Source organism: Amycolatopsis sp. WQ 127309, assembly GCF_023023025.1.
In the GTDB taxonomy this organism is placed as follows: domain Bacteria; phylum Actinomycetota; class Actinomycetes; order Mycobacteriales; family Pseudonocardiaceae; genus Amycolatopsis.
Genome location: NZ_CP095481.1, coordinates 2,316,573 through 2,540,164, shown reverse-complemented (window position 1 = coordinate 2,540,164; position 223,592 = coordinate 2,316,573). Strand labels below are relative to the sequence as shown.

Genomic DNA, 223,592 nt, shown 5'->3' with positions numbered 1-223,592 from the left:
GTGAAGGGCGAGTACGCCCCGGCGGTGAGGTTCTCAAGCTACTTCGACATCCCGAAGCCAGGCGGTGCATAGGGGCTCGTCAACGCGCCGGCGAACCCCTATGCACCGCCGTTCGTGATTTAGCTGTCGTTGGACGTCGCGATGTCGATCATCCACTCAACGACGGCCTTGCCCAGCGCGTAGATCGCGCCGCGCGCGAAGGTGGACGGCCAGCTGGGCTCTCCGCCGGCGCGAGCCGGCTCACTGGGGCGCGAGCCGGCGGTCGCACGGGGACGCGAACTGCTGGCCGAGCGCTTAGACTTGCTCATGGAGCTCCTGACTTGTTTGCCCAGGTGAGGGGTTCTGAAGGGGAAGGCCCGCCGGTGATCGCTTCCAGGCAGACCGGCTGGCTTTCCCCGACTACATTGATTGACCCAGATGTCTCGTCGAGACATCTGGCGCGGGGGCGTGCACGCGACCGAGCGGTGACGTTATGTGTTCGATGAGAAGTTCTCACATGCTGTCCCCTTGCTGTCGCTTCACGCGTTGTCACCGCATGTGACCGTCACTGCATGCAACTGTCGCTGCGTGCAAAACGTGTCGCCCGTCACAAAGTTGTTCTGGGATCGTGGCTCGGGCTTGTGGCTTGGGCTTCTAGTGCTCGGACGCCTGCGTGTCCCGGCTTGATGTGGCGACGATGCCGTTACGGGCGCGACGCCGGTAGCGGTGATTGTAAGTAGTATGACCTGCAGTTCGATAGCGTTGGTAGAGGTTTCGCTTCTTTCTCTTCGTTGTCGGCAGGTGATGGCAATCCCCGTTGCGCCGGTCGACTTGGGGGCAATCCCTGTTGCGCCGGTCTCTTTTTGTTGATCTTCGCGGCTTGATCCAGCATGCATCAAGCCGTCGGGCACGGTCGCCGGAACTTGGCCATGCTCAGCTGATACTTGACGAGTTCGCGCAGCTTGAGAAGCTCGGGCAAGGCGCAGGGGGCCTGAGTGCGGCCGCCCTCCTGTGCGAGTGAGTGCAGCTTCCTCAAGGTTTCAACGTCGGGAACCCTGTGTGCATTCGCGAAGCGCGACAGCAACGCGGGGGAAACCCACAGCTGTCCCGCTCGAGCGGCCTGCGTCGGCTGCTTCATGCAACCGCACAGTTTCACGATGAGATCCGCGAGCTCGCGCTGCTCGGGGGTTGAATTTAATGGGTAGTTTCCCCCAGTTTTGCCTAACCTCATCTGCTTCCTCTCGAATTTGGGCGCGCTTAACAGAGGTGGTGGTCCCGGCTCCTGTTGCGGGCAGGGTGCCATGGGAGATGTGTCCGCTTGGCGAGTCGGCGTTGGTGGATCGGTCTGTTGTAGATCAGCGTGTTTCGGCGTGCGGACAGTCCAGCTTCGACCTCTCCTACCTGCAGGATGTTGTGGGCCCTGCTCGGATGGGTGACAACCCGTACGGGTTGAAGCCTAGCCTACTTCGCGCGCTTCAGGGCGCGAAGCGCCTCTGATGTCACGAAGTTCTCAAGAGGGCCGGAGTCGGCATCACTGACGAGGGCTGAACTGCTTCCCCGGCGAGGGCGTGACTGTCCGGACCTGTTTGCTGAGGTCAAGGGCGGTCACTGTTGAAGTGCTCGCTGCCGCGCCTCGCTGTCGAAATGATCTTGAGTCGAAAGGTGAGTCTTCGAGTGTTTACAAAATTTGTAAACACTCGAAGAGGTGGCTCTCCCGTGCTACAAAGGAAGAGCGCCGGAGTCTTCCGGTCCGCGAGTCTCCGATATGTGACTGGAACGTGAACAGAAAGTGATGGTGGATGATGCTGCCTTCGTGGAAAGACCCTAACCTGGGGACGATGAAGCGTGTTGCCTTATGGCTGCTGGCCGAGGTTGGCGAAGGGAACGAGTTCACCAAAGAGCAGATGCGTTCAGTCTTTCCCGGTGTTTCGCAAATCGATCGCCGCATGCGTGACCTGCGCAGCTTTGGCTGGCGGATCGACACGAACCGGGAAGACCCGACCCTCACGGCTGCACAGCAGCGTTTCGTGAGCAGCGGTCAGCCGGTGTGGGAGAAGGGAATGGCTTCGAGGGTCGCTTCCGCGTCGGCTATCGGAGCAGTGCAAAGGCGGGAGATCATCTCCAATGACGGCAACATGTGCCGTTCGTGCGGGATCACCCCCGGCCAGTTCTATGCCGGCACCTTCGAAGGTGCCCAGCTCGACATCGCCCGGCGGAATGTCATCGTGTCTGGTGAGCAGACTGAGATGCAGCTGGTGACAGAGTGCAACAGGTGCCGGGTTGGAGCGAAGAACCTCGTTGCTGACGTTCCTGCAGTAGTGGATCGCGTTAACGCGCTGTCACCGGACGAACGAGAGCTCCTCGCCGGCTGGATCGCCGCCGACGAGCGAGTCTTCAGTCCTGCTGAGCGAGCGTGGGCCGAGTACCGCGCCCTGCCGGAGGACGCTCGCGCTGTGGTGCGCACTTCTCTGGGCTGACCAGGGGGTGTGACACGGGTCCGGTTATGGTTTGTAGCTGCCGCGGCACGTAGGTCGTACAGGAGAAGCATGATCAAGGATTATGGTCGGCCGCCCCGGTCTGACGAGAACCAGTCCCTTATCGAGCGTCGCCTCAAGGAAGTCACCGAGACCGGCGGCCCGCGTGAGACGCAGACTGTCGACTGGCGGGGCGGCCAAGCCCACCTGGATGTCATCCAGCTGCCCGCCGGCGACCTCTACTACAACCCGGCGACCCATCGCATTCGCGCACAGCGAAGTCATGATCCGCAGCTCGACCAGCTGGTCGACGAGGATCCCTGGAGCAGTGAGAGCCAGGACTACCTCGGGTATCTCCTGCAGGCGCTGCCGGCAGATCCCAGCAGGACCGATCCGACCTTCACTGAGCTGCTGGAAAGCCTTCGCGAGTACGATCAGACCGAACCAGGCCTGATCACGCGAGACGGCGTGCTGGTGAACGGCAACACGCGCCGGGCCGCAATGCTGAAGATGGGCGGGCCACAGCAACCCATCAGGGTTGCTGTGCTGCCGGAGTCCTGTGACTGGGAGGACATCCGGGACGTCGAGCTGTCCCTTCAGCTCAGGAAAGAGCACCGCCGCGACTACTCCTACATCAACCGGCTGCTGGCCATCGACGAGCTGGTTAACCAGGGCCTGCCGATCGGGAAGATCGCCGCGATCTTCCGGAGCACCGTGCCGGCCTGCAAGCAGGACCAGTGGGTCTTCGCCTGCATCAAGTCGATGATCGAACGCAGCGAGGTGAACGGGCACCGCATTCCGCTCGTGGCGTTCGAAGATCACCAGGAGAAACTGAAGGAACTGCACAGGCGCTACCAGAAGGACCTGTCAGCGAACGGTGAGCGTGCGGAGCTGACCAAGGAGTCGCGGCTCGCGGCGATCATGCTCGGCTTCTCGAAGACCGATGTCCGTTTCATCGAGTCGGACTTCCAGTCGCGTTACCTGGACAAAGCTCTGCCCGTGGAACTCAGGCCCGAGCCGGCGCCGGCGACGGTGGCCATTCCAGGTTTGGGTGTCTCGGTGAAGGGCGCATCGGACGAGGTGGCAGCCGCCCGTGAACTGACGAACACCGTGCTCAAGGCGCGCACAGTCGAGATCACGCACACCAGCGGATACGCGGGTGAGCCGGTCGAGGAAGCTGCGGAGCTCAAGGAAGCGATGGACCAGGCCATCGAGCGGGCCGGACGCCAGATACAGCTCCGAAAGCGCAAGCAGGCTGCGCCGGACCGGCTGAATTCCGCAACGGCGGAGATTGATCAATGCATCACGGAGCTGGTTATGTCGCGCGCGTCCCGGGCACTCGACGAGGAAGCGTTCAATGATGCGCTTCTGAGCTTCCGCCGAAGCCTGCGCGGCCTCGCTGTCGAGACGTCCCGGACGGTCGAGGAGCAGAACGAAGGGGTTGCGTGGCTGCGCCAGATCCTCGAACTGGAGTCCTGAGTGGAAGAAACCGGTTCTAGCCTGGTCATCGGGTTCGACCTGACCCGGACACAGGCGAAGCTGCAGACCGTAGGCCAGTTCCGGGAGAACCTCGCTGGCCTTCTTGCTGCTTTCCCAAACGGCCAGATGACAGAGCGTCTTGTTGCGCTGATCCCGATCGACGAGTTCATCGGAAGTGTCGAGGCGCTGGCCGAGTGGCCAGCGCCGGAGTCGGTCGTCTGGGAGGATTCGTTCCGGAATCTGGTCATGGAGATGATCAGTGACGCGGAACGGTCGGAACGTCTCCTCGACGGTGAGGAAGACGACCTCGTCGTCCGCGAAGACGAGGTCGTCGACCAGCTCGAGCCAGGCTGGTCTGGCGACCTCACGCCGTTCCAGCGGCGAGACGTGGCAAAGCTCGTTTCGCTCGGCCATGGTGCGAACTTCAGCGTTCCCGGCGCGGGTAAGACCCGCGTGGCTCTGGCGGCGTTTTCTGCTTTTCGCCGGCGCCGCCGCGTACGGCGTCTGCTCGTCGTCTGCCCGAAATCGGCGTACGAGGCGTGGCAGGAAGAGGGCGAGAAGTGCTTCGCCGACACGCTCGATGTCCAGGTCTACGACGGCAGGTCGTCGTTGTCCGCGGACGTGCTGCTGGTGAACTACGAGCGCCTGGATCGATCGCAAGGGATCATCACCGGCTGGCTGCAGGAGGCGCCGACGATGATGATCCTGGACGAAGCGCACCGCATGAAGCTCGGGAGCGCCGGCGTATACGGAGCCGCGTGCATGGCCTTGGGCCCACTCAGCATGATCAGGATGATCCTTACCGGTACGCCCGCCCCGAACGGTCCCCGAGATCTCGAAAGCTTGATGGCTTTCGTGTGGCCTGGCCGCGGGAGGCGCGTGGTCACCAACGCGATCGACGGCGGCAATCTGATCCATGCCAGCCGTGTGCTCAAACCTCTGTACACCAGGACCACCAAGAAAGAACTCGGTCTGCCGCCGGTGTCGTTGAGCATGCGCATGGTCGACCTCCCTCCGCTGCACCGGGAGATCTACGACGCCATCGTCGGGCGGTTCTCTGCCAGGGCTGAGCGGAGCAGGTCCGGTTTTGATGCGCTCGGCCGGACTGTGCTGAGGTTGATCATGGCTGCGACGAGCCCGGCGCTCCTGGCCGAGGGGGCTTCCAAGTACGAACCGCTGTCACTTCAGGTTCCGCCGCTGGAGGTCCCGCCCAACGATCCGCTGCACCTGCTGCTCGGATCACTTTCCGAGTACGAGATGCCGCCGAAGTATCAAGAGGTGCTGGCAATCGTGAAGGAAAACGCCGAGCGGAAGCGGAAAACACTGGTGTGGGCCAGCTTTATCCGCTCCATCAGCACCCTCGAAGTTCTTCTAGCCGACTTCCAACCGGCTGTCGTGCACGGAGGCACCGTCGATCGTGAGGAACAGATCGAAGCTTTCCGCAACGACCCAGACTGTGCGGTGCTCATTTCCAACCCAGCAACTCTGGGTGAAGGCATCAGCCTGCACCAGGTCTGCCACGACGCTGTCTACGTCGACCGCGACTTCCAGGCCGGCCGGTTCCTGCAGAGCTTGGATCGTATCCACCGGCTAGGTTTGGCGCCTGACACGGAAACCCGGATAACCGTTCTGGCGACGCGCGGAACCGTCGACGAGATCGTGGCGATGAGGCTCGGGGAGAAGCTCGAGTTCATGGGCAAGCTTCTCGACGACGCTGCTGTCCAGCAGCTCGGCGACCCGTTCGAGGAGCCGTCCGTTGTCGCGGGCATGGACTCTGCGGACGTCAATGCGCTGCTCACCCACGTCCGGAAGCCGGACGCTAGCTGATCTTGGCCCGGTTCTGGCTGAACTTCTCGTGACGGTCGTGGTCTTCCTGCCCGATGAACGCCTTGAATTCACCTAGCCGGTAGGTCAAGGTCGAGTCGGATGCCCGCTCGTAGGGAACGTGGAAGTCACGGCGCAGCTGAGCAATACGTTCCTCCAGCTCGGCGACCCCGTTGCGAAGCTTGGCCCGCTTGATGATCACCTCGGCGGGGACGTATCCCCCCAGCTCCTGCAGAACCTTGTACACGGGGTCGTGGCTCGAAGTCTCGCGCGAAACGGTCTTGCCCTCGTGTTTGAGAGCCTTCATGATCGCCGTTCCCACGGCTTCGGCGACCGGAGGAGGGAAGGCATTGCCGATCTGCCGGTAGCGAGTCGTCTTCCGCCCGGTGAACGTCCACTCGTATCCGGGAAGCCAGCCCTGGATGCGGGCTACCATTTCGTTCGTCAGCTTCGGGCCAGGAGCTTGGTTTTTTTCGGTCCTGAACCGGGCGTCTGATGCCGGCGGGGCGTCGGCGAGGCCCATCGCATCGACGCTGAGCTCGGCCCAGGCACGCTTGGCTCTGGTCGGACCCAGATCGGCGCCGCCATGTTTTTTGGAACCACCGACGATGGTGGGGCCGATCTTGTCAGCGTCCTTTATCCACTGTTCGAGCCCTTCCCAGCCGTCCGCGCCCATGAGGTCAGCGATGGCGGCGCTGACAGTGAGCTGCTCGGCGACCGGCTCTGGCCACTTGAAGTACTTGGCGTCCTCTTCCTGCATGGCGACGAGGACGAACCGGGGGCGCAGCTGGGGGACTCCGTAGTCGCACGCGTTGAGCAGCCGCCACTCGGCGACGTACTTGAACTCGGCGAGGCGATCCAGGACGTACTGCCGGTAACCCGAGAAGCGGGGCAAGCTGAGCCCGCGTACGTTTTCGAGCATCAGGGCGCGCGGCCGGACCTTGTCGACCTGCTCGACGGCCCAGGCAAAGAGGTCACGTTCGTCGCTCGCGCCCAGCTGCTTTCCGGCGATCGTGAACGGGGGACAGGGAACTCCGCCGGCCAGCAATGCGACCTCGTGGTGCTCTTCGGGGTCGAAGACAGCGGGGTCGGCGACGTCGCCCTGCTGGACGATGTCGCGCTTTTCCTCGTTGATCTCGATTTGCCCCCGGATGTTCGTCCGCAGGGTCTGGAAGGCGTTGGCGTCGAGCTCGACGGCCAGGCGGTGCTTGAACCCCGCTCGGTCGAGGCCCAGGGCCTGGCCACCTGCGCCTGCACACAGCTCGACGACTTCGAAGGAGCTGTCGTCGGATGCGCGGGTCATCGGAGTCCTTCCGGGGGTGGCGTAGCGATGTGGCGCCTGAGACTATCTGGCGCATGCCGCGCCGTGTAACGCCCCCGGCAGCTGAGAACGAGGCGAAGCCGAAGCCCTACCCTGCTGCCGCGAACGAGGGCCGATCTCGCAACATGAAAGCCAACCGGCGAACCGACACGAAGCCCGAGGTGACTCTTCGTAAAGCGCTGCATCGGCTCGGTTACCGGTATCGCAAGGACTTGCCGATCGTGCTCGATGCCGTACGAGTCCGCCCTGACATCGTCTTCACCAGCCGCAAAGTCGCCATCTTCGTTGATGGCTGTTTCTGGCACGTCTGCCCCCAGCACGGCAGGCAACCGACGAGCAACGAGTGGTATTGGACGCCGAAGCTCCGGCGTAACGTCGACCGCGACAAGCTGGTCACCGGCGCGCTCGAGGAGGCTGGCTGGCAAGTGGTGCGGATTTGGGAGCACGTGCCGCTGCCAGACGCCGTCACGGCTGTCGAGAACGCGATCACGTAGGGCGAACACGCGTTCGATCCTAACGCTGACCTCTGGCAACGCCCAGCAATGCTTGCATGGCGTGTCGGTCGTACGGGTTGTCAGCCTTCGATGACGCGGCCTTCGATCACCGGATGCGGCTTCTCCTCCGAGGACGACGACGAAGGCGGCACCACCTCGCTGTCCACCACCATCACCGGCCCGCGGCGTTGGTTGGCGAACTTCAGCGCTCGCTTCTCCATCCGCTTCAGCCACAGTCGACGGGCCACCGCGCGTGACGGTGGCAGCATCAACAGCAACCCCAGGACGTCGCTGATGAACCCCGGGACCAGGATCAACACCCCGCCCAGGCCGACGAGCATGCCGTCGGTCAGTTCCTTCTCCGCCGACCGCCCCGCGCGGGATGTCTCGATGAACGCGCGCATCGCCTTTGCGCCCTCGCGGCGGGCCAGCCAGGAGCCGATGAAGGCGCCGGCCAGGAGGAGGCCCAGCGTGCCGAGCACGCCGACGGCTGAGCCGACCGCCCAGATCGCGGCGATCTCGGCGAAGACGTAGAGCAGGAACGCGACAGCCATACCGGGACAACGAACGAGCTGTCCGATTTGCTCCCGGCTCCGGGGGCCACCGGCTAGTCTCACCCATCGTGTCCGACTGGCTCCGCTGGTTCCTGATCGCGCTCGCCGTGCTTGCCGCGGTCGCGATCAGCTTGGGACGGCGGCGGCCTCGGCTCACGTTTCCGCAGGTCAGGGTGCGTCGCGGCATTGCAATGTCCGTTCTCGCGTGGCTGTTCATCGCGATCGTCGTCGCGGGTGGCACCGCCGGTGGGTTGCTGTGGTTCCTTGGCTGGCCGCACCTGCCGAATGCCGCTGTCTTCGACGTCACCCAGGTGCTCGACCTGTTGAAGATCGCCCTCTCGGTGGTCGCCGGGTTCGGTGGGGTTGTGCTGCTCGCCGTCAACTACCGCAAGCAGCGGGTCACCGAGAACGAGCACGCTCTCGCCGTCGAGAAGGCCAAGCGTGAGACCGTCCAGGGCTTCAACGAACGCCTCGGCACCGCCGCCGAACAGCTTGCTCACGATAGCCCCGCGGTGCGCCTGACCGGTGTCTACGCGCTTGCCGGCCTCGCCGACGACTGGGACGACAAGCGCCAGGTCTGCGTCGACGTCCTCTGCGGCTACCTGCGCATCGCGCCGGAGGTGGTGTCGCCCGGTGAGGCCGAGGTGCGGCAGGCGATCCTGCGGATGTTCCGCGACCGGCTCGGCCCCAGTGGCGGGTGGCGTCGGTCGCCCGTCGATTTCGACTTCACCGGAGTGACCTTCGACAACGCGGACTTCTCCGAGCTCCGGTTCGCCGGCTCGGTCGTGTTCGACCGAGCGGAGTTCCTCCGTGACCTGACATCCTTCGCCGGTTCGGTGTTCGTGGGTGGCCTCAGCTGTCACGGAACGCGGTTCGCCGCCCATCACACGACCTTCGCGCGCGCGTGGTTCACGGGGAAGGCCGAGTTCGTCGGCGCCGAGTTCGCCGGTCGGGAACTGAGCTTCCGTGGCTGGGAGGTCGCCGGGGGGCCGGTCGACTTCTACCGATGCCGGTTTCTCGCCGAGCGGCTGGACTTCTCGTCGCTCGGCCTCCAGGCCGGCGTGGTGCGGTTCGGGAAGCTCGACTTCGTCGACATCGAGCTGGATCTGCGGAACGTGGTGAGCAACTGGGTCGGCGACGGTGGCCTCGCCCGGCTGACCTTCGAAGACGTGCGGTTCCTTCGATGCAGGCTCGACCTGGAAACACATTCGTCTCACGAGCGGATGGTCTGGTTCGTCAACAGCGTGCTGGACACGGTGACGGTGGCGGTCGACGAGCTCGAAGAGCTCAAGCCCTGGCTGACCGCCGCGGAGCCGTGGTTGAACTTCCGTGACGTCGAACTCCGAGGTGGCACCGTCGTGCCCGAGCGATACCTGCGGCGGTCAGCGCAGCAGCGTCTCGATCATTGATCGCAACCCCAGCGCCAAGCGGTGGGATTCCCCGGTGCGCAGCAGGTGGAGCATCAGGTCGCTGTGCAACGAACCCAGCAGCAGGTGTGCGATCAGGTCCGCGTCCAGTGCCGGGGCCGCCGCGGTGAGCAAGCCTGCCACGTGTGCGTGCCACGACAAGTAGATCGGGCTGTTCAGGCGGTCCGTCGAGGCCTGCTCGAACGCCGCCATCACCGTGACGTTCTTCGTCGCCAAGTCGACCACCGCGTCGAAGAACGCCGCCAGCCGGGACGCCGGTGGGGCGCCCGGGCCGAGCGGGGGTGGGCCGTCGGAAAGGGCCGTGGACAGCGCTCGGACTCGCTCCTCCACCAGTGCGCGCATCAGGCCTTCGCGGTTGCCGAAGCGGTGGAACACCGTGCCCTTGCCGACGCCGGCCGCCTGTGCGACGCGGTCCATCGAGACGTGCTCCATGCCTTGGGTGGCCAGCAGTTCCTCGGTTGCGCGCAGGATCGCGCGGCGGTTGCGGGCCGCGTCGGCGCGTTCCATGCAGGCTCCTCGACAAGTTGACTGGCGGTCCATATAGTAGGCGACCGTAAGTTGACCGATGGTCCAGTTGCTGGGGAGAAACAACATGCGAGCAGTGGTGCAGCACGGCACTGGTGGTCCCGGCGTGCTGAAGGTCGAGGAACGACCTGAGCCCGCGCGCCGTGAAGGCGAGGTGCTGATCCGTGTCGGGGCGATCTCGGTGCCGTTCTACGAAACCCAGCTGCGGGCCGGGATGCTGCCCGGTGGGGAGCCCGCGGTGTTCGGGCACGAGGCCGCGGGCGTTGTCATCGAGGCTGACGATCCCGCGTTGAAAGGCAAACGCGTTGTCAGCATGTCCTACGTCGGCGGCGCCTACGCCGAAGTCGTCGCCTCTAGCAGGTACACCGTGGTTCCCGAGCACGTCTCCGCGGAAAGCGCGGTCGCCGCCGCCGTGCCCGCGTCGGTGGCCGTGGTGCTGCTGAGGACCGCGAACGTCGGCGATGGCGAGACCGTGCTGGTCGAAGCCGCGTCCGGGGCGATCGGCGGTTACCTGACGCGGCTGGCGAAGGACGCGGGCGCGCGGGTCATCGCGACCGCCGGTGGCGGGAAGGCCGTTCCCCGCGCCGACGTCGTGCTCGACCACGACGATCCGGACTGGCGAACCCAGGTCCCCGACGGGATCGACGTCGTCTTCGAGTCGATCGGCGGGCCGCGGGCGGCCGAAGTCCTGCCGAAGGTCGTGCCGCGTGGGCGGGTTCTCGCGTACGGCCTGCTCAGCGGCGAGTTTCCGGTGATCACGGTCGCCGACCTCATCCCGCGTGGGCTCACGCTGATCGGCTTCGGCGGGCCGGACGCCTACGGCAAGGACGCCGGCGCCGCCACCGGCGAGGCGCTGGGCCTCGTCGGTGACGGCACGCTGACACCCGTGATCGACCGGACGTACGCGCTCGACGACGTCGTCGAGGCGCACGCCCGCGTCGAGAGCCGCGAAGGCGTCGGCAAGGTCCTTCTCGTGCCCTAGCTCGGAATCTCGTCCAGGTACGCCTGCGCCTGGAGCGTGAACAGGTCCGCGTAGCCCGCCTTCGCCGCCATCAGCTGCTCGTGCGTGCCGTACTCGGCGACCTTTCCGTGCTCCAGCAACAGGATCCGCTCCGCTTGGCGCACGGTCGAGAACCGGTGCGAGATGTACAGCGTCGTGCGGCCCTCGGACAGTTCGCGCAGGCGTGCGAACAGGTCGTGCTCCGCCTGCGCGTCCAGGGCCGACGTCGGCTCGTCGAGGATCAGGATCGGCGCCTCGCGCTGGAACGCCCTGGCCAGCGCGATCTTCTGCCACTCGCCACCGGACAGGCTGACGCCCTGGTCGAACCAGCGCCCCAACGGCGTTTCGTAGCCGTTCGGCAGCCGCTCGATGCGCTCGTCGGCCCCGGCTCGGCGGGCCGAGTCCTCGATGTGGGGCCGGTCCTCGAGCCGGCTCTGGTCGCCGAGGCCGATGTTCTCCGCCGCCGTGCCCTGGTAGGTCACGTAGTCCTGGAACATCGCGCTGATCCGCGTCCGCAGCTCGTCCGGGTCGTACTCGCGGATGTCGACGCCGTCGAGGAGGATCCGGCCGCCGGTCGGGTCGTAGAGCCGGCAGAGCAGCTTGAACAGCGTCGACTTGCCCGCGCCGTTGCGGCCCACCACAGCGACTGTTTCGCCCGGGCGGATCTCGAAGCTGACGCCGTCGAGCGCCGGCTCCTCCGCGCCCGGGTAGGCGAAGGTCACCGAGTCGAACTCGATGTGACCCTCCACTGTGGACGGTATGGGCCGTGGCTCCGCGGGCGCCGTGATCTCCGGTTTCGTGCCCAGGAAGCGGTAGAGCGTGTCGAGGTAGAGGTTGTTCTCGTACATCCCGGAAAACGCCGTGAACAGCCCGGACACCGACGTCTGCACGGACGTCGCCGCGGCCGTGTACAGCGCCAGGTCGCCGAGCGTGAGCCGTCCGCCGACCGCTTCCAGCGCGATGTACAACGCGATCGCCGATCCCACGAACGTGCTCAGCAGGCCCCAGGACGTCGAGCTGATGTTGCGGTTGATCGTCAGCTTCCGCTGCCGCTCGTAGGAGACGACACCGAGCCGGCGGAACCGGTCGACGAAGTACGGGCCGAGCCCGAACAGCTTCGTCTCCTTGGCGTAGGTGTCCGTCGTGACCAGCGAAGACAGGTAGTCCATCCGGCGCTTGATCGGCGACATCAGGAAGGTGAGCCAGAACGCGCGCGAGCCGTACTTCGACTGCGAGATGAACGCCGGGATCGGCGCGAGCAACGCGACCAGTGCCAGCAGCGGGCTGACGGCCACCAGCAGCGCGATCATGCTGCCGAACGTGATCAGCGTCCGCACGAGCCCCAGCGCGGAGTTCATCATCGACAGCGGGCGCGTCGGCGCTTCCTGCGCGGCCTGGCGCAGCATGTCGTAGGACGCCGAGCCCTCGAAGTAGGCCAGGTGCAGCTCGCTGGCGTGCGCCATCACCTGGTGGCGGATGGTCAGGGTCATGCGTTCCTGCAGCAACGTCTGCGCGATCGACGTCACCGCGCTGCTGACCGCGGTCGCGACGAGCACGCCGAACTGGAACAACGCGACGTTGACGATGTCCATCGTCGTGCCGCGGTGCTGGATCGCCGCGACGACCGAGTCGAGCAGCAGCTTCGCGATGTACGCGGTCACCGTCGGCAGCAGGCCCGACAGCAGCGTGATCAGCGCCAGCAGGATGGTTAGGATCGGGCTCGCCTGCCAGGTCAGCTTCACGACCTTCGGCAGGCCGCGGACCGTGCCCGAGACCGACGTCTTCGCGCGTTTCAGCCGGGAACGCCAGTCCTTCGGCTGGTCGTCCTGCTTCGGCTCCGGGATGTCGACCGGGCCGGTCAGCCCGCTGTCCGGGACCGTCGAGATGGCTCGCCGCCGGCCGCGCCGGGCGATCGCGAACTCCATCCCGCCCCCACCACCCGGGATCATTCAGCCTCCAACGCGCCGTGCAGGAACAGATCGACCACCTGGCGCGTGGTGGGCGCGTCGTCGTCCGGGGCCATCCGGCGGCCGCCGAACAGCATGGTGAGGAACAGCGCGGCCAGGTGCTCGGGCGACAGCCGCAGCCGGTCCTTCTCGGGCTCGAACAGCTCGGTCATCGCGCCGCGCATGGCGGCCATCGACTCCCGGCGGCCGCCCTTCCAGCTGCCGCGCAGGCGCTGCTCGGGGTCGCGGTGCTTGATCCGGCCGGACGCGTGGAGGGCGCCCATCAGCGCGCCCATCCGCTCGAGGTGGGCGCCGAGCGCTTCGGCGGCTTCGACGAGCCGGTCTTCGAGCGGCTGGTCGACGGGGATCTCGGCGATGGCGTCGAGGACGTGGTCGGGACGCAGGGCTTCGGCCGTGCAGGCGTCGAACAGCTCGTCCTTGTCCTTGAACGCGCGGAAGATGGTGCCCTCGCCGATGCCGGCGGCGCGGGCGATCTGGCTCGTGGTGACGGTGGCCCCGTGCTCCATCAGCAGGGGCAGCACCGCGTGCACGATCATGCTGCGCCGGGCTTCGGCGCTCATGCCCGGCGCTCTACGCCGGGTTTCGGGTGCTGGTGTCATGCCACCAGTGTGCGGAGTGAGTGCTCACTCCGTCAAGCGAGTATGCCGACGGCGAAAGCCGTGAAGGCCTCCTTACCGGCCGTAAGAGCCGGTAAGGAGGCCTTCACGGACCTTCAGGACGTCAGTAGGTCATCGCCATGGCTGGGTCGGACAAGAGGGCGCCGACGTCGGCCAGGAACTCCGAGCCCTGCTGGCCGTCGACCACGCGGTGGTCGAAGCTCAGCGACAGCTGCAGCACCTTGCGGACCTTGATCTCGCCGTCCACGACCCACGGCTGGTCCTTGATGGCGCCGAGGCACAGGATCGCGGACTCGCCCGGGTTGATGATCGGCGTGCCGGTGTCGACGCCGAACACGCCGACGTTGGTGATCGTGATCGTGCCGTTCGCCATGTCCGCCGGGGACGTCTTGCCCTGGCGGGCGACCTCCGTCAAGGCGGTCAGCGCGCCCGCGAGTTCCTTCAGCGACAGCGAGTCGGCGTCGCGGACCTTCGGCACGATCAGGCCGCGGGGCGTGGCCGCCGCGATCCCGAGGTGCACGTAGTCCTTGTAGACGATCTCCTGCGCCGCCTCGTCCCACACCGCGTTGATGTCCGGCGTGCGCTTCGCCGCCAGGCACACGGCCTTCGCCGCGAACGTCAGCGGCGTGACCTTCACGCCGGCGAATTCCCGCGACTTCTTCAGCTTCTCCCGGAACTCCATCATCGGCGTGACGTCGATGGTCAGGAACTCCGTGACGTGCGGGGCGGTGTACGCGCTCTGCACCATCGCGGCCGCGGTCATCTTGCGGACGCCCTTGATGGGAACGCGCCGCTCGCGGGTGGCCGGGTCGTAGCCCGAGTCCACAGTGGACACAGCCGCGGCGGCCGGGGCGGAGCCGTTGGCCGCCTTGTGGACGTCGTCCCGCGTGATGACGCCGCCGTCGGCGGTGCCGGTCAGCGCGTGCAGGTCGACACCCAGCTCCTTGGCCAGCTTCCGCACCGGCGGCTTGGCCAGCGGCACGTAACCGCCCCGAGGTGCAGGAGCAGCGGGCGCGACGGGAGCGGGTGCAGGAGCAGCGACGGCGGCCGCGGGAGCCGCGCCCTTCCGGGCCCGCCGCTGCGTGACGACGGCCTTGGAGCCGTAGCCGACCAGCGGTTTCATCTCCTCTTCCTCGGCCGGAGCCGAAGCGGCGGCCGGAGAAGCGGCCGGAGCCGGAGTCGCCGCGCCGCCAGGGTCGACGTCGATGGTGAGGATCGGCGTGCCGACCTCCACCGTCTGGCCCGGCTCGACGTGCAGCTCCGTGACCACACCGGCCCACGGGATCGGCAGCTCGACGGCGGCCTTCGCGGTCTCGATCTCGACCACGATCTGGTTGACCGTCACCGTGTCGCCCGGCTTGACGTGCCACGAAAGGATGTCGGCTTCGGTCAGCCCCTCGGCCGTGTCGGCCAGGGGGAACTGCTTGAACGTTGGCATGACGCGGAATCCCCCTTACCAGGCGAGCGAGCGGTCGATGGTGTGCAGCACCCGGTCCAGGTCGGGGAGGTAGTGCTCCTCGAGCTTGGCCGGCGGGTACGGCGTGTCGAACCCGGTCACCCGGAGGACGGGCGCCTCCAGCGAGTAGAAGCACTCCTGCTGGACGCGCGCGGCGATCTCCGACGTCAGCGACGACTCCGACGGCGCCTCCGACAGCGCGATCAGCCGGCCGGTCTTGCGCACCGACTCGAACACCGGGCCGAGGTCCAGCGGCGAGAGCGTGCGCAGGTCGATGACCTCGAGGGACTTGCCCTCGTCCGCGGCCGCGGCGGCCGCGTCGAGGGCGACCTTCACCGTCGGGCCGTACGCGACGACCGTCGCCGTCGTGCCCTCGCGGACGACCTGCGAGGAGAACACCGGCGCCGGCGTGCCGGCGACGTCGATCTCCGCGCGCAACGCGCCCGAGTGGTAGAGCCGCTTGGGCTCGAAGAACAGGACCGGGTCGTCCGACTTGATCGCTTCCTGGATGCCCCAGTAGGCGTCGACGGCGTTCGAGATCGAGACGACCTTCAGGCCCGGGATGTGCGCGAACAGCGACTCCGGGGACTCGGAGTGGTGCTCGACCGCGCCGATCCCGCCGCCGAACGGCACCCGGATCACGACAGGCATCTTGATCTTGCCCTGCGTCCGGTAGTGCAGCTTCGCCAGCTGGGACGAGATCTGGTCGAACCCGGGGAAGATGAAGCCCTCGAACTGGATCTCGCACACCGGCCGGAACCCGCGCACGGCCAGGCCGACCGCGGTGCCGATGATGCCCGACTCGGACAGCGGCGTGTCCAGCACGCGCTGCTCGCCGAAGTCCTTCTGCAGGCCGTCGGTGATCCGGAAGACGCCGCCGAGCTTGCCGACGTCCTCGCCCATGATCAGGACCTTGGGGTTCTCTTCCATCGCCCGGCGCAGGCCGAGGTTGAGCGCCTTGCCGATGGTGAGTTTCTGGAGGTCGGTCATCAGTGCTCACCCGCCGCTGCGAAGCCGTCGAGGTAGGACAGGAACTCTTCGCGCTGCGCGTCCAGCACCGGGTTGCCCTCGGCGTAGACGTTGCTGAAGATCCGCTCCGGCGGCGGCTCCGGCATGTTGAACGTGTACTCGCGCAGGTCCGCTGCGAAGGCGTCGGCCTCGGCCTGGACCTGGTCGAAGAAGTCGTGGTCGGCGCCGCCCTTGCGGGCCAGGAACGCCCGGACGCGCTCGATCGGGTCCTTGAGCTTCCACTCTTCGAGCTCGTCGGAGAGCCGGTAGCGCGACGGGTCGTCGGTCGTCGTGTGCGCGTCCATCCGGTAGGTGAACGCCTCGATCAGCACCGGGCCGTTGCCGTGGCGGCACTCGTCGAGCGCCCAGCGGGACACCGCGAGGCAGGCCAGGACGTCGTTGCCGTCGACGCGGATGCCGGGGAAGCCGTAACCGCGGGCGCGCTGGTAGAGCGGCAGGCGCGACTGGCGTTCGGTCGGCTCGGAGATCGCCCACTGGTTGTTCTGGCAAAAGAACACGAGCGGCGCGTCGTAGACCGCGGCCCAGACGAAGCCCTCGTGGACGTCGCCCTGCGAGGTCGCGCCGTCACCGAAGTAGCAGATCGTGGCTTCGCCGTCGTCGTCGCCGACCTTGCCCTCGAACCGCTGCCCCATCGCGTACCCCGCGGCGTTGAGCACCTGGTTGCCGATGACGATGCAGTACGGGTGGAAGCCGTGGGCCTTGTAGTCCCAGCCGCTGTGGTCGGTGCAGCGGAAGATGCCCAGCAGGTCCTTCATGTCGACCCCGCGCGCGTACGCGACGCCGTGCTCGCGGTAGCTGGGGAACGCCATGTCGTTCTGCTTCAGCGCGCGGCCGGAGCCGATCTGCGCGGCCTCCTGGCCGAGCAGCGGGACCCAGATGCCGAGCTGGCCCTGGCGCTGCATCGCGTTGGCCTCGCGGTCCGCGCGGCGGACGAGCACCATGTCGCGGTACAGGCCGCGCAGGGCTTCGTCGTCGATGTCGTCGACGTACTTGTCGAACTGCGGCGACGGGACCCGCTCGCCTTCGGGGGTGAGCAGCTGAGTCAGCTCAGCGCCACCTTCGCTGGTCGCTCGCAATCCGGCGATCACCTGCTCGGGGGAAGGCTGGGCCGCGACGGCGGCCGGTCCATCTCCAGGCTCCGGGTGCGTCCACTGTTCGGACGGCATGGGCGTTGCTCCTCGGTGTCGGTGCCTCTGGCGGCCGCTTGTGGCGACCACAGCGACTGCACCGGCGGGGACCAGCGTTTCGGGTCTCCGAAGCGCTCGGTCACCGTCGGCGTTGACGGTTCACGCCGACATCCTGGCACGAAGGTCCACGTCTTGGTCAGACGCGGTTGCTGATTTGTTGCTGAGAAACGGGCTCTGAACAGGCAAAACGCTAGGAAGCCCGAGCATTGGACCTACGAGAGTAGGGCGTCGGTCCGCGCGTTCACCAGGCGTGGCCGCGTGCGTACGTGCCTGTGCGTGTGCGTCTTTGTGCCCTGCGGAGTCGACCTTGTGATGTGCCGCACGGCGGGATCTCCGTGGCACGATGGACGTCGTGGAACCGAAAACCGTGCGTGAATCCGTCGTGTCCGGCTGGACCGACGACGTCATCCCGAGCCTGTCCGGGCTGGTGGCCATCCCCGCCCTGTCCCCGGCGTTCGACGCCGACTGGGCGAAGACCGGGCACCTGGCCGCCGCCGTCGAGCACGTCCGCGCGTGGATTGCCGCGCGCGACCTGCCGGGCGCGACGATCGACGTCGTCGAGCTGCCGGACCGGACCCCGTTGCTGCTCGTCGACGTCCCGGCGACCCCGGGCGCGGCGGCCGAGGGCACCGTCCTGATGTACGGCCACCTGGACAAGCAGCCCCCGGTGGGCGGCTGGTCCGAGGGTCTCGACCCGTGGACGCCGGTGATCCGCGACGGCCGGCTGTACGGCCGCGGCTCCGTCGACGACGGCTACTCCGGCTACGCGGCGACGACGTCGATCGAAGCCGTGCACGCCGCCGGCGGCGAGCACGCCCGGATCGTCGTGCTGCTGGAGACCGGCGAGGAGTCCGGCAGCCCCGACCTGCCCGCCTACGTCGAGCACCTGGCCGACCGGATCGGCGAGGTCTCGCTGGTCGTCTGCCTCGACGCCGGTGGCAGCGACTACGAGCGGTTGTGGCTGGTCACGAGCCTGCGCGGGATGTTGCACCTGGACGTCAACGTCCAGCTGCTGGGCTCGGCGCAGCACTCCGGCGTCGCTTCGGGCGTCGTCGCGAGCTCGTTCCGCATTCTGCGAAGCCTGATCGAGCGCCTCGAGGACAGTGCCACCGGTGAGCTGCTGCTCGACGAGCTGAAGGTCGACGTCCCGGCGGACCGGCTGGCCGAGCTGGAGGCCGTCTCGAAGGACTTCCCGGAGGCGCTGTCGAAGGCGTTCCCGCTGGTCGAGGGCGGTCGCGTGATCACCGAGGACGCGCTGGAGCTGATGCTCAACAACGCGTGGCGGCCGACGCTGTCGATCATCGGCGCCGACGGCTTCCCGAAGCCGGCCGACGCGGGCAACGTCCTGCGCGAGAGCACGACGTTGACGCTGAGCTTCCGCCTCCCGCCGACGGCCGACGCCGCGAAGGCGCTCGAAGCCGTGAAGCGGACCCTGACAACGGACGTCCCGTACGGCGCGAAGGTGACCTTCGGCGACAACCCGCAGTCGGAGGACGGCTGGAACGCGCCGGCCGAGTCCCCCTGGCTGACGGCGGCCCTGCGCCGCATCAGCGACGACGTCTTCGGCCAGCCGCACCGCGCGACGGGCATGGGCGGTTCGATCCCGTTCATGGGCCTGCTGTCGCGCAAGTACCCGGCGGCGCAGTTCCTGGTCACGGGAGCGTGCGGCTCGGACTCGAACATCCACGTGCCGGACGAGTGGCTGCACCTGGAGTACGCACAGCAGGTCACGGAGGCCGTCGCACACATCCTGGACGCCCACGCCCGCGGCTGACCCAAGCCGCACTTTCGCTGTGAAAGTGAGCCGGAGGACACCCCTCCACAACACTTTCATAGCGAAAGTGCGGTATACGGAGAGTTACGCAAGGCGGGTCAGGTGGACCGAGACGTCCAAAGTGGACTGCCCGCCCCCGGTGAAGATGCCCTTCAGCGGCGCCACGTCCGCGTAGTCCCGGCCCATCGCCACCCACACGTGCCGCGGCCCCACCGGGATCGCGTTCGTCGGGTCGTACGCCCACCAGCCGCCGGTCCAGACGTCGACCCAGGCGTGTGACTCGCCCTCCACCACTTCGCCGAGCTTCGCTTCCCGCCTCGTGTGCAGGTAGCCCGAGACGTACCGCGCCGGGATGCCGATCGCGCGCAGCATCACCAGCGTCACGTGCGCGAAGTCCTGGCAGACGCCTTCGCGCGCGTTCCACGCGTCCGTCGCCGTGGAGTGCACGCCGGTCGTGCCCGGCTGGTACTTCAGCTGCTTGTGCACCCATTCGCACACCGCCAGCACCGCCTCCGCCGGGTCGAGGCCGGTGCGCAGCGCTCGGGCCTCGCGGGCCAGCGCGAGGTCACGCGGGGTGTAGTCGGTCGGCGTCAGGTACTCCGTGCGGTGGTCGACGACCGTGTCGCTGCGCAGGTCCTTCCACGACGCCACGCGGATCGGCTCGGCCTCGTCGGCCGTCTCGACCACCGACGTCGCCAGCACGGTGAACTCCGTGTGCGGCGCGTGGAGGTCGAACGACGTCACGACCGTGCCCCAGTAGTCGGTGTACCGGTACGCGCGGGTCGCGGGCGTCGTCTCGATGCGCGTCGCCACCGTCGTCTGACGGCGGTCAGAGCGCGGGGTCAGCCGCGCCTCGTTGTACGACTGCGTGGCCGGCGTCGCGTACCGGTACCCCGTCCGGTGGGCCACCCGAAGCTGCCAGGTCACAGCGAAACCTCCGCACCGCTCCACGCCACCCACGGCGACGTGCTGAAGTACTGCATGGACACGGCCTCGCCGATCTCCTTGATCGACGTCTGCAGCGTCCCGAGCCGCCGCGGCAGGTCGGTCAGCAGGTCCGACGGGCGCAGGAACTCCAGTTCGCTGCGGGCCCGGCCGAGTTCGCGCAGCGCCTCGGTCTTCTCGTTGTTGCGTGACGCGCCACCGGTGTCGAGCCGCTGCAGGCACTCCTCCGCCTGCCGCAGCGCGTGGAACACCGACCGCGGGAACAGCGTGTCCCGCAACAGGAACTGCACGACGCGGCCCGCGTCGAGCGCGCCGCGGTAGGTGCGCAGGTAGGTGTCCTGCGCGCCGGCCGAGCGGAGCACCGTGATCCAGCCGGGCGACGACGCGCGGTCCGAAACCCGGGACAGCAGCAGCCGCACGACCATGTCGGCGCGTTCGATCGACCGGCCGAGCACCATGAACAGCCAGCCGTCGTCGCGGCTCATCGTCGAGTCGGCGAGGCCGGCGAACATCGCCGCGCGCTCCTCGACGAACGACAGGAACGCGTGCGGTCCCGCGCGCCGGGCGTAGCGCTGGCGGTCCGGCACCGCGTTCCACGTCGCGTTCAGGCATTCCCACAGCTCGGTCGAGACGACCTCGCGGGCGCCGCGCGTGTTCTCGCGGGCCGAGTTGATCGACCCGACGATCGACGCCGGGTTGTCCTTCGCGTACGCCACCAGCTCGGTCAGCTTCCAGACGTCGAGGGACTCGGTGCCCTCCGACTCGATGCCCAGGACGGCGAGCAGCTGACGGCTCGCGTGGTCCGAGTCGACGCTCGCGTCCTCCAGCAGCTGGTGGACCGAGACGTTGAGGATCCGCGAGGTGTCGTCGGCGCGTTCGACGTACCGGCCGATCCAGTACAGCGACTCCGCGTTGCGTGCCAGCATTTCGAACCCCCTAGCTCTGCTGTTGCTGCTGCTGTTGCTGCTGGGACAGAGACAGCTCGGGACCCTGCTCCGCGACCATTCCGTCCACAGTGGACACCGCGCCCAGCGCCGGTTGTTCCAGCTCGCGCTCGGCGGTGGACGTCCGGGAGGCCAGCACCCACGTGTCCTTCGAGCCGCCGCCCTGCGACGAGTTGACGACCAGGCTGCCCTCCGGCAGCGCCACCCGGGTCAGCCCGCCGGGCAGCACGAAGATGTCCTTGCCGTCGTTGACCGCGAACGGGCGCAGGTCGACGTGCCGCGGCGCCAGCCGGTCCTCCACCTTCGACGGCACGGTCGACAGCTGCACCACCGGCTGCGCGATCCAGCCGCGCCGGTTCGCCCGCACCTTCCGCCGCAACGCCGTCAGCTCCGCCGGCGTCGCCTCCGGCCCGAAGACGATGCCGTACCCGCCGGAGCCTTCGACCGGCTTGACGACCAGCTCGTCGAGGTGCGACATCACGTAGTCGAACTCGTCCGGCAGCCAGCAGCGGTAGGTGTCCACATTGGGCAGCAGCGGCTTCTCGCCGAGGTAGTACCGCACCATCTCCGGCACGTAGGTGTAGACGAGCTTGTCGTCCCCGACGCCGTTGCCGATGGCGTTCGCGACGACGACGTTGCCCGCGCGCGCCGCGTTGAGCACGCCGGCGATGCCGAGCACCGAGTCCGGCCGGTAGTGCACCGGGTCGAGGAACTCGTCGTCGATCCGCCGGTAGATGACGTCGACCTGGCGCTCGCCCTCGGTGGTCCGCAGGTAGACGACGTTGTCACGGCAGAACATGTCGCGGCCTTCGACCAGTTCGACGCCCATCAGCCGGGCCAGCAGCGAGTGCTCGAAGTACGCCGAGTTGTGGACGCCGGGGGTGAGCACCACGACCATCGGGTCGGCGACGTTCGCCGCGGCCGCCGCGCGCAGGGCCCGCAGCAGGTGCGACGCGTAGTCGCCGACCGGCCGCACCCGGTGCTGGGCGAACAGGTCCGGGAAGACCCGCGCCATCGTCCGCCGGTTCTCCATCACGTATGACACCCCGGACGGGTTGCGGAGGTTGTCCTCCAGCACCCGGAAGGTGCCCTCCTCGTCGCGCACCAGGTCCACACCGGACACGTGGATGCGCACGCCGTTGGGCGGGTTGATGCCGTACGCCTCGCGCTGGAAGTGCTCACACGACGTGATCAGCCGGCGCGGGAAGACGCCGTCACGCAGGATCTGCCGGTCGCCGTAGATGTCGGCGAGGAACGCCTCGAGCGCGCGGACCCGCTGCGCCACCCCGCGTTCGAGCTTCGACCACTCGGCTGCCTGGATCACCCGCGGCACCAGGTCCAGCGGGAACGGCCGCTCCTGACCGGACAGCGAGAACGTGATGCCCTGGTCGACCATCGCCCGGTCCAGCGCGAGCGACCGGGAGTTGAGGTCGTGCGCGTCGAGCGCCGCGATCGACTCGTACAGCGCCCGGTACGGGCCGCGGACCGTGCCGTCGTCGGCGAACATCTCGTCGTAGGCGTCCGCGTGCGGACGTTCCGGGGAGAGGTAGCCGTCGAACCGGGCACCCGGCCGGGTGATCCGGCGGGTCGTCGCCTTCCGCGCGCGTCGACCGGAGGGGGGCAGCCGGGGCGGGATCGCGTTCATGAACGACATCCTCACCTACGTGCCCACCAACGCGCGACACTCCCACGCTGGTTGAAGCGTTGCGAAACTTCGCTGTAACTCGACAGTGCTGTGCTTTGGTATGGATGAGTGGCAATATGCGTGCTCTCACGAACTGAGAACTACGAGGAGTGACGACGTGGCCCGAGGACCCCAGCTCAAGGCGCTCGCCCTGTTGCCGGCATTCGCCCTGGTCGGACTGACCATGGCCTGCGGCGCGGGTGGTAGCGGTGCCGGCGACGTCGGCTCGAGCAGTGCCGCTCCGGCGGGTACTGGATCGGGTGACGCAGGCACGGTCGCGAAGGACGACGCGCTCGCCGCGCTGGTGCCCGCCGACGTCAAAACCGACGGCAAGATCCTCGTCGGGCAGGACCAGAGCTACCCGCCGAACGAGTTCCAGGACAACGGCAAGGCCACCGGCTTCGACGTCGACCTCGGCACCGCCATCGGCCAGGTGCTCGGCGTGCAGATGGAGTTCCAGAACTCCTCGTTCGACGGCATCATCCCCGGCCTCGGCGCCAAGAAGTACGAGATGGGCATCTCGTCGTTCAGCATCAACGCCGACCGGCTGCAGTCGGTCGACATGATCTCCTACTTCAGCGCCGGCACCTCGCTGGCCGTGCTGAAGGGCAACCCGGACGGCCTGAAGGTCGACGACCTCTGCGGCAAGAAGATCGCCGTGCAGAAGGGCACCACGCAGGTCGAGGACCTCGACAAGAAGAACGCCGCCTGCACCGGCGGCGGCAAGCCCGCCATCGAGGTCACGCAGCTGCAGGCCCAGACCGACGTCAACCTGGCCCTCACCGCCAAGCGCGTGCAGGGCGAGCTGGCCGACTCCCCGGTCATCGACTACGCGGTCAAGCAGACCAACGGTCAGCTCGAGTCGGTCGGCACGCCGTACGACACCGTGCCCTACGGCATCGTGCTGCCGAAGAACAGCGGCGACTACGGCAAGGCCGTCCAGGGCGCGATCCAGAAGCTGATCGACAGCGGCGCCTACAAGAAGATCATGGACAAGTGGGGCCTGAACGCCGCCGGTGCGGTCACCAAGTCGGAGATCAACCCGGCCAGCTGAGATAGGACTTAGTTCGCGTGTCCAGTTCCTCCGAGGCGCCCCCGACCGGGGCGCCGATCGACGCCGAGCCCATCAAGGCCGTCCCGGTGCGCCACTACGGGCGCTGGGTGGCCGGCGTGATCATCCTGTTCATCGCGTTCATCGTGCTCCGCAGCGTGATCACCAACGACGCGCTGCAGTGGCCGGTCGTCGGGGACTACCTCTTCGACGACCGGATCCTGCGCGGCCTGCAGAACACGCTGATCCTGACGGTGATCTCGATGCTGATCGGGATCGTCGGCGGCATCCTGCTGGCCGTCATGCGCCTTTCGCCCAACCCGCTGACGTCGGGCGCCGCGGCGCTCTACGTCTGGCTGTTCCGCGGGACCCCGCTGATCACGCAGCTGATCATCTGGAACTTCTTGGCGCTGGCCTACCCGCGGCTCGGGCTCGGGGTGCCGTTCGGCCCCGAGTTCGTCAGCTGGGACACCAACCAGCTGATCACGCAGTTCACCGCGTCGCTGCTCGGCCTGGGCCTCAACGAAGCCGCGTACATGGCGGAAATCGTGCGAGGCGGCATCCAGTCGGTCGACGACGGCCAGCTGGAAGCGGCGGGCGCGCTCGGCATGAGCCGCACGCGGACGTTGCGGCGGATCATCCTCCCGCAGGCCATGCGGGTGATCATCCCGCCGACCGGCAACGAGACGATCTCCATGCTGAAGACGACGTCACTGGTCGTGGTCATCGGGTACTTCGAGCTGATGGTCGCGGCGCAGACCATCTACTCGCAGAACTACAAGACCGTGCCGCTGCTGATCACGGCCGCGGCCTGGTACCTGTTCATGACGTCGGTGCTGACGCTGATCCAGATGCAGATCGAGAAACGGTTCTCGCGCGGCACTTCGCGCGGTGAGGCGAACAAGACCAGGTGGGCGGGCCGGATGCTCGGTTTCCGGTTCGGCTCCGGTGGCGCGCAGGGTGGAGCGGGGGTGTCGGGATGACCCCGGTCGTTTCCGCGCAGAAGATTCGCAAGAGCTTCGGCACCGTCGACGTCCTCAAGGGCATCGACCTCGAGGTGCAGGAGCGTGAGGTGCTCTGCCTGATCGGGCCGTCCGGCTCGGGCAAGTCGACGCTGTTGCGCTGCATCAACCACCTCGAGAAGATCGACGCCGGCCGGCTCTACGTCGACGGCGTGCTCGTCGGCTACCGGCAGCGCGGCGACAAGCTGCACGAGCTGCGCGAGAGCGAGGTCGCGTTCCAGCGCAAGGACATCGGCATGGTGTTCCAGCGGTTCAACCTCTTCCCGCACATGACCGCGCTGGAAAACGTGATGGAGGCGCCGATCCAGGTGCGCCGCGAGCCGAAGGCCCAGGTGCGGCAACGCGCGTTGGAGCTGCTGGACCGCGTCGGCCTCGGTGACAAGGCGAAGAACTACCCGGCGCAGCTGTCCGGTGGGCAGCAGCAGCGCGTCGCGATCGCCAGGGCGCTCGCGATGAAGCCGAAGCTGATGCTGTTCGACGAGCCGACGTCCGCGCTGGACCCGGAGCTCGTCGGCGACGTCCTGGGCGTGATGAAGCAGCTCGCCAAGGACGGCATGACCATGGTCGTCGTCACGCACGAGATGCAGTTCGCGCGTGAGGTGGCGGACAAGGTCCTGTTCATGGACGGCGGCGTCGTCGTCGAAGAGGGCCCGCCCGACCAGGTCATCGGGGACCCGCGGGAGGAACGGACCAAGTCGTTCCTCGCCCGCGTGCTCAACCCCAACGCCTGAGGATCTCGCGGCGGAAACGGTGTTCCGGCACCGTTTCCGCCGCGGTTTCGCTACCTTGGTGGCGGGGCGAGGGGAGATCGGGCCATGTCGACCGAAAGCGCGCTGCCGCCGTTGGACCCGTTCGCGGGGATCCCCGACAAGCGCTACGAGGTCAAGGCCTCCGAGCTGCTGAAACCCGGCAACGGCGGGTTGCTGCGCTGGCGCCGGCAGGCCACGAACGCGCCGATCGTCTACGTCGAGGACGCCTACATCACCGGGACGCTGGACCTGCGGGCCGCGGACCTGAAATACCTCTTCCGGTTCGAGCGCTGCCGGTTCGAGCAGCCGCCGGATGTGCGCGAGGCGAACCTGCTCGGCCTGGTCTTCCGCAAGTGCTGGCTGCCCGGGCTCAAGGCCCGCAACATGCGCAGCCGCAACGACGTCCGGCTGATCCGCTGCGTCGTGCAGGTCGACGGCGACGACCGCGAGATCGAGGAGACCACGGTCCAGCGCGGCGACGACCGCGAACGCGGCATGCCGAACGCCGCCGTCAACCTGACGGACGCGGTGATCGAAGGCTCGATGGTGCTGACCCGGACGGTGATCTCGCACCCGCACGGCAAGGCGATCCAGGCGGACCGGCTGGTGCTCACCGGCGCGCTGCTGGCCTACCGGATGGTCGCGAACGGCGAAGTCCGGCTCCCGGGCCTGCGGACCGGCGGTAACGTCAACTTCTCCGGCGCCACGCTGAACAACCCGGACGGCTTCGCGCTCAACGGCAACGGCCTGCACATCGGCGGCAGCCTGCTCTGCGAAGTCGACAACTACGGCCCGGCCAGCCAGCGCAAACGCTTCTCCGCCACCGGGATCATGTACCTGCCGAGCGCCACGGTGGACAGCGACATCATCCTGCGCGAGGCGAAGCTGACAGTGTCGCAGCAGGGCCCGATCGCCGTCGACGCGTGGAAGTCGAACGACCCGTACCTCGACCCCCGCCCGGCGCTGGTCGCCGACCGGCTGAACGTCGACGGCAACCTCGAGCTGTCCGACGGCCTGCAGGCGCTGGGCACGTTGCGCATGGTCAACGCGCGGATCGGCGGCTCGCTGCGGCTGGCCGGCGCCGAGATCAGCGTCGTGCGCGGCAAGACCCCGCCGTACTACGACCGGGCGCTGCACCTGGACGGCACCGAGATCGGCGGCGACATCGAGGCGACCAGCCTGCGCGTGCCGGCCGGGCAGCTGCGGCTGGCCGACGTCACCATCGGCGGCAACTTCCTGGCCTGGAACTCGATGTTCCGCCACCCCGGCCGGGACGTCTTCTCGGCGCGGCGCTCGAAGATCGCCGGCAACTTCCAGCTCACGGACGCCACGATCCACGGCACGCTGCGTCTGCAGGGCCTCGAGGTCGGCGGCAGCATCAACCTCGCGGGCACCCGGCTGACGGACCCGGGACGCCGCGCGACCAGCAGTTTCTCCCTCGACGTCCGCACCGGCCGGATCGGCCGCGACCTCCTGCTGCGCGACGACAACAGCCGCCCGTTCGTCGCCGAAGGCGGCGTCAACCTGGACGGCGCCCAGGTCGCGCGGCGCGTCGACATCCGCGGCGCCCAGCTGGGCTCGTTCCCGCCGTTCAACGTCGCCCTCGACGCCGGCGACGTCGCCGCGGACGAGTTCACGTTCACGCCGAGCAGCCCCCCGGCGGGCCGCGTGGTGCTGCGCCGCGCGCACTGCGGGACGCTGACGGACAACGAGGCGTTCTGGGCCTCGACCGAGGGCATCGAGCTGGAGGACTTCCGCTACGACGCCCTGAAGAAGGGCATCCCGCTCGACGACGACAAGTCCCTGGACCACCGCATCGAGCTGCTGCGCAAGGCCATGCGCGGCTACCGCCCGGGCCCGTACGACCAGCTCGCGCACATGCTCCGCGCGGCGGGCAACGAAGAGCACGCGTCGACGGTCGCGCTGCGCAAACAGCAGTTCCGCTACGAGGCACTTGCCCGCGGCTTCAAGTTCTTCGGCCCCGGCGTCCGGTTGTGGAGCTGGCTCCAGCGTTCGATGGTCGGCTACGGCTACCGCCCGGTCCGCGCGCTGGGCTGGCTGTTCACGCTGCTGGTGCTGGGCAGCCTGTGGTTCGGCCTGGGTACGGACGACTGCGTCGGCTGGCCGGCCACGGACCAGGCCCACCAGATCATCGCGAACGGCCCCAGGTGCGTGGTGAACCAGCAGGACACGGGCCTGCAGTGGAACCCGGTGATCTACACAGCGGACCTGCTGGTCCCGATCGTCGACTTCGGCAACAAGTCCCGCTGGTACATGCACGGAGCGGACAACTGGGTAGCGGCGGGCTTCACGGCCTCAGGCTGGATCCTGGCGACGACGGTAGCCGCGGGCGTGAGCCGGATGCTGCGCCGGGAGAACTGATTCTCGCGCTCTCTGCGGATCTCTAGAACCAGCGCGATAAAGCCCCAGAAACCCCAAGTCGCTCCTCGACACCCGCACACCCGCCAGCTGCGGCGCCCCCCTCTCGGACCCCAGACAGCCCCCACCACTCCCTGGGGGGCGTCCCACGTCCAGCGTATCGGTCACCCCCGACAGAACCGGCTTTTCCGGCCGCTGGGCGTCGAGTTGTCCACATCGCCCGAAAGTCATCCACAGGCTCTTCACCTGACCGCGGTCGGTGACATACCCTCGGTATGTCACCCTCGACGCGGAGGTCACCTTGAGTCAACCCGACGCCACCGGCCGGATCGAGGTCGGCGCGGTTCCGGAAGCCGTGTACGCACTGGTCAGCGACCCGGCGAGGCTGGCCGACGTCGCCGAGGAGTACGCCGGGCACCGATGGGTCGGCCGGGCGCGCGGGCCCGTTGTCGGCGCCCGGTTCCGCGGGCGCAACCGGCGTGGCCTGCGGCGCTGGAGCACCTTGTCCACCATCACCGACGCCGATCCGGGCCGCCGGTTCGGCTTCGAGGTGACCTCGGTCGGGTTGCCCGTCGCGCGGTGGCAGTACGACTTCGAAGCCGCCGGTGCCGGCTGCGTCGTCGTCGAAAGCATGTGGGAGCGGCGGCCGGCGTGGTTCCGCGTGCCGACGTCGACGGTCACCGGCGTCTGGAACCGGCGCGAGGCCAACACGGCGAACATCGCCGCGACCCTCGCGCGGCTCAAAACCGCCGTCGAAGCTAGTCGATGAAGCGGGACCAGAAGGGTATGTAGCGCGGGCCGTCCGGTGGGGCCGTGCAGATGCCGCCCGTACCGAACTCGCGCTGCAGGTAATCCCGCAGGTCGGAGCCGTACACGACGATGTCGGTCTGGTACACCGACAACACCGGGTAACCGGACGTGCCGGCGAGACCGGGCAGGTAGCGGTGGCCGCACACCGGCACGAGCTGCGGCACGTCGGCCAGGCGGTGCCCCGCTTCGCGGACCGCGTCCTCGGGGCCGACCGGGCGCGTGCCCCAGTCGGGCAGCCAGAAGCCGTTGTGTTCGACGTCGTACAGGACGCCGTCGACCGGCCAGGCCAAACGTTTGCGCAGCTGCTCGGGGTTGCCGCAGCGCCAATCAGGCCAGCGGTCGCCGATCGGGACGCCCGCGGCGAGGAACGTGCGGTGGTCCGCGGCGAAGCGGAAGCCGAACCGGCGCTCGACGTCGTCGAGCTCGGCCTCGCTCAGCCCGGGACGCACCGGTTCCCGGAGGTTTTCCTGCAGGTGCCGCGCCTCCTCCGGGGAGAGGGCGCCAGTCGGCTGGACGGGAGTCATGACCCAAGAGCGTAAGTGGCGCCCGACCCCGCCGCGCGTTCTTTTCTGCTCTCTTGACGTGCGGCCAGGGGTGACCCCGGTCGGGTGAGTTTGTTCTCTCATCGGCCGGACTCCGGAACAGAGCGTGAGCGCGTGTAGTTCACTCTTGCCGTGACATCTCCCCGACCGCAGGCCCGCGTGCGCGCTCCCGAGCTGCGCGGCGACGTCTGGCTGAACACCGGCGGCCGCCCGATCACCCTGGCCGAACTGCGCGGCCGCATCGTGCTGCTGGACTTCTGGACCAGCGGCTGCGTCAACTGCCTCCACGTCCTCGACGAGCTGCGCCCGCTCGAGGCCGAGTTCGCGGACGTGCTGGTCACGATCGGCGTCCACTCGCCGAAGTTCCTGCACGAGGGCGAGCGCGCGTCCATCGAGGCCGCCGTGCGCCGGTACGAGGTCCACCACCCGGTGGTCAACGACCCGAAGATGGAGCTGTGGTCGCAGTACGCGGTCCGCGCGTGGCCGACGCTGGCGGTCATCGACCCCGAGGGTTACGTCGTCCACGTCGCCGCCGGTGAAGGGCACGAAGAGGCGCTTCGCCGCGTCATCGCCGACCTCGTGAAGAAGCACGAAGCGAAGGGGACGCTTCGCCGCGGCGGCAGCCCGTACGTGCCGGTCGAGGAGCAGCAGAGCGAGCTGCGGTTCCCGAGCAAGGCCGTCGCCACCGCCGAAGGCCGCATCCTGGTCGCCGACACCGGGCACCACTCCGTCGTCGAGTTCGCTTCGGACGGCGAGACGGTCATCCGGCGCTTCGGCAGCGGAGAGCGTGGCGGGCAGGACGGGCCGTTCGACGTCGCCACGTTCACCGAGCCGTCGGGCATCGCGCTGCTGCCCTACGACGTCGCCGAGCGCGCCGGCTACCACGCCGTCGTCGCCGACACGGCCGGTCACCGGCTGCGCGGCCTCGACCTGATCACCGGCGAGGTGACCACGGTCGCCGGCACCGGCGCGCAGTGGCGCAACGGGCCGGACTCGGGCAAGGGCGTCGACGTCGAGCTGAGCAGCCCGTGGGACGTCGAGTGGTGGGGCCCGGCCGGCGGGGTCGTCGTCGCGATGGCCGGCAACCACACGCTGAGCGTGTTCGACCCGGTGTCGGGGAGCATCCACCGCTTCGCCGGGACGACCGTCGAAGGCCTCCGCGACGGCGACGTCAGCGAAGCGTTCTTCGCGCAGACGTCCGGCCTCGCCGCCGACGGCGACAAGTTGTGGCTCGTCGACGCCGAGACGTCCGCCCTGCGCTGGATCGAGCCGGCGGGCGACTCGTTCACCGTGCAGACGGCGATCGGGATCGACCTCTTCTCCTTCGGCCACACCGACGGCCCGGCCGACAAGGCGCTGCTCCAGCACCCGCTCGACCTCGCCGTGCTGCCCGGCGCGCGGATCGCGATCGCCGACACCTACAACGAAGCTGTCCGCCGTTTCGACTTCTTCACGCGTGAGGTGACGACGCTCGCCACCGGCCTCGCCGAGCCGCAGGGCCTGTTGCTGACCGACGGCCGGCTGCTGGTCGTCGAGTCCGCGGGCAACCGGATCGGCCCGGTGCCGGCGAGCGAGCCTTCGGTGGTCACCGGCGACGCGCACGCCGTGCGCCGCCCGCCGACGGTCCTCGCGCCCGGCGAGATCGACTTTTCGGTCGTCTTCACCGCGCCGCCCGGCGAGAAGCTGGACGACCGGTACGGCCCGTCGACGCGGCTGGAGATCAGCGCGTCACCGCCGGAGCTGCTGGCCGACGGCACGGGTGTCGGGACCGAGCTGACCCGCAAGATCCGGTTCGCGCCGGGGGTGACCGAGGGCGTGCTGCAGGTCGTCGCGCAGGCGGCGAGCTGTGACGACGGCGGTGCGCACCCCGCGTGCCGGATCACCCGGCAGGACTGGGGCGTCCCGGTGCGGTTCGAGGAGGGCGGGGCGAGCGAGCTGAGCTTGGTCATGGCCGGGGAGCCGCGCGACGCCGAGTAGGATGCGGACCGTGTCTGACGGGCCGAAACTCGAGATCCAGATGCTGCACGACCGGGTACTCGTGCGGCTGTCGCCGGAAGAGGGCGAGCGGCGCAGCAGCGGTGGCATCGTGATCCCCGCCACCGCGCAGGTCGCGCGCCGCCTCTCGTGGGGTGATGTACTGGGCATCGGGAACAGTGTGCGGAACGTCAATCTCGGCGACCGCGTGCTCTTCAACCCGGAGGACCAGCTCGAGGTCGAGATCCAGGGCGAGGGGCACCTGGTGATGCGCGAACGCGACATCCACGCCGTAGCGACCGAACGGACCGAACACGGCACCGGGCTCTACCTCTAGGGCCCGGCGGAGGGCAGGGCGTGGCAGACGACGAGGCGCACAACCGCGCCGACGTGCGCGAAGCACCGGACGCCGGCCAACCAAAGCCAGCCGCTGCGAGGGGTGCGACTGCCGCGGAGCCGCCTTTCGCGAACCGGGCCACTGCCGGGGAGCCACCCGCCACGAATGGGTCAGCTGCGGAGCCACCTGCCGTAAACGGGTCGGCTGCCGCGGAGCCGGGTGCTGCTTCGGACTCGCCGACGGCGGAGCCCGCGGCCGAGGTGTCGCCTGCCGAGGCACAATCCACCGCTGAATCCGACCCAGCCACGGCGCCCGGATCGGCTGACACTGAGTTGCCCCTCGCCACCGCCTCCGGGTCGTTGCGGAATGAGTCCACAGCCGGGGAGCAGCCCGCCGCCGATCCCGAGCCAGCTGCGGCGGCCGGTGCTGGAGCGCCATTTGTCGCCGACTCTGGGGTGTTGCCGGACGGGCTCGCGGGTGAGGCGCAGTTCGCCGCCGATTCCGAGTTGACCGCCGTGGACGGATCGGCCGGTGCTGAGGTGCCGCTTGTCACTGGCCCCGGGGCGCTGCGGGAACGGCCTGAGGGTGAGGCGCGGTTCGCCGCTGATTCCGAGTCGGCGGCTGCGGACGCAGTGGCCAGTTCAGCCGCCGCCGATTCCGGGGTGTTGTGGGACGGGTCAGCGGGTGAGGTGCAGTTCGCCGCCGATTCCGGGGTCGTTGTGGCGATCGGGCCGGTCGGTGCCGAGGTGCTGACCGCCGGTGACCCCGCGCTGTCGCCGGAAGTGCCTACGGTCGCGGTGCCGTCGGTCGAGCCACAGCCCGTCGAGCCACAGTCCGTCGGCGGAATCGAGAGTCCTGTGGCCAACGGGGCGGCTGCTGCGGAGGTACTGCCCGCCGCCGAGTTCGGAACGCTGCAGGAAGGGGCTGCGGTTGAAGCGGCGCCTGCCGAGGCGGGATCCGCTGCCGAGCCCGCGTTGCAGCCGGACGAGCCCGCGGCGCCGGCCACAGACGGTGCCGAATCTGTGCAGTCGCTGAAAGAACCAGTCGCTGCTGCTGAGGACGCGGCGCAGCCAGGGCCGTGGCCGGACGAGCGTGCCGCTGTCGAGGGTGCGGCGCGGTCTGGGGCGTGGCCGGTTGAGTCTGTTGGGGGTGCGGCGCCGTTTGGGGCCTGGCCCGGCGAGTCCGCTGAGGACGTGGCGCAGCCAGGGCCGTGGCCCGATGAGCGGGCTGCTGCCGCTGCTGAGACTGTGGCCATCGAGGCGGTGCCTGGTGCTGAGCCTGTCGACGATGCCGTTGTCACCACTGATCTCTTCGCTGAGGACCTGCTTGGCGAACTTCTCGAGAACCCTGCGGCACTGCCCCCACCGGAGACTCCTGCGCGCAAGCTGCGCAAGGGGGTCGCTCGCACGATGATGATCGTCGGGCTGGCGCTGGGGCTCTTCGTCATCCTCTACGCCGTCGACCTTCTCTCCAGTGCCGGTGATGTGCCGCGGGGGGTTACCGTGGCCGGGATCGGTGTCGGCGGCATGACTCATGCCGAGGCGGAAGCCAAGCTGCGCAGGGAACTCGAGCCTCGGCTTACCCGGCCGGTTGTTGTGCACGGTGGGGATGTCCAGGCCGAACTCGTTCCGGCGCGCTCGGGGCTGGGGCTCGACTGGCCCAACACCCTCGGGCTCGCCGGGCACCAGCCGCTCAGTCCGATCACCCGGATCATGTCCTTCTTCACCAGTCGCGAGGTCGGTGTCGCTACCCGGACCGATGAGAACCAGACCAGTCAGGCCGTCCGCGCGCTGGCCGACGGCAAGCTCGACCACGCCGCCACCGAGGGTGCCGTGGGGTTCATGCCGTTGCCGGGCAGCGATGGTGGCGTCACGCCCTACCCGATCCTGCCGCGCCAAGGGCAGCAGCTGACCGATCTCGCGGGCGCCGTCCACGCCGTCACCGAGCACTGGCTCGACCCGGGTGGCGTCAAGCTGACGATGGCCATCACGCCGGTGCGGGCGACCGCCGCCGGGGTGCAGGCCGCGTTCCAGCAGATCGTCGTGCCCGCCGTCGCCAAGCCGGTTGTGGTGCACGGGCAGGGCAAGGACGTGCCGCTCAAGCCGGACGCGATCGCCTCCTCGTTCCAGTTCGCGCCCGTCGAAGGCGGTGCCGTCGAGGTGCGGATCGACCAGGGCAAGCTGCAGGCCGCGCTCAAGGACGGCCTGGCGAGCACCGAGACCGACGGCAAGGACGCGCAGATCGTCTTCGCCGGCGACCAGCCGGCCGTCGACCCGTCCGAAGACGCCCGGAAGATCAACTGGGAGAAGACCTTCCTCCCGCTGATCGACGTCCTCAAGAAGACCGACGGGCGCGATCTGCCCGTCGCCTACAACGCGTCGAAGCCCGGCGTGACCACCGAAGCCGCGGGGGCGCTCGGCATCACGGAGGTCATCGGCGAGTTCACCACCGGCGGGCTCACCGGCCCGGCGGCGACGAACAACCGCACGCTGGCCGACCGCGTGTCCGGCACCATCGTCAAGCCCGGCGAGACGTTCAGCCTCGGCGGCCGCTCCGGCCCGCGCACCGCGGACAACGGCTACGTGCCCGCCCCGGCCAACGAAGACGGCACCGGTCCGACCGTCGTCGGTGGCGGCGTCTCGCAGCTGGCGTCCACTTTGTACAACGCGGGCTACCTCGCCGGCCTCGCCGACGGCGGTCACCTCGAGCACGACACCTACCTCGACCGCTACCCCGTCGGCCGCGACGCCAAGGCGATCAACGCCGACAGCAGCCCGGTCGAGCTCAAGCTGACCGACGACGCCCAGACCGGCATCGCGCTGCAGGCCGTGGTGTCCGGCGACTCCGTGACGGTCCGGATCTGGGGCACCCGGCACTACCGCGTCGAGGGCTCGACCGGCGGGCAGACGCCCGGCGACCCGCCGCCGGTGCAGTTCGGGGGCGCCACCCCGTGCCAGCCGTCGATCGGCACACCCGGCTTCAGCGTCACCGACACGCGCGTGCTCTACGACGTCGCGAGCGGCGCCGAGGTCCGCCGGACGTCGCACACCGCGACCTACGGTCCGCGTCCGACGATCCTGTGTTGAGTTGTCAGCGAAGGACCATGCAACCCGCCTCCTCGAAGTCCCGCAGCCACGACGGCTCCCGGAAGTGCTTGTTCCACCGCAGATCCAGTTTGTCCAATTTGGACAGTCCGGCCACCGACGCCGGCAGCGTCACCAGCGAGTTCTCCCGCAGGTCCAGCTGACGCAGCTCGCTCAACGCCCCGATCGACGCCGGCAGCTCGCGCAGCCGGTTGCCCCGCAGGTGCAGCTCCCGCAGGGAGCCGAGCGCGCCGATCGACTCCGGCAACGCCGCCAGTTCGTTGTGGTAGAGCCGGAGTTCGCGCAGCGACGCGAGCCCGGAGAGGTCGGGCAGCGACTCGATCCGGTTGTCCGTGCACCCGAGGTACCGCAGCTTCCCCAGACGGCCCAACGACGACGGGAACTCCGTCAGCCGGTTGTCGCTGACGTAGAGGTACTCGGTGAGCCCGGCCAGGTCGCCCAGCTCGTCCGGCAACGCCGGGAACCGGTTGTGCCCCAGGTCGAGCGTGTGCAACGACGACAACGCGGAGATCCCCGGTGGCAGCTCGGTCAACGAGTTCGTGGCCAGGTTGAGCACGCGCAACCCGGTCAGCTGCCACAGCGACAGCGGAACGACGGAGATCTCGTTCGCGTACAGGCTCAAGTGCTCCAACGCGGAACCCAGCGCCGGCACGGACGTCAGCCGGTTGCGGTCCAGGTCCAGGCGCGTGACGTCGTCCGGTACCGAGGGCACCGACGTCAGCCCCTGCCCGCTCAGATCGAGCCACGTCATGAGCCCTCCCGGCGGCGGGTCGTGGGCAGCAACGCCCAGGTGGCCGCGTCATCCGGCGTCGACACCTGGATCCGCAGGCCCGGCACCTCCGACACCGCCAGCTCGGTCAGCCGGAAGTTCAGCCGCCCGGCCCGCGGGTGGTCGAACCGCCGCAGCCGGGCCAGTGGCTCGGCGACCTCGTTGCGCGCCCACAGCTCGGCGAACTCCGGGCTCAGCGCCGAAAGCCGCCGGATGTCCTCCGCCCAGCCCGGGTCGCCGAGGTGCCGGCCGTATTCGGCCCGCATCCGCGCGATCATGTGCGGTACCTCCTCGTCGTAGTTAAGCAGGAACGCCCGCGCGTTCGGTTCGGTGACGCAGCACCAGAGCAGGTTCTTGTGCAGGCACGGCAGGCTGTGCCACTCCCAGAACAGCTCCTCGTGCGCCGCGTTCGACTCGAGGACGTCGAACCGGCCGTTGACGACCGTGGCCGGCAACGGTTCCAGCGCGCGCAGGACCTCGCACACCGCGTCCGGCACCACCTCGACCGCCGACGGCAGCCGCGAAGGGGTCAGCTCCGCCAGCCGGTAGAGGTGTTCCCGCTCGGTGTGGTCCAGCCGCAGTGTGCGCGCGACGGCGTCGAAGACCTGGGCGCTCGCGTTGATCGGCCGGCCCTGCTCCAGCCACGTGTACCAGGTGACGCCGACCCCGGCGAGCAGCGCGACCTCCTCCCGCCGCAACCCGCTCGTGCGACGGCGCGGGCCGGGCGCGAGCCCGACCTCCTCGGGGCCGATCCGCGCCCGGCACGCCTTGAGGAACCGGCCGAGTTCCTCCCGGCGGCTCACGGGGACCTGCGTCTGGGTCATGTGGGCATAGTGCCCGAGGGGTACGACAGTTTTGGAACGAAGCAGGTGCCGCCAGTACCAGCATCACCGGACTCTCGGTACCGCAGGCGAAAGAGCCGCAGGGTCAGGGCATGACACTCACCACCCCGGCTCCGGCCGTCCCGGGCCGGAGCACGCGGCCGTGGTTCATGCTCGGCGTGCTGCTGCTCGGCCAGTTCATGGCGCTGCTGGACGTCACCGTCGTGAACGTCGCCATGACCGACATCCGCACCGACCTGCACGCGTCCGGCGCCGCGCTGCAGCTCGTCGTGTCCGGTTACACCGTGGGCTACGCGATGCTGCTGATCACCGGCGCCCGGCTCGGCGAGCTGTACGGGCGACGCCGGATGTTCGTCACCGGCGTCGTCGCCTTCACGGTCTTCTCGTTGTTGTGCGGCCTGGCGCCCGGTGCGGGAACGCTGATCGTCGCCCGGATCGCCCAGGGCGCCGGCGCCGCGCTGATGATGCCGCAGGTCATCAGCGTCATCCAGGCGCAGTTCAGCGGCCCCGCGCGAGCGAAGGCGCTCAGCGCGTACACCGCGGTCATCTCGGTCGCGTTCGTCGCCGGCCAGGTGGTCGGCGGCGTGCTCGTCGGCGCGGACCTGTTCGGCGCGGGCTGGCGGCCGATCTTCCTGGTGAACGTGCCGATCGGCGTGCTCGTCGCGGTGCTGGCGGCGAAGCTGGTGCCCGGTGGCGGCACCCGGAACGGCCATCGGCTCGACTTCGCCGGGCTCGCGATCGCGGTGCCGGCCGTGGTGCTCGTCGTGCTGCCGCTGGTGCTCGGGCACGAGACCGGCTGGCCCGCCTGGACGTTCGCCTCACTGGTCGCCGGCGCCCTGCTGGCTGCGCTGTTCGTGGTCGTGGAACGCCGGGTGCGCGACCCGCTGGTGAACCTCGACGTGCTGCGGATCCGCGGCGTCGCACCGGGTCTGGCCGCGCTGGCCGCCGGCGTCGCGTCCTACGGCGGTTTCCTGTTCTGCCTGGCCCTGCACCTTCAGACCGGATTGGGTGACACGGCGTTGACGGCCGGGCTCACCATGGCACCCGGCGGCGTGGTCTTCGGCCTGTGCGGGTTCTTCTGGCACAGGCTGCCCGCGCGCGTCCACGCGGCGGTGACGCCGATCGGGTACGCCGGATCCGCCGCGGCGTACGCCTTGCTGGCGCTGAGCCTGCGCGACGGCGGCCACGGCGGCGCGCTGTTCTTCGTGGCGCTGATGCTCTTCGGGCTCTCGATGGGACCGGCGTTCGGGTCCCTGATGGCGCACTCGCTGACGCACGTCCCGCTCGCGAGCGCGGCGGACGTCAGCGGGCTGCTGACCACGACGTTGCAGCTGGGCCAGGTCGTCGGCGTCGCGACGTTCGGGAGTGCTTTCCTGACCCTGGCCGGGGGTTCGTCCGCGCACGCCATCACCACGACGATGACCGGGGCCGCCGTGCTGCTGCTCGTCGGAGCCGGGTTCGCCGTGGTGCTGGCGCGCGCGTCGGTCAGGCGTTAGTGCGGCTGCCGCCCTTGATCCGCGCGTAGATCGCCGAAGCCGCGATGACGCCGACGACAGCGGCGACGATCTGGAAGACGTGCCGGATCCAGTCGATGCCGTTCGTGTCCCGGACGCCGAACACGCCGGCGAGCCAGTTGCCGATGAACGCGGCCACGATGCCGACCACGATCGTCAGCCAGATCGGGATCTTCTGGTCGCCGGGCGCGAACAGCCGGCCCAGCACGCCCAGGATCAGGCCCACGATGATCGTCGAGATGATGCCCCAAAGTCCGCCGAGCACGGGTGCCTCCTCGGATTGCCGAATAAGAACAACCGTGACACCGCTCGGCGCGACCTGCCCGTTTGAACCCTCGATGGGGTGACACACAAAAAGATCCGGCCCGGCCCGCCCCCGACGGCGAACCGGGCCGGATCGGCCTGGTGGTGGTGCGCTGGCGCGTTACCTCGATACGCCGCGTCGGCCGTAGGCCCCGGCGGCGATGCTGACGCCGATGGCGGCGAGGACGACCTGGGTGAGGATCTCCAGCCAGTCGATCCCGTTGGTGTCGGCGTAGCCGATGCCACGCGCGATCGCCGTGCCGATGAACGCGGCGACGATACCGATCAGGATCGTCAGCCAGATCGGGATGCTCTGCTTGCCGGGTGCGACCAGTCGCCCGAGCACACCGATGATCAGACCGATGATGATGGCGCCGACGACGCTGGCGATAGTCATCGCTTCTCCTCTCAAGGGATCCGCGGTCCCGGTGTTCCGGGGTGCCGCGGCTCGATGGTCGGAGTGCCCCGGGTGGGTGACGGCGAAACACCGTGTACCGGGAATTACCCTCCTCGCCGCCGCATCGTTACTACGTCTGCCGGACACGGCGAAGGGGCCCTCCCCAGCGGGAAGGGCCCCTTCGGACGTGACTCAGAACGCGGCTTCGTCGAGCTCCATGAGCGCGTTGTCCGCGGCCTCCACGATCGCGCGACGCGCGGTCAGCTCCGGCAGCACGCTCTTCGAGAAGAACGACGCCACGGCGATCTTGCCCTCGTAGAACGGGACGTCCTTGGCGGACGCGCCCGCGTCGAGCTTGGCGATGGCGACCTCGGAGTGCTTGAGCAGCTGCCAGCCGATCAGCAGGTCGCCGACGGACATCAGCAGCCGGACCGTGTGCTGGCCGACCTTGTTGATGTTCTGCGGGTCTTCCTGCGACGCCGTCAGGTAGCCGATCAGCGAGCCCAGCATGCCCTGGGTGTCCTCGAGGGCCTGCTTGAGCAGCCCGCGCTCGTTCTTGAGCCGGCCGTTGCCCGCCTCGGACTCGATGAACTTCGTGATCTCGCCGGCGACGAAGGCCAGGGACGCGCCCTTGTCGCGGACGATCTTGCGGAAGAAGAAGTCCAGCGACTGGATCGCCGTGGTGCCTTCGTACAGCGAGTCGATCTTGGCGTCGCGGATGTACTGCTCGATCGGGTAGTCCTGCAGGAAGCCGGACCCGCCGAGGGTCTGCAGCGACTGCACGAGCTGCTCGGTGGCGCGCTCGGAGCCGACACCCTTGACGATCGGCAGCAGCAGGTCGTTGACGCCGTGCGCGACCTTCTGGTCACCTTCGCCGGTCCACAGCTGGTCCTGGAACGACGCCGTGTACAGGTACACCGCGCGCAGGCCCTCCGCGTACGCCTTCTGCAGCATCAGCGAGCGGCGGACGTCCGGGTGGTGCGTGATGGTGACGCGCGGCGCGGCCTTGTTCAGCATGTTCGGCAGGTCGGCGCCCTGGACGCGCTCCTTGGCGTACTCGAGCGCGTTGAGGTAGCCGGTGGACAGCGTGGCGATGGCCTTGGTGCCGACCATCATCCGGGCGTACTCGATGACCTGGAACATCTGCGCGATGCCGTCGTGCACCTCGCCGAGCAGCCAGCCCTTGGCCGGGGTGCCGTGCTGGCCGAAGGTCAGCTCGCACGTCGTCGAGGCCTTGATGCCCATCTTGTGCTCGACGTTCGTGACGAAGGCGCCGTTGCGCTCGCCCAGCTCGCCGGTCTTGGTGTCGAAGTGGAACTTCGGCACGAGGAACAGCGACAGGCCCTTGGTGCCGGCCTTGGTCTCGATGCCGGGACCCTCGGGGCGCGCCAGCACGAGGTGCATGATGTTTTCGCTCATGTCGTGCTCGGCGGAGGTGATGAACCGCTTCACGCCGTCGATGTGCCAGGAGCCGTCCTCCTGCTGGACGGCCTTGGTGCGGCCGGCGCCGACGTCGGAACCGGCGTCCGGCTCGGTCAGCACCATCGTGGCGCCCCAGGCCCGGTCGATCATCAGCTCGGCCCAGTGCTTCTGCTCTTCGGTGCCGTTCTTGTTCACGATCATCGCGAAGTTGGGGCCCGCGAGGTACATGAACAGCGGGGCGTTGGCGCCGAGGATCAGCTCGGACGCGGCCCACTGGACGGTCGGGGGCAGGCCGAAGCCGCCGAGGTCCTCGGTCAGGCCCAGGCGCCACCACTCGCCGTCGAGGAGCTGCTGGTAGCTCTTCTTGAACGACTCGGGGATCTTGACGCTGAAGGTCTTCGGGTCGTACACGGGCGGGTTGCGGTCCGCGTCGGCGAAGGACGCGGCCAGCGGGCCGGACGCGAGCTTGTTCAGCTCGGCCAGCACCCCGCGCGCGGTCTCCTCGTCCGACTCGGCGAGCACACCCTTGCCCAGGCGCTCCTGAACGCCGAGTACCTCGAAGAGGTTGAACTCCAGGTCTCGGACGTTGCTCTTGTAGTGGCCCATGTCGTCACTCCAATGTGTTCGGCTCCCCGGCCGGGCACACACTCGCCTTACTCGCCGGTAACTTCAGGATATTACCTGCGGGTAACTGGAGCAAGCAGATCCGCACTTCCGAGTACCGGAAATCCCCCGAAAAGTGGGCCTCGAGCAGCGTGACCCGGGTCAGCGGTGGCCGGGGATGGCCGTTGTGTCCGCCGTCACCGGCACGTGGCCGTCGTCCGCTCGGACGATCAGTATCCCGCCCCGGAAGGCGATCGTCACGGCGTGTGTCCGGTCGCGGGCCGAGAGCTTCCGCAGGATGCTCTTCACGTGGGTCCGCACGGTCTCGACGGACAGGAAGAGCAGCTTCGCGATCGCCGAGTTCTCAAGCCCTTCGGCGACCAGCTGCAACACCTGGTATTCGCGTCTGGACAGCGGCATCCCGCCGCGCGGCGCCGGTGGGCTGTCGTGGGCGAGGTCCCCCTTCGGCACGGTCGACCGCTTCGGCCGGGCGGTGAGCGCGGCCAGTCCGGGATCGATGTACCGGCGCTCGGTGTGCGCCCGCCGAATCGCTTCGGCGAGCCGTCGTGAATCGATCGACCGCGGCACGATCGCGTGCGCCCCGGCGGCGATCGCGGCCGCCAGGTACTGCTGCGTGCGATTCACGTCACGGACGAGCGTGACGATGATCAGCGCCGGGTCGCCGGCGTTGAGCAGCTTCGTCAGGTGGCAGTTCGGATCCAGCGCCGAGTCGAGCACGACGACGTCCGGTTTCACCTGCTCGCACAGCTGCAACGCGGCGTGGTGGCTCGCCGCTTGGCCGGCCCAGTGCAGCCCCTGGCTGCGGTGGACCAGCGCGGCGAGGCCGTCTCGGTAGATCGGGATCGGATCGACGACCGCCACGCCGAGACTGCGCCCGCCGGGTCCGGCAGGCCCGGTGGGCCTGCGGGTGGGCTCGATGCCGTGCATCGTGGGCCTCCGTCTCTGCGCCGTCGCTCTTGGGACGCCGGACGTGTCCCCTCGGTTTCACGCGGTCCGGCACCACCCGGTCCCCCCTGCCGGGACCGGCCAAAAGTGACTCCCTCTGCTTGGTACGAGTCGCAAGTTCGCAGCTCATGACGCCAGTTCCCCCTCATGGCCCAACCCGCCGGTTACAGCAAACTCTGGGTAGAAATCCCCTCCGGGACGGCTGCTCGACCGGGAGCAGAACGACCTGATGGGGCGGCGGGTGCTACTGAGGGTGGCCCGTGTCGATTCGCGTCCTCCCGGCTCGTCCCCCTCTAACGTCCAAGGTGCCGGTTGGATGCGGGTTGTGACTGGTCAGCAGGGTGCGAGCGGGGCTAGCGACTCACGACCGCGGCCCGCAGCGCGGCGAACTCCGCCGCCAGCCCGTCGGGCGTCCAGTGGGCGTTCAGGCCGCTCGGGTTCGGGAGTACCCACACGTGTGTCCCTCCGATGAGCAGCTCCTGCGGGCCGACGCGCGCCTTCGGGAAGCCGAACGCGGTCCGGTACGCCGTGATCCCGACCACGGCCAGCCACCGCGGCCGGAATTCGAGCACCTTCGCGGTCAGCACTTCCCCGCCGTCGCGCAGTTCGTCGTCGGTGAGCTCGTCCGCACGGGCGGTGGCCCGGCCGACGACGTTCGTGACCCCGAGCCCCAGGTCGAGCAGCTTGTCCTGCTCGGAGGGGGTGAACCGCCGCGGGGTGAAGCCGCCGCCGTGCAGCGCCGGCCAGAACCGGTTCCCGGGCCGCGCGAAGTGCTGCTTGAGGGCACCGGAGTAGAGGCCGGGGTTGATCCCGCAGAACAGCACGTCGAGGCCGGCCGCGATGACGTCCGGAATGGTGGTGCCGTACGCGGCGGTCAGCTGGTCCTTGGTGGGTCGGGTGTTCACCCGTCCAGTCTCCGGTACGACTTTCGGACCGGCACGACACAAGTCCCCTTGCCCGCGACGTCGATCACCCGTCCGGTTCCGCGTGTTCGGCTCGGGAGCTGGCTGCACGCGGCTGTTGCGCCGGTTGTCCACAGGCTGCCGCTGTTGTGGACAACTGCGCGGGATCTTGGCGCGCTGACCGGGTTCGTCGGTGGGCGCCGATACGCTGGAGGCGGGGCCGGCCCCCAGGGAGGGTGGGGGGTGCTTTTGGGGGCTCGGGGCGGATTTCCGGCAAGCTCGGGGGCATGGATCCCGGGCCGGTCACCGCGGACGGCTGTGCCGTCGACGTCTACCTCCTGCTCCCGCCCGGCGGCGAACCCGGGATCGTGCACGCCGCGGCCGGGCCGGGTGCCTCGATCCTCGAACTCGGGTGTGGCACCGGCCGGGTCACGCATCCGCTGCTGGCCTTGGGCCACGACGTCGTCGCCGTGGACGACTCGGCTGCCATGCTCGCGCACGTCCGGGGTGAGACCGTCCACGCCCGGATCGGGGATCTCGACCTTGGCCGGGAGTTCGACGCCGTCCTGCTCGGCAGTCACCTGATCAACACCGCGCGGGACGACGACCGGCACGCCCTGCTCGCCGCCGCGCGGCGGCATCTCGGGCCGGCGGGGCGGCTGATCGTCGAGTGGCATCCGCCGGAGTGGTTCGACGCCGTGCGGACCGGCCAGGGCGGGCGGCTCGGCGAGGTCGGCGTGGAACTGGCCGACGTCGTTCGCGACGGCGATCTCCTGTCCGCGAGAGTCCGCTACTCGGCCGGGAGCCGGCACTGGGACCAAGAGTTCACCTGCTGCCGGATCGATCTCGACGTCGTCCTGACCTCGGCTGATCTGATCTTCGACGCCTGGCTCTCCGCGGACCGGACCTGGTTCGCCGCACGGGCTCGTCGCCGGGGGTAGCGAATTCGCCACCGACCTGCGTACCCTGTGTGATCTCCCGCACAGCGTCGTACCGAGGAGGATTTCGTGCAGCTTCCGATCGTCCTCGGGCTGGTCGCGCTGGTCCTGGCCGTGGCGGCCGTCGTGGTCGTTCTCGAGGACCGCCGGGCCGCGAAGCGCGCCGCCCTGCAGCGCAAGGCTCGGTTAGCGCGTCTGGGCGAGGTGGATCCGCTGGCTCCGGGCCGGCTGCACGTCGACCGTTGAACGCTTGGCCCGCAGCAGGGTCAGCAGGAGCGCCCCGAACACCCAGCCGACGCCGGCGCCGAACGTGTTGTTCATGAGGTCGTCGACGTCGAAGATCCGGTAGACGTACGGCGCGGTGCCGAAGTTCGCCGTGACCTGCGTGATCTCGATGAGCAGTGACGCCGTGAAGCCGATCAGCGTGGTGCCGACGAGCCCGCGGCGCCACAGGATCCGCGCGAACACCCCGAGCGGGACGAACAGCAGGACGTTCATGCAGGCCTGCTGGAACGTCTGCGTCATGAACCACTGCGACAGCGGCTCACCGTGCTTCAGCAGCTCGGTGTGGATGTCGGTGATCCACTGGAACGGGTGCAGCTGCACGGTCTGGCTCAGCCGCCGGGTGCCGGGCCCGGGCAGCGGCAGGAAGACGACCGCGAAGGTCATGCACCCGTAGAGCAGCACGGCCGCGGTGGTGACGATGCCGCGCAGCCGTAGGCCACCGTGCCGCGCGAGCTGGGTGAGCAGCTGCGGCACCAGCACGACGGTCCACAGCGCGAAGAAGCCGATGAGTCCGTACTGCAGGGCGGTGACCTGTGCGTTCGTCATGCCACCGACGTTATGGATCTTGCCCGGGATGCCGCTTCGGTCGATCAGCCGGACGCCGGACGCCCCCATCGGCCACTTGGCCGACCCGGCGACGGGCCGATCGGTCAGGGCCGCTCGGTCACGGGCTTGGTGTCATCCTCGCGCTCTTCTTCCCCCACCTGCCGGAACGTTCGCCTCATCGCGGCCGCGACATCCGGTGCGGCCGAATGGCTGGTCTTCTCGATGTGCGTTGCGCCACAGCCGCGGGGTCACGACCCGCCCGCGCGGCTCGTGGACGCGGTCCGCGCGACGGCCGCGGAAGCCGTCGCTGTGCACGTCTTCGAGGGGAACGCCGCGCGAGACGCGGCTGCGAGCGGCTCCGTTCCGGGCCCACCGGAGACAGCAAAGAAACGGCCGCCGCCATCTGGTGTGGCTTGCGCTCACGCGGGAATGACCGCGACGCTCGGCACGTAAGTCTTGTGGGGGAAACGAAAGGAACGCTCATGGCACCGGTCCGGGTCGGCATCATCGGGCTCAGCGCGAACGGCGGCTGGGCCGCGACCGCGCACGTGCCCGCGCTGGCCGCGGTGGAGGGCTACGAGCTCCGCGCGCTGAGCGCGAGCAGCGCCGAGTCGGCGCGCGTGGCCGGCGAGAAGTACGGCGTGCCGCTGACCTTCGGCGACGCCGGGGAGCTGGCGCGGCACCCGGAGGTCGACCTGGTCGTGGTCGCCGTGAAGGTGCCCGAGCACCGGGCGCTCATCGAGCCCGCGCTGGCCGCGGGCAAGCAGGTGCTGAGCGAGTGGCCGCTGGGCGTCAGCCTCGCGGAGACCCGGGAGCTGGCCGAAGCCGCGAAGGACGGTCAGACGGCCGTCGGGCTGCAGGGCCGTTCTGCGCCGGCGTTGCGCTACCTGCGTGACCTCATCAAGGACGGCTACGTCGGCCGCGTGCTCTCGACGTCGCTGATCGCGTCCGGCGGGAACTGGGGCTCCAGCGTGCGCGCCGGACGCGACTACCAGCTGCACCCCGAGGGCGGGGCGACGCTGCTGACCATCCCGTTCGCGCACACCGCCGACACGCTGCACATGGTGCTCGGCGGGTTCGCCGAGCTGTCGGCCACGATGGCGACCGTGCGGCCGCGGGTGCGCGACGAGGTGACCGGCGACGCCGTCCCGATGACCGTGCCCGACCAGATCGCCGTCTCCGGCGTGCTGACCGGCGGCGCGATCGTGTCGCTGCACCTGCGCGGCGGGACGTCGCCGGCCACGGACTTCCTCTGGGAGATCAACGGCACCGAGGGCACCCTGGTGGTCGACGCCGCGGACCCGCTGTTCTGGATCTCCAAGCTGACGTTGCGCGGCAGCCGCACCGGGACGCTGGAGCGGCTCGCCGTGCCGACGCGGTACGAGCTGCCGCAGCTGGCCGGGCGCGCGTCCGAACCGTCGTACAACGTCGCGCACGCCTACGCGCGGCACCTCAAGGGCGACCTGCCGGACTTCGGGCACGCGCTGCGCGTGCACCGGGTGCTCGACGCCGTCCAGCGGTCGGCCGACACCGGGACGCGGGTTCACCCGGACGCAGAGTAACTGTTACCGGCGGTTGTAGCTTTTCCGTGGACCCGGACCTACTCTCGGGTAATGGACGACGTTGTCTACGACCGCGCGGGCCACGGCGAACCCCTGGTGCTGATCCACGGCATCGGCCACCGTCGTCAGGCGTGGTCGCCGGTGTTTCCGCTGCTCACGCCGCATCGTGACGTCATCGCCGTCGACCTGCCCGGCTTCGGCGAGTCGCCCGAGCCGGCCGGCGGCTACGGCGTCGAGCCCGCGCTGGTGATGTTCAAGGACCTCTTCACCGAGCTCGGCCTCGACCGGCCGCACGTCGCCGGCAACTCGCTCGGCGGGCTGCTTTCCCTGGAACTCGGCCGCGCCGGGCTCGTCCGCAGCGTCACCGCGCTGTCGCCGGCCGGGCTGTGGAACCGGCGGCAGAAGCTCTACGCGATCGCGACGCTCAAGGCCCACCGCGCGCTCGCCCAGCGCACCCCGCCGAACGTCGTGCGCCGGCTGGCCGCGACGGCGGCCGGGCGAAAGGCCCTGGTGGGGATGATCGTCGGCCGCCCCGAGCTGCTCTCGCCCGAGATCGTCGCCGAAGACGCGCACGCGCTCGCGACCGCACCGGGCTTCGAGCCGACCGCCGCGCAGTCCCGCGGCAGTTTCCGCTTCACCGGCCCGGTCACCGGCGTCCCGGTGACGATCGCGTGGGCCCAGCACGACCGGATCCTCGCCCGGCCGCGCGTCGCCGAGCTGCGGAAGGTCGCGCCGAACGGGACGTTCACGCTGCTGCCGGGCTGCGGGCACGTGCCGATGAGCGACGACCCGGAGCTGGTCGCGAAAACCCTGCTCGCCGGAAGCCGTTAGATGACATTCGCTTTACGTCCGTCTTTTGACCCTGGTAGTTGACTCCGCCGCGAGGCAGAATCCTCCGCCGTGCGCCCGTATGGGGACCTTGGGCGCGAATCGGAGGAAACACGCATGAGGCTTTCAACCCGGCTCGTGGTGCTCGCCGCGGCCGCGCTGGCGACGACGGCGGTGACCACCGCACCCGCGTCCGCGGGCCAGCGCCCGGATCCGACGACGGACGTCCGGATCATCACGTTCAACGACTTCCACGGCAACCTCGAGCCGCCGTCGGGTTCCAGCGGCCGGGTCACGCAGTCGGACGGGACCACAGTGGACGCCGGCGGCGCCGCTTACCTGGCGACGCACGTGAAGCAGCTTCGCGCGCAGGTGCGCAACTCGCTCGTGTTCTCCGCCGGGGACAACGTCGGCGCGTCGCCGGTGGTCTCGGCGCTGTTCCACGACGAGCCGACCATCGACTTCCTGAACCAGATCGGCGTCAGCGCGTCCGTCGTCGGCAACCACGAGTTCGACGAGGGCTACAAGGAACTGCAGCGCATGCAGTTCGGCGGCTGCCACCCGACCGACGGTTGCCAGTTCGACAAGAAGTTCAAGGGTGCGGACTTCCCGTTCCTCGGGTCCAATGTGTACTTCACCAACGGCCTGCCCGCGCTGCTGCCGTTCACCGTCAAGTTCGAGGGTGGCGTGCCGATCGGCGTCATCGGCGCGACGCTGAAGGACCTGCCGACCGTCGTCACGCCGGAGGCCATCAAGGGCCTGAAGTTCGGTGACGAGGTCGAGGCGATCAACCGCACCGCGAACCTGCTCGACTTCCTCGGCGTCAAGTCCCAGGTCGTGCTGCTGCACCAGGGCGACAGCACCGAGATCGAGGGCCCGAACGACTGCCGGGTGCTGCCCGGCCCGGCCACCGCGATCGCGAAGGCGGTGACCCCGAAGGTCGACGCCATCTTCACCGGGCACAGCCACCAGCAGTACAACTGCGTCATCAACGACCCGGCGGGCCAGCCGCGCACGGTCATCCAGGGCGCGTCGTTCGGCCGCCTGCTGTCCGTGGTGGACCTGAAGATCAACCTGAAGACGCGCGACGTCGTCCGGTCGGCGACGCAGGCGCACAACGAGATCGTCACGCGCACGGTGACCCCGGACCCGGCCGTGTCGGCGCTGGTCGCCGACGCCAAGGCGAAGTCCGGCCCGATCGCGAACAAGCCGGTCGGCTCCATCACCGCGGACCTGCCGGCGGCGGGCAACGTGGCGGGCGAGTCCTCGCTCGGCGACGTCATCGCCGACGCGCAGCTCGCGGGCACGCAGGGCAACAACGCGGTCATCGCGATGACCAACCCGGGCGGCATCCGCGCCGACCTGACGTACAAGTCGTCCGCGAACAACGAGGGTGACGGCGTGGTGACCTACGGCGAGGCGTTCACCGTCCAGCCGTTCGCGAACATCATGCAGACGATCACGCTGACCGGTGCGAACCTGAAGAACGTGCTGGAGCAGCAGTGGGCGCCGGGCGTCAACCCGAAGTTCCTGCAGATCTCGAGCTCGCTGCACTACAGCTACTCGGCCGCCGCGCCGCAGGGCTCGCGGATCTCCAGCATCACGGTGAACGGCACGCCGGTCGACCCGGCGGCGACGTTCCGCGTGTCGGTGAACAACTTCCTCGCCGCCGGCGGGGACGGCTTCACCGAGTTCACCAAGGGCACGAACCTGGCCGGCGGACCGGTGGACCTGGACGCGCTGATCGCGTACCTGGGCGCCCACCCGAACCTGGCCCCGCCCGCGGCGGACCGGATCACCCTGCTGCCGTAGCTCCGGTATTTCCAAGACGCCGGGTCGACAATGGACCCATGACGACTTGGGAAGACGTCGTCCGCCTGGCCTCGGGACTGCCCGAGGTCGAGGCGGCGACCTGGTACCGCACGCCCGCGCTGAAGGTGGCGGGCAAGGGGTTCGCGCGGCTGCGCACCGAGGCCGAAGGCGGCCTGGTCGTGATGTGCGGGCTCGACGAGAAGGCCGCGTTGCTGGAATCCGGCGACGCGGCCTTCTTCACGACCCCGCACTACGACGGCTCCGGCTCGATCATCGTCGACCTGGACAAGGTCGACGTAGATCAGCTGCGTGAGCTGCTCGAAGAGGCGTGGCGGCTGAAGGCGCCGAAGCGGCTCACGACTTGAGCTCGCCCTTGAGCATGCTCATCAGGATCATGTCGTGGCGCTCGCCGTCCATCGCGACGAACGCCTCGCGGTGACGGCCGTCCTCGGTGAACCCGACCTTGCGGTAGACGTGCCGCGCCCGCTCGTTCCCGGCGACCACCCAGAGCGTGATCATGTGCAGGCGCATGGCGTTGAAGCCGTAGCGGCACATCAGGCGCAGCGCCTCGGTGCCGTAACCGCCGCCGTTCCGGTACTCGGCGTCACCGATGTAGACGTCCAGCTCGGCGTTGCCGATCTCGGGCTCGGCGTCCCGCAGGTCGATGACGCCGATCAGCTTGCCGTCGGCCTTGGCCTCGATCCCGAGGACGACCAGTTCGTAGCTGTTGACCGGGCGTTCCTCGGCGCGCTTGCGCAGCTGCGCGAGGGAGCGCGGGTGGCTGGTGTTCATCCAGCGGCCGACCTCGGGGTCGTGGACCCACAGGTGGATCTTCTCGGCGTCCTCCGGCTCCAGCGCGCGCAGCCGGACGAGCTCCCCCTCGAGCATCGCTCCCCCTAGTCCCGCTTGAGCAGCAGGAAGTCGTGGACGTTCAGCAGGCCGAGGAACTGCCGGACGGGTGTCGGCATGGCCTGGCGCGACTCATCATGCACGAGCCGGGCGCCGTGCACGTGGTGGTTTTTCCGCCGGGTGACGACCGTGCAGCCGCCCTCGGCCAGCACGTTCTTCACCCAGTCGGCGTCCGGCCCGTAGGTCAGCGCGACGACGTAGCCCTCCGCCGTGCCGAAGACGTTCACCGGCGTCCGGTACTCCCGGCCCGACTTCCGTCCCTTGTGGACGATCATGCCGAACCCGGGCGCCCAGTTGACGACGTATTTGTTGACGCGGTTGGTCGCGACGCGGTTGAAGCGGGCGAGACCCTTGGGGAGCACCATGGCGGCCATAATATCAACGTGCGATGAATTAGGCGACCGGACGACCCCGGCTCCCGGGCCGCCGTCGCCCGATGGTGGGATACGGGGCATGTCGACCGAATGGCCGCTGCGCCAGGACCCGGAAGCACCGGTCATCATCGCCCTGGCTCTGGTGACCGACGCCGACGCGCTGGGCTTCGTCGTCCTGGACGACGAAGACGACTGGTTCATCAGCGACGGCACCGAGCTGTCGGAAGACGTGCTGGTCAACCGCGAGAACTTCGGCAAGCTGTCGGTCCGGGAGGCGCTCGACCTGCTCCCGCAGCTGGCCGCGCTCGCGGAGATGCCCACGGGCATGGCCGCCGACTGGGACCCGGACCACCGCGCGTGGCTGCTGTCCTCGGTGACCGGCTCCGACGACGAGGACGAGGACATCCGCCTGCTCGCCCAGCGTCGCGCGGCGTGGGAGTTCGAAGGTTCGCCGGACGACGAGGTCCAGATCAGCAGCGGCCTCACCGAGCTGCCGACCGGGTCGGAGCGTCCGGTCCGCGCGGTCCGCCAGGTCGTCCGCGAGCAGGACGGCACGTGGCTGTTCGTCGGCTTCGAGGTGCCGGAAGCGGAGGACTTCGAGGTCGAGGGCCTGGAGTTGGAGCACGTCGCGAAGCTGTACCCGGACGTCCGCACGGTGCTGAAGGCCGCGCCGGGCCAGGTCTACGACCGCGAGACGCCGGACGCCGAGTGGGAGCTCGTCGAAGGCTGAGAAAGTCCGGCGCGGTTGTCCTGGAGACGTCCGCGCCGTTCGTCCTTACAGTGAGAGCCGGCGATCGGCGCCGGCCGACCTCTGTGAGGAGCTGTCATGCCCAAGTACGCCGCCATCATCTACGCCTCCGACGTCGACCCGACCCAGCCCGAAGCCGCCGGCATGATGCGGGACTACGACGAGTTCGGCGCGGCCGCGCAGGCCGTGATCCGCGGCGGCGCGGCCCTGTACCCGACCGCGACCGCGACGACCGTCCACGTCACCGGCGGCAAGGGCGGCGACATCGTCACCACCGACGGCCCGTACGCCGAGACGAAGGAAGCCCTCACCGGCTTCTACCTCATCGAGTGCGCCGACCTCGACGAAGCCGTCAAGGTCGCGGCGCAGATCCCGGGCGCCTGGGACGGCGCCATCGAAGTCCGGCCGGTCGTCGAATTCGGCAAGTGACCTTCGCCGGTGACGCGGTCGCGCGGCTGGTCCGGGACGAGGGCACCCGGGTACTGGCCACGCTGGTCCGCGTCACCGGCAGCGTCGACCGCGCCGAAGACGCCGTCCAGGACGCGGTGGTCCGCGCCCTCGAGACGTGGCCACGCGACGGCGTCCCCGCCAACCCCCGCGGCTGGCTGCTGGTCGCGGCCCGCAGGCGCGCGGTCGACGTCGTCCGCCGCGAAGCGAAGCGCCTCGGGAAGGAGGCCGACGCGATGCCGGCCGTCGACCCGTCCCCCGACCCGCTCTCGGTCCGCGACGATCTGCTGAGGCTGGTCTTCACGTGCTGCCACCCGGCGTTGTCCCTGGATGCGCAGGTCGCTCTGGCCCTCCGGACCCTGGGCGGCCTGTCGACGCCAGAGGTGGCCCGCGCCCTGCTTCTCCCCGAAGCGACGCTGGCGAAGCGCCTGACGCGCGCGAAGCAGAAGATCGCGCAGGCCCGGATCCCCTACCGCGTGCCGTCTTCCGAAGAACTGCCCGCACGCCTGGCCGGCGTGGCATCGACGGTGTACTTGATCTTCAACGAGGGCTACACGGGCCGAGCGCCGTTGACCGCCGAGGCGGTGCGCCTGGCCCGCCTGCTGGTCTCACTGATGCCCGACGAGCCGACGGCGCTGGGTCTCTTGGCGCTGGTGCTGCTGCAAGACGCCCGCCGCGAGGCCCGCTTTTCGTCGGGTTCGCCGGTGCTGCTGGCTTTCCAGGATCGCGCGCTCTGGGACCCTGGGTTGATCAAGGAAGGCGTGTCGTTGGTGGGCGCGGGCCTGCGCCGAACCCCCTCGGTGCCGAACCAGTACGTCATCCAGGCGGCGATCGCCGCGTGCCACGACCTCGCGCCGACGTACGCGGAGACCAACTGGGACGCGGTGATCTCCTGGTACGACGTGCTGTTGTCGATCCAGGACACGCCGGTAGTCCGCTTGAACCGCGCGGCCGCGGTGGCAGAACAAGACGGTGCCGCGGCGGCTTTGGCTTTGGTGGACGCATTGCCGGGCCTGGAGGACTACCCGTGGTGGCACGCATCGCGGGCGGAGTTGTTGCACCGCTTGGGTTCCCCATCGGCTGCCGAGGCGCTGGACCGCGCGGAGACGACCGGTCTCCCGGCCACCCACGTGGCCCAGCTGCGCGCGCGGATCAGTCCACAGTAGACGTCGAGATTCGGTACCGGGAAAGCGAAAGCCCCGGAGAATACGGGGCTTTCGACTGAGAGCGGATGACGGGAATCGAACCCGCGTATTCAGCTTGGGAACCAGGGTGATCATGCTCGAAAGTGGTCCTGACCTGCGGACGGGGCTGTCTCGCGGTACCCGCAGTTGACCGTGGCTGACCGGTCTGAATGGCACGCTAATGGCATGGCCAGCGGCCCACCCAGACCTCCCCCGCCACCCCGATACGAAGCCAGCACGCGGCCGGTGGTGCCGGGTCAAGGCACGCTTTCCCGCCTTGACGCGGTGCTACCGGCCGTAGTCACGATCCGGCTTCGGGGGTGGAACCTCTCGCTGACCAGGAGTTCTCCGCGTGAAGCACTTGCCTGTCAAGGCTGCCGAGCAGGTCCGCTTAGGATGCACGCGATCGAGATATGGCTAACTCGCCGTTCACTGGGCTCGAGTTTGTCGGTCGTCACGGGTAGGCTCAAGGCGATCTTGAACGAAGGGAGTACACGTGCCGAGCACCTTCAGGGTCGCAGGCCTCTTCGCCGGCATCGGCGGCATCGAGCTCGGCTTCCATCGGGCACTCGGCGACCGTATGGAGACCGTACTGCTGTGCGAGAACTGGGAGCCAGCGAAGCAAGTTCTGGCTGATCGGTTCCCGGCAGTCGACCTTCACTCAGACGTGAAGACCCTGAAAAACTTGCCAGGTCGGCTGGACCTGTTGACAGCAGGTTTTCCCTGCACGGATCTATCTCAGGCGGGGCGCACCGCGGGCATCACTGGTGCCCAGTCGGGTCTCGTCGCGCACGTCTTCGAGATGCTTGAGCTCGCGAAGAAGCGTCGCCGGAAGCTTCCGTGGTTGATGATCGAAAACGTGCCAAACATGCTGGCGCTCGACCGCGGCAAGGCGATGGCCTACCTCGTGCACGAGCTGGGCAAACTAGGCTACCGGTGGGCTTACAGGGTCGTGGATTCGCGCTTCACCGGCGTGCCGCAGCGTCGTAGACGCGTCGTGCTGCTCGCGTCCTGCGTTCATGATCCGCGCGAGGTGTTGTTCTCGGACGAGGCCGAGGCGATCGACGAGAGCCAGCTTGCGGATGACGCATTTGGGTTCTACTGGACTGAGGGACGCACGGGCGTCGGCTGGGCCCGCGATGCTATCCCCACCCTTAAAGGCGGTTCCAGCCTAGGAATCCCGTCCCCACCTGCTATCTGGTTGCCTAAAGAGTCCGAGTCGAGGTTCGTCCTGCCCACAATCGAAGACAGTGAAGCGCTCCAAGGATTCGACCGCGGTTGGACGGCTGCTGCATCAGACGGTCGCCGGAATGGACCGAGGTGGAAGCTCGTCGGCAACGCTGTGACCGTCGGAGTGTCGGAATGGGTCGCCACGAAGCTCTTGAACCCGAGTACGTTCGAGGTCGACTCCACTCCTTGGGAACGTGATGGAGCGTGGCCGAGCGCTGCTTGGGGGGAAGGTGAACAAGCTTGGAAGGTCGAGCTAAGCGAGTTTCCACGGCAGGCGGGCTATCAACACCTTCTTGAGTTCATCGAACCAACCCAGTGCACTCCCTTGTCCCACCGGGCCGCGAGCGGCTTCTGGAGTCGCCTCCAGACCAGTAACCTGGGGCGCTACCCAGGGTTTAGGGAAGACATGGCCGAGTACGTAGAGAGGAGTCGGCCTCTGGTGGCCCAGGTTGCGGTTTGATCCACATCCTCGCGGTGAACACGGTGGTGGGCTAGAGTCGCGGCACCATGTACGGACCGAACCTCCTTGCCCGATTCTTGACGGAGCCAGCAGCCAAGGCAGACCCATACGGAAACAGGTGGCAGTACAACCCACGTTCCGATCGGCACTCGAAGGCGGCGTGCTGGGGCGTAGCGTTGGATCTGCTGGTTACTTCGGCCTTGCTCCGCAGTCACGCAGAGTCAGGCAAGATCGTCTTGGGCGTCAACCATGCCATGACAGATTACGCCACTGGGCGGAAAAAGGCCCTGGATCTTGTCATCGCGCGGCCAGACCACGCGGTGCCGCCTGAAACCAAGACTTTCGCTGGCTTGGCCAAGCAGTTCGGGATCTCACTGACCCCCGCGGAACAAGCAGCGCTCGACGGGCTACCACAGCTGCAAGTGGCGCCGGTGAGCTCGGTTCTCGTGGCGCTGGAGGCCAAGGCGTGCATGACAGAGCACGTGAAGGCTCTGCCGCGTCTCTACGATGAGTTAAACTCGGCCCACCTGTGTATCCATGGCTCGTCCAAACAGGCGTTGGCGATCGGGTACGTACAGTTGAATGCTGCGAGCGAATTCATCTCGCCAGGTCGCAATCAGTATCGGCTCTCAGAAGAGAGAGTGAATGTGACCAAGCACCGGCAGCCTGCTGTGACCGAGCGCGTGCTCGACAAGGTTCGGGAGATTCCGCGGCGTTCGGCCTCTTCGGAAACTGGTTATGATGGTCTCGGTGTGACCGTTCTCGACCTTCGTAACGATGGATCACCAGTTGGCTTGGTCGAGGACCCGCCGGCCCCGCAGCCAGGTGGTGCGTTCCACTACGCTGGAATGATCACTCGAATGGCCACTGAGTACGACGCAACGTTCGCACGCATCTAAGATCGGGTGTGTAAGGAGACCTCTGTGGCCGACCGCCCGATACCTAGTTCGTCGGCCGTCTCCGCACGGTTGAGCAGGCAGGCACGGCAGAATACGTCTCCTGAGCTCAGGGTGCGTCGTGAACTCCATACAAGCGGGTACCGGTATCGAGTACATACTCCTGTGCCGGGCAAGCCGCGGCGGACGATGGATATCTGCTTCACGAAGGTGAAGCTAGCTGTTTTCCTGGATGGGTGCTTCTGGCACGGCTGCCCTGACCATGGCACGCAGCCAAAGAGCAACGCCGAGTGGTGGCGCAACAAGGTTGCGGCTAATAGATCACGCGATGCCGACACCAATATGCACCTTGGGGCACTCGGGTGGGCGGTGCTTCGGTTCTGGGAACACGAAGACCCGGCTGATGTTGCTGCTGCCATAGGCCGGAGTGTCGACGACTTTCGAGCACGAGGTTAGGTGGCGGCTGCCGACAAGTCAGGCCGCCGGCCGGAGCGGAGCGGCAGGCCGAGCGGGCTGCGGCGCGCATGCGCCGCCTTGATCCTAAAGAGCCAAGTTCGGCAAGGAATGTGGTTAAGCGGCTGGGCCTTCGAAAGGTACTCAAACTGGCAACCTACTTGTCACGGAGTTCAGTATCGAAGAATTCCACTTTGGCAGCGCCACCTCTTGGACCTCCTTGATCTTGAGCGCAGCGCACTTGCAAAGTGAGCTGCAAGTGGCTTCTGGAGCGACTCCAGCAGGCGAATCTAGGTTGCCGTTGGGTTTCGAGAAGAGTTGGCTGAGTAAGTGGTGCTAATTGCCTAAATGTCATCGGCTGTCGCCGTGCAGGCGTTGAGTGGAAATCTAGGCTGATCCGACAAATTGGTTGCATTTGCAAATATCATCTCTCAAACCCAAATCTGGTAGTACTATCGCACAGGTGAGTAGTTCAAGCTGGGCGGATCCGTTGCTCGACGAGGTGAACCGCCTCCTTCTTGGCATAGATCACTCTGCCAAGAATAATCGTAAGTACCGTGCTCTTGAGCAGTATCTCAGTGGCATCGTTGATACGCACCCAGCAGACGTCTACGCGGCGTATATCTCCAAAGCCGGCAACGCTTCCGTTCGTTTCAATCAGTCCGAACGTGCGCGTAGTGCTAACTTACTCGTGGCCCTTGCTGATCCTCCCGAAACTGAATCGATCGAGCGCACGGTAGATGCATTGGCGAAGTACTGTGGGCAAGACTTGAGGCGTCCCCAGCTACTGTTATTGATCCGTAGTGGGAATAGATGGCTGCCACATGCAGCCATCTATTCGCGAGATCGTGATCCTCGCCCTCGATTTCTGAAGATTTTTATAGGGCAATGGCCAGCAATGCGTCACGTAGAGGCTTACGAGCCAGAGGAACGAGCAGAGCTTTTCAGTATTGGCGCCGGCACAATTGCTCGAATGGTCGAGCGTGAGCGATCAATTTCAAATACTGACAACCTTAACGCCAGAGGTCTCACTTTCTTCCCTTACGACGATGAAATTCCGCCTGGCATGGCAAAGAACTATCCGTACGCGGAACTGCTGCGCGAAAGGTGGGACGATCACTCTATTCGCACCCTTTTCTACTTGACCCTGCACTTAAATGATGAAACGGAAATTGACGTAGGCGAGGTGAAGATCGCCGCCAAGGGGCAGCGCGCAGGGGAGACGGTTTTGCCTGGTTCCTCGTTTTTAAATTTGGGCCCGTCATATTACTCATTAGGCCAGTCGTACACGTTCTATCAAACGCTTTATGACTTGGGTCCAAAAGTATACCGTCCAGTCCTTAAGAAGCTGAACGATGTCGTCTTCGATCCCCGTTTGAGGAAGCGCGTCGAAAGTGAAGTGGCTTTCCAAAAGTCTCTTAAACGAACTGGTAAGGCTGCGCGGGCACTTGAGGACGCCAGTGTATTGTTTGAACTAGAAGACCAGTCTTCCGTAAGTGAGGGACTTAGTCTTGATTTTGAGATGCGATTTGAGGATACCAGCTTTACGGTAGATTTCCAGTTCGGTGACTCTGCGAGGCTGCCTGACCGGATTAACGCGGTAATCGGCTACAATGGCACAGGTAAAACTCAGTTACTTGCGCATATAGCCCTCGTTGCAACTAGTGATCTGGACCAGAGGTTAGATTTTTCTGAGTTCGGTCGCATTCTGAACTCTGAAAAAGTCCGTTTTAGCTCTGTGATTGCAATCTCGTATAGCGCTTTTGACACATTTATTCTCCCTGATGCATTTTGGCGATCTGAAGAGAAGACTTCCGCTCAGCGGCGCCTAGAAAGCACCGGCGAAGTGTGGGGTTACACCTATTGCGGCCTCCGCAAGCGTACGCGAGACCAAAAGCAGAGTATGCGTGGCCCTCGTGGACTCAAGAGTATCAATGAGCTCTCAGAAGAGTTTGATCAAGCAGTTCGCAAGGCTCGATCGCTAACAAAGCAAAATCTCTGGATCGATGCTCTTGCTATTATCTTCAGTGAACCATCTTTGGGACGTATCGGTATGGACATCTTCGCCGAGCAGAGTGACCAGTCGTGGAGAACTGCCTTCGACGCTTTGAGTACTGGTCATAAGATCGTACTGAACATCATCGCTCAAGTCATTGGGCATGCTGAGCCCGGGTCGCTCGTCTTAATTGACGAGCCAGAATCCCATCTTCATCCGTCACTGCTTGCGGCGCTCATTCGGGCGTTGAATGTGATACTGACTCGACTCGAATCTTATTCGATTATTGCCACACATTCTCCGGTTGTTCTACAAGAGATACCTCGGCGCTATGTTCGAGTACTTCAACGGTTTGGGAGTGCAACCCAGGTTGTGACACCTAGCGCTGAGACATTTGGTGAGAATGTAGGTTACCTCACGACCAATGTCTTTGATCTCGATAGTACACAGACAGATTATCATTCAGTTCTCGCTGATCTCGCCGAGGATATGTCAGTCGATCGAATTGAACGACTATTCGACGAAGAAATGAGCGTTCAGGCGCGAGCATACGTCATTGCCCTTCAAAGGCGGCGCAAGTGATCTATAATTTGCGAAAGCCGACGCGAGACTATGTGCACGATTACGATTTTGCTCTATCCAGAGCTGACGATTCGGCGCATGGGGCACTCATTGACGTGCGCGATGAAGTTCTGGAGGCCTGTCAGATCTATGATTTACTTGAAGGAAATCCTGGTAGCGTTGCTCCGCTCGAAATTTCCGACGATGCCAAAAAGGCGCTTCACGATAATTTCAAGCTTACGCAGAAACGTCGGTTTCTCTCAGTTTTACGTGACGAGGCCATGAAGCTCACGTACAAAGGACTATGTCCGATGTGCTGTTCGGCGCAGGTGAAGGATCTTGATCACTATCTGCCGAGGAGTCTTTACCCTGAATTCAGCTTGCTATCCCTAAACCTTGTTCCAATATGCTCCCGCTGCAATGGAACCAAAAGATCCAAGATTGGCACGGTCGGCGAGAGATTTTTTCACGCGTTTTACGACGCCTTGCCGGAAGATAGTCCCGCACTTCGAGTTGATCTGTTATTTGAGTCGAGAGGAGTTAAGGCGGAATTCTCGGTCAACCCGGCGCTGCCCACGGATCGGTTCAAGCTCGTTGAGTATCATTTCGACAAGCTTGAACTTTCTGAGCATTATTCAGTATTGGCATCTCAAGAACTCGTTGAGCGGCTCCAGGCCTTGGATAAGACGTTTATCGTCGAAGGTCCCGACGGTGTTGGTGAATTTGCAGACGATCAAAGTGATTGGATTCGTCGAAAGTTTGGTTTCCATCATTGGAAAGCCGCTCTGTACGACGCCGCGAAAGTTGATAAAAGGTTCCTTGAGGGCGGTTTTCGTGTCATCTCGTAGAATCCGCTCATGTATCTCTGAGAATGAGCTGGCGAGAGGTTGTTAACCGAACGCGAAGCGTGCACGTATGACTAGGTGGGGTTCTGCCGAAAAATGTTGGCAGGGGTTCGGGTTAGACGGCGGTGAGGCGGCAGCGTGCGCGGTTGGGTCAGCGGGCTTGAGTAGAACGGGTGAGTCCGGTGGCACTCTTATGTGACGGTTGCCAGGCCGGTAATGGTGTCGGTGATTGCGTTGGCCCCGGCTTCAGTGAGCTTGTAGTTCTTACCCGGCTTGTTCGCGTAACCGATCGAGAGGACGCCCGCAGCATGGGCGGCTTCGATGTCGGTCGTCGAGTCGCCAAGAAACACGGATTCGCCTGCGGTGACATCGAGTGCACTGACAGCCTGGTGCAAGAGGTGGGGGCTCGGCTTGAGCAGCGCAGCGTTCGAGCTGGTCCGCGCGGATATGAAGTCGATCGACGCGCGGAGATTGTAGAGGTCTAGATAAGCGCTGACAGCTGGCGTGCCGTTGTTGCTGACGATGGCTAGTGGCCGACCGGATCGGTGCCACGCCTCGATGAGTTCGTGCGCGCCGCTTGCGGGAGTTGCGCTGGAGATTGCCTCGACTTCGTGGGCGGCGAAGGCGGCTTCCACGTAACGGGCTTCGTCTTGGCCAATCATGGCAGCGTACCGGAAAACGTCAAACGGGTCGGCGCTGGTCGCGATGGCTTCGGGTAGGTCCGCGTGTCCGCCATCGGTAAGTACGTCACGGAGCTGGCTGGCGACCGTGGACGCGGGGATGCCGGCAAAGACGGAGCAAACAGGGCCGTCGAAGTCGAGGAGCAGGGCGCGTGCACGGGCGAGCACCTCCGCGGCTTTCACCGCTGGTAGTCCGTGGCGACGCTGTTCCAGAGGCTGTCGAACCAGGTCTTCGCCTGGTCGACGTACTGCGAGCCGGTCGACGTGTCGTCGTCGTTGATCGAGTGGTGGAAGAGGATTGCGTCCTTGCCCATGAGGTCGTACATCGCCTGGGTCTCGCCGTCAAAGTTGATGACGTGCTCGCGGACCGGGTAGAAGCCGAAGAATGTCTCTTCGTTGTTGATCAGGTAGAGCTTGAACATCGGCGGTGCTGGGTGCACGCGAATCTGGGCAGTGGCCTTGTTGACCAGGCCCATCTCGGCTAGTTCGGTCACCGAGTCGACGATGGCTAGGGTGTGACGCCGCATGATCTCTTCGGCTCGCTTGCGGAAGAGCGGGCTGTCGGCGTGCTCGTCTACCGTGACCGGGAGAGACCATGGTTGCGACGGGTCCGGGACGAGCAAGCGGACGGTGATCGACCCCGGTCGTAGCCGGCCAATCCGAATCTTGTCTAGCGGCTCGGTGAGTACGCCGTGAAGGGTCTCGCCGGAAAAGCCGGCGAAGTCGATCGTGACATCTTCCGCCTCGAAGGCGCGTTCGATGTGCGGTCGAAGTCCGACAGGGCGTTCCGTGCGCTCTCGAACGAAGACCCCGCTGCCCTGGCGGGAGACGATTAGGCCCTCGTCGCGAAGTTCGCGGATGGCATTCTGCACGGTCATCGGCGCAACGTTGTACGTCTTCGCCAGTTCGTTTCGGGACGGCAGCTTGTCGCCTGGCGTGAACTTCCGCGTCAGGATTGCCGCTCGCAGAGCATTCGCCACCTGCACGTACGGCGGCCGCGGATCGTCCGGGTCCAGTGCCATGGTGTCTCCTTCGTCTGTGACAGCTGGCCGTGCTGGTTGTCAAAAGTCAGTGTCTAGGACTCGACCCGAGCTTGTCTAGGCGACCTGGCGGCCTAGGCTGCTTCCGACTTGCTTGACTTGGCTAGTCAACCTAGCTAACCTGATCAAGTCAGCCAAGCACGGCAGCGCCGAGTGAGGCGCCTGACCAGGAGGAACCGACATGGCAGTAGCGCGCGGAACACGCTTTGAGATCGAGCACGACGTCGTGTTCCCGGCCGGAGCGGCGATCGTCGGTCCGGTCACACCGGACATGGAGTACGTCTCCAACGAAGACAAGGCGCGGGGCAAGCTGCCCAAGCAGAAGATCGACGAGCAGACCGGCTTGCCGCAGTGGAAGGTCACGGTGACCGACCCGTCGGCGGAGAAGGACCGCGACAAGTCAGCCACTGTAACGCTGCTCGACCGGGTCCAGCCGGTTCCGCCTCCGGCGGCGATGCAGGGGTTCGACTTCCGGCCGGTCGTGTTCGAGGGCCTGATGGTCGAGGCTCGGGTTATGGGCGAGAAGTTCAAGTACCAGGGCTGGGTGCTGCGGGCTACCGGTATGCGTGAGCCGGGGCGGGGTGCTGGCTCGAAGCAGGCTGCCGCGAAGACGCCGGCCGGTGAGGGCTCGGGCAGTCAGCAGAAGGCAGCGTGATGGCGGGGCGGCCGTCGCGTGAGGCGGTCGCTCGGTGGAACGAGGCATACGCGGAGCAGACGTCCGCGCTGTTCGCCGCGATGAGGTCGACTTCGGGCGATCTGGCAGCAGTGCGGCGTCTTGCCCTCGCCTACCACGCCGTGGCGGTCGCCTGGCGTGCCTTGTCCGCCGATCTGGCTGCACCGCTCTGGGCGCGTCATGCGTCGGCGGTGGCTGCCGAGGAGTTCATGAGGCGGGCGCACCTGGAGTTCGGCCGCGCCGATTCGGACCATCGACCAGGGGAGATGCCATGACTCGGTGGGAGCTGGTGCGGGCGTGGGAACTGGCCTACGCCCGATATCCGACCGCGTCGGATGCCGAGTTGTCGTCGGTGTCGCGGGCGGTCGCTGCAGCGTGGCGTCACCTTGCGGCCGAGTTCGAGCTTCCTGCGTGGGCGCACGCGGCGGTCATTTCCGCGGCGCAGGCGTTCGAGATCCAGGCCGACAAGTGGGACACCCGCGTCGACGGGTACGGCATTCGAGATGAGGTAGGGCATGTCGACCGGATGGGACGGGTTCGGCGTGACGTGGGTCGTCGGACCGCAGGCGGAACTCACGGTCGAGGAGACTGGTTCGGAGCCGACGCACCCACCGATGCTGGTGCTCGAAGGGGCGCCGTGCGTGGTGATGCTCCGGCCTCCGGACGACCCGGCGATGTGGCCAGCGTGCGTGACGTTCCTTCGCCAGCTCCGCGACGGCGCGGAGGACCTGGCGGCGCTCCTCGAAACCCGCATGACGGCCCGGCGGGTGCGTGATGAACAAGCGTAAGGAGCCGCGCACCCTCGGGGACGCGCACGAGATCGCGATGGATCTCCGGCCCGCGCCCAAGGCGAATCCGTCGGCGTGGCTGGCCTTTCGGCAGGCCAACGCGCGGATGTACGAGACGGTCGCCGACGTCGACCGGGGGCATCACCACGAGGCGCTGTATTGGGCAGACTTTGAACGACGCAAAGCGGCGGAGGTGTCGGCGGCGATCCAGGCTGCGAAGTCCAAGCCCGAGTAGTCCTGTGTAGACACACAATAAGTCATTCACTGTAGCAAAACCGTGCGCTATGACGTGCGGTGCTGAAACGCGTCCTCTTCCGGTGGCGCGGAACCGTAAGGCGCAGAAGCGGAAACTCGGCTACCAACCATGCCGCTCCTGCGCTGTCCACAACCGCGAGGTGTGAACCATGCAGACGCTAGACGATGACAAGCAACCAACGCCAGTGGGGGTCACCCGCTCGCGATGCTCGGAATGCAAGCGGTTCGCTCGGCTGCTGCCCGGCGAAACCAAGTGCGCCCCTTGCTTGGGGGCGTTGCCGCTGGATCTCTCGGCGGTGCTGGGCGGTGGTCGGCGATGACCTCACCCGGAATGTTCGTGATCGCCCTGGCCGGCCTCGGCCTCGGCGTATGGGTCCTGGCGAAGATCGGGCGAGCCTTGGCGTCGATGGCTGAGCTGCTGACCGCGACGGTGGTCGTGTTCGTCGGCCTGTGGTGGGCGTGCAAGGTCGTGTTCTGGCTGTTCTCCCAGGTCGTCATCCACTGGCGCACCTCGTTGACCGTGATCGTGGTCTACCTGTGGTGCGTCTGGGTCGGCTGGATCTGGCTCGTGGTCAACCTCGTCGGCCTGGCGCTGATCCTCGGGGTGTGGCGGCTGCTCGATGTCACCTCGTTCGACCAGTGGTGCGGCCGGCCTCTGCGGTCCTGGTGGCTCCGGTGGGCGGTCTATCACCTCAAGCTGCCGGGATGGCTGCACGCCTGCGGCCTCAGCGTCCGCGATGCCGCGCTGCCGGTCGAGGTGACCGTGAACCTGGTCGGGCGGCGGAAGGCGTCTCGGGCGACGGCTCGGCAGTCCGGGGTTCAGGTCCCCAAGGTTCTCGGTGTTCGCTCCGGGCCGTCGTGGGATGAGGTGCGGGTGCAGCTCGTGCCCGGCCAGAAGCCGGAGGACTTCGACGACGCCGCTCGCGCTCTCGCCTCGGCCCGAAACGTCGCACGCTGCCAGGTACGGGAGCTGAAGCCGAACGTGGTCTCCATCGACTTCCAACGCCGAGACCAACTGGCCGCACTCGTGCACTCCCCCGCGCTTCCCGAGGGGCAATCCGCGGTGGACCTCCGCAAGGTCTGGGCCGGTCGGACGGAGTACGGGCATGACTGGCGGGTGCCGCTGCTCGGCTCGGGCGCGCACTGCCTCACCGCTGGCGCGTCGGGCGCGGGAAAGAACTCCGTGATGTGGTGCCCGCTCGTCGCGGCGGCCCCCGCGATCCGGTCGGGCCTGGTGCGCATGTCGGGGATCGATCCCAAGGGGATGGAGCTGGCCTACGGGCGTGGGATCTTCTCTCGGTACGCGGTGTCCGGGAAGGACGCGCTCGAGGTGCTCGACGGCCTGGTCGAGGAGATGGAATCGCGTAAGCGGGAGTTCGCCGGCCGCGTCCGCACCATCCCACTGTCCACGGACTACCCGCTGGAGCTGCTGGAGTTCGACGAGATCGGCGCGCTGACCAAGTACACCGACCGCAAAACCCGCGAACAGATCGTCGAACGGGTGGCGTTGCTGAACACCCAAGGCCGGGCATTGAACATCTCCCTGCGCGGCTATGTGCAAGAGCCCACCAAGGACACCGTCCCGGTCCGGGAGCTGTTCACCCGCCGGGTGTGCCTGCGTGTGACGTCTAAGACGCACGTCGGCATGGTCCTTGGCGACGGCGCTTACGAGCGGGGTGCGTGGGCCAACCGGATCGGCGAATCCGAAGCCGGAGTCGGGTTCGTGTGGGGCGAAGGCATCCGCGAACCCCTGCGTATCCGCGCCGGATGGGTCTCGGACGAGACGGTCAAGGCGCTGGAGCAGTACGTCACCAACGGCGGCGTAGCTCGGCCCAGCTTTGGCGGCGAGGGGGTGGCCGCGTGAACACGACCATGGTCTTCCTCGATGCCATCCGTGACCACTTGGACATGCACGCGTTCGGACCGGTGGCGTCCGTGCTGGTGACGTCCGACTCGCGTCCGGTCACAGTGCAACTCGACGTTGCCCGTCAGGTGCCGCAGGTGGCCTCGGCGCTAGTGACCTGGGCCGGGACGCTCGACGGGGTGTCCGCTGAGATCTGGCGGACTCGTCCCGGGTCGTCGGTGCACCTGATCGTCAACGGTCGGATGCCGTGCGGTGTCTCGGTCTACGTCTATGGCGCGGTCGACTTTTCCAACAACGTGTTCCCGGACCTGCCCGCCGGTGAGCGGCAGGACATGCCCGTGTTCGTGCTCCGGCAATGGACCCGCTCCGGGGAGGTGGCCGCCTGATGACTGATCAGGAACAGAGCCAGCCGGCCACGACTGGTACGCGGGCCGAACGGATGCGGACACCGCTGGCGGCCGACGTGATCCGGGCGACGGCGGAGAAGCACGGCGTCTGCGTCCGCTCGTTCACGATGGAGGTCGGTGACACGGAGACCGGCGAGCTTCGCTACGTCCCCGTGCCGTGCGGGTCCACTGTGGAGTCGGTGTGCCTGCCGTGTGCGCGGAAGGCGAAGGCCCTTCGACAGGCCCAGTGCCGCGAAGGCTGGCACATGACCGAGGAGCCCGTCCTCGCCGCTGAGCCGCCTTCGGAGGACCACAAGGAGCTGTTGACCTACCGGGCGGACCTGGTGGCGGCGTATCGGGAGGTGGTCGAGCACGACCAGGCCGAAGCCGAAGAGCTGCGAGAGGAGATCACCGGGGTCGACGCGGAACTTCGGCAACTCGGGATGCGGGGTCGCCTGCCCGCCCTCGACGTCCCGACCAAACGGGCTGTGAAGCGCTCGACCCGTCGTCGGCAGGACGCGCCGAACCTGCCTCGGCAGAAGGTCGCGAAGACCACCGTGGGCCGGGAGTACGCGGGGAAGTTCCGGCCGTCGATGTTCGTCACGCTGACCTGTGACTCCTATGGCCCTGTCCGGGATGGTGCCCCGGTCGACCCGTCTCGGTATGACTACCGGCGGGCTGCTCGGGACGCGGTGCACTTCTCGGCGCTGGTGGACCGGTGGTGGCAGAACCTGCGCCGGGTCGTGGGCTGGGATGCGCAGTACTTCGCCACGGTGGAGCCGCAGAAGCGGACGGCGCCGCACCTGCACGCGGCGATCCGCGGGGCGATCCCGCATGACGTAATCCGGCAGGTCACCGAGGCGACGTATCACCAGGTCTGGTGGCCTAACCACGACCAGGTCGTCTACGTCGACCGGCTGCCCGTGTGGGACGGCGATACCCGGATGTTCCTCGACCCGGACACCCGGGAGCCGCTGACCGCCTGGGACGACGCCGTGGAACAGGTCGAGGACCCGGCGCACGTCGTCACCTTCGGGCGGCAGGTGCACTCGAAGGGCATCCTCGGCGGGACGGACGAAGCCGGGCGTCACATCGGCTACCTGACTAAGTACCTCACGAAGTCCACCGGCGAGGTCGTGGAGGCGGACACGGCGCGGCTGCGAGATCACCACGACCGGCTCCACGCCGAGCTGTCGGTGACGCCGTGCTCGCCTCGCTGCGCGGTCTGGCTCCTGTACGGGGTCCAGCCCAAGGGCGCGGGCAGCAAGACCACCCCCGGCCACTGCAAGGGACGCGCTCACCGCCGGACCACGCTCGGACTGCCCGGCCGTCGGGTGCTGGTGTCGCGGAAGTGGTCCGGCAAGACCCTCGACGACCACAAAGCCGACCGGAAAGCCTTCGTCCAGCAGGCGTTGGCCGCGATCGGGATCGAGAAGCCACAACCGGACCCCGCACGGCTCGTGTGGCGCAAGGTCGAACCGGGAGACCCGCACGTCCCGCCTCGGCCACACCTTGTCATGCACGCGATCGCCGAGCGGATCACGTGGAGGGCCGAGTACGACAGGGCGCTACTCGCCGCCGCTGGGCCACCGGGGAGTGATCCAGAAACTTCGGCAATTCAGCAGGCTGCTTAGACCCTGGGGAGGGGATCGCATGGAAACGAAGTACCTGACGGTTGATGAGGCGGCCGTCTACCTGAACACGGGGGTTCGGTTCGTGCGTCGGCTGATCGCCGAACGACGGATCGCGTTTCACAAGGCCGGGGTGCACGTCCGGTTCGCACTGGAAGACCTGGAGAGCTTCATGCAGGCCGGCCGGGTCGAGCCGATCACGCGGGCATCGGTCCGCCGGGACCTGGGAAGGGCGGCCTGACATGGCGAACAAGCAAGGGCATCGCGGTTTCGGGAGTGTTCGGCAACTTCCGTCCGGGCGGTGGCAGGCTCGCTATCCCGGTCCGGATGGGGTCGTGCGGTCGGCGCCGAAAACGTTCGACACGAAGCGGACCGCTGAACAGTGGCTGTCGGGCGTGGAAACGCAGATCATGCAGGGTGAGTGGATCGACCCGGAACGTGCGAAGCGCAAGCTCGGCGACTACGCGGACCAGTGGATCGCTCAGCGTCCGGGGCTGCGTCCGCGTACGGTCGAGTTGTACAAGTGGTTGCTGCGTAAGCACATTGCGCCAGACCTAGGCGGGGTCGAGCTGGGCAAGCTGTCAACGGCAGTCATTCGTCAGTGGCGGGCGGACCGGCTGACGGCGGGCGTTTCGGAGTCGGTGACAGCCAAGTCGTACCGGCTGCTTCGGGCGATCCTGAACACGGCCGTCGATGAGGACAAGATCCTCCCGCGCAACCCTTGCCGGGTCCGTGGTGCTGATAAGGAGAACCCTGACGAGCGGCCGGTCATCACCGTGGCCCAGGTCTTCGACTTGGCCAGTCGGATGCCGGAGCGGTTCCGGGTTCTGGTGCTGCTCGCCGCGTTCGGGTCGCTGCGGTGGGGTGAGGTGACGGCACTGCGTCGGTGTGACGTGGCTGAAGATGCGTCGTGGGTCCGCATTTCCCGGGCGATGGTCGAGATTCCCGGCCGTGGGCTTGTCGTCGGTCCGCCGAAGTCGCGGGCTGGCGTCCGGACGCTGATCATTCCGTCGGCTGTCCGGCCTGACCTGCTGCGGCACCTGGAGACCTGGGTCAAGCCGGAGCAGGACGAGCTGCTCTTCACAGGTGAGCGAGCTGGGCACGCGGTCCGCCGGCCGAACTTCAGCCAGCGGACCAGGTGGACGGAAGTAGTGGAGAAGATGGGGCTCAAGGGGCTGCACTTCCATGACCTCCGGCACGCCGGGAACATCTGGGCGTCGAAGGCCGGCACGTCGACCAAGGACCTGATGGCGCGGATGGGTCATGACGACATGCGGGCGGCCCTGATCTATCAGCGGGCTACCAGCGATGCGGACAAGCAGATCGCGGACCGGCTGTCCAAGCTCGTCGACCGGCACCGCAAGGGCGCCACCCCGGACGCCGACGAAGATCAGGACGGCCAACCGGTTCCGGTCGGCTAATGGCACATTAATGGCACGCGAGAAGTGAAGACCGAAGATAGAGAAAGCCCCAGGTCCACAGTAGACACCGTGTGACCTGGGGCTTCTCTACGAGAGCGGATGACGGGAATCGAACCCGCGTATTCAGCTTGGGAAGCTGATGTTCTACCATTGAACTACATCCGCAGTACGTGGCAAGCATACACGGCGTGGTGATCCCCTTGTCCAGACCCTCCCCTCCTTGACGTCGGCGCGTCAAGTGACAACACTTGTTGTCGACGTCGGAGGTGTGCCGGATGGATGATCCCGAGCTGTTCCGGGAGGGCGGGTTCCGGCTCGCTTCGCGGCTGTTCATCGAGGGTGACATCCGGGGTGACGAGCGGCAGGTCGCCCGGCTTCGGGAGTTCGCCCAGGTCGAGGATCGGCTGGCCGATGACGTTGTCGCCTGGATGGCGCAGCAGCCGAGGGGCCAGGGGCACCGGCTCTTCGAGGACGCTCTCGAGAACGGCGCCGGGGCCGAGGGGCCGCTGGAGGCCTTCTTCGCCGCCGTCGAAGCGAAGCCCTACTGGGTTGATGACGAGCGGCTCGAGCGTGGTGCGAAGGCCATCACGCGGGCCGGGTTGCTCGGGCTCTTTCCGCTTGGCGACATGTCGCTCATGGGTGGCTACCTCGCCTCGCGCGCGACGAAGTCGCTGGTCGGAACCGGGGAGATCGAGTACAAGGCCACCCGGCGGCTCGTCGAGACCGCGGCCTGGTGGATCGACGTCACCACGCCCGGCGCCCTCAAGCACGGCGCCAAGGGGTACGCCTCCGCTCTCCGCATCCGGGTCGTGCACGCCCACGTGCGCGCCGCCATGCATCGGCGGGACGACTGGGACTACGTGGCCTGGGACAAGCCCGTCAACCAGGTGCAGACCGCCGGCACGCTGCTGCTCTTCTCGCTCGTCTACGTCTTCGGGACGCAGCTGCTCGGCCTCCGCTACTCCGCCCGCGAGCGCGGCGACATCCTGCACCTCTGGCGCTACATCGGCTGGCTGATGGGCGTCGACGACGAGCTGCTGCCCAGTGACGAAGAGGACGCTTGGCGGCTGCTCTGGCTGCTCGCCGCCACCGAGTTCATCCCGGACGACGACTCCAAGCGGCTCGCGAAGGCGCTGGTCGAGGCCAACGCCGCCGTCGGCGAGGGGCGTGGGGCCGTCGGGAAGGTGCTGTCGCACGTCTCCGTCGCCGTGCACTCCTCGATCTCGCGGCTCGTGCTCGGGAAGACCAACGCCGACTTCCTCGAGCTGCCGAAGGACCCCGTCGCGCAGGCCGTGATCGTCACCGCGGCGGGCGTCAACTTCGCCGCCGAGACGGTGCGGCGGTTCATTCCCGGGGCCACCGCGCTGCAGGAACGGATCGGCGAGGCCGGTCGCCGCGGGTACGTGAAGCGGCTCGAGAAGCTCTTCTCGCCCGATGCCACCTACGCGCAGCACATGCGGGCGGCCTAACCGGCTTTCGGGGGTCCGGGTGGCGGAGCCCCCGGCTCGGGGCGGAGCCCCGGATATCCCAGTCCACCGGATAGGCTTTGCGACGTGCTGCTCAGTGACCGTGACCTTCGCAAAGAGCTCGACGCCGGCCGGCTCGGCATCGACCCCTTCGATCCCGGCATGGTCCAGCCGTCCAGCGTCGACGTCCGGCTCGACCGGTTCTTCCGCGTCTTCAACAACAGCAAGTACACCCACATCGATCCCCAGCTGCAGCAGGACGAGCTGACCTCGCTCGTCGAGAAGGAGGGCGACGAGCCCTTCGTGCTGCACCCGGGCGAGTTCGTGCTCGGCTCGACGTTCGAGCTCGTCACCCTGGCCGACGACCTGGCCGGCCGCCTCGAAGGCAAGTCGTCGCTCGGGCGGCTCGGGCTGCTCACGCACTCGACGGCGGGCTTCATCGATCCCGGCTTCTCCGGACACATCACGCTGGAGCTGTCGAACGTCGCGAACCTGCCGATCACGCTCTGGCCGGGCATGAAGATCGGCCAGCTGTGCATCTTCCGGCTGTCCAGCTCGGCCGAGCACCCGTACGGCTCCAGCGAGGCCGGCTCCCGCTACCAGGGCCAGCGCGGGCCGACGCCGAGCCGGGCGTACAAGAACTTCCACCGCGTCGACACCTGGCGCTAGACGCCGACCTTCTCGTTCCAGTCGATGTGGTGGTTCCACATGAACGCGTTCGGGTCCTCGCCCTGCGGCTTCGCGAATGCGCGCTTGATGAAGAAGTCGCGGATCACCCGGCCGACCGGGCCGATCACCTTGTCGTCGCCGTTGCGCTTGCCGCGGGCGACCACCGCTTCGACGCGCTCGCGCCGCAGCCCCTCGTACGTGGTCAGCGCCTGGGCGACGTCCGGCACGTCGCGCAGGCACTTCCCCAGCGTGACGGCGTCTTCGATGGCCATCGACGCGCCCTGGCCCGCCGCCGGTGACGTCGCGTGGGCCGCGTCGCCGATGATCACCATGCGGCCGCGGTGCCAGACCGGGACCGTCGGGAAGTCGAACGTCGGCCAGGCCGGGTAGACGTCGCGGGTCGCGCGGATGATCTCGGCGGCCGGCGTCCGGTCGCGCGACACCAGGTCCAGCAGCTCGGCGCGCAGTTTCTCGCCGGCGAGCGCGGCCAGTTCCGAGCCGGTCGGCTCGGTCTTGCGGGCCGGGTTCGCGAACCACCAGACGCGCCCGTCCGGGCTGACGACGTGGCAGAAGAACAGGCGCCGGCCGAAGACCATGTTCAGCACGCCCGGCTCGTCCGGCAGCGTCAGGCCTTCGGCGAAGCCGCCGGTGTTGAGCAGCGGCACGTACCGCGGCGATGGCGCGTCCGGGTCGATGATCGTCCGGACGCGCGAGCGCAGGCCGTCGGCGCCGATCAGCAGGTCGCCCTCGGCGTGCGAGCCGTCCGAGAACTCGGCCCTGACCTGCGAAGACGTCTGGTTCGCGCCGATCAGGCGCTTGCCGTACTCGGCGTGGATCCCGCGCCGCGCGGCTTCGTCGCGCAGGGCGACGTACAGGTCCGAACGCAGCACCGTCTGGCTCACGGTGCCGTCCGGCAGCGTGCCGCCGAGCGGGAACTCGGCCAGCCGCGTGCCGTCGCCCAGGCCGATCGACATCCGCGGCGAGTCGAAGCCCGTGCTCTTGACGACGTCCTTCAGGCCGAGCGGCAGCAGCGCGTCCAGGCCGTTGACCGCCAGCGTCAGGAACGCGCCGACGCCCTCGGCGCCGCGGTCGTAGGCCTCGAACAGCAGCGGCTCGTGGCCGGCTTCGTGCAGTGCGATGGCCGTGATCGTCCCCGCGATCCCGCCCCCGATGATCAGCGCCCGTGTCATGTCCTTCGTCCTCTCGAAACTCTTAGAAACTAATTCGTTCTGTCGAACTAAAGAGTGGGCTACGCTTGTCGCCGTGTCAAGCGAGCGAGCGAAGCTGGTCGAAGAGGTCCTGCTCGGGGCGCGGGAACTCTCGACGGAGACGGTCATGTTCCACACCGCGATCGCCGAGACGCGGGGGCTGTCGCCGGTCGAGAGCAAGGTGCTGGACTACCTCGCCCGGCTCGGCCCGCAGATGCCGAAGGAGCTGGCGCGGCTGTCCGGGCTCGCGCCGGCGTCGGTGACGGCGCTCATCGACCGGCTCGAGCGCAAGGGGTTCGTCGCCCGCGAGCCGCACCCGGACGACCGGCGCAAGGTCCTCATCGCGCTCGACCCGGGCGCGATCGAGCGCAGTGTGCACCTCTGGGACCACCTGGTGGCCAAGGTCATCGAGCTCTGCGAGCGCTATTCCGACGACGAGCTCCGCACGGTGATCGGGTTCGTCGCGGCCGCCGCGGCCATCACCCACGAGTCGACGACACGGCTCACGCATTCCCCGGGCGGGTGATCACCGGGGTCAAAAAAGGCGGGAAAGACGGGAGCGTGCCAGGCTCCGAAAAGTCGCCTCGGCCCCCGGGAGTACCCGCATGTCGCTGTCCAGGAAGTCACTCCACCTCCTAGTGATCCTGGCGCTGGTTTTCACGGCATCGGCCATCACCCCGATCGCCGAGGCGGCGGTGGTCAAGCCGTTCCAGCTGAACTACGACGACGTCGTCTACGGCGATTTCCTCTACGCGGGCAACGGTGTGGTGCGGTGCCCGGTGAACGCGGACAACGCGCCGACGACCGGCACCGGCAACACGCCCGCGACCTGCGCGAACACCGCCGATCGGCGGGACACGCTCGTCAACGACAACTTCTTCATGCAGTGGGCCGACGTCGACGCCGACCGCGGCACGTTCGATTCCGCCAAGGCGACGGTCACCATTCCGCCGGGCGCGAAAATCCTCTTCGCGCGGCTCAACTGGGCGGGTAACACCGGCGCTTACACGACGTCGCCGGGTGTTTTGTCGCCGACGAAGATGTGCCAGTCGCGCAACAACAACACCGCCGCGATCGTGCCGCCCGGAACACCCGCGAAACAGGACGTCCGGCTCACCGTCGGCGCCGGGAAATCCGTCGACGTCCCGCCCGCGGCCTACACCGAGGACCCGCTCGACACCTTCAGCGGCGGCCAGTACTACTCGGCCTACGCCGACGTCACCAAGCAGTTCGCCGACGCGCCGACCGGGTCCGCGCTGGACCTGACCGTCGGCAACGTCTGGGCGCCGAAGGGCTTCAACTGCATGGGCGGCTGGTCGGTCGCCCTGGTCTACGCCTACCCGGAACGCAACGCCGACTACGCGCCGAACAAGCGCGAGGTGTTCATCTACGACGGGCACGTCCGGCAGAACAGCACCGACAAGCCCACGACCACGACGATCACCGGGTTCCGCGCCGCCGCCGCGGACGCGCACGTCGGCGTCACCGCCTACGAGGGCGACTGGGGCATCTCGGGCGACCAGTTCCTGATCAACGACAAACCGGCCGCCGAACCGTCGGCCGGCGGGACGTCGAACTTCTTCATCTCGAACGCCGACGGCGCCGCCGATCCCGCGGTGAAGAACAACTTCAGCGTGGACGCCAAGTCGTTCAACGTCGACACCATCCCGGCCGGCGCGACCAGCGCCAAGCTCGGCTTCGCCACCACCGGCGACTCCTACCTGGCGCAGAACCTCGCCTTCTCGACGCCGGTGCCCGAGCTCCAGATCAGCAAGCGCGCGGAACCGGCCCAGGTGCACCCGGGCGAACCGGTCACGTTCACCATCGTCGTGACCAACCCGAGCGGCGCCCCGGCGTCCGGGGTGAAGGTCGCCGACGACGCGTTCCCGGCGTGCAGCAAGGACATCGGCTCGCTCAAGGGCGGGCAGACGGTCAGCTACACCTGCACCGCGACCGCGCCGGACAAGGACTTCACGAACACCGCGAAGGCCACCGGCACCAGCGCGCTCGGCGATCCGCTGGACGGCACGGCGACCACCTCGGTGAGCGTCATCCACCCGGCCATCGGCATCACGAAGATCGCCGACAAGCCCGCCTACCGCGCCGGCGACACCGTGACCTTCACGCTCAAGGTCACCAACACCGGCGACGCCAACCTCACCGCCCTGCAGGTCACCGACCCGAAGACGCCGTCGTGCGCGCAACGGCTCGCGGGCGTGCTGAAGCCCGGCGAGACCCGCACCCTCACCTGCACGACGAAGGCACCGGTCGCCGACGGCGTCAACACCGCCACCGCCAGTGGGGTCGACGGCCTCGGCAAGCAGGTCACGGCCACCGCCGACGCGCCCGCGCCGACGATCGCCCCGGCCATCGACGTCACCAAGACGGCCGGCCCGACGGTGATCCACGCCGGTGAGGCCGTCACGTGGACGATCACCGTGAAGAACACCGGCGACAGCCCGCTCGCCCCGGTGAAGCTCACCGACGACACGACGACGTCGTGCTCGCGCACCATCGACAGCCTCGACGCGGGCGCGTCGCAGATCTACACCTGCACCGCGAACCCGTCGAAGACCACGACGAACACGGTCACCGCCACCGGCACCGACCGCTCCGGCCAGCCGGTGACCGACACCGCGTCGGCCACCGTCACGGTGATCAGCCCGGCGCTGACCATCACGAAGGACGCCTCACCGGCGACCGTCCGCACCGGTGACCAGATCACGTTCACGATCACCGTCACGAACTCCGGTGACGTGCCGCTGACCGACGTCGCCGTCACCGACGACCGGACCCCGGCGTGCGCCAAGACGTTCGGCACGCTGGCGCCGCAGGCGAAGCAGACCTACACCTGCACCGCCCCGGCACCGGCCGGCGACTTCACGAACACCGCGACCGCCACGGGCAAGGACCAGCTCGGCCGCGAGGTGAAGGTCACCGACGACGCCGTCGTCGACGTGATCCACCCGGCGATCGCGATCGTCAAGGACGCCGCTCCTGCGCAGGTCCGCGAGGGCGACACCGTGACCTGGACGATCACCGTGACCAACACCGGCGACGTGCCGCTGACCGACGTCGCCGTGGCCGACGACAAGGTCGCTCCGTGCGCGAAGCCGCTCGGAACCCTGGCGCCGCAGGCGAAGCAGACCTACACCTGCACCACCGTCGCGGGCACGACCGGCTTCACGAACACCGCGCAGGTCACCGGCACACCGCCGGTCGGCCCCGCCGTGACCGCGGCCGACGACGCCGCCGTCGACGTGATCCACCCCGGCATCGCGATCACCAAGGACGCCGACCCGAAGGTGGTCCGCGCGGGCGACACCGTGACGTTCACGCTCACCGTGACGAACACCGGCGACAGCCCGCTGCGGGACGTCTTCGTGGCCGACCGGCTCGCCCCGGAGTGCGCTCAGCGCCTCGGCACGCTGGCGCCCCAGGCGAAGCAGACCTACACCTGCACGCTCGTGGCCGGCGAAGCGGACTTCACCAATACCGCCACCGCCAACGGAACCGACGGCACGAACCGACCGGTGACGTCGACCGCCGAGGCCACGGTGGACGTGATCCACCCGGCGATCAGCATCACCAAGGACGCCGCGCCCGCCCAGGTTCGTGAGGGCGACACAGTGACGTTCACGATCGTCGTGAAGAACACGGGCGACGTGCCGCTGACCGAAGTGTCCGTTGTGGACAGCCGGACGCCGTCGTGCGCTCAGACCATCGGCTCCCTCCTTCCCGGTGCCGAACAGCACCACTCCTGCACCGTAACCGCGGGCACCGACAGTTTTACGAACACGGCGACCGCGACCGGAACGGATCCGACCGATCGCCAGGTCACGGCCACCGACGACGCGTCCTACACCGTGCTGCACCCGGGGCTGGCCATCACGAAGGACGTCAAGGGCGGCCCGTTCCGCGAGGGCGACTCGGTCACGTTCACGATCACCGTCGAGAACACCGGCGACGCCCCGCTCACCGCGGTGACGGTGACCGACGAGGTCGCGCCGGCCTGCGCCAAGACGTTCGAAACGTTGGCCCCCAAGGAAAAGCAGACCTACGACTGCACGATGACCGCGCCGGCGGACGACGTCGTCAACCGGGCCGAGGTGACCGGGCAGCCGCCGACCGGCCCGCCGCTGGACGCCGACGACACGGCCAAGGTCGACGTCATCCACCCGGCCGTGAAGATCACGAAGGAAGCTTCGCCGACGACAGTGCGTGAAGGTGACGAAGTCACCTTCACCATCGTCGTGACGAACACCGGCGACGTCCCACTGTCCACTGTGGCCGTCACCGACGACGAGACACCGGACTGTGCCAAGACGTTCGACACCCTGGCGCTCGCCGGCGTTCAGACCTACACCTGCACCACCAAGGCCCCGTCGGACGACTTCACGAACACCGCCGGCGTCACCGGCACCGACCCGACCGGCCGCCCGGTGACCTCGACCGCCACCGCCGTGGTCGACGTCATCCACCCGCAGCTCGCGCTGATGAAGGACGTGACGCCGTACGAGGTCCGCGAAGGCGACACCGTCACCTTCTCCATCCTGGTGAAGAACACCGGTGACGTGCCGCTGACCGACGTGGCGGTCGCCGACGACCGCACCCCGGCCTGCGCGCACACCGTCGCGACGCTGGCGCCCGACGACGAAGAGACGTACACGTGCACCACGGTGGCGGGCCGGGACGGCTTCACCAACACGGCCACGGCCACCGGCCAGGACCCGACGAACCGGCCGGTGACGGCGACCGACAGCGCCACCTTCGTCGTCCAGCACCCGGGCCTGAGCATCACCAAGAACGTCCGCGGCGGCCCGTTCCGCACCGGCGACTCGGTGCCGTTCGACATCGTGGTGACCAACACCGGCGACGTCGACCTGCACTCGGTGACCGTCGCCGACACGATCGCCCCCGAGTGCGTGCGCAGCATCGGCGCGCTGCCGGCCAAGGGCGTCGAGCACTACGAGTGCACGATGACCGCGCCCGCCGACGACGTCACGAACGTCGCGAAGGTGACCGGAACGCCACCGACGGGCGACCTCGTGACCAGCGAGGCGCAGGCGGACGTCGACGTCATCCACCCGGCGGTGAAGATCGACAAGTCGGTCTCGTCCGCGCAGGTCCGCCCGGGCGACGAGGTCACCTACACGATCGTGGTGACCAACACCGGTGACGTGCCGTTGTCCACTGTGGCCGTCACCGACGACAGGACGCCGGGTTGTGCCTTCACCGTCGCGAAGCTGGACGTCGGGGGCAAGGAGACGCGCCAGTGCTCGGCGACGGTCCGCGAGGACGTCACCAACGTCGCGTCGGTGACCGGTGACGATCCGACCGGGCGCCCGGTGACGGCGACCGATGACGCCAGCGTGGACGTGATCGGCCCGGGCATCACCGTGACGAAAACCGGCCCGGCGAAACCGCTTCTCCCGGGGCAGGAAGCCGTATTCACCGTCGTCGCGAAGAACACCGGCGACGTTACGCTGACCGGCGTAACGCTGAATGACCCGATCGCGCCGAAATGCTCGGTCGAGATCGGCACGCTCGCGCCGGGAGAATCGTCGAAACCGATCTCCTGTTCCGTGACGATGGGCAATGACGACGTCACGAATACGGTGACCGCGACCGGGCACGATCCGAACGGAAAACCCGTCACGGCGACCGACGACGCGCCGGCCAAGGTGGCGAAACCCGCGATCGACCTGCAGAAGAAGGCCGACCCGACGATCCGTCCTGGTGGGACGGTGACCTTCACGCTCGTCGTGCGCAACACCGGGAACGTCGACCTGGCCGACGTCGACGTCACGGATCCGGCGTATCCCGCCTGCGCCCGGAAGTTCCCGCGGCTTCCCGTCGCCGGCCAGCAGGAATGGACGTGCACGACGACCGCGCCGGCCAGTGGTGATGTGAGCAACACCGCGACGGCCACCGGGACGCCCGACACCGAGCAGCCCGGGAAACCCGTGCGGGACAGCGCATCCACCACCGTCCGCGTCGTGACGACGCCGGTTCCCCCTGGTCAGGACCCGGAGCCGACGCCGTTGCCGGACACCGGTTACGACCCGGTTCCCGCGGGCCTGACGGCGTTGTCGCTGCTGGGATGCGGTGTCCTGCTGCTACTGGGCGTCCGGCGGTCGCGCCGGAGCTGACGGAAACCGTTCCCGAAATCGTGTGTTCACCACAATGCGAAGAGTCACAGTTCGTTAGGAGGGTTCTCGCTGTAATCGTTCCGTGATACGTTCCTGCGCCGTGTCCCCCATTGGTGAACGTGCTCGCGTGGTGATGGTGTCACTCAGTGTGCTGCTCGGCGTCTTTTCCGCCGCGACCGGCACCTGGATGGCCACCGCCGAAGGAAACACCTCCGAGGCGGCCGCCGCGGCTCTGGTGCTCCCGAACGAGCCCGGCGGGTCCGGTGGCACCAGCGGCACGGACCTGAACGGCCACGCCCAGAACCACGGGGGACAGCAGCAGCCGGCCCCGACGACCTCGGCCGCGGCGCCGACGACGTCCAGCGCGGCCCCGGCGCCGACCGAGACGTCCACAGCCCCGCCGCCGTCCACCTCCGAAGCTCCGCCGACCACGAAGCCCGCGGCCCGCGTCGCGCCGTCGGTCGCCGGCCAGGTCCTCGACCTGGTCAACGTCGAGCGCGGGAAGGCGGGCTGCAAGGCGCTGACCGAGGAATCGCACCTCACCAAGGCCGCGCAGGACTACAGCGACGACATGTCGGACCGGAACTTCTTCTCCCACACCAACCCCGAGGGCGTCACGTTCGACCAGCGCATCAAGACCGCCGGCTACTCGAAGCCGGGCGCGGAGAACATCGCGAAGGGCCAGACGTCAGCGGCGCAGGTCATGGACTCGTGGATGAACTCCGAGGGCCACCGCGCGAACATCCTGAACTGCTCGCTCACGAAGCTCGGCGTCGGCTTCACCAAGGCGGGCAACTACTGGGTCCAGGACTTCGGGTACTGAGCTAGGCCGGGTTGTTCCACCGCTCCGCGATGTCGCCGTACCGAGCGAGCACGGTCGCGCGCAGGTCGGGATCCGTTCGCGGCACCGGCTCGATGAACACCTCGGTGACGTCGTTGAACGACTCGGTCAGCTCGGCGGCGATCCGGACGCAGGCGCGTTCGAGGTCCGCGGCGCCGAGGGAATCGTCGAAGTCCACCCGGGTGCAGACGAGGACCTGGTCGGTGCCCATCAGCATGGTCTGCAGGTCCACGACGGCCTCGATCTCCGGCGCGGCCGACAGGTGGTCGCGGACGCCGCGGACGATCTCCGGGTTGGCCTGGCGGCCGATGAGCAGGCCGCGGTTGGTCCGCCCGAGCAGGTAGGCGACGCAGGCGAGCAGCAGGCCGATGATGATCGACGCGACGCCGTCCCAGACCTCCGAGCCGGTGAGCTGGTGCAGCCCGATGCCGGCGAAGGCGATCAGCAGGCCGACCAGCGCGGCGGAGTCCTCGAACAGCACGGTCTTCGGCGCCGGGTCGTCGATCAGGCGGAGGTACGCCCAGAACGACCGGTTCTCGGCCCGGGACTCCCGGCGGGTCTGGCGCACGGCCTGCACCCACGACGTGCCTTCGAGCAGGAACGCCACGGCCAGCACGATGTAGCTGAGGATCGACGTGCTCTGCGCTTCACCGTGCCCGAAGAGCGTCGAAACGCCTTCGTAGAGCGCGAACATCGAGCCCGACGCGAAGATCGACACCGCGGCGAGCAGCGACCAGAAGTAGCGCTCCTTGCCGTAGCCGAAGGGGTGCACGCGGTCGGCCGGGCGATCGGAACGTTTCAACGCCGTCAGCAGCAGGGCTTCGGTGAACGTGTCGGCCACCGAGTGCGCGGCCTCGGACAGCATCGCGCCCGAGCCGGTGATGATCCCCGCGACCAGTTTCATGATCGCGATCGCCAGGTTCACCCCACCGGCGAGCAGAACGGTCAGGGTGCTTTCGCCGCCGGAGTTGCCGGAATCCTCGCTCACCTTGGTGAGCGTAATGGTCAGAGCCGGCGCAGGCCGTGCAGCACGCGCTCCATGAGGGCGACCGCCGGCCGGCCGTCGACGCTCACGCGGGTGTCGTGGATGGTCACCAGGCCCTGGTCGGCCATGTCGTCGAGCAGCACCCGGGCGACACCGAGCGGGACGCTGAGCCGGGCCGCGACCTCGGCGACCGAGAGCGGGTGGTGGCACAGCGTCCGCACCGACCGGAACTCGCCGGACAGCCGGGCGCCGTTCCAGTGCGCGCCGGCCCGCGTCGAGACGAGGGCCTCGATGGCGAGGTGGCGTCGCGACTTCGTGCGGCCGCGGGTGAGGACGTACGGGCGCACGAGCGTCCGCGAGCCGGTGGCGTGGTCCTGGGGCGGGATGACGGGTTCGGCGAAGTCCTCGTCGAGCTCGACGTCGGGAACGGGTGGCGGCACCGGGGCCGGCTCGCGCACCACCGGGGCGGGCTGGTCGGCGGCCGGAAAACGGGCACCGACCCGGCCGACCGAGGCGGACGGTCCGGGCAGAGCGACGCGATCCTCGACGTCGTCCGGGAGCGTGTTGAGGGCGTGCCGCCCGGACGACGGGAACCGTGCGCCCACTCGTCCGGTGGTGGTCCGCCGGTCCTCGCCCATCCTTGCCGCCCCCTGATTTTCACGATCGTCAAAGGTGATCCCGGCGGCTGCGCCGACGTCGGGGAAAGGCCAGGATACGCCGGTTGTCCGGCGGACAGTCCAGGATTTGTCCTCGTCTCGCTCCGCCATTTCGGTGATTTTTGCGATCGCTATTGGGGTAATCGATTGCCTTGAGGAATTCCCAGCTAGTGGACCATGCGAACACTCACCTGGGTACGAACTCGGCGGGCGGTGACAACGAGTAGTGCCACGGACACGACAATCAGCGCGGACTGTTCGAATATCGCGGCGGGGCCGTGTTCGATCGCCGTTTTCAGCCCCAGCCAGCAATAAGTGAGCGTCGCTCCGGCGGCCAGCGGGAACGCGGGCGGCCGCAGCCGCACGACGGCGACCACGGTGGCCGCCTCGATCGCCAGCAGCAGCCCGGCGAGCAGCCACGGCAGGCTGTCCACCGACCGGAAGACCAGCTGGAACGCGGTGCTCGCGCTGAGGCCGAGCGCGAACGCGACCCACGGGCGCCCCGGCGTCGACGGCCACGCCGGCGCGCGGAACCGGAACGCGGCGACGACCAGCGCGACGACGACCAGCGCGGTCCCGGCGAGCTGCGCGGGGTGCGCGACGAAGGGCGCGAAGGCGTAGGTGATGGCGAAGGTCGCGACGGCGCCGACCAGCAGAGACACGCTCCACAGGCTCAGGCCCGCCTTCTTCAGCCACGGTTCGCGGCCGAAGAGCGCCTCGGCGATCGCGATCGGCGCGCCGATGCTCCACACGACGTGCAGCGTCAGCACGTAGAGCGTCCACGGGCCGCCGATGCCGAGCAGTGGCACGTGCCCGAACGACAGCAGGTCCAGGCCCAGGTAGTGCGGGTTGAACAGCGTCTGCGTCAGCAAGCCCTCTTCGAAGACGCCGAACGCCAGCGCGAGGGTGAGGATGGTGGGCCAGCCGCGTCCGGCGCGTCTCGCGGCTTCGCGGATGAGCAGCGCGGCCGCGCCGTAGAAGGCGACGTAGAGCGCGAACATGCCGAGCTGCCGGCCCAGCTCCGGCGGACCGGCGAGGTACTGGTCGGCGAGCAGGAACTCGGCCGTGAACGGGGCGAGCAGCACCAAGGTGAGTATTCGCATGCCCTCATCGTCGAGCGGCCGCGACGTCGGGACCTGGGCCGACGATCACGGCCCGGCCATGACATCCGTCGTGGCCGGGCCGTGTGCGCGTCAGGCTTCTTCGGACGTCTCCGCGAGCGACGGCGCCCCGAGGGCCACCGGCTTCGGCTCCGGCTTGCGCTTCACCGACTCCAGCAGCATCTGCGCGACGTCGACGATCTCGACCTTCTCGCTCGCGCTGCCGTCGGCCTGCCGGGCCGTGAGCCCGTCGTTCAGCATGACCTTGCAGAACGGGCAGCCCGTCGCGATCTTCGACGGCGCGGTGCCGAGCGCCTCGTCGACGCGTTCGACGTTGATCCGCTTGCCGATCTTCTCTTCCATCCACATCCGCGCGCCGCCGGCGCCGCAGCACATCGACTTGTCGCCGTGCCGCGGCATCTCGCGCAGCTGGGCGCCCGTCGCGCTGACCAGCTCGCGCGGCGCGTCGTAGACCTTGTTGTGGCGGCCGAGGTAACACGGGTCGTGGTAGGTGACGTCCTCGGCGACCGGCGCCACCGGCACCAGCTGCTTCTCCCGCACCAGGCGGTTCAGCAGCTGCGTGTGGTGCACGACGTCGAACTGGCCACCCAGCTCCGGGTACTCGTTGGCGAGGGTGTTGAAGCAGTGCGCGCAGGTCACGACGACCTTGCGCGTCTTGCGCTCCCGGCCCTCGAACACCGAGTTCAGGATCTCGACGTTCTGCTGCGCCAGCATCTGGAAGAGGAACTCGTTGCCCGCACGGCGGGCCGGGTCACCGGTGCAGGACTCCTCCGAGCCGAGCACCTTGTACTTGACGTCGGCCATGTGCAGCAGCTCGGCGACCGCCCGCGTCGTCTTCTTCGCGCGGTCCTCGAACGCGCCGGCGCAGCCGACCCAGAACAGGTACTCGGCGTCGCCCATGTCGCCGTCGAACACCGGGACCTCGAAGTCCAGGTCCTCGGTCCAGGCCAGCCGGTCCTTGGCGTTCTGGCCCCACGGGTTGCCCTTGTTCTCCAGGTTCTTGAACATGCCGTTCAGCTCGCTGGGGAACGACGACTCGATCATCACCTGGTAGCGGCGCATGTCGACGATGTGGTCGACGTGCTCGATGTCCACCGGGCACTGCTCGACGCAGGCGCCGCAGCTGGTGCAGGACCACAGGACGTCCGGGTCGATGACACCGCCGTCGTCGCCGATCAGGGCCTTCTGCGACTCGGCGATGGCGAGGACGTCGATGCCGGCGTACATGTTGTCCCCAGACCCCGCCCCGCCACCGCCCTCAACGGAGGCGCTTCGCGCCGCTGTGTTGGACACGAGACCCACCTCGTCACCGGCCATGTCGCGCTTGCCGCCGGCCAGCAGGTACGGCGCCTTCGCGTAGGCGTGGTCACGCAGCTGCGTGATGAGCAGCTTCGGCGACAGCGGCTTGCCGGTGTTCCACGCGGGGCACTGCTCCTGGCAGCGGCCGCACTCGGTGCAGGTGGAGAAGTCGAGCCAGCCCTTCCAGCTGAAGTCCTCGATCTTGCCGACGCCGAAGGTGTCCTCGTCCGGGTCGGCTTCCTCGAGGTCGAGGACCTTGCCGCCGCTCATCATCGGCTTGAGCGCGCCGAGGGCGACGCCGCCGTCTTGCTCACGCTTGAAGTAGATGTTGAAGAACGCGCTGAAGCGGTGCCACGCGATGCCCATGGTCATCGTGCGGGCGACGACGATCAGCCAGACCGTGGCGCTCATCAGCTTGACGAACGCGAAGACCGTGACCAGGTTCGGGCTGGCCGGCAGCAGCTCGCCGAGCGGGTTCGAGACGAAGGCGGCCCAGGTCGGCGTCTCGTGCGCGCCGAGCGCGGCCTTCGCGGCGCGCACGCCGATGATCCCGATGCCCTCGATGAGGACGACGGCCTCGATGAAGTAGGCCCACTTGAAGTTGGAGCCCTGGAAGCGCGACTGGCGGTCGGCGCGGCGCGGGTGGTTGCGCTGGCGGATCGCCATCAGCACCAGGATGCCCACGATCGTGCCGAGCCCGAGCAGCTCCATGAGCAGCTGGAACGGCGGGAAGTCGTCGAGGACCGGCCAGCCCCAGGTCGGCACGAACACCTCGCCGTAGGCCTCGAACAGGGCCAGCGAGCCGAGCAGGAAACCCCACATGACCAGCCAGTGGGCCGGCCCGACACTGCGCTTCCGGTTCATCCGGGTGTGCGCCGCGAACTCCTTGACCAGCGTCATGAGACGCGGCACGAAGGGCCCGTTGCGGGTCGCGTCGGGCTGGCCGAGGCGGATGACCCGCACGAAGCGGGCGATCGTCGCGGCGAACATGCCCCAGGCGACGAGGCCGAGCAGGACGGAGAGCCCGCCGAGCGTCAGTTGCAGAGCGCCCATCTTTCGGGTGCCTTTCGTCCGGATGGATCAGTGGTGGTGCCGGGAGACTAACCTTCCTTACTGATGAGTAACCCGTTGAGTGGGGCTAAGTCCCACCGATGTGGTGTACGTCGCTCTTTGTTTTGGGACGATCGTTCAGGTAGTTTTCACCCTATGGGTGCGTACCTTCTCCTCGCGCTGGCGATCGCCGCCGAGGTCTCCGCGACGGTCTCCCTGAAGCTCTCCGAGGGCTTCTCGAAACTCGGCCCGTCGATCATCGTGGTGCTCGGGTACGCCGTCGCGTTCGTCGCGCTGTCGTACGTCCTGAAGAAGGGGCTGCCGATCGGCGTCGCGTACGCGATCTGGGCCGCCGCCGGCGTCGCACTGGTCGCGCTCGTCGGCGTCGTCTTCCTTAAGGAACCGGTCAACGCCGCCATGATCGCCGGGCTGGCGCTGGTGATCGGCGGCGTGGTGCTGATCGAGATCGGGAGCGCGGCGTCGTGAAACTGCAGGTCGACGGCCGGAAGGTCCGCGGGGAGAAGCGGCGCGCGGAGATCATCGCGGCGACGCTGCGGGTGATCGAGCGGGACGGCGTCGCGGGCGTCACCCACCGCACGGTCGCGACGGAGGCCGGCGTCCCCACGACGTCCACGACGTACCACTTCTCGTCCCTGGACGACCTCCTGATCGCGACGCTCATCTCGTGCGCCCGCGACATGGCGACCGAGGTCTACTGGATGATCGACCGCGCCCGCTCGCGCGGCAGCCGCGGCGCCGAAGAGGTCGCTGGCCTGCTGGCGGAGGCGCTGGGACCGCGCCGCGGCCGCACGATGGCGGAGTACGAGCTGTACCTGCTCGCGGCCCGCAAGCCCGAGCTGCGCCCGGCCGCGCGGCGCTGGCTGGACGTCCTGACGTCGATGGTCCGCCACGACGACGAGGTGTCGTTCCGGGTCTTCCTGGCCGGCATCGACGGGCTGCTGATCCAGGGCTTGATCGACGACGAGCCGCCGTCCGCGGACGAGCTTCGCCCGGTTGTCGCCTACCTGCTGAAACCCAGGTGATCTAGCGTCGGCGCATGACGACGAAGCAAGAAGCCGCAGAGGCCGTTCTGGCCGCGAAGGTCCGGCTCGGCCTCAGCTGGGCCCAGCTCGCCGAAACCCTGGACGCGCCGCTCGCCTGGACGACGTCCGCGCTGCTCGGCCAGCACCCGGTGCCTGCCGAGATCGCCGCGAAGGCCGCGCAGGTCCTGGAGCTGGACGCCGGCGCCGAAGCCGCGTTGCGCCTGCAGCCGACGCGCGGCGCGCTCGACGACGTGGTGCCCACCGACCCGACGATCTACCGCTTCTACGAGGTCCTGCAGGTCTACGGGCCCACGATCAAGGAGCTCATCCACGAGCAGTTCGGCGACGGGATCATGAGCGCGATCAACTTCAAGCTCGACGTCTCGCGCCGGGAGGACCCGGGCGGCGAGCGCGTGGTCGTCACGATGGACGGCAAGTTCCTGAAATATCAGTGGGGCTGAGCCGCCGGTCTTGGGTAGCTTGCCGATCATGCGGACATTCGGCGACTACGAACTCGACGACGACCGGGCGCGGCTGGACCTCGAGGTGGTGTGGAAGTTCCTCTCCGCCGAGGCGTACTGGGGCCGCTGGCGCACCCGCGCGCAGATCGAGGCGGCCGTCGAAGGCTCGTGGCGAGTCGTCGGCGCCTACCGCGGCGGCGAGCTGGTCGGCTTCGCCCGCGCGTTCTCCGACGGCGTCTCGTCGGCGTACCTGGCCGACGTGTTCGTAGTGGACTCCGCGCGCGGAACCGGCGTCGGCAAGGAGATCGTCCGCGAGATGATCGACAACGGCCCGGGTGCGGGCTTCCGCTGGATGCTGCACACGGCCGACGCCCACGGGCTGTACCGGCAGTTCGGCTTCGGCGAGCACACGAAGGGCCGCTACCTGGAGCGCGAGGGCGTCAACGCGGAGTCGTTGCGCTGAACCAGATCGGGCCGGCGCCGGTGAATCCGTGCCGCCGGTAGAGCGCGGCGGCCGCGGTGTTGCCGTCGGCGACTCGCAGCGTCACGCACCGGGCTCCGGCCCAGTCGAGAACGGCGCGGACCAAGGCATTGGACCCGCCTCGACCGCGGCCCGCGAGCATGTTTTCACCGAGCACACGGAATATCCCGGCCTCAGCGTGGAGAACCGGTGCTCTCGATCGGGGTATCGCCATCGGTGGTGACATGACCGCAGTGTGTCACCGAGGTCCGACAATTTCGCGATACCCCGATCCAGCGCCGTCAGCCCTTGTTCTCGTAGACCGGCGTGAGCACCGCGCGGGCCAGGGTGTGGCCGAACATGTTGAAGCCCAGGAACGCCGGCGTCGAGTCCTCGCCGATCTCCAGCTTGTCGACGTCGAGCGCGTGCACCGCGAAGTAGTAGCGGTGCGGGCCGTGTCCGGGCGGGGGTGCCGCGCCGAGGTACTGCTTGACGCCGCCGTCGCCCTTGAGCGTCACCGCGCCGTCGGGCAGGCCGGAGCCGTCGCCCGCGCCCGAGGCCAGCTCCGTCACCGTCGCCGGGAGGTTGAACGCGGCCCAGTGCCAGAAGCCGCTGCCGGTGGGCGCGTCCGGGTCGTAGCAGGTCACGACGAAGCTCTTGGTCTCCGCCGGGAAGCCCTCCCACGCCAGGTGCGGCGAGCGGTCCTCGCCGCCGGCGCCGAAGATGCCGGACAAGTGGGGCGTCGCCAGCGTTTCGCCGTCGGCGACGTCGTTGCTGCGGAGGGTGAAGGACGGCACGTCGGGCAGGGATTCGTACGGGCCGGGTTGCTGCGGCATGGATCCTCCTGATCACGGAACTGGAGACGTCCGCCAGGTTAGGCCCCGGAGCGCGACCCCGCGTGTCAGGGACGGATCTCAGGGTTCTTCGGGGGGTTACCCCCATGTACTGGGTGGTGTCCCGGTCCTAACGTTTTCCGGGCAGAGGGAAACTTCACTGAGGGGACCAAAGACCATGGCGCGCCCGCTTCTGGCTCTGGGTGGCATCGCACTGATCGGCGTCGGCCTGGCGACCGCGTTCGGCTGGGGCTGGGGATCGGACTTCCGGAACGACAACACGCTTTCGCAGACGATTCGCAGTGTGAAGCTCGAAGGCGACTCGGGTGACGTGAAGATCCGCACCGGCACCGGGCCGTCGACCGTGCACCAGGAGATCAACTACCACTGGCGCGGCAACCCGGGCGACACCTTCTACCGTGTCGACGGCGACCAGCTCGTGCTCGGCGACTGCGGGAACAACTGCTCGGTCGACTTCGAGGTCGTCGTACCGGCCGGGGTGCCGGTCACCGGCAAGGTCGATTCGGGTGGGCTGGACATCGCCGGCGTGGCGAGCGTCGACGTCCAGGCCGACTCCGGGAGCGCCCGCGTCGAAGACGTCTCCGGCGCGGTGAAGCTCCACCTCAGCAGCGGGTCCATCGACCTGCACGACGTCGGCGCGGTGACGGTGCAGAGCGATTCCGGCAGCGTGACCGGCGACGACGTGCGCGGCCCGGTCGACGTCGGCGCCGACAGCGGCCGCGTCGAGTTCACTCTGGCGCAGGCGAACGACGTCAAGGTGCACGCCGACAGCGGCAGCATCGAGCTGACCGTGCCGGGCGGCCCGTACCGCGTCCAGGGCGACAGCGACAGCGGGCACCGCGAGATCGACGTCCCGACCGACGGGTCCGCCGCGCACACGCTCGACCTCAACACCGACAGCGGCAGCGTCACGGTCCGCGCGGCCTGACGCTTCTCTCACACTGACTTTTATTACGACACAAGGGAATTCCGATGGGCAAGATCGAACGGCGCGTGCTGGCGGCCGCGCTGCTGGGGGCCGTCGCGATGTTCGGCGTCGTGGGTTTCACGCGCGGCGAGAACGCCGAGACGCCGGCGCAGGGGGTGCCGGTCACGGTGGATTCCCACTATCGAGTGACTTCGTGGGACGGCACCGCGGCGGAAACCGTTGCGCTGCAAGAAACTCCGGATTTCTTCTTCTCTTCCTGGACCGGCCGCCGCTCCTGAATTGTCGGGGGCCGCTGTTAGGAAGGGGGCACGCCGAAAGCCGGCGTGCAGGGGAGGAACCAGATCATGGACATGCGCCGGGTCGTCGCGTTCGTCGCGGCGGTCGTGGTCCTGGCGGCGGTGCCGGCCGCCGCGGAGGCAGCCGTCCTGCCGTGGCACGCGTGTGCCACCCAGCAGGAACCGGCCGCCGAGTGCTCGGCGGTCGACGTGCCGATCGACCGCACGCAACCAGGTCTGGGCTCGGCGCGGCTCGCGCTGGCCCGGTTGCCGGCGCTCGATCCGGCCCACCGGATCGGCGCGCTGCTGGTGAACCCCGGCGGGCCGGGCGGCTCCGGTGTCGGGTTCGTGCAGTACGGCGGGCTGGCGTCGCCGGACCTCGCGCGGCTGCGTGAGCGGTACGACATCGTCGGCTTCGACCCGCGCGGCGACTGGTTCAGCACGCCGCGGATCACCTGTGACCCGGCGACGCTGTACGACCCGGCGCTGGACCGGTTCCCGGCGACCGGGCCGGGGTTCGCCGCGCTGGTGGCGCACAACCGCGCGGCGGGCGAGGACTGTCTGGCCCGCACCGGGCCGCTGCTGGCGAACGCCGACACGCAGAGCGCGGCCGAGGACATCGAGACGATCCGGGCCGCGCTCGGCGAAGCGAAGATCTCGTGGCTCGGCCTCTCCTACGGCACCGAGCTGGGCGCGGTCTACGCGTCGAAGCACCCGGACCGGGTGCGCACGATGGTGCTCGACGGCGCCGTCGACCACGCCCGGCCACTGCGCCGGGCGATCCTGGAGGAGGCCGCGGCCACCGAGGATGCGCTGGTCCGGTTCGCGGACTGGTGCCGCGGCTCGGCGGACTGCGCGCTGCACGGCCGGGACGTCCTGCGCTTCTACGACGACGTCGTGGCCCGGGCGGGCAGCGGTGCCGTCTGGTCGAGCGAACTGGGGCGGTCCGCGACGGCCGACGAGATCTCGGCGGGCGTCTACAACCACCTCTACATCCGCGAAGAGTGGCCCGCGCTGGGCCGGGCCCTGGCCGCGGCCGGCGGGGAGTTCCCCGACGCCAAGGGCCTGACCGAGCGGAACCAGTTCCTCTCCCCGATCTACGGGGCCTACCGGGCGATCGGCTGCCACGACTTCCCGTCGCCGTTCACCGGCCCGGCGGACATGGGGCTGATGGCCGGGTTGCTCCGCGCCGCGGCGCCGCACAGCTGGCGGTACTCCGAGTACTGGGACTTCACGAGCGGCTGCACCGGCTGGCCGGTCCCGGCGAAGAACCCGCCGCAGCCCCACCCGGTGCACGGCGCCCCGCCGATCCTGGTGGTCGGCGGCGCCCACGACCCGGCGACACCGCTGGCCTGGGCCCGCGGCCTGGCGGCGAGCATCGACGGCGCGGCCCTGCTGACCCGGACCGACGACGGCCACACAGGGCTGTTCAACTCCGCGTGCACCCGAGCGGTCGAGGTGGACTACCTGGTGAGCGGCCGCCCGCCGGCGCGCGGAACGGTCTGCCGGTGAGCAAGCTTCGCTCGGTCTCTTTCCCATCCCCGGTAGACCGCCTGGTGAGCGGCCTCACACCCCTTCGGGACCAGGTCTGTCGCCGACTCCGGGAACAAGAACCCCGGGCCGCTCGTTAGCCACCATGTAAGGTTGAGCGCAGTCGACTCAAGTCCGACTTGACGAGTCGCGTGAAGGCCCGATAGAACTTGCCAGTACCTCGCTCAAGGCGAGGACGAATTCGCAGGTCACGAACCATAGCAGGCATACACAGGAGGAAGCACCATGGCGCGAGCGGTCGGCATCGACCTCGGCACGACCAACTCGGTCGTCGCCGTCCTGGAGGGCGGCGAGCCGACGGTCATCGCCAACTCGGAAGGCTCCCGGACCACCCCGTCGATCGTCGCCTTCGCCAAGAACGGCGAAGTGCTGACCGGTCAGCCGGCGAAGAACCAGGCGGTCACGAACGTCGACCGGACCATCCGGTCCGTGAAGCGGCACGTCGGCACCGACTGGAAGACCGAGATCGACGGCAAGAACTACACGTCGCAGGAGATCAGCGCGCGAGTGCTGATGAAGCTCAAGCGCGACGCCGAGGCGTACCTGGGCGAGACGATCACCGACGCCGTGATCACCGTCCCCGCGTACTTCGAGGACGCGCAGCGGCAGGCCACCAAGGAAGCCGGCCAGATCGCCGGCCTGAACGTGCTCCGCATCGTCAATGAGCCGACCGCCGCCGCGCTGGCGTACGGCCTGGACAAGGGCGAGAAGGAACAGACCATCCTGGTCTTCGACCTCGGTGGCGGCACGTTCGACGTCTCGCTGCTGGAGATCGGCGAGGGCGTCGTCGAGGTCCGCGCGACCTCCGGTGACAACCACCTCGGTGGCGACGACTGGGACGAGCGCATCGTCAAGTGGCTGGTCGACAAGTTCAAGGCCGCGAACGGCATCGACCTCACCAAGGACAAGATGGCGCTGCAGCGCATCCGTGAGGCGTCCGAGAAGGCGAAGATCGAGCTGTCCAGCTCGAACTCGGCCGGCATCAACCTGCCCTACATCACGGTCGACGCCGACAAGAACCCGCTGTTCCTCGACGAGCAGCTTTCCCGCGCCGAGTTCCAGAAGATCACCTCGGACCTGCTCGAGCGCACCCGCAACCCGTTCAACAACGTGATCCGCGACGCCGGCATCGCCGTCGGCGACATCGACCACGTCGTGCTCGTGGGTGGTTCCACCCGCATGCCGGCCGTGTCGGACCTGGTCAAGGAGCTGACCGGCGGCCGCGAGCCGAACAAGGGCGTGAACCCGGACGAGGTCGTCGCGGTCGGTGCGGCGCTGCAGGCCGGTGTGCTCAAGGGTGAGGTCAAGGACGTCCTGCTGCTGGACGTGACTCCGCTGTCGCTGGGCATCGAGACCAAGGGTGGCGTGTTCACCAAGCTCATCGAGCGCAACACCACGATCCCGACCAAGCGCTCGGAGATCTTCTCCACCGCGGACGACAACCAGCCGTCGGTGCAGATCCAGGTGTTCCAGGGTGAGCGCGAGATCGCGGCGCACAACAAGAAGCTCGGCATGTTCGAGCTGACCGGTCTCCCGCCGGCCCCGCGTGGCGTGCCGCAGATCGAGGTCACCTTCGACATCGACGCCAACGGCATCGTGCACGTCCTGGCGAAGGACCTGGGCACGAACAAGGAGCAGTCGATGACGATCACCGGTGGCTCCGCGCTGCCGAAGGACGACATCGAGCGGATGGTCAAGGACGCCGAGGCGCACGCCGAGGAGGACAAGACCCGTCGCGAAGAGGCCGAGACCCGCAACCAGGCGGAGACGCTGGTCTACCAGACCGAGAAGTTCCTCAAGGACAACGACGACAAGCTGCCCGAGGACCTCAAGGGCAAGGTCAAGTCCGCGATCGACGAGTCGAACGAAGCCCTGAAGGGCACCGACTCGGCGAAGATCCGCGAGTCGATCGAGAAGCTGAACACCGCTTCGCAGGAGCTGGGCACCGCCCTGTACGCCAACGCGAACGCCGACGCCGCGGCCGGTGCGGCCGGAGCTTCGGGTGCGGCCGGTGACACCGGTGCGGCCGGTGCTCAGGACAAGGCCGACGACGTGGTGGACGCCGAGATCGTCGAAGAGGACGAGAAGAAGTGACCCACAGCTACGACGAATCCGAGAACCAGGGCCGCGGCCCGGAGGAGCCGGTGGTCGTGCGTGATCGACGTCGCGTGGACCCGCAGACCGGGCAGGTTCGCCCGCCCGGTCCGGCCCACGCGGCGCCGGAGCCCGAGGCGCCCGTGGAGCACGCGGGCCCCTCGCTCGGCGAGTCCATCATGGACGATTCGGTGGCCGTGGTCTCCGACGTCGAGAAGGAGCTTTCCGAGCGCACCGCCGACCTCCAGCGCCTGCAGGCCGAGTACGCCAACTACCGCAAGCGCGTCGAGCGTGACCGCGAGGCGGTCGTGATCGGCGCGAAGGCGACGGTGGTCAACGATCTGCTGCCGCTGCTCGACGACCTCGAGCGGGCCGACCAGCACGGTGACCTCACCGGGGCGTTCAAGGCCGTCGGCGACAAGCTGATCAGCGGTCTGCAGCGCGCGGGGCTCGAGTCGTTCGGCACCGAGGGCGAGGCCTTCGACCCGAGCGTGCACGAGGCCGTGCAGCACAACACCTCGCCGGACGTGGCGGGCCCGACGGTCACCGTGGTCATGCGCCGCGGCTACCGCTTCGGCGACCGCGTGCTGCGGGCGGCGCTGGTCGGCGTGACCGACCACGAGCCCGGCGCGGCCCCGGTGGACCCGCCGGTCGGTGGCGAGCTGCCGCTCGACGGCGGACTCGATGAGCAGCAGCAGTAAGCAGTATCCGGTTCCAGCGGAAGGAGGAGGCGCCCGATGAGTGCTCGGGAATGGATCGGTAAGGACTTCTACCGGGAACTGGGCGTCTCCTCCGACGCCACGGCGGACGAGATCAAGAAGGCCTACCGCAAGCTGGCCAAGGAGAACCACCCGGACGCGAACGCCGGCAACGCGCAGGCGGAGCAGAAGTTCAAGTCGGTCTCCGAGGCCTACGGCGTGCTCTCCGACGCCAGCAAGCGCAAGGAGTACGACGAGGCGCGGCGCCTGTTCGGCGGCTCGGGTGGCGGTGGGTTCAACTTCCCCACCGGCGGCGGTTCCGGCGGCTTCGACATGGGCGACATCTTCGGCCAGGCCGGCGCGGGTGCGGGCCAGCAGGGCGGGATGGGCGGGCTCGGCGACATCCTCGGCGGGCTGTTCGGCCGCGGCCGGTCGTCGGCCGGCGCGACGGCGAACCGGCCGCAGCGCGGTGCCGACGTCGAGACGGACGTCCGGATCGACTTCGCCGAAGCGGTCAAGGGCGCGACCCTGCCGCTGCGGCTGTCGAGCCCGGCGACCTGTTCGACGTGCGGTGGCAACGGCGCGAAGCCGGGCACGTCGCCGCGGACCTGTCCGACCTGCAGTGGGTCGGGGCTGGTCAGCCGGAGCCAGGGCGCGTTCGCGTTCTCGGAGCCGTGCCGCGACTGCCGCGGCCGCGGGCAGATCATCGACGACCCGTGCCCCGAGTGCGGCGGCGAAGGCATCAGCACGCGGACCCGCACGCTGACCGTCCGGATCCCGCCGGGCGTCGACGACGACCAGCGCATCCGGCTGGCCGGCCAGGGCGAGCCGGGCCGGGGTGGCGCGCAGGCGGGCGATCTGTACGTCCGGGTGCACGTGGCTCCGCACGCGTTGTTCGGGCGCAAGGCGCTCGACCTGACGATCGCGGTGCCGGTGGACTTCACCGAGCTCACGCTCGGCACCACGATCACGGTGCCGACCCTCGAGGGCAAGGTCTCGCTCAAGGTGCCCCCGGGCACGGCGAGCGGGCGGGTGCTGCGCGTGCGCGGCAAGGGCATCGCGAAGCGCGACGGATCGCAAGGTGACCTGCTCGTCACCCTGCAAGCGGCGATTCCCGCCAAACTGGACGACAAGGCGCGCGAGGCTCTGCAGTCGTACGCCGAGGCGATGGCCGGGCACGACCCCCGGCCGGAGATCACTGAGCTGCTCGAAGGCAGGTGAGTGGGATGTTCGGCGGGATTCCCCCGGAGGGGGACGAAGAGACTCCGGTGTTCGTCATCTCGGTGGCGGCCCAGCTGGCGGGGATGCACGCGCAGACGTTGCGCACCTACGACCGGCAGGGCCTGGTGTCGCCGGGCCGCACCTCCGGTGGCGGGCGCCGCTACTCGATGCGGGACATCGCGCTGCTGCGCGAGGTCCAGCGGTTGTCCCAGGAAGACGGCGTGAACCTGGCCGGCATCAAGCGCATCATCGAGCTGGAGAACCAGGTCGACGCGCTGCGGGCGAGGCTGTCGGAGATCACCGAGGAACTGGCCGCGGCGTACGCCGCCGGGGAGCAGGCCGCTGCGGCGGCACACGCTTCCTACCGCCGGGACCTGGTGCCGATGAACCAGCAGACCGCGATGGTGGTCTGGCGCCCCAAGCGCCGTTAGTCCGCAAGGTCCGTGAAGGCCTGGCGGATTCACGCGGTGGTTGCAACACCTGTCGTTGGTTGATCCAACAGTAGCTTCGTGAGGACCTCGGCTGGTGTTCGCCAGCCGAGGGTCTCCCGCGGTCGCCCGTTCAGCTCAGCCGCGACCTCCGCCAGGTCCTCAGCTGTGTGCTGAGACAGGTCGGTGCCTTTCGGAAAGTACTGCCGGAGCAGACCGTTGGTGTTCTCGTTGGACCCCCGCTGCCACGGCGAATGCGGATCGCAAAAATAGATATCCAGCCCCGTGGCCAGGGTGATCGTCCGGTGATGCGCCATCTCCTTGCCCTGATCCCAGGTCAGCGACCCCAGCAGCAACGGCGGCAACGTCGCGATCATCTCGGTCATCGCCGCGGCGACGGTGGCTGCGTCTCGCCCGTCGGGCAGGTGCAGCAACATCACAAACCGGGTCGAACGCTCCACCAGCGTCCCGATCGCCGACCGGTTGTCTTTGCCCAGGATCAGGTCACCTTCCCAGTGCCCCGGGACTGCCCGGTCGGCGGCCTCGGCGGGACGTTCGCTGATGTTGACCATGTCCTGGATCCGGCCCGACGGTCGTTCCCGGCGGGCCTGGGTTTGCCGTCTCGGCATCCGCAGTGCTCGTCCGGTCCGCAGCGCCGCGGTCAGTTCCCGGCGCAACGCTCCGCGGCTTTGGACGTACAGTGATTGGTAGATCGTTTCGTGTGACACCCGCATCTCCGGCCGGTCGGGGAAGTCCAGGGCCAGTCTTTCGGAGATCTGCCGTGGTGACCACTTGCGGTTCAGCCCGGCCTGCACCACCGCCCGCAGTACCGGATCAGCGGCCAGCTTCGCGGTCTTGGGTCGTTTCGCGCGGTGTTCGGCGCGGTGCTGGGCGCTGCTGGGCCGGTAGTTCCCGGTCAGGCCGGTGTTGCGGGCCAGCTCCCGCGACACCGTCGAAGCCGACCGGCCGATCATCCTGCCGATCGCGCGGGGCCCGTGACCTGCGGCGGTCAGGCAGGCGATCTCGTCCCGCTCAGTGATGCTCAACCGGAGCGGACCGGGGCGGGTGGGTGCGTTGCTGCTCACCCCGCCAGCGTGGCGGAACAGCCGGACTCCGGTGGCGGGGGCGAAGCCGGCCGCTCGCGCGGCCGGCTTCGCCGCCTTTCCTGCCCGGATGTGGTCCCAGAACTCCAGCTGCACTGACCTGGGCAGCCAGCGATGCGCTCGAACCATCGGCAACTCCACCTTTCATCGAGGTGGTGTTGCAACGACCCCATGACTCCGAGCCTCCTTACCGGCCATAAGAGCCGGTAAGGAGGCCTTCACGGCTTTCAAGCCCCGGGCGCGTCAGGGCTTGAAGTTCAGCAGCTGCTTCACTTCGGCGCTGCGCGAATCGATGACGCGGCGGGCCAGGTCGCGGGCCTGGGCGTTGACGCCGCCGCTCGTGCCGTTCTCCGTCTGGGCCAGCTCGACGGCTCCTTGCTGCTGACCCGTCAGGACGTCCAGGAACTTGCGGCCGAACTCCGTGTCCGGTGCGGTCTTCAGCGTGCCGACCAGGTCCGGGGCGGTCATCTTCATGCCGCCGTGGCCGGCGTGGGCCGCCGGGTTCATGTCCATCGTTTCCGGCTGGTTCCAGCTGCTCAGCCAGCTCTTCATGTCGTTGATCTCGGTCTGCTGCGTCGACTCGATCGCCGCCGCCAGGACCTTCAGGTCGGCGGGCAGCTGCCGCGTCTGCGCCAGCCGGGCGATCTCGATGCCCTGCTGGTTCTGGGGGATCAGCATCTGCAGGAACATCACGTCGGCCGCGTTGTACGCCGGGGCGGCCGCCGTCGCGCCGCTGCCGCATCCGGCCAGCAGCAGTGCGACGGCGACCAGCAGGAACCTCACTGGCGCTGCCAGAGGGCCGGGGTGTTCGGCGGCTCCCAGCCCGCGATCGCCGTGTGCGGCTGGAGGCAGCGGTAGCTCGCGCCGCCGTACGTGACGACGTCACCGGCCTTGTACGCCGTGCCCGCGGCCCACGTTCCGCCGGCCGGCGGGGTCGTGGTCGGGGGCGGGGTCGTGGTGGGCGGCGGGGTCGTGGTCGGGGGCGGCGTGGTGGTGGGCGGCGGGGTCGTCGTGCCGCCGCCACCGATCTGGAGGTCGACGCAGCTGTAGAACGCGTTGGACGTGTCGGAGATGTTCCAGATGGCCAGCACCTTCACCCGGCCTGAATAGCCCGAGAGGTTCACCGTGTGCGACAGCGTCGCCGGCGGCTGCTGGTTGTTGCCGGGGAACGTCGCGACGCGGGTGTTGCCGACGTAGTAGTCGTAGCTCGACGTGGCGTGCCGGGCGGTGAACACCCAGTTGAACGTCACCGTCGTGCCGACGGACTTGGCCGGCCACGGCTTCGACTCGTCGGCCAGCTCGGCGAACTGGGACAGGCCGCCGTTGCAGCTGCGCAGGCCCTTCGGGCCCTCGACGCTCTGGGGTTCGTAGACGATCTGCCCGCAGTTCGGCACCTTCCCCGCCGCGCAGTTGGCCTGCCTGCTGGGTGGGTCGGAGATGTAACCGTGGGCACTGGCTGAGGCGGCAGGGAGGACGACCACCAGCACCGGCGCGAGGATCGCACCGGCGGCGGCCGCCAAGAGCTTGCGCTTCAAGGTCATTTCGGCTCCTCGAAGGGGGAACGACGTCGTTCCGGAGGGAGGGCGAACGAGCACATCCGGGGGAGATGTGGTCTAGACCATAAGTCGATTCGGGCACAACGGTCAACGAACTACCGCCATTCGGCGGTTTTCCTGCTCCGGTCGGCTCAGCGCGAAGGTCGGTCCAGGTGTTCACCGAAGAAGTCCGTCACCCGGCGCCACGCGTCCTCGGACGCTTCGTGGTGGTAGGTGAAGCCGACGACCTTGAGCAGCAGGTTCAGCGGCGCCGCGACGTCGATCTTGTTGGCGAACCCGTGGCTGGCGCCCGGGTACTCCTTGACGTCGTGCGGGATCTCACGCTCGGTGAGTGCCGTCTCGAGTTTCGCGGCCGCGCCGCGCAGGCCGAAGTCCTTCTGGCCGAAGCTCGCGACGATCGGGCAGGCGTCGTCCAGCACGGACAGGTTCTTCGGCAGCTGGCCGTAGTAGGGCGCGGACGCCTGGAAGCCGCGCGACGCCGCCACGAGCGCGAAGCCGCCGCCCATGCAGAACCCGGCGATGCCGATCCGGCCGCTGCAGTCCGGGCGCGCGGCCAGGAGCGCGCGGGACGCCTCGATGTCGTCGAACGCCTGGCCCCGGTTCGCGAACATGTCCGAGAACACGCGCCGCACGCACCGGCGCATGCCGCCGCGCGAGTACAGGTCGGGGCTGAGGGCCAGGAAGCCCTCGCCGGCGAAGCGGTCGGTGATGGTCCGGGTGTCCTGGCTCAGCCCGAACGCGTCGTGGATGAGCACCACGCCCGGGTGCGGCCCCGCTCCCTCGGGTTCCGCCAGGTAACCGCCGATGCCGCCCGAAACCGGAATAGTCGTCTCCATATCGGCGACGATAGCGAGCGATCAGTCGAGCGTGAACGGGTCGTACGATATTCGTTCCAGATCGACGCCCTTGGTCAGCAGTTTCGCAATGGTCGCCTGGATCATCTGCGGAGATCCGGAAACGAGCACGTCGTGGTTCTTCCACGTGCCGCGCTGGGTGACGGCGTGGGCGAGCGTGCCGCGGTCGCCGCCGGACAAAGCGCCCTCTTCGGTAACCGGGGTTACCGTAAGCCACTTCGACGTAGCGCTCAGCCGTCGCAAATCTTCCAGCGCGTAGAGATCTTCCGGTCTGCGGCCGCCGAAGAACAGGTGCACCGGCGGGTTCCGCTTCCACCGCTGGAGGTCGTCGAGGATGGCGAGCAACGGCGTGAGCCCGGTGCCGCCGGCGATCATCAGCAGCCGTTTCTTCGTCGTGCTCGGCCGCACGCTCAGCGCGCCCATCGACGGCCCGAGCCGCCAGACGTCACCCTGCTTGGTGTGGTTGACGATGGCGCCGCTGACCCAGCCGCCCGGCACGGTCCGCACGTGGAAGGTGAGCTGGCCGTCGCCGCGGGGCGCGTTCGCCGGCGAGAGGTACCGCCACAACCGCGGTCGTTGCGGCACCTCCACGCTGACGTAACCGCCGGCGCGGTACGGGAGCAGGCCCTCGGTCTGCACCTTGACCAGCGCGACGTCGCGGGTGAGCTTCCGGTGCTCGAGCACGGTCGCCGACCACGACGCCGGCCCGGTCTCGGCCTGGGCGGCCTCGCGCATGGTCTTGGCGATGATCCCGTACGCCGTGGACCACGCGGACTCCACCTCGGGCGTCCACTTGTCCTTGAGGAACCGCTTCAGCGCCGCGAGCAGGGCGATCCCGACGGCGTCGTAGTGGCGCGCGACGACCGCGAACTTGCGGTGGTCGCGGCCCAGCTGGCCGAGGAAGGTGACGAGCTCGTCCGGCCGGTCGACCATCTGCACGACGTACACCAGCGCGCGCAGCAGCCTGCTGCGCTGGGTCGTCATGGAGACCGGGAACAGGTCACGGCAATCGGGCGCGACCACGAACAACGCACCGTAGAAGTACTGCGCGAGTTCGTCGGCTTTCGCCTCGACCACCGCAAAACTTTCCCGGATCAGCCGGGCCATCTCTCGGCCCTCTCCAGCCGAAACGGGAACGGGGGTGGACACGGGCAGGGTGGGGATCTTCACGGATTCAGCAGTCATCGGGAACGGTTTTCTCCAGTCGTGCATGGCTTTTTGGCGCCGTCCACGCGGCACAGCTGTAGCGGTACCGCCCCCGAGGGTTCCCGACTGTAGGCGCATTCCCGTGCAGATGCGCGTGATTCCGCGCGTTCCCCTCGAACGGAGCAATTTCGCCACGCGCGGTCAACTCAGCCTGGCACTGCGTAAAAACGATCACCCGGAAGGATTCACGAAAACCCGTAACAATTGCCGGAGCCGGCCCGACTCATTCATCGGACGGGTGCGTCACCATTATCGGCGACTAGTCGATCGTGAACGGGTCGTACTGGATCTGGTCCAGCGCGCTGCCCGCGACCAGCATCCGCGAGACGGTCGCCCGGATCATCGCCGGTGAGCCGGAGACGAGGACGTGGTGCCCCGGCCAGGAGCCGTAGCGCGTGACGGCCTCGGCGAGCGTGCCCTGCTCGAACCCGGGGACGTCGCCGCCGCGTTCCACCACCGGCGTCACGTTCAGCCAGGGGTTGATGGAGGCGAGCGCCCGCAGTTCTTCGAGGTCGTAGAGGTCCTCACGGGCCGCGCCGCCGTAGAAGAGGCGCACCTTGGGGTTCTCGCCCCACAGCGCGAGGTGGTCGAGGATCGAGCGCAGCGGCGCGATGCCGGTGCCGCCGGCGATCATCAGCACGTTCCGCGCGGCCTCGCGGTCGACCGCCAGCCGGCCCAGTGGCGGCCCGAGCCGCCAGACGTCGCCGGGCTGCGTGTGGCTGACGATGGCGCGCGAGACCCAGCCGCCGTCGACGGCGCGGACGTGGAACTCGATGCCGCCGTCCTCGCGCGGCGCGTTCGCCGGTGACAGGTAGCGCCACAGCCGCGGCCGCTGCGGTACTTCGACGCTCATGTACTGGCCGGGGTGGTAGGGCACCAGCTGGTCCGGGACGAGCCGCACCAGGGCGAGGTCCCAGGTCAGCCGCCGGTGCTCGACCACGGTGGCGTGCCACGACGGCGGGTTCTGGTCGGCCGCGGCGGCGTCCTGCATGGCGCGCGCGGCGATGGTGAACGCCTCGGCCCAGGCCCGCTCGACCTGGGGCGTCCACTCCCGGCCGAGGTGGTTCTTCAGCGACGCCAGCAGCGCCGTGCCGACGGCTTCGTAGTGCCGGGGCGCCACGCCGAACTTCCGGTGGTCGCGCCCCAGCTGCCGCAGGAACGGCGCCAGGTCGTCGGGCCGGTCGACCATCTGCACGATGTGCACCAGCGCGCGCACCAGCCGGCCGCGCTGGATCTCCATGTTGATCGGGAAGAAGTCGCGCGTGGTCGGCGCCAGGGTGAACAGCATCCCGTAGAAGAACTGGGAGATGTCCGCGATGTACGGCTCGGACCTGGCCCAGCTGTCCCGGATGAGCTGGACCATCGCGGTGACGGCCGGGGGTGCCTCGCGCGAGGTTGAGGAGCGGGGGAGCGGGCTGACCGAGTCGGCTGTCATGGGCCGGGGTTCGCCGGTCGGGGACGGAGGACCGGCGGCACCCGGTCGGTCACCGCCGGTCCGGGCACGACGACGGCAGTTCCGCGCACAGCCGCCTCCCGGTGTCCATCGCTTCCGCCCAGCCACTCCGCGCACGCTTCGTGCGCGGCCCGTCCGCAGGGTAGCGGCCGGGCGCCCTTTTGCCCGCATTGTTGCTCCGACCGGGTGTACTGCCGCCGCTGCGGGCGTGGGGGACCTCACCGGGCCGATGCTTGCCCTGCGCAAGCGTCCGGCAATAAACTTGTATTGCACAACTAACAGGCAGTACCGGGAGGGCTCCGATGAGTTTCGACGACACCGAGGACGACGTCCGGGTCGAGCTCATGCGTGAGCTGAAAACCGCGTCCCAGCTGCAGCACGCCTGGATCATGCAGGCCTGGCAGGACGCGCCGGGGCTGCACCCCGCGGCCGCGATGCTGCTGTCGGACCTGGCGAAGAACGGCGAGGCGCGGCCGTCCGAGCTGGCGAAACGCCGGTTCGTCGACCTGTCCGTCGTCAGCAGGCAGATCACCCAGCTCTCCGCCGCCGGGCTGATCGACCGCCGTCCCGCGCCCGAGGACGGCCGGGCGACGCTGGTGAGCGTCTCCGAGAAGGGCCGCGCCGAGCTCGCTCACTGGCGGACCAACTACCTCGAGTTCATGGAGCAGGCCCTCGGCGGCTGGGACGACGCCCGCGTCACCGACCTCACCGGGCGGCTCGCGGAGATGAACACCGACCTCCGCCGCGCGCTCGGCAGTGTGGCGTGTCTCGCTGACACGACCAAGTGACGGACGGGCAATCGGTCACACCGCCAGTTGCATTCGGCGTGACCGATTGTCTCCGTTCGGTCCTGACTTCCCGGTGCTGAGCAGAGCTAACGTCGATGGGTGACGCGTAGCCGGGTCGCACTGCTGTGCGCGTTGGGGATCGACAACTTCGGCTCGGGTCTGTTTCTCCCGCTCGCCCTGGTCTACGTGACCCAGGTGGTCGGCGTGCCGCTCGCCGTCGCGGGCACCGCGGTCACCCTCGGCACGGTCGGCGGCCTGGTCGTGCCGCCGCTGGCCGGACGGCTGGTGGACCGCGTCGGCCCCCGCGTCGTCGTCATCTGCGCCCAGCTGCTGCAGGCCGCCGGCGCCGGCGCGTACCTGGTGGCCGACGGCGCCGGGGCCGTGGTGTTCGCCGCGGTCCTGCTCGCCGCCGGGCAGCAGCTGTTCTACAGCTCCTTGTTCGTGCTCATCGCCGACGTCGCGGGCGACGTCCCGAAGGATCGGCCGTTCGCCGAAGTGGGGATGGTGCGGGCCGGCTGCTTCGGCCTCGGCGGTCTGGTGGCGGGAGTGCTGCTGACCTGGCAGGGGCTGGCCGGGTACCGGGTCGCGCTCCTGCTGGACGTCGGCACGTTCGTCGTCGCCGCCGGCATCCTCGGCTTCTGCGTCCGGCTCGTGCGACCGCACCAGAAGGACTGCGAGCGGCCCGCGCGGGTGCTGCGCAACCGGCCCTACCTCGCGTTGATCCTGTTCAGCGGCCTGTTCGGGCTCTCGCTCGACTTCTTCCTGATCGGCACGCCGGTGTTCGTCCTCGACCGGCTGCACGGCCCGGCCTGGCTGCCGGGCGCGATCCTCGCCCTGCTCACCGTGCTGACCAGCGTCGGCGGCACGCTCGCGCTGCGGCTCACGGCGAAGCTGACCCGGATCGGCGCGATGCGGGCCGGCTCGGCGTTGTTCTCCGCGTGGTGCCTGGTCAGCCTGGGCGTGCTGCTCGTCCCCGAGGGCTGGCGGGTGGTCTACCTGCTGGTCTCGACGCTGGTGTTCGCCGCCGGCGACCTGGTCTTCGGGCCGCGCTCGGGGGCGCTGGCCGAGGCCGCGGCACCTCCGGACGCCCGTGGACGTTATCTCGCTGCGTACCAGTACGCGTTCACCATGGCGCAGGTCCTCGCGCCCGCTGTGGTGGCCTTGTTCTCGGTCGCCGACTGGTTACCCTGGGTGCTGGTCGGGGTGTGCGCCGGGCTCGCCGTCGCCGGGCTCGGGAGGCTCGCGCCCCGGTTGCCGGCGGACGCGGTCGCACCCGGTCAAAGTTGAGCGGAACAGACTCAAGTCTTCGTGCGTTGTAGAGACTGACGGGCTTCGGTCAGGCCTGTCACCAGGACTTTCTTGTAATCGAGCATGAGGTGAGGGATGGACGCTTTCAACCCGACCACGAAGACCCAGCAGGCGATCTCGTCCGCGGCGCAGGCGGCCACCATGGCCGGCAACCCGCACGTGTCGGCCGCCCACCTGCTGGGCGCCCTGCTGGCGCAGGGTGAGGGACTGACCGCACCGCTGCTGACCGCGGTCGGGGCCGACCCGGGGGTGGTGCACAAGGAGCTCGAGCCGATCACCGCGGCGCTGCCGTCGGCGACCGGCGCGACCGTGTCGAGCCCGCAGTTCGACACCTTCGCCGTGAAGTCGCTGACGCACGCGCAGAAGCTGGCGACCGAGCTGGGCGACGAGTACGTTTCGACCGAACACCTGCTGGTCGGGCTGGCCACCGAGGGCGGCCAGGTGGCCGACCTGCTCAAGCGGCACGGCGCCACCCCGGACGCGCTGCGGGAGGCGTTCGCCAAGGTCCGCGGCTCCGCCCGGATCACCAGCGCGGACCCGGAGAGCACGTTCAAGGCGCTGGAGAAGTACGGCGTCGACCTGACCGCGCGCGCCCGCGCCGGCGAGCTCGACCCGGTCATCGGCCGGGACACCGAGATCCGCCGCGTCGTGCAGGTGCTGTCGCGGCGCACGAAGAACAACCCGGTCCTGATCGGCGAGCCGGGCGTCGGCAAGACGGCGATCGTCGAGGGCCTGGCCCAGCGCATCATCGCCGGCGACGTCCCCGAGTCGCTGCGCGGCAAGCGCGTCATCGCCCTCGACCTCGGGTCGATGGTGGCCGGCGCGAAGTTCCGCGGCGAGTTCGAAGAGCGGCTGAAGGCCGTGCTCAAGGAGATCACCGACTCCGCGGGCGAGGTCGTCACCTTCATCGACGAGCTGCACACCATCGTCGGCGCCGGCGCGACCGGTGAGGGCGCGATGGACGCGGGCAACATGATCAAGCCGATGCTCGCCCGCGGTGAGCTGCGGATGGTCGGCGCGACCACGCTCGACGAGTACCGCCAGCACATCGAGAAGGACGCCGCTCTGGAGCGGCGCTTCCAGCAGGTGCTGGTCGGCGAGCCGTCGCCGGAGGACACCATCGCGATCCTTCGCGGGCTGAAAGAGCGCTACGAGGTGCACCACGGTGTCCGGATCACGGACGCAGCCCTGGTCGCCGCGGCGACGCTGTCCGACCGCTACATCACCGCGCGCTTCCTGCCGGACAAGGCCATCGACCTGGTCGACGAGGCCGCGTCCAAGCTGCGCATGGAGATCGACTCGCGGCCGGTGGAGATCGACGAGGTCGAACGCGCCGTGCGCCGCCTGGAGATCGAGGAGATGGCGCTCGCCAAGGAGAGCGACGCGGCTTCGAAGGACCGGCTCAGCGCGTTGCGCGCCGAACTGGCCGAGAAGCGCGAGACGCTGACCGCGCTGACCGCGCGCTGGCAGAACGAGAAGGGCTCCATCGAGAAGGTCCGCGAGCTCAAGGAGCAGCTGGAGCAGCTGCGCGGCGAGTCCGAGCGCGCCGAGCGTGACGGTGACCTGGGCAAGGCCGCCGAGCTGCGCTACGGCCGGATCCCGGCGCTGGAGAAGGAGTTCGAGGCCGCGACGGCCGCGAACGAGGCGAGCCAGCAGAACGTGATGCTCAAGGAAGAGGTCGGCGCCGACGACGTCGCGGACGTCGTGGCCGCGTGGACCGGCATCCCGGCGGGACGGCTTCTCGAAGGCGAGACCGGCAAGCTGCTCCGGATGGAAGAGGAGCTGGGGCGGCGGGTCATCGGGCAGCCCGAAGCCGTGCAGGTCGTGGCGGACGCGGTGCGCCGCGCCCGGGCCGGCGTCGCCGACCCGGACCGGCCGACCGGGTCGTTCCTGTTCCTCGGCCCGACCGGCGTCGGCAAGACCGAGCTGGCCAAGGCGCTGGCGGAGTTCCTGTTCGACGACGAGCGGGCGATCCAGCGGATCGACATGAGCGAGTACGCCGAGAAGCACTCGGTGGCGCGCCTGGTCGGCGCCCCGCCGGGGTACGTCGGGTACGACCAGGGCGGGCAGCTGACCGAGGCCGTCCGGCGCCGGCCGTACTCGGTGGTGCTGCTCGACGAGGTCGAGAAGGCCCACCCGGACGTCTTCGACGTGCTGCTTCAGGTCCTCGACGACGGGCGGCTGACCGACGGCCAGGGCCGGACGGTCGACTTCCGGAACACCATCCTGATCCTGACGTCGAACCTCGGTTCGCAGGCCATCGCCGACCCGAACCTGGACGAACGGCAGCGGCGGGACGCGGTGCTGGACGTGGTGCAGCGGCAGTTCAAGCCGGAGTTCCTCAACCGGCTCGACGACATCGTCGTGTTCCACTCGCTCGGCACCGAGCAGCTGACGTCCATTGTGGACATCCAGGTGGCCCGGCTGGCCGCGCGGCTGGCCCAGCGCCGGCTGCACCTGGAGGTCACCGACGGCGCCCGCGAGTGGCTCGCCCTCAACGGCTTCGACCCGATCTACGGCGCCCGCCCGCTGCGGCGGCTGGTCCAGTCGGCGATCGGCGACAAGCTGGCGAAGGAACTGCTGTCGGGTGAGGTCCGTGACGGCGACACGGTCCGGGTCGACATCCCGGACATCGAGGCGGGCAACGCGCTGACGGTGACCCGCGTCTGACCTCGCGGGTCGGCCGGGTGCCGACCACTGTTTCACCAGGCCAACCGGCGCTCGTCTTCGAAGACGGCGCCGGTTGGCCCGTTTTCGTCCACAGTGGCCAGCCGGATGGCCACTTCGGCGCCTTCTTCGGGAGTGCGGCTCCCGCGAAAGCCGTTGAAATCCGTGGCGACGTGGCCGGGCGCGGCGCCGTTCACCTTGATCTTCGTGTCCGCGAGTTCCCGCGCGTAGTGCGCGGTCAGCGCGTTGAGGGCGGTCTTCGAGCTGGAGTACGACATGGACGGCTGCCCGGCCCAGGCCCCGTGTTCGCCGATCGAGCCGCGTTTGCTGGTCACGTTGACGATCCGGCCCGCGGGTGACCGCCGCAGCAGCGGCAGGAACGCGTTCGTCACGCGGACGACCGCGAACACGTTGGTCTCGTAGACCCGCCGCAGCGTCTCCGCGGTCTCGTCCGACGGCTTCCCGTAGCCGCCCGCGTTGATCCCGGCGTTGTTCACCAGTACGTCCAGTTCCCCGATCACCGCCACCGCGTTTTCGACGTCCTCGTCGGAAAGTACGTCGAGCCGGACGAACTTCGCGCCGATCTCCGCGGCGGCGGCCTCACCGCGGCCGGTGTCACGCGCTCCCGAGTAGACGGTGAATCCCCGCCGGACGAGCCCGGCCGCGATCGCCTTGCCGATGCCCTTGTTCCCGCCCGTCACCAATGCTGTTGTCATGACAACACCGTACGCCGGATCTTGTTGTCATGACAACACCGTCGTAGAGTTGCCGCTCGTGGACCGGCTCAGCAAGGACGACATGGCGTTGTGGCACGCCTGGAAGCGCGCGGCCGAAACCGTGCGGGCCCGGGTCGTCGAAGACGTCGCCGCCGCGACCGGACTGTCCGATCCGGACTTCGGCGTGCTCACGCGCGTCGCCGAGGACGGGAAGGGGAGCCTGCGGCAGAGCCGGCTCGCCGACTCGATGGGGTGGCACCGCAGCCGGTTGTCGCACCACCTGACCCGCATGGAGCAACGCGGGCTCGTGACACGGCGGCCGGTCGACGGCGGGGTCGAGGTCGTCATCACCGACGCCGGCCGCGCGGAAGTCGCCCGCGCGCGGCCGGTGCACGCCGCCGCCGTGCGGGCTCACCTGGTCGAACCGCTCGGAAAGGCCGACCGGGCCACGTTCTTCGCGTGCCTTGCAGCCCTGGCCGAATCGCGAGATTAAGCGATTTGTCGACGTTGCAGGCGGGAAATGCTTCGAATGGGCGCGGCGACACGGGTACCGGCGATCATCTCTTCGGCGTAGCAGGCGATACGCTGACGATCGTGGGTATTCCGGCGTGGATCTGGTTCGTCATCGCGGCCGTCGCCCTGGTGGCGGGGCTGGGGCTGCTCGCCGCCGATCGGGCGAAGGAGGGCTCGCGCAACCGCGAGCGCATGCGCTGGGCACAGTTGCGCGGCTGGCAGTTCGTCGAAGAGGACGAGCGGCTGCCGCAGCAGTGGTCCAACGGTGCGATCGGCTACTTCGGCGCGGACGCCGCGGTCAACGTCGTCGCGGGCTCGACCTTCACCTCCGACGGCCGCCGCCCGGTGTTCATCTTCGACATCGAGTCCGAGGGGCAGATCCCGGCCGTCGTCGTCGCGGTGCGCTGCAACAAGAAGCACAAGATCCCGATCGAGATGTGGCTGTCCAGCGTGCCGTTCCAGCGCGCCGACATGCCCGAGATGCTCGGCCCGATCGGCTCCCGCTACGCCTTCGCGGACGACGCCGACGGCGCCCGCGCGGTGATCACCCAGGAACTCGTCGACGCCGCGGACCAGCTCGGCGGCGACGTCGGCGTGGCCTGGCTCGAGAGCGAGTGGGTGCTCGCCAGCGTCGTCCCGACCGCCGGCCCGTCGCGCCTCGAGCGGCTGCTCAGGGACTTGGGCGAGATCGCGGACATCGTCGACCCGTTCGACGAGGACTACGACGCCGGCCGCCACCAGGCGAGCGCGCCGATCCCCGCCGTCGGTTCCGCGCCGGGCACCCCGGCCACCGGGATCCCGGCGCAGCAGCCGCCGCCCGCGGACACCCCGCAGGACTAAGCGCCTTGACGCTTGGTAGTCGACAACTACTTCGTGTAGGCGGTCTCCGCGATCCGGTCAGCGATCCGGGTTATCTGGGCCATCAGCTCGGTCCGAGGTCGTGTCAGATCCAGCGTGTGCGCGAACAGCTCATGTCGTCCACCTCGGGTCTTGTGCCGTACTTCGCCCGGCTTGCCGTCCGCGTAGACGAGGTGGCCACGGTCGACGCCGAGCGCGGCGCAGTAGGCCAGCATCTGATAAAAGTCCTCCGCCGGTTGCTTCCGCTTGTACTTGGCGTCCACGACGGCCACCGGCCGTCCATCCATCTGCCAGACGAGATCCGGGTTCATCTTCAGCAGGCGGCGCTCGTCTAGGTGCCACGGGTACTGCGGAAGACCTACACCCGGTATCCGCTCGCCCAACGCCGTGCTGACGGCCACGGTCACGAAGCTTTCGAAGACCTTTTCGAGGTTGAAGACGAATCCGTTGGTCGCAAAACCGCCTCGCCCGTGCTCGGGTGACGCGGCCCCGAGCAGCAGCTCCGAAAGCCGGAGGACGGAGTGGTAGTGCGCGTTCTGCCGGGTGGGCTGCCATGGTGGCAGGGGCGCGCCCCGGCGCAGGGGTGAAACGCCGTCCAACGTGCGCCGGACTCTGTTCAGCTGTTCCGTCGAGACGTCGTCGAGGCCCCTGGTCTCGAGAAGCAGGGTGATCGCGGCCAGCAGGATCCGGTTCTCGGGGATGTCGACACCGAAGTCGTCGTAGCCGATTTCGAATGGAAAGTCCTGGTCGTAGTGCCGGCGTAGCTGATCGGCCAGCCGCACCCGGCCGCGGACGGTCGTGGAGCTCTCTGTCACCGGGACATACCCCGACAGGGGGTTGATGCGGAGGGCTTGCTGTGCCTGCCGCCAGAGCATGTTCGCGACAGCGGGGACAACCCCTTCGTCGGTCCGGGTCTCGGCCGCTTCGTCGTACCACTCGTCCGAAGAGCGGATACCGTGACCGGCGAGAAACAGCACCCGGGCGATGCTGAGCTTGGGAACCAGGCGAACGAGCAGGTCGTCTGCCCAGAACACGCCGACCCAGCCACGGTTGCCCGCGATCGTCCAATCGACGCTGCCCGGCTGTGGCGGAGTCAGGGAAACGAACTTGCTGGCTCTCAGCGCACGGAGCTGGCCAGGGGTCAACTGCCTGCTGCGCCGGCCGGTTTCCGAGAGTTCGAGTGGGTCGATCACGTCCTTCGGTCCGCGAGGGTCTGCCGGATCGTGTCGAGGCTGTACCGGTCAAGTGCTTCCGGCCCGGCCGCGTAATGGTTCTCCGCGAGCAGCGGCAGGATCGACGCGTCCCAGACGCGTGCCAGCCCGTCGGACCGCCGGTAGATCGACGGCTGCATGAGAAAGGACGGACCGAGCGCGAGGTCCCGGCGGCCGACCTCTTCGTTGAGCGCTTCGAGCACCTCAGGTGCGTCGTTGTTGAACGTCGATTCAGGCTCGGCCGCGACGTGTTCGTCCAACCAACGCCGGAGCAGTCCCGCTGTCGGGGGCACGGCCGGATGCAGTTCGGTGAACACGAAACGCCGTCTGATCGCTGCGTCGACCGTGGCGATGGAGCGGTCCGTTGTGTTCATCGTGCCGATGACGAAGATGTTCTCGGGCAACGTGAAACCCGCGTCGGCCGAGTACAGCAGGTTGATCGGTTCGTCGCGGTACTCGAGCAGGAAGTACAGCTCGCCGAAGACCTTGGCGAGGTTCGCGCGGTTGATCTCGTCGATGATCAGGATGTGCGGTTCACCCGGCTTCTTCCGCGCGGCGTCGACCAGGGTCCGGAAGGGGCCGGGGTGCAGGCCGAACTCGACCTTTCCGTCCTTGTTCTGGGTGGGCCGAAAGCCTTCGAAGAAGTCTTCGTAGGTGTACGACGGGTGGAACTGCACCAGCTTGACTGCGTTGACATCGGCCAGCAACCGGGCCAGCTTCTGCGCCAGGTAGGTCTTTCCGGTGCCCGGCGGGCCGTGGAAGATCAGCTGCTTGTACTCCCACAACAGCTCCGTTTGCCGGCGAAGCCAGTCATCTCCGATCAGAAGGTCCCGGCCCGCGCCTTCGGCGATCTCGGGAAAGGCGAGTTCCACGTGGGGCTCGGCCGAAGGTTCGGCCGATTCGGCATTGAAGTCGCGGAGCACCTGCTCGATTTCGCCGAGGTTCTCGGTCAGGTCCACAACGGACGAGGTGCTGCGGAGTTTCGCTTGTAGGGATCGGGGCAGCTGGTCGAGCGTCGGTGCCGGCACGAGCGGCTCCCACCTGGCGAACCGCCTGAGCGGAGCCACCCGGTCGTCCGCCAGGAAACTGGGGCTCGAGGCGATCCGACCGAAGTACGCGAACCTGTTGTTGAGCGTGATCACGTAATCGCCGGTTCGCATGCGGTTGAGGAAGCCGTTCAACTCCTCGAACCGGACGTCCCTGGCGTTGTACGACTCGTGTTGGAAGTCGTCGTCGACGACCGATCTCAGCTGATCGGGAGTAATCGGCAGCACCAGCGAACGCAGTCCCTCCGCCGGCATCGAGACGAACCCTTCGGCACGCCAACGGGTGACCAGGCCGTTTTCGGCAGTTGTCGCGGTGCGGACCAGCCAGGCCCGGCGAGGTGCGGAATCTCTCGCTTCCTGCTCCCAATGCAGTCGCTCACGGAGTGAGGCGGCGTCGAGGTGCTGGCGTTCGGACGCGTTGCCTGTCGAGTCGAACGTGACGCCTTCGGTGGCCAGCTTGCGTTGGAGGTCGGTGCCGTGGAAGCGGGGGTGGAGCCGATCGTTGCTGGGCACCGAACCGTCGAACCGCAGGACGCGGTGAGCGCCGGCCGGACCGGCGTCGACCAGATAGCTGTCGACCTCTTCAGCGGAGGTGCCGGCCGCTTTCCCCAGTTCGTCGGACGAGGTCCAGAAGCCGGGTGTCACGACGTCGACCAGTTGCGCGATCGTCCGTTCCGTACCGGGCAGATCGGCGAGCGCGAGGTCCCGCTGCATGCGGAACTCGTTAGTGCGGAGCTTGAATTCGTCGAGGAGCCGGCCGCCAGGGAAGGCGTCCAAGGCGAGCTCGCCGGATTCTGTCAGGGACCAGCCGTTGGTACGGCTCAACCAGCCGATCGACGCGGCCTCCGCGGTGTACTTGCCGATCTGAGCGCCGATCTCGGGCTGAACCAGGCCGGCGATCGGTTCCGCCACGACTTCGCCGATGACCCTTGCGACCACCTCTTCCTGCGTGAGCGGGTTGTCAGAGTCGCGGATCACCTCCATGCAGACCCTGAGCAGCTGTGCCGAGTCGGCCATGTGTCTCCTCGCGTTGACGACCGGCGAACGGTCCGCCGTGGGCTCTAGGCAGTCATCTCTTCCAGGAAGCGTTGTGTCTCCGGGTCCACCGAATACAGGCAGGCCCCACGCATCCCCCGGGTCAGCAGCACCTTGTAGGCCTGCGCGGTCAGCACGGCGAACTGCTCGGTGGCGGCCTTCCGGACCTGGGTGTCGGCGGACCCCTTCTTGTCCGCGACCCATTCGTCACCTCGCCGGACGAAGTCCGGCCCGAAGATGACCCCCGACCAGTCGTACTCGAAGCCTTGGGCGGTGTAGATGCACCCGACCTGGCCGAACCCGCGGGTGTCGGTTGCCCAGTAGTGAGACGCGGGAATCCCCTTCGGCAGCGAGACCTTTCCGTCGGGTTTCGCGTTCCAGGGGCGTTTCCAGCCATCGATCACCACGTCGTCCACCAGATGACGGTCGACCTTCGTGCCGGCCGGGTCGCTCCACGGCCAGCAGAATCCAGCGGCGATCCGCGCGGTCGTACCTTCGTGCTGCTCCTGCTGCTTGAGCAGCCACGATTCCAGCTGGGCCGGATCCGGCGCGCTGACGACGACGAACTCGTCGTCCGGGCCCGAGATGCTGCTCCACTTGACCGGGGGAAGCGAGCTGAGGCCGACCAGCCGGGCGACCCAGGCCTCGAAATCGTCAGATCCGCCGCAGCGGAACTGTCCGGCGAGCCGGATGACCTCTACTTCGAAACCTTTCGCGCGGGCCGCGGCCATGATCGCTTCACGCGAGCCCAGCTCGTCCGGGCGCACCCTCTGCTGGTCGTCGAGCAGGAACACGGGCACCTTCGCGGCAGCGAGGAGCTCTTCGATCTGCCGGCCGGCTTTGTCCCGGACCTCTTTGGACGCGAACCTCGTATAGCTCCGCTCCCGGATCCGGTGCGCTTCGTCGCAGATCAACGCGTCGAGCTCGGCCGGGGTAGCCTCCATGTAATTGTTGAAGTAGCGGAAACCACCTTGCGGTCGCTGGGAACGACTGCTGGTGAACGTGCGCAAAGTGCTGGTGAACGACCTCGAGCCGGTGGCGTGCTCCACCAGGAAACCTTCGGCGTCGAGGTCACGCTTCAGATTGAGCGCCACCGCGCTCTTCCCGGACCCCGGTCCGCCCATGATGATCACAGCGGTGGGCCGCCCACCGGCCCGCGCGTTGTGCACCGCGGTGCGGACCCGCTCATAGGCCACTTCCTGCTCGTCCAACAAGACGAAGCTGTCACGAAGAATTCGGTGCACCGCCCCGTCGCTATCGCCGGTCTTGAACAGAACGGACCGCTCTTGGCGAAGGGCAAGGAACTGGTCTCCGGCGCGACGGGTCTCAGCCCGCGAGGACGACGCGTCGATGAGCGCCCGAAGGTGGTAATGCAGGTCGGGTCCGGCCGCGGTGGTGAACACCCGAGGTGATCCGGGCGGTTCTTGGCCTACGGCGACCGGATTCGCGGGATGGTCTCCGACGTACGCGATGCCGTGGAGAGAACGGGGCCGGTCGGCCAGCTCCGGAGTGGCGTCGGCCAGGTAGTCGCAATACTGGTGGACCTGCTTTGCGGGCGAGAGGAGGTAGGTGCCGTCGCGGAAGAACAATTCATCGACGGTGGGCTCGGCGTCGGCCACGGCGACCAGGTTGACCAGGACGTGGCTCGACTCCTTGGTGTGTGGGTCGAGCCCGGACAGCACGATGTCGACGTGTTTCGGGCTGTGCGGCAGGCGGTGGTGGAGAATGACGTCGACATGGCCCAGCCCGGCGGCTTTCAGGTCGGCAAGGAACGCAGGTAGTAGAGCCGCCCAGCGGTCGGCAGTTGTCTGGTCGACCTTGATGTCGTAGCCACGGCCGAGTTGCCCGGTCAAGTCGGTCACGCCATTGGCTCGCAGTCCGGCGAGCATTTCCTCGGCACTCTTGCGTACTGACATTCTCCCCCACCCAGGGCACACGTGATTCACGCGCGGGTGGGGGCAGCAACGAGTTGCCTCGGTGCCCGTCGGGCCGCATTGCCCGATCAGGCTAGTGGATCAGCGGAGTGTTGTCTGCGGGTAACGCGATGACCTGCGTTCGTTTCGTGATGACTTACGACCGCGAGATTAATCGTTCGGAATCCGGCGGTTCCGCCGGTGAAGACGATTAACCTCGTCGATCCGGACTAGAGGGCGAGCACCGGCCGGTCCAGCACGCTCAGCGACACCGACGGGTGCTGGTCCAGCGTGCCGCGCACCGACGTCGTGCTGCCCTGGACGTGAACCACGCGGTCGACGCCGAAGTCGCCGCTGAACGAGCCCGATGACAGGCTCTGCGACGTCCTGACCAGGCCGGACGCCGGCCCCAGCGTGCCGCCCACCTCGTGCTTCTGGCCCACGTCGAGCGCACCCCGGAAGCTGCTGATGACGTGCTGCTCGGACGTCGTCCCGACCGCGCCCAGCTGACCGAGGTCGACGGCCTGCCCGGACGAGCGGCGGGCGGCGATCCCGCCGGTGAGGTCTCCGGCGAACAGCCCGGTGTCGAGCTGCTCGGCGTGCTCGCTCAGGACGTCGACGCCGTGGCCCAGCCAAACGCCCTGGTGGGCGCTCTCGGCGACACCCGCGCGTTCGCCGCCCGTGGCGACGGCCTCCGTGCGGTCGGCGGCGAACCGCACGTCACCGAGCCGTTTGCCGACGACGTCGCGGCGGGTCGCGGTGAGGGTGTCGCCGTCGTTGTTCAGCGTCGTGGTGTGCCGGTGGTCGATCGGCAGCGTCAGGTCGGACGGGGCGGCGAACGCCGAAACGGGGGCGGTGAAGAGGAGGGCGACGGGTGCCGCGCCGGCGGCGACCCTGGGCAGATAGCCGCTCTTGCGCCTGCTGTGCTTACCCATGCCGGGACGATAGCCCGGGCGCCAAACGGCTGCACCTCGGGCCCTGACCAGCGCGTATGGTTCACCCACATGACCACCACCAACAACTTCTTCGCCGGGGGTCCGGGTGGCGGAGCCGCCGGCCCGGGGCGAAGCCCCGGACATCACACCGCCGTGATCACCGGAGCCACCGCGGGCATCGGCGCGCAGTTCGCGCGCACGCTCGCCGCCGAGAAGTACGACCTGGTGCTCGTCGCCCGGGACGCCGCGCGGCTGGAGACCTACGCCGCCGAACTGCGCGAACGCCACGGCGTCGCCGTCGAGGTGCTGCCCGCCGACCTGTCCGAAGTGGACGGACGAACGGCCGTCGAGGAGCGGCTGGCCGCCGGCCCGATCGACTTGCTCGTGAACAACGCCGGGTTCGGGCTGGGCGGCGACTTCTGGACCGTCTCGCCGGACGCGCTGCAGCGCCAGCTCGACGTCAACGTCACCGCCGTGCTGCGGCTGACCCGCGCGGTGCTGCCGGGCATGGTCGACCGCGGCCGTGGCGACGTCGTCCAGGTCAGCAGCGTCGCGGGCTTCTTCAGCGGCCGCGGCTCGACCTACACCGCGAGCAAGAACTGGGTCACGTCGTTCACCGAGGGCATCGCCGCGTCGCTGCCGAAGGGCGTCCGGATGATGGCGCTCTGCCCGGGGTTCACCGCGACCGAGTTCCACGAGCGCGCCGGCCTCGACCGGCCGGGCCCGAAGATCGCCTGGCTGGGCGTCGAGCAGGTGGTCAACGAAGCGCTCGCGGACCTGCGCCGGGGCAAGGTGATCTCGGTGCCGAGCCTGCAGTACAAGGCCGTCGTCGCGATCGGCGGCCTGCTCCCGCGCGCGGTGCTGCGCAAGATCAGCGGCGGTTTCGGTGGCAAGGGCCGCACCTGAGTAGGGCTGTCCCTACCTTCGAAACGCGCGTCAGCACCAGGGAGGTTCGGGCGCTACCTGCCTAGCGTTCTTCCCATGACAACTGGGTGGCACGAGGCAGCCGACGCGGTCCGGCTCGAAGCCGTGCGCAAGGAGTACGGCGAAGGCGTGGTCGCGCTGGACGGGGTCTCGATCTCCTTCCCGCGCGGCGGTTTCACGGCCGTGATGGGCCCGTCGGGCTCGGGCAAGAGCACGTTCCTGCACTGCGCGGCGGGTCTCGACCGGCCGACGTCGGGGCGGGTCGTGCTCGACGGGCAGGACCTCGACGGCAAGAGCGAGACCTACCTGACCAAGCTGCGGCGCGACCGCGTCGGCTTCGTGTTCCAGGCGTTCAACCTGCTCCCGGCGCTGACGGTCGAGCAGAACGTCGTCCTCCCGCTGCAGCTGGCCGGGAAGCGCGCGGACAAGCGGCTCGTCTCGCGGATCCTCACGCACGTCGGGCTCGACGGCCGCCGCAAGCACCTGCCCGGGCAGCTCTCCGGCGGGCAGCAGCAGCGCGTCGCGATCGCGCGGGCCCTGGTCACCGACCCGGCCGTGCTGTTCGCCGACGAGCCGACAGGCGCGCTCGACACCCGCACCGCCGCCGACGTCCTCGGCCTGCTGCGCGAGTCCGTCCGGGCGTCGGGCCAGACGGTGATCATGGTGACGCACGACCCGGTCGCCGCGTCCCACGCCGACGACGTCGTGTTCCTGGCCGACGGCCGGATCGCCGGCCGGCTGGCCCGGCCGACCGCGGAAGCCGTCGCCGAGCGGATGACCCACCTCGGTGCCTGGGACCGGTCGGCGGTGCGGGCCTGATGTTCAAGCTGGCACTGCGCACCCTGCGCCTGCGCAAGGGCGCCTTCCTGGCGACGTTCGTCGCCGTCTTCTTCGGCGCGGTGATCGTCTCCGCCTGCGGTGGCCTGATGGAGTCGGGCATCCGCTCCGAGACGCCGGTGCAGCGGCTGGCCGCGGCGCCGATCGTCGTCGGCGGGCAGCAGACGCTCAAGCTGCCGAAGGACGACCCGGCGACCCTCGACCCCGAGGACAAGCACAAGTTCGAGAACGGCACCCTGGGCGAGCGCGTCCGGGTCGACGCCGCGCTGGCCGACCGCATCCGCGCGGTCCCCGGTGTCACGAACGTCGTCGGCGAGCTCAGCTTCGCCGCGCAGATCGGCTCCGCGAGCGCGCTCGGGCACGCCTGGGACTCCGCCGTGCTGACGCCGTACGCGTTGCGGGGCCAGGCACCGCGGCCCGGCGAAGTCGTGGTGGACGCCGGGCTGGGGCTCGCTGTCGGCGCCACGCTGCCCGTCGCCGCGCACGGCGAGGTCGCCCAGTACCGCGTCTCCGGCATCGCCACCGCGCCGCAGCCGATGCGGGACGCGGCCGTGTTCTTCGCGCCTTCGGACGCCGAACGCCTGGCCGGACACCCCGGCCGGTTCGACACGATCGGCGTCTTCGGCGGCGACGTCGCGGCGGTGACGGCGGCGGTCGGCGACGCCGGTGTCGTCCTGACCGGCAGCGACCGGGGCCTGCTGGAGTTCCCGGAGGTCGACGCGGGCGGCGAGAACCTCATCGTGCTGTCCGCGGTGTCCGGCGGGCTGTCGGCGTCGGTCATGGTGTTCGTCGTCGCCGGGACGCTCTCGCTGTCGACGCAGCAGCGCCAGCGCGAACTCGCGTTGCTGCGCGCCATCGGCACGACCCCGCGTCAGCTGCGGCGGATGGTGCTCGGCGAGGCGCTGGTCGTCGGGCTGCTCGCGGTGGGGGCCGCGATCGCGCTCGGCCCGCTGCTCGGGCGGTGGCTGTTCGACCAGCTCGCGGCCAACCACGTCGTCCCCGACGTGCTGCGCTTCGAGCAGGGCTGGCTCCCGGCGACGGTCGCCGCGGGCGCGTCCTTGCTGGCCGTGGTCGGCGCCGCGTTCGTCGCGGGACGGCGCGCGTCGAAGGTCCGCCCGACCGAGGCGCTCGCCGAAGCCGCCGTCGAGCGGCGCTGGCTGACGCCGATCCGGCTGATCACGGCGATCCTGTGCTTCGGCGGCGGGACGGCGCTGGCGATCGTCACGGTCGCGGTGATGACCGGCCCGGTCGCGGCCAGCACGTCCGGCCCGGCCGTGATGCTGTGGGCGTTCGGCCTGGCGGCGATCAGCCCCGGCGTCACGAAGGTGATGGCGACGCTGCTGCGCTGGCCGCTGCAGGCGGTCACCGGCGTGGTCGGCCGCGTCGCGCTGCTCAACACCCGCGTCGTCGCGGTGCGGACGGCCGGCGCGGTCACGCCGATCATGCTCGCCGTCGGCATCGCGACCGCGAACATCTACCTGCAGACCACCCAGGAAGCCGTCTCGAACCAGGCGTACACCGAGGACCTGCAGGCGGACGCGGTGGTCGCTTCGCCGATCGGGCTCGACCCGTCGGTGGTGAACCGGGTCCGCGCCGTGCCGGGGGTCGCCACGGCCTCGGAGTACGTTACGAGCACGGTGTTCATCGAGAAGCCGTACGAGTCGAACCAGGACAAGGACGGCTGGCCCGCGATCGGTGTCAGCGAGCTGACCGGGAACACGATCACGGTGCCGGACACGCTCGGCCGCCACGTCGGCGACACCCTGTCGCTGCGGCTCGGTGACGGCACCCCGGTGGACGTGCGGGTGGGGGCCGTTGTGAGCCAGCGGCCCGGGTTCGAGAGCCTCGTGCTGCCCGCCGGGCTGCTGGCGCCGCACACGACGATCGGGCTCGCCCCGCAGCTGCTGGTCCGCGCCGCTCCCGGCGTCGACGCGGCGACACTCACTTCGCACCTTCGCGCGGCGACCGCGGGGTTGCCGGTCCAGGTCGGCGACCGCGGCGTGCTGATCGCGGCGCACGCCAAGGGCAACGAGGTCGGCGCGTGGGTCAACTACCTGCTCGTCGGGATGATCATCGCCTACACCGTGATCTCCGTCGTCAACACGCTGGTGATGGCGACCGGCAAGCGGCGCCGCGAGTTCGGGCTGCAGCGGCTGAGCGGGTTCACCCGCGGCCAGGTGCTGCGGATGGCCGGCGTCGAAGGCGGGCTGATCGCGACGATCGCGATCCTGCTCGGCACGGCGACGGCGGCCGGCGCGATCGTCCCGTTCTGCCTCGTGGTGACCGGTTCCGTGCTGCCGCAGGGGCCGATCACGATCTACCTGACGGTGCTCGCCATCGCCGTAGTGCTTGCGCTGGTGGCGATCTTGGTCCCGGCCTGGGCGGCGACGCGCGGGCGTGCGGTCGACGCCACATCCATCGGGGAGTGAACCCGGTCGTGTGTAAGACTCACGGCCGTGGCGAACCCCGTTCTGGATCAAGCGGCGAAACTCGAACTGGCCAGGTTGGTCACCGATCTTTCCGTGGTGCACGGAAAAGTGACCCTGGCGTCCGGCAAGGAAGCCGACTACTACATCGACCTCCGGCGGGCGACGCTGCACCACGCGGCCGCGCCGTTGATCGGCAAGCTGCTGCGGCAGCTCACGGCGGACTGGGACTACGTGGCGGCCGGTGGGCTCACGCTCGGCGCCGACCCGGTCGCGCTGGCGATGCTGCACTCCGCGGCGACCGACGGTGTCGTGCTCGACGCGTTCGTCGTCCGCAAGGACACGAAGGCGCACGGGATGCAGCGGCGCATCGAGGGCATGGAGGTCCGCGGCCAGCGCGTGCTGGCCGTCGAGGACACCTCCACGACCGGCAGCAGCGTGCTCACCGCGGTGGCGGCGCTGCGTGAAGCCGGCGCCGACGTCATCGGGGTCGTGACGGTCGTCGACCGCGACACCGGCGCGCGCGAGGCCATCGAGAAGGAAGGCCTCGAGTACCGGTTCATCCTGGGTCTGGACGACCTGGGGCTGGAAGGCTGACGCGGGGCCGGGGGCGGCCGCGCGTCAGCCCCCGGCTCACTTCTTGCCGAAGAGGTCCTTCGCGGCGTCCTTGACGTGCTCGACGGCGTCCTTCAGGCCCGCCTTCGCCTGGTCGCCTTGGCCCTCGGCCTTCAGCTGCTCGTCGCCGGTGACGTTCCCGGCGGTCTCCTTGGCCTTGCCGCCCAGGTCCTCGGCCTTGTTGCTGATCTTGTCGCCCAGCGACATGGGACACCTCCCGATCCGTGGCACCCCGGTGGGTACCTGGTGCCGGAAGGACCCCGGCGGTGATCTTTCGTCACGGATTCGCACGAGTGATGGCTGTCACCCACAATCAGTGCGTGACGTTTCCCGGGCTCCCGTGTCCTCTTCCCGAGGAGGTGCCGTGACGACGACCAGCGCGGATCCCGGCACGCCGCTCGACGACGCGACCCTGGTGGGCCGCGCGCGGGACGGCGACGTCCGGGCGTACGAACAGCTCGTGCTGCGCTACCAGGGCCCGATGTTCCGGCTCGCGGCGAAGATGCTCGCGAACCGCGGTGACGCCGAGGACGTCGTGCAGGAGGTGTTCCTCAACGCCTGGCGCAAGCTCGACCAGCTCGGCGAGGACGCCGCGTTCGTCGGCTGGCTCTACCGGGCCACGACGAACCGCTGCCTGAACGCCATCCGGGCGCGCCGGCCGCAGGCCGACGTCGACCTGGACACGGCGGAGTCGCCGCGGCGCGACCTCCAGCCGGAGCGGGCCGCGCAGGTGAGCGGCCAGCTCGCGGCGTTGAACACGGCCTTGGCGCAGCTCACCCCGGAGCAACGGGCGTGCTGGCTGCTGCGTGAGGTGCACGGCCGGTCCTACGAGGAGATCGGCGAAATCGTCGGCGTGAACGGCACCGCGGTGCGGGGCCGGATCGCGCGGGCCAGGGCACAGCTGGCGGAGGTGATGAAGCCATGGCGATGACGGACTACGAACTGCCCTGCGAACGCGATGTCGAGCAGGTGTGGGAGCGGCTCGACGCGGTCGGCGCCGGGCTGGCCGACGAGCACGAGCTGACCTGCCCGCACTGCCGGGCGGCGCGCGAAAGCCTGCTCGCGTTGCGCGAGGCGACGTCCGAGATGGTGGCCGAAGCGGACGCGCCGCCACCGGACCTGTTCGGCCGGATCATGTCGGCGGTCCGGGCCGAGGTGCGGCGCGGCTCGATGGTGCCGCTGCCGAGCCCGGAACCCGGGAGCGTCGAGATCAGCGAGCAGGCGGTGGCGGCGGTGCTGCGGTACGCGGCTGACACCGTCGTGGGCATTCGCGCCCGGCGCTGCCGGATCCGGAACGACGGCGCCGGCGTCGTCGAAGTCCAGCTCACCCTCGCGGTGAGTCTGCGGAACGCTACGGGCGGTGAAGCGTTGTCGCTGGTGCGGGAGCGGGTGACCGCGGCGGCCGCGGCCCGGGTGGGCCTGACGCTGGCGAAGCTCGACCTGCTGGTGGACGACGTTTTTGAAGAGGACGAAGACACTGTCGGGGAGCCAGGGGAATGACTGTGGAGTACGTCATCGCCGACCCGGTGATCGCCGGCGTGGCGGCCCGGGCGGCGATCACCGCGCCGGGCGTGGTGCGGCTGGAGCCGGGCCTGCGGGGGCTGGTGACGGCGTGGACGCGGGCGGCCCGCCAGCGCTGGAAGGGCCTCGACCCGGCCCCGGCCGACGGCGTCCGCGTCCGCACGGTGGACGGCAGGCTGAGCGTCCAGGTGGACCTGATCGCGTCGGGCATCGACCAAGCGGCGACGGTCGGCCGGTCGGTGCAGCGCGCGGTCAGCCGGTACGTCACCGCGCAGACCGGCCTGGTCGTCGACGAGGTGTCGGTGTCCATCATGGACATCGAAACGGCGACCCGGTGATCGCGGGCGAAGCGGTCGAGAAGATCATCGTCGCGATCAAGGGCGTCCCGGGCCTCCGCCCGGCGACCCCGGTCTCCGCCGGGACGACGTGGCTCCCGGTGGACTGGGAGGGCATGGCGGTCGACCTGACGCCGGAGCTGGTCCAGATCCGCCTGATCGCGTCCCGGCTGCCGATCCCCCCACTGCTGGACCGCGCGACGGAAGCCGTCCGCCCGGTCCTGGTGGGCACGGAGTGGGAGCACGCCCACCTGCGCCTGGTCGTCACCGACCTGGACGGCGCGGCCTTCACCTGACCCCGCACGACGGCGGTGGCCAACTCGCCGACTGGAGCGGCCAAGGCGCCCGGGTGCCGTGTTGGCCACTCCCGTCGCCGTGTCGGCCGTTCCGGCTGCCGTGCCGCCGGTTCCGCAAGCAGCCCGACGAAACGCAAATCCCCAGCCCCACACACACCTACCCCCACCGCTCCCTGGGGGGACGTCCCACGCCCAGCGTACCGGCACCCACGGACAAAACCGGTTTCGTGCGGCCGATTCCGCCGAGTTGTCCACATGTGGTTCACCCTGGGGACAACCGGCCTGAGGCCCACGGATCCGCGCCACCGACAGCGTTTCGGGGCGGCGGAAACGAGCGGCCCAAGCCGAGACCCACGTCACACGATCGGGGCAGTGACGATTCCCCATCCCCGGTGTCCTTACCTACGAACCAGGCGGAAAGCCTTGTTCCCCAGGACATTCCCAGGACACCCGAGGAGGACCCATGACCGCGACCGCCGAGAAGACCGTGGTGACCACCGCGAACGACGCCACCAGCGCGCTCGTCTCGAAGCAGGGCACCACCACCATCGCCGACACCGTCGTGCAGAAGATCGCCGGGCTCGCCGCCCGTGACGTCAACGGTGTGCACGAACTCGGCGGTGGCGGGGCCGCTCGCGCTCTGAGCGCCCTGCGCGACCGCATCCCCGGCGCGTCCTCCAGCGTCGGCCAGGGGGTTTCGGTCGAGGTCGGCGAGAAGCAGGCCGCCGTCGATCTGCAGCTCGTCGTCGAGTACGGCGTCGCCATCGCGGATCTCGCGCGGTCGGTGCGGCGCAACGTGATCACCGCGATCGAGCAGATGACCGGGCTGCAGGTCGTCGAGGTCAACATCAACGTCAACGACGTCCACATCCCGGGTGACGACGACGCGCCCGTCACCAGCGACCGGGTGCTGTGACCGTGAACGGCACCCTGATCGGCCTGCTCTTCGGCCTGGCGCTGGGGTTCGCGGCCGCCTTCGGCGGGTTCGGCGCTTTTGTCGCCGTGCTCGTGCTGGGCGGCCTCGGCCTCCTCGCCGGCCGTTGGGCCGACGGCGAGCTCGACCTGTCCGCCCTCGTCGGGGCCGCCCGGGATCGGAGGTAACCCCATGTCCACGGTCACCGCGCGGCACCGCCGCGACGACGTCGAGACGGTCGAAGAAGAAGAGCGCGGCGAGACGACCGTCGAGCCGCGGGCGGTCGGGCGCATCGCCGCCCGGGCCGCGCGTGAGGTCGACGGCGTCGCCGCCGACGTCACCGCCAAGGCCACAGTGGACGGTGAAGTGACCACTGTGGACATCCGGTTGCCCGTGGTCTACCCGGCGCCCGTCACCGGCACCGCCGACCGGGTCCGGGCCCACCTGCTCGGCCGCACCACCGAACTGACCGGCCTGCGCACCCAGCGCGTCGACATCACGATCGCGCTGCCGCCGGTCGAGCAGCCGAAGCGGCGGGTCCGATGAGGCGGCCACGGCGGAGCGTGCCGGCGATGCTCACCGCGCTCGTCCTGCTCGCCGCCTGCGCGTTCGTCGTGACGGCGCTCGTGCAGCGGCTGCTGGGCGTGCCACCGGTGCTGTCCTACGACGCGGTCGCCGCCCGCGTCCACGACACCTCCTGGAACGAACTGCCCGTGCTCGTCGGGGGCGGGGCCGCGGTTCTCGTGGGGTTCGTGCTGCTGGCGGCGGCGCTGCTGCGCGGCCGCCCGGTCGTCCTGCCGCTGGCGCCGGAGCCGGGTTTCGACACCGGCACCACGCGCCACGGCCTGCGGACGTCGCTGCGGGCGACCGCCGCGCACGTCGACGGCGTCTCGGCGGCCGCGCTCAAGCTGCGTCGCCGCACCGTGCGGGTGACGGTGAAGACCCAGCGGACGCGCACCGACGGGCTCGCCGACGCCGTCCGCTCCGCGCTCGAAACGCGGCTCGGCCAGGTCGATCTGGCCACGCCGCCGCGGGTCCGCGTCCGCGTGCGAGGTGCGCGATGAACCGGCCCGCCGCGCTCAACCGCACCCTGCTCGCCCTGATCGGGCTGGTGCTGCTCGCCGCCGGCGGGTTCGCGCTGGCCACCCACTTCGGGCGGCTGCACGTCCTCGACCCGGCGTCTTCGCTGGTCCCCGGCTCGACGGCGCCGCCGACCTGGGTGTTCTACGCGGCGATCGCGGTCGCCGTGGTGCTGGGGCTGTTGTGCCTGCGCTGGCTGACGGCCCAGGCGTTCCGGCGGCCGAAGACCGTCGCCTGGCGGACCGAGGAGGCCGAGGGCGCGACCACGCTGGACTCGTCGACGGCCGCCGCGCCGGTCGCGGCCGACGTCGAGGGCTACGACGGCGTCCGGTCGGCGTCGGCCTGGCTCACCGGGCCGCGCGAGGCGCCGGCACTGTTCCTGATCGTCACGACCGACGCCGAGGCCGACGCGGGGGCGATCCGCGCCCGGATCACCGAGCACGCCGTCCCGCGGTTGCGCCAGGCCTTGGAGGTCGACGCCCTGCCGGTGCGGCTCGAAGTTCGGCTGACGGCGAAATCGGGCGCTCGCGCCCGGTGAAGCGGTGGCCGCCGGGGTTACCGTCGACGGATGGACGAGCAGCCGTCGACGCCCGGTGAGCCGCACCGCCCGAACGACCCGAACCGGAAGAAACCGGACGGCGCACCCGATCAGTACCCGCACGAGGAACCGACGAAGTACCCGGCAAAACGTCCTCCCGAATTTCCACCCGGTGTGACGCCTCCGTCACCACCCAGGTGAAGAAGTTGCTCCGGTGGGTTGAACATCACACCGCTGGGCATTCTTCGAGCAGGCCGATTCCGATCAGCGGAGTAAAGTCCCTGGTAGGGGGATCGGGGTAAGGGGGTGGGCGGTGGCGAAGTTCCTGGCCGACGTGACCGTTGCGGTGCACATCCTCGCTCTGCTGCTGATCGGCCTCGGCGGCTTCCTCGCCTGGCGCTGGCCCAAGCTGATCTTCGTGCACATGTTCGCGGCGTTCTGGGGCATCCTCGTGAACGTCACGCCGGTGCCGTGCCCGCTGACCGCGCTGGAGAACTTCTTCCGGAACCAGGAAGGCCTCGGCGACCTGCCCGGCGGGTTCAACGCGTACTACCTCTACGACACGGTGTTCCCGCGGTCGTGGCTGCCGGCGATCGGCATCATCGCGGTCGTGCTGGTGATCTACTCGTACGTCGGCGTCTACCACCGGTGGCGCCACCGCGACCACCACGAGGACGCCCGCGCGCACGCCGTCCACCTGGGTTAGGCGACAATCGACGCCGTGAGCACACCCCACGACGTCGGGCCCACCGAGTGGGTGAGCCGCGAAGAGGTCGGCGTCGGCCCTTGGCCGGGTGACTGGCCCTCGGATGACCGCTACGACCCGGACCTCCTGCGTGACGGCGACCGCCGCAACGTCGTCGACAAGTACCGCTACTGGCGCCGCGAGGCGATCGTGTCCGATGTGGACGCCCGCCGCCACCCGTTCCACGTGGCCATCGAGAACTTCCAGCACGACCACAACATCGGCACGGTGGTCCGGACGGCCAACGCGTTCGCCGCGGCCGAGGTGCACATCGTCGGCCGCCGCCGCTGGAACCGCCGGGGTGCCATGGTCACCGACCGCTACCAGCACCTCCGCCACCACGACGACGTCGCCGGTCTGCTCACCTTCGCGGCCGAGCAGGGCCTCGCGGTCGTGGCGGTCGACAACACGCCGGGGTCCCAGCCGGTCGAGACGGCGGACATCCCGCGCGAGTGCGTGCTGCTGTTCGGCCAAGAGGGGCCGGGCCTGTCGGAGGCCGCCCAGGCCACGGCGGCGCTGGTGGTGTCGATCGCCCAGTTCGGCACGACGCGCTCGATCAACGCCGGCGTCGCGGCGGGCATCGTGATGCACGCCTGGGTCCGGCAGCACGCGGACCTGTCCCAGGCCTGGTGATCAGGCCGGCGCGACCTCGACCGGGATGCCGTTCAGCACCGAGGTTCCCGACGGCACGTCCAGCAGCGTCTCGTCGGCGACCAGGTTCGAGTTGACGCCCGGGTTCGCGCTCGCCACCCGCGTGCGCGAACCGGCCACGTCGTGCCCCCAGCCGTGGGGGATGCTGATCACGCCCTCGCGGACCTCGTCCGTCACCTCCACCGGGACCTCCAGTTTCCCGGCGCGCGACGTCACCGACGCGAGGCCGCCGTCGGTCAGGCCGAGGCGGGTCGCGTCGCTCGGGTGGACCTGGACCGTGCAGCGGTTCCCGCCGCGGACCAGCGGCGCGAGGTTGTGCATCCACGAGTTGTTCGAGCTCAGGTGCCGCCGGCCGATCAGCACCAAGCCGTCGTCCAGGGGGCGGGCCAGCTCGTCGCGCAGCCGCGGGACGTCCGCGACGATCGGTTCCGGCGCCAGCTCGATCCGCCCGGACGCCGTGCACAGCACCTCCGGGATCCGCGGCTTCAGCGCGCCGAAGTCGATACCGTGCGGCGCGGCTTCGAGGTCGGCCAGCGTGACGTCGTACGGGCCGCTGCGCAGCATCAGGTCCACAAGCCGCGCGGGCCCGGTCCGGTCGCCGGTCAGCTCCAGCTTGTTCCGCCGCGCAGTTTCGGCGGCGACGAAGTCGTCCAGCGCGGCGACGTCCGCCTCGGGCCCCTGACCGGTGACGATGCCGGTGAGACGCAGCATGGTCTCCCACTCCTGCGGGAGCTTCGACGGCAGCGTCGGCGGCGTCCAGTTCGCGATGTTGCGCACCGAAAGCTGGTAGAACGCCAAGTCGAAGTGCGGCCGCTCGAGCGGTGACGGCCCGGGCAGGATGACGTCGGCCTGGCGGGACGTCTCGTTGAGGTAGACGTCGACCGAGATCATGAAGTCGAGGCCGTCGATGGCCGCGGCCAAGCGGCCCGCGTTCGGCGTGCTCAGGCACGGGTTGCCGCTGACCGTGATCAGCGCGCGGACCTGGCCCTCGCCCGGGGTTTCGATCTCGTCGGCCAGCGTCGCGACCGGCAGCTCGCCGACGACCTCGGGGTAGCCGCGCACCCGGCTGTGCCAGCGGCCGACGGCGAACGGGCGCCGGTTCCCGGTCGGCGTGCACGCGGCCAGCGGGAACATCGCGCCGCCGGGCTCGTCGAGGTTGCCGGTGAGCACGTTGAGGACGTCGACCAGCCAGCTCGCGATCGTGCCGAACGTCTGGGTGGTGGTGCCGATCCGGCCGTAGACCACGGCGTTCTCGGCGTCGGCCAGGTCCAGGGCCATCCGGCGGATCTCGGCGGCGCCGATGCCGACGCGCGGCGCGACGGCCTCGGGGGTGAACGGCAGCGCCAGCGTGCGGACGTCGTCGAGGCCGTTGACGTGCTCCGCCAGCCGGCCCAGCTGGACGCGCTCTTCCGTGACCAGGACGTTGACCAGCGCGAACAGCAGCAGCGCGTCGGTGCCGGGGCGGATGGCGTGGTGCTCGTCGGCGAACTGCGCGGTGCGCGTGCGGCGCGGGTCGACGACGACGATCTTGCCGCCGCGCTCGCGGATCCCGCGCAGCCGCCCGCGCATGTCGGGCGCGGTCATCAGGCTGCCGTTGGACACCAGCGGGTTCGCGCCGAGGATGAGCAGGTGCCGCGTGCGGTCGACGTCGGGCACCGGGATGGCGAGCGGGTCGCCGAACATGGTGCCGGACGAGTAGTGCTTCGGCATCTGGTCGACCGACGTCGCGCTGTAGAAGTTCTTGGTGCCCAACGCTTTGTAGAGCACGCGGCTGTAGAGCGTCAGCGCGATGTTGTGCACGCCGGGGTTACCCGCGTAGACGGCGACGGCGTTGCGGCCGTACCGCTCGATGATCGGCGGGAGCCGCCGGTCGATCTCGTCGTAGGCCTCCTGCCAGCTGACCTCGACGAACTCGCCGTCGCGCTTGAGCAGCGGCGCGGTCAGCCGGTCGGGATCGTGGTGCAGCGCGCCGAGCGACGCGCCCTTCGGGCAGAGGTAGCCCTTCGAGAAGACGTCCTGCTGATCGCCGGTGACGCGGGTGACCTGCTGGTTCTCATCCAGCGTCACCTCGAGGCCGCAGGTCGCTTCGCACAGCGGGCAGGTGACGTGTGCCGTGGTCATGAGTACCTCGCAGGCCGTCGGGTCCTTCAACATACCGAGCGGTATGTCAGTGGGCAAGGCAGGATTGCCCGCATGGACGTCTCGGCCGCCGAACGCGCGGTGACCTCGCGGCACCTGCGCCGGGTGTGGGGGCTGCCCGGCACGGTCCTCGGCCGCAGCGGCTGGCCGGCGACGGCGGGGCAGCGGCTGCACTGGCACTGGAACTACTGGTGGCAGGCGCACCTGCTGGACACGCTGATCGACGCCCAGCTGCGCGAGCCTTCGGCTGCTCGGCTCGCCCTGATCCGTTCGTTCGTCCGCTCGGTCCGGCTGCGCAACTTCGGCCGCTGGACGAACGACTTCTACGACGACATCGCGTGGCTCGGCCTTGCGCTGCAACGGGTTCAGCCCCTGGGCATCGACGTCGGCCCGGCACTGGCGGCGATCGACACGCAGCTCCTGTCGGGCTGGACGGAGGCGGCGGGCGGCGGCATCTGGTGGCGCGTCGGCGACGAGTTCAAGAACGCCCCGGCCAACGGCCCGGCGGCGATCTTCCACGCCCGCTCCGGCAACCGCACGCGCGCCCGCGAGATGACGGACTGGCTGTCGTCGACCCTGGTGGACCCGTCGACGGGCCTAGTCTGGGACGGCATCCGGACGGACACGGGCGAGCTGGTGAAGCACATTTACACGTACTGCCAAGGGGTCTACCTCGGCGCGTGCCTGGAACTGTCCTTAATGGACGAAGCGGCGCGGACGGTCCGGGCGGTGGCCGAGCATTGCGCGCCAGGCGGCGTGATCCGCGGCCAAAGCGGCGGCGACGGCGGTTTGTTCGCGGCGATCCTGGCCCGCTACCTGGCTTTGGCGGCGCGGTCCCTGCCCGGCCCCGAGGCTTCGGTGGCCCGCTCGCTGGTGCTCACGTCGGCCGAGGCGTGCTGGTCCGGCGCGTCGGAAGGGCCGGTGTTCAGCGCGTTCTGGGACCGCCCGGCACTCTCGCCGCTGCCGAAAGACGCCCCGGAGCGCGACATGTCGGTCCAGGTGGGCGGCTGGATGCTGCTCGAAGCGGCGGCGACGCTGTCACATTGAAACCATGCAGTGCCGTCGGTACCTAGTCCAACTTGCTGAAGGCGGATTCAGGGGAAAATTTCAAAGCATTCTTCTTGTAGCGATTCAGTAGCATCGAGTTCAGTTCTCCGTCGAGCATATTGGCGATTTGGCTCACGTGCATGAGCAGGTCGGCCAAGATGGGACTCAGATCCTCTTTCATTGTGGGGACATCCACGGCTTCGCCCCGGTGGAACCGGTGGTCCAGCGGTTCTATCGCTTTCGCCAGCTTTCCCAGGGAGACGGACAAGTGGAGGTGAATATGCCTGATCTTCTCGAATTCGGGTTGTTCGATGTCCCACATGTCATCGTCGTAACTGCGCTGTAGGACCTGAAGGGCGTGGAGGCCAGCGGACAGATCAGCCAGCTGGCGGCTCATTTCGACCATACTTACCACCCCACGGGAAGACGAAGTCGCCGGATATGACTTCTTCGTAGTAGTTGACATCTGCGGCGCAGTCCGGGTGTACGACCAGGGCTGCTCTTCGTACTTCGTATTTCATTCCTTCGAGAAAGCTGGCCACCTGCTTCTGGGCTCGTCCCCCTATCGCTCGATCATCGAAGATCAGACCCTTTGATCCCGGCGGGAAATGCCTGATGATATTGGGCAAGAAGATGTCCCACCTGGTTGTCTCCTGGTGGATCCATTCGGATTTCTCTGCGACCTCCTGGAAGGCGACGCAACTGTCGCTGCGCTTGGGGCGCTTCGGAAATGTGACCGCAGTGAGCAGTGGGGGATCGTCGCTCGAATGGGCCAGGCAGTAGGCGGGTGCGAAATTTCCCGGTCCCGACATGGCGATGATGAAGTCGGGACGATAGTCTCGTTCAATTCTGCGGTGTAGCCGCATTAGCTTGGGAGTCAGTGAATCCCAAGTGAAATTGATGACGGGTTCACCTGTCGGGTGTGATTCGCCGCAGGCCAGCCGCAGGTCTGCAAGGTAGATTTCAAGGTCCTCGTACTCGGCCCCATAGCTGAGTACATTGTACTTGAACTGCCGGTAGCGACGTTCCGTCAGTTCCTTTTCTTTGGATCGGACGAGGGCCACGGGCGCAAGGCCCGAATCCTTGAGAGAGGTGGAGAGCCAGGTGCCCAACGATGAGAAGTTCGGATCGTTCAGGCCTGCGCCGAATCCGACGAAGATGATGGATTTGACAGAAAGCAAGGATCTCAGTAGGGCCTGGGAGCCGAGGTCGCCAATAACCTGGGCGTAGCTTTCGTACCCGAACACGACGGATTCCGGTCTGCGCCAATGACCGTGGAGGTGAATGACGCTCTTGCCGGGGTTTTGGATCTCGTCCTGGATTTCGGGAACGTTCTCCCAGGTGACGGTCTCTCGTCCCGTAACCGCCTCGATCAGGCCGTCGTAGTTGGTGGTGAGTATGGGAACGTTGAACTCTCCCAAGATCTGCAGAAGGCCGGGATTCGACGCTGTCAATGATCCGACCGTGTCCTTGAGCCACTTTGCGTAGTGGTTCCCGGGGTAAGCCTTCAGCGTGCGGGTGATCTCCTCTGCCAGGGAGAGTTTGTCCGCCTGGTCATCCGACTTGATCTCTGCGTGCCGAGCAGTTTCCCAGGTTTCCCCGAGCGCATCGTTGAGGTCCAGGCAGCGAGAAATACCCGATTCCAGTAAGCTGTTCCACGAACTGTATTCCGCGCCTCCGGTTGCCGTGATGCTGCTGCCGGCGCCCACGATGATGACCGCACTGTTTGATCGCAGCGCTTCGATCAGTTCACTTCTCAGGTAGTTGCTCAACTGTGCTCCGCGGATTTCAGTTGTGCTCTTGGCCGGCGTCGGTTTTGTGGCAGATCGGGTGGTTGCGGATGCTACTCGCACTCGAATATGATCTTTGCGCGGGTGGCTTCGGTGACCTGCGGCAGTATCGAACAGTAGTACGTAAATCAAGAACATTTCTTGTTTCGACTACGATGTCACCAGACGTCGCCGGCCCGCCAGTCGGCGGTTAGCTCCCCGTCCAGATTCAGCGGTACCCGGCCCGGGAACACGTAGACGGCGCCGTCGTCGTCCTCGGTGCGCTGGATTCCCGACGGTGTCAGGGAGAACGTCGGCCCGCGCCACTGCTGCCAGCCGCGGGCCTCGTACAGCGGCCTGCCAGCCGTGGACGCGCTCAGCGCGCCCACCTCGTACCCACCCAGCAGCGCTTCCATTTCGGCCATCAGCGCACTCGCGACTCCCCGCCGCCGGTGCCCGGGATGAACGGCGACGCCCTCGACGTATCCCGTGTTCAGCACGCGGTCGCCGTGCAGGAGCCGTCGCTGCACGAGCGACGCGTGACCGACCAGCTCAGCGCCGTCGAAGGTCAGCGCGTGCATGCCGCCCAGCGTGTTCTCCCAGCCGGCGAGGTCGAAGTCCTTGAACGCACCTTCGAGTAGGGCGCGCGCCGCGGACAACTCGCCGGCGGACAGCTGGGCGGTGTGCGCCAGCCTCAGCAGCCGCAGGACGCGCCGTGCAGGAACCTCGGGGTCAGCAGCACCGACTCCGGTGGCCGGTCCGGGTCGGCCATCCGGGACAGCAGCAGTTGCACCGCCCGGCGGCCGATATCGGCGATCGGCTGGACCAGTGTCGTCACCGCCGGGCTCACCCGGCGGGCCCAGTCCATGTCGCCGTAGCCGACCACGGCCAGCTCCGAGCCGATGCGGATGCCGCGGCGGTGGGCCTCGTACTGGACGCCCACCAGCATCGCCTCGTCCGCCACCACCAGCGCCGTCGGGGACGGCCAGCCGTCCAGGAGCTTGGCCGTCGCGCGGGCCGCTCCGCCCGACGTCGACAGGCCACTCTCCACCAGTTCGCGGTTCCAGCGCAGGCCCGACTGCTCCAGGCCGAGGCGATACCCCCGGACGCGCTCGCGGCTAACGTCCTGGCCGTCGTCGCCCGAGATCAGGCCGATCTTGCGGTGGCGGCGCTCGATCAGGTGCTTCACCAGGGTGCTCATCGAGTGGACGCTCTCGGTGCCCACCTGGTCGACGTCGTTGCGCGCGGCGACGCGGTCCATCAGCACCGTCGGCACGCCCATCCGGACCAGGCCGTTGACCACCGCTTCGTCGCCCGGCGTGGGAACCAGCAGCACGCCGTCCACGAGGTCCGCTCGCAGCGCGCGGACGACCGCGGCCTCTTCGCTGACGCTGTCGCCGGTGTCGGCCAGGGTGACGTCGCAGCCGGCCTGCGCGGCGGCGGCCCTGATCGAGCGCAGCAGCTCACCTGAATAGGGGTGCGCTTGCGCACCCATCGCGACGCCGATCCGGTAGGTGACCGGGGGGTCCCAGAACCGGAGCTCCGGCGAAAGTGCCGTCATAAGCCCTCGCAGACGCTCAGCCGAAAGGTATCCGCTGAGCGGCCGGGCAGCGGCCTTAACACCCGAGAATCACTGATGTGAGTGAACCGCGGGGCAGCCGCACGACTCTCGGTGACGCAGGGTTGGCGGTAGGCGCACGGTTTCGGCCTTGCGGGCCGGGTCGTTGATCCGCGCCAGCAGCAGCCGCACCGCCTGCCGGCCGATCTCCTCGATCGGCTGCGCCATCGTCGTCAGCGGCGGGTCCACCAGGTCGGCCCACTCGACGTCGTCGTAGACGACCACCGGCAGGTCCTGCCCGATCTTGAGCCCGCGCCGCCGCGCTTCGTGCAGCACCCCGACCATCATGCTGTCGTTGCCGACCACCAGCGCGGTCGGCGGTTCGGGCAGGGCCAGCAGCTGGCTGACGGCCAGCGCGCCGCCCTCGTGCGACGAGTTTCCGCAGGCCACGAGGTCGGCCGACCACGTCAGTCCGGAGCGGCCGAGCCCCAGCCGGTAGCCCAGCACGCGCTCCTCGCTGGTCGAGAGGCCGGGCGCGCCGCTGATCATCCCGATCCGCCGGTGCCCGAGCGTGGCCAGGTGCGCGGTCAGCGCCGACGTCGCCTGGATGTTCTCCGTACCCACCTGGTCGACGTCGACGCGGGTGGTCAGCCGGTCGATCAGCACCGTCGGGACGTCGAGGGAGACCAGCTCGCCGATCACCGAGCCGTCGCCCGGCGCCGGCGTGATGAGGAGGCCGTCGACGCGACGGGAGCGCAACGTCCGAACCGTGTCACGCTCCGTGTTCACCGTGTCGTGGGTGTCGGCCAGCAGCACGGTGTACCCGTGCGTGGACGCCTCCCGCTCGATCGCCTGCATCAGCGTCGCGAAGTACGGGTTCGCGACGAGCGAGATCGCCATCCCGATCGAGCGGGTGCCGCCGGTGACCAGCGAGCGCGCGATGGCGTCGCCGGTGTAGCCGGTCGTCTCGATCGCCCGCAGCACCGCCGCCTTGGTGTCCTCGGCGACCGCGCGCGTTCCGTTCACCACGTGCGAAACGGTCGTGATCGAGACGCCGGCGAGCTCGGCGATGTCCCGCTGGGTCGGCCGCGATGATCTCGGCTGGGGCATACCAATCCTTACGTGGGGGTAACTCGGCAAGCGTTTGCGCAAACGCTTGCGTCCGGAGCCTGAGTCTGTCTACCTTCCCGACCATCGGCAAGCTTCGACCTATAAAGGGTGGGAACCCATGAGACAGCGAAGTCTCACAGCACTCGCGCTGGCCGCCGTCCTCGCCACGACGACCGGGTGCACCGTGGAACGCCACTGGGGCGGCAACACGAACACCGGTGGCAGTGGAAAGGCGAAGGTCGGCCTGGTCACCAAGACCGACACCAACCCGTACTTCGTGGCGTTGCGCGAATCCGCGAAAGCCACCGCACAGGCCAACGGCGCCGATTTCAGCGCCCTCGCCGGTCAGTTCGACGGCGACAACGACGGCCAGGTCCGCGCCATCGAGAACCTCGTGCAGCAGGGCGCGAACACCATCCTCATCACGCCCAGCTCGTCGACCGGCGTGCTGAAGGCGATCAAGGACGCCCGCGACGCCGGGATCCTGGTCATCGCGCTCGACACCGCGACCGAACCGCCGGACGCCGTCGACGCCACCTTCGCCACCGACAACTTCGCGGCCGGCCAGCAGCAGGGCGCGTACGTCAAAGCCTCGCTCAAGGGCACCCCGCCCAAGCTGCTGATGGTCGACGGCACGGCCGGCAGCTCGGTCGACACCCAGCGCCACGGCGGCTTCCTCAAGGGCATCGGGCTGACCGACGGCTCGCCCGAGATCAAGGGGCACACCGCGGCCAACGGCGACCAGAGCCTCGCCCAGCAGGGCATGGAGAACCTGCTGCAGCGCACCACGGACATCAACGCCGTGTACTCGATGAACGAGCCGATGGGCCGCGGCGCGAACGCGGCGCTGAAGGCCCGCGGGCTCACGAACCAGATCGTCATGGGTTCGATCGACGGCGGCTGCGAAGGCGTCCAGAACGTCAAGGACGGTCTCTACGCCGCGACCGTCATGCAGTTCCCCAAGAAGATGGCCGAGCAGGGTGTGCTCGCCGCCGTCGAGTACGCGAAGACCGGCAAGAAGCCCACCGGCTTCGTCAACACCGGGTCCGCCGTGATCACCGACAAGCCGCTGCCCGGCGTCGAAAGCCACGACACCGCGTGGGGCCTGCAGAACTGCTGGGGAGGCGCGCAGTGACATCTACAAACGCGACCACGGCAACCGTCGCCAGTCCGTCCACAAAGGAACGTGAGTCGCTCGGCGAGTTCCTCCTCCGCGCCCCCGCGGTCGGCCCGGCGCTCGCCCTGATCGTCGCGATCGTGGTGTTCTCGCTGTCCACGGACACCTTCTTCGACCTCGACAACCTCTCCACCGTCGTCCAGCAGTCGCTGGTCGTCGGGACGCTCGCGCTGGGCCAGACGCTCGTCATCCTCATCGCGGGCATCGACCTGTCCAACGCGTCGTCGATGGTCGTCGCGACGCTGATCATGGCGAAGCTCGCCGCGGCCGGCACCAACGGCTTCGTCGCGCTGCTGGCCGGCGTCGTGCTGACGATCATCGTCGGCATCTTCATCGGCTCGCTCGCCACGCGGATCAAGCTCCCGGCGTTCATCATCACGCTCGGCACGTTCACCATGCTCACCGCGGTGTCCAAGCTGATCGCCGGCGGCCAGGCCGTGCCGGTGACCGACGGGCTGCTGCAGTGGCTCGGCACCAAGCGCTACCTCTTCGGCGGCATCCCGATCACCTACGGCATGACGCTGGCGCTGCTGATGTACCTCGGGATCTGGTACGCGCTGACGAAAACCGCGTGGGGCAAGCACGTCTACGCGGTCGGCAACGCGCCGGAGTCCGCGCGGCTGTCCGGCATCAAGGTCAACCGCACGGTCCTGTCGGTGTACATCGTGGCGGGCCTCGCCTTCGGCCTCGCCGCGTGGCAGGCGCTCGGCCGGACGCCGAACGCCGACCCGAACCAGTTCCAGCTCGGCAACCTCGACTCGATCACCGCCGTCGTCCTCGGCGGGACGAGCCTGTTCGGCGGTCGCGGCTCGGTGCTGGGCACGTTGATGGGCGCGCTGGTCGTGGCGGTGCTGCGGTCCGGGCTGACGCAGATGAACGTCGACGGCAACTACCAGGACCTCGCCACCGGGGCCCTGCTCATCGCCGCCGTCGTGGTGGACCGGATCGCGAGGAGGCAGCAGTCATGACCGAACCGATCCTGCAGGCCCGTGGCCTGGTGAAACGCTACGGCCGGGTGACCGCCATCGACGGCGCCGACTTCGACCTGCTGCCCGGCGAGGTGCTCGCCGTCGTCGGCGACAACGGCGCCGGGAAGTCGTCGCTCATCAAAACCCTGTCCGGGGCCGTGATCCCGGACGAGGGTGAGATCAAAGTGGACGGTGAGACCGTCCACTTCAAATCCCCTTTGGACGCCCGGCAGTACGGGATCGAGACGGTGTACCAGGATCTCGCCGTCGCGCCCGCGCTGGACATCGCGTCGAACATGTTCCTCGGCCGCGAGAAACGCATCGGCGGCGCGTTCGGGCTGTTCCGCAAGCTCGACACCGCCACCATGCGGTCCGAGGCGCAGCGGATCCTCGACGAGCTGGGCATCAACATCAAGTCGATCACCCAGCTCGTGGAGACGCTCTCCGGCGGCCAGCGCCAAGGGGTCGCCGTCGCGCGCGCGGCGGCGTTCGGCACCAAGGCCGTGATCATGGACGAGCCCACCGCCGCGCTCGGCGTCGCCGAGTCCGGCAAGGTGCTCGACCTGATCGGCCGGATCCGCGACCGCGGCCTGCCGGTGGTGCTGATCAGCCACAACATGCCGCACGTGTTCGACATCGCCGACCGCATCCACGTGCACCGCCTCGGCAAGCGCGTCGCGGTCGTCTCGCCGAAGACGCACTCGATGAACCAGGTCGTCGGCCTGCTCACGGGGGCGTTGCGGCTCAACGAGAACGGCGAGATCGAAGAGGCGGCTGCCGCGACCCACGTGGCCGGCTTGAAATGAGGGTGCTGCTGGCGGGGTTGTGCACCGTGGACGTCGTCCAGCGCGTCACCGAACTCCCGGCTCCGGGCGAGAAGGTGCAGTCGCTGCAGGTGGACGTCGCGGCCGGGGGGCCCGCGACGAACGCCGCGGTGACGGCCGCCGCGCTCGGGGCCGAGGCGACGCTGCTGACGGTCCTCGGCGCACACCCGCTGGCGGCGCTCGCCCGCGCCGACCTCGAAACCCACGGCGTCGAGGTCGTCGACCTGGCCCCCTCCCGATCCGACCCACCGCCCGTCAGCGCGGTCGCCGTCCGAGACCGCGACGGCGAGCGCACAGTCGTCTCCCGCAACGCCGAAGACCGCACTTTCCTAGGGAAAGATCGGTTTTTTGGTGCTGCTGAGGTTGGTGGGGCTGATGTGGTGCTGTTGGACGGGCATCTTCCGGAACTCGCGCTGGACGTCGCGAAGGCGGCCAGGGCCGCGGGCGTGCCGGTCGTGCTCGACGCCGGGAGCTGGAAGCCTGTGCTCGACGAACTGCTGCCGCTGGTCGACGTCGCCGCCTGCTCCGCGCACTTCCGGGCGCCCGAACCCGGCCTCCACCAGCGGGGCGTGCCGACCGTCATCACCACGTCCGGCCCTGGTCCGGTGCGGTGGACGACCGCGGACGGGCGTTCGGGAGAGGTGCCCGTGCTGGCCGTCGAAGCGCGGGACACACTAGGTGCGGGAGACGTCTGGCACGGCGCGCTCGCCGTCGCCGTGACGCGAGAACACACGGTGGCGGACCGGATCCGCTTTGCCAACGAGGTGGCCGCCGAACGGGTGCGGTTTGTGGGACCGCGGTCTTGGACGACCGCGATCGCAGGAAGGAACAGGACATGACGGCGTTCGACGACCTGCTCGCCCGGGCCGAGGGGCTGACCGTGCGCGGGCAGCGCAACGTGCTCGGCATCATCGGGGCGCCCGCGTCCGGCAAGACCACGCTGGCCTGGGCGCTGGCCAACGCGCTCGGTTCGCGCGCCGCCGTGGTCGGGATGGACGGCTTCCACCTGGCGCAGGTCGAGCTGCGCCGGCTCGGCCGCGCCGAGCGCAAGGGCGCGCCGGACACCTTCGACGCGGCCGGCTACTACCACCTGATCCGCCGCCTCGCCGAAGGCCGCGAGACGGTGTACGCGCCGGAGTTCCGCCGCGAGATCGAAGAGCCGATCGCGGGCGCGGTCGCCGTCGCCCCGGAGGTCCAGCTGGTCATCACGGAGGGCAACTACCTCCTGCTGCCGGACGACCCGTGGAGCGCCATCCGGCCGCTGCTCACCGAGGCCTGGTTCCTCGCGCCGGACGAGCCCGAACGCATCGAACGGCTGGTGTCGCGCCACCGCCGCTACGGCCGTTCGCTCGTCGAGGCGCGCCAGCGGGCCCTCGGCTCGGACCAGCGCAACGCCGACCTGATCACGCAGACGCGGGACCGCGCGGACCTCGTGCTGGAGAACCTCCCGCTGGTCAACTTCGCGCTGTGAGCGTCCTGATCGTCACGGGCGGCAGCCGGGGGATCGGTGCCGCCATCTGTGAGCTGGCCGCATCGCGGGGTTACGACGTCGTCGTCAACTTCTCGGGTGCTGCCGCGCCCGCGGAAGAGGTCGCGGAGCGCGTGCGGGCCCTCGGGCGGCGAGCGCTGGCGGTCCGCGCCGACGTCTCGGCCGAGAACGACGTGCGCGCGCTGTTCGACGCCGCCGCGTCGCTCGGCCCGGTCGACGCGCTGGTCAACAACGCCGCCACCACGGGAAACACCCCCGGCCGGCTCGACGAGTACGAGGTCGACGTCGTCCGGCGCACCCTGGACGTGAACGTCACCGGCGTCTTCCTCTGCTGCCGCGAGGCGGTCCGCCGGATGTCGACGCGGCACGGCGGCGCGGGCGGCGCGATCGTCAACATCTCCTCGACGGCCGCGCGCACCGGCTCGGCCGGGGAGTGGGTGCACTACGCCGCGTCGAAGGCCGCCGTCGACACCCTGACCTTCGGGCTCGCCCAGGAGGTCGCGGGCGAGGACGTCCGGGTCAACGCCGTCGCGCCCGGAATGATCCACACCGGGCTGCACGCGGCGGCCGGTCTGCCGGACCGGATGGCGAAGTACGCCCCGCTGATCCCGATGGGCCGCGCCGGCCAGCCGAGCGAGATCGCCGAAGCGGTGCTCTGGCTGCTGTCGCCGGCGGCGTCGTTCACCACCGGCGCGGTGCTGGCCGTCGGTGGCGGTCGGTGATCGTGCGCGTACGTTACGATACCTCGAAATAACGGTCGGTCACCAGCGTCCGCGTACTGGGACGGCCGGAGACGGCGAGATCACGATTGTCCCGGGAACTTGGTCACCGACGTTTTGCCAAGCGAACGCTGTGCAACTCTGGGGAGCCGCCACGCGAAAGGACGGCTTCGAAAGCCATGGCGAAACTCATGTCCGTGCACCACCTGGCGCTGACCGTGACCGACGTCGACCGCAGCGTGCCGTGGTACGCCCGGGTCCTGGACCTCGAGGAGGTCACCCGGCGCGAAGAGCCGGACACGGGACTGCGGAAGGTCGTGCTGCGCTCCGCCGGGGACGAGTTCTCCGTCGTGCTGGTGCAGCACGCCGACACCGGCCGACGCGGCTTCGACGAACGCCGGACCGGGCTGGACCACGTCGCGTTCAAGGTGGGTTCGGTGACCGAGCTGGTCGAGTGGGAGGACCGGCTCGCCGAGTTCGGCGTCTCCTACCTGCCGGCCGCGCCGTCGCGCACCTTCGAGGGATCCCGGGTGGTCGTGTTCCGCGACCCCGACGGCATCCAGCTGGAGATCTGGGCCGACCCGGAACTCTGAGTCAGGCGCGCGCGTCGTCCGTCTCATCGGCCTTTTCGACGGGACGGCGCATTTCCTGGCGGTAGCGCAGCACGCCGTACGCGGTCCCGAACACGAAGAACGCGACGCTGGCCCACAGCGCGGCCGTCTTCAGCCACGGCAGCACGTCCAGCAGGCCGGCGCCGTAGTAGCCGAGCAGCACGAGCGTCGGCACCCAGAGCAGCCCGCCGAGCGCCGTCGCCAGCATGAACCGGCGCGGGTCCATCCGGGCGGCCCCGGCGATGAGCGGCGCGAGCGTGCGGATCCACGGGATCCACCGCGCGGCGACGATCGCGAAGAAGCCCCGGCGGTCCAGGAACTCCTGCGCGCGCTCGAGGCTCTGCCGGTTGAGCACCCTGCCGTCGCGCCGTGCGATCAGCTTGGAGCCACCGGTGCGCCCGATGTAGTAACCGATCTGGTTGCCGAGCACGGCGACGATCAGCGCGGCGCCCGACAGCAGCCACGCGTTGAGGTCCGAGCCGTGCTGGGCCAGCACCACGCCGGCGCCGAACAGCAGTGAATCACCGGGCAGGAACAGCCCGATGATCAGCGCGCATTCGACGAGCACGAAGCTCAGCACGATCACCCAGACGAGCACGGGCCCGGCGGTGTCCAGCCAGCTCACGCCGACGCCCGCGGCCTCCACGCTCACGACGTTCACTCCCGAAGCCTACGTGCCCCAGGTGAACGCCCTGCGGCCAACGACCGAATCGGGCGGTCCGGAAGCCGCGCCCCGCACCAACCGTGAAGGCCCCCTCACCAGCGGTGAGGGGGCCTTCGACGAGGGTTTCTCAGAACTGCGGCAGTGACTCGCCCTGGACCGCTTCGATGTCCAGCTCGACCTTCACCGTCGTGCCGACCGCCGCGACGCCGGCGCGGACCATCGCGCTGTAGTTGATCGCGAAGTCGTTGCGGTGCAGCTGCGTCTCGGCGTGGAACGCGACGCGGACGCCGCCCCACGGGTCCGGGCCCCAGCCGCCGTAGGTCAGCTCCAGCTCGATCTCGCGACGCTCGCCGTGCAGCGTCAGGTCGCCGACCAGCGTCCACGAGTCCACGCCGCGCTGGCGCATCCCCCGGCTCGCGAACGTGATCACCGGGTGGACGTCGACGTCGAGGAAGTCCGGCGACCGCAGGTGGTCGTCGCGCATCCGGATGCCGGTGTCGATGCTCGCCGCCTTGATCTCGGCGTGCACCGACGACTGCTCGGCCGGACGGCCGATCTCGAGCCGGCCCGACACGTCCGGGAACCGCGCCTTGATGCTCGCGATGCCCAGGTGGCGGGCGGTCGCGACGACCGACGAGTGCATCGGGTCGATCGTCCACGCCCCGGCGGGCGGCAGGTCGATCGCCTCGGCGACCGGAGCCAGCACGACGTCGCCGAGCGAGCCGGAGCCGTCCGAGGCGATCTGCGCCATCCGGGCGACCGGGGTGTACCCGGCCGCCGTGACGACCGCGGTGTAGGTGCCCGGCGCGAGCGCGTCGGTGGCCACCTCGCCGCGGACGTCGGCCGCCTGCCGCGAGACCTGGCGCCCGGCCGGGTCCGTGACGGTGAGCACCGCGTGCTCCACCGCCCAGCCCTCGGCCGTGCGCAGGGTGGCGCGCAGTCCGGTCATGACCGGTCGACCAGCTCGTCGAGGGCCTGGTCGTAGCTCAGCCGGACGTCGTGGTCCGCTTCGCCGCCGGTCAGCTCCACCTGGCTGGTCGCCGGCGGGTAGCCGCTCGCGACCACGGTGTACGCGCCCGCGGGCAGGTCGCTGACCAGGTACCGGCCTTCGCCGTCGGTCCGGGCCACGGCGGCCACGTTGCCTTCGGGGTCGAGCACGGTGATCCGCGCGTCCGGGACGATCCGGTCGCCTTCGGTCCGCGCGGTGCCCGCGAGGAGCACCGAGCTGGCCAGCTCGACGTCGTGGCGCAGCACGCCGCTGTCCGGCACGGTGAGCGTCACCGCGACGGGCCGGTAGCCCGGGCCGCTGGCGACCAGGGTGTAGGCCCCGGCGCCGACGCCGATGAAGGCGTAGGTGCCGTCCGCGGTCGTGATGAACGCGCCGTTCACCTCGCCGCGGCTGTCGGTCAGGGTGACCGTGACGCTCGCCAGCGGCGAGCCGGTGGCGGCGGCCTTCACGGTGCCGGTCAGCTCGCCGGACCCGGTGAGCGTGACGTCGACCGTCGCCGGCCCGTTGCCGATCACGACGCTGGAGGCCTGCGGCTGGTGGCCGTGGGCCGACACGATCAGGACGTACGCGCCCGGGCCCTGGCTGGGCACCGAGTAGCTGCCGTCGGCCGATCCGGTGGCTCGCGCGACCTGGCGGCCGCGCTGGTCGATCAGGGTGAGCGCGGCGCCGGAGACGTGGCTGCCGTCCTGGCGGCGCACGTGCCCGATGACCGGCACGCCACCCGCGCCGACCGGGGTGTCGATTTCGGCGTCCGAGATCGAGTTCGTGATCGGCAGCGCGCCCGACACGGCCTGGTAGTCACCGTGCCCGTTGCTCAGCGCGTGCTTCCCGCCGCCCACGAGCGCCGGTTCGCGGTCGAGCGGGCGGACCGGCTCGACGATCTCGGTGGGCTCGTCGGCGAAGTCGTCGACCTCGTCGGCATCGGCGTCGAGGAACGCTTCGCCGCCTTCGACCGCCGCCGCGGCGGGGTTCATCCCGGCCAGCGGGATCTCCTTCATGAACAGCAGCACCACGGTGGCCAGCAGGGCCACCGCGCCCGCGACGTAGAACACCGTGGTGATCGACTCGGTGAAGCCGATCAGCACCGGGGTCTTGATCGCCTCGGGCAGGTCCTGGATGCCGCTGGTGTTCTCGGACAGGTTGGCGACCCCGGCACCCGCACCCGCCGGCAGCTTGCCGCCGAAGGCCTTGGTGATGTTCGGGCCCAGCGTGTTGAACAGGATCGTCAGGAAGATCGCGACACCGGCGGTACCACCGATCTGGCGGAAGAACGTCGCCGATGCGGTCGAGGCGCCCATGTCGCTGCGCGGGCCGGCGTTCTGTACCGCGATGACCAGCGTCTGCATGCACTGGCCGAGCCCGAGGCCGATGATGGCCGCGGCGACCAGCGGGTGCCACAGCGCCGAGTTGTACTCGACCTGCGCGAAGAAGAACGCGCCGACCGCGATCAGCAGGGTGCCGAGGATCGGGAAGATCTTGTAGTGCCCGGTCTTGGACGTGATCCGGCCGGAGACGATCGAGCTGGTCATGATGCCCGCCATCAGCGGCAGCATCAGCAACCCGGACTCGGTCGGCGTGTAGCCCTGCACGACCTGCATGAACTGCGGGATCATCGTGATCGCGCCGAACATCGCCACACCGACGATGACACCGCCGATGATGGCCACGGTGAACGTCGAGTTCTTGAACAGCCGCAGCGGGATCAGCGCGGCGTCCTTCATCAGCCGTTCGATCAGGATGAACGCGATCACGCCGACGCCGCCCACGACGTAGCAGAGGATCGCCTTGCCGTCGCCCCAGCCCCACTTCTGGCCCTGCTCGGCGACGATCAGGAACGGCACGACCGCGACGACGAGCGCCAGCGCGCCCCACCAGTCGATCTTCTGGTCGTGGCGCTCGTGCGGCACGTTCAGCACCTTCGCCACGACGAACAGCGCGATGATGCCGATCGGGACGTTGATCAGGAAGACCCAGCGCCAGCCGGAGATGCCGGCCAGGGTGTCGAAGCCGGCGAAGAAGCCGCCCAGCACCGGGCCCAGCACGGTCGAGAGACCGAACACGGCGAGGATGTAACCCTGGTACCGCGGGCGTTCCCGCGGCGGGACGACGTCACCGATGATGGTCATGGCCAGCGACATCAGACCGCCGGCGCCGAGGCCCTGGACCGCGCGGAACGAGGCCAGCTCGTACATCGACGTCGAGAAGCTCGAGGCCAGCGAACCGGCGACGAAGATCGTGATCGCGGCGAGGTAGAACGGCTTGCGGCCGTAGATGTCGGACAGCTTGCCGTAGATCGGCGTGACGATCGTCGAGGTGATCAGGTACGCCGTGGTGGCCCACGCCTGCAGGTCGAAGCCGTGCAGGTCGTTGGCGATCTTGACGATCGACGTGCCGACGATCGTCTGATCGAGCGCCGCCAGGAACATGCCGCACATCAGCCCGCTCAGGATCGTGACGATCTGGCGGTGGCTCAGCTGCGGCAAGCCCTTCGACGGCAATGGCAGATCGGGTTTTTCGACGGTGGTGCTCATGCAGTGGCCCCCTTGGCCGGTGCAGCGGTCGGCGCCTGCGCGTCCGCCAGCTGTGGAGAGTGTTTCTCGATACCTGTGTTGAGCCGGCCGAAGAGCCGGTTGAGGTTCTGGCGGTCCGTTTCCGACCAGTCCTCGAGCACTTCGGCCAGCCACTGATTGCGTTGCTTGCGGTTCTCTTCGAACACCCGGAGGCCCTCGGCTGTCGGCGCGAGCAGGCAGGCCCGCCCGTCCTCGGGGTCGGCCTGGCGCTCGACCAGGCCGTGCTGGACGAGCGAGCTCGACTGCCTGCTGATCGTCGAGATCTCGGCGTGCAGCGACTCGGCCAGCCGGCTGGTGCGCTGCGGGCCCTCGTGGATGAGGGTGAAGAGGATCGCGTAGGCCGCCCGCTCGATCCCGTCCGGCCCCTGCTTGGAGACCTGGGACTTCGCCTTGTTGATCAACCGGATGAAGCGCACGAGCTCATGGCCGAGCGAGTCGGCCAGATCCAGTTCGGCCCGTGGCCGGGCTGCGGCTGAGCTGTCGGGTGCCATGGTTGGTCCTCACGCGGCTTTGGTTGGCGGCTGCAACTAGTTGCCTCAGGCAAGGATGTGCCTTCACGGACGGTTCTGCAAGCGAGGACCGGCCCGATGTGTCACAACACACTTTAGTTGTCGTATGCAAGCAGATTCCCATGCCCCAGTTTGTCGCTTCTGTGCGGTTCGAGGGCGCTGAGCTGCGCTTATGGGTGACACCCGGCCGTGTGAGCGCGTCCTCCGGACTGCGGAACAACGACGGCGCCGAGGGGTTGGAAGGGGTATGACCGACGACACAGCGTTGAGGGAATTCATCACCGCGCGCCGCCACGGCGTCCTGGCCACCATCCGCCGCGACGGCCGGCCGCAGCTGTCCACCATCACCCACCTCTACAACCCGGAGACGGACACCGTCACCGCGTCCATCACCGAGACCCGGGCGAAGACGAAGAACATGCGCCGCGACCCGCGGGTCACCTACCACGTGGGCAGCGAGGACGGCTGGAGCTACGTGGTCGCCGAGGCCCGCGCGGAGCTGACGCAGCCGGCCGCCGCGCCCGACGACGCGACCGTGGAAGCGCTGGTCGACTACTACCGCCGCGCGGCGGGCGAGCACCCGAACTGGGCCGAGTACCGCGAGGCGATGGTCACCGACCAGCGCGTCCTGCTGACCCTGCACCTGGACAAGGTCTTCGGCGTGATCCGCTGACCCGGACGTGTCCTGAAGGGCACCCTCATGGCTTGTATGTCCCTGAAGGTGCCCTTCACGGCATTGCGCGAACCGGGCGGATTCGAAAGAAGATTTCCGCAGTGCGGACTACCCGGGCTTACCATGAAGTCATGAGCGACGAAGCTTTGGTCACCCGGCTCCGCGACCTGCTCGGCAAGAGCGCCGTGCTCACCGACTCCGACGTCACGGCGTCGTACTCGCGCGACATGATGCCGCTCGCGCCGTCGGGCACGCCGCTGGCCGTGGTGCTGCCCGAGAACACCGAGCAGGTGCAGGCCGTCGTGAAGGCCTGCGCCGAGGCGAAGGTGCCGATCGTGCCGCGCGGGGCGGGGAGCGGCCTGTCCGGCGCCGCCAACGCCATCGAGGGCTGCGTGGTGCTCGCGCTGACCAAGCTCAACGAGATCGTCGAGATCGACGCGGGGAACCGGCTGGCCGTCGTCCAGCCCGGGGTCGTCAACCTGGACTTCCGCAACGCCGTCGAGAAGCACGGCCTCTTCTACCCGCCGGACCCGTCGAGCTACGACTGGTGCACCCTCGGCGGCAACCTCGCCACCAACGCCGGCGGCCTCTGCTGCGTGAAGTACGGCGTCACCACCGACTCCGTCCTCGGTCTCGAGGTCGTCCTGGCGGACGGCGAGATCCTCCGGACCGGGCGCCGGACCGTGAAGGGGGTCGCCGGGTACGACCTCGCGCGGCTGTTCGTCGGCAGCGAGGGCACGCTCGGCGTCATCACGCAGGCGACCGTGCAGCTCAAGCCGCTGCCGCAGGCGCCGGCGACGTTCGTCGCGGGCTTCAGCAGCACCGAAGCCGCCGGTGAGGCCGTCGCGCGCGTCGTCCGCGAAGGGCTCGTGCCGTCGCTGCTGGAGATCATGGACGCGTCCTCGATCAAGGCGTCCGAGGCCTACCTCAAGACCGACCTCGGCGCGGGTTCGGACTGCCGGGCCCTGCTGCTCGGCCAGTCCGACGCCGGCGGCGAGGTCGCCCGCCGCGAGCTGGCCAAGCTCGAGCAGATCTGCGTCGACTGCGGCGCCGACCTCGCCTACACCACCGAGGACCTCGAAGAGGGCCGGATGCTGCTGCAGGCCCGCCGGGTCGTGCTGACGGCCCTGGAGACCTACGGCCTCTGGCTCACCGACGACGTCTGCGTGCCGCGCACGCGCATCGCCGAGCTCATCCGCGGCTGCGAGAAGGTCAGCGAGGACGTCGGCCTGCGGATCGCCGTGGTCGGGCACGCCGGCGACGGCAACATGCACCCCACGATCGTCTACCGGCCCGACGACCCGGACGAGTTCGCCCGCGCCCAGCGCGCGTTCGACGAGATCCTCGAGATCGGGCTCTCGCTCGGCGGCACCGTGACCGGCGAACACGGCGTCGGCAAGATCAAGCGCGAGTGGCTGGAACGCGAGATCGGCCCGGTCGGGATGCGTGTCCACCGGGAGATCAAGCGGGCCCTCGACCCGGAGAACCTGTTCAACCCGGGCTCGATGTTCTCGATGACCTGATTCTCAGAACGGCGAAGGGCCCTCACCGCCGACCGGTGAGGGCCCTTCGCCGTCTGCGGAAAGAGTCAGTCCTTGATGCGCGGGATGCGCTGCGTGACCTCGGGGTCGGCCGACGTCATCGCGGCCGACGCCTTCTTCTCGCGCCGCGCCTTGAGGTACTCGAACAGGATCGGGACGACCGAGACCAGCACGATCAGCACGAAGATCGAGTCGACGTTGTTCCGGATGAAGCCGATGTTCCCGAGCAGCGACCCGAGGATCGTGATGCCCGCGGCCCACAGGATGCCGCCGATGACCGTGTACGTGAAGTAACGCTTCGGATCCATCCGGCCGATGCCGGCGATCCAGGTGATGAACGTCCGGACGAAGGGCACGAACCGGGCCAGCACGACCGCCTTGGGGCCGTGCTTCTCCAGGAACTCGTGCGTCTTGTCGATGTACTCGCGCTTGAAGAACTTCGAGTCCGGCCGGTTGAACAGCTTGGGCCCGGCGAAGTAGCCGAGGTAGTACCCGACGACGTTGCCGAGCAGCGCCGCGACCGTGACCAGCACACACACCAGCCACAGGGACGCGTCGAGGGTGCCGTTCGCGATGAACAGGCCGGCGGTGAACAGCAGGGAGTCACCGGGCAGCACCGGGAAGACGCTGCTCTCGATGAAGATGATCAGGCACAGCACCGCCAGGACCGGGGTCGTCAGGCCGCTCAGCAAGTGCTGCGGGTCCAGCCATGACGGCAGCAGCGACATCGTGTTGACCGTGCTCTGGGCGAGAATCACCTCAAAAACGGTACAGGGTCACCCTGAGTGCCTGATAAGACCCGTTCAGACCAGGGTGAGCAGGCCCACCACGGACCCCGCGGCGAGGCCCAGCAGGACCGCCAGCATCAGGATCCAGTACGCCGGGAGCTGCGCGCCGGACGACGCCGGCTGCCGGACGGTCTCCGGCTCCGGGCGCGGGGTGAACGTCGTGGGCGCGTCGACGTCGTCCAGCGCCGCGCGTTCCCGCTCGAGGGAGTCCGCGCTGGCGCCGGAAAGCAGCCCGTACGCCGAGGGCAGCTCGGCGGGGGTGGCCAGTGCGTCCGTGGGCACGGCGTCGGTACCCGGCTCGGAGTCCCGGGCCGGGGCGGGCGACACCTGCGGGGCGAAGACGGCTTGCGCGCGAAGGGCGTCCGCCAGCAGCTGCTCGGGGTCCTTCGGCTCGCTCATCCCGCCCGTCTCCTCGTGTTCGTTCAGGTGCTCAAGGTAGCCGTTCCCACCTCGGCGACCCATTGTCCCCGTCGCAGCACCTTGGCCGGCCGCAGGTCCGTGTCGAGCACGACGATGTCCGCGACCTTGCCCGGCGTGAGCGAGCCCGTGCGGTCGGCGATGCCGAGCAGCTCGGCGGGCCGCAGCGACGTCGCGTGCACGGCGTCGAGGATGCCGAGTTTCGCACCGTTGAGGAGGTTGCGGAAGGCGGTGTCCATCGTCAGGGTGCTGCCGGCCAGCGAGCCGTTGTCCGCGAGGGTGGCGACGCCGTCGTGCACGTCGACCTCGAGCCGGCCCAGCGTGTAGCGGCCGTCGGCGGCGTCGGTGGCCGACATCGCGTCGGTGATGAGCACCGTCCGGTTGCGCCCGGCGTGCTTGGCGGCCAGCCGCACCACGGTCGGGTGCAGGTGCACCAGGTCGCAGATGAGCTCGATGGTGATGCGCTCGTCGTCCAGCAGCGCGCCGACCGGGCCGGGCTCGCGGTGGTGCAGCGGGCGCATGCCGTTGAACAGGTGCGTCGCGACGCTCGCGCCGGCGTCGATCGCCGGCAGCAGCTGCTCCTCGACGCCGTCGGTGTGCCCGATGGCGGCGATGACGCCCGATTCGGCCAGCTGGCGGACGGCCTTCACGCCGCCGTACAGCTCGGGGGCGATGGTGACCATCCGGATCGCGCCCTGGCCGGCCCGCAGCAGCTTGTCGACCGTGCCCGTGTCGGGCTCGAGCAGCGTCTCCGGGTCGTGGGCCCCGCAGCGGGCCTTCGAGATGAAGGGCCCCTCCAGGTGGATGCCCGCGATCTCGCCGTCCTGGACGATCTCACGCAGCGCGGCGACCTGCTCACGCAGGATGTCCACCGGATCGGAGACCAGGCTGGCGAGCATGGTCGTGGTGCCGTGACGGCGGTGCGCCCGCACCGCCGTCAGGAGCTCTTCGGGATCGAGGGAGGTGAACGAAGCACCTCCCCCGCCGTGGCAGTGGGTATCGACGAATCCAGGTACGACCAGTGCCCCACCGACGTCCACGTGCTCGCCGGACGGCGGGGTCCCCGAACCCACGCCGGCGATCCGCCCGTCGGAGACGGCTACCCAGCCGTCGTCGAGTACACGGTCCGGGGCGGCGACCCGGCCGCCCATGATCACGAAATCTCCGGCGCCTCTCACGCACCCCAGCATATATTGGTCTGGACCAAGCATGGTGATACGACTCAGTGATCGGGATGGTCCACCCGGGTCACTGTGGGGCCTGCATGGCCTTCTGGAGGGCCTCGAGCGCCCGGCTGGCGGTCGACTTGACGGTACCCTTCGAAATGCCTGCGGCCTCAGAGATCTCGGCTTCGCTCAGCCCGCCGTAGTAGCGCAGCACCAGCACCTCCCGCTGGCGGGGCGGCAGCTTGGACAGCGCGCTGACCACGGCCTGGTGCTCGCTGGAGAGCATCGCGAGGCTCTCCGCGGACCGCGCGTTGACCGCGTGCGGCGGCACGTACTCCCGGGCGGTCTTGCGGCGGCGCAGCACGCTGCGCGACCCGTTGACCACGGCGGTGCGCAGGTAACCGACAGCAGCGGCGGCGTCACGCAGCCGGCCCCAGTTGCGGTGCAGGCCGGTGAAGGCCTCCTGGACCACGTCTTCCGCGGTCGCGGGCTCGTCCACCAGCAGAATCGCCAGCCGGACCAGCCGCATCCGGTGCTGGCGGTAGAGGTCTTCGAGGTTCAGCGGCGCCGGCGTCTGCACCGGCGCCGGCCCGTCCATGACCCGCAAGTGGCCGAGGGTCGCCTCGACACTGCGTTCCGCATTGCCTTCGAGCATGAACCCCTGCCTGTCCTCGACCCCGGTTTGCACGGTGTGCCGCGTCAGCAGGTTCACGGTATTCACAGCGCTCACACAGGTACTGACGCACACCTAGCCTATCGGGTTGGCCCCGCGTCGCCAGCGTTCGGATGCTGGGACACAGAGTAGCGTCGGTCGCATCCCGCCCGTCCGAGCACGGAGATCCACATGGCCTGGTACCTCGTCGAAATCACCTACGTCCAGGAGAAACTGCAGGAGGTGCGGCCCCGCCACCGCGAGTTCTTGACCAAGCTCGCCGAGGAGGGCCGCGTCGCGGTCGCCGGCCCGCTCGGCGACGGCACCGGCGGGGTCACGCTCTACCAGGCCGACGACGAGGCGCACCTGCAGGAGACGATCGGCAAGGACCCGTACTTCCTGGAAGGCGTCATCGCCGAGCGGTCGGTCCGCGAGTTCAAACCGGTGATCGGCGCCTGGCTGCCCGAGGGCTCATAACTCCAGCACCGCGGGGCCGCGGTCGACGCAGATCCGCATCGATCCGCCGTCGGCCGTCGGCACCGCGCAGGTCCCGCAGAAGCCCTGGCGGCACGAATACGGCGTGTCGGGCAGTGCTTCGCGGACGACGTCGAGCGCGGACCGGTCACCCGGGACTTCGAGCACCCGGCCGGACCTGCGCAACGTCAGCGTGAACGGCGCGCCCGCCACGATCGGCGGCGGGGCGAACCGTTCGAAGTGGACCGCGCCCGTCGTCAGGGCCAGGTCCACCCGGAGGCCGGCGATCATCGGCACCGGCCCGCAGCAGTACACCGAAGCGCCGTCCGGCATGCCGTCGAGGAGCTCGGCGCCCGAGGCCGGCACGCCGTACTCCGTGTCCGGGCGGATCCGGACGCGGTCGTAGCGCGCGAGTTCGTCCAGGAACGGCATCGACGCCCGGCTGCGACCGGTGTAGACCAGCCGCCAGTCGGCTTGTGCCGCCGCCGCGCGGTGCACCATCGGCAGGATCGGCGTGATCCCGATCCCGCCGGCGACGAACCAGAACGGCCCCTCGCCGACGAACGGGAACGCCGTCCGCGGCCCGCGCACGACGACCCGGGTGCCCGGCCGCAGCGCGTGGACCTCGGCCGACGCGACGCCGATCCGCCGGACGGCAATGCGGTAATGGTCGTTTTCGGTCGGGTCGCCGCACAGGGAGTACTGCCGGACCAGGCCCGACGGCAGCACCAGGTCGATGTGCGCCCCCGGCCGCCAGCTCGGCAGGGGCGTGCCGTTGCCGAGGCGCAGGCTGACGACGCCCTCGGCTTCGGGACGCACCGCTTCGACCGTCAGCGGCAGATTCCGGTCGACCGCGCGCACCGGCGGCCGCCGCTTCCCGCTGACCTGCGAGAGCCTGCGGTAGGCCCCGACCACGCCGACCAGCGTGGACATCAGCCGATCGGTGCGGTCGCTGCCGTCCAGCCGGGTGGGTCGCCCGAGGGTCACCCCGCCGCCCGCGCGGCGGGCGACGAAGCCAGGTAGGCCACGGCCTGCTCGGTGTTGCCGGTCTCGGCCGGGTGGTACGACTTCCGGAAGTACGGCCGGATCTCGCGCAGCAGCTGACGTCCGGTCGGCAGCAGGCCCTTCTTCGCCGCTCGGCGATAGCCCCGCAGCGACGCGCGCCCCGGGCGTGTCGGGTCGTTGCGCATCAGGAACCGCGTGCCGCGGGCGAAGACCCACGCCAGCACCGGCGTCACCGCGGCCATGCTGCGCACCCGGCGGGTGTAGCGGCCGTCGAGGTGCGTGAACAGGTCGTAGGCGACGGACCGGTGTTCGACTTCTTCCGCGCCGTGCCAGCGCAGCAGGTCGAGCATCACCGGGTCCGCGCCGGCCTCGGCGAGCGGCGCGTCGAGCACCCACTGGCCGAGGAACGCCGTGTAGTGCTCGATCGCGGCGATGATCCCGAGCCGTTCGACCAGCCACTCCTCGGCGGCCCGGCCGGTGAGATCGCGGTCGCCGAGCAGCTTCCGGAACAGCCACTCCATCTGCGCGATGTAGGGCCGCACGCGCACGCCCGCGGCCTCCAGGTGCGCCGCGGCGCCGTCGTGCGCCTCGGCGTGCACGGCCTCCTGGCCGATGAAGCCGAGGACGTCCTCCTTGAGCCGCTCGTCGCGGATCAGCGGCACGGCCTGCTTGAACACCTCGACGAACCAGCGCTCGCCCTCGGGCAGCGCGAGGTGCAGCACGTTGATGGTGTGCGTGGCCTGCGGCTCGCCGGGGATCCAGTGCATCGGCAGGCTCGCCCAGTCGAAGTGGACGTCCCGGGCGTGCAGGACGATCTGTTCGTCGCTCATGACGTGCGCCCGGAAAGCTCGTAGTCGGCGGGGTCCACCTTCCGCGTTTCCAGCCAGTAGCGCCAGGTGAAGCCCGGCCAGATGGTCCGGTTGACGCCCTTGGCGTCGAGGTACCAGCTCTTGCAGCCGCCCTGCGTCCAGACGCCCTTGACCAGCTTGTCCTGGATCTCGCGCTGGAACTCGTCCTGCACGCCCGGCCGGACGTCGATGGCGGCGGCCTCGCGGGAGTCGGCCAGCTTGATGGCGTCGACGACGTAGCGCGACTGCGACTCGATCATGAAGACGACGGAGTTGTGGCCCAGCGCGGTGTTCGGGCCGAGCAGGAAGAACAGGTTCGGGAAGCCGGACACGGTGATGCCCTTGTGCGTCCGCATCCCTTCGGCGGCCCACTCCTTGGCCAGGTTGCGGCCGTCGACGCCGGTGATGTCCAGGTACTCGAGCGCGTCGGTGACCTTGAAGCCGGTGCCGTAGACGATCGCGTCGACCTCGTGCTCGACCCCGGCGGCGTCGACGATCGAGTGCGCCTTGACCTCCTTGATCCCGGCGGTGTTCACGTCGACGTTCGGCCGGTCCAGCGCCGGGTAGTAGTCGTTGGAGATGAGGACGCGCTTGCAGCCCATCGTGTAGTCCGGCGTGACCTTCTTGCGCAGCGCGCGGTCCTTGATGCCCTTGGTGATGTTCCGCTTGGCGATCAGTTCGCCGGCCTTCATCACGCCGGGGTGGCCGTTGAAGCCGATGGCGCGGGCTTCGAGGACCCAGTAGAGCGCGTTGCGGTAGGCGCGCTGGGTGCCGGGGACGCGGCGGAACAGCGTCCGCGCCCACTCCGGCATCGCGTGGTCGGGCTTGGGCATGATCCACGGCGGCGTCCGCTGGAAGAGCGTCAGCTCGGCGACGTCCGGGGCGATCTTCGGGACGAACTGGACCGCGCTGGCGCCGGTGCCGACGACGGCCACGCGCTTGCCGCGCAGGTCGTACTCGTGGTTCCACTGCGCGGAGTGCCAGGTCTGGCCCTGGAAGTTCGCGATCCCGGGCAGCTCGGGGACCTGCGGGATGTGCAGGCCGCCGACGCCGGAGACGAGGAACTGCGCGGAAAACTCCCGGCCGTCCTTGGTCGTCGCCGTCCAGCGGCGCTCCCGCTCGTCCCAGTGCGCGCCGGTGAGTTCCACGCCGAAGCGGATCTTCTCGCGCAGCCGGTACTTGTCCGCGACGCCCTTGAGGTAGCCGAAGATCTCCGGCTGCGGCGAGAACGACCGCGACCAGTCCGGGTTCTGCTCGTAGGAGAACGAGTACATGTGCGACTGCACGTCGCAGGCGCACCCGGGGTACGAGTTGTCGCGCCAGGTGCCGCCCACCTCGGTGGCCTTCTCCAGGATCACGTAGTCCCGGATGCCGGCCTTTTCGAGCTGGATCGCCTGGCCGAGCCCGGAGAACCCGGTGCCCACGATCACGACCTTGAACCGCTCGGTCATCTGTCGGCCTCCGCTGCGCTGGGGGTCTGCCGCAGATGACGTTACCTCAAGTAACAGTTACTTGGAAGTACTACCTACCCGTTAGTACGCCCCGCCGAGCTTCGTGTGGTCCCAGCTGACGATCTTCGTCGGGCGGAAGACCAACCCGACCCGCTTGGGGGCCTGACCTGCGATGAAGCCGCTCAGCTCGGACGGTACGGGGTCGCCCGGCTTGGCGCCCGCGTAGCGCTGCATGAGCGTGATCCCCATCCGGGTGACTTCCTCGGTGTCCTCGACGAGCTCGACGTCGGCCTCCAGCGAGACGCCGCGGAGCTTCTCGTAGCTGCCGCCGTCCTCGATGAGCACGGTCGCCTCCGGCAGCCGCCGCAGGTTCTTGGCCTTCTGCGACGTGCCGTACGTCCAGGTCGCGACGCCGTCCTCGTGCGGGTAGTACCAGAGCGGCGCGAGGTGCGGGCGGCCGTTCGGGCCGACGCTGGCGACGTTGATGACCTTCTGCTCGGCGAAGAACGCGCGGACCTCGTCCTCGGTCATCCTGATCTGGTCGCGACGTGACATCCGCAGCTCCTACGACTTGGTGGTGGCCGCGCGGCCGCCGTGCCCGGTGACCGCGGACTCGAACGCGCCGCGGGCCTCGATGTCGGCGAGCGCGGCCCTGTCCGCCGAAGGTACCCGGCTGCGGGACCCGATTTCGATGATCGGCGGCAGGAACGCGCGGAACAGCTTGAGCCCGCCGACCCAGCGCGGCACGTGGATCGTCCTGGCGCGCTTGAGGATCCCGGCTTCGAGGTCGTCGAGGGCGACGTCCAGCGGGTAGGTCTTGCCGATCAGGCCGGGCATCGACGAGCGGAGCTTGCCGAACACCGGGTGCGCGTCGGCGCTCTCGACCAGGTCGGTGCGGATCCACGTCGGGTGCGCGACGCCGACCTTGACACCCAGGTGGGCGACCTCGGCGCGGAGGCTGTTGGAGAACGCCTCGACGCCGGCCTTGGCCGCGGAGTAGTTCGCCATGCCCGGCGCGTGCGTGATCGCGGCCAGGCTCGAAATGGCCAGCAGGTAGCCCTTGCGGTCGATGACGTGCGGCAGCGTGACGCGGAACGTGCGCCAGACGCCGAGCAGGTCGACCTCGATGACCTTCTCGAACGCGGCCCGGTCGACCGAGCGGACGAAGCCCGCCGTCGCGATGCCGGCGTTGGCGATGACGATGTCGATCCCGCCGAAGTGCTCGACGACACCGGCGGTGGCCGCTTCGAGCGCGTCCCAGCTGGTGACGTCGGCTTCCCAGGACTTCGCGTTGACGCCGATGCGGTCGGCGACCTTCTGCTGCTCCTCGGCTTCGAGGCCGACGAGAGCGACCTTCGCGCCGCGCGCGGCGAGGCGTTCGGCCAGGCCGGCCCCGATGCCGCGGGCGGCGCCGGTGATCAGGACGACTTTGCCGTCGACCTTCTTGGTGCCGCTCAGCAGCGAAAACGGGTTGGCCACGGTGCCCTCCTGGACGTCGCACGTCGCTTCTGAAGGGCACCGTACCCCAACTTACCCGCAGTAAGCTACCCAAGAGTAGTTGTCACTTTCCCTAGGAAAGTTGCGTCGCCAGGGCCTCGGGACGCATCTTTCATAGGGAAAGTGACGCTACTTCGTCTGTAGTCAGGTCGAGCGTCACCGACGCGATCAGGTCGGTGAGCTGCTCGGGCGTCCGGGCGCTGGCGATCGGCGCGGCGACCGTCGGCTGCGACCGCAGCCAGGCCAGCGACACCGTGGCGACCGAAACGCCGTGCGCCTGGGCGATTTCGTCGAGCGCGGCGAGCACGCGCTCGCCGTGGGCGTCCAGGTAGGACGACGCGCGGGCGGCGCGCGGGCTGTCGACCGTCTCGTCCTTCGAGCGGTACTTGCCGGTCAGGAACCCCTTGGCGAGGGCGAAGTACGGCAGCGTGGCCAGGCCTTCGCGCTCGACGAGCGGCGCGAGGTCCTGCTCGTAGTCGCGCTCGACGAGGTTGTAGTGCGGCTGCAGCACGGCGTAGCGCGCGAGGCCGTTCTCGTCCGAAATGGACAGTGCCTCGGTCAGCCGCTCGGCGTTGTAGTTGGACGCGCCGAGGTAGCGGACCTTGCCCGCGCGGACCAGGGCGTCGAACGCGGTGAGCGTCTCCTCGAGCGGGGTGTCCGGGTCGTCCTTGTGCGCGTAGTACAGGTCGATGTGGTCGGTTTGCAGGCGCCGCAGCGAATCCTCGGCGGCAGCCTCGATGTTCTTCGCCGAGAGGCCCGGCCGGCCGTCCCACATGCCGACCTTGGTCGCGACGACGACGTCGTCCCGGTTGCCGCGCGCGGCGAGCCAGTTGCCGAGGATCTCCTCGGAGCCGCCGCCCCCGCCGTAGAGGTCGGCGGAGTCCACGAAGTTGCCGCCGGCCGCGGTGTAGGCGTCCAGCACGGCGAAGGACTGCGGCTCGTCCGCCGTCCAGCCGAAGACGTTGCCGCCGAGGTTGAGTCCGTACACGTCGAGGTCGGTGTTGCCCAGCTTGGTCATGTCACCACGCTAGCTTTCCCACGAGCTGGGAGGGTGGGAGGAAAACCGCCGTCCCACGCGTTGGAGTGTTCCATGGCAATCGAACTGGGCAAGCTCGGAATCTGGCGGTACCACGGGAACGTCGACGCGAAGTTCGCGGCCGACGCGGAGGAGCTCGGCTACGGCGCGATCTGGCTGGGCGGCTCGCCCGGCGGCGACCTGGCGCACGTCGACGACCTGCTCGCCGCGACGGACTCGCTGGTCGTCGCGACCGGCATCGTGAACATCTGGCAGGACGAGCCCGCGGACATCGCGAAGGCCTACCACCGGATCGCCGGGAAGTTTCCGGACCGCTTCCTGCTCGGCGTCGGGGCGGGGCACCGCGAGGCGACCAAGGAGTACAAGAAGCCGTACGCGGCGCTGGTCGACTACCTCGACGGCCTCGACGCGGCGGGCGTCCCGGTCGAGGGCCGGGCGCTGGCGGCGCTGGGCCCGAAGGTCGTCAAGCTGTCCGGCGACCGCACCGCCGGCGCGCACCCGTACCTGACGACGCCGGCGCACACGCGCGACACCCGCGAGATCCTCGGCGCGGGCAAGCTGCTGGCCCCGGAGCACAAGGTCGTCGTGTCGACCGACGCCGCCGAAGCGCGGGCGATCGGCCGCAACACCGTGAAGTACTACCTCGGGCTGTCGAACTACGTCGCCAACCTGCGGAAACTCGGCTTCACGGACGAGGACCTCGAGGGCGAGGGCAGCGACCGCCTGATCGACGCGCTGGCCCTGCACGGCGACGCCGACACGGTGGCCCGCGGCCTGGCGGCCCACCTGGAGGCGGGCGCGGACCAGGTGATCGTCCAGGTCCTGAACGAGGACCCGTGGCCGGCGTACCGCGCGCTGGCGGCGGCACTGCGCTGAGTGCGTGACGCCCGTCCGGCCGCCGGTTCCGCCGGTGGCCGGACGGCTTCCTTCTGAACCGATCCCACGTGCGCGGAAGTTTCGGAGCGGGGACCGGTGTGCGGCGGCGGTACACCTCGTACGATGCGGTCGGGACCCATCCCTGCCAAGGAGGAACACCGATGCCCATCGCGACCCCCGAGGTCTACGCGGAGATGCTGGATCGGGCCAAGGCGAACGAGTTCGCCTACCCCGCCATCAACGTGACCTCGTCCGAAACCGTGAACGCCGCCATCCGCGGCTTCGCCGAAGCGGAGAGCGACGGGATCATCCAGTTCTCCACCGGCGGCGCCGAATTCGCCTCCGGCCAAAAAGTCAAGGACATGGTCGTCGGCTCCGTCGCCCTCGCCGAATTCGCGCAGGTCGTCGCCGCCCGCTACGACGTCAACGTCGCCCTGCACACCGACCACTGCCCCAAAGACAAACTCGACGGGTTCGTCCGGCCGCTGATCGAGATCTCCGCCGAACGCGTCAAAAACGGCCAGAACCCGCTGTTCCAGTCCCACATGTGGGACGGCTCCGCCATCGACCTCGACGAGAACCTCGTCATCGCGCAGGAACTGCTGGCCAAGACCGCGGCGGCGAACATCATCCTCGAAGTCGAGATCGGCGTCGTCGGCGGCGAAGAAGACGGTGTCGAGGCGGAGATCAACGAAAAGCTCTACACCGCCGAAGGCGACTTCCTCAAAACCATCGACGCGCTCGGCTCCGGCGAGAACGGCCGCTACCTGCTCGCCGCCACCTTCGGCAACGTCCACGGCGTCTACAAGCCCGGCAACGTCAAGCTGCGCCCGGACGTGCTCAAGGGCGGCCAGGAAGCCGCGTCGAAGAAGCTCGGCCTCGACGCCGGGTCCAAGCCGTTCGAGCTGGTCTTCCACGGCGGCTCCGGCTCACTGCCGGAGGAGATCCGCGAAGCCGTCTCGTACGGGGTGGTGAAGATGAACGTGGACACCGACACGCAGTACGCGTTCACCCGCCCGATCGTGGACCACTTCTTCAAGAACTACGACGGCGTCCTGAAGATCGACGGCGAGGTCGGCAACAAGAAGGTCTACGACCCCCGCTCCTACCTCAAGGCCGCCGAGGGTGGCATGGCCGCCCGGATCGTGGAGGCCTGCCAGGCCCTGGGCTCCGCCGGCACGAAGCTCAAGTAAGACGCACACACGAAGGGCCGCCACGGTTTCCGTGGCGGCCCTTCGTCGTGTTCAGACCTCGACGACTTCGAGCAGGCTTTCGAGGCCTTTGAAGTCTTTCGTATTGCGGGTGTACAGCGGCAGGTTCCGCACGGAGGCGATCGCGGCGATCATCAAGTCCATCTTGCGCGGTCGCGGGTCACGCTTGGCTGCCACGGTGAGCGCTGCCAGTGAGCCGAACCGTGTGGAAGCATCGGCGTCGAACGGAAGCGCTACGTAGTCCACCATTGCGGCCGCGAGGTCTTCTGTGCGCGCGGCCTTGGTGACGGGGTTCTTCGCCAGCGCCACGCCTTGGTGGAGTTCGGCCATCGTGACGGTCGTGATCTGGTGGACTACCGGCAGCTTCTCCGGATCCAGGTCGACCAGGTCGAGGTAGACGCAGGTGTCGAGCACGCCAAGTTCGTGCCGCTCAGCCACGAGACCGTTCCCAAGGGTTGTCGTCATCGGTCAGGCGGTCCTCGCCGAAGAACTCGTCTGCCTCACGGCGCAACTCCGCAGCGTCTACGCGGGGTAGCCGCCGACGCCGGGCAATTATTTCCTCGGTGGTGAGCTGGCGCCGCTGGGACAGTGGTCGCAACTCGGCGATCTCCACGCCGTTGCGCGTGACGTGGAAGGTCTCGCCGGCTTCGACGGCGTCCATGACCGCAGCTGAGCCATTGCGAAGCTCCCGTTGGCTGATGATCTTCACAAAACAAGTGTAGCACTGCGTGCTACACGTTTACTGTCGCGCATTCCACCGCCGGGTCACCGGCCCGGCCGCTGCCCACAGCACGAACACCGCCACCAGCGCCACCCCCGCCGTCCAGTACTCCGCCGGTGGGGCCGACTCCGTGTGCGCGTCGCCCAGGACCCAGGGCCTGACCTGCGACTGCACCCACAGCGCCCCGTAGCCGAACGCCGTCACCAGCAGGGCTCCCGTGCCCGCCGTCAGCAGGCCGTGGCCGCGGCCGATGGTGAACGCCAGGTCCACGGCGAGACCCACGAAGAGCAGGTAGAACGGGATCGTCGAGACCGGGAAGCCCAGGCCCAGCAGCAGCGGCCACATCACCGCGCGGTAGGCGATGTAGGCCAGCGCCACGAACGTCGCCGACCAGCGGCGGCCCAGCGTGTGGCGGGCCAGGGCCAGGATCAGCGCCATCACGTCGATGCCCCACAGCGGGTACACCCACTCCGGGATCGGCATCGTGAAGTGCAGGATCGCCGTCCGGTCGACCGGGTGGCCGATCTGGTTCGCCGCGAACGAGAGCAGCGACGGCTCGGCCTCCGGTGCGCCGCGTTCCCACGCGCGCAGGCCGAGGATGCCGTACTCCTGCTGGCCGTTCGGGAAGAACGTGTTCTCCAGGAAGAACGCCCACAGCGCGAGCAGCACGCCGCTGCGGAAGCGGCCCGGCGGCGCCAGCCGGAGCCAGCCGAGCAGCACGCCCGCCTGCATGATGCCCGTGCCCAGGTAGAGCATCATGTGCGACGGGCTCCACGCGGTCAGGTCGAGGCCGTTGACGCGGTGGTTGATGACGTCCAGCGGCGCCGCGACCAGGAACACCAGCAGGCCGATCTGCATCAGCCGCAGCGACGGCTTGTCGGCGCCCAGTCCGGTGTAGCTGTGGATCGCCACCAGCACGACGATGATCACCGTGCCGACGGTGTTGATCAGGTGCGGCGGCGCCAGGTCGTCGCGCAGCCACATGAAGTGCCACGACATGTCCCACGACGAGCCGACCAGCTTGAACGCGAACGCCGCCAGCCACATCCCGTAGCAGAACCGGAGCACCCAGTCCGGTGTCGGCTGCCCGGGTGCGCCGCGGTGCCAGTGCCGCGTGAAGAACAGCCGCGTCTTGCCGATGGGGCTGCGCGGGATCACGTCCGCAACCGGGACGTCCACTGCCTTGGCCATGCGGACATCATGGCCGGTCGTGGTCACGAGCGGGCCAAGACAGTGGCAAACGACGCCAAAATCGGGGTTCACCCCTACGGGTGGACGATTTGCTTTCACCCAGCGGGGCTTGGCAGGGTGTGCCGCCATGATGCCGAAACGAGTTGTGGCCGCGGTCCTGATCGGCGCGCTGGTGCTGGCCGGCGGCGGGGTTCTCGCGGGCCTGTTCTTCTGACCCACCAGCCCCGGACCCGCGGGCGTGAGCAGAATGGGCGCATGACGCACAACCTGCTCGGCCCCGAGCCGACGCTGCTGCCCGAGCACACCGCCGCCCAGGCCGCGCTCGACGCCGGGAACGACCCGGCGACCGTCGCGGCCGAACACCCCTACTACAGCGAGGCGTGGGCGTCGCTGGCCGAGAAGGCCTTCGAGTCGGGGGAGACCGTCGCCGCCTACGCCTACGCGCGCACCGGCTACCACCGCGGCCTCGACCAGCTGCGCCGCGCGGGCTGGAAGGGCTTCGGCCCGGTGCCGTGGACGCACCGCCCGAACCAGGGCTTCCTGCGCGCCCTCGCCGTGCTGGGCAAGGCCGCCGGCAAGATCGGCGAGACCGAGGAGTACGACCGCTGCCGGACGTTCCTCGCCGACTCCGACCCGGCCGCCGCGGAAGCCACCGGCCTCAAGTGACCCACCCTCGTGAGTGGTCAGGGCGGTTCCAACCGCCCTGACCACTCACGACGGGCCGCGGCAGACCGCAGAACCAGTGAGGTGGGTCACCATGTCGAGCCCCGCTCCGCGCGGGCGGCCGCGGAAGCTCCCGGTCGCGGAGCAGCGCGCCCGCGTGCTGCAGGCGACGGCGAAGGTCGTCGCGCAGCACGGGATGCAGGGCGCGACGATCGAGCAGATCGCGCGCGAGGCCGGCGTCTCGCGCCAGGCCGTCTACGAACAGTTCGGCGACCGGACGGCGCTCTTCGCCGAGGTCGTGGCCGAGATCGAAGAGCGGGCCTTCACGGCCATCGCCGGCGCGTCGGTGGCCGATCCGCAGACCGGGCTGCGGGGGTGGGCGCGGGCCAGCTACGCCACCATGGTCACGTTCGTCGCCGACAGCCCGGAGGCCTACGGCGTGCTCCGGGCGGCGGAACGCGCGGGCGACCCCGCGCTCACGCGGCTGCGGGAGCGGCTGGCCGTCGTCTACGCCGACGCCACCGCCAAGCGGTGGGCCGCGCACGGCATCGACTCCGGCCGCGCCGACCGCGCGCTCATCACGCTCGTCTTCGCGATGACCGAGTCACTGGTCCAGGCGACCTGGGATGGCGAGCCGCCGCCGCAGGACGCCCTGATCGACCTGCTGACCGAGTTCACCGTCGGTGGCGTCGCCCGCCTGCAGACCAAGGCGAGCGACGTCATCGAACGGCTGCGCTGAACCAAGCCGGCTAAGCGGCGGCCATCGTCAGTTCCCGCGACCCGACGACGCGGTTGCGCCCGCCGTCCTTCGCCGCGTAGACGGCGGCGTCCGCGGACGCCATCACTTCCTCGATGGACGCCCCGTCGAGTGGGTAGCAGGCAACGCCGATCGACGCCGTCTGCCGCTTGATGTCCACCGCCTCGCCCTCGTTGGTCGTGGTGCTGATGATCAGCTCGCTGACCCGTTGCCGGATGCGTTCCGCCGTGACGATCGCGTCCTCTTTGGACGTCGACGGCAGCAGCGCGACGAACTCCTCGCCGCCGAACCGGCCGACCAGGTCGTGCGCCCGCGTCTCCTGCTTGACCACGGCCGCGACCGCCTTGAGCACGTCGTCCCCCGCTAGGTGCCCGTAGGTGTCGTTGATCCGCTTGAAGTGGTCGAGGTCGATCATCATGGCGCCGAAGCTGCCCTTCTCCCGCTCCGCGCGGGAGATTTCGCGCTGCGCGCCGTCCTGCCAGGTCGTGGCGTTGAGCAGCTGGGTCTTCTGGTCGGTGGTGGCGAGCTCTTCGAGCCGCTTGATCAGCATCGAGCGCTGCAGCACGTACAGCGGCAGGATCACCAGCACCGACAGCAGCGGCTCGTCGGTCAGCACCATCACCAGCAGGCCGCCGACGCACAGGGTGGCCAGCTCCAGCAGGTTGTCGTCCATGTTCCCCAGGCAGCCCTCGATCGTGGCGTTCTCCTCGTTGGCGAGGTAGAGGCCGACGCTGGTGAGCAAGGCGTTGACGACGAAGTAAACGGCGACCGCGACGCACACGGTCAGCACGCTGAGCTGCGGCGACACGTGGATCGCGAGCCCGGCGGTGCACGCGGAGAGGCTGGCGGTGGTGGCGTTGGCGGCGACCCGGTGCGGCTGCCCCGGCCGCGTGCCGGACCAGCTGCGCAGCGCCATGTTGAGGTAGAGCGACACGCTCAGCGCGACGACCAGGTGCGCCGGCAGCAGCAGGCCGGCCGGGATGAGCCAGACCGACGTCATGTTGACGTGCGAGGTCTCGCTCAAGCTGCGGCGTGCGCGCTCGATCCGGCGGCTGATCTCGTTCTGGGCGACGGCCAGTGCGAGCAGCAGGCCGAACATACCGATTTGGTCAAGGGAGACCGAGTTCGTGATCGTGGCGGCGGCTCCCCAAGCCAGCGCCGCGGTGATTGCGGTCAATGTGAGGGCGATCCAGCGCGGCGGCCGCCGCCAAAGCGCCCACTCCGCAACACCAAATACCCGGTCTTGTCCAGATCGTTCCCCCGATGTGACCATTTTTCCCCCAAGCTATTGCGTAGATGTGCGGTGACACCCCACTCACGGACAGTTTCAGCCCGTTTGCCTCCTGTCCACAAGGGCAATCGGTGTGTACCTTTTTCCTGACGCCGGATGAAGGGTGACCAGCGATGCGAACCAGAGACCAGTAACCAGGCGCACCGCAAGGTCGCGAGGTCTAGTGACCCGCGCGTGGGGCACGAGGATCAAGCGTGCTCGGCGCGCGGGGCTTCGTTGTCGACTCTGGACGTCGTCCCCGTGGTCATCGACCGGTGCCAGGCCACGGCCAGCGGGAGGGTGAGCACAACTCCTGCCACGCCGAAGATGCCGACCGTCGTCTGTGGACCCACCAGGTCCGTGAGCAGCCCGCCGATCAGCGGGCTCACCCCCAGCATTGTCGTCAGCCCCGTGTTGGACAGGCCCATCGTCTGCGCGCGGTTCTCGTCCGGCACCGCCAGCGTCAACGACGCCGTCGCCTGCAGCAGCGCCACCGAGCCGAACGCGCCCGACAGGACGAAGAGGACGATCGAGAGCGGCGTGCCGGGCTGGGTGAACCCCACCAGCATCGGCACGGCGCACAGCGCCGACAGCGGCGCGATCAGCTTCGGCCGGGCCTGGGCGGGCACCCAGCGCGTGAAGACGAACGTGCCGATCACGCTGCCCACCGGGTCGGCCGCCAGCAGGAGCCCGACGAGCTCGGGGCCACCGCCTGCCGCCGAGACGTACGGCGCCGCGATGCCCTCGTAGACCGGCAGCAGGCCCATCAGCCAGGTGAACAGCACGAGCGCCCGCAGCGCGGGGCTGGACCACGCCACCCGGCCGCCGGTGCTGATCATGGCGAAGAACGACTTCCGCTTCTCGGCGCTCGCGGCGGGCGGCCGGGCCTGGACGCCGAACCGGACGAAGGCCGCGGACAGCAGGAACGTGGCGGCGTCGATGGCGAGCGCCAGGTGCGGGTCCACCGCGAGCAGCAGCGCCCCGCCGCCGGCGAAGCCGAGCAGCTGCGCGGACTGGACCGTCATGCTCCGCACGCCCATGCCGACCACGAACCGGTCGCCTTCGAGCACCTGCGGCAGCAGCGCGAGCTGGGCGGCCTTGAACGGCGGGTTCAGCAGCGAGACGGCGCCGACGAGCACGCAGACGACCCAAAAGGGCAACGCGGGGAGGGCGACCAGCACGATCAGGCCGGCCCGCAGCAGGTCGACGACGACCATCACGGTGCGGCGGGAGAAGCGGTCGGCGAGGCCGGTCAGGAAGATCCCGCCGAGCAGCGACGGCGCGAAGGTCAGCGCGTAGGTCAGGCCGGTCAGCGTGGCGGAGCCGGTGGCGGTGAACACCAGGATCGACAGCGCGACTCTCGCCAGCTGGTCACCGGCGATCGAAAGCAGTTCCGCGAGCCACAGCGCCCGGAACTCGGCGATTCCGAACACCTCGCGGAACGTGACTCGATCCGGCGGTGCTGCCATGCGTTTCTCCGACCCTTTGTGCCAGTCCTTTGCGCTCCCTTGACCACCGGCGTGTCACGGGGCGATCACGAGACGTGAGTTACCTCCGCCAGTGTCTCGTGACTGTTGGTGAATCTCTAGGTTCTTTCGCCGGTATCGAAGGTGTGACGAAGCTTTCCCGAACGTGTCAGACGATAGCCCGCCGTGTCTGCCCGATCGCTCAGGAGTCACCAATGGATCATTCCTCACCCGTTGACCCAGGACCAGAGGCAAAAGTAGCCACCTCGCGCGGGGCGAGGTGGCTACCGGGTGAAGTGAATCGGGCGGCTCGGGCTCAGCCGTCGACGGCGAGGGCGTCCTCCGCGGGGGTCCGGGTGGTCCCGGCGGCCCGGGCCGCGTCGCGCTTGGCGACCTCTTCGCGGACGATCGGAATGACGTAGCGGCCGAAGTCGATCGTGTCGCCGAGCATGTCGTAGCCCCGGGCCGACAGGATTTCGACGCCGAGGTCGTAGTAGTCCAGCAACGCCTGCGCGACCGTCTCCGGCGTGCCGACCAGCGCGTTCGAGTTGCCCGCGCCGCCCGTCGCGGCCGCCGTCGGCGTCCACAGAGCACGGTCGAACCGCTCGCCCTGCGCCGCGACCGCCAGGAGCCGCTGGGAGCCCGTGTTCTCCGGCTCGGTCAGCTTGTGCCGCCGGGTCAGCGGCTGCCCGCCCTTGGTGCGGTCCTTGATCGCGCCGACCGTGCGGTGGGCCTTCTCCCAGGCCAGCTCCTCCGTCGGGGCGATGATCGGGCGGAACGCGACCTGGATGCGCGGCACGTCCGTGCGGCCGGCCGCCAGCGCCGCCGCCTTGACCGACTCGATCTGCTCGGCGGTCTGGGCCAGCGGCTCGCCCCACAGGCAGAAGATGTCGGCTTCGGCGCCACCGGCGGCGTACGCGGCCGGCGAGGACCCGCCGAAGGACACGCCCGGCCGCGGCTGCTGCACCGGCTTGATGTCGCTGACGTAGTCGGCGAAGCGGTAGTACTCGCCGTCGAAGTCGAACGGCTCGGTCGACGTCCAGGCCTTCTTGATGATCTGGATGGCCTCGCGGGTGCGCCCGTAGCGCTGGTCCTTGGTCAGGAAGTCGCCCTCGCGCTGCTGCTCGTGGTCGTTGCCGCCGGTGATGAAGTGCACCGTCAGCCGGCCGTCGGAGATCCGGTCGAGCGTCGCGAACGTCTTCGCGGCGAACGTCGGGTACGAGACGTTCGCCCGGTGCGCGAGCAGGATCTGCAGCTTGTCCAGCTTCGTGGCGACGTACGCGGCCGCCTGCGCGGGATCCGGCGACCCCGAGCCGTACGCGAACAGCACCCGGTCCCAGCCGAAGTCTTCGTGCGCGCGGGCCAGGCGCAGCGTGTACTCCTTGTCGAACACCCCGCCCGAGCGGGCGTGCGTCTCCGACCCGTCGTGCGTGCCCCCGATGCCCAGGAACTCCACCGGCATGACGTCCACCTTCTCTCGCGTCGCTCCCTCCAACGGCTACGCCTGGGCGCACCCGGGCGGCAACGACGTCCGCAGGGTGGAACGGCTCGAGGCTGCTGCGGGAACCCCGGCGTAGCTTCGAACACGTGGCCGATCCAGTGCCGTTCACACTCGCCGTCGTGGGCGCCGGACCCCGCGGGGTCGGCGTCCTCGAACGGCTCGGCGCGAACGCCGCCGAGCTGCTCGGCGGCCGGCGGCTCGAAGTCCACCTGATCGATCCCTTCCCGCCCGGGCCGGGCCGCGTGTGGCGCTACGACCAGTCGCCGTTGCTGCGGATGAACTCCATGCCCGAGGACGTCACGATGTTCACCGACGACTCGGTGAAGATGGCGGGCCCGGTGCTGCCCGGGCCGGCGCTGCTGGAGTGGGCGCGGCTGGTGCGGGACGGCTCGCTCGAGGCCGAGGTGCCCGCGGACGTCGTCGCCGAGCTGACCGCGCTGGACGCCTTCCACTTCCCGACGCGGCGGCTGCAGAGCGCGTACCTGACCTGGGTGTACCGGAAGATCCTCGGCGACCTGCCCGGCGGCATCGACGTCGTCGAGCACGCGGCGCGCGCGGTGGACGTCGACGGCTCGCTGGTCCGGCTCTCCGACGGAACGGAACTGCACGCGGACGCCGTCGTGTTCACGGTCGGGCACCTCGACGCGGAACCGGACGAGCGGGAGCGCGAGCTGGCGTCGTTCGCCGGGCGCCACGGGCTGGCCTACTACCCGGCCGGCTACACCGCCGACGTCGACTACTCCGCCGTCGAACCGGGGGAAACCGTGCTGGTGCGCGGGTTCGGCCTGGCGTTCGTCGACCTGATGCTGCTGCTCACCGAAGGCCGCGGCGGCCGCTTCGAGGAGCTCGACGGCGGCGGCCTGCGCTACCACCCGAGCGGCGCCGAGCCGGTGCTGCACGTCGGCTCGCGGCGCGGCGTGCCCTACCACGCGAAGATCGGCTACCGGCTGCGCGGGAAACCGTTGCGGCTGCCCAGGTTCTTCGACGCCTACGCCATCGACGAGCTGGCCGGGGCACCGGGCGCGCTCGACTTCCGCGCCGACGTCTGGCCGCGCGTGGCGAAGGAGCTGGCCTGGGGCTACTACAGCGAGCTGTTCTCCGGGCACCCGGACCGGGTGCGGCTGGACTTCGCCGTGTTCGCCGACGCCTTCGCCGACCTGGCCTGGGATTCGCCGGGGATGCGGGACCTCGTCGCGCGGGCCGTGCCCGCCGAGGAGGACCGCCTCGACCTCGACCGGCTGGACCGGCCGATGGCGGGCCGCGCGTTCGGGACGGCGGAGGAGTTCGGCAAGGAGCTGCGCGAATACCTCGAGGCCGACCTGTCTCGCCGCGCCGACCAGACGTTCAGCGCCGACCTCGGCGCGTTCATGGCGCTGCTTTCGGTGTACGGGCAGATGCCCGCACTGGTCCAAAAGCGACGGTTGAACGCGGCCTCCCAAGTGTCCGATATGGACGGCTGGTTCCACGGGTTCTTCTCGTACTACGCGAGCGGGCCGCCGCCGCGGCGGCTGGAGGAGCTGCTCGCGCTGCACGAAGCCGGGGTGGTTTCGTTCGCGGGCGCGGAAATGCGCGTGACGGCCGATGCCGAGCGCGGCGTTTTCGTGGCGTCCGGGGCGAGCTACCCGGGCGAGGTCGTGTCGCGCACGTTGATCGAGGCGCGGCTGCCGGGCCCGAGCGTGACGCGCGCGGCGGACGTCCTGCTGCGGCAGCTGCGTGACACGGGCCAGCTGGCGGAGGAGACGGTGGCGGACCCGGAGACCGGCGTGCACCTGCCGTCGGGCCGGATCCACACGCGCGTCTCGGACTCCCGCCTCCTGGACGGCGCGGGCCACCCGCACACGCACCGCTTCGCCGTGGGCCCGCACACCAGCGCCCGCTCGGCGGCGGCCTTCACCCGGCCGCGGACGAACGCGTCGTCGTTCCGGCAGAACGACGCGGTGGCGCGCGAGATCCTGGCGCTGGTCAACCCGCCCAGCTGACGAGCTCGTCGAGCACCTGCTCCGGCGCGGGCATGGCCGCGATCTCCCGGGCGACGCCTTGGGCGACGGCGCGCGGCTTCGGGTCGGCCAGCAGCTCGCGGGCCGCGGCTTCGATCGCGTCCATCCGCACGGCTTCGCCCACCAGGGACTGCGCAGCGCCCAGGGCGGTGAGCGTCTCGGCGTTGACGAACTGGTCGGCGCCCTGCGGCAGCACCAGCTGGGGCAGGCCGGCGGCGAGCGCGGCGAGCACCGTGCCCGTACCGCCGTGGTGCACGACCAGGCCCGCGTGCTTCAGCACCTCGGCCTGCGGCACGAACCCGGCGGCACGAACCCGGTCCGGCAGCTCGCCCAGCAGCGCGGGGTCACCGGGGCCGAGCGCCACCAGCACGTCGGCCGGCAGCCGGGCCAGCGCGTGCAGCGCCCCGCGCAGCACCTGCGTCGCGCCGAAAACCACGGTGCCCAGCGTCAGGTAGACGAACCCGTCGGCCGGCAGCGGCGGCAGCGGGACGTCGGGGTCGACCGGCGTCGGGCGCATCCGGAACACCTTCGGCACACCCGCGGTGCCCGGGTCGCGGACGCTGTCGGGCCAGACGTCGACGCAGGCGTCGCCGAACATGGCGTCCGCGGGGAGCGTGCCCCAGAGCGGGGCCAGCCGTTCGGTGGCGAGGGCCAGCAGCTCCGGCGGCATCGACCGGCCGATCACGACGGAGACGGCGGGGATCCCCGCGCGGCGGGCCGCCACGCCGGCGCCGACGTCGCTCTGCTCGTAGACGACGAGGTGCGGGCGCAGCCGCGGGAGCAGCGGTGTCAGGTCGTCGAGCAGCGCCACCGGCAGCAGCTCGCCGAACATCGTGATGCCGAGCTCGGCGAAGCCGGCGTCCTCGCCGTGCCGCCGTTTGGCCTCGGTTTCCGCGTCGCTGATGGCGATGCCGGCGCGGTGGGCCTCGAAACCGAGGTCGCGCACGGTGGCGAGGAAGACCTCACCGGTGCCGAACACGACGTCGTGGCCGGCGGCTTTCGCCGCGTCGGCCAAGGGCAGCAGGGGGAAGAGGTGGCCGTACGCCGGGCGGCACGAGAAGAGGATTCGCACCACCCGAGCGTACTGGTCAGCCCTTCACGACCGGGGCGATCTGCTGCACCCACTGCCACGGCGCGGACGTGCCGCCGGGCAGGGAGTTGAAGTACTCCCAGCCGTCGATCCCGCCGAAGTCCGGGTACTTCGAGACGAGACCGCGCACGGTCGACTGGAGGGTCGACATGGCGACGTAACCACTGCAGTTCGCGGGATTCGTCACGGTCCCGGCGACGACCTTGCTCGCGGGCACGATGCCGCGCTTGACGATGTTGTCGTAGCCGGACGTGCTGCTCAGCGAGCCCCAGCCGCAGTAGAACTGCGTGTTGAACCAGGAGATCTGCGCGCCGCGGTCGCGGTAGAGGGTGTCGTAGTTCAGCCCGGAGAGGCCACCGCCGCCGGTCAGCTCGCTCGCCACCGGGGCGAGCGTGACGAGGAACGAGCTGCCGAAGTCCGCCCGCAGCGCGTCGATCAGCTTGTTGAGCGCGCCGTTGGACATGTGCTCTTCGATGTCCAGGTCGATGCCGGACAGCGAGTACGTCCGGATCAGGTTGCGCAGCAAGGGGTAGTAGGTGTCGAACTGCGTTTCGAGCCGCTGGAAGCTGCCCGCCGCGGCCCCGCCGACGAAGGCGAGCACGTGCACCCCCTGGCTGCGCAGGGTCGCGAGGTCCTGCCACATCCGCGTGAACTTCGACGCGTTCGGCGGATCGTCGTTGAGGTGCACAACACTGTTCGTGTCGAGGTGGATCGCCCCGACGACGACGTCGGTGACGCCGGTGTTGTTCTGGGTGAGTGTGAGCGGTGAGACGTAGGTGGAGCCGTTGTAGATGGTCTGGTAGTAGACGATCACCCTGCGCCCGGCGGCGGCCGAAGCCGGCACCGCACCCGAAAGCAGCATCACCAAGGCCACGAAGGCCACGCCGATCCTCCGCATGGTCCAGACCATACGTCGCGGAGGGTGGTGAGGAAAGAACCCACCGTCGATCCTGTCCGGTTTTGTCGACTTCCAGTCTTGATTCCCCTCTGGGGCACGTCTTTTCTATCTGTGAAGCCTTCTGACCAGGTCTTTTGCGCTAAGTGGGTAAAGTCCGCAGTAGGTGCTACAGTCAGAATCGGTTTAGTGTCGCCTCTTCGTGTTGTATGACCAGGAGGCGAGAGAGTGGCCAAATTGCGACCCGTGAACTTCCGTTTCGGCGACAAGGTGCTGGTGCGGGAGTCCGCTCTCGATGGTTGGGCACCGGGGCGCGTGGTGCGGGTGGAGAACGTCGATTCGCGGCCCAGGCATCGCTGCGCATCGATCAAGGTCGCGACCAGTTCGTTGCTTCGCGATGGCTACCTCTCAGGTCTACGTGTGGTTCCCGCCGGAACGCCGATCTACCAGTACGCGACGCTCGACGAGGTCAGTCTCGTCAGGCACGATTCCCGGTGGGACCCGTTCGGCGTGAAGCCGTTCATGACTCCCGACGAGTACCGGGTCATGGGTGGGGTCGCCGGGTTTCCGATGACAGGCATGCCGGGGGCGACCCACGTCGGGGCTTACCAGTCAGCGACTTCGTACGACCCGGGTGATCCAGTGTGGGCTTGGGAACGCGGGTGGCGCAGGGCTGAGGTGATGGCAGCCAAGCCGTCCTGGGTGACCGTGCACTACCTGGACGGATACCGGTGCGAGAACGGCCGGCCGACCAAGAGCTACCGCCCTTCGGGGATCTGGCCGGTGATCTGCGACTATCCCGAGCCCATCCGGGAGATCGAGATCGAGCCGGAATGGCTGCGGAAGCCGGAACCGCTGCGGAGGTATGCCAATGGCCCGCACTGAACCTCAACCGACCTCCTGGACCGACCGTCCCGGGATCGCCGCCAGCAGTTCCTTCGTGTACTCCGCCTTCGGCTCGTGCAGCACCTGTGCGGCCGGGCCCAGCTCGACCATCGTTCCCGCCCGCAGCACGCCCACCTGGTCCGCGAGCTGCCGGACCACCGCCAGGTCGTGCGAGATGAACAGGTACGACAACCCCAGCTCCGACTGCAGCTCCGCCAGCAGCCGCAGGATCTGGGCCTGCACCGAGACGTCCAGCGCCGACACCGGCTCGTCGCACACCACCAGGTCCGGCCGCAGCGCCAACGCCCGCGCGATCGCCACCCGTTGCCGCTGGCCACCCGACAGCTCCGCCGGCTTTCGGCGGGCCACCGACGCCGGCAGCGCGACCTGCTCCAGCAGCTCCGGAACCCGCGTGCGCGGCAGACCGAACGCCCGCAGTGGCTCCGCGATGACGTCCTCGATCGAGAACTTCGGGTTCAGCGACGCGTACGGGTTCTGGTAGACGATCTGCATCCGGCGCCGCAGCCGGCGCAGTTCGTTGCCGCCGAGTGACGTGATGTCCTGGCCGTCGAACTCGATCGCACCGGCGGACGGCGTTTCGAGGCGCAGCAGCATGCGCGCCGTCGTCGACTTGCCCGAGCCGGACTCGCCGACCAGCGCGAGGGTCTGGCCGCGCGGGATGTCGAACGAGATGCCGTCGACCGCGCGGATGCCGCCGTCGAACGTCTTCGCGAGGTCCCGCACCGTCACCAGCGGCTCGGCGGCCGGGGCCGCCGGGCGCAGCGTGCTCGTCATGCTCGGTGCCGCCGCGAGCAGTTGCTGCGTGTACGGCTGTGAAGGCGCGCTGACGATTTCGGCCGTCTTGCCCTCTTCGGCGACTTCGCCGCGGGAGAGCACGACGATCCGAGACGCGCGATCGGCCGCGACGCCCAAGTCGTGCGTGATCAGCAGGATCGCCGTCCCCGCCTGGGCGGCCAGCGACGTCAGGTGGTCGAGGATCCGCCGCTGCACGGTGACGTCGAGCGCGCTGGTCGGCTCGTCCGCGATGATCAGCTTCGGCCGCCCGGCCAGCGCGGCCGCGATCAGCACGCGCTGCCGCAGCCCGCCCGACAACTGGTGCGGGTACTGCTTCGCCCGCAGTTCCGGCTCCGGCACGCCCGCGCGTTCCAGCAGTTCGACGGCCTGCAGCGAAGCGGCGCGGCGGTCGGCGAGACCGTGGATCCGCAGCACCTCCGCGACCTGGTCGCCGATCCGGTGCACCGGGTTGAGCGACACGGCCGGGTCCTGCGGCACCAGCGCGATCTCCCGGCCGCGCACACCCCGCCACTGCTTGGGGGACAACGACGTCAGGTCGCGGTTGCCGAACGTGATCGCGCCGCCGTCGATCCGGCCGCCGCGGGGGAGCAGGCCGATCGCCGCGTGCGCGGTGGTCGACTTGCCCGAGCCGGACTCGCCGACGACCGCGACGACCTCGCCTTCGCCGACGTCGAGGCTGACGTCCTGGACGGCCGGGACCAGCCCGGCCCGCGTCCGGTACGACACGGCCAGGTTTTCGATGCGCAGCAGGGTCATCGCTCGCCTCCGTCCAGTGCGCGGGAAAGCCGGTTCGCGGACAGGACCACCGCCGCGACCGTCAATCCCGGGAACGTCGTCATCCACCAGGCCGTGGCCAGGAAACTGCGGCCGCCGGCGACCAGCGAGCCCCATTCGGGCGTCGGCGGGGTCGCGCCGAAACCGAGGAAGCTCAGCGCCGACACCTCGAGCACGGCCGTGCCGAGGGTGAGCGTCGCCAGCGCGAGCACCGGGCCGGCCGCGTTCGGCAGGACGTGCCGCAGCAGCACGCCGGACCAGCGCACTCCGCTGGCTCGCGCGGCTTCGACGAAGACGCCGCTTCGCACGCGAAGCACCTCCGCGCGCATGACTCGCGCGAAGGAGGCGAGGTTCGCGATGCCGACGGCGATCGCGACGTTCGTCGTGCCGAAGCCCAGTGCCGTGACCAGGGCCAGCGACAGCAGGATCGGCGGGATGGCCAGGAAGACGTCCACGATCCGCATGATCACGGTGTCGGCCCAGCCACCGCGGAACCCGGCGAGCAGGCCCAGCGCCGAGCCCGCGATCAACGCCGTCAGCACGGCGATCGCGGTCGCGCGCAGCGAGAGCGACGCGCCGTGGATCACCCGCGCGTAGACGTCACGCCCGGTCTCGTCGGTGCCGAAGAAGTGGTGCAGCGACGGCCCTTGCAGCCGTTCGGCCGGGACGCCGGTGATCGGGTCGTAGCTGGTCAACAGTCCTGGTACGAACGCGGCGAGCAGCACGAAAGCCAGCACGACAACGGCGATCACCAGGCCGGGCGGGAATGGCACTTTCACGTGAAAGTGCCGCTTGGTGGCGAGGTCAACCACGAGCCACCGCCTCGGGGGTACGCGCGATCCGCGGATCGAGCAGCGGGTAGAGCAGATCGACGATCAGGTTGAGCACCACGAACACCAGCGCGGCCAGCACGATCACCGCCTGCACCACCGGGACGTCCTGCGCGGTGACGGCGGCCGCGGTCACCCGGCCGACGCCGTCGCGCGAGAACACCGTCTCGGTGATCACCGAACCGGCGACCAGGTTGCCCGCCACCACCCCGGCGACGGTCAGCGTCGGCACGGCGGCGTTGCGCAGCAGGTGTCCGAAGTGGACGCGCCAGCGGCTCGCGCCCTTGGCCGCGGCGATCTCCGCGTACGGCTGCTCCTGCTGCGTGGCCAGGCTCTTCGCCAGCACCTGGCCGATGATCGCGCCGGTCGGCAGGGCGAGCGTGATCGCGGGCAGGATGATCGTCTCGAAGCCCTGCGTGCCGAGCGCGGGCAGCAGCCGCAGCCGGAACGAGAAGAACTGGATCAGCACCAGGCCCACCCAGAACGGCGGCAGCGAGATCGCCAGCGACGGCAGGGACAGCAGCGCCTGCCGCAGCCAGCGGAACCGCGTGAACGTGCCCAGGAACGCCGAGCCACCACCGAACAGCACGGCGAGCACCAGGGCCAGGCTCGTCACGGCGAGCGTCGGCGGCAACGCCGTGACGACCATGTGCGTCGCGTCGTCACCGGTCGCGACACTGCGGCCGAAGTCGCCGTGCAGCGCTGAGACCAGCCGTTTCAGGTACTGGACCGGGAACGGCGAGTCGAGACCGTACTCCGCGCGGGCCGCGGCGACCTGTTCCGCCGTCATCGATGCCCCGCCCTCTCCGCCGGCGAGCTTCGCCGAAACGGCGTCCCCCGGCAGCAGGTAGAGGATCAGGAACGACAGCGTGAACGCCGCCCACAGCACGAAGACCGCTTGCGCGACCCGGCGGAGCAGGTAGTTCCTCACGACAGCCACGCGTCGAACAGCTGCAGCCGTGACGACGCTTCGAAGTCGACGGCGTGCGCCTTGGCGCTCTCCGCGACGACCTGGGTCAGCTCGAACACCGGCACCGCGTAGGCGTGGTCGACGATCAGCTGCTGCGCCTCGTCGGCCGAGGGCTTCCGCTTGGCGTTGTCCACAGTGGACGACTGGGCGTCGAGCGCGACGTCGAGCGGGTTGCCCGGCGTGAGCCGGCTGCGGTTGCCGGCCTTCGTCGAGAACTGGCCGCGCAGGATGTCCGGGTCGGCGCGGGTGACGTTGTACCAGAGGAAGTCGTAGTTGCCGCTCAGCTGGATCTGCGTGGTCTCGGCGTTGGTGTGCTGCTCGATCTTGAGGTCGAAACCGATCTTGCGCAGCTGCTGCTGGATCAGCTCCAGCACGCTGCGGTTCTGGTTGAACACCGGCGAGAACACGACGGCCGCGCTCAGCCGCTGCCCGTTCTTCACGCGGATGCCGTCGGCGCCGGGCACCCAGCCGTCGCCGTCCAGCAGCGCCGTGGCGCCTTTCTGGTCGTAGGCCAGCTGCGCGGACAGGTCGCTGTGCAACGGCGTCGCCGAACCCAGGATGCTGGTGGCCGGCTTGTAGCTCGGCGTCAGCACGGTGTTCACGACCTCGGTGCGGTCGACGCCCTTGAGCACGGCCTGACGCACCTTTTCGTCGGTGAGCACACCGCGGGTGGTGTTCGCGTGCAGGTTGAACACGACCCCCGGGTTCGGCCGGATGTTCTCGGTGAAGCCGTTGCTCGTGAACTGCGGCTCGTCGACCGGCTGGACGTCGGTGATCGCGTCGAGCTGGCCGGAGGCGAGGCTGCCGGTGCGGACGCCGGGCTCCGGCACGATCTTGTAGTCGATCTTGTCGAGGTACGCCTCACCCTGGTGCTTGAACAGCGACGAGCCCCAGGTGTAGCCCTTGCGCTTGGCCAGCACGATCTCCTGGTTCTGCTTCAGGCTCTCGAAGGTGAACGGCCCGGAGCCGACCAGGCCGTTGCCCTGGCAGCGCTGCTCCGGCGTCTTCTGGAACGCCGCGGGGGCCAGGACGCCGAGCGACACCGTCGAGCTGGCCTGCAGGAACTGGGCGCTGGGCGCGGAGAACTCGAGGCGCGCGGTCCGCGGGTCGACGACGGTCGTGCTCTTGTAGGCGGCGAGGTAGCCGTAGCCGAGCTGGGCCTTCGTGCCGAGGGCCTTGATGCCGTCGAAGCTGGTCTTGATCGCCGCGGCGTCGACCGGCGTGCCGTCGGAGAACGTCGCGCCGGCGCGCAGGTGGAAGGTGAACGCCGTCGAATCGGCGTTGCTCTCCCACTTCTCGGCCAGCCACGGCTTGATCTCGCCGGTCTTCGGGTCCTGGTCGGTCAGCGAGTCGACCAGCTGGCGCGCGACGTTGATCGACGCGTTCGTGGCGGTCTGCTGCGGGTCGATGCAGTCGGGCGCGGACGAGATGCCGAGCCGGAGCGTGCCGCCGGCCTTGGGCGGACCGGCGTCGGCGGCGCTCTGCTCGCCGCCCGCCGCGGAGCAGGCGGTCAGCAGCAGGGGCAGGGCGAGCAGGGCCGCGGCGTTGCGGGCACGGGAAAGCTGGGACACCGACGGCCTCCAGGGGAGCGGTTGCGACTTCAAGCGCGACGCTAGTTCCGCACTTGAGGCCGTCCCACAGAGCGAACCCGGGTCCCAACCCCTGGCACCGCAACGATTCCCCCTTGACACGCCGTGAGGGGCACCTCCAGGGACCTGGAGTCCCTGAAGGTGCCCCTCACGGCGAACTGGAGGTCAGCAGCGGCCGAGCATGTCCGTCAGGGCCGTCTTCTCCGCGGTGTTGACGGTGAGCTTGAACTTCGTCTTCACCGCGACCCACATCTTCGCGTAGGTGCACCAGTAGCCGGTGAGCGGCGGCTTCCACTGGTCGGGCGACTTGTCGCCCTTCGACTGGTTGACGTTGTCCGTCACGGCGATGAGCTGCGGGTCGGTCAGGTCGTTCGCGTACGCCTGGCGCTGGGCCGTCGTCCACGACGACGCCCCGGTGCGCCACGCGGCGGCCAGCGGCACCACGTGGTCGATGTCCACATCGGACGCCGCCGTCCAGGTCTCGCCGTCGTACGGGCTGAACCAGCTGCCGGAGGTGGCGGCGCAGTTCGACCCGGTGACGACGTTCGTGCCGTCGCGCTTCAACACGACTTCGCGCGTGTCGCAGCTGTTGCCCTGGTCGATCCAGTGCGGGAACTTGTCGCGGCTGTAGCCGGTCTGGGACCCGTCGGCCTTCACGGTCAGCGAAGCCAGCTCGGACTTCGCCGTCGCGGCGGACGGGACGCCCGGCGGGGTGGCGTCGGCGACGCCGGCCAATGTTCCGGAGAGCACCGCGGTGGCGGCGAGGACAGCCAAGGAATGACGAACAGCACGCCTGGTTGGCATATTGCTGCCTCCATGTCAGGTGTGGGGACAGCTAACCCTGATACACCTGAGTGGCGTGTGCAACACGTATAGGTGACATGTTGCTGCCCGTTCGCCAACGCTGAGTGTCCGCTGGCTCACGTGAGAGTGAAAAACGCAGGTCAGGCTGCTCCACGAACGAGCCGCAGATCCTCCGTGTGCCGGTACCAGGTCCACTTGTTCACCGCGCGGTCGAAGACCACGTCGTCGCGCACTGGCCGCGTCGGGATGCAGCCGATCTGGAAAGCGCGCGAGTACAGCGTCGTCGGCCGCTTGAAGACGGTCCCCTTCACCACGCGCACGGCCAGGCCCGGCCCGCCCGGATCCGGCGTCACCTCGATCGACGCGGCCGGCCCGCGCAGCGCGACCTGCTCGTCGCAGTAAGCCACCCCGCGGACGAGCCGCAGCAGCCCGCGCCCGACGAGCACGCCGCCGACGTCGTCGCGGATCAGCGGCACCGGGTCGACCTCGCCGCGCAACGCGAGCGCGAGCGCCTGCAGCGGCGTCTTCGGCAGTCCCCACAGCGCGGCGACCGACGAGTCCGGCGAGGACGGCACGAACCCGACCGACACGCCGGAGATCGCGTCCTTCCGCAACAGTCGCACCACGACCGCGGCGAGATCGGCGTCCGTGCCCGACACCACCAGGTGATCGTGTTCGCCCAGCAAGGGGTCGATTTCCGCTTTGCCGGGACGGCTCGGCACGCGGACCGATTCGACGTCATCGACTTCTTCGAAGCCGGCCGCGTCGTCGCCACAGGCCACCACTATTCCGCGCACCCGCGGGTCCTCCGTTACAGTCATGCACCGGCATTTACCAGCGCCACCGGTGTCCGCCCCGGACACCAAACCTCACGTCGTCGAACACCTTGGAGTGTCACATGCCGGCCATCGTGCTCATCGGTGCCCAATGGGGAGACGAAGGCAAGGGCAAGGCCACCGACCTGATGGGTGACCGCGTCCAGTGGGTCGTCCGCTACCAGGGTGGCAACAACGCCGGTCACACGGTCGTCCTGCCGAACGGCGAGAACTTCGCCCTGCACCTCATCCCGTCCGGCATCCTCACCCCCGGCGTGACCAACGTCATCGGCAACGGCGTGGTCGTCGATCCGGGTGTGCTGCTGGACGAGCTGTCCGGACTCGAAGCGCGGGACGTCGACACGTCCAAGCTGCTGATCTCCGCCGACGCGCACTTGATCATGCCGTACCACGTGGCCATCGACAAAGTCACCGAGCGCTACCTGGGCAGCCGCAAGATCGGCACCACCGGCCGCGGCATCGGGCCGTGCTACCAGGACAAGATCGCCCGCGTCGGCGTCCGCGTGCAGGACCTGCTCGACGAGAAGATCTTCCGGCAGAAGGTCGAAGCCGCACTGGAGTTCAAGAACCAGGTGCTGGTGAAGGTCTACAACCGCAAGGCGCTGGAGGCGAACCAGGTCGCCGACGAGGTGCTCGCCGCGGGCGAGAAGTTCGCGCACCGCATCGCCGACACCCGGCTGCAGCTCAACCAGGCCCTCGAGCGCGGCGAGACCGTGCTGCTCGAAGGCTCACAGGGCACGCTGCTCGACGTCGACCACGGCACCTACCCGTTCGTGACGTCGTCGAACCCGACGTCCGGCGGCGCGAGCGCCGGTTCGGGCATCGGCCCGGGCCGGATCGGCACGGTGCTCGGCATCCTCAAGGCCTACACCACGCGCGTCGGCTCCGGCCCGTTCCCGACCGAGCTGAACGACGAGTCCGGCGAGTACCTGCGCAAGCAGGGCGGCGAGTTCGGCGTCACCACGGGCCGCTCGCGGCGCACCGGCTGGTTCGACGCGGTGATCGCGCGCTACGCGGTCCGCGTCAACGGCATCACCGACTACTTCCTCACCAAGCTGGACGTGCTGTCCGGGTTGGAGAAGGTGCCGGTGTGCGTGGGTTACGAGGTCGACGGCTTCCGCACGCAGGACATGCCGATGACGCAGACCGACGTGCACCACGCGATCCCCATCTACGAAGAGCACCCGGGCTGGTTCGAGGACATCTCGGCGTGCCGCACGTTCGAGGAGCTCCCGGCGAACGCGCGTGCGTACGTCGAGCGCCTCGAAGAGCTGTCGGGCGCCCGGATCTCGGCGATCGGCGTCGGCCCGGGCCGCGAGCAGACGATCGTGCGGCACCAGTTCGTCTGAGGTGCTGTCGTTCAGGTCAGCTTCGTGCTGACCGGCGTCTCGTTGCGGAACAGGTCGAGCACCGGGCAGTGCTCGTCGACCTCGCGCTTGAGGTCTTCGTAGCGCTCCCGGCTCGCCGGCCCTTCGAGCTCGACGGACACCCGGACGTCCCCGAAGCCGGGGCGGGTGTTGAGCGAGAAGCCGAAGAAGCCGTGCAGGTCGAGGTCGCCGTCCACGGTGACCTTGACCGAGTCGAGCGGGATCCCGCGCTTGGCCGCCCAGAACTGGTACGTGATCACCTGGCACGACCCGAGCGCGGCGAGCGCGAACTCGACGGGGTTCGCGGCCTGGTCGGCACCGCCGAGCGCCGGCGGCTCGTCGACGGTGAACTCGTGCCCCCGCACCTTGACGGCGACTTCGGTCCTGGTGCCGGGCTTCAGGGTGTGCTCCACGCTGAAGGACACGGCGGCGTTGTGCGGGTCGGCGTCGACGGCTTTGCGAGTGCCGTCGATGACGTCGGTCAGCGACATGGGATCTCCTGAGGATGGTGATCGGGATCTCGCCCCAGAGTGGGTGATTCCCTCACGGTTCGCGCGACTTCCCACGCGCTGGGAGAAGCGGTTCCCGGGATGCGGAAGCGCTTGCCTGACCGGCCGATGCGGGGATCATGGCGCGGTGGTCCGCCTTCTGGCGCGGGCCGGGGTTCGCCGGGCTTGCACGGCCATCCCGCCACCGAGGCCCACCCCGCCCTTCCCTGGGGGGCCGGTCCCGTCTCCAGCGTATCGGCACCCCCGGCCCGAAAACGGGGTCGGCCGAAATCTGTGGACAACCGAACCCATTGTGGATAACTCCGCTTCTCAAGCGCTGGGAAGCCGGAAAACGGTGGCACCGAGGGTTAGCGTGAGGATCATGACCATCGGAGTCACGCTTCCCTCGGGCGACACCGCCGCCGCGCCGAACCTCGTCGACGAGCTCCTGGCGCAGGCCAGGCAAGCTGCCGACGCCGGGCTCAAGTCCGTGTGGTTCTCGCAGCTTCCGCTCAGCCAGGACGCCATCACCGTCGCCGCCCTCGCGGGGCGGGAGAACCCCGGGCTCGAGGTCGGCACTTCCGTCGTGCCCATCTACCCGCGGCACCCGCTGGTGGTCGCGAACGCGGCGCAGACCGCCCACGCCGCCACCGGTGGGCGGTTCACCCTCGGCGTCGGGCTCGGCTCGAAGGGGTTCCTCGGGCCCGTCTACGGCGTCGAATACCCGCCGCCCATCAAGCACCTGCGCGAGTACCTGACCGTGCTCAAGCAGGTCTTCACCGGCGAGGCCGTCGAGTTCGACGGTGAGACCGTCCGGGCCCACGCGCCCGGACTGTCCACTGTGGGCGGTGACGTGCCGATCATCGTCGCCGCGATGGGGCCGCAGGCGCTGCGCGTCACCGGTGAGCTGGCCGACGGGACCCTGCCGTTCCTCGCCGGGCCGCGGGCGCTGGCCGAACAGATCGTGCCGCACCTGCCCGCGGGTAAGCGGATCCTCGCCGCCGTGCCCGCGATCGTCACGAACGAGCCGGAGGCCGTGCGCGCCCTCGCCGTCGAACAGATGAGCTTCTACGCGCAGATCCCGTCGTATCAACGGATCCTGGCCGCGGAAGGGGTCGATCATCCGGCGGACCTGGCGATCATCGGTGACGAGAAGACCGTCCTCGCCGGGCTCCGGCGGTACTACGACGCCGGCGCGACCGACGTCCTCGTGTCGCAGACCGGCATCCGCTCGTCCGAAGAGCGGCGCCGGACCTGGGAGGTGATCAGCTCAATCGGTTCGTGAGCGTCGTCGAGACCGACAGCTCCTCCAGGTCCAGCTCGCGCAACATCTTCCCGAGGATCTCGTCGTCGAGCCGGCCCGCGCGGTTCTCCTCGATCATCGCCTTGCGCTGGGTGATCAGCAGCTCGCGCCGGGCCTTCGCGAACTGAGCCTGCGGGCTGCCGGAGCGGTCCTCGCCGGACAGCGTGATGGCCGCTTTGGCGAAGCGGTAGCGCGTGTCGACGAGCCGTTCCAGCCGCTCCTTCAGGCGCTCGACCTTCTCCGGCGGCAGGTCCAGCTCGGCGAGCCGGTCGCGGCTGATCTCGCGCAGCCGCGCGTGCGCCGCCTTCTGCGCGACCTCGCGGGCCGCGAGTTCCTCGGCCTCGTCCCGCGAGGTCTCCGACGGGTCCTGGACCTTCAGCACCCGGATCAGCGGCGGCAGCGTGAGGCCCTGGATGAGCACCGTGCCGATCGCCACCGCGAACGCGAACAGCTGGATCTCCTCGCGGCCGGGGGTGCCAGCCGGGACACCGGCCGCGGCGGCGAGCGTGACGACGCCGCGCATGCCGGTCCACGAGATCACCGCGATCGTCTGCCAGTCGGGGGCCCGGCGGACCTGGCCGAACAGCCGCAACGTCTTCGGCAGGTACGCGAACAGCGCCACCGCCGGGATCCGCACCAGCATCGTCACCGCGAGCACGGCCAGCGCCACCAGCGCGAGGGTGCCGTTGTCGCGGGCCGCGTGCGCGGCGCCGTCGAGCACGAACGGCAGCTGCAGGCCCATCAGCGCGAACACCAGCGCCTCCAGCAGGACGTCGATCGACGCCCAGACGGATCTGTCCTGCATCCGCGTCGCGGGTGACGCGTAGAGCGAGCGGTGGCCGAGGTAGAGGCCCGCGGCGACGACGGCGAGCACGCCGGATCCGCTGAACTCCTCGCCGAACGGGTGCAGGTGCTCGGCGGTGACGTACGCGCCGAACGGCACGATGATCCCGAACGCCGACTCCAGCAGCGGGTCGTCGAGCAGCCGCCGGATCCCCACCACGAGCGCGCCGATCGCCAGGCCGACGGCGATGCCCAGCACGGTCGCGACGCCGAACACCGCGAAGCCGTGCCCGGCCGAGCCCGCGGTGCCGGCGACGGCGGCGAGCGCGACCTTGTAGAGCGTCAGCGCGGCGGCGTCGTTGACCAGGCTTTCACCGGTCAGCACGCTCATCACGCGCCGTGGCAGGCCGAGCTTGCGGCCGATCGCGACCGCCGTCACGGCGTCCGGCGGCGCCACGACGGCGCCGAGGACGAGCGCCGAGGCGAACGGCACGTCCGGCAGCAGCAGGTGCACGACCAGCGCGACGACCACCGCGGTGACGGCGACCAGCACCACGCCCAGCGCGACGATCGGGCGCAGGTTCCGCTTGAAGTGCGTCACCGAGCTTTCGAGCGACGTCGAGTAGAGCAACGGCGGCAGCACGACGGTGAGGACGAGCTCCGGCTCCAGCTCGAGCCGCGGCACGCCGGGGATCAGCGCCACCCCGAGCGCGACCACCACGACCAGCAGTGGCGCGGACAGGTTGTAGCGCCGCGCGAACGCCGTCAGCGCGAGCGAGCCGGTGAGCACGCCCATCAGGACCAGGATCTCCACGCGCGTGATCTTCCCGCAGGTAGAGAGCCTGCGCTTGCCTTCCGGTGAATGGAAGTGATCTGGATTACGTCGTACCCCCTGTGCATACTTGTGCGCACTACGCACACCTGTGCGGATGACGTGCACCGACGCACATCCGGAGGTTCCCCATGTCCCCTGGCACTCGCTCCTGGGTCGTGCCCCTGGCCTGGACCGCCGTTCTGCTCGACGGGTTCGACCTCGTCGTGCTCGGCTCCGTGCTGCCCGTGCTCCTGCGTGACCACGTCTGGGGCCTGACGCCCGCCACGGCGTCGGTCGTCTCGACGGTCGGCCTGGCCGGGATGATGCTGGGCGGCCTGGCGATCGGCACGATCACCGACGTCATCGGCCGCCGGAAGTCCCTGATCATCTCGGTCGCGCTGTTCTCGCTGTGCACGCTGTTGTGCGCCTTCGCGCCGTCGACGTTCGTCTTCGGCCTGCTGCGCTTCGTCGCCGGGCTCGGCCTCGGCGGCTGCCTGCCGACGGCCATCACGCTGGTCACGGAGTACGCGCGCCGCGGCAAGGCCGGCAGCGCGACGACCACGGTGATGACCGGCTACCACGTCGGCGCGGTGCTGACGGCGCTGCTGGCGATCGTGCTGATCTCGCCGCTGGGCTGGCGCGCGATGTTCGTCGCCGGCGCCCTGCCCGCGGTGGTGCTGATCCCGCTGATGCTGAAGTTCCTGCCGGAGTCCGAGTCGTTCCAGCGGGTCCGCGAGACCGAGCGCTCGGCCGGGCACGCGGTCGCCGGGCTGTTCCGCGGCGGGCTGCTGCGCGCCACCATCGCGTTCTGGATCACGTCGTTCATGGGCCTGCTGCTGGTCTACGGCTTGAACACCTGGCTGCCGGAGATCATGCGCCAGGCCGGCTACCCGCTCGGCGCCGCGCTCAGCCTGCTGCTGACGCTGAACGTCGGCGGCATCGTGGGCCTGCTCGTCGCGGGCCGGGTCGCCGACCGCGTCGGCATCCGGCCGTCCGCGCGCGTCTGGTTCATCGCGGGTGCGGTGTTCCTGGCGCTGCTGAGCGTGCGGCTGCCGGCCGTCGGGCTGTACGCGGCGGTGTTCCTGACCGGCTGCTTCGTCTTCAGCGCGCAGGTGCTGGTGTACGCCTACATCGGCCGGATCTACCCGGACGCCATCCGCGCGACCGGCCTCGGCTGGTCCGCCGGCATCGGCCGGATCGGCGCGATCTCCGGCCCGCTCCTCGGCGGCGCGCTGCTGACGGCCGGGATCGCGTACCCGTGGGGCTTCTACGCCTTCGCGGCGGTCGGCGCCCTGGGCGCGGTGGCGGTCACGGTCGTCCGCCCCGGCCACAATGCCCGGACCGAAGACTCCGTCCCGGCGCCGGAATCACGCCCCGCCACCACCTAAAGCCGTGAAGGCCTCCTTCCCGGCCATAAGAGCCGGGAAGGAGGCCTTCACGGCTTTCAGCCGAGTTCCTTGAGTTCCTGTTCCACGGCCGCGAGTTCGGCTTCGGAACCCTGGACCTTGGGGCCCTTGAACCACTTCCGCGCCGAGAGCACCCACCACAGTCCCGCGCCGCCGAGCACCACGAGGAACGCGACCGGTGTGTAGTTGAACGAGTCCACCGTCACCGGGGAAACCTGCGGCAGCATGAACAGGATGAAGATCAGGACGACCCACGTGGTCGCGACGATGCCGACCGGCTTGCCCCAGCGGCCGAGGTGCCACGGGCCGCGCTCGAAGTCGTCACCCTGGCGGACGCGCAGGAACACCGGGATCACGTACGCCACGTACAGCCCCACCACGGCGATCGAGGTCACCGCCGCGTAGGCCGTCGCGCTCCACAGGTACGGCAGCGCCAGCACCAGCGCGCCGCCCGCGCCCAGCCAGACGGCGTTGGTCGGCGTCTGCGTCCGCTTGTTGATCTTGTGCCAGAACTTCGACCCGGGGATCGCGCCGTCGCGGGCGAACGCGTAGATCATCCGCGAGTTCGCCGTCACCGACGCCATGCCGCAGAACAGCTGCGCGCCGATGCAGATCAGCAGCAGGAACTTGCCGGTGACCGCGCCGGTGGCGTCGATGAAGATCTGCGCGGGCGGGACGCCGGTGGCCGAGCCGACCTCGCCGGCGTAGTCCTGGATCGCGAACGTGAGGCCGATCAGCAGGATCCAGCCCGCGACGAGCGAGACGACGATCGACATCACGATGCCGCGCGGCCCGGCCGTCGCCGCGCTCTTCGTCTCCTCGGTCATGTGCGCCGACGCGTCGTAGCCGGTCAGCGTGTACTGCGCCACCAAGAGACCGAGCGCGAAGACGTAGAACGCCGAGCCCCAGCCCGTCTGGTTCACGAAGCTGCCGAAGACGAACGACGCGTCCTGGTGCTTGGCCGGCACGAAGATCAGCACGCCGACGATCACCAGCACGCCGATGAGGTGCCACCACACGCTGACGTTGTTGAGGATCGCCACGATCCGGACGCCGAAGGTGTTCAGCAGGCCGTGCACCACGAGGATGATCGCGAGCAGCAGGATCGTGTGCCCCGGTGTCGCCGAGAAGCCCCACTGCAGGTCGAGGAACGCGTTGAGGAACAGGGCCGCGCCGAAGTCGATGCCCGCGGTGACGGCGATCTGCCCGACGAGGTTGAACCAGCCGGTGAACCACGACCACGCGGGACCGTTCTTCCGCGCCAGCCGCGCCGCCCAGTAGTACAGCCCGCCCGCGGTCGGGTAGCTGGAGCAGACCTCGGCCATGCCCAGGCCGACCAGGATGACGAAGATCCCGACGAGCGGCCAGCCCCAGATCATCGCGGCCGGCCCGCCGGTCTTCATGCCGAACCCGTAGAGCGTCAGGCAGCCGGACAGGATGGAGATGATGGTGAACGAGACGGCGAAGTTCGAGAACCCCGACATCGTCCGCTTGAGCTCCTGCGCGTAGCCGAGCTGGTGCAGGCGTGCGGAGTCGTCGTCTTGGCCGGGATCGTGGTCGGGAGTGGTCTGCTGGTCGGAGACATCCATCGGGCACCTCTTGAAAGGTATGCGGCCAGACCATTGAATTCGCCGAAGTTAGCCCTGGTGGACGAGGGGTGTCAAGGCTTCGTCAAGAACTCGTCCAGCCGCTGGAGCAGCGGTCCGCCGCCGCGGTGGTCGTTCGAGAGGAGCGTCGCGGTGACGCCGCCGGAGTGCGTGCTCCGGAACGACACGCCGTGGTCGCCGCCTTCGAGCCGCACGGCGCCGGGCCACGGCAGCCAGAAGCCGAGGCCGTAACCCGGGGCGTGCGGGCGCAGCATCCGGGCCACCCACTCGCGGGGCACGATCCGGCCGTCCAGGAACGCGGGCCAGAACCGCCGGAAGTCCGGCGCGGTGCTGTAGCTCCCGCCGTCGCCGTGCCCGCGCACCGGCAGGCTGAACACGTTGATGCGGCCGTCTTCCAGATAACCGGTGGCGGTCCGGCCGGGCAGCGCGTCCGACCGGAGGAACGCCGTGTCCGCCATTCCGGCGGGCTCGCAGACGCGCTCGTGCACGAGGTCGTGGAACGGCCGGCCCGCGACCCGCTCGGCGAGCAGGCCGAGGACGGCGAACGCGCCGTTGTTGTAACGGAACTCCGTGCCGGGCGCGGACCTCTGCGGAAAGCCGTCGAGGGCGGCGAGGTAGTCGGCGGACGTGGCGAGGGACGGCGTCGGTGGCGGGTCCGCCTCTTCGTCGCAGTAGTCGCCGATGCCGGACGTGTGCGTCAGCAGGTGCTCGACGGTGACGGCGTCGTCGATCAGCGGCAGGTCGCCGCCCAGCAGGTCGCGGGCGCAGGTGTCCAGCGAAAGCCGTCCTTCGGCGATCAGCCCGACGACGACCAGCGCGGTGAACCCCTTGGTGCCGCTGGCGATCGCGAACCGGGTGTCGACGGTGTTCCCGACGCCGTAGCCGCGGTGCGCGTACCCGGCCGCTTCGGCGAGCAGCGTCTCGTCAGCGCGGCTGACCAGCACCACGCCGGAGAACGCCGTGAGGGGCACCTTCATGGACGAAGCGTCCCTGAAGGTGCCCCTCACGGCAAAGCGTTTAGCGACCGAGGAACGCGTGCAGCGACTCCAGCGCGGTGTCGGCCTGGTCGGCGAAGAAACCGTCGACGCCCGCCTTCAGGAACGCCGCCTCCTCGGTGAAGACGTCACCGTAGGCGTCCGGCTCGGCCGAGGAGCGCAGGTTGGCCGGCAGGAACGGGTTCTCGTTCCGGAACGTGTACGGCTGCACCTTCAGGCCCGCCTTGTGCGCGTCCGCGACGATCGCGGTCGGCTTCGTCAGGTTCCCGGTGGCGTCCAGCGGGATGATCTGGCTCTTGTCCGGCCCGAGGTACTTCGCGTACTTCGCGACGTCCTTCAGCCCGGACGCCGTCACGAGGTCCGCATACGTCCGCTTGTCGCCCTTCGCGACGAAGTCCGCCGGGGCGCCGGTCGCCGACGTCAGCTGCAGCAGCGGCGTCCGGACCTGCTTGTGCAGCGCGATCAGGTTCGACACCTCGAACGACTGGATGATCGCCGGTGCGTCCGGCCGGTCGAGGCCGTTGCGCTTGAGCGCCGTCACCAGCTTCGGCTCGACCGGGTTGCCGATCGTCTGGAAGAACGTCGAGTGCTTGACCTCGGGGTAGGTGCCCAGCGTCCGGTGCAGTTCCTTGCCGAGCCGCTTGGTCAGGTCGAGCACCTCCTGGAAGGAGGCGATCTGGTAGCGCCCGTTGTACAGCGTGTTGTGCGGCCGGTTCGCCGGGATCCGCTCGACCGCGCGCAGCGTCTTCAGCTCGGCCAGCGTGAAGTCCTGGGTGAACCAGCCGGTCGTCGAGACGCCGTCGATCACCAGGGTCTTCTTGCGGGACGCGAACTCCGGGTGCTGCGCGACGTCGGTGGTGCCGCCGATCTCCGGTTCGTGCCGCGCGACCAGCCGGCCGTCCTTCGTGGGCACGAGGTCGACGTCGACCCAGTCGACCCCGAGGCGGTAGGCGAGCTCGTACGAGGCGAGCGTGTGCTCCGGCCGGTACCCGGGCGCGCCGCGGTGTCCGATGATCACGGGGTCATCGTGACCCCGCCCGTGCGCGGCCGCATCGGCGGACCCGGTCTCGGCCGCGTTGGCCGAGCCGATCGCGAATCCGGTGACGCTCAGCAACGCCAGTCCGGCGAGTGCCAGGACGCCGACACGTTTGCGCTTCATCTGGTGACCTCTTTTCACAGGGTGTGCCCTGACTACCCGCGTCACCCTTGATGCCGCAAGCATCTGCCGGTCGTACCTGGGCGGTCAGCGCGGTAAACGGCACGTGGACACCCGTTCCGGGGACGGCGAAATGTCCGGCGCGAAGCCGTCCGGATACGCTGTGCGGCGTGCGCGTACTGGTAATCGGCTCTGGCGCCCGTGAGCACGCTCTCGTCCTCGCGGCGTCCGGCGACCCCACGGTCACCGCCCTGGCCTGCGCGCCCGGCAACGCCGGGACGGCCGCGATGGCCGAGCAGCTCGGTGTCGAAGCGGCGGACCCGGAGGCGGTCGCGGCCCTCGCGAAGAGCTGGCACGCCGACCTGGTGGTGATCGGGCCCGAGGTCCCGCTCGTCGCCGGCGTCGCCGACGCCGTCCGCAAGGCCGGCATCGCCTGCTTCGGCCCGTCGGCCTCGGCGGCCCGCATCGAAGGCTCGAAGGCGTTCGCCAAGGACGTCATGGCCGCGGCGAACGTGCCGACCGCGCGCAGCGAGGTGGTCGACAACCCGGCCCGCCTCGACGCCGCGCTCGCCCGCTTCGGCCCGACCTGGGTGGTCAAGGACGACGGCCTCGCCGCGGGCAAGGGCGTCGTCGTCACGACCGACTACGACGTCGCGCGCAAGCACGCCATCATGCTGCTCGACGGCGGCCACCCGGTCCTCCTGGAGTCCTTTTTGGACGGTCCGGAGGCCTCGCTCTTCTGCTTCGTCGACGGCCACACCGTCGTGCCGCTGCTGCCCGCGCAGGACTTCAAGCGCGTCGGCGACGACGACGCCGGCCCGAACACCGGCGGCATGGGCGCCTACGCCCCGCTGCCCTGGGCGCCCGAGAACCTGGTCGACGACCTGGTCGAGCGCGTCGTCCAGCCGGTCGCCGACGAGCTCGTCGCGCGCGACGCCTCCTTCTCCGGCCTGCTCTACGCCGGGCTCGCGCTGACGTCCGAGGGCCCGCAGGTCATCGAGTTCAACTGCCGCTTCGGCGACCCGGAGACCCAGGTCGTGCTGGCCCTGCTGCGCACGCCGATCGCCGGGCTGATGCAGGCCACCGCCACCGGCAAGCTCGCCGAGCACCCGCCGCTGGAGTGGGCCGGCGGCGCCGCGGTCACCGTCGTGATCGCGGCCGACGGCTACCCGGGCAAGCCGCGCACCGGCGACGTCATCACCGGCGGCGAGATCGACGGCGTGCTGCACGCCGGCACCCGCCGGCGTGACGACGGCGCGGTCGTGTCCGCGGGCGGCCGCGTGCTGTCGGTCGTCGCCACCGGCAAGACGCTCAAGTCGGCGCGCAAGCACGCGTACGAAACCGTGGAGAAGGTGCACCTCGCTGGCTCGCACCACCGCACGGACATCGCGCTCAAGGCGGCGAACGGCGAGGTCGGCGCCCCGGTGGCGCAGCAGAACGCCTGATCTGGCGGACAAGGGGAACCGGCGGGCGACGAACTTCGTCGAATCTCAGGCTCCGGCTACGTCGTGGTTGGTAGCCTCAACGGGAATCGACCGGTCACTGTCGGTATCACGTCAGGGGAGAGCATGTCAGGACCCTCGTACGACCTCAGCACGGCCGTCCCGGTGGCGCCGGCCGCCGCGGACGTCCTGGTCCACCCGGACAAGGTCCTCGACGTCGCCCGGATCGTCGAAGAGCAGGCCAACGCGCTCGAAGACCAGCTGCTCACGCGGCTCGGCGAGCTGCGGATCGACGCGCCGTCCGCCGACGTGATCAGCACCCAGTCGATGGCGGCCTGGAACTCGGTGATCGCCGACGGCGACCGCTCCTACGCGGGCCAGGTCCGCGAGTACGTCGCGGGTCTCAAGCGCCTGGTTTCGCAGCTGCGAGACGCGGCGAAGGATTACCAAGTCAGCGAAGACGAGAAGGCGGCGGTGTTCGGTGACCGCGGCAAGCACGGTGCGTAACCGGACCTTGCGGATCACCGGTGGCGTGCTCGCGACAGCGGCGCTCGCCGGCTGCTCGGCGGGCACCGAAGGCACCCCCTACCCGGTCGAGACGGCCGCGACCGCGGCGTCGCAGAGCGCCAAGGCGGCTCAGCTGCCGCAACGGCCGGCCGAGCTGACGCTGCAGGGTGTCAACCTGTGCGACGTCTTCCCGCAGGTGCAGCTCGACGCGCTGAAGATCACCAGCGTGCCCCGGGAGGCGCCGGAGCAGGACGGCCCGACCTGCGTGTTCGACGCGGACGGCGCCGAGCCGGTGCACTCCTACCACGTGCGGGCGGTGTCGTCCGACCTCGACCAGTGGATCACCGGCGCCCGCAAGAAGAACAGCATGACCACCGAACCGAAGAACATCGGCGGTTATCCGGCGCTGACGAACTACCGCGCGGCCGGCGAACCGGCCGACTGCGAAACGCTCGTCGGCGTGGCGAGGGGCCAGACGCTGGCCGTCCAGACCTTCGCCGTCACCCGCGGCCAGCTCACGCAGCCGCAGCTGTGCGACATGTCGGCGCACGCCGCCGACCTGGCGCTGCAGTCCTTGAAGTCACGCAACTAGGGAGGGCGCGTGGAATTCTCCGAGCTCGCGGCCGGGATCCAGAACCACCGGTTCGACGGCTGGACCAACACCGCGATCGCCGACCAGATCACGCGGATGATCACCGGCGACGGCACCGGCAGCATCGGGACCGCCGTCGACGCGCTGAAGGCCGTCGCGACCGCGCTCGCCCACACCGACCAGACGCTGCGCGCCCAGCTGCTCAAGCTCGGCGTCGAGTGGCAGAGCCAGGCCGGCGGCGCGGCGAGCCAGGTGCTCACCGAGCAGGCCGGGTTCTCCCAGGACGCCACCACGAAGGTCGCGCACGCCGCGGAGATGGTGTTCGAGCAGGGTGAGGCGTTCAACCGCACCAAGTACAAGCTCCCGGACGCCGAGACGGTCCGGAAGGGCGCGGGCGGTTACACCCTCGGCGACGGCCTGCTGCTGAGCCTGATCGGCTTCGAGACCGACCACGCCCGGCAGGTCGAGGCCGCGAACAACGCCAAGGCGCAGGCGACGCAGGCGCTGAACGAGTACGCGCGGGACAGCGGCACCAACCTGCTCTCGACGCAGTCGCTGTCGGACCCGGAGTCGCTGAAGCTGGCTGCTCCCGGCGTCACGCCCGGCGTGCTGGACGTCGCCGGCGCGTCCGTCGCGGTCACCCCGGACGGCAGCGTGCGGCCGGCGTCGGACAAGGTCCGCTCGGTGCACGTCGACCCGCCCGTGGTGCAGCCGGTGTCGCACACGGTCCACGCCGACCCGCCGACCCCGGTCTACGGCACCCCGGCGCAGCAGCAGCCGTCGCGGCCGGTGGCGCAGCCGCCGCGGCACACCGGCGTGACCGTCCCGGCGAGCCAGGGCACGTCGCCCAGCTCCGCGACGGCGCCGTCGGCCGCAAAGCCACCGACGTCACCCGGTCCCGGCTGGGTCAACGCGCCGGGCCGCGGCACGGCCGGCGAGCCCGGCCGGCCCGGCGGGTTCAACCCCGGCCAGCCCGGTGGCGGCGACCCGAACACCTTCGTCCCGCCGGGTGCGCCCGGTTCGTCCGGCGCGCCTGGTGCACCCGGCTCCGGCCAGCTCCCGGGCGGGCCCGCGACCGGCTCGACGCAGACGTCGCCGATCAAGTCGCTCGGCGGTGGCGGCGCTTCCGGCAGTGGCGTGACCGGGCTCGAAGGCTCGGCCGGCGGCGCGAACCGCGGCGCGGACGGCCTGCTGGCGAAGGGCCGCACGGTCGGCGCCGCCCCGCAGGCCCCGATCGCGCCCGGCCAGTTCACGGCCGAACGCGGGTTCGCGGCGAAACCGAGCGCGACCCCGGGCGAGCTGGGCGCGGGTGCGGCGGCGGTCGGCGCGGGCGCGGCCGGTGGCGCGCTCGCCGGCGACAAGGACCGCGAGAAGCGCGGCCAGAACCCGCCGAAGGGCCCGGTGCGGCCGCTGCCGGTCGGCGAGCTGCCCGAGGAGGAGGCCGCCGCGCTGCGGAAGTCGGAGCAGATCGGCGCGAAGCAGAAGGGCGAGGACCCGCGGTTCCTGTCGAAGGCCGCGCCGCAGGAGGAGGACGATGAGCACGTCCGCCGCTTCGGCGTCGACGACAAGGACCTGTTCGCCGACCAGCGCATGGTTTCGCCCGACGTGATCGGTGACCACGGCGGGGACGGGCACTGACCGTGACGCGTGACCACGGCAGCCTCGTGCTGTCCGCGTCCGAGTTCGACGTCCTCTGGGAGTCGCTCGGACTGCCTCGCCGGCACGTCGCGCTGGACGTGCCGAGCGGGGGAACCACCCGCACGGAACGCGCGGAGGTCGTCGAGGCGGCCTGGACGTCGCTGGCCGAGCGGCGCTTGGCCCGCAACCACCGGGTGTCCGGCGACGTGGCCGACATGCTGCACCTGCTGGCCCGCCCGCAGTTCGGCATCGACGTGTGGGTGTGGGCCGAGCGCGAGATCCGCGGCCGCGCGGTCAACGTCCGCAGCCAGGCGGTCCTGGCCGTGGTCGACAACAACGAGGTCTGGCTGATCCCGGCGACGGAGGACGGCCTCCCGGAGGCAGCGGTTTCGGTGGCGGGCGACCTCGGCCCGGGCATCGGCCAGACCGTCAGCATCCCGTACGACACGCTGCGCGCGGCGGACGCGGCGGCGAGCGGTGACCCGAAAGCGCTGGTCACGGCCTTGGAAGACCAGGGCGTCGTGCTGTTCCAGGCCCAAGAGCTGTCCGGCATGCTGCTAGGCCAGGAAGCCCGCGGCCAGTTCGGCGCGGAACGCACCGGCCGCGACGGCGTGGCCCACCGGGCGCCCCGGGTCCTGGCCTTCTTCGACACGGACGCGGGCCGGTACCTGTTCCAGGTGGCCAAGGACCGCGACGGCCGCGAGTGGGCGACCGTGACGCCGGCGGACAACGCCCTGCTCGCGACCCGGATCCGCGAACTGATGGCGGAGGCCTGAGCCCCGCCGGGTGGAAGTTGGCGGAGATCGGTACGCAGTGTGCGCGAGACGTCATAAAGTATGCGGGGAACCGTCCTGGTCGTGCCGACGTCTGATCGGGCGGACACAAGTTTTCCGAAGGGGATGACGAACCGTGCCTGTCTACGACGCCGACTCGATGGCCATCGCGGCCGGCCAGGTGGAGAAGCTGAAGGACGAGTTCGACAAGTCCAAGGACAAGCTCACCGGCATGGACCACGAGAAGGAAAGCCCCTTCGGCGGGATGGACGCCAACGGCGAGGCGCACAGCTCGGTCGGCAAGTTCAAGGACGGCGTGCACAGCCAGTTCGACGCCGCGGGCAAGCACATGGAGGCGCTGGGGTTCGCCATGCGCAAGGCCGCCGGCCTGATCGCCGAAACCGACCAGGTCGGGGCGAGCGACCTCAAGCTGCACGTCGACAAGTGAACTGAGCAGGGGGCACGAGAGTGGCATTGAACGGGGTCGGCGCCGGGACGCCCGACAATTGGGACGCCTTCCTGCAAAAGGTGAACCAGGTCGAAAAGGTCGATCTGCAGAAGATCACCGACGCCGCGACGCAGTTCCGCGACGCCGGAAAGAACGCGGGTGACCACAACGCCTCGCTGAAGACCTCCACGGACTCACTGGACGCGCACGTGTGGGCCGGTCCCGCGGCCGACCAGTTCTTCACCTACGTCCGCCAGGTTCGTGACGCCGGGACGAAGGTCCAGACCCACCTCGAAGACGTCGCCAAGGACCTCGACGACCTGCAGCAGAACCTCGCGCAGATCAAGAAGACCGTCCAGGACAAGCAGCTGGCCGCGGAGAAGGACGTCAACGCCCGCAACACCACGGCCGAGTCGGCGATGAACAAAGCGCTGGCCGACGCCAAGACGGCGGTCGACAACGGCAAGCCGGCCCCGAGCCCCAGCGCGGCCGAGATCCTCGCGACGGCCAAGACCGACATCCACACCATCACCGCGGGCTACGACGGTGACGTGGCGGGCCTGCAGACCCAGGCCGACACCGCGATCAAGGCGTCGCAGACGCTGATGTCCCAGCAGATCGAGGGCGGCTACGACCAGGTGCCGCTGCCGGCCAGCTCGGCCGCGGCCCCCAAGAGCACCGGCGGCATCCACTCCAACGGCGCGTCCCACGGCGGCGGCGGTGGGGGCGGAGGCGGCGGTGGTGGCGGTGGTGGCGGCGGAGGCGGTGGCCTCGGCCCCAGCGGCGGCCCGCCCGCGTCGCCGCCCCCGGGCAACGTCCAGCAGTGGATCCAGGAGGCCATCAAGGCACTCCAGGCCGCCGGCGTCCCCGTGACCGACGCCGACATCCCCAACATCTGGGCGATCATCCAGCACGAGTCCGGCGGGAACCCGAACGCCATCAACAACTGGGATTCCAATGCGGCCGCCGGGCACCCGTCCAAGGGGCTCATGCAGTGCATCGACTCGACGTTCAACGCGCACAAGCTGCCCGGGCACGACAACATCTACAACCCGGTCGACAACATCATCGCCGGCGTGAAGTACTCGGTCGACCGCTACGGCGGCCTCGGGAACGTGCCCGGCATCAAGGCGATGGCCCACGGCGGCGCCTACCAGGGCTACTGAGCCAAAAGCCGTGAAGGCCTCCTTACCGGCGCTAACAGCCGTGAAGGAGGCCTTCACGGCTTTTCGGTGACCGGGAGCTAGCCTGGCGGCATGGTCGACCTCGGAGCCTTCGCCGGGCCCGCGCTGCGGGCCGCGGTGCCGCCCTTCCACGTCATGGACGTCATCTCCGCGGCCGGGGCGCGGCAGCGCAGTCACGGCGATCTCGTGTCGCTCGCCGCCGGGCAGCCGTCCGTGCCCGCGCCGAAACCCGTCCTCGAAGCCGCGGAAAAGGCGCTCCGGAGCAGCCCGCTCGGCTACACCGAGCAGCTCGGCGTCCCGGAGCTGCGGGACGCCGTCGCGGGGCACTACCGGCGGAAGTACGGCCTCGACGTCAGCGCGCAGGACGTCGTCATGACGACCGGGTCGTCCGGCGGGTTCCTGCTGGCCTTCCTCAGCGCGTTCGACCCCGGCGCCCGGGTCGCGATGGCCCGGCCCGGCTACCCGGCCTACCGGAACCTGCTGTCCGTGCTCGGCTGCGAGGTCGTCGAGTTCGCGACGACCGCCGAGACGAACTTCCAGCCCACCGTGGCCCTGCTCGACGAGCTGGGCCCGATCGACGGCCTGATCGTCGCGAGCCCCAGCAACCCGACCGGCACCGTGCTGCCGCCCGGGGAGCTGGCCGCCATCACCGGCTGGTGCGCGTCGCACGGCGTCCAGCTGATCAGCGACGAGATCTACCACGGTGTCTCCTACGGCGCCGAGCTCGACTGCGCGTGGCAGTACGGCCGTGAGCCGATGGTGCTCGGCAGCTTCTCGAAGTACTTCGCGATGACGGGCTGGCGGCTCGGCTGGATGCTCGTGCCGCAGCGCCTGCACCGCGCCGTCGACGTCCTGACCGGCAACTTCACCATCTGCCCGCCCGCGGTCTCGCAGTACGCGGCCATCGCGGCCTTCACACCCGAGGCGTACGCCGAGGCCGACGCGCACGTCGAGCACTACCGCGCCAACCGCGACCGGCTCTTCGCCGGCCTGAAGGGCATCGGCCTCGACAAGCTGGCCCCCGCCGACGGCGCCTTCTACGCCTACGCCGACGTCAGCGCCCACACCGACGACAGCCTCAGCTGGTGCCGGCGGCTGCTGGCCGACACCGGGCTCGCCATCACGCCCGGCGTCGACTTCGACCCGGTCGACGGCGGCAAGTACGTGCGCTTCTCCTTCGCCGGCAGCGCCGACGACATCGACGAGGGCGTCCGCCGCCTGGGGGCCTGGCTGGGCCAGGGGGAACCCTGATTCATCCCTGAACGTTGCTCTTGCGAGGGGAGTTTCCCCGGCCGAGGTGGCACGCTTGAGTCACGAGGCCGGAGGGGCCACGGGAACACATCGGAGGAAGCCATGTTCTGGAAGATCGTCGGCGGCCTGATCGTCGCCTGGGTGGCGTTCATGGTGCTGGGCGCCGTGATCGGCTTCGTGTTCAAGGCCGTCCTGTGGATCGCCATCATCGGCGGCGTGATCTTCCTCGGCACGGCCGCCTACGGCGCCATCAGCGGCAAGAAGGACCCCAAGCGCATCAACCGCTACTGAGCGCGGCGCCGGAGCGGCGCCGGGCGGCTCAGTCGAGCCACGCCCGCGCCGCCTCGGCACCGTTCCACAGCTGGGCCTTGAGCCCGACCGCCCGCGCGCCGTCCACATTGGACTGACGGTCGTCGAAGAACAGGCAGTCGCCCGGCTCGGCCCCGAGCTGCTCCAGCAGCAGCTCGAAGATCTTCGCGTCCGGTTTCACGCACCGGACGTCGCCGGAGAACAGCGTCACCTGGAACAACCGCGCCCAGTCCTGCTCGCGGACCCACTCGCCGAACACCGACGGCGCGTTCGAGAGCAGGGCCAGTGACGCGCCCGCCTCGGCCAGCGCCTCGAGCAGGTCCTTCGACGACGGCTCCAGGTGCGCCCAGCCCTCGACGTCGATCCGGGTCAGCTCGTCCGACAGCGCCTCGTCGACGGGCCGGCCCAGCGCGTCGCCGACCGTCTGCCAGTACTCCAGCGGCGTGCTGCCGGCGTCGTAGGGGATCCGCAGGTCCCAGTAGGCCCGCTCGAACTCGGGCAGCGGCGCGCCCAGCTTGGCGGCCAGCTCCGGGCGGGCCGCGCTCGGCTTGCTGAGCACGTCGCCGTAGTCGAAGACGATCCAGTTCACTGCTTCTCCATCCGGCGCAGGGTTTCGTCGATGTCGGCCGCGCTCAGGTCCCGGTGCGTGACGAACCGGACCTTGCCCGCCATCGGCCCGGTGCGGATGCCCAGCGAGTCGAGCCAGGCCAGTGCCGTCGGCACGTCGGGCACCTCGGCCAGCACGATGTTCGTGTCCGGCGTGTTGGTCGGCCAGCCGTGTTCGTTCAGGCCTTCGGCCAGCCGCCGCGCGTTCTCGTGCGAGGCGGCCAGGTCGGGGACGCGGTCCAGGGCGATCAGGCAGGCCGCGGCCAGGACGCCGCCCTGCCGGACGCCGCCGCCGAGCATCTGCCGCATCCGGCGGGCCCGCTCGACGAAGTCCACGCTGCCCGCGACGACCGAGCCGACCGGCGCGCCGAGGCCCTTGCTGAAGCAGGCCGACACGGTGTCGACGCCGACCGTCAACGCCGCCGGCGGTACCTCCAGCGCGACCGCGGCCTGCCAGAGCCGGGCGCCGTCGAGGTGCACGGTCAGCCCGGCCTCCTTCGCGACGGCCAGCAGCTGGGCGTGCTCGTCGGGCGGGGTCACCGCGCCACCGGCGGAGTTGTGCGTGTTCTCGAGACAGAGGAGAGATGTCCGTAATGTGAAGTATGGCCCGGGTTGTCCGATCGCCGCTTTGAGGGTGCTCGGCGAAGGGCGGCCCGGGCCGCCGTCGTGCTCCAGCGCCTCCGGCATGCCGCCGGCCAGCCACGCGGCCGAGCCCAGCTCGTTGGCGAGCACGTGCGCCCCGCGCGTGGCCAGGAACCGGTCTCCGCGCTGCAGGTGCAGGCTCAGCGCGACGAGGTTGGCCATCGTCCCGCTCGGCACCCACAGGGCGGCCGGCATGCCCAGGACGTGGGCGGCCTTCTCTTCGAGCTCGGCGACGGTCGGGTCGCGTTCGAGGACGTTGTCCCCGACCTCAGCGGAGGCCATCGCCGCCCGCATCGTGTCGTCCGGCCGGGTGACGGTGTCGGAACGGAAGTCCAGCGGAGGCAGCGTGAAGGTCACGGAGTGATCACATCACACCGGCCGGACGGGGATCAATGAGCCCTTGAGTGGTCGAACCCGGGTGGTCCGTGCAACCGTGGACGCCCCTGATTCCGTCCTACCCACCGACGACAACAGAGCGGAGCACGACAGCGCGTGGATCAGCGCGACGAACAGGAGTTCGCGGAGTACTTCGCCGCCCGGCGGGACGCCGTGCGCCGGACCGCGTACATGCTCTGCGGCGACTGGCACCGGGCGGACGACCTCGCGCAGACGGCGTTCGTCGCGCTGCACCGGAGGTGGACGAAGATCAGGGATCGCGCGGCGACCGACGCGTACGTGCGCAAGACGCTCGTGCGGGCGACGATCGACGAATCGCGGCGCCCGTGGCGGCGCGAGTGGCAGACCGAAGTGCTGCCGGAACGCGTCGACGACGGACCCGGGCTCGACGACCTCGTCGCGACCAGGGAAGACCTGCTCGCGGCGTTGGCGGAAGTGCCGCCCAAGCAGCGGGCGGTGCTGGTCATGCGGTTCTTCGAAGGACTGGACGTGACCGGCGCGGCGCAGGCGCTGGGCTGCAGCGAAGGCAACGTGAAGAGCCAGACCGCCCGCGGGCTGGCGAACCTGAAGCAGGTCCTGGAACGGGAGGTGGAGACCAATGGATGAGCAGGAGCTGCGGTCGTTGTTCTCCGCCGCGCCCGGGGACGCGCCGTCGCCCTCGTTCGACCAGAGTGACGTCGTGCGCGAGTCCCGCCGCCAGACCCTGCGGCGCCGGAACCGGATCACCGCCGGCGTGAGCGCCGCGGCCCTGGTGGTCGTCGGCTTCGGGGCTTACGGACTGCTCTCGGGGGGTACTCCCGGGTTGACCTCGGCGAAGGACAACGCCGCCGTGTCGGCGCAGTCGGGGCAACCCGGCCTCGGCCCGGCACGTCCTCAAGTCGGCGGGGAGTCACCGAACTTCTCGTCCACGCCGCCCCAGCAGGGGGGCAGCGGAGACGGGAAGACCGGCCAGCTGGCCGAAGGCGCCTCCGGGTGCGAAGAGGTGGACGGGGAGCTCGCCATCGCCCTCGCTGGCGAGCTTCCCGGCCACGTCGCCGCCGCCCAGGCGTCCCCGGGCAGCGCCTGTACGACGGCGTCGCGGTCCGCGGGGTTCCCGGTTCCGGGCGGCGAGGTCGCCGCGGCGGTGTACCCGAAGGGCATTTCGGTGGCCTTCAAGTCCCAGCCGGCGGGCACCGTGACGGCCCGGGTGGCGACGGCGTCCGGCGGTACGTTGGTGCTGGTCAGCGTGCCGGACGCGGCGAACGCGGCCCCGTACGCGGGTGACGTGGACCGGTTGGCGAGCGAACTCGCGCCCCGCTTCTGAGACGCCGCCGGACCGCTTGGCAGAATGAACGGCCATGACCGCTGCGGCAACTCCCAAGGGGGAACGACGGCGTGCCGCGCTCGTCGAGGCCGCCGCGAAGCTGCTCGTCGAGGGCGGGTTCGACGCCGTGCGGCACCGTGCGGTGGCCGAGCGGGCCGGGCTGCCACTCGCGTCCACGACGTACTACTTCGACTCGCTGGAAGACCTGGTCGCCGCGGCCGTCGAGCACCACGGCAACGCCGAGCTCGAGACCGGCCGCCGCCGGCTGGAGGAGCTCGCGACGCGCAACCGCGGCGTCCAGGCGATGGTCGAGCTGGTGCTCGACATGCTGCTGGGCCCGGAGAGCGGCGACGAGGAAGCGGACGCCGAAGCCGTGCTCCTGCGCTACGAGCGCCTCGTCGCCACCGGCCGCCGGCCGTACCTGCGGCCGTTGATGCGGACGCTGTCGGCCCAGCTCAACGAGCTGCTGACGGAGATCTTCGCCCGCTCGGGCACGCCGGTGCGCGAGGCCGAGCTGGAGAAGCTCGTGGCGCTGGTCGACGGCGCGGTCGTCAACGCGCTGATCGCCGTCGACCCGGCGCCCCGCGCCGCCGCGGCCCGCATGCTCCAGGCCGCCCTGGACGGTTCATGACCGCGTAGTGCGCTGAGCCTTCGCCAGGTCGTCGCGGGACTTGGTGACCAGCGCCAGCATCGCCTGCTCGGCCGCGGCCGGGTCCTGGGCGATGATCGCGTCCAGCACCTTGCGGTGCGACGGCACCGGGTCCTCCGCCGCCGAAGCGCCGTGCACCACCTTGTCGCGCTCGGCCAGGCCGATCGCGATGATCCGCTCCATCCGCATCAGGAAGTTGTTGTGGGTGGCCGTCATCAGCCGCCGGTGGAACGCCAGGTCGGCCTGGACGCTGGCTTCCGGGCCCTCCGCCGCGGCCATGTCCGACAGCGCCTCCCGCAGCGACTCGATGTCCTCGTCGGACGCGCGTTCCGCCGCGATCCGGGCGGCGGCCGGTTCGACGACCGCGCGGACCTCGGTCAGCTCGTCGAGCAGGCCCGGGTCGTCGGCGGCCGCGGTCTGCCAGCGCATGACGTCGGCGTCGAGCATGTTCCACTTTTCGCGCGGCTGGACGAACGTGCCGCGCTTCTGGCGCGCGTCGATCATGCCCTTCGCGGCCAGCACCTTCAGGGCCTCACGCAGTGCCGTGAGGCTGATGTCGAGCTCTTCGCGCAGCGCCGGCAGGTCGAGGACGGTGCCCTCGCCCCACTCGTTGGAGAGGATCCGGCTGGCCAGCGCCTCCACGGTCTGGCCGTGCAGCCCGCGTGGCCGGTGTTCGGTCAATGGAGGGCCCTCTCAGCTGGCGGCGGTCTAGCTGAGCGCATCCTACGCTGACGGCGAAGTCGTCATAAATTATGAATACATCTTGACAGCGACAGCGCCCGGTTGCACTCTTTGGCAGCAAGTCACGCCCGAGCGGGCGCCCACCATGACAAAGGGGTCACGACATGACGAGTGCCGGCCTGTCCCGCCGTCGTTTCCTGCGCAACGCGAGCCTGGCCGGGCTGGGCGCGATCGGCTCGAGCAGTTTCCTCGCCGCCTGCGCCACTTCCGCGTCCAGCGGCCCGGTCAAGCAGGCGGCCGGCGCGGTCACCGTCCAGTCGAACCTGTCCTCGCCCGAGGCGAAGAAGGCCATCGAGGCCCTCGCGCAGGCGTTCGGCGCGAAGGGCGGCGCGACGGCGACGGTCAACACCGTCGCGTCGGAGACCTTCCGCACCCAGCTGCCCAGCTACCTCACCGCGGCCAACCCGCCGGACACCTTCACGTGGTACCCGGGTTCGCTGCTGTCGGGCTACGCGCGCAAGGGCCTGCTGCTCGACGTCGGCGACGTCTGGCAGACCATGGGCAACTACAGCGCGGCCTTCCGCAACCTCTCCGGCGACGGCGCCGGGCACCAGGTCTTCGTCCCGACGTCGTACTACTGGTGGGGTTTCTTCTACCGCAAGTCGAACTTCGCGAAGTGGGGCGTGCAGCCGCCGACCACCTGGAGCGAGTTCCTCGCGCTGTGCGAAACGTTGAAGGACAAGGGCATCGCGCCGATCGGCATGGGCGCCGGCGGCACCACGCCGTGGACCGCGTCGGCCTGGTTCGACTACCTCAACATCCGGATCAACGGCGCGCCGTTCCACCGCGAGCTGCTCGCCGGCAAGCAGCGCTTCGACGACCCGCGCGTCAAGAAGATCTTCGACCCCTGGCGCCAGGCACTCCCCTACACCGACCCGAACGGCACCGCGATCGCGTTCCAGGACGCCACGACCGTGCTGCTCCAGGGCCGCACCGGGATGATCCTGACCGGCACGTTCTTCGCCGACGCCGCCCCGAAGGACGCCCTGGACGACCTCGACTTCTTCCAGTTCCCGATCCTCGACCCGGCCGTCCCGGTCGCCGAGGAGGGCCCGACCGACGGCTTCTTCGCCAGCGCGCGCACCCCGCACGTCGCCGAGGTGAAGGAGTGGTTCAAGTACGCGGCTACGGCAGAAGCGCAGGAGCTGTACATCAAGAACTCCTCCGGCACGGTCCTGCCGACCAACCCCGACGCCAAGGACAACGGCACGCCGTTGGTCCGAAAAGGACGGAAGCTGCTCACCGACGCCAAGGAGATCACGCAGTTCTTCAACCGCGACTCCTCCGACGCGCTGCAGCCGACCGCCGACGCGGCGTTGATCCGGTTCATCCAGAAGCCGAACGAGCTCGACTCGATCCTGGCCGACTGGCAGACCGCCGCGCAGAAGGTCTGGCAGTCCTGAGATGGCGGTGCTGACCGCGGAACGGCCCAAGACGGCCGCGCGGGCGCCGAAACGTCGTCGCCGGGTCTCGCCCGTGCTGCTGGCGTTCGTCCTGGTGCCCCTCGTCGTCGAAGGGTTCTGGGTGTTCTGGCCCGCGCTGCAGGGGTTCTACCTGGCGCTGACGAACTGGGACGGCGTCTCGGCGCCGCAGTTCGTCGGCCTGGGGAACTTCGCCGAGATGTTCTCCGACGACATCTTCGGCACGGCCGCGCTCGACACGGTGATCTGGCTCGTGCTCTTCGGCGGCCTCTCGGCCGTCGGCGGGCTCGCGCTCGCCACGCTGCTGCAGAAGGAACGCAAGGGCGTCGGGTTCTACCGGGCCGCGCTGTTCACGCCGGTGGTGTTCTCGCTGGTCGCGACGTCGCTGATCTGGCAGGTGATCTACCAGCCGGACGGCGTGATCAACCGGCTGCTCGCCGCGATCGGGCTCGGCAGCTGGCAGCACGCCTGGCTCGCCGACCCGAAGACCGCGTTGTACGCGGTGCTCGTGCCGGCGCTGTGGCGGCAGCTCGGGTACGTGATGGTGCTGTACCTGGCCGGCCTCAAGGGCATCGACCCGGTGCTCTACGAAGCGGCCAAGCTGGACGGGGCCACGGCGTGGCAGCAGTTCCGCAACGTCACCTGGCCGCAGCTGCGCAGCGTCAACTCCGTGGTCCTGTCGGTGATCATCATCGACTCGCTGCGGTCGTTCGACGTCATCTGGTCGATGACGAAGGGCGGGCCGTACCACTCGTCCGAGGTGCTCAGCACGTACATGTACGCGACGGCGTTCCAGTCGCTGCGGCTCGGTTACGCGTCCGCGCTGGCCGTCGTGATCTTCGTGCTGGCGTTCGGCGTGATCGTCACCTACCTCGTGCGCGCATTCCGGGAGGACTCGTGAGGCGGACGCGGACCGCGGGGTTCCACCTGCTCGCGGGCGGGCTTTCGGTGCTCTGGCTGCTGCCGATCGTGCTGGTGCTGACGACGAGCGTCCGAAAGTTCTCCGACATCGCGTCGAACGGCCTCGGCGCGCTGCCGGCGTCGTTCTCGCTCGACGGCTTCGGGCAGGCGTGGGGCGAGGGCGGCGGCGGGCACGCGATGCTCAACAGCCTGATCGTCACGATCCCGACGGTGGTGCTGTCGTTGCTGCTCAGCGCGGCGGCGGCGTTCGCGCTGAGCCGCTACCGGATTCCGTTGCGGCGCACGATCATCCTGGTGATGCTGTCGGGCAACCTGCTGCCACCGCAGATCCTGCTGGTGCCGGTCGCGAAGCTGTCGGAGCTGCTGGGGATCTACGACACGCTGACGGCGTTGATCGTCGTGCAGGTCGGCTTCGGGCTCGGCTTCTACACGTTCGTGCTGCAGGGGTTCATGCGGTCGATCCCGGACGAGATCCAGCAGGCGGCGCTGATCGACGGCGCCGGCGTGGTGCAGATCTTCGGCCGGATCATCCTGCCGATGACCCGCCCGGCGCTGGCCGCGCTCGGCGCGCTGGCGTTCACCTGGACGTTCAACGACCTGCTGTGGTCGATCACCGTGCTGCGCACCGGCACGGTGATGCCGGTGACGCCGGCGCTGCTCGGCCTGCAGGGGCAGTACGTGTCCAACTGGAACGTGATCGCGGCGGGCTCGGTCATCGCGGCCGTCCCGACGGTCGCCGTCTTCCTGCGGTTCCAGAAGCACTTCATCTCGGGCCTGGCGATCGGGGCGATCAAGTGACGTGGACCGTGCCGCTCGCGACCACGTCGTACACCGTGGCGCTGGACCCCTCTTCCCGATGGGCCGAACTGGTCGCCTGGGGGCCGTCCGGGATCGAGGACGGCCCGTCGGTGTTCACGAACGCGGGCTCGGTGCACTTCATAACCGAGGCTGACGCGGCCCCGGTCGAGTACGCACCGCTGGGCCTGCGCCCGTTCTCCGGCGCGGACGTCGCCGTGCGCGGCGGTTCGTGGTGGCGGTTCGACGGTGCCGCGTCGGATGCGGATCTGCGTCTGGCCTTTGTGGACGAAGTGACCGGGTTGCGCGCGGTGCTGTGCTACCGGCCGGTGCCCGACACGGACGCCCTCACGCGGTGGGTCGAGTTCACCAACACCGGAACATCGACGCTGGAGTTCGACCGGCTGGGCTCGGCGGGGGTGTGCGTCCCGACGGTCGGCGGCGCCCAGCTGACGTACCTGACCGGTCAGTGGTCACAGGAGTTCACGCGGCAGTCGGTGTCGCTGCCCGCCGGCGGGTTCCGGATGGAGAGCCGGTTCGGCGTGCCGGGCCACGCGCACGTCCCGTGGCTGGCGGTGCAGGACGTTTCCGGCGGCCCTGCTTACGGCGTCTCGCTGGCCTGGCCGGGTTCGTGGTCCATCGAGGCGGACGTCGAGCCGTCCGGCTTGACGCGCATCCGAGCCGGACGGCTGCCGTCCCCGGGCCCGGTGCTCTTAGAGCCCGGCGCCTCTCTGTCAACACCGCCGGTCGCTCTGGCGTCCAGTGTGGACGGACTGCCGGGACTGGCGTCGGTCTGGCACGACTACGACCGGGTGCTGGCCGGTTCCCGGTGGCAGCGCTCGCGTCCGGTGCTCTACAACTCTTGGGAAGCAACGGGTTTCGACGTCCGGAGCGAGCACCAGCTGGAGCTGGCGAAGCACGCGGCCGACATCGGCGTCGAGCTGTTCGTGGTGGACGACGGCTGGTTCACCGGCCGCGACGACGACACCGGCGGCCTGGGTGACTGGACCCCGGCGGACGAGTCGTTCGGCACGTTCGTCGACTCGGTGCGGAACCTGGGGCTGGAGTTCGGCCTGTGGGTGGAGCCGGAGGCGGTGAGCCCGAAGTCGCAGCTCTACGCCGCGCATCCGGACTGGGTGTACCGCATCGACGGGCGTCCCTTGACGCTGATCCGCAACCAGCTGCTGCTGGACCTGGGCCAACCCGCTGTGGTCTCCTTCATCAAGTCCACTCTGGACTCGCTACTGTTGACGTACCCGATCTCGTACCTGAAGTGGGACATGAACCGCCCGCCGACGGAACGCGGCCGCCCTGGTTCCCCCTTCGCCGACTTGGACGCCGAGCACGTCGAGGGCTACCTCTCGGTTCTGGACCACCTGCGCGCTCGGCATCCACACGTAACGATCGAGGCCTGCGCAGGCGGCGGCGGCCGCACGGACCTGGCAACGGTCGCGCGCACGGACGTCGTCTGGCCGAGCGACAACACGGGCCCGCTGGACCGCCTGACCATCCAGGACGGCTTCCTGCTGATGCACGCCCCGCACCTGATGAGTTCCTGGGTGACGGACGCGCCGGGCGTCTTCGACCCGCGCCCACGTTCGTTGCGTTTCCGCTTCGTCACGGCGATGGCCGGAGTGCTGGGAATCGGCGCGGACCTGTCACGCTGGACCCCTGCTCAACACGCAGAAGCGGCTTCGCTGGTTTCTCTCTACAAGCAGATCCGCCCAGTGATCCACCACGGCACGGCCCAGGTAATCCACGGCCCAACCGCCCCCACAGCGGCCACCCAGTACACCTCGGAAGACGGCGACACGATCGTGGTCCTGGCGTGGAACACGGGCACCCTGACCGGAGCACCACTGGTCCCGGGCCGCTCGTCGCGAGTACGCCTCTCGGTGCGTCCAGAATCGTCCTATGTGGACACTTCCGGCGCGCACTACTCGGGCACGCACCTCAGGTACGCGGGCCTCCCGTTCGACTGGACCGCAGACCACGACGCCGACGTGGTCATCCTCCGCCGAAAGCCGTGAAGGCCTCCTTACCGGCCATAAGAGCCGGGAAGGAGGCCTTCACGGCTTTCAGGGCAGCGAGACCGGCAGCACGAACGTCGGCGACCCCGTCGGGTAGCGGCGCAGCTCCGCGTCGCCCGACGCGGTCAGCGTGAACGCCGTGATCGCGTCGTCGCTCTGGGCCGCGACGTAACACGTGCCGTCCACCAGGGCGAAGTGTCGCGGGTTCGCGCCGGACGGCTGGTCCGACACCGCGGCCGCGTCGTCGAGGGCGAACTCCGTGACGCAGTCCGGGCCGCGGTTCGAGACGTACATTCGCGAGCCCGCCAGCTCCAGGTGGGCCACCAGGTTCGGCGTCACCGATGACAGCGTCGACGGCGTCACAGCCACGACGTCGAACGCGCCCGGTGACGTCTCGCGGACCGTCACCAGCGTTCCGGCCAGCTCGCCGACCACGTACGCCAGGTCCGTGCCCGGCCGCCGCACCAGCTGACGTGGGCCCGTGCCCGGCGGCAGGGACGAGACGGCGAGTGGCGACAGGGAACCGTCAGAAGACAGCGTGTAGCTGCGGATCTCGTCCGTGCCCAGGTCGACCGCGCTCACCACCGTCGAATCCGCCGACGGGACGGCCATGTGGACGTGTGCCGCCTCCTGGCGGTCGGCGGCGGGGCCGCTTCCGGTGTGCTGGACCAAGGCCGTCCGGGAGACCAAGGCGCCCGATGCGGACAGCGAGAACACCGCCAGGCTGCCGCCGGTGTAGTTGGCGCACAACAGGAACCGGCCGTCCGGGGTCACCGCCAGGTGGCACGGGTGGGCTCCGCCCGTCTCGATAGCGCCCAAAACCGAGAGCGACCCGGAAGGAGAGATGGACAGTGCCGTCACGGCACCCAAAGCCGTCTCGTTCGCCGCGTACAGCACCGGGAGCGACGGGTGCCGGACCAGCCACGACGGCGACTCCAGTGGCAGCGAGGCGACTTCGGTCAAGCCGGACGACGACCGCGAGAACGTCGTGATCCCGGTGCCGTTTCCCGCCTCGCCGGTGTAGCAGCCGACGAAGACCAGCTCAGCCATGCGTGCTCCTCAACAACGTCTCGACCCGGACGGCGATCGCCTCGGTGGTCCCGCGGGTCAGCGCCGAGCCGACCCCGCAGGCCACCGCGCCCGCCGCCAGCCAGCGTGGCACGTCGTCCGGGCCGATGCCGCCGGTGGGTACCAGCGGCGCCTGCGGCAGCGCCGCCCGGACGTCCGAGATCCACGACGGCGCCAGCGCGGACGCCGGGAACACCTTCACCGCGTCGGCGCCTTCCTCCAGCGCCCGCACGATCTCCGTCACCGAGCCCGCGCCGGGGAACGCCGCGACGCCGTACCGGTGCGCGGTCCGGATCACCGCGGCGTCCACCGACGGCGACACCAGGAACCGCGCGCCGGCGCGGATGGCCAGGACCGCCGACGCCTCGTCGAGCACCGTGCCGGCGCCGATCGTCGCGTCCGGGTAGGCCGCGGAGAGCCCCGAGATCGCGTCCAGCGCGCCCGGGTTGGTCAGCGGCAGCTCCACCGAGCGCAGCCCGGCTTCGATGACCGCGCGCGCCGCCTCCACCGCGGACTCCGCGTCGTGCGTCCGTACGATCCCGACGACGCCCTGGCGCAGCGCATGCGCTGTGATCTCCCAGCGGTAGGTCATCGGTCCACCTCCGTGCTGATCAGTGCCAGTTCTTTCCGGTCCGGCAGGCCTTCGAGGTCGGTCCGCGTGCCGACGACCCGGGCCGCGCAGGCCGCGCCCGCGCGCAACGCCTCCGCCGGCGCCGCGCCGCGTAGCCACGCCGACAGGTACCCCGACGTCAGCGCGTCCCCCGCGCCGACCGGGTCGACAACCCGAGTGACCAGGCTTTCCTGCTTCCACGAGCCCTCCGCCGTGACGGCTCGCGCGATCTTGTCCCGCTGCTTGACGACCACCGTCCGCGCCCGGCCGGCGAGCAGCGCGTCCGGCGACTGCCCGAGCAGCTCGAGTTCGTCCTCACCGGCGAAGACCAGATCCGCCCTGGTCAGCAGCGGTCCGACGGTCTCGCGCCAGCGCTCCGGGCGGCCGAGCTTCAGCCGGACGTTCGGGTCGAAGGACACCCAGGCGCCCGAAGCGCGTGCGAGCGCGAAGAGCGCTTCGACGGCTTCACTCGCTCCGGGTGACAGCATCGCCGTGATCCCGGAGACGTGTACGAGCCGAGCGCCATCGAGGCCCGCTTCGCGCACGTACGCAGCTGACAGGCGCGAAGCAGCGGAGCCGCTTCGGTGGTACTCGACGGTCTCCGTATCCCGGAGCAAGAAGCCCGTGAAGCGCTCGGGATCAACCTCGACGCGCGAGACGTCGACGCCGTCCGCGCGCAGCGTCGCGAGCACGTGCGCGCCGGACGGGTCGTCGCCGACGCGGCTCAGCCAGCGGACGCCGTGGCCGAGCCGGGCCAGGCCGACCGCGACGTTCGTCTCGGCGCCGGCGACCGACGAGGTGAAGGTGTGCGCGCGCCGCAGCGCGACGCCGGGCTCGGCGAGCAGCAGCCGCATCGCCTCGCCGAGAGTGACGACTTCGGTGTTCATCGACGAGAGCATAGCGCGTGAAATCTTAATTTAGGATTTATTCTTGACGGAGGATGAGACGCCCCGGCATGCTGCTCCCCGGCTAGCTGACGCTGTTTCATCGGAGAAGGGTGTCCAGCAACATGCTCCTCAAGAGATCCCTAGCGGTAGTAGCAGCGGCGGCCGCCGCGCTCACCGCCATCGCGATCCCGGCCCAGGCCACACCGGCCGTCGACCAAGGCGCTCCCGACTACTACGACAGCGGGGTCGCGAAGACCCCGTACATGGGCTGGAACACCTACTACGGCTTGGGCGCGCCCAGCGAGGCGTCGGTCGAGTCCGTCGCGGACTTCCTCGTCTCCAGCGGCCTGCGCGACGCCGGCTACCGCTACGTCTGGATCGACGGCGGCTGGACCGCCGCAGACCCGCGGGACAAGAGCGGCAACCTCCTCGCGGACCCGGCCAAGTTCCCGAGTGGACTGTCCACTTTGGTCGGCTACCTGCACGCCCGCGGGCTCAAGGCCGGCATCTACACCGACGCGGGGGCGTCGGACGGCAAGAACTGCGCGGCCGGCTCCGGTGGCCACTACGAGCAGGACACCAAGCGGTTCGCGAGCTGGAAGTTCGACGCCGTCAAGGTCGACTTCCTCTGCGGCATCGCCCAGAACCTCAAGCCCGCCGACGCGTTCTCGCAGTTCAGCAAGGCCCTCGCCAAGGCGGGCCGGCCGATGGTGCTCAACGTCTGCAACCCGGTCACCGACGAGTGGGGCACCCCGCACGGGCCGGACCAGGTCGCCGGGATCGCCTACAGCTACGGCCCGCTCGTCGCCGACTCCTGGCGCACCAGCACGGACATCGCGTTCGGCACGCCGTACGAGGGCATCTGGACCGACGTCCTGCGCAACATGGACGCCAACGCCGCGCACCCCGAGGCGAACGGGCCGGGGCACTACAACGACCCCGACTACCTGATCCCGATGCGCAAGACCGAGCAGGGCACCTACGAGCTGAACGAGGAGGAGTCGACCACCCAGTTCGTCATGTGGGCGGAGATGGCCTCCCCGCTGATCCTCGGCTCCGACCCGCGCACGCTGCCCGCGTCGATGATCAGCACGCTGAAGAACCCCGAGATCGTGGGCGTCAACCAGGACCGCCTCGGCACCCAGGGCGTCCGCGTCGCGAACAACGGCAGCACCGACACCTACAGCAAGGTCCTCTCGCGCGACGGCGACCGCGCGGTCGTGCTGCTCAACCGCGGTGAGACGCCGACGCAGATGACGCTGAACTTCGCCGACGCCGGGCTCAAGGGCCGGGTGTCCGTCCGCGACCTGCGCGCCCGCGCCGACCGCGGCAGCGCGACCGGCTCGTACACGGTCACCGTGCCCGCGCACGGCACGGCGTTCCTGCGTCTGCACGGCACCGACCTCGTCCCGGGCGACGACCTCGGCGGCGACGCGTCCGCCAGCCCGGCAATCGTCCGCACCGGTGGCAAGACGGTGACGTTCTTCCGGGACCGGAACGGCTCCCTGCAGGTCAAGGGCCTCGACGGCGCGCGTCAGATCGGTGGCAGGTTCCTCGGCCAGCCCGCCGCGGTGGCCGGGCCGAACGGCATCGACGTCTACGTCCGCGGCCTCGACAACGCCGCCTACCAGCGCACCTACACGAAGGGCCGCTGGGGCGACTGGAAGCGGCTCGGCGGGACGCTCACCGATTCGCCGTCCGTCACCGGCGACGGCACGCTCTTCGCGCGTGGCGCCGACGGCCAGGTCTGGCAGCGGACCAGTGCCGGTCAGTGGTCCGGTCTCGGCGCGCCCGGCGGCCAGCCGATCTACGGCCGGCCCGGCGCGGCGACGTCCACCGGCGGCACGGTCGTCGCGGTCCGCACCGCCGACGACAGCGTCTGGACGCGCACGAAGACCGGCGCCACGTGGTCGGACTGGACGGGCATCGGCGGCACGGTCAGCAGCAGCCCGACACTCGTGGCCGTCGGCGCGAAGGTCGCGCTCATCGCGTCCGCGAGCGACTACTCGCTGTGGGCCAACGAGTGGTCCGGCACCTGGGCGGGCTGGTTCAAACGGCCGGAGTACCCGAGCGGGAGCATCGTGGGAACCCTCGGCGCGGCTTCCGACGGCGCGTCGCTGTGGCTCGCCGCCCGCGGGCCGGACGACCATGTGCACGTAGCGAAGTTCTGAGACAGGGAGAGGCGATGTCCACGCGTACCGCAGTGGTGACCGGAGCGGCGTCCGGGATCGGGGCGGCGACCGCCCGGAAACTGCTCGGCGACGGCTACCGCGTACTCGGCGTGGACATCGCCGAACTCCCCGACGGCGTCACGCCGATCCGGGGCGACGTCACCGAAGAGGCGACCTGGGCGGCCGTCGGTGAGGTGGACGCCCTGGTCAGCAACGCCTACGTGCCCAGCACCGGGCCACTGCACGAGATCGACCGCGCCGAGTGGCGGCGGCAGCTCGACGTCAACCTGACCGGCGCGTACCTCGCCGTGAAGGCCTGCTTGCCGTCGCTGCGGGCGCGAGGCGGGGCGATCGTGCTCGTCTCGTCGGTGCACGCGCACTTCGGCCTGCCGGGCCACCCCGCGTACGCCGCGAGCAAGGGCGCGCTGGTCGCGCTGGCCCGGCAGCTGGCCGTGGAGTACGCCCCGGCCGTGCGCGTCAACTCCGTGCTGCCGGGGCCGGTGCTCACCGAGGCCTGGAGCCGCATCTCGCCCGAGGACCGCGAACGCAGTGCCCGCGCGACGCCGGCCGGGCGGCTCGGCGAGCCGGCGGAGGTGGCGGACGTGATCGCCTTCCTGCTCTCGGACGCCGCGTCGTTCGTCACCGGCGCCGAGCTGACCGTCGACGGCGGCTGGTCCGCCGCCAAGGATTCCGCATGAACGGGCACGCAGATGGGGGACACGGGTGAAGATCACCGGGGTTGAAACGTTTCTGGTCGCGCCGCGCTGGCTGTTCCTCAAGGTCAGCACGGACGAGGGCATCAGCGGCTGGGGCGAGCCCGTGGTCGAGGGCCGCGCGGAGACCGTGCGCGCGGCCGTGCACGAGCTGTCCGAGTTGCTGATCGGCCAGGACCCGCTGCGCATCGAGGACCACTGGCAGGTGCTGCGCCGCGGCGGCTTCTACCGCGGCGGGCCGGTGCTCTCGAGTGCGCTCGCCGGGTTCGACCACGCGCTGTGGGACATCGCCGGGAAGGTCCGCGACGCGCCGGTCCACGAGCTGCTCGGCGGCCCGGTCCGCGACCGCGTCCGGGTCTACAGCTGGGTCGGCGGCGACCGGCCCTCCGGCATCCGCGAGGCGGTGACCGCGCAGGTCGAGGCGGGGTTCACGGCGGTGAAGATGAACGTCGCCGGCCCGTTGACGGCGATCGCGTCACCCCGCGAAGCCGACGCGGCGGTCGCCCGCGCGTGGGAAGCGCGCGAGGCGCTCGGCCCGGACCGCGACCTCGCCATCGACTTCCACGGCCGCGTCTCGCCCGCGATGGCCCGGCGGCTGGTCAAGATGCTGGAAGACGTCCAGCCGATGTTCGTCGAGGAGCCGATCCTGCCGGAGACGCAGGGGGACGCGCTGCGCTCGGTCGTCGAGGCGTCGACCGTGCCGATCGCGGTCGGCGAGCGGCTCTACTCGCGCTGGGAGTTCAAGCCGGTGCTCGACGCCGGGGTCGCGGTCGTGCAGCCGGACCCGTCGCACGCCGGCGGCATCTCCGAGCTGCGGCGGATCGGCGCGCTGGCCGAGATGTACGGCGCGTCGCTCGCACCGCACTGCCCGCTCGGGCCGATCTCGCTCGCCGCGTCGCTGCAGGTGTCGTTCGCGACGCCGAACTTCCTGATCCAGGAACAGAGTCTGGGCATGCACTACCACGAGGGCACCGAGCACTCCTACCTCGTCGACCCGTCGATCTTCACCTTCCAGGACGGCTACGCGGCCCGCCCGCTCGGCCCGGGCCTCGGCATCGAGGTCGACGAAGCCGCCGTCCGCCGGGCCGACGAGATCGGGCACGCCTGGCGGTCGCCGGTGTGGCGCCACGACGACGGCGGCCTCGCCGAATGGTGACCTGGCTCGAGCGCGGCGACCTGCGGCTCGGCCTGGTGCCGGAGCTGGGCGGCCGGCTGCTGTCGGTGCGCCACCGCGGCGTCGAGCTGCTCTGGCGCGACCCGGCGCTGCTCGGCGCCGACCTGCGCGGCGACTACGCGCCGAACTCGGGCCGGATGGGCGACTGGATCAACTACGGCGGCGACAAGACGTGGCCCGCGCCCCAGGGCTGGGACGGTCCGGACCAGTGGGCCGGCCCGCCGGATCCGGTGCTGGACTCCGGCCCGTACGCCGTGGCCGCCGACGGCGACACGGTCACCATGACCAGCGCGCCGGACCCGCGCACCGGCCTGCGGTTCACGCGCGCGATCACGATCCTCGACGACGGCTACCGGCTCGACCTGCGCGCGGAGAACGTCTCCTCGCGTCAGGTGCGCTGGGCGCTGTGGAACGTGACACAGTGCCCCGGCGGCGGCGCGGTCACCGCCGGGCTCCGGCGGCCGGACGTCGTCGCGCTGGTGGCCGGCACGGGCACGCCGGAGTACACAGTGGACGGTGACCGCCTGGTCGTGCCGCCGCAGGACGTCGTCGGCAAGCTGGGCGTGCCGGGCACAGCGGGCTGGGTGTCCTACGGCGCGTTGACGCTGTCCTTCGACGTCGACCCGGCCGGCGAGTACCCGGACGAGGGCTCACCGCTGGAGATCTGGCTGGAGCACCCACTCCCGTCGCCGCTGGCTTCCCTGGGCGGTCTGGACCCGCCGGCGCGGATCGTCGAGCTGGAGGTCCTCGGCCCGCTGACCACCCTCGCCCCAGGCACCGCGACCGCCCTCACGATCCGCGCGACCCTCGCCTGACCTGCGCAGGTATCGTGAGGGCGTGACGGACAAGCCCCGCATTCCCAACGTGCTCGCCGCCCGCTACGCGTCGCCGGAGCTGGTTTCGCTCTGGTCTCCGGAGGAGAAGGTCGTCCTGGAGCGGCAGCTCTGGATCGCCGTGCTCAAAGCGCAGAAGGACCTCGGCGTCGACGTGCCCGACGGTGTCGTCGAGGACTACGAGCGCGTGCTGCGGCAGGTCGACCTCGGGTCGATCGCGGCCCGGGAGCGCGTCACCCGCCACGACGTCAAGGCGCGCATCGAGGAGTTCAGCGACCTGGCCGGGCAGGAGCACATCCACAAGGGGATGACCTCGCGCGACCTCACCGAGAACGTCGAGCAGCTGCAGCTGCTCCGGTCGCTGGAGCTGGTCCGCGCCCGCGTCGCCGCCGTGCTCGCCCGGCTGGCCGTGCTCGCCGTCGAGCACACCGACACCGTCATGGCCGGGCGCTCGCACAACGTCGCCGCGCAGGCCACCACCCTCGGCAAGCGGTTCGCCACGGCTGCCGACGAGCTGCTGGTCGCCTTCGAGCGGCTCGACAACCTCATCGGCCGCTACCCGCTGCGCGGCATCAAGGGCCCGGTCGGCACCGCGCAGGACATGCTCGACCTGCTCGGCGACGAGTCCACTTTGGATGAACTCGAAGACCGCGTGATGCGGCACCTCGGCTTCGGTCGGCGATTCGTCAGCGTCGGCCAGGTCTACCCGCGCTCGCTCGACTTCGACGTGCTGTCCACTGTGGTCCAGGTCGCCGCGGCGCCGTCCAGCCTGGCCAAGACGATCCGGCTGATGGCCGGCCACGAGCTGGTCACCGAGGGCTTCAAGCCCGGCCAGGTCGGCTCGTCCGCCATGCCGCACAAGATGAACACCCGCTCCTGCGAGCGCGTCAACGGCCTCGCCGTCGTGCTGCGCGGTTACCTGTCGATGATCGGCGAGCTGGCAGGCGACCAGTGGAACGAGGGTGACGTCTCCGACTCCGTCGTCCGCCGCGTCGCGCTGCCGGACGCCTTCTTCGCGCTCGACGGCCTGCTGGAGACGTTCCTCACGGTGCTGGCCGAGTTCGGCGCCTTCCCGGCCGTCATCGAACGTGAGCTGGATCGCTACCTGCCGTTCCTCACCACGACGAAGGTGCTCATGGCGTCGGTCCGCGCGGGCGTCGGACGTGAGACGGCCCACGAAGCCATCAAGGAGCACTCCGTCGCCGTCGCGCTGGAGATGCGGGAAGGGCGCGCGGAGAACGACCTGCTCGACCGGTTCGCGGCCGACGAGCGCATCCCGCTCGACCGCGGTGAGCTGGACAAGCTGCTCGCCGACCGGATCTCGTTCACCGGGACGGCCGGGCGTCAGGTGATGCAGGTCGCCGAGCGCGTCGCGCAGGTGCTCGAGCAGTTCCCCGAAGCGGCGGGCTACGCGCCCCAGCCGATCCTGTGAGCTGACGCACGAGTCCACGGACTGGAACGAATCCACACGAACGGGCGAAATCCCTAATCTCGACCGCTGAACCCGGAGCGTCAGATCGTCTACCAGATGACCTGACGTGCTTTCCTCGCGCCACCGGCGCGCCAACCTCTGGAAGAAGCGATGAGATCCACGCTGTCGAAGATCGCCGCCGTCGTCACCGCGGGCGCGCTGACGCTGACCCTGGCCGCCTGCGGCGGTGCCGACTCCTCGGCCGCGAGCAAGACCCTGCGCGTCGGCACGCTGAGCGACGCCCCGCCGTCGATCTACCTGGAGAACGGCCGGTTCACCGGCTACGACAACGAGCTGCTGCGCGACATCGCGAAGCGTGAGGGCTTCGAGGTCGAGTTCGTCGGCACCGAGTTCTCCGGCCTGCTGGCCGGCGTCGCGACCGGCAAGTTCGACATCGGCAGCTCGACGATTTCGAGCACCGAGGCGCGCAAGAAGACGGTCAGCTTCTCCAACGGCTACAACACCGGCTTCACGACGATCGTGACGAAGAAGGGCGCGAACCTCAAGGAACCGGCGGCGTTCGCGGGCAAGCGGCTCGGCGTCGTCCAGGGTTCGGTGCAGGACGAGTTCGCGGGCAAGACCAACGGGGCCCAGGTCGTCCGCTTCCCCGACTACAACGCGGGTTTCGCGCAGCTGAAGAACGGCACGCTGGACGGCTGGGTCGTGCCGCAGGACATCGGCCAGAAGTACCTGGACCAGAACCCCGCGGTGCCGCTGGAGCTCGGCTACACCGTCGAGGACAAGGACACGCCGTCGGCGTTCGCCGTCGCCAAGACCGACCCCGACCTGTTGAACAAGCTGAACGACGGGCTCGGGAAGGCCATCGCGGACGGCACGGTCGCGCGTATCTACGGCCAGTTCTACAAGACGACGCCGCTGTCGAAGGAACTCCAGCAGGGCGGCCCCGGCCTGCCCGTGAAGAACCTGGGTGCGTGACATGAAGAAGCTGATCGTCACCGTACTGGCCGCGGCCCTCACGCTCACCGCGTGCGGCAGTGGCTCGGACAGCGCTTCCCCGACGTTGCACGTCGGCACCCTCAGCGACGCGCCGCCGAACATCTTCCTCAAGGACGGCAACTACACCGGCTTCGACAACGAGCTGCTCAAGGCCATCGCGGCCAAGCAGAACCTGAAGCTGGAGTTCGCCGCGACGGACTTCTCCGCGCTGCTGGGCCAGGTCGCGTCCGGCCGCTACGACATCGCCAGCTCGGCGATCGCGCAGACGGACGAGCGCAAGAAGACCGTCGACTTCTCGGCGGCCTACGACTTCGAGACCATGAGCATCCAGGCCAAGCAGGGCACGCCGGTCACCGACGAGAAGGCGTTGGCGGGCAAGCGGGTCGCCGTCATCCAGGCGACCGTCGGCGACCACTGGCTGGGCACCACGGTGCCGACCGCGCAGGCCGTGCGCTTCCCGGACTACGCCGCCGCGCTGACCGCGTTGAAGACCGGCGCCGTCGACGCGTACATCCTGGACCAGAGCATCGCCGAGAAGAACGTCACCGACAACCCCGGCGCCAAGCTCGTCGTCGTGAAGAGCTTCGTCACGGACGTGCCGCACGGCTTCGCGGTGAAGAAGGGCAACACCGAACTGCTCGGCAAGATCGACGCCGGGCTCAAGCAGGTGATCTCCGACGGTACCTGGCTTAAGCTGCACCAGCAGTTCCTGCCGACCGCTCCGGTGCCGGCCGGGTTCCAGGGTTAGGAGACCCATGAAGAAGACACTGGTCACGGCGATCGCGGCGACGCTGCTGGCCGCGCTCACGGCGTGTGGCGGCGGCTCGGACAGCGGCGGCGGTGACAAGACCCTGCGCGTCGGCACGCTGAGTGACTCGAAGCCGAACGCCTACCAGGAGAACGGCACCTTCACCGGCTTCGACAACGAGCTGCTCAAGGCCATCGCGCAGAAAGAGGGCCTGAAGCTCGAATTCGTCGCGACGGACTTCTCCGCGCTGCTCGGCCAGGTCGCGAACGGCACCTTCGACATCGGCAGCTCGGCGATCTCGCAGACCGACGCCCGCAAGAAGACCGTCGACTTCTCGGCGCCGTACAACTACCAGTCCCTCGGCATCGAAGCCAAGGAGACCGCCGGCATCACGGACGAGAACTCCTTGGCGAGCAAGCGGATCGGCGTCGTCCAGGGCACGGTGTCGGACACCTGGCTCGGCACGAACGCGCCGACCGCGCAGGCCGTCCGGTTCCCGAACGACGCCGCCGCGCTGGCCGCGCTCAAGACCGGCGCCGTCGACGGCGCGGTGTTCGACCAGGCCACCGCCGAGGACTACGCGAAGAACAACCCGGACGCGAAGCTCAAGGTGACCAAGGCGATCACCACGACCATCCCGCACGGGTTCGCCTTCAAGAAGGGCAACACCGACCTCATCACCAAGGTCAACGACGGCCTGAAGAAGGTCATCGCGGACGGCACCTGGGTGAAGGTGCACGACCAGTTCGAAGCCACCGCGCCCGTTCCCGCGGAATTCAAGGCGGGGCAGTAGCAAAGCGATGGACCAGTTCTTCGACACCTTCCTCGACTGGGAGTACATCTGGCAGGTCTTCCCCGACCTGCTGAAGACCGGTCTGCTCAACACGCTGATCCTGGCGTTCACCTCCGCGGTGATCGGCACCGTGCTCGGCATGGTCGTCGCGGTGATGGGGCTGTCCACCAAGGCGTGGCTGCGCTGGCCGGCCCGGGTGTACACCGACATCTTCCGCGGCCTGCCGGCGATCCTGACCATCCTCGTGATCGGCCAGGGTCTCGGCACGCTCGCGCGGGACGTCGTCGGCACCAACCCGTACCCGCTGGGCATCCTGGCGCTGAGCCTGATCGCCGCCGCCTACATCGGCGAGATCTTCCGGGCCGGCATCCAGAGTGTCGAAAAAGGACAGCTGGAAGCCAGCCGCGCGCTCGGGATGAGCTACAGCAAGGCGATGCTGCTGATCGTCATCCCGCAGGGCGTCCGCCGGGTGCTGCCCGCCCTGGTGAACCAGTTCATCTCGCTGGTCAAGGACTCCAGCCTGGTGTACTTCCTCGGCCTGCTGTCCGAGCAGCGCGAGCTGTTCCGGATCGGGCAGGACCTGGCGGCCAACACCGGGAACCTGTCGCCGCTGGTCGCGGCCGGGTTCGTCTACCTGGTGATCACGGTGCCGCTGACGCACCTGGTGAACTACATCGACAAGAAGCTCCGGACGGGGCGCAAGGTCCGCGCCGACGAGCCAGACGAAGGCGACCCGGTGGAGATCGGTCCCGGCGGAAGGGTGAGCGCGTGGTGACGACGACAGCGGTGCGTTCGTCCAGTGTGGAGCTGCGGGACATCCACGTCAGCTTCGGCACGCTGGAAGTCCTGCGCGGGGTCGACCTGAAGGTCCCGAGCGGCAAGACGACCTGCGTGATCGGGCCGTCCGGCTCCGGCAAGTCGACGCTCCTGCGGTGCGTGAACCGCCTGCAGGAGCCCGACTCCGGCGACCTGCTGCTCGACGGCGAGTCCGTGATCCGGTCCGACCCGGACGCCCTGCGCCAGCGCGTCGGCATGGTGTTCCAGCACTTCAACCTCTTCGGCCACCGGAGCGTGCTGGACAACATCGTGCTGCCGCTGCGCAGCGTGAAGAAGCTGAGCAAGGAGGAAGCGGCGGCGATCGCCCGCGCCCGGCTGGCGGACGTCGGCCTGGCCGACAAGGCGCCGTACCGGCCGAGCGCGTTGTCGGGCGGGCAGCAGCAGCGCGTCGCGATCGCCCGCGCGCTGGCGATGGACCCCGAGGTCATGCTGTTCGACGAGGCCACCAGCGCGCTCGACCCGGAGCTGGTCAAGGGCGTGCTGACGCTGATGGCGGGCCTGGCCGAACGCGGGCTGACGCTGATCGTGGTCACCCACGAGATGGGCTTCGCCCGCAGCGTCGCCGACGAGGTCGCGTTCATGGACGCGGGCAAGATCGTGGAGCAGGGCCCGCCGGCACAGCTCTTCGACGACCCGCAAAGCCCGCGCCTGCAACGGTTCCTCTCGCAGGTGCTCTGACGGAAGCGCGTCGGCCGCGTGTGCGCCGGTAGTCTGCGGGCACGGTGAGGATCGCGCGGCTGACGTACTACCCGGTCAAGGGGTGCGCCGGTACTTCGGTGCCGGTCGCCGACGTCGGGCCGGCCGGACTGGCGCACGACCGGGTGTTCCAGGTCGTCGCGCCGGACGGCGACTTCCGCAGCCAGCGACGCTATCCGGTGCCGGCCACGGTTCGGCCGCAGGTGCGCGGCGACCGGCTCCTGCTGTCCGCACCGGACGTCGAAGACCTCGTCCTCGACGTCCGGCGTGACGGCCCGCGGCACCCGGCGTAGACCTTCTCCTGGCACGTCGACGGCGTCCACCAGAGCGCCGAAGCCGCCGAGTGGTTCTCGGCCGTGCTCGGCCTGCCCTCGGCGCTGGTCGGCGTCGCGCCGGACCACGAGCGCGTCACCAGTGGCGAGACGCCGGGCACAGCCGCGTTCGCCGACGGGCACGCGCTGCTGGTCGCACCCTCGCCACCTACCGCCGGGACCCCGACGGCGGCGTGGTGTTCGGCATGACGACCGCAGATCGCCCGCTCAGGTGGCCGTCGGCGACGACGTGATCGTGCACTCCTGGGCCGGGCCCAGCCCGAGCACGGCCGCCGCCGAGCCGCCGTTGACGGCGACGGCGAGCCGGCCCGCCGAGTCCGCGAAGAGCACGCTCGCCCCGATGGGCACGTCCGCGAACGTCCGCCCGACCGCCGTGATCACCGCGACCCGTTCGCTGTGCACCGAAACCGCGCCGGTCAGCCCGCTCAGCTCGAGATCCGCCGGCGTCGCGGCCAGCTGGACGTTGCCGAAGTGGTCGACCGTCAGCACTTCCGACACCAGCTTGCCGGGGAACGCCGCCACGAACGGCTCGGGCAGCTCCACCAGCGTCTCGACGGCGTTGCCGAATGCAGACGGCAAGACGCCCGATGCAAGGTGTGCGGCCGCGGGTGCGAAGACGTCGCGCCCGTGGAACGTCGCCGACGTCACCGGCAGCCGCAGCGACGGCTCGGTCAGCTCGTACGCGGCCCGGACCCCGCCGAGGGCCCGCGCGGCGGGCAGCAGCAGGCCGTTGTCCGGCCCGACCAGCAGCCCGCCCTCGGCGACGACGACCACGCCGCGCCGCGCCGTGCCGACGCCCGGGTCGACGACGGCGACGTGCACGGCCTCCGGCAGGTAGGGCGCCGTCTGCGCCAGCGCCATGGCCCCGTGGCGGACGTTCTGGGGTGGCACCTCGTGCGTCACGTCGATGACCCGCACGGCGGGCGCCAGCCGCGCGATCACGCCGTGGCAGGCCGCCACGAAGCCGTCGCGCAGCCCGTAGTCGGTGGTCATCGAGGCCCATGTCAGCGGCATGTGCAGCATCATCCTCGGTGGCGGAGCGTGCCCGTTAGGGTTCAGTGCGTGACACCCCTCCCCAGACACCCCAAGCTCGTCACCGGCAAGGTCCGCGACCTGTACGACGCGGGCGACGACCGGCTCCTGATCGTTGCTTCCGACCGCATTTCGGCTTTTGAACGTGTATTCGTCACCCCGGTTCCGGACAAGGGACGGGTGCTCACGGCGATGAGCGTGTTCTGGTTCGGCGAGCTCGCCGACGTCCTGCCGAACCACCTCGTGGCCAGCGACGGGCCGGGGATCCCCGACGCCGTGCGCGGCCGGGCGATGCTGGTCGAGCGGCTCGAGATGCTGCCGGTGGAGGCCGTCGTCCGCGGCTACCTGACCGGCCGCGGCTACGCGGACTACCGCCGTGACGGCGCGGTCTGCGGCGTCGTGCCACCGCCCGGGCTCGCCGACTCGGCCCGGCTGCCCGAGCCGATCTTCACGCCGTCCACAAAGGCCCGTCCCGGCGAACCCGACGAGAACATCGACTTCGACACGTTCGTCGCGGTCCTCGGCCGCGCGCTCGCGGAGGAGGTCCGCGAGGCGTCGCTCGAGCTGTACCGCCGTGGTGCCGCGCGGGCCGCGGAGCAGGGCCTGCTGCTGGCCGACACGAAGTTCGAGTTCGGCATCGGCGCGCACGGTGGCCTGGTCCTGGCCGACGAGGTGCTGACGCCGGATTCGGCGCGCTACTGGCCCGCCGACGGCCACCGGCCCGGCCGGCCGTCGTTCGACAAGCAGCACGTGCGCGACTGGCTCGTCGACCCGGTGTCCGGTTGGGACTGCGCGTCCCCGTTGCCGCCGTTGCCGCCCGAAGTGGTGACGGCCACGCGGGACCGCTACATCGAGGCTTATCACCGCATCACCGGGCTGTGCCTGGCAGACTGGCCCCGTGATCCTGCTGATCTGCGGCAGCCTGCGAGCAGGCTCGGGCAATGCGGCGGTACTGGGGACCGTCGCGACCCTCACGGAGACCACGACGTTCACCGGACTCGGCGATCTCCCGCACTTCAACCCCGATGACGACCGCGACCCGCTGCACCCCGCCGTCACTTCGCTGCGCGCGGCCATCGCGGCCGCGACGTCGGTGCTGATCTGCACCCCGGAGTACGCCGGCGGCCTGCCGGGGTCGTTCAAGAACCTGCTCGACTGGACGGTCGGCGGTGGTGAGATCTACGGCAAGCCGGTCGCCTGGATCAACGCCTCGTCCGTTGCGGCGCCGACTGGCGGCGGCGACGCACACGACTCGTTGCGCAAGGTGCTGACTTACGCGGGCGCCGAGATCGTCGAGGAAGCCTGCGCGCGGATCCCGGTCCCGCGCGCCGCGGTCGCCGACGGCGTGGTCGTCGACCCCGACCTTCGCGACCGCATCGCCGTGGCGGTGCAGCGCCTGGGTGAAGGCGGCTGACCCTTCCGGCAACGGCCGCCCGCCCGTCCTGCGCAGTTCACGCCGACGTCAGACGCGTGCGTCCCAATGGTGGCGTGGACGCTCAGTTGCTGGTTTCGCTGTCGGGCATCACCCCGCGCACGCTGCACCGGTGCGCCGATCTCGCGGCCGAGCTCGACCGCCGCAAAGTGCCGCTGTCGGTGCTGTACGCCGCCCGCACCGGCGAAGGCCCGGTGACGGAGTGGGTGCGCACCCGCGCCCGCCGCGGTGATTCCGTGCTGCTGCACGGCTACGACCACGTCGTCACGCCCACGCACCGCACGGTGTACCTGGGCAAGAAGGCGGAGTTCGCGACGCTGCCCGCGCACGAGGCGCGGCTGCGGCTGATCGCCGCGAAGGCCGCGCTGGACGCCGCCGGGCTGGCCGTGGACGGCTTCGCGCCGCCGCGCTGGATCGCCTCCCAGGGCACGCTCCAGGCGTTGGGCGAGCACGGCTTCCGCCTGTGCGCGGACCTCGGCGCGGTGCGCGACCTCGTCACCGGCGAGGTGCGCCGCGCCCGCGTCCAGGAGTTCACCAGCCAGTCGCAGCGCACCGAGACCGTCCGCTGCTTCGCGCTGGTGCTGGCGGCCGCGCGCGCCGCGCGCCGGGGCGGCCTGGTCCGGCTCGGCGTCGACGCCATCGACCTCACCCGCCCCGGCCTCCGCCAGGCCCTCCTCGACGCCGTCGACGTCGCCCTGGAGAACCGCGCGTTCGGCGCGACCTACGGCTCACTGCGCACCGTCGCGGCCTAGAGCTTCGCCGGCTCCGCGCGGTCGAGCACCTTCACCTCGGTGCCTTCGGGCGCGAGGTTGCCGAACAGGCCGTAGTGCATGCCCGGGTTGGCGAGCACGGCTTCGTGGATCGGCACGGCGATCCGCGGCGCCACCGCGCGCAGGTAGTCGACCGCTTCGCCGGCCTTGAGCCACGGCGCGCCGGTCGGCAGGCCGAGGACGTCGATGTGCTGCTCCGGTACGAAGAACGAGTCGCCGGGGTGGAAGAACGCGCCGTCGTCGAAGACGTAGCCGATGTTCGGGATCGTCGGGATGTCGCTGTGGATCACGGCGTGCTCGCCGCCGACGGCCTTGATCGACGTGTCCCCGATCGCGAACGCGTCCCCGACGTTGGCGACGTCGAAGGGGACACCCAGCTTCCCGACGGCCTCGGCCGAGCCGGGGTCGACGATCAGCTTCGCGCCCGGGTTGGCTTCGAGCACCTTCGGCAGCCGCTCGACGTCGAGGTGGTCGAAGTGCTGGTGCGTGATCAGCACGGCGGCCAGCTCACGCTCGCGCTCGAAGTCCGTGGAGAACGTGCCGGGGTCGATCAGGATCCGCTCCGAGCCGGTCTCCAGCAGCACACAGGCATGTCCGAAATGGACGATACGCATCGATGATTCTCCTTCACGGGTCGTGATTCCACCCTAGTCAGAGTTTGCCGGTCAGCAACGCGTCGCCGAGGCCGGTGCGGCGATACAGCACCCGGTGCCCGCTGCGCTCCGACGTCAGCAGCCCGGCCGCGCGCAACGCCGTCAGGTGCGCCGACACCGTCGCCGGGGCGAGGCCGAAGCGGCGTGCCAGGTCGGCCGTCGCGGCCGGGGCGTCCAGGCCGGTCAGCAGCAGCGCCCGGGTCCGGCCGAGCACCTCGGCCAGCGGTTCCGGCGGCGCCGTCGCCGACGTCCACAGCGCCGCGACGCCGCGGGCGGGGTAGAGCAGTGACGTCTGCCACGGCGGCACCGTCACCACCCCGACGTTCGGCCACGCGAACACCGCCGGGATGAGCAGCAGCCCGCGGGAGTCGATCTCGAGCCGTTCGCGGGAGCGGACGTCGACCAGCACCGACGTCCCGGTCAGCCGGACCTGCGGGTGGAGCTCGGCCAGCATCGCGGTGATGCCCCCGGAGCCGAGCAGCCGCGTCCGGTACGCGATGTCGGCGGCCAGCAGCTCGCGCAGGCGCGGCCACCGCGGGGCGAGCAGCGCGTTCCAGACGGTTTCGAGCTGGCCGGCCAGCAGGTCCCGCGCGGTCGCCGGGTCGGCCGGGAGCGGCGAAAGGTCGGCGTCGACCATCGCCAGCTCCAGCGCGACCTGGTGCGGCGGCGTCTCGCGGACCACCTGCAGCTGGGCCTCGGCGGTGGTTTCCGGCCCCGCGGGCGGCGGGCTCAGGAACTCGGTGATGTAGTGCCGCGCGCTCAGGACCGCCGCCAGCTCGGGGACGTCGAGTGCGGGTGCGGCGGACACCCACGGCAGGTGCGCCGGGTGCCCGCGGAGGCCGAGCAGCGTCTGGACGGCGCCGAGGACCTCCTCCAGCGGCGAGATCGCGAAGCGGACGCGCTGGCTGCCGGCCGCGCTCAGGACCAGCTCGATCATGGCGACCCCGGATTCGCTCGTGCCCGAATCAGTATGGCGCAAACCGCCGTCGTAAGAGCGTGCTCCCATGTCGTTGTTCACCCATCGCGCCTACTGGCGCTGGTCGGCGGGCGTCCAGTTCGCCCGGCTCCCGGCGACCATGGCGCCGCTCGCGTTCACCCTGCTGACCACGGCCACCACCGGCTCGTACCGGCTCGGCGGGGTGCTGATGTCGGTCTACGTCGTCGCCGAGATGGCCGGCGCGGTGCCGGTCGGGCGGCTGCTGGACCGCGTCGGCGTGACGCGTGGCCTGCCCGCGCTGCTGCTCCTGACCGCCGCCGGCTTCGCCGTGCTCGCCTTCGCGGCGTCGGCGAACGCGCCGACCGCCGTGCTGCTCGCGCTGGTCCTGCTGCCCGGCGCCACCGCGGGCGCGTTGTCCGGCGGGTTCCGGACGCTGCTCGCGGACACCGTCGACGACGCGCTGCTGCCGCGGGCCATCTCCGTCGACGCGATGCTGCTGGAAGGCGTGCTCATCGGCGGCCCGGCGCTGGTCGCGCTGCTCGACCTGGCCGGTCCGTTCGTGCCGCTCGCCGCGATGGCGGCCGCCTGCGTGGGCGCCGCCGTGCTCGTCCCGCGCCGCGCGGCTGAGCGCGAACGGGAGGAAACCGGGCCGGACGTGCCGCCCGCCGGCGTCGGCACCTACCTGCCGTGGCTGTGCTGCGCGTTCACCGTCGGGCTGCTCCTGTCGACGATCGAGGTCGCGCCGCTGCCGCTCGTCCAGCGGCTCGGCGCGCCCGACACGGCCGCGCCGGTGGTGATCGCGGTGCTGAGCGGCGCGAGCATCGTGGGCAGCGCGCTCTACGCGTGGCGCGGCAAGACCGGCGACCCGCGGCTGTTCCTCGGCGGGTTCATCGTCGGGGGACTCGCCCTCGCGGGCGACTTCGGCTGGCCGGGCCTGATCGCGTCGGTGGCCGTGATCGGCGGGTGCACCGGGCCGCTGGTGGCCGCGACCTCGGTCAACCTGCAGCGGCTGCTGCCGAAGAACCGCAGGTCAGCGGGTTTCTCGCTGTCTTTCACGGTGCAGGCGTGCGGCTTCGGGCTCGGCTCGCTGGCGGTGGGCGTGCTGCCGCTGTGGCTCGCGCCGGTGTTCGGTGTCTTTGCTGCGGCGATCGCCGGTGCAATGCTGGTGGCGAAGCCCGCGGGCGCTATTGGCACCACGTCAGTAACGTCGTAACCTGGGCTGAACCTCGACCTTGCGGGAGACGCCGATGACTGCCGTCCAGCCTAAGCCGACGTCCCTCGGCGAGACCTTCGACTCGCTGAGCCCGGCGACCGACGAGGTCGTCGGGACCTACCCGGTGCACAGCGCCGAGGACGTGCAGGCCGCCGTCGTGCGAGCGCGCGTCGCGGCGAAGTGGTGGGCTGATCTCGGCTTCGCCGGCCGCGCGGAGCGGCTTCGCGGCTGGAAGGGCGTGCTGACGCGGCGGCTGCCGCAGCTGTGCCAGGTGGTGCGCGACGAGACCGGCAAGCCGATCGCCGACGCGCAGCTCGAGAGCGTCCTGGCCATCGAGCACATCGCGTGGGCCGGCAAGCACGCGAAGAAGATCCTCGGCAAGCAGAAGCGCTCGGCCGGGCTGCTGATGTCGAACCAGGCGGCCACCGTCGAGTACCAGCCGCTCGGCGTCGTCGGCGTGATCGGCCCGTGGAACTACCCGGTGTTCACGCCGCTCGGCTCGATCGCCTACGCGCTCGCGGCGGGCAACGCCGTCGTCTTCAAGCCCAGCGAGTACACCCCGGGCGTCGGCAAGTGGCTGGTCGACGCGTTCGCCGAGATCGTCCCGGAGCAGCCGGTGCTGCAGCTGATCACCGGCTTCGGCGAGACGGGCGCGGCGCTGGTCGGCGCGGGCGTCGACAAGATCGCCTTCACCGGCTCGACCGCCACCGGCAAGCGGATCATGGCCGCGGCCGCCGAGACGCTCACCCCGGTCGTCATCGAGGCGGGCGGCAAGGACCCGGTGCTGGTCGACGCGGACGCCGACCTCGACGCCGCGGCCGACGCGACGGTCTGGGGCGCGTTCTCCAACTCCGGCCAGACCTGCATCGGCGTCGAGCGCGTGTACGTCCACGAGAAGGTGCACGACGAGTTCGTCGCGAAGGTCGTCGAGAAGTCGAAGGACGTCCGCGCGGGCTCGGACGAGGCCGCCCAGTACGGCCCGGTGACGATGCCGTCGCAGCTCGGCGTGATCAGGCGCCACATCCAGGACGCCGTGGCCCGCGGCGGCAAGGCGGTACTCGGTGGCGAGGACTCGGTCGGCGACCGGTACGCGCAGCCGACGGTCCTGATCGACGTCCCCGAGGACTCCGAAGCCGTCACGGAGGAGACGTTCGGCCCGACGGTGACCATCGCGAAGGTCCGCAACATGGACGAAGCGATCGAGAAGGCGAACAACACGAAGTACGGCCTGGGGTCGACGGTGTTTTCGAAGTCCCGCGGCGTCGAGCTGGCGGAAAAGCTGCGCACGGGCATGACGTCGATCAACGCCCCGCTCTCGTTCGCGGGCATCGCATCCCTGCCGTTCGGCGGCGTGGGCGACTCGGGCTTCGGCCGCATCCACGGCCCGGAGGGCCTGCGCGAGTTCGCCCGCACCAAGGCCATCGCCCGCCAACGCTTCACGGCGCCGCTCACGCTGACGTCGTTCACCCGCAAGCCTTCGACGGACGCCATGGTCGCCAAGCTGGTGACCATCCTCCACGGCAAGCGCTGACCGGCTCCGGGGTTGTGGACAACTGCCGTCCGCAGCCCCGGAACTGTCGGTAGCCCCCGGTAAACTGGATACCGGGGCCGGGGGCCGCATCATGGCTTTTTGCCGTCTTTGTCCTGGCTGGCGGTCGAACCAGGAGGTTCAGCGGACTTGGGAGTCACGGCAGCAGTGGCCAGCACGGTCGCGGCGGCGGTAGCAGCCGCAACTAACACGGTAATTGTCGGCGCCGCCAGCGAGCGAAGTTTTTTGAAGTCGCGAATTTGAGACCAAGCCGTCGTGGCGCGTCGTGCGATCTCGCGTTCCCAGAGCATGCCGAGAAAGATGCAGAAAAATATGACCTGCCCGGCTCGTACGATGCCGGCCACCAGTAGGTTCTGCTCCAGGGTGGGTGTGCTCAGGGCGGTAATCACCTCAGGTATTCCCAGGGTAATCGAAAAGACGATCGATTTTCGAATCGGGTTGCTGCCTCGCAGCCAAGGATACGCGTAGCCGTATATTGCCGCGTAGGCAAACCATCTCAAGATATGGCGCAGGTCGCCGATAACATCAACTACCGGTTTGTAGTCGAAGCTGGTGCCGCTGATGTAGGCCCAAGCCTCGAAGATCACGGAAGGTAAGCAGATCGGCAAGGCCAAGCGCAAGGCGCACAGCAGGTTTTGCCAAGCGGGCTCGCCGCAGTTGGACCCCAGCGGACTCGAATATTTGCTCGATGCCGACCCTGACCGAGTGGGGTCCAGGCTTGTCAAGTTTTCATATCTCGCCAAAAAACTGTCAGCATCCATGGTCCCGGTCGCCAGGTCGCTTTGTGCTGAATGGTAAAACCGCGCGGCGGCGGATTGTGATAAGCGTCGGCGCGTTTCTGCTTGAAAAGCTATGTGGTGCGCGTCCATCGACCGGTCCGCGATCGTCGCCGATCGAGCGGGGATGGCTAGAAGAAAGCCAATCAACAGAAAGGTGAACGCCAGTGCGTTGGGTACGCCCGGCAGAAATGTGGTCGGAATGAAGACGATCGAAATGGTGATCAGTGGCAGACGAACCATTCGGGCGTCGATGGTGTTGAGTCCGGACAATCTTTTCATCTGTGAAAAAACCAGGAAGCAAAGAGTCAGGTTGGCGACCATCAGCCAGGTCATGCCAATGGTCTGCGTGGTGCTTCTTGTCCATGGACCGATAATGTCAACGTAGCCCAACGGCCAGTATTTCTGGTTGCCCGATTCGAAAGTCAGGTAGACGAGTGGGACGTAGGCCAGTGCTGCCAGCATCAGTGACAAGAGGGTGCGCCAGCGCCTGGACAGATTGGTGACAGATAGTGCCATGGCAAACAACGGAATCATTCCAAGTCCGGCGATAATGTCTGCCAGCCATGCCAGAGGTGTGCCGTCCGTTCCTCTGAAAATAAATGCCATCAAGCATGCGATCGCAGATATGAAGCCTATCAATGACCCAATGGATAAATTCTTTGTACGTCCGAGTGCAACTTGTGTCAACGTGCACGACGCTACCACGGCGACCAGGGCTTCGAGTTCGCCGGCGGTCGCGGAAATTCGTGTGTTCAATACCCAAAATAGCGTGAGCAGTATGACGGAAAATGTGCCCGAAAGTAGCAATCCGCGTCGGGCTGAGAGAATGGCGCCGC

221 protein-coding genes and 1 tRNA gene (2 of these 222 cut by a window edge) are annotated in these 223,592 nt (G+C 69.3%); 128 read left to right on the top strand and 94 right to left on the bottom strand.

The genetic code is table 11. From position 1 onward, the window contains the following. Positions 1 to 72, top strand: the end of a protein-coding gene (locus MUY22_RS11605; protein WP_247063818.1) for an SCP2 sterol-binding domain-containing protein. It extends 480 nt beyond the left edge of the window; only the last 72 of its 552 coding nucleotides appear in the window; its start codon lies beyond the left edge, outside the window; it ends in the stop codon at positions 70 to 72. A gap of 47 nt (positions 73 to 119) precedes the next feature. On the opposite strand, the gene MUY22_RS11600 is transcribed toward MUY22_RS11605, so the two are convergent. Next, positions 120 to 308, bottom strand: a complete 189-nt coding sequence (locus MUY22_RS11600) for a hypothetical protein (RefSeq protein ID WP_247059478.1) — start codon at positions 306 to 308, stop codon at positions 120 to 122. A 1,509-nt stretch (positions 309 to 1,817) separates the two neighbouring features. On the opposite strand from MUY22_RS11600, the gene MUY22_RS11595 reads away from it, so the two are divergent. The 3 genes from MUY22_RS11595 to MUY22_RS11585 all read left to right on the top strand — a co-directional run bounded on the left by MUY22_RS11595 (position 1,818) and on the right by MUY22_RS11585 (position 5,759). After that, complete coding sequence (locus MUY22_RS11595; protein WP_247059476.1) at positions 1,818 to 2,456, top strand: hypothetical protein; 639 nt, start codon at positions 1,818 to 1,820, stop codon at positions 2,454 to 2,456. Between the two features lie 69 nt (positions 2,457 to 2,525). Beyond that, positions 2,526 to 3,932: a transcriptional regulator gene (locus MUY22_RS11590; RefSeq protein WP_247059474.1), complete on the top strand. Its 1,407-nt coding sequence runs from the start codon at positions 2,526 to 2,528 to the stop codon at positions 3,930 to 3,932. Further along, positions 3,933 to 5,759 carry a DEAD/DEAH box helicase gene (locus MUY22_RS11585; RefSeq protein WP_247059473.1) on the top strand — a complete coding sequence of 609 codons (1,827 nt, stop codon included), beginning with the start codon at positions 3,933 to 3,935 and terminating at the stop codon, positions 5,757 to 5,759. Here MUY22_RS11585 and MUY22_RS11580 read toward each other — a convergent pair. Further along, entirely contained in the window at positions 5,752 to 7,059 is a 1,308-nt protein-coding gene (locus MUY22_RS11580) for a DNA cytosine methyltransferase (RefSeq protein WP_247059472.1), read from the bottom strand. The two genes, MUY22_RS11585 and MUY22_RS11580, sit on opposite strands and share 8 nt — an antisense overlap. A gap of 53 nt (positions 7,060 to 7,112) precedes the next feature. On the opposite strand from MUY22_RS11580, the gene MUY22_RS11575 reads away from it, so the two are divergent. Then, complete coding sequence (locus MUY22_RS11575; RefSeq protein WP_247059471.1) at positions 7,113 to 7,571, top strand: very short patch repair endonuclease; 459 nt, start codon at positions 7,113 to 7,115, stop codon at positions 7,569 to 7,571. A gap of 80 nt (positions 7,572 to 7,651) precedes the next feature. Here the strand turns inward: MUY22_RS11575 and MUY22_RS11570 are convergent, their stop codons facing one another. Further along, complete coding sequence (locus tag MUY22_RS11570) at positions 7,652 to 8,125, bottom strand: FxsA family protein (RefSeq protein WP_247059470.1); 474 nt, start codon at positions 8,123 to 8,125, stop codon at positions 7,652 to 7,654. Positions 8,126 to 8,232: 107 nt separating this feature from the next. Between MUY22_RS11570 and MUY22_RS11565 the strand changes: the two genes are divergently transcribed. Then, entirely contained in the window at positions 8,233 to 9,534 is a 1,302-nt protein-coding gene (locus tag MUY22_RS11565) for a pentapeptide repeat-containing protein (RefSeq protein ID WP_247059469.1), read from the top strand. Here the strand turns inward: MUY22_RS11565 and MUY22_RS11560 are convergent. Next, entirely contained in the window at positions 9,508 to 10,059 is a 552-nt protein-coding gene (locus tag MUY22_RS11560; RefSeq protein WP_247059468.1) for a TetR/AcrR family transcriptional regulator, read from the bottom strand. The two genes, MUY22_RS11565 and MUY22_RS11560, sit on opposite strands and share 27 nt — an antisense overlap. 85 nt (positions 10,060 to 10,144) lie before the next feature. Here MUY22_RS11560 and MUY22_RS11555 point away from each other — a divergent pair, with 85 nt between their 5' ends. Continuing rightward, complete coding sequence (locus MUY22_RS11555; RefSeq protein WP_247059467.1) at positions 10,145 to 11,059, top strand: zinc-binding dehydrogenase; 915 nt, start codon at positions 10,145 to 10,147, stop codon at positions 11,057 to 11,059. Here the strand turns inward: MUY22_RS11555 and MUY22_RS11550 are convergent. From MUY22_RS11550 to pdhA, 5 genes are all read right to left on the bottom strand, one after another. After that, positions 11,056 to 13,002, bottom strand: a complete 1,947-nt coding sequence (locus tag MUY22_RS11550) for an ABC transporter ATP-binding protein (RefSeq protein WP_247059465.1) — start codon at positions 13,000 to 13,002, stop codon at positions 11,056 to 11,058. The two genes, MUY22_RS11555 and MUY22_RS11550, sit on opposite strands and share 4 nt — an antisense overlap. A 20-nt stretch (positions 13,003 to 13,022) precedes the next feature. After that, positions 13,023 to 13,604: a TetR/AcrR family transcriptional regulator gene (locus MUY22_RS11545; protein WP_247059462.1), complete on the bottom strand. Its 582-nt coding sequence runs from the start codon at positions 13,602 to 13,604 to the stop codon at positions 13,023 to 13,025. 160 nt (positions 13,605 to 13,764) lie between these two features. Next, on the bottom strand, positions 13,765 to 15,099 hold the full coding sequence (locus MUY22_RS11540; protein WP_247059460.1) for a dihydrolipoamide acetyltransferase family protein: 1,335 nt from the start codon (positions 15,097 to 15,099) through the stop codon (positions 13,765 to 13,767). 15 nt (positions 15,100 to 15,114) lie between these two features. After that, positions 15,115 to 16,107 (bottom strand): alpha-ketoacid dehydrogenase subunit beta, encoded by a 993-nt coding sequence (locus MUY22_RS11535; RefSeq protein WP_247059459.1) that lies wholly within the window; start codon positions 16,105 to 16,107, stop codon positions 15,115 to 15,117. Then, complete coding sequence (gene pdhA / locus MUY22_RS11530; RefSeq protein ID WP_247059458.1) at positions 16,107 to 17,312, bottom strand: pyruvate dehydrogenase (acetyl-transferring) E1 component subunit alpha; 1,206 nt, start codon at positions 17,310 to 17,312, stop codon at positions 16,107 to 16,109. The genes MUY22_RS11535 and pdhA overlap by 1 nt, the downstream gene beginning before the upstream one ends. A gap of 373 nt (positions 17,313 to 17,685) precedes the next feature. On the opposite strand from pdhA, the gene MUY22_RS11525 reads away from it, so the two are divergent. Then, positions 17,686 to 19,107, top strand: coding sequence for a M20/M25/M40 family metallo-hydrolase (locus tag MUY22_RS11525; RefSeq protein ID WP_247059457.1), 1,422 nt, complete (start codon positions 17,686 to 17,688; stop codon positions 19,105 to 19,107). Between the two features lie 84 nt (positions 19,108 to 19,191). On the opposite strand, the gene MUY22_RS11520 is transcribed toward MUY22_RS11525, so the two are convergent. From MUY22_RS11520 to MUY22_RS11510, 3 genes are read right to left on the bottom strand one after another with little or no spacing between them, the layout of a single operon-like run. Further along, entirely contained in the window at positions 19,192 to 20,034 is an 843-nt protein-coding gene (locus tag MUY22_RS11520) for a transglutaminase family protein (RefSeq protein ID WP_247059456.1), read from the bottom strand. Next, complete coding sequence (locus tag MUY22_RS11515; protein ID WP_247059455.1) at positions 20,031 to 20,978, bottom strand: alpha-E domain-containing protein; 948 nt, start codon at positions 20,976 to 20,978, stop codon at positions 20,031 to 20,033. Before MUY22_RS11515 ends, MUY22_RS11520 begins: the two co-directional genes overlap by 4 nt. A 10-nt stretch (positions 20,979 to 20,988) precedes the next feature. Further along, on the bottom strand, positions 20,989 to 22,650 hold the full coding sequence (locus MUY22_RS11510) for a circularly permuted type 2 ATP-grasp protein (protein WP_247059454.1): 1,662 nt from the start codon (positions 22,648 to 22,650) through the stop codon (positions 20,989 to 20,991). A gap of 148 nt (positions 22,651 to 22,798) precedes the next feature. On the opposite strand from MUY22_RS11510, the gene MUY22_RS11505 reads away from it, so the two are divergent. The 5 genes from MUY22_RS11505 (at position 22,799) to MUY22_RS11485 (ending at position 28,650) form a co-directional block, all read left to right on the top strand. Next, entirely contained in the window at positions 22,799 to 23,734 is a 936-nt protein-coding gene (locus MUY22_RS11505; RefSeq protein ID WP_247059453.1) for an ABC transporter substrate-binding protein, read from the top strand. Between the two features lie 17 nt (positions 23,735 to 23,751). After that, complete coding sequence (locus tag MUY22_RS11500) at positions 23,752 to 24,714, top strand: amino acid ABC transporter permease (RefSeq protein WP_247059451.1); 963 nt, start codon at positions 23,752 to 23,754, stop codon at positions 24,712 to 24,714. After that, a complete protein-coding gene (locus tag MUY22_RS11495) occupies positions 24,711 to 25,484 on the top strand; it encodes an amino acid ABC transporter ATP-binding protein (protein WP_247059450.1) in 774 nt (257 codons plus the stop codon). The genes MUY22_RS11500 and MUY22_RS11495 overlap by 4 nt, the downstream gene beginning before the upstream one ends. 84 nt (positions 25,485 to 25,568) lie before the next feature. Further along, positions 25,569 to 27,884 (top strand): oxidoreductase, encoded by a 2,316-nt coding sequence (locus MUY22_RS11490; protein WP_247059449.1) that lies wholly within the window; start codon positions 25,569 to 25,571, stop codon positions 27,882 to 27,884. A 298-nt stretch (positions 27,885 to 28,182) separates the two neighbouring features. Further along, positions 28,183 to 28,650, top strand: a complete 468-nt coding sequence (locus tag MUY22_RS11485) for an SRPBCC family protein (RefSeq protein WP_247059448.1) — start codon at positions 28,183 to 28,185, stop codon at positions 28,648 to 28,650. Here the strand turns inward: MUY22_RS11485 and MUY22_RS11480 are convergent. Further along, entirely contained in the window at positions 28,640 to 29,215 is a 576-nt protein-coding gene (locus MUY22_RS11480; RefSeq protein WP_247059447.1) for a hypothetical protein, read from the bottom strand. The genes MUY22_RS11485 and MUY22_RS11480 overlap by 11 nt on opposite strands. A gap of 177 nt (positions 29,216 to 29,392) precedes the next feature. Here MUY22_RS11480 and MUY22_RS11475 point away from each other — a divergent pair, with 177 nt between their 5' ends. From MUY22_RS11475 to MUY22_RS11460, 3 genes are all read left to right on the top strand, one after another. Beyond that, a complete protein-coding gene (locus MUY22_RS11475; protein WP_247063816.1) occupies positions 29,393 to 31,210 on the top strand; it encodes an NHL domain-containing thioredoxin family protein in 1,818 nt (605 codons plus the stop codon). Position 31,211: 1 nt separating this feature from the next. Then, positions 31,212 to 31,544 carry a co-chaperone GroES gene (locus tag MUY22_RS11470; protein WP_247059446.1) on the top strand — a complete coding sequence of 111 codons (333 nt, stop codon included), beginning with the start codon at positions 31,212 to 31,214 and terminating at the stop codon, positions 31,542 to 31,544. A gap of 1,253 nt (positions 31,545 to 32,797) precedes the next feature. Next, the gene (locus MUY22_RS11460; protein WP_371827668.1) at positions 32,798 to 34,630 is read left to right on the top strand and encodes a VanW family protein; all 1,833 of its coding nucleotides are present in this window, start codon (positions 32,798 to 32,800) and stop codon (positions 34,628 to 34,630) included. A 4-nt stretch (positions 34,631 to 34,634) separates the two neighbouring features. Here MUY22_RS11460 and MUY22_RS11455 read toward each other — a convergent pair whose 3' ends face one another. Then, positions 34,635 to 35,399 (bottom strand): leucine-rich repeat domain-containing protein, encoded by a 765-nt coding sequence (locus tag MUY22_RS11455; protein ID WP_247059443.1) that lies wholly within the window; start codon positions 35,397 to 35,399, stop codon positions 34,635 to 34,637. Next, on the bottom strand, positions 35,396 to 36,241 hold the full coding sequence (locus MUY22_RS11450; protein ID WP_247059441.1) for a helix-turn-helix transcriptional regulator: 846 nt from the start codon (positions 36,239 to 36,241) through the stop codon (positions 35,396 to 35,398). Before MUY22_RS11450 ends, MUY22_RS11455 begins: the two co-directional genes overlap by 4 nt. 110 nt (positions 36,242 to 36,351) lie before the next feature. Between MUY22_RS11450 and MUY22_RS11445 the strand changes: the two genes are divergently transcribed. Beyond that, the gene (locus tag MUY22_RS11445) at positions 36,352 to 37,755 is read left to right on the top strand and encodes an MFS transporter (protein WP_247059439.1); all 1,404 of its coding nucleotides are present in this window, start codon (positions 36,352 to 36,354) and stop codon (positions 37,753 to 37,755) included. Here MUY22_RS11445 and MUY22_RS11440 read toward each other — a convergent pair. From MUY22_RS11440 to mug, 5 genes are all read right to left on the bottom strand, one after another. Next, positions 37,745 to 38,038 (bottom strand): GlsB/YeaQ/YmgE family stress response membrane protein, encoded by a 294-nt coding sequence (locus tag MUY22_RS11440; protein ID WP_247059437.1) that lies wholly within the window; start codon positions 38,036 to 38,038, stop codon positions 37,745 to 37,747. The two genes, MUY22_RS11445 and MUY22_RS11440, sit on opposite strands and share 11 nt — an antisense overlap. Positions 38,039 to 38,197: 159 nt before the next feature. Beyond that, a complete protein-coding gene (locus tag MUY22_RS11435; RefSeq protein ID WP_247059436.1) occupies positions 38,198 to 38,473 on the bottom strand; it encodes a GlsB/YeaQ/YmgE family stress response membrane protein in 276 nt (91 codons plus the stop codon). Positions 38,474 to 38,665: 192 nt separating this feature from the next. Then, complete coding sequence (locus MUY22_RS11430; RefSeq protein ID WP_247059435.1) at positions 38,666 to 40,501, bottom strand: acyl-CoA dehydrogenase; 1,836 nt, start codon at positions 40,499 to 40,501, stop codon at positions 38,666 to 38,668. A gap of 159 nt (positions 40,502 to 40,660) precedes the next feature. After that, positions 40,661 to 41,446 carry a response regulator transcription factor gene (locus MUY22_RS11425; protein WP_247059434.1) on the bottom strand — a complete coding sequence of 262 codons (786 nt, stop codon included), beginning with the start codon at positions 41,444 to 41,446 and terminating at the stop codon, positions 40,661 to 40,663. 371 nt (positions 41,447 to 41,817) lie between these two features. After that, complete coding sequence (gene mug / locus MUY22_RS11420; protein ID WP_247059433.1) at positions 41,818 to 42,369, bottom strand: G/U mismatch-specific DNA glycosylase; 552 nt, start codon at positions 42,367 to 42,369, stop codon at positions 41,818 to 41,820. 284 nt (positions 42,370 to 42,653) lie between these two features. On the opposite strand from mug, the gene MUY22_RS11415 reads away from it, so the two are divergent. Both MUY22_RS11415 and MUY22_RS11410 read left to right on the top strand, forming a co-directional pair. Next, positions 42,654 to 43,307, top strand: coding sequence for a class I SAM-dependent methyltransferase (locus MUY22_RS11415; protein WP_247059432.1), 654 nt, complete (start codon positions 42,654 to 42,656; stop codon positions 43,305 to 43,307). A 66-nt stretch (positions 43,308 to 43,373) separates the two neighbouring features. Further along, entirely contained in the window at positions 43,374 to 43,550 is a 177-nt protein-coding gene (locus MUY22_RS11410; protein ID WP_247059431.1) for a hypothetical protein, read from the top strand. Here MUY22_RS11410 and MUY22_RS11405 read toward each other — a convergent pair. Continuing rightward, positions 43,491 to 44,135, bottom strand: coding sequence for a VanZ family protein (locus MUY22_RS11405; RefSeq protein WP_247059430.1), 645 nt, complete (start codon positions 44,133 to 44,135; stop codon positions 43,491 to 43,493). The genes MUY22_RS11410 and MUY22_RS11405 overlap by 60 nt on opposite strands. A gap of 482 nt (positions 44,136 to 44,617) precedes the next feature. Here MUY22_RS11405 and MUY22_RS11400 point away from each other — a divergent pair, with 482 nt between their 5' ends. From MUY22_RS11400 to MUY22_RS11385, 4 genes are all read left to right on the top strand, one after another. Further along, positions 44,618 to 45,697 carry a Gfo/Idh/MocA family protein gene (locus MUY22_RS11400; RefSeq protein WP_247059428.1) on the top strand — a complete coding sequence of 360 codons (1,080 nt, stop codon included), beginning with the start codon at positions 44,618 to 44,620 and terminating at the stop codon, positions 45,695 to 45,697. 51 nt (positions 45,698 to 45,748) lie between these two features. Then, on the top strand, positions 45,749 to 46,528 hold the full coding sequence (locus MUY22_RS11395; protein ID WP_247059426.1) for an alpha/beta fold hydrolase: 780 nt from the start codon (positions 45,749 to 45,751) through the stop codon (positions 46,526 to 46,528). 114 nt (positions 46,529 to 46,642) lie between these two features. Then, positions 46,643 to 48,337: a bifunctional UDP-sugar hydrolase/5'-nucleotidase gene (locus MUY22_RS11390; RefSeq protein ID WP_247059424.1), complete on the top strand. Its 1,695-nt coding sequence runs from the start codon at positions 46,643 to 46,645 to the stop codon at positions 48,335 to 48,337. Positions 48,338 to 48,375: 38 nt separating this feature from the next. Then, positions 48,376 to 48,702 (top strand): MmcQ/YjbR family DNA-binding protein, encoded by a 327-nt coding sequence (locus MUY22_RS11385; RefSeq protein ID WP_247059422.1) that lies wholly within the window; start codon positions 48,376 to 48,378, stop codon positions 48,700 to 48,702. On the opposite strand, the gene MUY22_RS11380 is transcribed toward MUY22_RS11385, so the two are convergent. Both MUY22_RS11380 and MUY22_RS11375 read right to left on the bottom strand, forming a co-directional pair. Then, a complete protein-coding gene (locus MUY22_RS11380; protein ID WP_247059420.1) occupies positions 48,692 to 49,225 on the bottom strand; it encodes a GNAT family N-acetyltransferase in 534 nt (177 codons plus the stop codon). The genes MUY22_RS11385 and MUY22_RS11380 overlap by 11 nt on opposite strands. Before the next feature lie 8 nt (positions 49,226 to 49,233). Next, positions 49,234 to 49,611, bottom strand: coding sequence for a nitroreductase family deazaflavin-dependent oxidoreductase (locus MUY22_RS11375; protein WP_247059418.1), 378 nt, complete (start codon positions 49,609 to 49,611; stop codon positions 49,234 to 49,236). Positions 49,612 to 49,699: 88 nt separating this feature from the next. On the opposite strand from MUY22_RS11375, the gene MUY22_RS11370 reads away from it, so the two are divergent. From MUY22_RS11370 to MUY22_RS11335, 8 genes are all read left to right on the top strand, one after another. Then, positions 49,700 to 50,350: a hypothetical protein gene (locus MUY22_RS11370; protein ID WP_247059416.1), complete on the top strand. Its 651-nt coding sequence runs from the start codon at positions 49,700 to 49,702 to the stop codon at positions 50,348 to 50,350. 96 nt (positions 50,351 to 50,446) lie between these two features. Then, positions 50,447 to 50,797: a YciI family protein gene (locus tag MUY22_RS11365; RefSeq protein WP_247059414.1), complete on the top strand. Its 351-nt coding sequence runs from the start codon at positions 50,447 to 50,449 to the stop codon at positions 50,795 to 50,797. Further along, positions 50,794 to 51,981, top strand: a complete 1,188-nt coding sequence (locus tag MUY22_RS11360; RefSeq protein ID WP_247059412.1) for an RNA polymerase sigma factor — start codon at positions 50,794 to 50,796, stop codon at positions 51,979 to 51,981. Before MUY22_RS11365 ends, MUY22_RS11360 begins: the two co-directional genes overlap by 4 nt. Before the next feature lie 514 nt (positions 51,982 to 52,495). Next, positions 52,496 to 53,689, top strand: coding sequence for a DNA cytosine methyltransferase (locus MUY22_RS11355; RefSeq protein WP_247059410.1), 1,194 nt, complete (start codon positions 52,496 to 52,498; stop codon positions 53,687 to 53,689). Positions 53,690 to 53,865: 176 nt separating this feature from the next. Then, complete coding sequence (locus MUY22_RS11350; RefSeq protein WP_247059409.1) at positions 53,866 to 54,588, top strand: hypothetical protein; 723 nt, start codon at positions 53,866 to 53,868, stop codon at positions 54,586 to 54,588. 6 nt (positions 54,589 to 54,594) lie between these two features. Then, the gene (locus MUY22_RS11345) at positions 54,595 to 55,041 is read left to right on the top strand and encodes a very short patch repair endonuclease (protein WP_371827604.1); all 447 of its coding nucleotides are present in this window, start codon (positions 54,595 to 54,597) and stop codon (positions 55,039 to 55,041) included. A 460-nt stretch (positions 55,042 to 55,501) separates the two neighbouring features. Continuing rightward, a complete protein-coding gene (locus MUY22_RS11340; protein ID WP_247059408.1) occupies positions 55,502 to 57,616 on the top strand; it encodes an AAA family ATPase in 2,115 nt (704 codons plus the stop codon). A 32-nt stretch (positions 57,617 to 57,648) separates the two neighbouring features. Beyond that, entirely contained in the window at positions 57,649 to 58,443 is a 795-nt protein-coding gene (locus MUY22_RS11335) for an HNH endonuclease (RefSeq protein WP_247059407.1), read from the top strand. A 188-nt stretch (positions 58,444 to 58,631) separates the two neighbouring features. Here MUY22_RS11335 and MUY22_RS11330 read toward each other — a convergent pair whose 3' ends face one another. Next, on the bottom strand, positions 58,632 to 59,303 hold the full coding sequence (locus MUY22_RS11330; RefSeq protein WP_247059406.1) for an HAD family hydrolase: 672 nt from the start codon (positions 59,301 to 59,303) through the stop codon (positions 58,632 to 58,634). After that, a complete protein-coding gene (locus MUY22_RS11325) occupies positions 59,300 to 60,142 on the bottom strand; it encodes a GntR family transcriptional regulator (protein WP_247059405.1) in 843 nt (280 codons plus the stop codon). The genes MUY22_RS11330 and MUY22_RS11325 overlap by 4 nt, the downstream gene beginning before the upstream one ends. Before the next feature lie 199 nt (positions 60,143 to 60,341). On the opposite strand from MUY22_RS11325, the gene MUY22_RS11320 reads away from it, so the two are divergent. The 8 genes from MUY22_RS11320 to MUY22_RS11285 all read left to right on the top strand — a co-directional run bounded on the left by MUY22_RS11320 (position 60,342) and on the right by MUY22_RS11285 (position 67,178). After that, positions 60,342 to 60,815 carry a hypothetical protein gene (locus MUY22_RS11320; RefSeq protein WP_247059404.1) on the top strand — a complete coding sequence of 158 codons (474 nt, stop codon included), beginning with the start codon at positions 60,342 to 60,344 and terminating at the stop codon, positions 60,813 to 60,815. A 533-nt stretch (positions 60,816 to 61,348) separates the two neighbouring features. Then, positions 61,349 to 61,621 (top strand): hypothetical protein, encoded by a 273-nt coding sequence (locus MUY22_RS11315; protein ID WP_247059402.1) that lies wholly within the window; start codon positions 61,349 to 61,351, stop codon positions 61,619 to 61,621. Continuing rightward, a complete protein-coding gene (locus tag MUY22_RS11310) occupies positions 61,608 to 61,856 on the top strand; it encodes an AMED_5909 family protein (protein WP_247059400.1) in 249 nt (82 codons plus the stop codon). The genes MUY22_RS11315 and MUY22_RS11310 overlap by 14 nt, the downstream gene beginning before the upstream one ends. Before the next feature lie 336 nt (positions 61,857 to 62,192). Then, a complete protein-coding gene (locus tag MUY22_RS11305) occupies positions 62,193 to 63,740 on the top strand; it encodes an FtsK/SpoIIIE domain-containing protein (protein ID WP_247059398.1) in 1,548 nt (515 codons plus the stop codon). Next, positions 63,737 to 64,126: a hypothetical protein gene (locus MUY22_RS11300; RefSeq protein WP_247059396.1), complete on the top strand. Its 390-nt coding sequence runs from the start codon at positions 63,737 to 63,739 to the stop codon at positions 64,124 to 64,126. The genes MUY22_RS11305 and MUY22_RS11300 overlap by 4 nt, the downstream gene beginning before the upstream one ends. Then, positions 64,126 to 65,760 carry a replication initiator gene (locus MUY22_RS11295; protein ID WP_247059395.1) on the top strand — a complete coding sequence of 545 codons (1,635 nt, stop codon included), beginning with the start codon at positions 64,126 to 64,128 and terminating at the stop codon, positions 65,758 to 65,760. Before MUY22_RS11300 ends, MUY22_RS11295 begins: the two co-directional genes overlap by 1 nt. A gap of 19 nt (positions 65,761 to 65,779) precedes the next feature. Next, positions 65,780 to 65,998: an excisionase family DNA-binding protein gene (locus tag MUY22_RS11290; protein WP_176174002.1), complete on the top strand. Its 219-nt coding sequence runs from the start codon at positions 65,780 to 65,782 to the stop codon at positions 65,996 to 65,998. Position 65,999: 1 nt separating this feature from the next. Then, positions 66,000 to 67,178 carry a tyrosine-type recombinase/integrase gene (locus MUY22_RS11285; protein WP_247059394.1) on the top strand — a complete coding sequence of 393 codons (1,179 nt, stop codon included), beginning with the start codon at positions 66,000 to 66,002 and terminating at the stop codon, positions 67,176 to 67,178. Positions 67,179 to 67,272: 94 nt separating this feature from the next. Here MUY22_RS11285 and MUY22_RS11280 read toward each other — a convergent pair. Next, positions 67,273 to 67,343: transfer RNA gene (locus tag MUY22_RS11280), tRNA-Gly, on the bottom strand. A gap of 110 nt (positions 67,344 to 67,453) precedes the next feature. On the opposite strand from MUY22_RS11280, the gene MUY22_RS11275 reads away from it, so the two are divergent. After that, positions 67,454 to 68,647, top strand: a complete 1,194-nt coding sequence (locus MUY22_RS11275) for an oxygenase MpaB family protein (protein ID WP_247059393.1) — start codon at positions 67,454 to 67,456, stop codon at positions 68,645 to 68,647. An 84-nt stretch (positions 68,648 to 68,731) separates the two neighbouring features. Continuing rightward, on the top strand, positions 68,732 to 69,313 hold the full coding sequence (dcd, locus tag MUY22_RS11270) for a dCTP deaminase (RefSeq protein ID WP_247059392.1): 582 nt from the start codon (positions 68,732 to 68,734) through the stop codon (positions 69,311 to 69,313). Here the strand turns inward: dcd and MUY22_RS11265 are convergent. Further along, the gene (locus MUY22_RS11265) at positions 69,310 to 70,503 is read right to left on the bottom strand and encodes an NAD(P)/FAD-dependent oxidoreductase (protein WP_247059391.1); all 1,194 of its coding nucleotides are present in this window, start codon (positions 70,501 to 70,503) and stop codon (positions 69,310 to 69,312) included. The genes dcd and MUY22_RS11265 overlap by 4 nt on opposite strands. Before the next feature lie 73 nt (positions 70,504 to 70,576). On the opposite strand from MUY22_RS11265, the gene MUY22_RS11260 reads away from it, so the two are divergent. From MUY22_RS11260 to MUY22_RS11250, 3 genes are all read left to right on the top strand, one after another. Further along, on the top strand, positions 70,577 to 71,047 hold the full coding sequence (locus MUY22_RS11260; RefSeq protein ID WP_247059390.1) for a MarR family winged helix-turn-helix transcriptional regulator: 471 nt from the start codon (positions 70,577 to 70,579) through the stop codon (positions 71,045 to 71,047). A 79-nt stretch (positions 71,048 to 71,126) separates the two neighbouring features. Continuing rightward, the gene (locus MUY22_RS11255; protein WP_247059389.1) at positions 71,127 to 76,673 is read left to right on the top strand and encodes a hypothetical protein; all 5,547 of its coding nucleotides are present in this window, start codon (positions 71,127 to 71,129) and stop codon (positions 76,671 to 76,673) included. 127 nt (positions 76,674 to 76,800) lie between these two features. Then, on the top strand, positions 76,801 to 77,496 hold the full coding sequence (locus tag MUY22_RS11250; protein WP_247059388.1) for a CAP domain-containing protein: 696 nt from the start codon (positions 76,801 to 76,803) through the stop codon (positions 77,494 to 77,496). 1 nt (position 77,497) lies between these two features. Here MUY22_RS11250 and MUY22_RS11245 read toward each other — a convergent pair whose 3' ends face one another. The 4 genes from MUY22_RS11245 to MUY22_RS11230 form a co-directional block, all read right to left on the bottom strand. Continuing rightward, positions 77,498 to 78,502: a cation diffusion facilitator family transporter gene (locus MUY22_RS11245; RefSeq protein ID WP_247059386.1), complete on the bottom strand. Its 1,005-nt coding sequence runs from the start codon at positions 78,500 to 78,502 to the stop codon at positions 77,498 to 77,500. 17 nt (positions 78,503 to 78,519) lie between these two features. Beyond that, positions 78,520 to 79,104, bottom strand: coding sequence for a DUF742 domain-containing protein (locus tag MUY22_RS11240; protein ID WP_247059384.1), 585 nt, complete (start codon positions 79,102 to 79,104; stop codon positions 78,520 to 78,522). A gap of 218 nt (positions 79,105 to 79,322) precedes the next feature. Further along, positions 79,323 to 80,258 (bottom strand): hypothetical protein, encoded by a 936-nt coding sequence (locus MUY22_RS11235; protein WP_247059382.1) that lies wholly within the window; start codon positions 80,256 to 80,258, stop codon positions 79,323 to 79,325. A gap of 90 nt (positions 80,259 to 80,348) precedes the next feature. After that, complete coding sequence (locus MUY22_RS11230) at positions 80,349 to 82,628, bottom strand: (Fe-S)-binding protein (protein WP_247059380.1); 2,280 nt, start codon at positions 82,626 to 82,628, stop codon at positions 80,349 to 80,351. 153 nt (positions 82,629 to 82,781) lie between these two features. On the opposite strand from MUY22_RS11230, the gene MUY22_RS11225 reads away from it, so the two are divergent. From MUY22_RS11225 to MUY22_RS11210, 4 genes are read left to right on the top strand one after another with little or no spacing between them, the layout of a single operon-like run. Then, positions 82,782 to 83,111, top strand: a complete 330-nt coding sequence (locus MUY22_RS11225; protein WP_247059377.1) for a multidrug efflux SMR transporter — start codon at positions 82,782 to 82,784, stop codon at positions 83,109 to 83,111. Further along, positions 83,108 to 83,668, top strand: coding sequence for a TetR/AcrR family transcriptional regulator (locus tag MUY22_RS11220; protein ID WP_247059375.1), 561 nt, complete (start codon positions 83,108 to 83,110; stop codon positions 83,666 to 83,668). Before MUY22_RS11225 ends, MUY22_RS11220 begins: the two co-directional genes overlap by 4 nt. Before the next feature lie 14 nt (positions 83,669 to 83,682). Then, positions 83,683 to 84,129 carry a cyanase gene (gene cynS, locus MUY22_RS11215; RefSeq protein ID WP_247059373.1) on the top strand — a complete coding sequence of 149 codons (447 nt, stop codon included), beginning with the start codon at positions 83,683 to 83,685 and terminating at the stop codon, positions 84,127 to 84,129. Between the two features lie 28 nt (positions 84,130 to 84,157). After that, positions 84,158 to 84,592, top strand: a complete 435-nt coding sequence (locus MUY22_RS11210) for a GNAT family N-acetyltransferase (RefSeq protein WP_247059372.1) — start codon at positions 84,158 to 84,160, stop codon at positions 84,590 to 84,592. On the opposite strand, the gene MUY22_RS49740 is transcribed toward MUY22_RS11210, so the two are convergent. Together MUY22_RS49740 and MUY22_RS11205 are read right to left on the bottom strand one after the other, a co-directional pair. Then, entirely contained in the window at positions 84,570 to 84,752 is a 183-nt protein-coding gene (locus MUY22_RS49740) for a GNAT family N-acetyltransferase (RefSeq protein ID WP_371827667.1), read from the bottom strand. The genes MUY22_RS11210 and MUY22_RS49740 overlap by 23 nt on opposite strands. Before the next feature lie 139 nt (positions 84,753 to 84,891). Continuing rightward, the gene (locus tag MUY22_RS11205) at positions 84,892 to 85,425 is read right to left on the bottom strand and encodes a YbhB/YbcL family Raf kinase inhibitor-like protein (RefSeq protein WP_247059371.1); all 534 of its coding nucleotides are present in this window, start codon (positions 85,423 to 85,425) and stop codon (positions 84,892 to 84,894) included. A gap of 175 nt (positions 85,426 to 85,600) precedes the next feature. Between MUY22_RS11205 and MUY22_RS11200 the strand changes: the two genes are divergently transcribed. The 7 genes from MUY22_RS11200 (at position 85,601) to MUY22_RS11170 (ending at position 92,641) form a co-directional block, all read left to right on the top strand. Beyond that, positions 85,601 to 86,371 (top strand): DUF4097 family beta strand repeat-containing protein, encoded by a 771-nt coding sequence (locus MUY22_RS11200; RefSeq protein ID WP_247059369.1) that lies wholly within the window; start codon positions 85,601 to 85,603, stop codon positions 86,369 to 86,371. A gap of 44 nt (positions 86,372 to 86,415) precedes the next feature. Then, entirely contained in the window at positions 86,416 to 86,649 is a 234-nt protein-coding gene (locus MUY22_RS11195) for a hypothetical protein (RefSeq protein WP_247059368.1), read from the top strand. A gap of 66 nt (positions 86,650 to 86,715) precedes the next feature. Continuing rightward, positions 86,716 to 88,158, top strand: coding sequence for an alpha/beta hydrolase (locus tag MUY22_RS11190; RefSeq protein WP_247059366.1), 1,443 nt, complete (start codon positions 86,716 to 86,718; stop codon positions 88,156 to 88,158). A gap of 264 nt (positions 88,159 to 88,422) precedes the next feature. After that, positions 88,423 to 90,291, top strand: a complete 1,869-nt coding sequence (gene dnaK / locus MUY22_RS11185) for a molecular chaperone DnaK (RefSeq protein WP_247059364.1) — start codon at positions 88,423 to 88,425, stop codon at positions 90,289 to 90,291. Then, positions 90,288 to 90,992 (top strand): nucleotide exchange factor GrpE, encoded by a 705-nt coding sequence (grpE, locus tag MUY22_RS11180; protein ID WP_247059363.1) that lies wholly within the window; start codon positions 90,288 to 90,290, stop codon positions 90,990 to 90,992. Before dnaK ends, grpE begins: the two co-directional genes overlap by 4 nt. Before the next feature lie 36 nt (positions 90,993 to 91,028). Further along, positions 91,029 to 92,210: a molecular chaperone DnaJ gene (dnaJ, locus tag MUY22_RS11175; protein ID WP_247059361.1), complete on the top strand. Its 1,182-nt coding sequence runs from the start codon at positions 91,029 to 91,031 to the stop codon at positions 92,208 to 92,210. A 5-nt stretch (positions 92,211 to 92,215) separates the two neighbouring features. Next, the gene (locus MUY22_RS11170; protein ID WP_247059360.1) at positions 92,216 to 92,641 is read left to right on the top strand and encodes a heat shock protein transcriptional repressor HspR; all 426 of its coding nucleotides are present in this window, start codon (positions 92,216 to 92,218) and stop codon (positions 92,639 to 92,641) included. A 29-nt stretch (positions 92,642 to 92,670) separates the two neighbouring features. Here MUY22_RS11170 and MUY22_RS11165 read toward each other — a convergent pair whose 3' ends face one another. From MUY22_RS11165 to MUY22_RS11140, 6 genes are all read right to left on the bottom strand, one after another. Next, the gene (locus tag MUY22_RS11165; protein WP_247059359.1) at positions 92,671 to 93,870 is read right to left on the bottom strand and encodes an IS30 family transposase; all 1,200 of its coding nucleotides are present in this window, start codon (positions 93,868 to 93,870) and stop codon (positions 92,671 to 92,673) included. Between the two features lie 114 nt (positions 93,871 to 93,984). Next, the gene (locus MUY22_RS11160; protein WP_247059358.1) at positions 93,985 to 94,524 is read right to left on the bottom strand and encodes a DUF305 domain-containing protein; all 540 of its coding nucleotides are present in this window, start codon (positions 94,522 to 94,524) and stop codon (positions 93,985 to 93,987) included. Beyond that, positions 94,521 to 95,282: a lytic polysaccharide monooxygenase gene (locus tag MUY22_RS11155; RefSeq protein WP_247059357.1), complete on the bottom strand. Its 762-nt coding sequence runs from the start codon at positions 95,280 to 95,282 to the stop codon at positions 94,521 to 94,523. The genes MUY22_RS11160 and MUY22_RS11155 overlap by 4 nt, the downstream gene beginning before the upstream one ends. A gap of 146 nt (positions 95,283 to 95,428) precedes the next feature. Next, positions 95,429 to 96,133 (bottom strand): dienelactone hydrolase family protein, encoded by a 705-nt coding sequence (locus MUY22_RS11150; protein ID WP_247059356.1) that lies wholly within the window; start codon positions 96,131 to 96,133, stop codon positions 95,429 to 95,431. Positions 96,134 to 96,154: 21 nt separating this feature from the next. Beyond that, positions 96,155 to 97,258, bottom strand: coding sequence for a globin domain-containing protein (locus MUY22_RS11145; RefSeq protein ID WP_247059355.1), 1,104 nt, complete (start codon positions 97,256 to 97,258; stop codon positions 96,155 to 96,157). A gap of 358 nt (positions 97,259 to 97,616) precedes the next feature. Then, positions 97,617 to 98,792: a globin domain-containing protein gene (locus tag MUY22_RS11140; protein WP_247059354.1), complete on the bottom strand. Its 1,176-nt coding sequence runs from the start codon at positions 98,790 to 98,792 to the stop codon at positions 97,617 to 97,619. 320 nt (positions 98,793 to 99,112) lie between these two features. Here MUY22_RS11140 and MUY22_RS11135 point away from each other — a divergent pair, with 320 nt between their 5' ends. The 3 genes from MUY22_RS11135 to clpB all read left to right on the top strand — a co-directional run bounded on the left by MUY22_RS11135 (position 99,113) and on the right by clpB (position 103,576). Beyond that, positions 99,113 to 99,598, top strand: coding sequence for a MarR family winged helix-turn-helix transcriptional regulator (locus MUY22_RS11135; RefSeq protein ID WP_247059353.1), 486 nt, complete (start codon positions 99,113 to 99,115; stop codon positions 99,596 to 99,598). Positions 99,599 to 99,697: 99 nt separating this feature from the next. Then, a complete protein-coding gene (locus MUY22_RS11130) occupies positions 99,698 to 100,885 on the top strand; it encodes an MFS transporter (protein ID WP_247059352.1) in 1,188 nt (395 codons plus the stop codon). A 96-nt stretch (positions 100,886 to 100,981) separates the two neighbouring features. Next, positions 100,982 to 103,576 carry an ATP-dependent chaperone ClpB gene (gene clpB, locus MUY22_RS11125; protein ID WP_247059351.1) on the top strand — a complete coding sequence of 865 codons (2,595 nt, stop codon included), beginning with the start codon at positions 100,982 to 100,984 and terminating at the stop codon, positions 103,574 to 103,576. Positions 103,577 to 103,608: 32 nt separating this feature from the next. Here the strand turns inward: clpB and MUY22_RS11120 are convergent, their stop codons facing one another. Next, on the bottom strand, positions 103,609 to 104,289 hold the full coding sequence (locus tag MUY22_RS11120) for an SDR family NAD(P)-dependent oxidoreductase (RefSeq protein ID WP_247059350.1): 681 nt from the start codon (positions 104,287 to 104,289) through the stop codon (positions 103,609 to 103,611). On the opposite strand from MUY22_RS11120, the gene MUY22_RS11115 reads away from it, so the two are divergent. Further along, positions 104,288 to 104,782 carry a MarR family winged helix-turn-helix transcriptional regulator gene (locus MUY22_RS11115; RefSeq protein ID WP_247059349.1) on the top strand — a complete coding sequence of 165 codons (495 nt, stop codon included), beginning with the start codon at positions 104,288 to 104,290 and terminating at the stop codon, positions 104,780 to 104,782. The two genes, MUY22_RS11120 and MUY22_RS11115, sit on opposite strands and share 2 nt — an antisense overlap. Positions 104,783 to 104,883: 101 nt before the next feature. Continuing rightward, positions 104,884 to 105,642, top strand: a complete 759-nt coding sequence (locus MUY22_RS11110; protein ID WP_247059348.1) for a hypothetical protein — start codon at positions 104,884 to 104,886, stop codon at positions 105,640 to 105,642. 26 nt (positions 105,643 to 105,668) lie between these two features. Here MUY22_RS11110 and MUY22_RS11105 read toward each other — a convergent pair whose 3' ends face one another. The 4 genes from MUY22_RS11105 to MUY22_RS11090 all read right to left on the bottom strand — a co-directional run bounded on the left by MUY22_RS11105 (position 105,669) and on the right by MUY22_RS11090 (position 111,800). After that, complete coding sequence (locus MUY22_RS11105; protein WP_247059347.1) at positions 105,669 to 106,853, bottom strand: McrC family protein; 1,185 nt, start codon at positions 106,851 to 106,853, stop codon at positions 105,669 to 105,671. After that, entirely contained in the window at positions 106,850 to 108,934 is a 2,085-nt protein-coding gene (locus MUY22_RS11100; RefSeq protein ID WP_247059346.1) for an McrB family protein, read from the bottom strand. The genes MUY22_RS11105 and MUY22_RS11100 overlap by 4 nt, the downstream gene beginning before the upstream one ends. A 44-nt stretch (positions 108,935 to 108,978) precedes the next feature. Beyond that, a complete protein-coding gene (locus MUY22_RS11095) occupies positions 108,979 to 110,868 on the bottom strand; it encodes a DNA/RNA helicase domain-containing protein (RefSeq protein ID WP_247059345.1) in 1,890 nt (629 codons plus the stop codon). 227 nt (positions 110,869 to 111,095) lie between these two features. After that, positions 111,096 to 111,800, bottom strand: coding sequence for a hypothetical protein (locus MUY22_RS11090; RefSeq protein WP_247059344.1), 705 nt, complete (start codon positions 111,798 to 111,800; stop codon positions 111,096 to 111,098). Positions 111,801 to 111,869: 69 nt separating this feature from the next. Here MUY22_RS11090 and MUY22_RS11085 point away from each other — a divergent pair, with 69 nt between their 5' ends. The 4 genes from MUY22_RS11085 (at position 111,870) to pyrE (ending at position 116,584) form a co-directional block, all read left to right on the top strand. Further along, positions 111,870 to 112,706, top strand: coding sequence for an SDR family oxidoreductase (locus tag MUY22_RS11085; protein WP_247059343.1), 837 nt, complete (start codon positions 111,870 to 111,872; stop codon positions 112,704 to 112,706). 75 nt (positions 112,707 to 112,781) lie between these two features. Beyond that, positions 112,782 to 113,543 carry an ABC transporter ATP-binding protein gene (locus MUY22_RS11080; protein WP_247059342.1) on the top strand — a complete coding sequence of 254 codons (762 nt, stop codon included), beginning with the start codon at positions 112,782 to 112,784 and terminating at the stop codon, positions 113,541 to 113,543. Beyond that, positions 113,543 to 115,990 (top strand): FtsX-like permease family protein, encoded by a 2,448-nt coding sequence (locus MUY22_RS11075; protein WP_247059341.1) that lies wholly within the window; start codon positions 113,543 to 113,545, stop codon positions 115,988 to 115,990. Before MUY22_RS11080 ends, MUY22_RS11075 begins: the two co-directional genes overlap by 1 nt. 27 nt (positions 115,991 to 116,017) lie before the next feature. Next, positions 116,018 to 116,584, top strand: a complete 567-nt coding sequence (gene pyrE, locus MUY22_RS11070; protein ID WP_247059339.1) for an orotate phosphoribosyltransferase — start codon at positions 116,018 to 116,020, stop codon at positions 116,582 to 116,584. A gap of 36 nt (positions 116,585 to 116,620) precedes the next feature. Here pyrE and MUY22_RS11065 read toward each other — a convergent pair whose 3' ends face one another. Further along, complete coding sequence (locus MUY22_RS11065; RefSeq protein WP_247059337.1) at positions 116,621 to 116,809, bottom strand: CsbD family protein; 189 nt, start codon at positions 116,807 to 116,809, stop codon at positions 116,621 to 116,623. 157 nt (positions 116,810 to 116,966) lie between these two features. Here MUY22_RS11065 and MUY22_RS11060 point away from each other — a divergent pair, with 157 nt between their 5' ends. The 11 genes from MUY22_RS11060 (at position 116,967) to MUY22_RS11010 (ending at position 122,663) form a co-directional block, all read left to right on the top strand. Next, positions 116,967 to 117,533 (top strand): RNA polymerase sigma factor, encoded by a 567-nt coding sequence (locus MUY22_RS11060; protein WP_247059336.1) that lies wholly within the window; start codon positions 116,967 to 116,969, stop codon positions 117,531 to 117,533. Beyond that, positions 117,524 to 118,102 (top strand): Asp23/Gls24 family envelope stress response protein, encoded by a 579-nt coding sequence (locus MUY22_RS11055; protein WP_247059335.1) that lies wholly within the window; start codon positions 117,524 to 117,526, stop codon positions 118,100 to 118,102. Before MUY22_RS11060 ends, MUY22_RS11055 begins: the two co-directional genes overlap by 10 nt. Further along, positions 118,099 to 118,461, top strand: coding sequence for an Asp23/Gls24 family envelope stress response protein (locus tag MUY22_RS11050; protein ID WP_247059329.1), 363 nt, complete (start codon positions 118,099 to 118,101; stop codon positions 118,459 to 118,461). Before MUY22_RS11055 ends, MUY22_RS11050 begins: the two co-directional genes overlap by 4 nt. Then, the gene (locus tag MUY22_RS11045) at positions 118,458 to 118,754 is read left to right on the top strand and encodes a hypothetical protein (protein WP_247059327.1); all 297 of its coding nucleotides are present in this window, start codon (positions 118,458 to 118,460) and stop codon (positions 118,752 to 118,754) included. The genes MUY22_RS11050 and MUY22_RS11045 overlap by 4 nt, the downstream gene beginning before the upstream one ends. A gap of 463 nt (positions 118,755 to 119,217) precedes the next feature. Continuing rightward, positions 119,218 to 119,670 carry an Asp23/Gls24 family envelope stress response protein gene (locus MUY22_RS11040; RefSeq protein ID WP_247059325.1) on the top strand — a complete coding sequence of 151 codons (453 nt, stop codon included), beginning with the start codon at positions 119,218 to 119,220 and terminating at the stop codon, positions 119,668 to 119,670. A 2-nt stretch (positions 119,671 to 119,672) separates the two neighbouring features. Next, positions 119,673 to 119,855 (top strand): hypothetical protein, encoded by a 183-nt coding sequence (locus MUY22_RS11035; protein ID WP_247059324.1) that lies wholly within the window; start codon positions 119,673 to 119,675, stop codon positions 119,853 to 119,855. Positions 119,856 to 119,859: 4 nt separating this feature from the next. After that, a complete protein-coding gene (locus tag MUY22_RS11030; RefSeq protein WP_247059323.1) occupies positions 119,860 to 120,213 on the top strand; it encodes an Asp23/Gls24 family envelope stress response protein in 354 nt (117 codons plus the stop codon). 26 nt (positions 120,214 to 120,239) lie between these two features. Continuing rightward, on the top strand, positions 120,240 to 120,731 hold the full coding sequence (locus MUY22_RS11025; protein WP_247059322.1) for a DUF6286 domain-containing protein: 492 nt from the start codon (positions 120,240 to 120,242) through the stop codon (positions 120,729 to 120,731). Further along, entirely contained in the window at positions 120,728 to 121,285 is a 558-nt protein-coding gene (gene amaP / locus MUY22_RS11020) for an alkaline shock response membrane anchor protein AmaP (RefSeq protein WP_247059321.1), read from the top strand. Before MUY22_RS11025 ends, amaP begins: the two co-directional genes overlap by 4 nt. Positions 121,286 to 121,598: 313 nt before the next feature. Then, the gene (locus MUY22_RS11015; protein ID WP_247059320.1) at positions 121,599 to 121,991 is read left to right on the top strand and encodes a DUF2784 domain-containing protein; all 393 of its coding nucleotides are present in this window, start codon (positions 121,599 to 121,601) and stop codon (positions 121,989 to 121,991) included. A gap of 15 nt (positions 121,992 to 122,006) precedes the next feature. Further along, complete coding sequence (locus tag MUY22_RS11010) at positions 122,007 to 122,663, top strand: RNA methyltransferase (protein ID WP_247059319.1); 657 nt, start codon at positions 122,007 to 122,009, stop codon at positions 122,661 to 122,663. Here MUY22_RS11010 and MUY22_RS11005 read toward each other — a convergent pair whose 3' ends face one another. Further along, entirely contained in the window at positions 122,664 to 124,802 is a 2,139-nt protein-coding gene (locus tag MUY22_RS11005) for a molybdopterin-dependent oxidoreductase (RefSeq protein ID WP_247059318.1), read from the bottom strand. It lies immediately after the preceding gene. Between the two features lie 72 nt (positions 124,803 to 124,874). On the opposite strand from MUY22_RS11005, the gene MUY22_RS11000 reads away from it, so the two are divergent. Continuing rightward, positions 124,875 to 125,867: a glycoside hydrolase family 76 protein gene (locus MUY22_RS11000; RefSeq protein WP_247059316.1), complete on the top strand. Its 993-nt coding sequence runs from the start codon at positions 124,875 to 124,877 to the stop codon at positions 125,865 to 125,867. A gap of 22 nt (positions 125,868 to 125,889) precedes the next feature. Here MUY22_RS11000 and MUY22_RS10995 read toward each other — a convergent pair whose 3' ends face one another. The 5 genes from MUY22_RS10995 to MUY22_RS10975 all read right to left on the bottom strand — a co-directional run bounded on the left by MUY22_RS10995 (position 125,890) and on the right by MUY22_RS10975 (position 130,304). Continuing rightward, positions 125,890 to 126,264: a hypothetical protein gene (locus MUY22_RS10995; RefSeq protein ID WP_247059314.1), complete on the bottom strand. Its 375-nt coding sequence runs from the start codon at positions 126,262 to 126,264 to the stop codon at positions 125,890 to 125,892. Then, positions 126,245 to 127,639 carry an SIR2 family protein gene (locus MUY22_RS10990; protein WP_247059313.1) on the bottom strand — a complete coding sequence of 465 codons (1,395 nt, stop codon included), beginning with the start codon at positions 127,637 to 127,639 and terminating at the stop codon, positions 126,245 to 126,247. Before MUY22_RS10990 ends, MUY22_RS10995 begins: the two co-directional genes overlap by 20 nt. A 176-nt stretch (positions 127,640 to 127,815) precedes the next feature. Beyond that, complete coding sequence (locus tag MUY22_RS10985; RefSeq protein ID WP_371827666.1) at positions 127,816 to 128,310, bottom strand: GNAT family N-acetyltransferase; 495 nt, start codon at positions 128,308 to 128,310, stop codon at positions 127,816 to 127,818. Between the two features lie 20 nt (positions 128,311 to 128,330). Continuing rightward, positions 128,331 to 129,197, bottom strand: coding sequence for a LacI family DNA-binding transcriptional regulator (locus MUY22_RS10980; RefSeq protein WP_247059311.1), 867 nt, complete (start codon positions 129,195 to 129,197; stop codon positions 128,331 to 128,333). A gap of 69 nt (positions 129,198 to 129,266) precedes the next feature. Further along, positions 129,267 to 130,304: a LacI family DNA-binding transcriptional regulator gene (locus MUY22_RS10975; protein WP_247059310.1), complete on the bottom strand. Its 1,038-nt coding sequence runs from the start codon at positions 130,302 to 130,304 to the stop codon at positions 129,267 to 129,269. Between the two features lie 118 nt (positions 130,305 to 130,422). Here MUY22_RS10975 and MUY22_RS10970 point away from each other — a divergent pair, with 118 nt between their 5' ends. The 7 genes from MUY22_RS10970 to MUY22_RS10940 all read left to right on the top strand — a co-directional run bounded on the left by MUY22_RS10970 (position 130,423) and on the right by MUY22_RS10940 (position 136,074). Continuing rightward, complete coding sequence (locus tag MUY22_RS10970) at positions 130,423 to 131,439, top strand: substrate-binding domain-containing protein (RefSeq protein ID WP_247059308.1); 1,017 nt, start codon at positions 130,423 to 130,425, stop codon at positions 131,437 to 131,439. Beyond that, positions 131,436 to 132,449 (top strand): ABC transporter permease, encoded by a 1,014-nt coding sequence (locus MUY22_RS10965; RefSeq protein ID WP_247059306.1) that lies wholly within the window; start codon positions 131,436 to 131,438, stop codon positions 132,447 to 132,449. The genes MUY22_RS10970 and MUY22_RS10965 overlap by 4 nt, the downstream gene beginning before the upstream one ends. Then, complete coding sequence (locus tag MUY22_RS10960; RefSeq protein WP_247059304.1) at positions 132,446 to 133,255, top strand: ATP-binding cassette domain-containing protein; 810 nt, start codon at positions 132,446 to 132,448, stop codon at positions 133,253 to 133,255. Before MUY22_RS10965 ends, MUY22_RS10960 begins: the two co-directional genes overlap by 4 nt. Next, positions 133,252 to 134,112 carry a PfkB family carbohydrate kinase gene (locus MUY22_RS10955; RefSeq protein WP_247059302.1) on the top strand — a complete coding sequence of 287 codons (861 nt, stop codon included), beginning with the start codon at positions 133,252 to 133,254 and terminating at the stop codon, positions 134,110 to 134,112. The genes MUY22_RS10960 and MUY22_RS10955 overlap by 4 nt, the downstream gene beginning before the upstream one ends. Then, the gene (locus tag MUY22_RS10950) at positions 134,109 to 134,744 is read left to right on the top strand and encodes a nucleoside/nucleotide kinase family protein (protein ID WP_247059300.1); all 636 of its coding nucleotides are present in this window, start codon (positions 134,109 to 134,111) and stop codon (positions 134,742 to 134,744) included. The genes MUY22_RS10955 and MUY22_RS10950 overlap by 4 nt, the downstream gene beginning before the upstream one ends. Further along, positions 134,741 to 135,484, top strand: a complete 744-nt coding sequence (locus MUY22_RS10945) for an SDR family oxidoreductase (RefSeq protein WP_247059299.1) — start codon at positions 134,741 to 134,743, stop codon at positions 135,482 to 135,484. Before MUY22_RS10950 ends, MUY22_RS10945 begins: the two co-directional genes overlap by 4 nt. Before the next feature lie 176 nt (positions 135,485 to 135,660). Beyond that, positions 135,661 to 136,074, top strand: coding sequence for a VOC family protein (locus MUY22_RS10940; RefSeq protein WP_247059298.1), 414 nt, complete (start codon positions 135,661 to 135,663; stop codon positions 136,072 to 136,074). 1 nt (position 136,075) lies between these two features. Here MUY22_RS10940 and MUY22_RS10935 read toward each other — a convergent pair whose 3' ends face one another. From MUY22_RS10935 to MUY22_RS10920, 4 genes are all read right to left on the bottom strand, one after another. After that, positions 136,076 to 136,753 (bottom strand): DedA family protein, encoded by a 678-nt coding sequence (locus MUY22_RS10935; protein ID WP_247059296.1) that lies wholly within the window; start codon positions 136,751 to 136,753, stop codon positions 136,076 to 136,078. Between the two features lie 130 nt (positions 136,754 to 136,883). Continuing rightward, the gene (locus tag MUY22_RS10930) at positions 136,884 to 137,705 is read right to left on the bottom strand and encodes a YceI family protein (RefSeq protein ID WP_247059294.1); all 822 of its coding nucleotides are present in this window, start codon (positions 137,703 to 137,705) and stop codon (positions 136,884 to 136,886) included. Then, on the bottom strand, positions 137,702 to 140,296 hold the full coding sequence (locus tag MUY22_RS10925) for a DHA2 family efflux MFS transporter permease subunit (protein WP_247059292.1): 2,595 nt from the start codon (positions 140,294 to 140,296) through the stop codon (positions 137,702 to 137,704). Before MUY22_RS10925 ends, MUY22_RS10930 begins: the two co-directional genes overlap by 4 nt. Next, complete coding sequence (locus MUY22_RS10920; protein ID WP_247059290.1) at positions 140,293 to 140,826, bottom strand: MarR family winged helix-turn-helix transcriptional regulator; 534 nt, start codon at positions 140,824 to 140,826, stop codon at positions 140,293 to 140,295. The genes MUY22_RS10925 and MUY22_RS10920 overlap by 4 nt, the downstream gene beginning before the upstream one ends. Before the next feature lie 265 nt (positions 140,827 to 141,091). Between MUY22_RS10920 and MUY22_RS10915 the strand changes: the two genes are divergently transcribed. Both MUY22_RS10915 and MUY22_RS10910 read left to right on the top strand, forming a co-directional pair. Continuing rightward, positions 141,092 to 141,517, top strand: coding sequence for a PPOX class F420-dependent oxidoreductase (locus MUY22_RS10915; RefSeq protein ID WP_247059288.1), 426 nt, complete (start codon positions 141,092 to 141,094; stop codon positions 141,515 to 141,517). Between the two features lie 131 nt (positions 141,518 to 141,648). Beyond that, positions 141,649 to 143,040 carry an FAD-binding oxidoreductase gene (locus tag MUY22_RS10910; protein WP_247059286.1) on the top strand — a complete coding sequence of 464 codons (1,392 nt, stop codon included), beginning with the start codon at positions 141,649 to 141,651 and terminating at the stop codon, positions 143,038 to 143,040. Positions 143,041 to 143,105: 65 nt separating this feature from the next. Here MUY22_RS10910 and MUY22_RS10905 read toward each other — a convergent pair whose 3' ends face one another. The 4 genes from MUY22_RS10905 to MUY22_RS10890 form a co-directional block, all read right to left on the bottom strand. Continuing rightward, the gene (locus tag MUY22_RS10905; protein ID WP_247059285.1) at positions 143,106 to 143,816 is read right to left on the bottom strand and encodes a DedA family protein; all 711 of its coding nucleotides are present in this window, start codon (positions 143,814 to 143,816) and stop codon (positions 143,106 to 143,108) included. Between the two features lie 45 nt (positions 143,817 to 143,861). Continuing rightward, positions 143,862 to 144,245, bottom strand: a complete 384-nt coding sequence (locus tag MUY22_RS10900) for a hypothetical protein (protein WP_247059284.1) — start codon at positions 144,243 to 144,245, stop codon at positions 143,862 to 143,864. Between the two features lie 23 nt (positions 144,246 to 144,268). Then, positions 144,269 to 145,420, bottom strand: a complete 1,152-nt coding sequence (gene nagA, locus MUY22_RS10895) for an N-acetylglucosamine-6-phosphate deacetylase (protein ID WP_247063812.1) — start codon at positions 145,418 to 145,420, stop codon at positions 144,269 to 144,271. Between the two features lie 91 nt (positions 145,421 to 145,511). Next, a complete protein-coding gene (locus MUY22_RS10890; protein WP_247063810.1) occupies positions 145,512 to 146,084 on the bottom strand; it encodes an RNA polymerase sigma factor in 573 nt (190 codons plus the stop codon). Between the two features lie 189 nt (positions 146,085 to 146,273). On the opposite strand from MUY22_RS10890, the gene MUY22_RS10885 reads away from it, so the two are divergent. Next, positions 146,274 to 146,558 carry a YciI family protein gene (locus MUY22_RS10885; RefSeq protein WP_247059283.1) on the top strand — a complete coding sequence of 95 codons (285 nt, stop codon included), beginning with the start codon at positions 146,274 to 146,276 and terminating at the stop codon, positions 146,556 to 146,558. On the opposite strand, the gene MUY22_RS10880 is transcribed toward MUY22_RS10885, so the two are convergent. The 6 genes from MUY22_RS10880 to MUY22_RS10855 form a co-directional block, all read right to left on the bottom strand. Then, entirely contained in the window at positions 146,553 to 147,488 is a 936-nt protein-coding gene (locus MUY22_RS10880; RefSeq protein WP_371827665.1) for a 2Fe-2S iron-sulfur cluster-binding protein, read from the bottom strand. The genes MUY22_RS10885 and MUY22_RS10880 overlap by 6 nt on opposite strands. A 50-nt stretch (positions 147,489 to 147,538) precedes the next feature. After that, positions 147,539 to 148,390, bottom strand: coding sequence for a metal-dependent hydrolase (locus tag MUY22_RS10875; protein WP_247059281.1), 852 nt, complete (start codon positions 148,388 to 148,390; stop codon positions 147,539 to 147,541). After that, positions 148,387 to 149,859, bottom strand: a complete 1,473-nt coding sequence (locus MUY22_RS10870) for an NAD(P)/FAD-dependent oxidoreductase (RefSeq protein ID WP_247059280.1) — start codon at positions 149,857 to 149,859, stop codon at positions 148,387 to 148,389. Before MUY22_RS10870 ends, MUY22_RS10875 begins: the two co-directional genes overlap by 4 nt. 81 nt (positions 149,860 to 149,940) lie before the next feature. Continuing rightward, entirely contained in the window at positions 149,941 to 150,414 is a 474-nt protein-coding gene (locus tag MUY22_RS10865; RefSeq protein ID WP_247059279.1) for a pyridoxamine 5'-phosphate oxidase family protein, read from the bottom strand. Positions 150,415 to 150,423: 9 nt separating this feature from the next. Next, positions 150,424 to 151,338, bottom strand: coding sequence for an SDR family oxidoreductase (locus MUY22_RS10860; protein ID WP_247059278.1), 915 nt, complete (start codon positions 151,336 to 151,338; stop codon positions 150,424 to 150,426). Between the two features lie 130 nt (positions 151,339 to 151,468). Further along, positions 151,469 to 152,374 carry an aldo/keto reductase gene (locus MUY22_RS10855; protein ID WP_247059277.1) on the bottom strand — a complete coding sequence of 302 codons (906 nt, stop codon included), beginning with the start codon at positions 152,372 to 152,374 and terminating at the stop codon, positions 151,469 to 151,471. 72 nt (positions 152,375 to 152,446) lie between these two features. Between MUY22_RS10855 and MUY22_RS10850 the strand changes: the two genes are divergently transcribed. Beyond that, positions 152,447 to 153,268, top strand: coding sequence for an LLM class F420-dependent oxidoreductase (locus tag MUY22_RS10850; RefSeq protein WP_247059276.1), 822 nt, complete (start codon positions 152,447 to 152,449; stop codon positions 153,266 to 153,268). 161 nt (positions 153,269 to 153,429) lie between these two features. Continuing rightward, positions 153,430 to 154,461, top strand: a complete 1,032-nt coding sequence (gene fbaA / locus MUY22_RS10845) for a class II fructose-bisphosphate aldolase (protein WP_247051700.1) — start codon at positions 153,430 to 153,432, stop codon at positions 154,459 to 154,461. Positions 154,462 to 154,512: 51 nt separating this feature from the next. On the opposite strand, the gene MUY22_RS10840 is transcribed toward fbaA, so the two are convergent. From MUY22_RS10840 to MUY22_RS10830, 3 genes are read right to left on the bottom strand one after another with little or no spacing between them, the layout of a single operon-like run. Then, positions 154,513 to 154,917: a type II toxin-antitoxin system VapC family toxin gene (locus MUY22_RS10840; protein WP_247059275.1), complete on the bottom strand. Its 405-nt coding sequence runs from the start codon at positions 154,915 to 154,917 to the stop codon at positions 154,513 to 154,515. Next, positions 154,910 to 155,188 (bottom strand): type II toxin-antitoxin system Phd/YefM family antitoxin, encoded by a 279-nt coding sequence (locus tag MUY22_RS10835; RefSeq protein WP_247059274.1) that lies wholly within the window; start codon positions 155,186 to 155,188, stop codon positions 154,910 to 154,912. Before MUY22_RS10835 ends, MUY22_RS10840 begins: the two co-directional genes overlap by 8 nt. A 30-nt stretch (positions 155,189 to 155,218) precedes the next feature. Further along, complete coding sequence (locus tag MUY22_RS10830; protein ID WP_247059273.1) at positions 155,219 to 156,391, bottom strand: hypothetical protein; 1,173 nt, start codon at positions 156,389 to 156,391, stop codon at positions 155,219 to 155,221. 255 nt (positions 156,392 to 156,646) lie between these two features. Here MUY22_RS10830 and MUY22_RS10825 point away from each other — a divergent pair, with 255 nt between their 5' ends. Beyond that, positions 156,647 to 157,057 carry a DUF3151 domain-containing protein gene (locus MUY22_RS10825; RefSeq protein WP_247059272.1) on the top strand — a complete coding sequence of 137 codons (411 nt, stop codon included), beginning with the start codon at positions 156,647 to 156,649 and terminating at the stop codon, positions 157,055 to 157,057. Between the two features lie 91 nt (positions 157,058 to 157,148). After that, positions 157,149 to 157,793: a TetR/AcrR family transcriptional regulator gene (locus MUY22_RS10820; protein ID WP_247059271.1), complete on the top strand. Its 645-nt coding sequence runs from the start codon at positions 157,149 to 157,151 to the stop codon at positions 157,791 to 157,793. Positions 157,794 to 157,803: 10 nt separating this feature from the next. Here MUY22_RS10820 and MUY22_RS10815 read toward each other — a convergent pair whose 3' ends face one another. From MUY22_RS10815 to MUY22_RS10805, 3 genes are all read right to left on the bottom strand, one after another. Then, the gene (locus MUY22_RS10815) at positions 157,804 to 158,967 is read right to left on the bottom strand and encodes a GGDEF domain-containing protein (protein WP_247063808.1); all 1,164 of its coding nucleotides are present in this window, start codon (positions 158,965 to 158,967) and stop codon (positions 157,804 to 157,806) included. 323 nt (positions 158,968 to 159,290) lie between these two features. Continuing rightward, entirely contained in the window at positions 159,291 to 160,550 is a 1,260-nt protein-coding gene (locus MUY22_RS10810; RefSeq protein WP_247059270.1) for an MFS transporter, read from the bottom strand. A 313-nt stretch (positions 160,551 to 160,863) separates the two neighbouring features. Then, on the bottom strand, positions 160,864 to 162,009 hold the full coding sequence (locus MUY22_RS10805; RefSeq protein WP_247059269.1) for an LLM class flavin-dependent oxidoreductase: 1,146 nt from the start codon (positions 162,007 to 162,009) through the stop codon (positions 160,864 to 160,866). Positions 162,010 to 162,134: 125 nt separating this feature from the next. Between MUY22_RS10805 and MUY22_RS10800 the strand changes: the two genes are divergently transcribed. Next, a complete protein-coding gene (locus MUY22_RS10800) occupies positions 162,135 to 164,027 on the top strand; it encodes an FAD/NAD(P)-binding domain-containing protein (RefSeq protein ID WP_247059268.1) in 1,893 nt (630 codons plus the stop codon). Here the strand turns inward: MUY22_RS10800 and MUY22_RS10795 are convergent. Together MUY22_RS10795 and MUY22_RS10790 are read right to left on the bottom strand one after the other, a co-directional pair. Next, positions 164,011 to 165,117 carry a glycosyltransferase gene (locus tag MUY22_RS10795; RefSeq protein WP_247059267.1) on the bottom strand — a complete coding sequence of 369 codons (1,107 nt, stop codon included), beginning with the start codon at positions 165,115 to 165,117 and terminating at the stop codon, positions 164,011 to 164,013. The genes MUY22_RS10800 and MUY22_RS10795 overlap by 17 nt on opposite strands. A 16-nt stretch (positions 165,118 to 165,133) precedes the next feature. Next, on the bottom strand, positions 165,134 to 166,033 hold the full coding sequence (locus MUY22_RS10790) for a glycosyl hydrolase family 18 protein (protein WP_247059266.1): 900 nt from the start codon (positions 166,031 to 166,033) through the stop codon (positions 165,134 to 165,136). Positions 166,034 to 166,276: 243 nt separating this feature from the next. Between MUY22_RS10790 and MUY22_RS10785 the strand changes: the two genes are divergently transcribed. Next, on the top strand, positions 166,277 to 166,915 hold the full coding sequence (locus MUY22_RS10785; RefSeq protein ID WP_247059265.1) for a hypothetical protein: 639 nt from the start codon (positions 166,277 to 166,279) through the stop codon (positions 166,913 to 166,915). A 3-nt stretch (positions 166,916 to 166,918) separates the two neighbouring features. Here MUY22_RS10785 and MUY22_RS10780 read toward each other — a convergent pair whose 3' ends face one another. The 6 genes from MUY22_RS10780 to MUY22_RS10755 all read right to left on the bottom strand — a co-directional run bounded on the left by MUY22_RS10780 (position 166,919) and on the right by MUY22_RS10755 (position 173,519). Beyond that, positions 166,919 to 168,487: an ABC transporter ATP-binding protein gene (locus MUY22_RS10780; RefSeq protein WP_247059263.1), complete on the bottom strand. Its 1,569-nt coding sequence runs from the start codon at positions 168,485 to 168,487 to the stop codon at positions 166,919 to 166,921. Then, the gene (locus MUY22_RS10775) at positions 168,484 to 169,284 is read right to left on the bottom strand and encodes an ABC transporter permease (RefSeq protein ID WP_247059261.1); all 801 of its coding nucleotides are present in this window, start codon (positions 169,282 to 169,284) and stop codon (positions 168,484 to 168,486) included. The genes MUY22_RS10780 and MUY22_RS10775 overlap by 4 nt, the downstream gene beginning before the upstream one ends. 25 nt (positions 169,285 to 169,309) lie before the next feature. Further along, positions 169,310 to 170,266: an ABC transporter permease gene (locus MUY22_RS10770; RefSeq protein WP_247063806.1), complete on the bottom strand. Its 957-nt coding sequence runs from the start codon at positions 170,264 to 170,266 to the stop codon at positions 169,310 to 169,312. Next, positions 170,263 to 171,876 carry an ABC transporter substrate-binding protein gene (locus tag MUY22_RS10765; RefSeq protein WP_247059259.1) on the bottom strand — a complete coding sequence of 538 codons (1,614 nt, stop codon included), beginning with the start codon at positions 171,874 to 171,876 and terminating at the stop codon, positions 170,263 to 170,265. Before MUY22_RS10765 ends, MUY22_RS10770 begins: the two co-directional genes overlap by 4 nt. Positions 171,877 to 172,059: 183 nt before the next feature. Further along, complete coding sequence (locus tag MUY22_RS10760; protein ID WP_247059258.1) at positions 172,060 to 172,698, bottom strand: HNH endonuclease family protein; 639 nt, start codon at positions 172,696 to 172,698, stop codon at positions 172,060 to 172,062. A gap of 140 nt (positions 172,699 to 172,838) precedes the next feature. After that, entirely contained in the window at positions 172,839 to 173,519 is a 681-nt protein-coding gene (locus MUY22_RS10755; protein WP_371827603.1) for a hypothetical protein, read from the bottom strand. A gap of 77 nt (positions 173,520 to 173,596) precedes the next feature. Between MUY22_RS10755 and MUY22_RS10750 the strand changes: the two genes are divergently transcribed. After that, positions 173,597 to 174,883 (top strand): adenylosuccinate synthase, encoded by a 1,287-nt coding sequence (locus MUY22_RS10750; RefSeq protein ID WP_247059256.1) that lies wholly within the window; start codon positions 173,597 to 173,599, stop codon positions 174,881 to 174,883. Between the two features lie 11 nt (positions 174,884 to 174,894). On the opposite strand, the gene MUY22_RS10745 is transcribed toward MUY22_RS10750, so the two are convergent. Then, positions 174,895 to 175,392: an OsmC family protein gene (locus MUY22_RS10745; protein ID WP_247059255.1), complete on the bottom strand. Its 498-nt coding sequence runs from the start codon at positions 175,390 to 175,392 to the stop codon at positions 174,895 to 174,897. A 379-nt stretch (positions 175,393 to 175,771) separates the two neighbouring features. On the opposite strand from MUY22_RS10745, the gene MUY22_RS10740 reads away from it, so the two are divergent. Then, positions 175,772 to 176,674, top strand: coding sequence for a TIGR03564 family F420-dependent LLM class oxidoreductase (locus tag MUY22_RS10740; protein WP_247059254.1), 903 nt, complete (start codon positions 175,772 to 175,774; stop codon positions 176,672 to 176,674). Here the strand turns inward: MUY22_RS10740 and MUY22_RS10735 are convergent. After that, positions 176,655 to 178,289 (bottom strand): Na+/H+ antiporter, encoded by a 1,635-nt coding sequence (locus tag MUY22_RS10735; RefSeq protein ID WP_247059253.1) that lies wholly within the window; start codon positions 178,287 to 178,289, stop codon positions 176,655 to 176,657. The genes MUY22_RS10740 and MUY22_RS10735 overlap by 20 nt on opposite strands. 149 nt (positions 178,290 to 178,438) lie before the next feature. Between MUY22_RS10735 and MUY22_RS10730 the strand changes: the two genes are divergently transcribed. Further along, positions 178,439 to 179,677: an aromatic acid/H+ symport family MFS transporter gene (locus MUY22_RS10730; RefSeq protein WP_247059252.1), complete on the top strand. Its 1,239-nt coding sequence runs from the start codon at positions 178,439 to 178,441 to the stop codon at positions 179,675 to 179,677. Between the two features lie 56 nt (positions 179,678 to 179,733). Here the strand turns inward: MUY22_RS10730 and MUY22_RS10725 are convergent, their stop codons facing one another. From MUY22_RS10725 to MUY22_RS10715, 3 genes are all read right to left on the bottom strand, one after another. Beyond that, positions 179,734 to 181,284, bottom strand: coding sequence for an amino acid permease (locus tag MUY22_RS10725; protein WP_247059250.1), 1,551 nt, complete (start codon positions 181,282 to 181,284; stop codon positions 179,734 to 179,736). 71 nt (positions 181,285 to 181,355) lie between these two features. Then, a complete protein-coding gene (locus MUY22_RS10720; RefSeq protein WP_247059248.1) occupies positions 181,356 to 182,279 on the bottom strand; it encodes a serine hydrolase in 924 nt (307 codons plus the stop codon). Between the two features lie 40 nt (positions 182,280 to 182,319). Next, positions 182,320 to 183,456, bottom strand: a complete 1,137-nt coding sequence (locus tag MUY22_RS10715) for a glycerophosphodiester phosphodiesterase (protein ID WP_247059247.1) — start codon at positions 183,454 to 183,456, stop codon at positions 182,320 to 182,322. 167 nt (positions 183,457 to 183,623) lie between these two features. On the opposite strand from MUY22_RS10715, the gene purD reads away from it, so the two are divergent. The 9 genes from purD to MUY22_RS10670 all read left to right on the top strand — a co-directional run bounded on the left by purD (position 183,624) and on the right by MUY22_RS10670 (position 191,579). Then, positions 183,624 to 184,898 (top strand): phosphoribosylamine--glycine ligase, encoded by a 1,275-nt coding sequence (gene purD, locus MUY22_RS10710; RefSeq protein WP_247059245.1) that lies wholly within the window; start codon positions 183,624 to 183,626, stop codon positions 184,896 to 184,898. A gap of 123 nt (positions 184,899 to 185,021) precedes the next feature. Next, on the top strand, positions 185,022 to 185,402 hold the full coding sequence (locus MUY22_RS10705; RefSeq protein ID WP_247059243.1) for a hypothetical protein: 381 nt from the start codon (positions 185,022 to 185,024) through the stop codon (positions 185,400 to 185,402). Positions 185,403 to 185,427: 25 nt separating this feature from the next. After that, entirely contained in the window at positions 185,428 to 185,994 is a 567-nt protein-coding gene (locus tag MUY22_RS10700; RefSeq protein ID WP_247063802.1) for a DUF3558 domain-containing protein, read from the top strand. A gap of 9 nt (positions 185,995 to 186,003) precedes the next feature. Beyond that, positions 186,004 to 187,632, top strand: a complete 1,629-nt coding sequence (locus tag MUY22_RS10695; protein WP_247059242.1) for a hypothetical protein — start codon at positions 186,004 to 186,006, stop codon at positions 187,630 to 187,632. Between the two features lie 2 nt (positions 187,633 to 187,634). Beyond that, entirely contained in the window at positions 187,635 to 188,408 is a 774-nt protein-coding gene (locus MUY22_RS10690; RefSeq protein ID WP_247059241.1) for an ESX secretion-associated protein EspG, read from the top strand. 133 nt (positions 188,409 to 188,541) lie between these two features. Then, the gene (locus MUY22_RS10685) at positions 188,542 to 188,853 is read left to right on the top strand and encodes a hypothetical protein (RefSeq protein WP_247059240.1); all 312 of its coding nucleotides are present in this window, start codon (positions 188,542 to 188,544) and stop codon (positions 188,851 to 188,853) included. Between the two features lie 20 nt (positions 188,854 to 188,873). Continuing rightward, a complete protein-coding gene (locus tag MUY22_RS10680) occupies positions 188,874 to 190,019 on the top strand; it encodes a transglycosylase SLT domain-containing protein (protein WP_247059239.1) in 1,146 nt (381 codons plus the stop codon). A 90-nt stretch (positions 190,020 to 190,109) separates the two neighbouring features. Continuing rightward, positions 190,110 to 191,288 (top strand): pyridoxal phosphate-dependent aminotransferase, encoded by a 1,179-nt coding sequence (locus MUY22_RS10675; protein ID WP_247059238.1) that lies wholly within the window; start codon positions 190,110 to 190,112, stop codon positions 191,286 to 191,288. A 102-nt stretch (positions 191,289 to 191,390) separates the two neighbouring features. Then, a complete protein-coding gene (locus MUY22_RS10670) occupies positions 191,391 to 191,579 on the top strand; it encodes a hypothetical protein (protein WP_247059237.1) in 189 nt (62 codons plus the stop codon). A 28-nt stretch (positions 191,580 to 191,607) separates the two neighbouring features. Here MUY22_RS10670 and MUY22_RS10665 read toward each other — a convergent pair whose 3' ends face one another. Beyond that, entirely contained in the window at positions 191,608 to 192,186 is a 579-nt protein-coding gene (locus MUY22_RS10665; protein WP_247059234.1) for an HAD family phosphatase, read from the bottom strand. After that, entirely contained in the window at positions 192,183 to 193,202 is a 1,020-nt protein-coding gene (locus MUY22_RS10660) for a low specificity L-threonine aldolase (protein ID WP_247059232.1), read from the bottom strand. Before MUY22_RS10660 ends, MUY22_RS10665 begins: the two co-directional genes overlap by 4 nt. Positions 193,203 to 193,337: 135 nt before the next feature. On the opposite strand from MUY22_RS10660, the gene MUY22_RS10655 reads away from it, so the two are divergent. The 3 genes from MUY22_RS10655 to MUY22_RS10645 are packed head-to-tail and all read left to right on the top strand — an operon-like array spanning position 193,338 to position 195,175. Beyond that, the gene (locus tag MUY22_RS10655; protein WP_247059230.1) at positions 193,338 to 193,847 is read left to right on the top strand and encodes a SigE family RNA polymerase sigma factor; all 510 of its coding nucleotides are present in this window, start codon (positions 193,338 to 193,340) and stop codon (positions 193,845 to 193,847) included. Further along, entirely contained in the window at positions 193,840 to 194,544 is a 705-nt protein-coding gene (locus MUY22_RS10650) for a hypothetical protein (protein WP_247059229.1), read from the top strand. The genes MUY22_RS10655 and MUY22_RS10650 overlap by 8 nt, the downstream gene beginning before the upstream one ends. Positions 194,545 to 194,578: 34 nt before the next feature. After that, positions 194,579 to 195,175, top strand: a complete 597-nt coding sequence (locus MUY22_RS10645; protein ID WP_247059228.1) for a TetR/AcrR family transcriptional regulator — start codon at positions 194,579 to 194,581, stop codon at positions 195,173 to 195,175. Here the strand turns inward: MUY22_RS10645 and MUY22_RS10640 are convergent. Continuing rightward, positions 195,170 to 195,874: a FadR/GntR family transcriptional regulator gene (locus tag MUY22_RS10640; protein ID WP_247059227.1), complete on the bottom strand. Its 705-nt coding sequence runs from the start codon at positions 195,872 to 195,874 to the stop codon at positions 195,170 to 195,172. The two genes, MUY22_RS10645 and MUY22_RS10640, sit on opposite strands and share 6 nt — an antisense overlap. Before the next feature lie 164 nt (positions 195,875 to 196,038). Here MUY22_RS10640 and MUY22_RS10635 point away from each other — a divergent pair, with 164 nt between their 5' ends. The 4 genes from MUY22_RS10635 to MUY22_RS10620 are packed head-to-tail and all read left to right on the top strand — an operon-like array spanning position 196,039 to position 201,101. Continuing rightward, entirely contained in the window at positions 196,039 to 197,337 is a 1,299-nt protein-coding gene (locus tag MUY22_RS10635) for an ABC transporter substrate-binding protein (protein WP_247059226.1), read from the top strand. Position 197,338: 1 nt separating this feature from the next. Beyond that, positions 197,339 to 198,256, top strand: coding sequence for a carbohydrate ABC transporter permease (locus MUY22_RS10630; RefSeq protein ID WP_247059225.1), 918 nt, complete (start codon positions 197,339 to 197,341; stop codon positions 198,254 to 198,256). Further along, entirely contained in the window at positions 198,253 to 199,074 is an 822-nt protein-coding gene (locus tag MUY22_RS10625; protein ID WP_247059223.1) for a carbohydrate ABC transporter permease, read from the top strand. The genes MUY22_RS10630 and MUY22_RS10625 overlap by 4 nt, the downstream gene beginning before the upstream one ends. Beyond that, positions 199,071 to 201,101: an alpha-galactosidase gene (locus MUY22_RS10620; RefSeq protein ID WP_247059222.1), complete on the top strand. Its 2,031-nt coding sequence runs from the start codon at positions 199,071 to 199,073 to the stop codon at positions 201,099 to 201,101. Before MUY22_RS10625 ends, MUY22_RS10620 begins: the two co-directional genes overlap by 4 nt. A 48-nt stretch (positions 201,102 to 201,149) precedes the next feature. Here MUY22_RS10620 and MUY22_RS10615 read toward each other — a convergent pair whose 3' ends face one another. Genes MUY22_RS10615 through MUY22_RS10605 form a run of 3 tightly spaced genes read right to left on the bottom strand, consistent with a single transcriptional unit; the run spans position 201,150 to position 203,666 of the window. Next, positions 201,150 to 202,151: a beta-propeller fold lactonase family protein gene (locus MUY22_RS10615; protein WP_247059221.1), complete on the bottom strand. Its 1,002-nt coding sequence runs from the start codon at positions 202,149 to 202,151 to the stop codon at positions 201,150 to 201,152. Continuing rightward, positions 202,144 to 202,761, bottom strand: a complete 618-nt coding sequence (locus tag MUY22_RS10610) for a bifunctional 4-hydroxy-2-oxoglutarate aldolase/2-dehydro-3-deoxy-phosphogluconate aldolase (protein ID WP_247059220.1) — start codon at positions 202,759 to 202,761, stop codon at positions 202,144 to 202,146. Before MUY22_RS10610 ends, MUY22_RS10615 begins: the two co-directional genes overlap by 8 nt. Then, positions 202,758 to 203,666: a sugar kinase gene (locus tag MUY22_RS10605; protein WP_247059219.1), complete on the bottom strand. Its 909-nt coding sequence runs from the start codon at positions 203,664 to 203,666 to the stop codon at positions 202,758 to 202,760. Before MUY22_RS10605 ends, MUY22_RS10610 begins: the two co-directional genes overlap by 4 nt. Positions 203,667 to 203,788: 122 nt before the next feature. On the opposite strand from MUY22_RS10605, the gene MUY22_RS10600 reads away from it, so the two are divergent. From MUY22_RS10600 to MUY22_RS49730, 12 genes are all read left to right on the top strand, one after another. Then, positions 203,789 to 205,837: a glycoside hydrolase family 27 protein gene (locus MUY22_RS10600; RefSeq protein WP_247059218.1), complete on the top strand. Its 2,049-nt coding sequence runs from the start codon at positions 203,789 to 203,791 to the stop codon at positions 205,835 to 205,837. Between the two features lie 14 nt (positions 205,838 to 205,851). After that, positions 205,852 to 206,535, top strand: coding sequence for an SDR family NAD(P)-dependent oxidoreductase (locus MUY22_RS10595; RefSeq protein WP_247059217.1), 684 nt, complete (start codon positions 205,852 to 205,854; stop codon positions 206,533 to 206,535). 25 nt (positions 206,536 to 206,560) lie between these two features. Continuing rightward, positions 206,561 to 207,706, top strand: a complete 1,146-nt coding sequence (gene dgoD / locus MUY22_RS10590; protein ID WP_247059216.1) for a galactonate dehydratase — start codon at positions 206,561 to 206,563, stop codon at positions 207,704 to 207,706. Next, positions 207,700 to 208,539, top strand: coding sequence for a DUF4380 domain-containing protein (locus MUY22_RS10585; protein ID WP_247059215.1), 840 nt, complete (start codon positions 207,700 to 207,702; stop codon positions 208,537 to 208,539). The genes dgoD and MUY22_RS10585 overlap by 7 nt, the downstream gene beginning before the upstream one ends. 22 nt (positions 208,540 to 208,561) lie before the next feature. Continuing rightward, positions 208,562 to 209,989 (top strand): adenylosuccinate lyase, encoded by a 1,428-nt coding sequence (gene purB / locus MUY22_RS10580; protein WP_247059214.1) that lies wholly within the window; start codon positions 208,562 to 208,564, stop codon positions 209,987 to 209,989. A 150-nt stretch (positions 209,990 to 210,139) separates the two neighbouring features. Beyond that, on the top strand, positions 210,140 to 210,964 hold the full coding sequence (locus MUY22_RS10575; RefSeq protein ID WP_247059213.1) for an ABC transporter substrate-binding protein: 825 nt from the start codon (positions 210,140 to 210,142) through the stop codon (positions 210,962 to 210,964). Between the two features lies 1 nt (position 210,965). Further along, positions 210,966 to 211,733, top strand: a complete 768-nt coding sequence (locus MUY22_RS10570) for an ABC transporter substrate-binding protein (RefSeq protein WP_247059212.1) — start codon at positions 210,966 to 210,968, stop codon at positions 211,731 to 211,733. Positions 211,734 to 211,740: 7 nt separating this feature from the next. Beyond that, positions 211,741 to 212,526: an ABC transporter substrate-binding protein gene (locus MUY22_RS10565; RefSeq protein WP_247059211.1), complete on the top strand. Its 786-nt coding sequence runs from the start codon at positions 211,741 to 211,743 to the stop codon at positions 212,524 to 212,526. A gap of 7 nt (positions 212,527 to 212,533) precedes the next feature. After that, a complete protein-coding gene (locus MUY22_RS10560) occupies positions 212,534 to 213,301 on the top strand; it encodes an amino acid ABC transporter permease (RefSeq protein ID WP_247059210.1) in 768 nt (255 codons plus the stop codon). Beyond that, positions 213,298 to 214,041, top strand: a complete 744-nt coding sequence (locus tag MUY22_RS10555) for an amino acid ABC transporter ATP-binding protein (RefSeq protein WP_305879380.1) — start codon at positions 213,298 to 213,300, stop codon at positions 214,039 to 214,041. Before MUY22_RS10560 ends, MUY22_RS10555 begins: the two co-directional genes overlap by 4 nt. 44 nt (positions 214,042 to 214,085) lie before the next feature. Next, positions 214,086 to 214,352, top strand: a complete 267-nt coding sequence (locus tag MUY22_RS49735) for an MOSC N-terminal beta barrel domain-containing protein (RefSeq protein WP_371827602.1) — start codon at positions 214,086 to 214,088, stop codon at positions 214,350 to 214,352. A 63-nt stretch (positions 214,353 to 214,415) separates the two neighbouring features. After that, positions 214,416 to 214,580: a hypothetical protein gene (locus MUY22_RS49730; RefSeq protein WP_371827601.1), complete on the top strand. Its 165-nt coding sequence runs from the start codon at positions 214,416 to 214,418 to the stop codon at positions 214,578 to 214,580. Positions 214,581 to 214,598: 18 nt separating this feature from the next. Here the strand turns inward: MUY22_RS49730 and MUY22_RS10545 are convergent, their stop codons facing one another. Continuing rightward, a complete protein-coding gene (locus MUY22_RS10545; RefSeq protein WP_247059209.1) occupies positions 214,599 to 215,405 on the bottom strand; it encodes an S-adenosyl-l-methionine hydroxide adenosyltransferase family protein in 807 nt (268 codons plus the stop codon). Between the two features lie 48 nt (positions 215,406 to 215,453). Between MUY22_RS10545 and MUY22_RS10540 the strand changes: the two genes are divergently transcribed. The 3 genes from MUY22_RS10540 (at position 215,454) to MUY22_RS10530 (ending at position 217,607) form a co-directional block, all read left to right on the top strand. Then, entirely contained in the window at positions 215,454 to 216,452 is a 999-nt protein-coding gene (locus MUY22_RS10540; protein WP_247059208.1) for a phosphoribosylaminoimidazolesuccinocarboxamide synthase, read from the top strand. Beyond that, positions 216,346 to 216,837 (top strand): NADPH-dependent FMN reductase, encoded by a 492-nt coding sequence (locus tag MUY22_RS10535; RefSeq protein WP_247063798.1) that lies wholly within the window; start codon positions 216,346 to 216,348, stop codon positions 216,835 to 216,837. Before MUY22_RS10540 ends, MUY22_RS10535 begins: the two co-directional genes overlap by 107 nt. Positions 216,838 to 216,911: 74 nt before the next feature. After that, the gene (locus MUY22_RS10530) at positions 216,912 to 217,607 is read left to right on the top strand and encodes a DUF2334 domain-containing protein (RefSeq protein WP_247059207.1); all 696 of its coding nucleotides are present in this window, start codon (positions 216,912 to 216,914) and stop codon (positions 217,605 to 217,607) included. Here the strand turns inward: MUY22_RS10530 and MUY22_RS10525 are convergent. After that, positions 217,604 to 218,239 (bottom strand): MBL fold metallo-hydrolase, encoded by a 636-nt coding sequence (locus MUY22_RS10525; protein ID WP_247059206.1) that lies wholly within the window; start codon positions 218,237 to 218,239, stop codon positions 217,604 to 217,606. The two genes, MUY22_RS10530 and MUY22_RS10525, sit on opposite strands and share 4 nt — an antisense overlap. 37 nt (positions 218,240 to 218,276) lie before the next feature. Beyond that, positions 218,277 to 219,215 (bottom strand): DUF5937 family protein, encoded by a 939-nt coding sequence (locus tag MUY22_RS10520; RefSeq protein WP_247059205.1) that lies wholly within the window; start codon positions 219,213 to 219,215, stop codon positions 218,277 to 218,279. A gap of 67 nt (positions 219,216 to 219,282) precedes the next feature. Here MUY22_RS10520 and MUY22_RS10515 point away from each other — a divergent pair, with 67 nt between their 5' ends. Next, positions 219,283 to 220,428 (top strand): MFS transporter, encoded by a 1,146-nt coding sequence (locus MUY22_RS10515; protein WP_247059204.1) that lies wholly within the window; start codon positions 219,283 to 219,285, stop codon positions 220,426 to 220,428. A gap of 34 nt (positions 220,429 to 220,462) precedes the next feature. Next, a complete protein-coding gene (locus tag MUY22_RS10510; protein WP_247059203.1) occupies positions 220,463 to 221,959 on the top strand; it encodes an aldehyde dehydrogenase family protein in 1,497 nt (498 codons plus the stop codon). Positions 221,960 to 222,048: 89 nt separating this feature from the next. On the opposite strand, the gene MUY22_RS10505 is transcribed toward MUY22_RS10510, so the two are convergent. Beyond that, on the bottom strand, positions 222,049 to 223,592 hold the 3' portion of the coding sequence (locus MUY22_RS10505) for a hypothetical protein (protein ID WP_247059202.1). It continues 325 nt past the right edge of the window; only the last 1,544 of its 1,869 coding nucleotides appear in the window; its start codon lies off the right edge, out of view; the stop codon is at positions 222,049 to 222,051.

What these genes read in the sequence shown, in the direction of transcription:
- MUY22_RS10880 (WP_371827665.1), bottom strand. Translation starts at nt 147,488, where the DNA reads ATGTCCACGCTGGTCGGCGTGGTCGGGGCCTACCGCAGGCTCTCGCAG.
- MUY22_RS11365 (WP_247059414.1), top strand. Translation starts at nt 50,447, where the DNA reads ATGCCCAAGTACGCCGCCATCATCTACGCCTCCGACGTCGACCCGACC.
- MUY22_RS11405 (WP_247059430.1), bottom strand. Translation starts at nt 44,135, where the DNA reads ATGACGAACGCACAGGTCACCGCCCTGCAGTACGGACTCATCGGCTTC.
- MUY22_RS10850 (WP_247059276.1), top strand. Translation starts at nt 152,447, where the DNA reads ATGGCAATCGAACTGGGCAAGCTCGGAATCTGGCGGTACCACGGGAAC.
- MUY22_RS11080 (WP_247059342.1), top strand. Translation starts at nt 112,782, where the DNA reads ATGACAACTGGGTGGCACGAGGCAGCCGACGCGGTCCGGCTCGAAGCC.
- MUY22_RS11400 (WP_247059428.1), top strand. Translation starts at nt 44,618, where the DNA reads ATGGCACCGGTCCGGGTCGGCATCATCGGGCTCAGCGCGAACGGCGGC.
- MUY22_RS10910 (WP_247059286.1), top strand. Translation starts at nt 141,649, where the DNA reads ATGAGCGACGAAGCTTTGGTCACCCGGCTCCGCGACCTGCTCGGCAAG.
- MUY22_RS11150 (WP_247059356.1), bottom strand. Translation starts at nt 96,133, where the DNA reads ATGGAGACGACTATTCCGGTTTCGGGCGGCATCGGCGGTTACCTGGCG.
- MUY22_RS11490 (WP_247059449.1), top strand. Translation starts at nt 25,569, where the DNA reads ATGTCGACCGAAAGCGCGCTGCCGCCGTTGGACCCGTTCGCGGGGATC.
- MUY22_RS10730 (WP_247059252.1), top strand. Translation starts at nt 178,439, where the DNA reads ATGTCCCCTGGCACTCGCTCCTGGGTCGTGCCCCTGGCCTGGACCGCC.
- MUY22_RS11275 (WP_247059393.1), top strand. Translation starts at nt 67,454, where the DNA reads ATGGATGATCCCGAGCTGTTCCGGGAGGGCGGGTTCCGGCTCGCTTCG.
- MUY22_RS11535 (WP_247059459.1), bottom strand. Translation starts at nt 16,107, where the DNA reads ATGACCGACCTCCAGAAACTCACCATCGGCAAGGCGCTCAACCTCGGC.
- MUY22_RS11560 (WP_247059468.1), bottom strand. Translation starts at nt 10,059, where the DNA reads ATGGAACGCGCCGACGCGGCCCGCAACCGCCGCGCGATCCTGCGCGCA.
- MUY22_RS10675 (WP_247059238.1), top strand. Translation starts at nt 190,110, where the DNA reads ATGGTCGACCTCGGAGCCTTCGCCGGGCCCGCGCTGCGGGCCGCGGTG.
- MUY22_RS11545 (WP_247059462.1), bottom strand. Translation starts at nt 13,604, where the DNA reads ATGAGCGCCGAAGCCCGGCGCAGCATGATCGTGCACGCGGTGCTGCCC.
- MUY22_RS11095 (WP_247059345.1), bottom strand. Translation starts at nt 110,868, where the DNA reads ATGTCAGTACGCAAGAGTGCCGAGGAAATGCTCGCCGGACTGCGAGCC.
- MUY22_RS11570 (WP_247059470.1), bottom strand. Translation starts at nt 8,125, where the DNA reads ATGGCTGTCGCGTTCCTGCTCTACGTCTTCGCCGAGATCGCCGCGATC.
- MUY22_RS10920 (WP_247059290.1), bottom strand. Translation starts at nt 140,826, where the DNA reads ATGGCACCCGACAGCTCAGCCGCAGCCCGGCCACGGGCCGAACTGGAT.
- MUY22_RS11195 (WP_247059368.1), top strand. Translation starts at nt 86,416, where the DNA reads ATGGGCAAGATCGAACGGCGCGTGCTGGCGGCCGCGCTGCTGGGGGCC.
- MUY22_RS11285 (WP_247059394.1), top strand. Translation starts at nt 66,000, where the DNA reads ATGGCGAACAAGCAAGGGCATCGCGGTTTCGGGAGTGTTCGGCAACTT.
- MUY22_RS11375 (WP_247059418.1), bottom strand. Translation starts at nt 49,611, where the DNA reads ATGGTGCTCCCCAAGGGTCTCGCCCGCTTCAACCGCGTCGCGACCAAC.
- MUY22_RS11295 (WP_247059395.1), top strand. Translation starts at nt 64,126, where the DNA reads ATGACTGATCAGGAACAGAGCCAGCCGGCCACGACTGGTACGCGGGCC.
- MUY22_RS11155 (WP_247059357.1), bottom strand. Translation starts at nt 95,282, where the DNA reads ATGACCTTGAAGCGCAAGCTCTTGGCGGCCGCCGCCGGTGCGATCCTC.
- MUY22_RS11230 (WP_247059380.1), bottom strand. Translation starts at nt 82,628, where the DNA reads ATGGGCGCTCTGCAACTGACGCTCGGCGGGCTCTCCGTCCTGCTCGGC.
- MUY22_RS11385 (WP_247059422.1), top strand. Translation starts at nt 48,376, where the DNA reads ATGACGACTTGGGAAGACGTCGTCCGCCTGGCCTCGGGACTGCCCGAG.
- MUY22_RS11000 (WP_247059316.1), top strand. Translation starts at nt 124,875, where the DNA reads ATGGACGTCTCGGCCGCCGAACGCGCGGTGACCTCGCGGCACCTGCGC.
- MUY22_RS11470 (WP_247059446.1), top strand. Translation starts at nt 31,212, where the DNA reads ATGCGGACCGTGTCTGACGGGCCGAAACTCGAGATCCAGATGCTGCAC.
- MUY22_RS11200 (WP_247059369.1), top strand. Translation starts at nt 85,601, where the DNA reads ATGGCGCGCCCGCTTCTGGCTCTGGGTGGCATCGCACTGATCGGCGTC.
- MUY22_RS10810 (WP_247059270.1), bottom strand. Translation starts at nt 160,550, where the DNA reads ATGGCAGCACCGCCGGATCGAGTCACGTTCCGCGAGGTGTTCGGAATC.
- MUY22_RS11595 (WP_247059476.1), top strand. Translation starts at nt 1,818, where the DNA reads ATGAAGCGTGTTGCCTTATGGCTGCTGGCCGAGGTTGGCGAAGGGAAC.
- MUY22_RS11435 (WP_247059436.1), bottom strand. Translation starts at nt 38,473, where the DNA reads ATGACTATCGCCAGCGTCGTCGGCGCCATCATCATCGGTCTGATCATC.
- MUY22_RS10980 (WP_247059311.1), bottom strand. Translation starts at nt 129,197, where the DNA reads ATGACGGCACTTTCGCCGGAGCTCCGGTTCTGGGACCCCCCGGTCACC.
- MUY22_RS10645 (WP_247059228.1), top strand. Translation starts at nt 194,579, where the DNA reads ATGACCGCTGCGGCAACTCCCAAGGGGGAACGACGGCGTGCCGCGCTC.
- MUY22_RS11120 (WP_247059350.1), bottom strand. Translation starts at nt 104,289, where the DNA reads ATGACAACAGCATTGGTGACGGGCGGGAACAAGGGCATCGGCAAGGCG.
- MUY22_RS11165 (WP_247059359.1), bottom strand. Translation starts at nt 93,870, where the DNA reads ATGGTTCGAGCGCATCGCTGGCTGCCCAGGTCAGTGCAGCTGGAGTTC.
- MUY22_RS10975 (WP_247059310.1), bottom strand. Translation starts at nt 130,304, where the DNA reads ATGCCCCAGCCGAGATCATCGCGGCCGACCCAGCGGGACATCGCCGAG.
- MUY22_RS11320 (WP_247059404.1), top strand. Translation starts at nt 60,342, where the DNA reads ATGGCAGTAGCGCGCGGAACACGCTTTGAGATCGAGCACGACGTCGTG.
- MUY22_RS10510 (WP_247059203.1), top strand. Translation starts at nt 220,463, where the DNA reads ATGACTGCCGTCCAGCCTAAGCCGACGTCCCTCGGCGAGACCTTCGAC.
- MUY22_RS11235 (WP_247059382.1), bottom strand. Translation starts at nt 80,258, where the DNA reads ATGCGAATACTCACCTTGGTGCTGCTCGCCCCGTTCACGGCCGAGTTC.
- MUY22_RS11030 (WP_247059323.1), top strand. Translation starts at nt 119,860, where the DNA reads ATGTCCACGGTCACCGCGCGGCACCGCCGCGACGACGTCGAGACGGTC.
- MUY22_RS11325 (WP_247059405.1), bottom strand. Translation starts at nt 60,142, where the DNA reads ATGGCACTGGACCCGGACGATCCGCGGCCGCCGTACGTGCAGGTGGCG.
- MUY22_RS11135 (WP_247059353.1), top strand. Translation starts at nt 99,113, where the DNA reads ATGAGTTTCGACGACACCGAGGACGACGTCCGGGTCGAGCTCATGCGT.
- MUY22_RS10760 (WP_247059258.1), bottom strand. Translation starts at nt 172,698, where the DNA reads ATGCCAACCAGGCGTGCTGTTCGTCATTCCTTGGCTGTCCTCGCCGCC.
- MUY22_RS10715 (WP_247059247.1), bottom strand. Translation starts at nt 183,456, where the DNA reads ATGAAGCGCAAACGTGTCGGCGTCCTGGCACTCGCCGGACTGGCGTTG.
- MUY22_RS10705 (WP_247059243.1), top strand. Translation starts at nt 185,022, where the DNA reads ATGTCAGGACCCTCGTACGACCTCAGCACGGCCGTCCCGGTGGCGCCG.
- MUY22_RS11050 (WP_247059329.1), top strand. Translation starts at nt 118,099, where the DNA reads ATGACTGTGGAGTACGTCATCGCCGACCCGGTGATCGCCGGCGTGGCG.
- MUY22_RS10720 (WP_247059248.1), bottom strand. Translation starts at nt 182,279, where the DNA reads ATGAAGGTGCCCCTCACGGCGTTCTCCGGCGTGGTGCTGGTCAGCCGC.
- MUY22_RS10875 (WP_247059281.1), bottom strand. Translation starts at nt 148,390, where the DNA reads ATGAGCGACGAACAGATCGTCCTGCACGCCCGGGACGTCCACTTCGAC.
- fbaA (WP_247051700.1), top strand. Translation starts at nt 153,430, where the DNA reads ATGCCCATCGCGACCCCCGAGGTCTACGCGGAGATGCTGGATCGGGCC.
- MUY22_RS11170 (WP_247059360.1), top strand. Translation starts at nt 92,216, where the DNA reads ATGTTCGGCGGGATTCCCCCGGAGGGGGACGAAGAGACTCCGGTGTTC.
- MUY22_RS11540 (WP_247059460.1), bottom strand. Translation starts at nt 15,099, where the DNA reads ATGCCAACGTTCAAGCAGTTCCCCCTGGCCGACACGGCCGAGGGGCTG.
- MUY22_RS11140 (WP_247059354.1), bottom strand. Translation starts at nt 98,792, where the DNA reads ATGACAGCCGACTCGGTCAGCCCGCTCCCCCGCTCCTCAACCTCGCGC.
- MUY22_RS10635 (WP_247059226.1), top strand. Translation starts at nt 196,039, where the DNA reads ATGACGAGTGCCGGCCTGTCCCGCCGTCGTTTCCTGCGCAACGCGAGC.
- MUY22_RS11590 (WP_247059474.1), top strand. Translation starts at nt 2,526, where the DNA reads ATGATCAAGGATTATGGTCGGCCGCCCCGGTCTGACGAGAACCAGTCC.
- MUY22_RS10915 (WP_247059288.1), top strand. Translation starts at nt 141,092, where the DNA reads ATGACCGACGACACAGCGTTGAGGGAATTCATCACCGCGCGCCGCCAC.
- MUY22_RS11005 (WP_247059318.1), bottom strand. Translation starts at nt 124,802, where the DNA reads ATGACCACGGCACACGTCACCTGCCCGCTGTGCGAAGCGACCTGCGGC.
- MUY22_RS10885 (WP_247059283.1), top strand. Translation starts at nt 146,274, where the DNA reads ATGGCCTGGTACCTCGTCGAAATCACCTACGTCCAGGAGAAACTGCAG.
- MUY22_RS11090 (WP_247059344.1), bottom strand. Translation starts at nt 111,800, where the DNA reads ATGGGTAAGCACAGCAGGCGCAAGAGCGGCTATCTGCCCAGGGTCGCC.
- MUY22_RS10970 (WP_247059308.1), top strand. Translation starts at nt 130,423, where the DNA reads ATGAGACAGCGAAGTCTCACAGCACTCGCGCTGGCCGCCGTCCTCGCC.
- MUY22_RS11370 (WP_247059416.1), top strand. Translation starts at nt 49,700, where the DNA reads ATGTCGACCGAATGGCCGCTGCGCCAGGACCCGGAAGCACCGGTCATC.
- MUY22_RS11100 (WP_247059346.1), bottom strand. Translation starts at nt 108,934, where the DNA reads ATGGCCGACTCGGCACAGCTGCTCAGGGTCTGCATGGAGGTGATCCGC.
- MUY22_RS10515 (WP_247059204.1), top strand. Translation starts at nt 219,283, where the DNA reads ATGTCGTTGTTCACCCATCGCGCCTACTGGCGCTGGTCGGCGGGCGTC.
- MUY22_RS10575 (WP_247059213.1), top strand. Translation starts at nt 210,140, where the DNA reads ATGAGATCCACGCTGTCGAAGATCGCCGCCGTCGTCACCGCGGGCGCG.
- MUY22_RS10610 (WP_247059220.1), bottom strand. Translation starts at nt 202,761, where the DNA reads ATGACCTACCGCTGGGAGATCACAGCGCATGCGCTGCGCCAGGGCGTC.
- MUY22_RS10630 (WP_247059225.1), top strand. Translation starts at nt 197,339, where the DNA reads ATGGCGGTGCTGACCGCGGAACGGCCCAAGACGGCCGCGCGGGCGCCG.
- MUY22_RS10930 (WP_247059294.1), bottom strand. Translation starts at nt 137,705, where the DNA reads ATGACCGGACTGCGCGCCACCCTGCGCACGGCCGAGGGCTGGGCGGTG.
- MUY22_RS11510 (WP_247059454.1), bottom strand. Translation starts at nt 22,650, where the DNA reads ATGTCGTTCATGAACGCGATCCCGCCCCGGCTGCCCCCCTCCGGTCGA.
- MUY22_RS10890 (WP_247063810.1), bottom strand. Translation starts at nt 146,084, where the DNA reads ATGCTCGAAGGCAATGCGGAACGCAGTGTCGAGGCGACCCTCGGCCAC.
- MUY22_RS11515 (WP_247059455.1), bottom strand. Translation starts at nt 20,978, where the DNA reads ATGCTGGCACGCAACGCGGAGTCGCTGTACTGGATCGGCCGGTACGTC.
- MUY22_RS11305 (WP_247059398.1), top strand. Translation starts at nt 62,193, where the DNA reads ATGACCTCACCCGGAATGTTCGTGATCGCCCTGGCCGGCCTCGGCCTC.
- MUY22_RS11310 (WP_247059400.1), top strand. Translation starts at nt 61,608, where the DNA reads ATGAACAAGCGTAAGGAGCCGCGCACCCTCGGGGACGCGCACGAGATC.
- cynS (WP_247059373.1), top strand. Translation starts at nt 83,683, where the DNA reads ATGACGACGAAGCAAGAAGCCGCAGAGGCCGTTCTGGCCGCGAAGGTC.
- dnaK (WP_247059364.1), top strand. Translation starts at nt 88,423, where the DNA reads ATGGCGCGAGCGGTCGGCATCGACCTCGGCACGACCAACTCGGTCGTC.
- MUY22_RS11415 (WP_247059432.1), top strand. Translation starts at nt 42,654, where the DNA reads ATGGATCCCGGGCCGGTCACCGCGGACGGCTGTGCCGTCGACGTCTAC.
- MUY22_RS11480 (WP_247059447.1), bottom strand. Translation starts at nt 29,215, where the DNA reads ATGACTCCCGTCCAGCCGACTGGCGCCCTCTCCCCGGAGGAGGCGCGG.
- MUY22_RS10650 (WP_247059229.1), top strand. Translation starts at nt 193,840, where the DNA reads ATGGATGAGCAGGAGCTGCGGTCGTTGTTCTCCGCCGCGCCCGGGGAC.
- dnaJ (WP_247059361.1), top strand. Translation starts at nt 91,029, where the DNA reads ATGAGTGCTCGGGAATGGATCGGTAAGGACTTCTACCGGGAACTGGGC.
- MUY22_RS10790 (WP_247059266.1), bottom strand. Translation starts at nt 166,033, where the DNA reads ATGCGGAGGATCGGCGTGGCCTTCGTGGCCTTGGTGATGCTGCTTTCG.
- amaP (WP_247059321.1), top strand. Translation starts at nt 120,728, where the DNA reads ATGAACCGGCCCGCCGCGCTCAACCGCACCCTGCTCGCCCTGATCGGG.
- MUY22_RS10950 (WP_247059300.1), top strand. Translation starts at nt 134,109, where the DNA reads ATGACGGCGTTCGACGACCTGCTCGCCCGGGCCGAGGGGCTGACCGTG.
- MUY22_RS11380 (WP_247059420.1), bottom strand. Translation starts at nt 49,225, where the DNA reads ATGCTCGAGGGGGAGCTCGTCCGGCTGCGCGCGCTGGAGCCGGAGGAC.
- MUY22_RS10955 (WP_247059302.1), top strand. Translation starts at nt 133,252, where the DNA reads ATGAGGGTGCTGCTGGCGGGGTTGTGCACCGTGGACGTCGTCCAGCGC.
- MUY22_RS10670 (WP_247059237.1), top strand. Translation starts at nt 191,391, where the DNA reads ATGTTCTGGAAGATCGTCGGCGGCCTGATCGTCGCCTGGGTGGCGTTC.
- MUY22_RS11600 (WP_247059478.1), bottom strand. Translation starts at nt 308, where the DNA reads ATGAGCAAGTCTAAGCGCTCGGCCAGCAGTTCGCGTCCCCGTGCGACC.
- MUY22_RS49740 (WP_371827667.1), bottom strand. Translation starts at nt 84,752, where the DNA reads ATGCTCGCGGGCCGCGGTCGAGGCGGGTCCAATGCCTTGGTCCGCGCC.
- MUY22_RS11055 (WP_247059335.1), top strand. Translation starts at nt 117,524, where the DNA reads ATGGCGATGACGGACTACGAACTGCCCTGCGAACGCGATGTCGAGCAG.
- MUY22_RS10600 (WP_247059218.1), top strand. Translation starts at nt 203,789, where the DNA reads ATGCTCCTCAAGAGATCCCTAGCGGTAGTAGCAGCGGCGGCCGCCGCG.
- MUY22_RS11115 (WP_247059349.1), top strand. Translation starts at nt 104,288, where the DNA reads ATGACAACACCGTACGCCGGATCTTGTTGTCATGACAACACCGTCGTA.
- MUY22_RS10570 (WP_247059212.1), top strand. Translation starts at nt 210,966, where the DNA reads ATGAAGAAGCTGATCGTCACCGTACTGGCCGCGGCCCTCACGCTCACC.
- MUY22_RS11575 (WP_247059471.1), top strand. Translation starts at nt 7,113, where the DNA reads ATGCCGCGCCGTGTAACGCCCCCGGCAGCTGAGAACGAGGCGAAGCCG.
- MUY22_RS10805 (WP_247059269.1), bottom strand. Translation starts at nt 162,009, where the DNA reads ATGCCGGTGGAGTTCCTGGGCATCGGGGGCACGCACGACGGGTCGGAG.
- MUY22_RS10525 (WP_247059206.1), bottom strand. Translation starts at nt 218,239, where the DNA reads ATGCGTATCGTCCATTTCGGACATGCCTGTGTGCTGCTGGAGACCGGC.
- MUY22_RS11450 (WP_247059441.1), bottom strand. Translation starts at nt 36,241, where the DNA reads ATGACCCAGACGCAGGTCCCCGTGAGCCGCCGGGAGGAACTCGGCCGG.
- MUY22_RS10825 (WP_247059272.1), top strand. Translation starts at nt 156,647, where the DNA reads ATGACGCACAACCTGCTCGGCCCCGAGCCGACGCTGCTGCCCGAGCAC.
- MUY22_RS10900 (WP_247059284.1), bottom strand. Translation starts at nt 144,245, where the DNA reads ATGAGCGAGCCGAAGGACCCCGAGCAGCTGCTGGCGGACGCCCTTCGC.
- MUY22_RS10605 (WP_247059219.1), bottom strand. Translation starts at nt 203,666, where the DNA reads ATGAACACCGAAGTCGTCACTCTCGGCGAGGCGATGCGGCTGCTGCTC.
- MUY22_RS10755 (WP_371827603.1), bottom strand. Translation starts at nt 173,519, where the DNA reads ATGACTGTAACGGAGGACCCGCGGGTGCGCGGAATAGTGGTGGCCTGT.
- clpB (WP_247059351.1), top strand. Translation starts at nt 100,982, where the DNA reads ATGGACGCTTTCAACCCGACCACGAAGACCCAGCAGGCGATCTCGTCC.
- MUY22_RS11225 (WP_247059377.1), top strand. Translation starts at nt 82,782, where the DNA reads ATGGGTGCGTACCTTCTCCTCGCGCTGGCGATCGCCGCCGAGGTCTCC.
- pdhA (WP_247059458.1), bottom strand. Translation starts at nt 17,312, where the DNA reads ATGCCGTCCGAACAGTGGACGCACCCGGAGCCTGGAGATGGACCGGCC.
- MUY22_RS10925 (WP_247059292.1), bottom strand. Translation starts at nt 140,296, where the DNA reads ATGAGCACCACCGTCGAAAAACCCGATCTGCCATTGCCGTCGAAGGGC.
- MUY22_RS10750 (WP_247059256.1), top strand. Translation starts at nt 173,597, where the DNA reads ATGCCGGCCATCGTGCTCATCGGTGCCCAATGGGGAGACGAAGGCAAG.
- MUY22_RS11075 (WP_247059341.1), top strand. Translation starts at nt 113,543, where the DNA reads ATGTTCAAGCTGGCACTGCGCACCCTGCGCCTGCGCAAGGGCGCCTTC.
- MUY22_RS11145 (WP_247059355.1), bottom strand. Translation starts at nt 97,258, where the DNA reads ATGGCCCGGCTGATCCGGGAAAGTTTTGCGGTGGTCGAGGCGAAAGCC.
- MUY22_RS10820 (WP_247059271.1), top strand. Translation starts at nt 157,149, where the DNA reads ATGTCGAGCCCCGCTCCGCGCGGGCGGCCGCGGAAGCTCCCGGTCGCG.
- MUY22_RS10585 (WP_247059215.1), top strand. Translation starts at nt 207,700, where the DNA reads ATGGTGACCTGGCTCGAGCGCGGCGACCTGCGGCTCGGCCTGGTGCCG.
- MUY22_RS10560 (WP_247059210.1), top strand. Translation starts at nt 212,534, where the DNA reads ATGGACCAGTTCTTCGACACCTTCCTCGACTGGGAGTACATCTGGCAG.
- MUY22_RS11395 (WP_247059426.1), top strand. Translation starts at nt 45,749, where the DNA reads ATGGACGACGTTGTCTACGACCGCGCGGGCCACGGCGAACCCCTGGTG.
- MUY22_RS10595 (WP_247059217.1), top strand. Translation starts at nt 205,852, where the DNA reads ATGTCCACGCGTACCGCAGTGGTGACCGGAGCGGCGTCCGGGATCGGG.
- MUY22_RS11555 (WP_247059467.1), top strand. Translation starts at nt 10,145, where the DNA reads ATGCGAGCAGTGGTGCAGCACGGCACTGGTGGTCCCGGCGTGCTGAAG.
- MUY22_RS10995 (WP_247059314.1), bottom strand. Translation starts at nt 126,264, where the DNA reads ATGAGCCGCCAGCTGGCTGATCTGTCCGCTGGCCTCCACGCCCTTCAG.
- MUY22_RS11040 (WP_247059325.1), top strand. Translation starts at nt 119,218, where the DNA reads ATGACCGCGACCGCCGAGAAGACCGTGGTGACCACCGCGAACGACGCC.
- MUY22_RS10520 (WP_247059205.1), bottom strand. Translation starts at nt 219,215, where the DNA reads ATGATCGAGCTGGTCCTGAGCGCGGCCGGCAGCCAGCGCGTCCGCTTC.
- MUY22_RS10745 (WP_247059255.1), bottom strand. Translation starts at nt 175,392, where the DNA reads ATGTCGCTGACCGACGTCATCGACGGCACTCGCAAAGCCGTCGACGCC.
- MUY22_RS10830 (WP_247059273.1), bottom strand. Translation starts at nt 156,391, where the DNA reads ATGGCCAAGGCAGTGGACGTCCCGGTTGCGGACGTGATCCCGCGCAGC.
- MUY22_RS11210 (WP_247059372.1), top strand. Translation starts at nt 84,158, where the DNA reads ATGCGGACATTCGGCGACTACGAACTCGACGACGACCGGGCGCGGCTG.
- MUY22_RS11025 (WP_247059322.1), top strand. Translation starts at nt 120,240, where the DNA reads ATGCTCACCGCGCTCGTCCTGCTCGCCGCCTGCGCGTTCGTCGTGACG.
- MUY22_RS11265 (WP_247059391.1), bottom strand. Translation starts at nt 70,503, where the DNA reads ATGACACGGGCGCTGATCATCGGGGGCGGGATCGCGGGGACGATCACG.
- MUY22_RS11315 (WP_247059402.1), top strand. Translation starts at nt 61,349, where the DNA reads ATGTCGACCGGATGGGACGGGTTCGGCGTGACGTGGGTCGTCGGACCG.
- MUY22_RS11085 (WP_247059343.1), top strand. Translation starts at nt 111,870, where the DNA reads ATGACCACCACCAACAACTTCTTCGCCGGGGGTCCGGGTGGCGGAGCC.
- MUY22_RS11390 (WP_247059424.1), top strand. Translation starts at nt 46,643, where the DNA reads ATGAGGCTTTCAACCCGGCTCGTGGTGCTCGCCGCGGCCGCGCTGGCG.
- MUY22_RS10780 (WP_247059263.1), bottom strand. Translation starts at nt 168,487, where the DNA reads ATGACCCTGCTGCGCATCGAAAACCTGGCCGTGTCGTACCGGACGCGG.
- MUY22_RS11550 (WP_247059465.1), bottom strand. Translation starts at nt 13,002, where the DNA reads ATGGAGTTCGCGATCGCCCGGCGCGGCCGGCGGCGAGCCATCTCGACG.
- MUY22_RS11580 (WP_247059472.1), bottom strand. Translation starts at nt 7,059, where the DNA reads ATGACCCGCGCATCCGACGACAGCTCCTTCGAAGTCGTCGAGCTGTGT.
- MUY22_RS10960 (WP_247059304.1), top strand. Translation starts at nt 132,446, where the DNA reads ATGACCGAACCGATCCTGCAGGCCCGTGGCCTGGTGAAACGCTACGGC.
- MUY22_RS11290 (WP_176174002.1), top strand. Translation starts at nt 65,780, where the DNA reads ATGGAAACGAAGTACCTGACGGTTGATGAGGCGGCCGTCTACCTGAAC.
- MUY22_RS11255 (WP_247059389.1), top strand. Translation starts at nt 71,127, where the DNA reads ATGTCGCTGTCCAGGAAGTCACTCCACCTCCTAGTGATCCTGGCGCTG.
- MUY22_RS10865 (WP_247059279.1), bottom strand. Translation starts at nt 150,414, where the DNA reads ATGTCACGTCGCGACCAGATCAGGATGACCGAGGACGAGGTCCGCGCG.
- MUY22_RS10725 (WP_247059250.1), bottom strand. Translation starts at nt 181,284, where the DNA reads ATGGATGTCTCCGACCAGCAGACCACTCCCGACCACGATCCCGGCCAA.
- MUY22_RS10740 (WP_247059254.1), top strand. Translation starts at nt 175,772, where the DNA reads ATGACCATCGGAGTCACGCTTCCCTCGGGCGACACCGCCGCCGCGCCG.
- MUY22_RS11425 (WP_247059434.1), bottom strand. Translation starts at nt 41,446, where the DNA reads ATGCACGGCATCGAGCCCACCCGCAGGCCCACCGGGCCTGCCGGACCC.
- MUY22_RS11190 (WP_247059366.1), top strand. Translation starts at nt 86,716, where the DNA reads ATGGACATGCGCCGGGTCGTCGCGTTCGTCGCGGCGGTCGTGGTCCTG.
- MUY22_RS11065 (WP_247059337.1), bottom strand. Translation starts at nt 116,809, where the DNA reads ATGTCGCTGGGCGACAAGATCAGCAACAAGGCCGAGGACCTGGGCGGC.
- MUY22_RS11445 (WP_247059439.1), top strand. Translation starts at nt 36,352, where the DNA reads ATGACACTCACCACCCCGGCTCCGGCCGTCCCGGGCCGGAGCACGCGG.
- MUY22_RS11205 (WP_247059371.1), bottom strand. Translation starts at nt 85,425, where the DNA reads ATGCCGCAGCAACCCGGCCCGTACGAATCCCTGCCCGACGTGCCGTCC.
- MUY22_RS11430 (WP_247059435.1), bottom strand. Translation starts at nt 40,501, where the DNA reads ATGGGCCACTACAAGAGCAACGTCCGAGACCTGGAGTTCAACCTCTTC.
- MUY22_RS11455 (WP_247059443.1), bottom strand. Translation starts at nt 35,399, where the DNA reads ATGACGTGGCTCGATCTGAGCGGGCAGGGGCTGACGTCGGTGCCCTCG.
- MUY22_RS10565 (WP_247059211.1), top strand. Translation starts at nt 211,741, where the DNA reads ATGAAGAAGACACTGGTCACGGCGATCGCGGCGACGCTGCTGGCCGCG.
- MUY22_RS10940 (WP_247059298.1), top strand. Translation starts at nt 135,661, where the DNA reads ATGGCGAAACTCATGTCCGTGCACCACCTGGCGCTGACCGTGACCGAC.
- MUY22_RS10870 (WP_247059280.1), bottom strand. Translation starts at nt 149,859, where the DNA reads ATGACCGAGCGGTTCAAGGTCGTGATCGTGGGCACCGGGTTCTCCGGG.
- MUY22_RS10545 (WP_247059209.1), bottom strand. Translation starts at nt 215,405, where the DNA reads ATGCCGCTGACATGGGCCTCGATGACCACCGACTACGGGCTGCGCGAC.
- MUY22_RS11495 (WP_247059450.1), top strand. Translation starts at nt 24,711, where the DNA reads ATGACCCCGGTCGTTTCCGCGCAGAAGATTCGCAAGAGCTTCGGCACC.
- MUY22_RS10615 (WP_247059221.1), bottom strand. Translation starts at nt 202,151, where the DNA reads ATGGCTGAGCTGGTCTTCGTCGGCTGCTACACCGGCGAGGCGGGAAAC.
- MUY22_RS10855 (WP_247059277.1), bottom strand. Translation starts at nt 152,374, where the DNA reads ATGACCAAGCTGGGCAACACCGACCTCGACGTGTACGGACTCAACCTC.